Raw genomic sequence first — 230686 nt, forward strand, 5'->3', positions numbered from 1 at the left:
TTTTTCCATGGTAGTAAACAGGCAGCAAAATAAAATGGAAACAATTAACCTAAGTGCCATAACGAAATCCTGCTTTTATTGGATGAATATAGGAAATAATTATATGTCAGTAAACGGCAGCTCTCCACAACGGTTTGATGTAATCAGTAATATATATAAAGGAAAATACAACACTCCGGTCATCAAGCCTCATAAGGGTTTGAACGTAGTTAATTTATCTTTTATTTTGGGTGTACCACCTATAAAGATGGATATTGATTTTAGTGAAATGCCTCCTGTGATGAAGATATTAGATACGAATATTAGCGTACCAGGATTAAACGAATCCGATAATATGCTGCCGAGATATGTTTTGAATATACCTTATATCTTTTACTGGGATGGTGAAGAGGCTGATATTGAAGAAAGCAGTGACACGAAAATATCTGAGATTAAGGCAGTATCTTTTCCTGAAAACTATGTGTTCCCAATACAATATGAGACAGCGTTAGACAAGGAGTCCGGGAATTATATCATCAGTGTTCCTAAAACATCAAAGAACAATAAACTTTTGCTCAGTGTTCTTCCCTCTGCCGGCGGAGCGAAGGTAAATGTCCTTGGAAACGAAAATAGCGAAGGTGGTTATTTTGATGACGGAAAAGGGGAATGCGGCAATTATATAGGAGTTAATTTAGATGATTCGGGTATAGAGATAGATGAGAGTGGAAACAAGATTATAGATGTTGAAATTACTGCGCCGGATGGAGTGAGCAAAGATATATACAAAATAAAGGTGGTCCGTAAATCAAGTGGGTGTTCCTTAGAAGCTTTAACCATAAAAGGAGGTACGGTAAAAGATTTAGAGCAAAGTTTGAACAGCGGGGAGAATAGTTTTATTCTGGAACTGGATTCTGATGATGGAGAGATAACGTTTGATGATATTCAGATTTCTGCTGATGCAACTTATACAATAGACGGAACAGAAGTCGAAGATAATACTTACACGGTCAATGCAGGCGATGTCACCAGAATTGAGGTGACGGCTGAAGATGGATTGAATTCTAAGGTATATATTTTCCTTCATCAGAAACAAGATGGTACACTTCCATATTACTCTATTTCTCAGGAGACAAAAGATCTGGCGAATGATATTCTTTCCGGATGGTACGCACGTCCAGAAGAAGAGAAAAAGAATCTGGGAGGTTCATGGCCAATATTTATGGCATGTGCTACATCAACAGATGAGAATAATAATTTGGACGGGGCGGCTGTGAATGATGTAAATGAAAATACATATAGTCAGCCCACCGACTATGCAAGGACAATCATTCAATTAATTATGACAGGAGAAAACCCATATAATTATACAGACGATAAAGGAAATAACCTGGTTGAACATTTGGAAAAAAATTGGACGGGACCATATGCTAATACGATATGGGCGTTGATGGCTTTAAAAGCAGCAGGTGCCAATATACCTGATGGGTTGATAGATGATGTGACGGGGTTAGCTGCTTCTGATACGTTTGATCTGGACATGCGTGCGTGGGCACTGGGGGCTATTGCTGACCAGGTTTCCAAAACTAAATTAGCATCCCTTGTGGAAGGATTTCGGTCGACGTTAATCACTGAGGGAGACGAAGCAGGAATGTTTTATAATTTCTGGTACAAGTATGCAAATACGATATCTCACGGCTGTGTACTTGAAGGAATGGCAGCAGCAGGAATCGATATTGAAAAAGTCTTTGCAGTAAGCGATACAATTACACCATTAAAGGCGCTTCAGAGATATCAGTTGGAGGATGGGTCGTTTTGGTATGATATCAGCCAAACACAATCTATGTGGTCAAAAGATGCGATTATAGGTTTGGGAGATACTGTACATGGAGATAACGTATGGAGTCGTTATGCCCTGACTCTTGACAAATATGATAATCTGATTGATACGGCCATGGAGTGTTATGGCGAAGACGGTTCCTCTATTACTGATGAAACCAAGAGAAAAGCTCTGGAGGATGCTCTGAATACAGCAAATTCGGCACGTGCAGATGCGGAAAGCATTCAGGGGCTTGGGGACGAATATTATGCGTTATACGCAGCCGTTGCAGATGTGGATTATACATTGGTAGGACAACCTCAGGTAAGAGTCTGCAGTTATGAAGAGTCCGTGCAGATTGACGCTGTAATTGAGTCTATCAGTAAATTGGAAGATTTAGCTTCTGTAACAAAAGAATCAGTTCAGACTGCCGGAAGTGCCTATGAAGCCCTTGGCGGTGATGATACAGAATTAAAGGAAAAGCTTCAGGGATATGTTACAAATAAGAGCGTTTTGAAAAAAGCAGAAGCCTATCTGAATTTCTCCGAATTAGTGGATGTCGTGGGAGAAGTAACCTTAGAAAGCGGACAGGCTATTCAGGATGCGGAAGCTGTATATGAAAACTTAGATGTGTCCTATAAAGACGATCAGTCATTTGCGGACAAGTACCAGGTATTGCTGGACAGCAGAAAAGTATATGATGTACTGTCAGCTATTGCGGCTCTGCCGTCTGAGATCACTTTGGATGATGCAGATACAGTGGAAAGCATCCGCACATCATATGACGCTCTTACAGATGATTTGAAATCAAAAGTTAGTAATGCATCCGCTCTTATACAGGCTGAAAAGACAATAAAAGATCTAAAAGCAGTTAAGAGTGTGGAAGCGCTGATCGCAGAACTGCCTTCTCCGGATGAGGTGACGGCAGAGGATGAGGCTGCTATTCTGGAGGCATACAGTAACTATAATCTGCTGACATCTGAACAGAAAGCAATGGTAAATGCTGAATTGTCGGAGAAACTGGAAACGGTTTATTCTGCACTTGATCAGGCGAAAAAGGATGCGGCAGCTGTAAAAGATGTGATTGATAATATTGCAAAACTGGAAAATCTTGATGATGTCACACTGGAGGATCAGGAGTTTATCAGAAATGTGCGCAGTCTCTATGATAATTTGTCCTCAGATGCTCTTCGTTCGCAGGTGAGTAATTATGATCTGCTGGTTGCGGCGGAGAAGAAACTTGAGACACTTGCCAAAGAAAATTTGTTGAATAAAGTTGAGAACCTCCCGTCACCGGATGAATTGGAAGGAACAAAGCCGGATGGATCTGATATCCAGATGACAGAAGAAATCCTGCGGGCAATTGCTGATGCAGTCAGCACATATCAACAGATGGATGATGCACAGCAGAAGATATTTGCGAATGAGAATCCCGATGCATATGAAAAGTTAATGACATTAAATACGATTGCGGAGCAGTACGAAGGATACGTGAATGAAGTCCTTGCACCTATTGTTGCAAGAATCGCAGCGTTTGAACTTCCTGTAACAAAATTCAATCTGGGAGAGGCTGGCGATCTGCTTACAAAATATGAGGCCAATGAGGATGCACGTACATATCTTGACAGCATTGTCTGGGAAGACGGAACAAAGCTCGTTGACAAGATGGCTGCTCTAAAAGAGCAGATAGGACAGGTGAATGAGGATCTTACGCAGGCAGCAGCAGTAGATGCTATGATTGAGAAACTGCCGTCTGAGGTGACTGCAGATAATCTGTCGGATGTGAAAGCGGCACTGGAAGCGATCAAAACTGCTTATGAGGCATTAAATGAGCAGGCGCAGGAGTATGTGAATGATACAGGCACGTGGAACACTGTGGAGTCATTGGTAAAGAACTTCGAGAAATCACAGGAGAATGCAGAAAAAGTACTTGAAATGATGAAGGATGCTGTGGATGAAGATGCTTATGAGCTGACATCTGAAGAAATTATTACAGTGTTGAAAAGTGCGCAGGAGGCATACGATGCCCTGACACCGGCTGAACAGGCATTGATACCGGCTGATGCTGTTGAGAACATGGAAACTTTGAAGGAGAAAATATCCAAGACTAAGACCAAGGATTCTTCAGAGAACAATCTGGTTACATACAAGGGAAACATTCCATGGGATGTAGTCATCGAGATAGAATCAGTGGCACAGTCAGATAATTCCTATACAACACTCAGTGGAAAGCTGGATACAGATAAGAAAGCTTCTGTTATGAAAGTATTTGAAATCAAAGCGTACAGAGTACTTGCCGATGGAACGAAAACAGATTTCATGGTAAGCGGAGGATTAACCTTTGTTGTACATACAGGAAACGATCTTACGGGTAAAACCATAGTTCTCGTTCATCTTCTGGACGATGGAACCGTCGAGTATCTGGACTGTAAAGCAGATGGCAGTGATCTTACATTTACTGTGAAAAGTCTGTCCGCGTTTGCAGTCGGAGAGGTCAAGACAACATCCGGAACAGATGATGAAGAGAAGGGTAACAACAATAATAACAATAATAACAATAATAACAACACAAACGGAAGCGGAAATAATTCTGGTTCCGGAAATAAATCAACATCCGGCTCTTCCAACAATAAATCTTCTGGAAGCGGTAATAAGTCCACTACTACAGGAGGAAGTACAGGTGTACCTAAAACAGGAGATACACTGGCATCTCAAATGGACATTATGAATCTTCTTGTACTTGCCGGAAGCTTTATCCTGTTTGCATGCCTGAAAAAAAAGAGAGAGAATAACAGATAAGAAAAGAGGAAGCATATGAACAGAGGGAAAATGACATTAAAAAGAATATGGGCTTTCCTGATGGCATGCTTTCTTGGGCTGGGACTGGCGCTGGGAAATCCGGCGCCGGTTATGGCCAAGGATGCGTCCAGCTCCGTGATTTTATCCGTAGAGCGTTTTGCTCTGGGGAAGGGATGGGTGACAGTGCCTGATGTGGTGCCGCTGCAGAACGGAGATACGGTGGCTACGCTTCTGGAACGGTATATGGAAGAACAGGGATACCCTTGTATTGTTAAGCGGGATAGTTCCTATGGGTGGTACCTGGAGGGAATTACTGATGCGGATGGGGATGGACTTCCTCTCAGCATACCTCAAATCATCAAAAACAAAGCAAAAAAAGATGGATATAAGCTGGATGACAGCCTGATAAATGAGTACAAACCAAACCTCACAGAGTATTCATATTCAAAAGAAAGCGCAGGAACCACAACGTCCGGATGGATGTATTCGGTCAATGAAGAGTTTCCGGGATATAGTATGAACGGTTATAAACTGCAGGGCGGAGATGTTGTCCGGGTGCAGTTTAGTTTATATGGGACGGGGCTTGATGTGGAAGGGACTAATGCCTATGATTCCATTTACAAAAAGGCTGATAAATCACAATTACTGACTAAGATTGCTTATATTAATCAGGATACAGAGTCCTGGCTTCCGGAAGAATCAGACAGAGCGGCATATGATACAGCGCTGACAGTAATGCAGAAGCTGAATGCCTCACAGAGTGAAGTGGATAAAGCACTGGAAAATCTGCCTCAGACACAAACAGTTTGGCCGGAGACCGTGGTTTTGTCAAGCAGTACCCTTAGTTTGTATGATAATGACAGTGCAGTGCACCTCAGTGCGGATATATATCCTCAGGAGACTTTATTTAAAAAAATTGCATGGAGTTCTTCTGACGAGTCCATAGTCAGTGTTGACAATAATGGAAATATTATACCTCATGCACCTGGAGAGGCGGATATTACAGCAACCGCTCAGAACGGCGTGAGTGCTTCATGCAGGGTTACGGTTACATACAGGCCATATACAGCCATTGGATTGGATAAGACGGCATTATTCTTTCAGGCAGAACAGACATACCAGTTCCAGGTGACCGGCACACCATCTAATGCGACAGAAGAACTCCAATTGGAGTGGAGCAGCAGCGACGAAAATGTGGCTGTAGTTTCCCAGGAAGGGCTTGTGACTGCAGTCTCAGCGGGAAATGCAGTTATTACGGTTGTAAAAGCAGGAAGTCAGATATCTGCGTCTTGTCAGGTCACAGTGGGTAATGCTATGGAGATGGCAGAAGCAGCAGCGGGGCTGATCAGAGCACTTCCGAAAGCCGGAGAACTGACGATTCAGGATTCCGCTCAGGTGGCAGAAGCATCGGGAGCATATCAGTCGTTGTCTGAGGAGGCTAAAACGTATCTTGAAGACCGGGCAGAGCTGGAACAGAAGCTGGACAGGTGTGTATCCATGATGGAGGCTCTGCAGAAGAAGTATGCAAATGTAGCAGCAGCAGAAGAGCTGATAGGGCAGATTCCTTCTTTATCGGCACTGACCATTGACAGCAGCAAGACAGTGGAGGAAGCCCGGACCGCATATGAAGGTTTGAGGGCAGAAGAAAAGGTTTTGATCGATACTTCACTTAAGAACAAGCTGGACAGCGCAGTAAAACGTATGGAAGAATTAAAAGAGCACGTGAATACAGTAAACAGTATCCTGGCATCTCTTCCTGAAACGTTAACCCTGGAGGAAGCTGAGCTGATTGGTCAGGCCGCAGAAGAGTATAATAATTTGGATGACGCGCAGAGGGCACAGCTTTTTACCGGTGCCGAGGAACGGCTGTCACAGGCACTTTCTGCATTGCCCCAGTTGATCACTGAGGCAGCGGAGGTCATGGACACTACTGCTAAAGTAAATCTTGAGGCGGCAGAGACAGCAAATTTTCTCAAAGCAGCAGAAGCTTTTGATCAGTGGAAGGATTTGCTGGCCGTAAGTGAGAGTACAGCCAAAAAGATTCAGGATGTTAAGAATTGGATTGGAAGCAATATCCATAGCCAGAACGGTGTGACTGCAGATAGTTACTGGTATATTAAAACAAATGCAGAAAAAACCGGGGATACCCGGGAGGCTGAAAAAGCAATCCGTAAAAAATATAAGAACGCAGAGGATTGTAAGTCAGCATGGAATTTGTCTTATACTGACATCAGAGATGGTAATAGTTATGAGCAGGAAAAAAATGTAACCATGACTTTTTCAGTGAGCAAACTGTCTTCTATGGAGAATCCTGTCCTTTTTTCCTATAAAGATGGCAAACTGAAAAAAATGAAGGCGGAGATAAATTCTAAAGCAGATACGATTTCCACCAAGGCAAAGACAGACGGAATGTATTTGATAGTGAATGTCCCTGTTCCTCTTACCGGGCTGAGTATGGAGAGTCAGATCCAGATTACAAAAGGCAATAGTAAAACGCTGACTCCAGAAAAAGTACCGGCAGATGCAACCAGTAAGGTGAATTATGTGTGGAAAAGTTCAGATTCTTCCGTTGTATCTGTGGACAGCAGTGGTGTAATTACAGCTAAAAAAGAAGGTACAGCCACTGTGACAGCTTCGGTTGAGGGCAAATCATCTATTAAAGCATCTGTAAAAGTAAAAGTCATAACAAAAGCGGACTCTCTGTCCCGTTCCGTGTCAGATGTACTGGCAGAGACAAAGGCATATGTTCTTGCCACAGATAAAAACCCCACTGTTGGAAGCGAATGGTATGTGATCGCTCTTGCACGGGGAGGGATGGATTTAAATGACAGTTATTTTTCTACATATTACAATCATCTGGCAAATTATTTAGCAGAGAAGAAGGGAGTGCTGACTGACACTAAAAAGTATTCTGAGTACAGTAAAACTATATTAACAGTAACTGCAATAGGCAAAGATGCGCGGAATGTGGCAGGTTATAATCTTCTTGAATATCTGTCGGATTTTAACAATGTCAAGGCACAAGGCCGCAACGGCCCTATTTGGGCTTTGATCGCCCTTAACTGTCATCCGGATTATACAATCCCTGAAAAGTCAGGAGTATCCAATCAGACAACAGAACAAAAACTGATAGATTATATTGTGGATGCACAGGTAAAGGACGGCGGCTGGACACTGACCGGATCAACAGCAGATTCGGATATGACAGGAATGGCACTTCAGGCTTTGGCACCCTATTATAAGAAAGACGGATATGATAAGGTGACAAAGGCAGTTGATAAAGCTCTGGATAATCTCAGTTCCATGCAGTTGTCAAGTGGTGGATTTGGTACCATGAATGTGGAAACCTCAGAGTCGGGAGCACAGATTCTTACAGCGCTGAGCGCATTAGGGATAGATCCTCAGACAGATGCAAGGTTCATTAAAAATGGTAAATGGATTGTGGGAAATATGATATCTTATCATATTAAAGACAGCGGGTTTATGCACGTAAAGGCCGGAGCGGAAAACAACGGTGGTGCCGAGCCGGGAACGGTGGACGGTCTTGCAACAGGGCAGGGGTTCTATTCTCTGGTAGCATATCAGCGTTTTCTGGATAAGAAGACAAGCCTTTACGATATGTCGGATTTGATTGTGCAGCCGGGAGGCTCCGGTGATGGAAGCGGAACCGGTCTGCCGGAGGAAGAAACTTCAGAATCAGTGCAATCGAAGCAGACGGGAACTTCTCAATCGTCATCTTCAGGCAGCAGTAAGACAGCATCAGGAAGCAGCAATAAGAAGACAGCGGCCGGCACTACAGCTAAGAAAAAGACTGAAGAAAACGATTCCAAGAAAAAAGAGAAGGATACACTCTGGAGTTTCAATGGGGACACATACGAGCCGGAAGTCAGAGAAAAAGCCGGAATGGATGCGTCTGAAGATACAGAAGAAACAGCAGCGGACAGCAGCGGAGGTGAGAGCAAACAGGGACTGGCCAGGATTTTCAATAAAAATACACTGCCGTATATTCTCTGTATAGCCTGCGGAGCAGCAGTCATTGGTGTCTGTGTTTATTTTAAAAAGAAAAATTAGCATTGAAAAGAGGGAAAGTGCATTAGGGCACTCTCCCTTTTGGTGCTGTGTTGGAGGCGAAACAAATGAAAAGGAAGAGAAAAGTATTCCTGGTCCTTTTAATTGCTTTTGTAATTTTAATAACCGGAGGATGCAGCCAGAAGGTAAAAAGTGATCAAATCACACAGCTTGACAGAGTAGAAACCACAGAGAAAAAGGGTACATCAGTCAAAAAACTTGAAAAGATAAATCAAATACCAGATGACGGTATTATCACAGCCGCTCAAATGGATACGATATCCGGTGAAGATGGTCAATTCCAATTTTCCGGAAAGGATCAGGATAAAGGGATTACTTATGTATGGACCTATGAAGGAAAACGAATCAAAAACCCTGTTGATCAGAATCTAAAAGTTGAATTTTCTGATGCCAAGATAGAAGAGGTAAAAAAAGCCGGGGGAAATGCTCCGTATGGCCTGGCCATTACACTGCAGAAAATGAATTTGGCGGCGCCGGCAGCTCTGGGCCTTACTTTAAATGAAAAGTGGGATGCAGATAATGCCGTTTTATGCAAATATGTGGATGGAGAAGCAAGGAAGGTTTGTGATGTGGTTGTAGGCTCTGTCTCCGGAATCGGGGATAAGGCGCTGACTAATCTTGCTTTTAATGTTTTAGAAGTAGGTGATACTTATTATATACTTGCCGGCAAAAGTAAAGAAGATAATGAGGAAAACAAAGGCGCAGAGGAGAAAACAAAAAATAACGGAAACAATGATCAGCAAAGTCATGAGGTAGACAATTCACCGACAGGTAATAATCAAAATGACTCAGAACAGGCTGCAGAGACTCAGAGCGGGCAATCGTCCGGCGAAAATCAAAATGATCAGGGCTCGTCCCATACCTGCACCATATCGATTGAATGTTCCACAATTCTTAATAATTGGGATGATTTAAATGAAGCAAAAGCGGATTTTGTACCCTCAGATGGGTGGATTCTATATACCTCTGAGGTAGAGTACTCTCCGGGTGAAACTGTGTATGATGTCTTGTACCGGGTGTGTAAAGATACTTCCATCCAAATGAGTGCAAAGTATACACCTGCCTATGGTTCTTACTATGTGGAAGGCATCAACCAGCTCTATGAGTTTGACTGCGGCGAATTGTCCGGCTGGATGTACAGCGTGAATGGCTGGTTCCCAAATTACGGCTGTTCTCAGTATGAAGTCAGCGATGGTGACATAATCGAATGGCGCTACACCTGTGACCTGGGCCGTGATGTGGGAGATCAGTATTATGAATAAACGGTCGGATGCATTTTCAGCCTGCCATCCTGCTGTAAATTTCTTTTACTTCATGCTTGTACTGCTGGTCACCATGTTTCTCAGCCATCCGGTCCTTCTGGGCATTTCCTTTTTGGGCGCATTTTTCTATGCGGTGCGCCTGAAGGGGTGGAAGGCTGTGGCAAAATTCAATTTGATCTTCACGCTTCCTGCTATGGTGATCGTGGCATTTATCAACCCGGCGTTTAACCACTATGGCGTCACTACGCTTTTTTATCTGAAGACAGGGCCGGTGACGTTGGAGGCTATTGTGTATGGAATCGTTCTGGCCTCCATGCTGTTTATTGCTATATTGTGGTTTTCCTGTTATAACGAGGTTATGACCACAGATAAGTTCGTCTACCTGTTTGGCAGGGTGATTCCGGCGCTTTCCCTGGTGCTTTCCATGGTATTCCGCTTTGTGCCGAAATTCAATGCACAGGTAAAGGTTATACGAAACGGGCAGAAATGCGTGGGACGTGATATGAGCAATGGAAAACTGATAAAGAAAATCCGTTATGGACTCACGATCCTTTCCATCCTGATCACCTGGGCCTTGGAGAACGCCATAGACACCTCAGATTCCATGAGGGCCAGAGGATACGGCCTGAAGGGCCGTTCCTCGTTCTCCATCTATCACTTTGACAGAAGGGATGTGACGGTCACAGGTATTCTGGCCGGGCTTCTGGGAGTATGCCTCTTGGGATTTCACTATGGGTTTTCCTTTGCGCAGTATGATCCGGTGATTAAGATCGGCGGTATCCCGCTGACGCCTTGGAGCGTAATCACCTATCTGGCCTGGACGTTTATATGCTTTTTCCCCTTTCTGCTGGGATTATGGGAGGATGAGAGCTTTAAGAAACTGGAGAAGAAAATGCGTATGGACAGGGATATCCCCTGGTACTTAAAGGAAGATGAACCGGGCAGTGAGCAGAAGATTTTGAAGACAGACATGACATTTACAGAATATATGAATGGCGGGAAAGAAACAGAGGGAGGAACGGAATGTGAATTGTATTGAAATAGAAAAGTTCAGTTTTCTGTATCCCCAGCAGACGGTACCTGCGCTGGCCGGGGTGGATATGACAGTGGAGGAGGGCAGCTTTGTTGTGCTGTGCGGAAAAAGCGGATGCGGAAAAAGTACACTTTTGAGACAGATGAAGACAGTCCTTGCCTCCCATGGACAGAAAAGCGGATGTATACGGTATTTTGGAACAGAGCTTGAAGAGGTGGATGAGAGAACCCAGAGTGCGGAGATTGGTTATGTGCTTCAGAATCCTGACAACCAGATCGTGACGGACAAAGTCTGGCATGAGCTGGCTTTCGGACTGGAGAGTCTTGGCTATGACAGTGCCACTATACGGCTCAGAGTGGCTGAGATGGCTTCTTATTTCGGTATACAGGCATGGTTCCTGCGTAATGTAAACGAGCTGTCAGGAGGCCAGAAGCAGCTTCTGAATCTGGCTTCTGTTATGGCTATGCATCCGAGGCTGCTGATCCTGGATGAGCCTACATCCCAGCTTGACCCCATAGCAGCCTCGGATTTTCTGGAGACAGTGAGGAAGATCAACAGGGATGTGGGAACCACGGTTATTCTTACAGAACACCGCCTGGAGGATGTGATCCCCTGGGCAGACCAGGTATATGTCATGGATGGCGGCAGAATGATTGCTGACGGCACGCCCTCAGAGATAGGGCGGAAACTCAAGGAGCTGGGGCATGATATGTTTCTTTCCATGCCCACGCCTATGCAGGTATATGCCGGGGTGGAGAGCAGCCGGGAGTGTCCCCTGACCGTAAGGCAGGGAAGGAGATGGCTGGAAAAGGAGCTTGAAGACCTTCAGCTAAAGGCCGCAGAGTGTGAAGAAAACATAGGCGGAAACGGCAGGGAAACAGAATCCGTTCATCATGAGACAGAATCCGTCAGGAAGAGAACCCATGTATTTTCAGAGAAGGAAGTACCGGAAATACGTCTCAGAGATATCTGGTTCCGCTATGAGCGTGAGCTGCCCGATGTGGTGAAGGGACTTTCCCTGGATGTAAGGAAACGGGAAATCTTCGCGCTGGTGGGCGGCAACGGCACCGGCAAAAGTACCACCATGAATCTGATCGCCCGTATCCGCCACCCGTACAGAGGGAAAATATGGCTGGAGGGGAAGAGCATAGATAAATACACGGATAATGAGCTGTATCACGGCTTCCTCGGCGTAATGCCCCAGAATCCCCAGAGTCTTTTTGTGAAGAAGACAGTGCGGGACGATCTGTATGAAATGATTGACGGAAAAAAAGAAAAAAGGAGCGACGCTTTTTCCATAGAAATGAGCAAGAGAGATGCTGTTGCGGGAATTGTGTCCCTGACAAAGCTGGCGGACCTTTTAGACCGTCATCCCTATGATCTGAGCGGCGGAGAACAGCAGCGGCTGGCACTTGCAAAGGTGCTGCTGCTGCGCCCCAGGATCCTGCTCATGGATGAGCCTACGAAGGGGATAGACAACCACTATAAAAAAGAACTGGGAGAAATCCTGCGAAAGCTGACAGAACATGGTGTTACCATTCTTCTCATTTCTCATGATGTGGAATTCTGTGCGCAGTACGCGGACCGGGTGGGTCTGTTCTTTGAGGGAAATGTGGTGACAAATAAACCGGCAAAAGAATTTTTTGCGGGAAACAGTTTCTATACAACCGCTGCAAACCGTATGTCACGACAGTTCTTTCCTGACGCGGTGACCGTGGAGGATGTGGTTGCAGGAGTGGATGCATACGTCAGGAGGTGAACAGTATGCTGCGGGATGATAAATTAGATGATTTTCTGGATGTGTTTTGGGATGAGAAGAGTGCAGACTCCGTGGACACGGATTTTTGGGAGGAGCCTCAGGGAAAGGAGAAACTTAATTATCTGGAATACAGTGACTTGATGGCTGTCCCGAAGAATAAGGGGAAACTGCCGCCCAGGACTCTGGCGGCTATATTTCTGATCGTGGTCATGATACCTGTGACCATATGGGTGGGGATACATTTTTTCAATGACAGGAAATATCTCCTGATCAGTCTGTTCATTGTGTTCTATTCTATGATACCGTTTTTTCTGACCTTTGAAAGCCGAAGGCCCCAGGCCAGGGAAGTGTTGATCATCGCAGTGCTCACGGCCATAGCGGTGGCCGGCAGGGCGGCATTTTTCATGGTACCCAGTTTTAAGCCGGTCATGGCGTTTGTGATCATATCGGCAGTGTGTTTTGGGGCCGAGTCCGGATTTTTGGTAGGGGCACTTTCCATGCTGGTGTCAAATATGCTGTTTGGGCAGGGGCCATGGACGCCCTGGCAGATGTTCTCCATGGGTATCATCGGGTTTCTGGCCGGAATACTGTTCCAGAAAGGATGGCTGAAGGCCAGGAAGGTTTCTCTCTGTATCTTTGGTTTCTGGGCAGCCCTGTTTATTTACGGAGGAATCATGAACCCGGTGTCGCTGCTTATGTCCTCCTATGCCATAACGAAGAGGAACCTTCTGGCTATCTATATATCAGGGCTGCCGGTGGACATGGTGCACGGGGCGGCAACGGTTATCTTTCTTCTGCTCGCCAGTAAACCCATGATCGAGAAGCTGGAGAGAATCAAAATAAAATACGGTTTGATTGAGGAGTAGAGTATGACAGAAGAGAAAAGGACGGAAGAGAAAGAAGCGGAAGACGTAAAGTCTGCGGATAAAAAGAAAAAAAACAGGATTCTGAATATTGTGATACTGTGTGCGGTATGCATCATCGCCTATGGAGTCTTCAATATGATATCCCTGCAGAAGCAGTATAAACGGGCCGGGGAGGAATATGCCCGGGTGCAGAAGACTGCCGGTATGGATCAGGCAGAGGATGTTTCGGCTGATCCGAAGAAGGATGACGGGGATGCGGATGTTCCGGAGGTTCCGGATGTGCAGGTGGATCTGAAGTCTCTTCAGAAGGAGAATCCGGACACGGTGGCCTGGCTCTATTACCCGGCTCTTGGCATTAACTATCCGGTCATGCAGGATGAGGATAATACATATTATATCAAGCATACATTTTCCGGGGATAAGAACGCGGTGGGAAGTATTTTTCTGGATGCGTACGGAAATAAGGATTTTTCAGATGCAAATACCTTCATCTTCGGCCACAACATGAGGGATGGCTCCATGTTCGGCAGTATGAAGAATATACGGGATGAGGGGACCGTCAAAGAGAATCCGTATTTCTGGATCTATACAGCGGATGGCTGGAGCAGATACCGGATATTCTCCTATCATGATGCCAACGCCACAAAAAAAGATATGGCATTCCAGATCAAGTTTGAAAACGAGCAGGCGCATCAGCAGTTCCTGCAGACCATACTGGACGCTTCAGAAGAGAAGCTGGGCGTGGAAGTGACGATCAGGGATAAAGTGGTGACCCTGGCCACCTGTACCAGTGACGCATCCGTAAGGCTTGTCATTCACGGGGTACAGAAGGATTAAAAAGTATAAGGACGGCGAAAAGGAAAAGATATATGATGCAGGATAAAAGGTTTCTGCCCGGCAAAGGGGATAAACTCTATAGAGATGAAAAATATATTGCCGCGGTTTTCGGAGGAAAAAGGAAGGTTCTGAGCACTTCGCCCCAGAACGGGGGATTGAGGACAGACTTAAAAGCTGTATATAATTATGACGGCGGACAGGAGGGGGAAAAGGAGATACGGCTTGAGGGAGGGACCTATGAAAGTCATATGCGTTATGTCTCTGACAGCATCATAGGTTTGTCAGCGGACTCGTCATCAGGTATTATGACAGCCGCCTCTATGAAAAATGCCTCTTATGTCAGGACACAGTACAGGGATATTGCCGTCAGCGTGATCGCAACAGGCGGTATTGAAGTCAACGCCGGGCGTGCAGGGGACCGGGCATCCTGGTACGAGAAGGACGGGGTCTGGGTGGATCTGGACGGGGAATGCAGGCATACACTGGGAACGATCAATCTTATGATTTTCCTGAATGCGGACCTGACAGACGGGGCCATTGCCAAGGCCCTGATAACCTGTACAGAGGCAAAAACAGCCGCGATCCAGGAGCTGTGCATAGCCAGCAGATATTCCCACGGGCTTGCCACGGGTTCCGGTACAGACGGCACGATCATTGTGGCTGACATGGAGTCTGATTTTAAGATCACGGAGACGGGCGCACACAGCAAAATAGGAGAAATGATAGGATGTGCGGTGAAAGAGGCTGTGATGGAATCCCTGTTTCTGCAGACTGGCGCAGGCGCCAGGATGCAGCACAATGTCTTCCGAAGGCTGGAGAGATTCTGCATAACGGCAGATGCGGCAGCCTCCCGTGCTGTGGAGACAGGCGTCATAGAGCCGTCAGAACAGGCGGATTTTAAGCGGCAGGCAGAAGAGTGGGCAGGCTGCGGAGATGCAGTTTCATGGGCCGCTCTTGAAGCGCATCTGCTGGATGAGAGGGAGTGGGGGATGCTGAAGGAAAGGGAAGTGCTGGATGCGGAGAGGAAGCTTCTGTGTGCATTCGGGATGGACAGTCCCCGTATGGGAGAGGATGCTGTTCTCATGGATCATATTATTTTTGCGATTAAAGAAAGAATATGAGCCGGAGGAATTGACAGATACCGGCCATTGTGCTAAAGTAATCATGTGTATAAATTCCATATCAGCTTGCCAAGTGCATCAGGATTTAGTTTTGCCCTCTTTTAGAAAATCCTGGTGAAAAGGGAATCAGGTGTAAGTCCTGGACGATCCGGTCACTGTGAGCGGGGAGCGAAGCGCATAAGTCCATTGTATAAGAGATTATATGAGAAGGAGCGCCGAACGAAGATCCGTGAGTCAGGAAACCTGCTTGGATGAGTAAAAGGTTGAGACTTCCGAAGAAAGTTTTCCATCCATTATGTTATTTGATATGGAATGCCTGCTTAGAACGTGAACGAAACAGGAACCTGTGTGAGGAATTTATGCATCCATGAAAAGCAGGAGGAGCCCAAGAGACGATTTTGTTTCTATATGTTTTATCCTCCGCACCCCAAATGTATAGATTGGTCTGACATCATCCGCTCATGGGCCTCCTGCAGGTAAAGGAAATAGTGTTAGAAGCTGCTGCGGGATAACTGCCTGTCAGCAGCTTTATTTATGACAGGGACAGCCGGCAGAGTGTCCGTGCGAGACAGACCGGAGGGATTCAGAAGGGAGAATCAGTAATATGCGTGAAGAAGATTTGATTGCAGTCGCTGAGGATGCGGGGTTTGCGAAAGCCGCCGTAATGAACACGGAAGATTTAGAATTTGAACATGAGTTCCGCAAGTTCTGCGAACAGAACGACTGTGGAAATTATGGCAATAACTATGGATGTCCACCCTACTGCGGAACCCCCGAAGAGATGGAGAACAGAGTTATGCAGTACCGCCGGGCGGTAGTTTTCCAGTCCAGAACACCTGTTAACAACATCTTTGATGATGCGGAGACAAAACAGATCAAGAAGATACACACCCGGATGACACTGCGCACAGTAGAAGAACTCAAGAGAAGAGGACTGGATAAGGACGGCATGTTCGTCATGTGCGGACCCTGCAACCTGTGCGACGCATGTAATATGCCGGAAGGAAAACCATGCGTGCAGGAGCAGAATCGTTTTTCCTGTCTGTCTGCGTATTGTATAGATGCGGCGAAGATGGCGAAACACTGCAATATGAATATGCAGTGGAATGGGGATGTGGTTTCGTTTTTTAGTATGTATCTTTTTGATAAAAAATAAAGAATAACGGATTGCAGAGAAGGTCAGATACGGAGCAGTCCGGACTGATAAATATATGAATATTAGATGGTACTTCGTAAATGGAGTACCATTTTTTTAATGTGTTTTGTATCATATCTGCTGATTGAGACAGAGCATTCCCAAAAGTTAGTAAATATTCACAAAATTTAATGACAAATTTCGCATATTATAGACAATTGCCAAAAGCGATTGTATAGATTATAATACAATTATTAAACGTGCACGGACACGGTGTAGGAGAAACCATGAAAGTTACAATCCGAGAAGTCGCAGAAGCAGCGAATGTATCAAGAGGGACAGTGGACCGGGCCTTAAATCACAGACCGGGTGTAAATCCGCAGGTAGCGGAAAGAATCATAAAAATAGCAGACGAGCTGGGGTATAAGCCCGATATGGCAGCCAGAACACTGGCAAATAAAAGATATACTAAGACAATAGGCGTAATTCTTTGTTCGGAGGGCAATCCATTTTTTAATGATGTTATCAATGGTGTCAACAACGCACTGGAGGAAATGGGGCATTTTGGAATACAGAATATTGTCAGAAAGATTAAAGGGTTTGACGCGGACCTTTTACTAAAAGAAATAGATGGACTTCTGGCAGAAAAAATATCCGGTCTTGTAATAACTCCGGTTAATTCCCCAAATGTGGCACAGAAGATCCAGGAATTGGAAGACGCAAATATACCGGTAGTAACTATAAATACAGACATATCCAGTGTAAAACATCTTGCGTATGTGGGGTGCGATTATATAACCAGCGGATGTGTGGCAGGTGAACTGCTGGGTATGATGAGCAATGGATTCGAGGAACATGTCGCCCTGATCATCGGTTCCAGTATGGTCATGGCACAGGAGCAGCGTCTCAGGGGAATAAAGAAAACCCTGAAAAGAGATTACAGTAATATAACAGTGGAAGCAGTTATTGAGAATGACGACGATGACCAGAAATCATATGAACAGGTGAAAGCGCTGCTGAAAGAGAAGCCTGAACTGACTACGATCTGTTTTGCATCAGCAGGTGTGGAGGGTGGTATAAAGGCCGTCCGTGAGTCGGAATGCGGAAGAAAGCTCCGTATAATAACGTATGACCTTACGGATATTGTGCGGGAAAATTTGAAATCCGGTGTTGTCTCAGCCACCATTTGTCAGGAGCCCTTCAGGCAGGGATTTCTGGGAGTTGAAATTTTAGGGCGTTATCTTTTATATGGCACAAAACCAAAGGAATCTACAGTAAAGACGCATATATTTATAGCAACAAAATATAACTTATGAAAGTTTCTCTTTATCCGATCAAGGGTAAAGAGAAAAAATTTAACCTTTATCGTGCACGGACACGAAAGAAAAGATTAGTTTTAAGCGTATGCTTTTACTAATAAATTTCAAAGGGTTTTATGAAACTCGAGATAGTAAAATTCTTTGATGAACTACATTGGAGGAGGAAGAAAAATGGCAACCAGCAGAGAAAGGCTGAATCAGACACTGAATCATATTGAGCCGGAAGAAGTGGTCGTAGATATGGGGGCGACACCAATTACCGGAATCAATGCAAATGCTCTTGACCGGTTAAGGAGGGCACTGGGCCTGGAGGAAAAAAGAGTAAAGATCAACGAACCTCTTCAGTTATTGGGGGAAGTGGAAGAGGATGTTCGTCAGAAACTGCATCTTGACTGTGTGGAAGTATCCACAGGCATGAACATGTTCGGATTTTCCAATTCGGGCCGTAAGCCCTGGGTATTGCAGTCCGGTCTTGCAGTTGATGTTCCCTTGAATTTTAATACCACAGTAGATGAGACAGGTCGTACATATCTGTATCCCCAGGGGGATTTAAGCGTACCGCCATCCGGTATGATGCCAAAAGGGGGATTTTTCTTTGACAACATTACCAGAGGAAATATCGAGTTTGATGAAGACACAGACAGTGCGCGGGTGGATTTTAAGGATGACTTTGCTGTCATTACAGATGAACAGCTGGATGAACTGAAACGGCAGTGTGACTACTACTATAACAATACAGATTACGGAATTGTTTACAGCGGTGCCATAGCCTCAATAGGTGATTTTGCAACGGTTCCCGGACCGAATGTGAAATATCCGAAAGGAATCAGGAACCTGTCAGATTTTATGATGGCACATCATGTATGTCCGGACTATATCCATGAGATTTTTGAGATGCAGGTGGAGACGGGACTAAAAAATGCAGAATTGATCCGCCAGGCCTGCGGCGACAAAATCCAGGTGATTTACATATCAGGGACAGACTTTGGAACTCAGAACGGGCCGTTTATGTCATTGGATTCGTTTAGAGAGTTTTACAAACCGTATTATAAAAGAATCAATGACTGGGTGCACAAAAATACAAATTGGAAAACATTTTATCATACATGCGGCGCAGTCATGACATTTTTACAGGACTTTTACGAAGCAGGAATGGATATTCTGAATCCTGTTCAGCTCTCAGCCAAGGGAATGAATGGTAAGATCCTGAAGGAAGAGTGGGGCGATAAGTTTGTTTTCTGGGGTGGAGGTATTGATACACAGCATACTCTGCCTTTCGGTACACCGGATGAAGTATATCAGGAGGTAAGAGAACGCCTGGAACTATTTTCAAAGGGCGGCGGATTTATATTTAATACAACGCACAATATACAAAGTCCTACAAGTGCAGAGAATATGCTGGCAATGTTTCAGGCAGTTGAAGATTTCAAGAATACGAAATAGGTCTCGTTTTGGAGAGGAAAGTGGGGAAAAACTATGAAAAAAATGGCGATGTTTTTGGGAACGGCAATGCTGATGACTACAATTTTAACCGGATGCGGCGGCACAAGCGAAGAGACAGATAATGGGGGGAAGGAAAATCAGGCGGATACAGGTACAGGGGGAGATACAGAGACAGTAACAGATACGAATTCAGATGATATTGTAATATGGGCATTTGCAGAACCACATGCGGAATATTTCAGATGGGTGACAGAGGAATATAAGAAGGAACATCCGGATGTTAATTTTACCATTGAGATCATGACAACAGATGCGCTTTCTGAACGTTTGGCAGTGATCAATGCATCCGGGGGAGAAGGAGCCCCCGATTTGGTAGATCAGGAACAGGGGTTTTTCTCACGCTTTATGTCCGAGGAGCAGATGTGCTATTATCCTCTTGACGAATTTATGGAGCGGGACGATGTAACGGATAAGATGGTCAAGAACCGCTTGGACCTGTATGCTTATGATGGACATTATTACGGCCTGGAGCATGCTCTGTGTCCGGTGACTATGGCATACAGAAAAGATTTATTTGAGGAATATAATATTGAAATTCCAACCACATGGGAGGAATATAAAGCTGCAGCAGAGGAATTTGCAAAACATGATATTTATATTTCGGCAACAAAGGATATGTCAATGGGCGGCGAACTTGACGAGATTGTTTTACTTCTGCGCGCTGCCGGTCTGGACTATGTGGACGAAAACGGCAAACTGAATATCACAGATGAATTTAAAAACATTGTCATGGATTATGTCCAAATGCAGCAAAACGGAATGATGTATGCCTGGGAGACACAGGACGAGGCATGGCCGGTGGTAGCGGAAGATAAAGTGGCAACCTATTTTACCGCTGACTGGGCGGCAGGGTGGCTCAGGGATAATGTTCCGGAACAGAGTGGAAAATGGCAGATGGCACCATTGCCGAAGCTTACAGATACAGCTTCTGTGGTATCCGTCAGGGGAGGTACAGGCCTTTGTATGACAAAGTATACGGACAAAGATAAAGAGGAGCTTTGGGACTTCATGAAGTTTGCACAGCTGGATAAAGATAACTGTGTAAAGAAATACGAAATGATCGCATTATATCCACCGGTTTACGATGCCATGCCTGAATGTAACAGTCCGGTAGAGTATTATGACAATCAAAATCTTGGAGAACTCTATGAAAGCCTTGCAGACGAGATACCTGTACAGTATCAGGCAGACTGGAGAAATGCCTTTACAGAATCCTTTAATTCCAATGCCTACGATCTGGTAGAGGGAAATATAAGTATTGATGAGCTGACAGATATATTGACAGAGGCGGTGAATGAATATAACGAATCAAAATAACATACAGGAGGATATGTAAATATGAAGAGAAATAAACGAAAAATTATGCCGTATCTTTTCATATCACCGTTTTTTATCCTGTATGCGATCTTTGGATTATATCCTGCAGTTTCAGGTCTGATATTGTCTTTGCAGACAAAAGCCGGACAGTTTACATTTTCCAATTATCAGACAGTGTTTATGGACTCCAGGTTCTGGAAGTCTGTAACGAATGCTGCCATTTATATGCTGGGGAGTATATTTATTATACTTCCCGTTGCATTAATTGCCGCGCTGATGCTGAACAGTAAATTTATGGGTAAGAAAAGCGGCTTTGTTTCAACCGCATTTTTCATTCCAAATGTAACATCTGTTATTGTAGTAGGCATTGTATTTAAATTAATCCTTAGAACTAATAACGGGTTGATCAATACAGCTTTACAGGATATGGGTATCATAGAAAGGGCGGTTAAATTTTTAAGTGATCCGGTGTGGGCGATTCCTTCCGTGCTTTTGATCGGATGTTGGAGATATTTTGGTATTAACAGTCTGTATTTTCTGAGCGGTTTACAGGGGATACCCACGGAACTTGGGGAGGCGGCCAGAATCGATGGTGCGGGCAAGTGGAAAGAGTTCTGGTATATTACACTACCTTTGCTGAAGCCTATTATGACATATATCGTATTTATTGCGATTACGGGTTCTTTTGCCATGTTTGGCGAAGTCATCACCCTGGTTCAAAACGGTTCATCTGTGGGTTCAAGGGATTCCATGCTGTATCCCGTTATATACCTGTACAATATGATGTTTAAAAATAATCAGGTAAACCGCGCGGCTACGATGGGATATATGATAGCAGTTATCCTTCTGGTAATCACAACTATACAGAGATATCTGTTTCGTGAGAAAGACTGAGGTATGCGGATGAAGAAAAAAAGAGTGATTGCAAGTATCCTTTTCCATATAGTATTGTTGGTGGCTGTGCTGTTCATCCTGTACCCCTTCGTATTTATGATATCAGGAGCACTTAAGACGGATCTGGAGATGAACAGGCATATATTACGGCTGATTCCGAGGGAGATAACCCTTGATAATTTTAAAACCCTATTTGAGACTATCCCGTTCTGGAAGCAGTTTATGAACAGCTTTTGTGTGGCTGCGGCTGCTGCGGTTCTTGCTATGCTGGTTGACGGGCTGGTGGCATATGGATTCACAAGATTTGAATTTAGAGGAAAAGGTATTCTTATGAGCCTGATACTGGCAACGATGCTGATACCCCCGCAGGTGCTGATGGTTCCCCAGTTTCAGATGTATAAAACCATGGGGCTGTTCGGATCGTATGTACCCCTGATCATACCGGCACTGATAAACGCATTTGGAATATTTCTGCTGTGTCAGATCATGGGACAGATTCCAAAAGATTTATATGAGAGCGCAATGATTGATGGGTATGGTGAGTTTAAGATATTCATGAAGATAGCAATACCCCTAAGTAAGGCAGGAATTGGCATACAGGGTGTTCTTACATTTATGAATACATGGAATGATTTTATGACGCCTTTGATCTATCTGAATGCGGAGGAAAAGTATACACTGCCTATTGGCCTCATGCGTCTTCAGAGTTTTTATAAGATATCTTACGGGGCACCTCTTGCAGGGGCGTTACTGTCATGTATTCCGGTTATCATTATACTGGCTGTAGTGGGGCAAAAATATTTTGTGAAGGGACTGATGGCAGGGGCCGTCAAGGGTTAAGTAAGCAGAAGGGATAAGTGTGTAGGTAGATATGAAAAGCTATATAGTGACAGAAAAGGGAATGGACCTGCTGACAGGTCTGGCAGCAAAGGAATTAAGGCGTTATCTTTATGTGTTGGGTTTGGAGCTGCCGCTGATAGTGAATAAAATGCCGGATAGCGGGAATGCGATAATTGCCGCATGTAAAGGAAGCAGCTTATTAGAATCATATGGACATGTTCTGGACTATACAGATCTTGGTGAAGAAGGATATATCTTGTATGGTTCAGGTACCGGAAAGGATCCGGTCATACTTACCGGAAATACGGAGATTTCTGTACTTTACGCAGCGTATCATTTTTTGGAGCTGCTGGGAATCAGATTTTATCTTCATGGGGATACCATACCGGAAGAGGATTGTGCTGTTGACATATGGAATAGGAAGATAAATATCAGAGAAATACCAATTTTTAAGGAGAGAGGAATCCATCCGTTTCATGACTTTCCGGAGGGACCGGATTGGTGGAATAAGGATGATTATTATGCGATTCTGACACAACTGCCGAAGATGCGGGCTAATTTTTTTGCACTCCATACCTATCCTGAAAACAGGGAAGAACCAAAGGCAATGACCGCAGAACCACTGGTCTGGATCGGAAAGAAAGAAGACTGTAATAAAGATGGCACGGTAAAGTACAGTTATCCGGTCCAGCATTTTAAGACCAATGGAAACAGCTGGGGATATCATCCTATGAAGACAAAGGATTACCCTTGCGGGGTGGGAAATATATTTGAGAAAGACTGTTATGGCCCAGATTATATGCAGGGGTATGAAGACGAAATATACAGTCATGAAATACACGAAGCAGATGTTCCGGCCGAGAAGTATAATCGGATGTTTAACGCTTATGGTAAAGTTTTGGCAGAGACCTTTTCTTATGCTAAAAAGATGGCCGTTAAGACATGTATAGGAACAGAAGCTCCCCTGACAATACCGGAAGCAGTAAGAAAACGTCTGGGTATTACAGAAGAGCCGGATAAAGAAATGATTCAAAGCCTTTATGAAGGTATTTTTGAAAGAATCAAAAGGACCCATTCCCTTGATTATTATTGGATGTGGACACCGGAAGACTGGACATGGCTTGGAAATACAAAGGAAGATACAGAAAAAACCATAAGGGACTTTTCCTGTGCCTTGGAGGCAAAAGAGAAGGTGGATGCCCCCTTTGAGCTGGCTGTCTGTGGCTGGACATTGGGTCCACAGGAGGACCGCGCGGCATTTGACAAGTATCTGCCGGAGAATATGCCATTTTCATGTATTAACAGAAATGTAGGCTTTGATCCGATTGAGCCTAAATTTCAGGATTTGAAAAAAGACAGGCCATCCTGGGCAATACCCTGGCTGGAGGATGACCCTGCCATGATTTCTCCCCAGTTATGGGTGGGCAGGATGCGCAGGGATGCCTTCGACGCCAAACGATACGGTTGTGACGGACTTCTTGGGATTCACTGGAGAACAAGTAGTATTGCGCCAAATATTAAAGCACTGATGGAAGCCGCCTGGGAGCAGCCCTGGAATGAGTCAGTGTCTGAAAAAATATGTCTGGAAGGATATGTGGGAGCGGATTCTTATACAGAGGAATACCCTGAGTGCAAGGGCGTTTTGAACACAGCCAGAAAGGGGTGTTCAGGGTATGTTTTAAAACTTCCGCCGGGAAATTATACAGTATGTATGGTATTCCAGAAGTGTGATGCAAAACTGGATATTAAGATCAAAAACCTGATTTTACGTGATAGAATGATCAGTGAGGAAAATAATGAAATTTGTGTCCCTGATATAGAGGTGGAACAGGATACGGTCCTTTCCATTGATTTTATGGTAAAAGAAGGATGCCCGGCAATTTCCGCTGTCACAATTGAGGGAGCGACCAAAAATAACCAGCTTGCGGGCAATGATTTCTCCAGGAAAATAAACTGCGGAGGCACAAGTTGGCAGGACTATGAAGCCGATTTGGAACTGTATAAAAAAAATGGACGCTGTGCTCCGACCGGTGACTTTTACCGAAATTTTTCTGTAGCTGAATTTGGTAAAGGAGCAGGGGAAAAAGCAGCAGATATTTTTGCAGAACAGGATGGAAATATGCCCAGGCCAAGCAGATGGGAAGATGGACCGGGGAATATATACTGCAATGAGATTCCCTGGGACGATATGAAGAAGCAGTATGACTTTGTGGATAAATTCGAGAAGCTGGGAACTTTGATACACAGTGCAGGTGAAAAATCCCGTTATGATTATTGGAACCATACATTTCAGGCAATGAAGCGGACTGCTGAGATCGGATGTCTGTGGGGAAGCTTTGAAATACACTGTAAAGCAGACAGCCATGAAAGTGCATTGGCAGATTATAAAGAACTGCTCAGAGCGGTGGAAGAGCTGGAATATCATCTGCTGATGGCTGTAGAATCCAATGGAGACATGGGGGTTATAACAAATATACAGCAGAGAGCGGTTACGCCTATACTGAGACAATGTAAAGATAAACTGACAAAGTGGTATTCTGATCTGCCGGAGTTGAAGGGGAATGTGGTAGACAAGGCATTAAGACTTGTTGTTCCTACGGCCAGAACTTCCCTGCAGAGAGGAGAGGATTTAAGGCTGAAGGTAATTGTCATAGGCGGCAGTGAAATATCGCCGGTTTTGGATATAAGATATATAGGATGTTCGGAATACAGGAGGTATAAGTTTGCAAAGTGTGAAAGGTGGGTGTACTCCCTGACAGTCCCGGCGGCAGAACTGGCGGAAGATTTTGAGTATCATATTTCACTGGAGGAAAATGGCAGGCGGCTGGTATACCCCTGCAGTTCTAAACATCAGGACCAGACAGTAGTTATAGCAGATTGATCTGCCCATTTCTGGAATTACTATATATAGAAATACAGACAGGATATTTTCTGCAGAGATCAGCGGAAATATCCTGTCTATGTTTTTACGGACCAGCGGAGAAACAATCGCCCCCGCATTACTCCTATTTCGGACAAATATACCGCGGCAGCCCCATACTATGCCTCCCATACTCAATTGCCTCTTTCGGACAGCGGCAGATACATGCCATACAATGCGTACAATCTTCCCCCCACACCGGTTTCCCGTCATCCATATGGATATTGCCCAGCGGACACACATCTGCACATTTTCCGCAGGAGATACAGGAGTCTGCTGCGGAAAACTTCTTTGCATGAACAAACACAGGATAAAAGATATCGTTGACAATGCTGCTGTTTATTTTATCTTTTACGGTAAGATGACTCTGCGGGAACTTTTTTCCGCCCTTTATCAGGCGTGCGGCATTGTCTATATGGGTTTCTGCAAGGCGGATGGTTTCCAGCGCCTCTTCTCTGCCGGGAGTGGAGAACATGGCTATATAATTCTCGGGCATGAGGAGGGGAAAGCATCCTGAAAAATCCATGTTTTTAGAACTGCATAGTTTTTTTAGATACTTTTCCGCATTTCCGATACTGCCTCCGCAGGTCATGAGAAAATAAATCTCTCTGCTGCCGGACAGCGCAGTCTTTTCCAGCCATGCATGCAGAATGCGGGGGATTCTCCATGCATAGGTGGGTGAGACGATAACCCACGGCCTGTCAGAGCGCATGGCTGAAAAGTCATGGTTTCTGATCCTTTCAAACAGATTCGTAACTTCATCTCCGATTTCTTTACCAATCCGCTTTGCAGCATATTCACTGTTGCCTGTTCCTGAAAAATATAAGATCATGGGACTGTCCTCCAAAATATAAAAAATTGTTATGACCGTGAGCTGATGTGCCGGATACTTCCATAGATAAGGTTAACTAAATCAGCGATTTCCTTCCACTGCGTTTCCTCTGCACTTAAATAATAATAGTTTTTTGTTCCTTCTTTCCGCATTGCGACGATACCGGATTCTTTGAGGATCTGAAGGTGATGGGATACAGAAGGTCTTGTCAGATGCGTCTTTTGCGCAATCTCTCCTACCCGAATACCTGACAGGTCGCTTTCCAGCAGAACAAGCAGGATGAGCTGCCTTGTATCATCTCCAATGGCAGAAAAGGCATTTCTGTTCTTTTGGAATCCGTCTACTATTTTTTTCAGTCTTTCTTCACATTCCATTATCGCACTCCATTTTCTATAGATATCTTACATCTAAAGGTTCACGCTGCGCCGGGCGGAGATATTTTACATCCGGATATCCTAATACCAAAGTCATGGCAGCATGCTTTCCACGGGGTATTTTCAAAGCTTTTTTGATTTTGAAAGAATGGTTGGCTGCGGTTGTAAAAAAGCCGCTGTACAAGACTCCAAGTCCGTTTGCTTCTGCAGCGAATTCCATATTCTGGGCGGCCAGGATACCGTTTGTTTTATTTTTCGCCAGAATGACAATAACGACGGGGGCACGGAAAAAGAAAAAGTGTTTATCAATCTTATTACGCCTTGCCATGGGGCTGAATAGGTCAGCAGCAGGTTTTATTTTTTGAAAGAGGCTGACTGCCATCTGTTCTATGTTGTCTTTTTCTTTATCAAGGACAACAAAGGATACGTCCTGCATATTCTTTGCTGTATGGGTGAGTCTTCCGGCTTCCAGAATCTGGTCCATGATCTCTTTTGGTATCTTTTTATCCCGGAATTGCCGGATACTTCTTCGGAAACGGATCGTATCCAGAACTGCCGGCGGGTCTAAACGCACTTCCGGGTTCCTGTAAGTGTCCTCATGTTCATAACCGCTTATGGAAGCGGCCTCTTTGGGACAGACAGCGGTGCACTGTCCGCACATAAGGCAGTCATCCAGTATGATTTTGGCCTTCTTATTCTTCAGCTCTATGTTATGTGCCGGGCATGTCTTCACACATATCCCACAGCCAACGCATTTGTCTGTATCTATTCTTACCTGATGTTTTTTCACGGCTGAAATCCTTTCGTTTAAGTATGTTAACCATTATACAGAACAAAAATGCCGGATACAACATTGGTAAAGAAATCGGTTACCATAAAAATGATCCCCGGCCGCTGTTCATTTCGTGCCCGGCAGCACGCTTTGTAATGCACAGCAACGGGGTATTTCTGCGCATATTTACAGAAATACCCCGTTGTTTATAAAACAATGCAAAGATTCAATTTATATTTTCCCGTCAGTCCACTTTCCAAAGACCCAAAGCAGGCGTCTTCACAAAATAAATCTCTTCCCCGTTCTCCAGTGTGTTCCACCCGTCGTGCAAAGTCTCCGGATCGTACAGGGATGCGGCTTTTTCATAATCCATCCACTGATAGCCCACACTCTCAATCTCTTCTTTTGAAAGATTTTCCGGTCTGGTACAGTATGTGATCCGGAATCTTCCGTCAGAGGAGCCCTGGATCAGATGAGCGGCAGCCATGATCCTGTTCTCAAAAGCACCTTCATTGAACAGTTTCAGCACATAGTCCCGGCCCTTGTAGCCGTATGTCCTGGTCATATGATCCATCTCTTCGTTTTCGCCGAAGGCCTTGACGCCGGGAGCCAGAATGATAAGGTCCCCTCCGTCGGCGACTGCCATTCTTGTGCGGTAGATGCCTTTGTTTCCCACCCATGTGGTTTTCAGCTCATAGGGGTCCAGATAGGTGACAAGTTTTTTTGCCCTGCGCTCCACATGACAGATGTTCAGCTTTTCCGAGAGCTGGACCGCAAGCTCAAATGGTTTTCTGGAAGGCCCTGTGTAAAGTCCGTTCAGGCAGATTTCCTCATCCTTTAAGGTGGTGACAGTCTGGATATACACCAGGGGGAGTTTTCCGTCCAGGAAATGCTGCTGGGCATAGTCGAAGACTTTCCTTGCGGGGGAGTCCGCAACACCCAGGGCCTTCTCCATACCGCAAATGGCGCTGAGCATGTGGGATTTGTTGATCATCTGGCGTCCGCCCACACCTACGAAGATGTTCTTGCTGTAATTGGCCATGCCCACAACCTCGTGGGGAACCACCTGTCCGATGGAGAGAATCAGGTCATATCCTCCGTGGATGAGCTTTTCATTGACCTCCACCTCAATGTCCGTGGAATACAGCCCTCCGGAAATTTCCTCGATGACTTCCTTAGGCACTTTTCCGATGGAAACGGTGTCTGTCTGCCAGTGGTGTACTAAAAATGCTTCCTCAGGCACGACATGGCCGAACATCTTTTCCTTCTCCTCTGCGTCCATTGCCATGTGGGTGCCCAGGGCGGGCATCACATGTACGGTGGCGGTGGGGGACAGCTTCTTATAGAGAATCTGTGTCAGTTCCCCGGCATAGGAGTAGCAGCGGGTGAAATCCGGCGGTATGATAAGCACCTTTTTTAAGTCCGGGTACTGGGCCAGCAGTTCATCCATGCATTTCTCCACTTCAGCGGGAGTGATACCGGAAGTTTCATTTGTCAGGTATATCTCGTTCATAGATTCCTCCTGTTTCTGTCAATGGATTGATTTAGTCTTCAAACTTCAGGACAAGCTTCAGTACATCCTGGGGATGTTCCGTGATCATGGTCAGAGCTTCCATTATATCTTTGTAATTGTAGGATTTTGTCATGAGCTGTTCCGGATGGAGGGTGCCGTCCTCAAAGCCGGCGATCACTTCGTCGAAACAGTTGTTGTTCAGACGTGAGCCTGCAATGGTCAGTTCCTTTTTGGTGATGTCAGCCATGGTGATCTGAGAGGGAACATTCTTCAGTCCGAGAACTACAATACGTCCGGCCGGGCAGGCAAGCTGTACACTCTGCTCAAAGGAGGAGGGGATGCATACAGTGTCTACGATCACCGGGATTCCTTCTCCGTCTGTGAATTTCAGGAGACGTTCCTCCAGGTTCTCCTCAGATACCAGAACCACTTCGTCTGCACCCATGGAAAGGGCCTTGTCAAGGCGTTCTTTTACCAGGTCTGTCATGATGACTTCAGCGCCGTTTCTTTTAGCAACCTGCATAGCAGCAATACCGATAGGGCCGGAACCCATGATCAGCACCTTGTCGCCCTTTGTGATCTGGCCTCTTCTGTTGATCTCCACGCCGATGGTGAAAGGCTCGACCAGTCCCAGGAAGGATTCATCAAAATCCTTGTGGAATTTGTGGATGTTGGCTTCCGGAGCGCATACGAACTCAGCAAAGCCGCCGTCCCTGTGAACGCCCATGACTTCCAGGGTAGAGCATACATTGTGGCGTCCAATCCTGCAGGCATAGCAGTGGCCGCAGCTTATAACCGGGTCAACGGCAACCTTGTCGCCTGCCTTTACGGATGTTACATTTTTACCTGTCTCTGTTACGATTCCACCGAACTCATGGCCGATCAGACGCGGATAAGTTGCCAGTGAATTGGTTCCGTTATATATACCGATGTCAGACCCGCAGATACCACCGGAGGTGATGCGCACGATTACATCATCATCATTTTTGATCTCCGGCTTGGGGACGTCGACGATTTCAACTTTGAATGGTTCGATTACTTTAATGGCTTTCATGTGATTAGAACACTCCTTTTTATTTGAAAAATAAACGTTGATATAGAACACGTTCTGTATATTGCAGCGCAACTGATATATTAATTCGCGGCTTTTATTCTCAAGAATATGAAGAAAACAAGCCGAAATGGAATGGATGGATGAAATGAATTGATATATCAGTTATCCTGAAACTACTATAACAAATGCAGAAGCAAAGTACAATATGAAAAAGTGCCAACATATAAATGAGATTTATGTATAGAATTCACAAAACGTATGACGTCTCTTGTCTTATGATGCTGCTTGAGTTGACGCGGTGTCCAGGGTATGTTACGCTTCAGTAAAAGAGAGAATATACAGGACAGAGGACAGATTATGACCATTAAAATATCAGAGAAGAGAGAAAAGGAAAATAACCGGGAATATGCCTACAGGCTGCTGAGAAGCAACATCATGACGCTGCAGCTCATGCCGGGGGCCACATTAAATGAAGGGGAGCTGACTGAGCTGCTGGGAATCAGCAGGACGCCCATACATGAGGCGATCATTATGCTGAAGGAGGAATCCCTTGTGGATGTTTTTCCGCAGAGCGGTTCCAGGGTTTCCATGATTCATATAGATATATTGAAGGAAGGGTATTTTGTCAGATCCGTGATCGAACCGGAGATCATTCGCCAGATTGCAGGCAATATAAAGGAAGAGGGAATGAAAATCCTGAAGGACAACCTGGACAGGCAGAAGGCAGCGCTGGAAGATGAGGAGAAGATAGACCCCTTCTTCAAGCTTGACGATGAATTTCATCATCTGATCTATACCATGGCGGGAAAGCAGAAGACCTGGTATGCCATGAAAAAGGTCAGTTCTCATTACGACAGGGTCAGGTATCTGGATGCGATCATGAACAAGACTGACCTTACAGCCATTCATCAGGAGCACAGGGATATCTATCATATGCTGCTTCTGGGACTCTCTGTGGACTTTGATCTGAAGATTTTTTATGACCGGCATTTGGGTACCTACCGGAGACATTTCCAGGAAATACTTGAAAAATACCCAGAGTATTTCTGCTAGCAGCGCGTTAAAGTGAAATGCGATATAAAAAGTGCACAAAAAGTTTATGGAAAATTTATAATAAACTTACATAATTTATATTTACCCTTGACGTGTGACGTCTGATTTGTTATAGTCGAACTATGGAATGGATGAGAGGTCATACGTGTTATTACTTGCTGAAGAAGTGACAGGGATAACAGGAAAAGGGAAAAGGAGGAAAACGTATATGTTTTCAGGAGAAATGGTAACAGGGCCATTGCTGATAGGTATTTTTATTCTTGCAATTGTCGTATTATTGTTGTTGATCATTAAATTTAAGCTGAACGCTTTTGTTGCGCTGTTGATCACCGCATTTGGCACAGGTGTGCTGGTGAATATGCCGCTGGCTGATGTGGCGCAGACCGTTACAGACGGATTCGGCGGTACTCTGGGCGGTATCGGTATGGTAACAGGTCTTGGTGTAATGCTGGGTAAGTTCATGTTCGAGTCCGGCGGTATTGAGTCAATTTCCAATAAGATATTAGGTGCATTCGGTGAGAAAAAATCACCTATCGCCGTAGCACTTTCAGGATTTATCACAGGTATTCCGGTATTCGGCGATGTTGTTTACATCATGTTTGCCCCAATGCTCCGTGTGCTTTCCAAAAAAACAAAGATCTCCATGGTAACATTTGCCTGTGCGATCTCTGTTGCAACAACATGTACTTTCGCATTAGTGCTTCCTACAGCGCCGCCGCTGGCTGTTGCTGAGGAGCTGAATATTGAAATCGGTATTTTCTTCTTCTATGCATTGATCTCCGCATTTGTGGGAATGATCGTGGGCGGTATCTTCTATGGTTCTATCCTGAACAAGCAGGACCACAAGAACAACCACTTCTATACATTTGAGGATCTGGATGAAGAAGAAGCAGAAATGTCCAAGAGCGGAAAAGGAAAAGAGCGCGCGAAAATGGGCGCAGGCAAGGCATTGTCCATCCTTCTTGTTCCCATCGTACTGATTCTGCTGGGAAGTTTTATCCCTCTTGCAGTGGGAAAAGATTCCGCGATCGTTCCGTTTGTGACATTTATCGGAAATAAAAACTTTGCCATGATGGCAGGTGTTATCTACGCTGCAGTCATCTCAAGAAAATACATCACTAAGACAGCCACAGACATTATGACAGAGGCTGCCGACCAGGTTGGTCTGATTCTGTTGATCACAGGTGCAGGCGGAGCTTTCGGTAAGGTTCTGCAGGCTACAGGTATCGCTGATTATGTTGCAGGTTCCCTGTCACAGTTCAGCATTCCGATTCTGGTACTGTGTTTCCTGATCGCACAGATCATCCGCTGCGCACAGGGCTCCACAACTGTAGCGCTTATGACAACAGCAGCGATCATGTCCAGCACAATTGCATCCGGCGGTGTATCCCCGATTCTGTGTGCAATTGCTATCTGTGCAGGCGGTATCGGCCTTTCACTGCCGAACGACTCCGGATTCTGGGCAATCAGCCGGTTCTTTAAGATTTCTGTTACGGATACTATCCGTGGATGGAGTATCGGCGGTTTTGTTGCCGGCGTGGCAATTCTCATATTTGTATCCATACTTTCTCTGTTCCAGGGCTTCCTGCCGGGACTTATGATGTAAGTGTGAGAGCATAAGGTTAAAGCTGCCGTCCGGGGGATGCGTTTCTCCGGACGGCATTTTTTATGCTGTGCCTGGTAGACTTTCTTTAAACGAACATGCTATAATATGTAAACAAATGCTGAAAAATGCAGAAAACCTTCGACAAAAAGTACCCCTGACAGGGTTCCGTCTGTGATACACGTACAGCAAAACAGTGGTTATGAGGGTGCAGGATCATTATAAACAGGTAAAGAGGTAATTATATATGTTAGAATCGTTGAATGAAAGTAAAAAATTACTGCCTGAGAGAGTGGCAGAGCAGATTATCAGCCTGATAGCGGACAGGGCGCTGAAGGCGGGGGATAAGCTGCCGAATGAATTTGATATGGCACAGCAGTTATCCGTGGGAAGAGGTACCATAAGGGAGGCAGTGAAGATCCTTGTCTCCAGAAACATCCTGGAGATCCGCCGGGGCTGCGGGACTTTTGTCTGTGAAAATCCCGGAGTGGTGGATGACCCGCTGGGATTTGCCTTTGTGGATGATAAGAAAAGGCTTGGCCTTGATCTTTGTGAAGTCCGCATGATCATTGAGCCGGAAATCGCAGCGCTTGCCGCAGAGCGGGCCATGCCGGAGGAAATAGAAGAGCTGCAGCGGATCGAGGATGAGGTGAAAGAACTCTGCGACAAAGAGGAGCCTCATATGCACAAGGACATTGAGTTCCACGAAATGCTGGCAAAGATGAGCAAGAATATGATCATGCCGAATATCATTCCGGTCATCCAGTCAGGTATTTCCCTTTTTATAAATATCACGGACTATTCCCTGACAAAGGAAACCGTGCGCACTCACCAGATGATCGTGGATGCCATCAGAGAACGCAATCCCAAGGCTGCTAAGGATGCCATGATAGAGCATCTGGCAAGCAATCAGGATAAGATAGAGAGACTTTCCGGGCTGTAACAGGCCCGGATTTTTTATTGCACACGGCGCAGAAGGAAAAAGTCCCGGGTGCCGTGCATGAAAGCGGCCTCTTGTTTTGTGAAATATGCATAAATTTCGGAGGGTAAAAATAAGCAAAAGGGATAAAATAAGTGAGCCTCTTGACCCCGGGGAAAAGAAGTGTTACTATACAAACAGATACGACGTATGATGTCTTCAAAAAAACCAATCCATTCCAAATCAAGCAGCGATTCATCAGATTCACTTAGTCAAAGGAGAACGATTATGAAGTTAAGAAGCCAGGAATTAAGAAAAATTGCACCGGAATTAGACCCGCTCCGTCTGGGAACAGGATGGAAGCTGGAGGATTTGTCAAAACCCCAGATTATGATTGAGAGTACCTTTGGTGACAGCCATCCGGGCAGCGGACACCTGCTGGAGCTTGTGGAGGAGGCCAGGGCAGGAATCGCTGAGGCGGGCGGACACGGCGCCAGATATTTTACCACGGACATCTGTGACGGCGAGGCCCAGGGCCACGATGGAATCAACTATTCCCTGGCATCCAGAGATATGATCGCCAATATGATCGAGATCCATGCCAACGCCACACCTTTTGACGGCGGCGTGTTCGTTGCAAGCTGTGACAAGGGAATGCCGGCGCACCTGATGGGCGTGGGAAGAGTGAACATTCCTTCCATTATTGTGACAGGCGGTGTTATGGACGCAGGTCCTGACCTTTTGACACTGGAACAGATTGGTAAGTATAATGCCATGTGCGAGCGCGGGGAGATCACGCAGGAGAAGCTGACCTTCTACAAGCAGAACGCATGTCCCTCCTGCGGTGCCTGCTCTTTCATGGGAACCGCATCCACCATGCAGATCATGGCAGAGGCACTTGGCCTGATGCTGCCGGGAAGTGCGCTTATGCCCGCTACCAGCAAGGACCTGCGTGTAGTGGCAAGGGAAGCGGGAAAACAGTCAGTATGGCTGGCAGAGCATGATCTGACACCGGACAAGATTGTGACCATGAAGTCCTTTGAGAACGCCATCATGGTGCACGCTGCAATCTCCGGCTCCACAAACTCCCTGCTCCACCTCCCGGCTATTGCAAGGGAATTCGGCATTGAGATCGACGGCGATACCTTTGACAGACTCCACAGAGGTGCACATTATCTGCTGAACATCCGTCCCGCAGGAGAGTGGCCGGCACAGTTCTTCTACTATGCGGGCGGCGTTCCGACCATTATGGAAGAAATCAAGGATATGCTGCATCTGGATGTGATGACAGTCACCGGTAAGACATTGGGCGAGAACCTGGAGGAACTGAAAAAGAACGGCTTCTATGATAAATGCGACAGCTACCTGGAAAAAGTGGGTCTGAAAAGGGAAGATGTGATTCGTCCTTTTGACAAACCTTTTGGAACAGACGGCAGTATTGCCATTCTCTACGGCAACCTGGCTCCGGAAGGGGCTGTGGTAAAGCATACCGTAGTTCCGAAAGAAATGTTCGAGGCTACCCTGAAAGCACGTCCTTTTGACTGTGAGGAGGATGCCATCCACGCGGTGCTGACTCATGAGATCAAACCCGGTGACGCGGTGATCATCCGTTACGAGGGACCGAAAGGAAGCGGTATGCCGGAGATGTTCTATACCACAGAGGCCATTGCGTCTGACGCGGAGCTGGGCGCTTCCATTGCCCTTCTCACAGACGGAAGATTTTCAGGAGCATCCAAGGGTCCTGCAATCGGACATATCTCTCCGGAAGCGGCAGAGGGCGGTCCCATCGCTCTGGTTGAGGAGGGCGATCTGATCGAGGTGAATATTCCGGGCCGCGTGCTCCGCATAGTGGGAATCGCAGGTGAGAAGAAGACACAGGAAGAGATTGAGGCTGTTTTAAAGGAACGCAGAAGCAAATGGCAGCCAAAACCTGTAAAATATGAAAAGGGTGTCTTGAAAATCTTCTCAGAAAGGGCCGTCTCTCCTATGAAGGGCGGATACATGGAGTAAAGCAGATGCACGCACAGGATTTATTTGATATCAGCGGAAAAAAAGCCATTGTGACCGGCGGGACAAGAGGACTGGGTTACGGAATGGCGGAAGGCTATATGGAAGCAGGCTGTGAGGTAGCGATCGTGGGTACCTCTGACAGTGTGTTCCGGGTGGCGGAGGAATTTAAGAGCCGTGGATTTAAATGCCACGGAGTCAAGGGAAATCTGGGGGACAGGGAGGATATATACCGTGTTTTCCGGGAGTGCCTGGACAGTCTGGGCGGTGATGTGGATATTCTTCTCACTGCCCACGGAATCCAGAGACGCCACAGTGCGGAAGAGTTTCCGTTGGAGGAGTGGGATGAGGTCATCCGCGTGAACCTGACCAGCATTTTTATCCTCTGCCAGGAGGCAGCCAGGGTGATGCTGAAAAAGGGTTACGGCAAGATCATCAACATTGCCTCTATGAATTCCTTTTTCGGCGGCCAGACCATACCTGCATACGCGGCATCCAAGGGTGGTGTGGCACAGCTTACCAAGGAACTCACCAATGACTGGCTGGCAAGAGGAATCAATGTGAATGCCATTGCGCCGGGGTATATGGCGACGGAGATGAACAAGGCGCTTATGGATCCGGAAAATCCAAGATTTGCGTCTATTTCGGAGAGAATCCCGGCACACCGCTGGGGAACCGGGGATGACATGAAGGGCGCGGCTATTTTCTTGGCCTCCCATGCAAGTGATTACGTGAGCGGTGCGGTGATCCCGGTCGACGGCGGGTATCTGGTGAAATAAATCCATTACCCATTGACAAACCATAGAAAAAGCGTTATCGTATATAAGACAAGTGAATAGGTTATAATTTCTCTTATTCAGAGTGATGGAGATACATAGGATCTGTGAAGTCACGGCAACCCCTTGCAAAAGGAAGGTGCCAACCTGAGCGAAATAGTCGAACAATAAGAGGATTCATTTATGTAAGATATGGGTCCGCTTAAGCGGACCCTTTTTATTGCATACGGCGAGCAAGAGGAACATAACCGCAGGCGGCCGCGCTTCGGCGCAGGAATCAGCCGCAGGATAAATCAATCTTAAAAAAGGAGAACAACATGGAAAAAAGATTATTTACATCCGAATCAGTAACTGAAGGCCATCCGGATAAAATGTGCGATGCCATTTCTGACGCCATTCTGGATGCATTGATGGAAAAAGACCCCATGAGCCGTGTGGCCTGCGAGACCTGTACCACAACGGGTGTGGTTATGGTAATGGGCGAGATCACAACGAATGCCTATGTAGATATTCCGAAGATCGTAAGGGAGACCGTACGTGAGATTGGCTATACGAGAGCCAAATACGGCTTTGACGCGGATACCTGCGGTGTGATCACCACGATTGATGAGCAGTCAAAGGATATCGCCATGGGTGTGGACAAGGCTCTGGAGGCAAAGGAAAACAGCATGTCTGAGGAAGAGATCGACGCCATCGGCGCCGGTGATCAGGGTATGATGTACGGCTATGCCACAGATGAGACAGAGGAGTTCATGCCTTATCCCATCTCCCTGGCACATAAATTGTCACGCCAGCTGACAAAGGTTAGAAAGGATGGCACACTGACTTATTTGAGACCGGACGGCAAGACACAGGTGACGGTTGAGTACGATGAGAATGACCGCCCGATCCGCCTGGATGCAGTGGTACTCTCCACACAGCATGACCCGGATGTCACACAGGAGCAGATTCACGAGGATATTAAGAAATACGTGTTTGACCCCATCCTTCCGGCAGACATGGTGGACGCAGAGACAAAATTTTTCATCAATCCTACAGGACGTTTTGTTATCGGCGGACCTCACGGGGACAGCGGCCTGACAGGACGTAAGATCATTGTGGATACTTACGGCGGATACGCCCGTCACGGCGGCGGCGCTTTTTCCGGTAAAGACTGTACAAAGGTGGACCGCTCCGCAGCATATGCAGCCCGTTATGTGGCAAAGAATATGGTGGCAGCAGGTCTTGCAAGAAAATGTGAGATTCAGCTTTCCTATGCCATCGGCGTTGCGCATCCCACATCCATCCAGGTGGAAACATTCGGCACAGGTAAACTTTCAGACCAGAAGCTGACGGAGATCGTACGTGAAAACTTTGACTTAAGGCCCGCCGGAATCATTAAAATGCTGGATCTGAGACGTCCGATCTACAAACAGACCGCAGCTTACGGACATTTCGGAAGAAATGATCTGGATCTGCCCTGGGAGAGACTGGACAAGGCTGAAGACTTAAAGAAATATTTATAAGAAATTAAAAGGTTCCGCATTCTCTGCTTGAAGGAATGCGGAACCTTTTCTGCTATTGCTGCTGTTCACGGAAATTGAACAGGTCTCTGGGCTGTATGTCCAGTGCATCTGCAATATCAAACAGACTTTCCAGGGAAAGGGATGTTTTGATCCTGGGCGCTTCGATATTACTGATGTGTGTACGGCTCAGACCAACGGCATTTGCAAGCTGTAATTGTGTGAGCCCTTTCAGTTTTCGGTAATACGATATAGTCAGTCCCAGTTCCCGAAACTGGCGTTCTCTTTTCTCGTCCATTTCTGCCGTGTCTCCTTTTTTCTTTTAGTATATCCAAAAGGAAACTTGATAAAAACTAACTGGGAATTGACATTTATATCGTAAAAATTGTCATGTGCATCTATTTTACCAATTTTAGCAGATATCTGGTGTGCAGACAACGGCATCTGCCCGGGTACACATCTGTTCCAGTGTAAAGACTTTCACAGTGTCCCCGAAGATGGTTTCCATGCCGGAGACAAAGTCGGATTTGGCAAACAGGCAGTACCAGATTGTACTGTGCGGGAACAGGCCGGCATGTTTTTGAAGACCCTGCAGGCCCTCCAGATCGATCCACTGGTCTGTCCAGAAACAGTCTCCCAGAAGCATGTTGCTGTCATCCGCGGCAGCGATGGGGACGTACTCGGTGCGTTTTCTGGTGGGATGCTGTCCCCACCAGCTTCCCGCGTGGTCATAGGGGAAAGGAGCCTCTCCCAGAGAGGCGAGAAGATCCAGATACTGCCTGCAGATATCCTCAAAGGTCTCTTTGGAGTAGCTGTCCAGGGCAGGGAGTATTTCCTTTTCAAATACATCTCTTCCGCACCCGAGTTCAATGGCGCTGCGGTGAGGCGCGGCAAAGGTATACCAGAAGCGGAATACGCCGTCAGCAATCCGGTAGAGCGTCCTGCGGCTTCCCGCGTCTTCCGTGACGGGAATGATCTTATCCACCAGACCAAGCAGGTCCAGGGTATTCATAAGGCTCCCCGCGGCGCTTGGGGTCAGTTCTGTCCGCTCGCAGATCTCGTGGAGCTTGCGCCTTTTTGCGCCGAGACACAGAAGGGCAGAGTGGGCCAGTTCCGGCTCGGACAGATGTACTTTTAAAAACTTGGTGGGACGTCGGTAAAAGGCACCTTCCTCCGTGAAAAATAACTGATACAGATTCTCCTGAAACGGCCTGCCATTGACAAAGTAGGCCAGATAGCCGGGCACGCCTCCCGTAATGCCGAATATACAGATTTGCTGTTCTATGGGCAGATGGCGGAATAGCTGCCGCGTCTCGAAGAAAGTAAAGGGCTTTAAGAGCAGTGGATTGGCAGCCTGGGTACTTTCTTTTTCGTACAGGGAAGCTGGTTTACATAAAATCACAAAAAGTTTGGAAGTTTTCCACTCTTTTGTCATATAAGACTGGATCAATGTGGATAGTCTGCGGTTTTTATTGATGAGATGTGGAAAATCGTCAATAATAAAGAGCAGAGGTTCCTCTTTGGCGGATCTTCCTATGGTGCGGAACAGTTCCGCGAATCTTTTGGCAGCTTTCAGTTTTTCCAGAGCACCAAGCACACGGATAGCCTCTTCCTTCAGGGCCAGGAAGTTTTCACGGTCCGTAGTCTCCAGGGGTTTGAAATACAGGGTGCGTTTTCCAGCTGAAAATTGTCTGAGAAGAGTGGTCTTTCCCATACCGGCGTCACAGTAGAGGGAGGCGGACTGAAAGCAGTTCTGCCCGTACAGTTCATTTAATTTTGCGAGATGGTTATCTTTATCTAAAAACATAGTTTCTCCTCGGTGGGTCCTGCGGTCTGGCCGCTTTTCCTGTTGATTATATTTTAGAAGGTGTTTCAGGTAAAGTCAAAGGATTTTGCAGGGTTTTTTATAGAAAGTTTAGATTTGATTCACTTTTGTTTAGAAGAAAATGCAGCAAATTATGCTATAATATTTACCAGAAGACATTATGCCCGTTTTAGAGCGTGTTTGAAAATTGCTTTCGGCAAGCTGTGCGCCACAGTTTGTCGGAATGAATTTTCAAACAGGCTCTAGGGCAGAGGACAGAAAGGTGCCGGAACATGAAATTAAAGACAAGGATTATCGTTTCTTTTTTCATCATCATACTGGAGCCTCTGCTGTTTACCGGTGTGGCGTTCTGGGGTTTCAGCCAGTATCAGCTCAAGGCCATAGAAAAGCAGTATGGAATTGAGAATGCCACATATGAAAGCCTGACCAACACGGCAGAGGTGATCAACAGCATGACGAGCGGCGCTATCGGCCGGTTGTCGGAGGCAGCCAAGGAATCTCCCAAAGATTTGGAAAATATCGAATATCTGGATTCCATTAACAAGGAATTGGAGCAGGTACACTCCTATCTTATTGTGCGGGAAGATGATAAAATAAGATATATAGGATGTGATCCCTACCCGTCGGAGCTTATCAGCAGGCTGCCGGATTACAAGGATGACAGCGGTGACAGCAGCGATGGTTTTTATCTGGGAGGCAAGATAAAGGCGCTGGTTAAGCAAATTGACTTTGAGACCAGCGAGCACGGAAAAGGCAGTCTTTTTGTGGTTTCCAGTGTGTTTAAAACGCTGCCGCAGATAGAGGAGCTGATTCGGAATATGCTGGCAGCCGTGGTGATCATCCTCACGGTTACGGCTTTGGGGCTTACCTGGTGGATTTACAGGGGCGTTATCTCACCCCTTGATAAGCTGCGGACAGCGACCCAGAAGATCAAGGAAGGGAACCTGGACTTTTCTATTGCCAGCGAGGGTGTGAATGAGATATCCGATCTGTGCCAGGATTTTGAGGCCATGAGGCAGAGACTGAAGGAGAACGCTGAGGAGAAGCTGGAGTTTGACAAGGATAATAAGGAACTGATCAGTAATATTTCCCATGATTTGAAGACACCGATCACTGCCATCAAGGGATATGTGGAAGGAATCATGGATGGCGTGGCAAATACACCGGAAAAGATGGACAGATATATCCATACAATCTATAATAAAGCTAATGACATGGACAGACTGATCAATGAGCTGACGTTCTACTCCAAAATGGATACCAACAGGATACCCTACACCTTCAATAAGATTTCTGTGACGGAATTTTTTGATGATTGTGCAGAGGAGCTGGATTCTGAGTTGGAATCCAAGTCCGTACAGTTCCAGTATTCCAATTATGTGGGACCTGAGGTGCTTGTCATTGCCGATGCGGAGCAGATTAAAAGGGTTATAAACAATATTGTGAGCAACTCCCTCAAATACATGGGCAGCAGCAGAGAGCGGAGGATCAACCTGCGGGTGAAGGACGTAGGGGATTTTGTCCAGGTGGAAATTGAGGACAACGGAAAAGGAATCGCAGCGAAAGACCTGCCCAATATTTTTGACAGGTTTTACCGTACGGATGCTTCCAGAAATTCTTCCAAGGGAGGAAGCGGCATTGGCCTCTCAATAGTCAAGAAGATCATGGAGGATCACGGAGGCAAGGTCTGGGCAACGAGCAAGGAGAATATCGGAACGGTTATGTACTTCGTTCTTAGAAAATACCAGGAGGTACCGATGAATGAGTAAGATATTAATTATTGAAGACGAGGAGGCAATTGCCGACCTTGAGAAGGATTACCTGGAGCTGAGCGGCTTTGAGGTGGAGATTGAGCACCGCGGTGACGTGGGGCTTAAGAAGGCGCTGGAGGGAAATTATGATCTGTTCATTCTGGACCTGATGCTTCCGGAAGTGGACGGATTTGAGATTTGCCGTGAGATCAGGAATGTAAAGAACAATCCGGTGATCATGGTCTCTGCCAAAAAGGACGATATTGATAAGATCCGCGGTCTGGGTCTGGGAGCGGATGACTATATGACAAAACCGTTCAGTCCCAGTGAGCTGGTTGCCAGAGTGAAAGCACATCTGGCCAGATATGAGAGACTGATCGGTACAGGCGTGCAGGAGAATGACATTATTGAGATCCGCGGCCTGAAGATTGACAAGACGGCAAGGCGTGTGTGGATCAACGGTGAGGAGAAGAATTTTACAACCAAGGAGTTTGATCTGCTTACCTTCCTGGCACAGAATCCCAACCGGGTATTTACAAAGGATGAGCTGTTCAAGGAAATCTGGGCTATGGAGTCCATCGGTGATATTGCCACAGTGACAGTGCATATTAAGAAGATTCGTGAAAAGATTGAATTTAATACGGCGAAACCGCAGTATATTGAGACCATATGGGGTGTTGGATACCGGTTTAAGGTGTGAGAGGATTTGAGGATAGCAGTTGTGAGTTTTATGCACTGCTATCCTTTTTTACTGCCTGTTGAAAGGAACCTTTCTCTGTGATATACTGAATACACTTATGATTTATCAGTTCATAAGTTCTGCTTTTCGGCCGAGAGGCTGTCAAATGGGGAGTTCCCCCGAATTTACCAAATCAAAATAAAATAAGGGCCGTTTTTCAGGGGAAGGTCTTGAATAATCCATAGGTTTTTTCTATACTATAAAATATAGAAGCAAGTCTTCCTTTGGCCATATGGCCTGTAAAAGGAGGGCATTTATGACAGCAAAAGAGAACCAGAAGTACAAGAACAGTGTATTTGTGGATTTGTTTTTCGAGGATGAATCTGCGGAGAAAAATGAGATTTCACTTTACAATGCACTGCATGAGGACCCCCTTCCGGAGGGGACGAAAGTCCGGAAGATCAGAGTGGATGATGTGCTTTATATGAATTTCTGCAATGACGTATCCTTTGGTATTGAGGATAAGGTAATGGTGTTTGGCGAACACCAGTCAACGATCAATGAGAACATGCCGCTGCGGGAACTGTTGTATATAGGCAGGGCCTTAGAACAGATCGTTCCGGTGCGTGACCGGTACAGAAAAAAGACGGTAAAGATTCCGACCCCTGAGTTTTATACCTTTTATAATGGGAAGGACCCCTGGGCAAAGGAGAAGATGCTGTACCTCTCAGATGCATATGCGCAGAAGGAGGATACCCATTCCCCCATGCTGGAACTCTGTGTGAAGGTCATCAATATCAATCCGGAGCAGGGCCATGAGATCCTTGACAGGTGCAGCATACTGAGGGAGTACAGCGAATTTGTAGAGATTCTAAGAAAACACCAGCAGACAGGCAGCTCTGATGCATACAAAAATGCCGTAGAGGAATGTATGAAGGCAGGAATACTGACCGAATATCTGAAAAAGAAGGGCAGTGAGGTGGTAAATATGCTGATAGCAGAGTACGATTATGATTTGGATGTGGAAGTACAGCGTGAAGAAGCCTATGCGGCTGGGAGACAGGAAGGGCAGCAGGAAGGACAGCAGGAGAAGCTGAAGGAATTAGTAAAGAGAAAGCTGGAAAAAGGAAAATCCATAGATGTAATTGCGGAAGAACTGGAGGAAACCACGGAAGAAATCGCCAGGATCATCAAGAGTATACAGGAGGCATGAGATATGGCCCCCGAGACATTTCTATAAAAGAAACCATTTCTTCCCCTGCGTGATCACTGCAGGGGAAACACCTTTCATGTGATCAGTTCTGATATTATAAATCAATAAATTTCCTAAAAATCATAAAAATCCCCTATATTTCTAATCCTCATAATGATTTATTTTCCGTTTTAACGGCCCCTCTTTTTTTATATACGAATTTTCTCCGGAAAATCATAATTCTCTCCATTGAGACACCCCCCTTCGGACAATATAATAGAACCATCAACAAGAGATACGAATCCGGAGCGTATAAAATAAGAGAGGAGGAATGAAAGTGGGAAAATTTAGGGCTGGAAAGATAAAACCAAAGTACAGGCTTTTTTTCATGGCCCTGCCCTTCATAATCTTTGTATTTGCATTTGCTTATGTACCTATATTTGGCTGGATGTATGGCTTCTTTGATTATAAGCCGGGACTGGCGCTTAGTGATATGGAGTTTGTGGGACTTAAGAACTTTATGAAAATCTTTACTGATTGGAGAGATCTGTCGAGAGTCCTGCGCAATACGCTGGTTATGAGCGGTCTGGGACTGCTTGCGGCACCGATACCCATGTTTTTTGCAATATTTTTAAATGAGATACGGAGGCCGTTTTTTAAAAAATTTGTACAGACGACAACCACACTGCCTTACTTCATCAGCTGGATCATAGTATTTGCGCTGAGCTTTGCCGTGTTCTCCAATGAGGGTCTGATTGCCAATATCCTGAAGATGATGGGGTCAACAAAGGCTTTCACTAATATTCTGGGAGAAAACGACGCGGTATGGTGTATGCAGTGGGTACTGGGAATCTGGAAATCCGTTGGATGGAATGGAATCATCTACATAGCAGCCATCGCCGGTATCGACGCGGAACTCTATGAGGCTGCCAGAGTGGACGGTGCAAGCAGGTTCCAGCTTATCAGGAATATTACGATTCCAAGTCTGTATCCTACATTTTTTGTACTGCTGCTGCTGAGTATCAGTAATCTGCTGAATAACGGATTTGACCAGTATTTTGTATTCTTCAACCCACTGGTTGCGGACAGGATCGAGGTTCTCGATTATTATGTGTATAAAGTAGGTATCCTGATCAATGATTATTCTTATTCAACCGTACTGGGTATGCTGAAGACACTGTTCAGTGTGGCTATGTTGTTTGGGGCAAATCAGCTTTCAAAAAAAGTCAGGGGCGAGTCGATCGTATAGGAGGAAGAAATGAAACAGAAATTTACAGTATTTGACGCAATCAACTACCTGTTGTTTATCCTGATCACGATTGTCTGTATCTACCCGTTCTACTATGTGGTCATATATTCCATAAGCAATCCGGAACTGGCATCAAAGGTAGTTCTGCTGCCGAAGGGATTTTCCCTCCAGACGTATAAGACGCTTTTTTCTCTGAATAATATTGTGGGAGCTTTTGGAATCTCTGTGGCGAGAACGTTTTTAGGGACTGCGCTTACCGTGGTGTGTACATCATTTCTGGCGTACCTGGTGACAAAGCAGGAGATGTTTGCAAGAAAATTTGTTTACCGCTTTTTTGTTATCACAATGTATATCAATGCCGGACTGATTCCCTGGTATCTGACCATGAGAGCATACGGGCTGAAGGATAACTTCCTGCTTTACATTCTGCCCACAGCAGTTTCTGCATATTATATGATTCTGATAAAAACGTATATGGAGTCTCTGCCGATTTCCATGGAGGAATCAGCAAGGATTGACGGGGCCGGTTATTTCAGGATATTCCGCTCCATTATCTTTCCGCTGTGCAAGCCAATCGTGGCAACCATTGCCATCTATGCTGCGGTAGCGCAGTGGAATAACTGGACAGACAATTACTTTCTGGTAAATGATGAAAATTTACAGACAATGCAGATGATACTTTACAACTATATCAACCAGGCCCAGAATGTGGCAAATGTATCTTCACAGACTATGGCCGACACTGCAAACGCTGTAAAGATAACGCCGATGGCGATTAAAATGTGTATTACGGTGATCGCAACCGTACCAATTATGTGTGTATATCCATTTCTGCAGAAACACTTTGTAAAGGGAATCATGATGGGGGCAGTGAAGGGATGAGTACAGCAGGAAAAATACAGGTTTAAGGAGAATGAGTATGAAAAAAAGAATGAAGAGACTTACCGCATTATTTTTGAGCACAGCCATGGCAGTGTCCATGCTTGCAGGATGCGGCAGCAAAGACGAAGCGAAGAAAGACGCAGGGGAAAAAACAGAGAAACAGGAGGAGGGAAAGGACAGCAGCAGCGGCGGTGAGGTGGAGATCACCTTCTGGGATAAAGATGCTCTGGAGACAGGACCTCAGAATACCACCATCGCAGACGCTATAGCTGAGAAGACAGGGGTGCGCCTGAATGTCATCAACGGTGACGCCCAGAAGTTCAAAGTGCTTCTGGCCGGCGGTGACCTTCCGGGCATAGTGAACAGCAATTACGGGGATCTGGGTGTGGATGCCCAGGCACTCTTACAGAGCGGACAGCTCCTTGCTCTGGATGATCTGATCGAGGAACATGCACCGAACATCAAAGAGAAATTCGCGGATGCCATTGAATACTCCAAAGAATTTCTGAGCAATGACGGGAAACTGTATTATCTTCCTGTCCAGATCAACAAGGCCACGGACACAAAAGTGGTGGACCGCTCAGGTGCCAATCTTGCCCTCTATACAAGATATGATCTGTACAAAGAGATCGGTTCCCCGGAGATTAAGAGCACAGATGACTATCTGGAAGCTTTAAAGGCTATGCAGGATGCAGAACCGGAGACAGAAAACGGCAATAAGACCTATGCCATCTCAGGATGGAGTGACTGGGGCCTCTGGATGTGGACCATTCCTTATCAGGCTATGTCAGGCGTTACAAACTGGTCCTACGGCATGTGCTATGACATGGTAAATAAAGAGCCGCTGGCAACCTACTATTCCGAGCCGTTCTGGAACTGCATGGAATTCTACAACAAAGCATACAACATGGGAATCCTGGACCCGGAAATCTTCACACAGAAATACGATAACTATATGGACAAGCTGAAAAACGGACAGACCTTTGTGACCTATGCAAACTGGCTGTACAATACGGCAAATGACGCTTACGCGGCAGCCGGAACCCCGGAAAAGGGCTTTGAGATCGTGCCCACCGGCCTGGATTATATGTACGGTGCCTATGAGGGCGACAAACCTTTCGGATGGGCACAGGATTATCCGCTGGCACTGACAAAGAACTGTGAAGACCCGGTAAAAGCCATTGAGATGATTGATTATCTGTTCAGCGAAGAAGGCGCAAGGCTTTTAAACAGCGGTGTTGAGGGGGTTCACTGGGAAGTAGTGGATGGTGTTCCGCAGATGACAAAAGAGTACCGCGACGGCGTGGCTGCAAATGCCACTTATGCACAGAGTGAAGGCTTTGCCTATACAAAACTTTCTGGCCTCAGCTCCAGCCAGATCTTATCTGACGGATATCCGGCCAGTCTGTTAAAAGCTGCCGAGGAAGTTAAAAAATCCACCACCAAGATTGACGAGATCTTCATTGCAGACAGCGGTGTTGCTGATGCCAAGTATCCGGGACAGGTGATCGAATCCAAGATTGCATCCGGTGAATATAAGCTGAGTACAGAAGTGGACCTGACACCAAACCTGATCAAGGAACCTTCTGATGAGACAAAGAATCTGTCCGCCCAGGTGGATGAGTATGTGAAGGTTGGAGTGGCTGATGTGATCATGTCAGACCCCAAAGACTTTGACGCCAAGAAAGATGCGTTTATCCAGTCTGTGGAGGATAAAGGATATGCGGATGTGGTGAAAGAGATGGAAGGTATCTGGTCCGAAGCACAGAAGACAGCAAAAGAATTTGCAGATAAATAAAGGACGCTTCCGAAGATAAACACGTACTCGTACGGAGAAGGCGCTGCCCGGGAGTGTGCTTTGACACACTCCGGTACGGGCGGCGCCTTTTTATACCCTTTCGGTAACATTTACAAGAGTCAGTGTGATAGAAGTCCCGCGTCCCGGAGCAGATGCAACGGTAAGCCCGCAGGCATTGCCGTACTGGAGTTTGATGCGGCGGTTGGTGTTCAGGATACCGATACCGATACCCTGGGGCAGGGAGGCCCGGTCCAGGGGTTTGGTGCAGTCCTCATTGGAGGCCAGAAGTTCCTGAAGAACCTGTAGTCTGTCCGGATCGATGCCGAGGCCGTTGTCGGTGAGGACAAGGAAGATTGTGTTGTCCTCCCTGTGCCCGGTAAGGGTGATGGTGTTCTTTACCTCCGGGGATGGATTCTGATGGGATATGGCGTTCTCCAGCAGTGGCTGCAGGATGAATTTCGGCATCAGGCAGGGCAGGATGGAGGGATCGATTTCCGACGTAAAATCAATAGGTGTTCCTGTCCGGTAATTCATGATGCGCAGGTAGTTTTTCAGATAGTTCAGTTCATCGCTGAGGGGCCAGGTGGTCTTGGTGTTTCGGAACAGAGGCTGCAGCAGATTGCCCAGAGCGGTCACACAGTCAGCCACATTTGTGGCCTTGCTGACGATAGCCATCCATTTGATCGTGTTCAGGGTATTGTAGAGAAAATGAGGGCTGAGCTGGTTCTGCAGGTTCTGTACTGCCAGTTCGTGGCGTTCCTCCTGTATGATCTCATTTTCATCTATCAGATGCTGGATGTTCCGGGACATCTGGTTGAACTGGTCTGTCAGGAATTTAAAGTCCGAGGATTTGGCAGCCTCCATTCTGACCCCGATCTGCCCGCTTCCCATGGTCTTCATGGCAGCAATCAGGCTGTTGAGCGGTTTGGTGATGGCGTATATCCAGAACATGCTGATGATCAGAGCCAGGACCAGGAACACGGCCAGCAGAGTGATGATCATGACCTTTAACTGATGGATATTCTCGAACAGGATCTCAAAGGGCATCTCATAGACAATGGAAAGCCCGTAATGCTCATAGGGATAATAGATGATCTGATTGTTCTTGTTCAGAAGATCATTGTCCCCCAGAGACAGGGTAAGATGCACGGTATTGTCCGTATCCAGCGGACTGGTCACGGCTTTTGTGCCGATCAGTTCCTTGTTCTCAGCGGAGATGACAAGGTCGTGGGCATCCAGCAGCAGGCTTTCTCCTGATACGTTTTTCTTGTCATCGTGATACAGGGAACGGAGGTAGGACTCGCGGATATTGATGACTACATAGCCGGAGGTCTGTCCCGCAGTCTGAAGCCTTCTGCCCAGAGTGATGTAGCGGGTGTCCATCTTAGAGGAATACGTTCCTCCGAAGAAATCGCTGTATCGCAGGCCGCCGCATACAATCGGTCCGCCTTTCTCCTCCAGGTCCTTTTTCAGTTGGGTCTCATAGAAAGAGCCGGTCAGGCTGCTGTCAAAATTAAAGTAATTTTTATTATCGCTGGAACCGATGATTAGGCCGTTGTCACCGTAATAGACAATAGAGTGTATGTAATCGTAGCTTGTCATCATCTCGGAAAAGTAGTCGTACACATCGTTGATGAACTGGACATCGTCCGGGGAGCTGATCTGGTCCAGCTTCATTTCCTCTGAGAAGTAGGAGGATACCAGGATATTCCTGCTCACAGTATTGACCGTATTCAGCACAGTGGTCAGATTGACCTCAAGCTGGGACAGAGAACTGAGCGTGGCTTTTTCTGACTGCTGCAGAAGCGTGGTGGATGTATAGCGGTAAAAAAACAGGGCAAACAGCAGAAGGATAAAAACACTGGTGAGCATAAAGGACAGGATCAGTTTTGATTTCAGCTTCAGGCTGATGGCTTTGTCTTTCAGCAGTCGGAACATGGACAGGTACTCCTTTACTCATTGGATGTGGTGAAAACACAGGACTTTTTGTATTCATTGGGTGTCTTGCCGGTGAACTTCTTGAAGGTCTTTCCATAATATCCCTCATCGGAAAAGCCGCATGCGTAGGCGATCTCATAGGATTTCATGGAAGTATTCTGCAGAAGCTTCATGGATTTTTCTATGCGGTAACGGTTCAGATACTCTAAAAAGGAAGTCCCCAGTTCTTTTTTGAAGATGCTGCTGAAGTAATTGGGGCTCAGTCCCACAAGGCCGGAGACTTCGTTCAGGGTAATCTGGCGGTGGTAATTATTCTGCAGGAACTGCAGTGCCTGGAGAATCTCCCGGCTGCAGGACATACGTTCCCGGGACAGCTTTTCCAGCTTCTGCGCGTGTGCCACAAACTGTTCCAGCATCTCGTAATAATTCTTGCAGGCAGAGAGCGCCTGCAGAAAATCGCGCACCCACAGATAGGAGTCGCCGTCACCGGGACCCTGGTTGTGCAGGTAGACGATATAGCTGTCGTAGAAGATGTTCAGCACGGCTTTGGATGAGAATTCTTTCTTTAACTGCTCCTCCAGGGGCTGTAAAAGGAAACCGGAGGTGAACCCCGGGTCCATAAAGGCGTTCAGTGTATGTCTGGTCCGTGTCAGCAGTGTCTGGCACAGGGAAGTCTTCCAGGAACTGTCATAGTGGTTCACTGAGCCGGGAAAGAGAAAGAACTCCTGTTCATCCAGCAGAAGGCACTGCTGATACAGTACCCGCAGCCGGGAAAGGTCCTGTGTCATCTCGCTGATACAAAAATGCGGCGTCACATTAAAATAGTTTTTCAAAACCGTCATGATCTCACTCAGCACCCCTGAGATCAGATGGAAGGAACGCGTCTCTTTCTCGTTGTGGAAGAGAAGCAGATAGCGGGAGCCTGAGACATGGACCACAAGTCCGGAACCGCTTTTTGCCAGGATCTCGTTGATGATATTCAAAAGAGAGAACTGTATAAGCTGTCCGTGGCTGTCCTGGTATAAGTCCTGGAGCTGTTCGTACTGGTCAACCACCATCAGTGCGGTTACCAGATCATGGGGATGGATGGTGACAGAATATTCCCTCAGGGTGGACAGGCACTCGGACAGGGAAGGGACATTGTATGTAAGATGGCTCAGCAGACTGTGTTCCAGGACATCATAGAGATTGACGGGAGCCACGGAACTGCCTTTGGTTTTTGTGACTTTATCAAGAGTCTGACAGGCGTTTTCCAGAACCTCCTCCATCTCCTCTGTGGTCATGGTGAGTTTCAGGATATAGCCGCTGACACCAAGCCGGATCGCCTCCCTTGCCAGGGAAAAGTCGTCCAGACAGGACAGAATGATGATCTCCGTGGGGCTCCCGGTGTCACGGATTTTGCGGATAAGTTCAATGCCGTCCATAAAGGGCATTTTAATGTCAGTGAGCACCAGATCGGGCTGATGCTTCCGGTAAAGCTCCCAGGCAGTCTGCCCGTCGGCTGCCTCATCCACTACATACATATTGAATTTTTCCCAGTCGATGGATGCGCGTATGCCGGTCCGCACCAGCATCTCATCCTCAGCGATCAGTACCTTATACATGTGTAAATTCCCCCGTATTTCTTTTCTCAGAAATGATATGGCAGCCATGCGGGGATAGACCTGCATGGCTGCGTGATATCTTTAGTATATCAAGAATCGGGAAAATAACAAGCGTTAAAACAAAGGAAATAAATAGGAAGACAGGAGTAAATACAATGAAAAACGGAAAAGTCAGTTTAGGTTTGATAGGCGCAGGCAGGGCAGGAATGATCCATGCCAGAAATTTCAGGGCCGCTGTGCCGAATGCAGCGCTGACCGCAGTGGCGGACCCCTGCAGGGAAAATGTGCAGGCAGCGCTTCAGGAACTGGAGATAGAGAAAGGATATGAGGACTACAGGGAACTGCTGAAGGACGAGGAGATTGACGCGGTGATCATCGTCACGCCCACCAAGTACCACTGTGAGATCGCCGTGGAGGCAGCCAGGGCGGGAAAACATATCCTCTGTGAGAAGCCCATGGCGATCACGGTGGAGGAGTGTGAGATCATGGAGGAGGCCGCTGCCAGATACCATGTGAAGCTCCAGGTGGCCTTTATGAGGCGGTTCGACAGTGCCTTTATGGAGGCCAGAAGCGTTGTGGACGCAGGGGATATCGGCGATGTTGTCATGGTCCGGTCCAATACCAGAGGTCCCAGCATACCGAAGCCCTGGATGTATGACATCAGCAAGAGTAACGGCCCTCTGGCGGAGGTGAACAGCCATGATATTGACACCCTGCGCTGGTTTACGGGAAGTGAGTTCAAGACGGTCTATGCCATGGGCGGCAATTACCGCTGCCCGGACGCGAGAGAGGAATTCCCGGATTTCTATGACAATGTCATCCTGTCCGCAGGGTTTGAAAACGGTATGCAGGGTATGATAGACGGAGCACAGGGCGTTCTGTACGGCTATGATGCCAGGGTGGAGATCCTGGGGACCAGGGGATGCATTTTCCTGGGAAAGACACAGGAAAGGCCCATTACGGTGTGCCGCAGTGATATGCACAGATACGAATCTTTTACCAACAGCTGGAAGTTTCTGTTCAAGGATGCCTATCTGGAGGAGGATATGGATTTTGTGGACTGTATCCTCACAGACAGGGAGCCTAAGGTGACAGGGCATGACGGCAAGATGGCAGTGAAGGTAGTGAACGCGGGAAATCTTTCGATCACCTCCGGCAAGATCATCACATTATAACAGGGAGGATGCAGGTATGAACAAGATAGGAATTTATTTTGCCTTCTGGGAGAAGGAATGGGAGGCAGATTACTGCAGATATATTGAGAAGGCCAAAAAGCTGGGCTTTGATGTGCTGGAGCTGGCAGCGGGATGCCTGCCGGACATGACAGCAGCGCAGAGAAGGGAGATTGCATCCAGGGCAGAGGATGCGGGGATCGACCTCACCTACTGTATCGGCCTTCCCCCTCAGTATGACCTGGCCTGTGAGGACGCATCTGTCAGAGCATCGGGAATCCGGTATGTGGGAGAACTGTTAAAATGTATCCGCCAGATGGGCGGTGATACGCTGGGCGGTATCATTTACTCCTGCTGGCCGGGCGGTACGGTCACATATGACTATAAGCAGAAGGCCAGAGAGAGAAGCCTGGACTCCCTGCGGGAACTGTCCCATATGGCAGAGGAATATGATATCAATTACTGCCTGGAAATCGTGAACCGTTATGAGCAGTATCTGCTCAATACAGCCGCCGAGGGCGTGGACTTTGTCCGTGAGCTGGACAGTCCAAAGATAAAGCTGCTCCTTGACTGCTTCCATATGAACATTGAGGAGGATTCCTTCTCCGAGGCGATAAAGACGGCAGGAGAGCTTCTGGGACATTTCCATATAGGGGAATGCAATCGCAAGGTTCCCGGCAGGGGACATATGGACTGGGACGATTTGATCCGGGGGTTAAGAGACATAGATTACCGGGGGAAAATCGTCATGGAACCCTTTGTGCGCCCGGGCGGACAGGTGGGAAAGGATATCAAAATATACCGTGACCAGAGCGGAAATGCTTCCGAGGTACAGATGGATGAGATGGCAGAAGAGGCATTGACATTTATCAGAGAAAAATTAAGATCAGGAGGAGATCAGGATGGAAAAAATTAAAGTAGGTCTTTTGACCATGTCAGACGGCAGGGAATATCTGCATGAGGAATACGCGCAGTTAAATATGGATTACCAGAGAGAGATCAAGGAGGCTCTGGAATCCACAGGCCTTTTCGAGGTGACAGCAGGGGATGTGCCTGTGCACAGCAATGAGGAGGCAAAAAGAGAGGCCAAGAAGCTGCAGAGGGCAGGTGTGGAGGCGACGATCTTCAATTATACGATCTGGTGTTATCCGCAGTTTACCGCAGTGGCTCTGAATTTTGCCCCGGGCCCTTATCTGCTGTTCTGCAACCTCCATCCCTCTGAGTGCGGTATGGTGGGAATGATGGCGGCAGCGGGAACCCTGGAACAGTTAAATGTAAAATTCCAGAAGCTGTGGGGTTCTATTAATGAGCCGGAGGTTCTGGGAAAAATGGTGGATTTCCTGAAGGCAGCGGCTGCTGTCAAGAGACTGAAGGGAATGACGTTCGGCAACTTCGGCGGACGTCCCCTGGGCATGTACACAGCCGTGGCGAATCTGGAGCAGTGGCAGAAAGAATTCGGGATCGATGTGGAGAATGTGGAGCAGGATGACATCATCCGGGCAGGAGAGACCGTGGCGGAGGAAAAGGTGGAGCATGCCTTTGCGTGGCTGGAAGCCAATGTGGGAAGCATTGCGTATGACGGCATCGGCCTGACGCCTGAGAAGCTGAAGCTGCAGATCCGCTCCTACTACGGACTGCGGAAGATCATTGCGGACAGAGGCCTGGATTTTGTGGGCATCAAAGCGCACGGGGACCTGACAGACCGCTATATCACCATGGATATCGCGGAGGCATTCTTAAATGACCCGTATGATTTTGACGGGCCCAAGGAACCCATCGTGGCTGCCACGGAGTCGGATATGGACGGCGCTCTGACTATGCAGTTATTCAAGCTGCTCACAGGGAAACCGGTTCTTTTCGCGGATGTGCGCCACTATGACAAGGAGAATGACGTGTGGTTCTTCTCCAACTCAGGCACCCATGCCACATACTTTGCAGGTGCATCCATGGACCCGGCGGAGAACTTAAAGCACGTGACCTTCTGCCCGGAGACGCATTATTATCCCGCAGGCGGCGCCAGCGTACATCATTTTGCCCGTGCAGGCAGGGTGACTCTTGCAAGGCTTGCCAGGAAGAACGGAAAATACGTGATGACTATTGTACCTGCCGAGATCGTGGAATTTGACAAGGAAAAGATGACTGCCATGGGAAACACCACCACCCCGGCCTGGCCGGTAGCCTTCACAAGGCTTCAGGTGACCGCGGATGAATTCCTGGAGAAGTTCCCCTGTAACCATATCCACGGTGTGTACGGGGACTGTACGGAGGCTCTGAAGCTGACAGCCAGGCTGCTTAACATGGATGTACAGATATTACAATAGGAGGTGGCGCCGTGTATTTAGAGCACAGACCTGAGAAGATGCGGGAGGAGGATTTCAGGAATCCTCCGGCCCGGTTCAGGGGGACGCCGTTCTGGGCGTGGAATTGTACCCTGAAAAAGGAAAATCTGAGGAAACAGATTGGATATTTTAAAGAAATGGGAATGGGCGGTTTTCATATGCACTGCCGTACAGGTATGAATACGGAATATCTGGGTGACGAGTTCATGGACATGGTGTCAGACTGCAATGAGACGGCAAAGCAGAAGGACATGCTCTGCTGGCTCTATGATGAGGACAGGTACGCATCGGGATTCGGCGGCGGCTATGTGACAAAGGATATCCAGTACAGAGAGCGGTATCTTCTGTTTACGCCATGCAGGCAGGACGGATACGAGAAGGACAGGGAGACATTCCAGAGAAAGTGCCGTCAGGGGGAGGAACCTAAAGGATACTTTGTCATGGCATACAGGGTGCGGCTCACCATGGGATATCTGGAGGGATATGTGGCAGAGCAGGAGGAGAGTATCCGGTGCGGGGACGGGGAAACTATATGGTACGCCTACCTGACAGTTGATGAGAAATCTTCCTGGTGGAACAACCAGACCTATGTCAATACCCTGGATAAGCCTGCTCTTGACCGTTTTATCCACATCACCCATGAGCGGTATTATGAGAAAGTGGGGGCTGACTTTGGAAAGAGCATCCCTGCCATATTTACAGACGAGCCGCAGTTTGCGGAGATGGAAAACCTGAATTTTGCGGAGGAGAAAAAGCCTGTCCGCCTGCCCTTCACCGATGATTTTGATGAGAGCTTTCAGACTGCATACAGGGCTTCGCTCCTTGAACATCTGCCCGAGGTTATATGGGAAAAGGGAAAAGAGACGGCGGCCACCTTCCGATATCAGTATATCAACCATCTGACAGACCGTTTTGTGGAAGCGTACGCGGCAAATGTGGGAAGTTGGTGCGAAAATCACAACCTGGCGCTGACAGGACACATGAAGGGGGAGGAGACACTCCGCTCCCAGACCGTGTTCACAGGGGAGACTATGAGGTCCCTGCGGCATTTTCATCTGCCGGGCCACGATGTGCTGTCAGACCAGCGGGATTATCCCACCGCAAAAATGGCCCAGAGTGTTTCACGGCAGTTCGGGCGTTTCGGTGCTCTGAGTGAGACATACGGGGTGACAAACTGGGATTTTGATTTCCGGGGACACAAAATGTCGGGAGACTGGCAGGCAGCCCTGGGCATTGCCGTGAGAGTGCACCATGTGAGCTGGCTCTCCATGGAGGGGGAGGCCAAGAGGGATTATCCGGCATCCATAAACTATCAGTCACCCTGGTATAAGGAATACCCCCTGATCGAAAATTATTTCGGACGGGTCAATGCGGCTCTGACAAGCGGGAGGCCGCAGGTAAAAGTCGGTGTCATACATCCCGTGGAATCCTTCTGGATGACTTTCGGACCTTATGACCAGACCTACGAGAAGCAGGAAGCCTTGGAAAACCAGTACAGAGATCTGTGCGGATGGCTCACCTTCGGTCAGATGGATTTTGATTATATCAGTGAAGCGCTTCTGGCGGAAGAGACGAACGGCGCATTTGACAGCCAGGGCTTCTGTATGGGGGAAATGCGTTATCAGGTGATCCTGGTTCCGGGCTGTATCACGCTGCGGGAGAGCACGGTGGACCGCCTTCTGGCTTTTGCCGGCAGCGGAGGCAAAGTGGTGATCCTGGGGGAAGCGCCCGTCTGCATGGACGGCGTATTCTCCGAAAAGGTAAGGGAGTTTGCCGGAAAGTGTGAGGTGCTGACCTTTGAAAAAGGGGCGGTTCTCAAATGTCTGGAGCCATGGCGCGATGTGGATGTGCTTCTGGACAGCGGCGGACGAGCGGACAACCTGGTATATCAGATGAGGCAGGATGAGGACGGCAGATGGCTGTTCCTGGCACATGGATATGAGAAAGTGCGGGATACCTTCTGGAGCATGGTGGACTGTGAGGATTACCCTTATGTGGAGAACATACACCTGCGGATACAGGGGGAATATGACCTGACGGTTTATGATGCCATGACAGGAGAGACAGAAAAACTGCAGTGTACACACAGAAACGGACAGACCAGAGCGGAATGGAGACTGGGCGTGCATGACAGCCTGCTGATCCGGCTGGCTCCGGCTGCAGAGCGGCAGCAGGGCAGCGGAAACGCGGCGGAGATAAGGGAACCGTCCAGCAGGATCCGGCTGACTCAGCCTTTCGAGGTGATGAGAGAGGAGCCGAATGTGCTGCTTCTTGACAAAGCAGAATACAGGATCGACCGGGAACCATGGCAGCCGGAGGAGGATATTCTGAAACTTGACAATATCTGCCGCAGACGTTTTGGCTATCCGCCCAAAGAGGAGGCAGGAGCGCAGCCCTGGACCGTGAAGGATGAAAAGGGATTTCCCAATGTACTCTCTCTCCGGTTTGCCGTAGATTCCCTTACCGATACATGGGCAAGCCTTGCCCTTGAGAGCCGGGACAAAACAGAGATCTATGTGAACGGCAGCCTGGTGGAAGAAGAATCTTCCGGATGGTTTACCGATGAATCCATAGAGGTGGTGAAGATACCGCCGCTTCGCCGGGGAAGCAACACCATAGAGCTGAGGATGCCCTACGGGGAAAAGGCCAATGTGGAAAGCTGCTATCTGCTGGGGGATTTCGGGGTGGAAGTATTCGGAAAAGAAAAACGGATCATCCCGGCGCCCGAAAAGGTGGTATTCGGTGATCTGACCCGCCAAGGCATGCCCTTTTACGGAGGGAACCTTACATACCGATGCAAGTTTACAGCTCCCGGAGGCCATATGCGCCTGAGAGCCCAGTATTTCAGCGGACCGCTTCTGGGTGCTGCAGTCGATGGGAAACGTACGGGAAGTATTGCCTTTGCCCCCTATGAGGTGGATTTGGGTGATCTGGAGGCAGGGGAGCATCTGCTGGAGATCACAGCATTCGGAAACCGTTACCACACCTTTGGGCAGCTCCACAACTGCGACAGGAATTATTCCTGGTTCGCCTCCTGTTCCTGGAGGACGAAAAATGACCGCTGGAGCGATGAGTATATGCTGAAGGAGCTGGGAATCCTTGTGACCCCTGAACTAATATATTGAAGGAACCAAAATGCGGGAAAGGATGACATATGAAGTTACAGTATGCGGTTGGTATAGACATCGGAACACAGGGAACAAAGGCTGCCCTTTTTTCCCTGGACGGAAAGAAAATGTCGGAGGCCTTTGAGAAGTCAAATCTTATATACGGCGGACCCGGGGAGGTCTGCCAGAACGCTGAGGATATCTATGGTTCCGTTCTGCGGACCGTAAACGCGCTGATGAAAAAGAGCGGTGTCCCGCCAAAACAGGTGGCTGCCATGGGAATCGACGCGCAGATGGCGGGCATCATGGCAGTGGATGCTGACTTTGAAGCGGTTGGCCCTTATGATTCCTGGCTGGATACCCGGTGTGAACCGTATATCCATACAATGATAAACCGGGCCGGGGATGAGGTCATCCGCCGGACCGGGGGACCGGTCACTTACACACACGGTCCGAAGATATTATGGAGAAAGGCAGAAAGGCCGGCAGAGTATGAGAAGGCTGCCAAGTTCGTCCTGCCCGGGGTCTTTGTGGCCGGAAAGCTGTGCGGGCTGAAGGCGGAGCAGGCGTGGATCGATTATACCCATCTGCACTTCTCCGGATTTGCGGACAACAGGAGGAAAGTCTGGGATGAGGGTCTGCTCTCGGAGTTCGGCATAGAGAAGGATAAGATGCCCCGGATCGTAAGCCCCTGGACCGAGGTGGGCAGGCTGACCGAGCAGGCGGCAAAGGCCTGCGGTCTCACAAGCGGGACAAGGGTGGTGGCCGGATGCGGGGATTCTGCGGCTTCCGCTCTGGGTGCGGGGATCGTGGAAAAGGATATGATTTATGATGTGGCCGGGACTGCTTCCATTTTTTCCTGCAGCACGGACCGCTTTACGCCGGATCTGGAGACGAAGACCATACTGTTTTCCAGGTCAGTGATAGACGGGCTTTACACGCCCCTGGCATATATCGGAGGCGGAGGACTCTGCCTGCGGTGGTTTCTGGAACAGAACGGCAGGGATTATGAATATTGGAACAAACAGGCCGAAAGGCTGGAGGCAGGCAGCGGCGGATTGTATTTCGTACCGCATTTTTCAGGCCGTACCTGTCCAAATGATCCCGGGGTGAGAGGCGCATACTGGGGGCTTTCTTTTCATCACACCGGAGCTCATATGTACCGGAGTATTATGGAGAGTATCGCATATGAATACGCGTACTATTATTCCATTTTGAAGAGGCAGAATCCACAGATTTCACCCAAGTATATTTACGGAGCCGGGGGAGGCGCCAGAAGTGCAGTCTTCAGCCAGATAAAGGCAGACGCACTGGGGATACCTTACCGGCCCCTGCAGGAAGCGGATACGGCAGTGTACGCCAGTGCCATGCTGGCGGCTTACGGTACAGGACTGCTTGGGGATTTAAAAGCCGTCATGAAGGCGCCTCTGAGAGAAGAGGTATATCTTCCGGATAAAGAGAGATATGAGATATATCACAAAAACAAAGAAATTTATGTAAACCTACTGGAGGCCCTTGGGGCTTTCGGAGAAAAGGAAAGAGGAGAATGACATGAAAAATAATCTTACACCACAGAAACTTGCAAAAATGATTGACCAGACACTGTTAAAAGCATATGTGAGCGACGAGGATTTCCAGGCGTTTTGTAAGGAGAGCGCAGCGTATGATTTTAAGATGGTGGCGATCAATTCAGCGCCGGTAAAAAAATGCAGGGAGTTCCTTAAAGACAGCGATGTGCATGTGGGCGCAGCCATAAGTTTTCCTCTGGGCCAGACAACCATCGAAACGAAAGTATTTGAGACGGAGACAGCAATCCGGGAAGGCGCGGATGAGATCGACTATGTTGTCAATCTTGTGGAGCTGAAGAACAGGAATCTGGACTATATCCGCAGGGAGATGGAGAGCATTGTGGAAATCTGCCGGAAAGCGGGCGTGTTATCCAAAGTGATTTTTGAAAATTGTTATCTGACCCAGGAGGAGAAGGAGATCCTCTGTAAGATCGCCCTGGAGGTAAAACCCGACTTTATCAAGACATCCACCGGATTCGGTACAGGGGGAGCCACAGCGGAGGATGTGCGTCTGATGAAATCCCTGGTCGGTGATGAGATAAAAGTAAAGGCAGCCGGAGGAATCCGGGATCTGGATACTGCCCTTACCATGATCGAGGCCGGAGCGGAACGAATCGGGACCAGTGCCGGTGTGAAGATCGTGGAGGAGCTGAGAGAACGGCTTGCGGCAGAAAACTGAGAGGAGGAGAAGCGATGACTCAAAGGCTGGGAATCAGAAAATCCCTGGACGAGCTGGAGAAAGAAGCCTGGGCGCCGAAGCCGTCCATGCTGGAGACACCGGCTGTTATGACAGGGCTGGATGCGGACAGAAAAGTCGTGATAAAGGATACGGAGAACCGTGTATCCCTAAACGGCATCTGGCAGATGGTCTGGGACGGGGACGAGAGGGAGAGGCTGGATCTATCGGTGCCCTGGAAGGACAGTATTCCGGCCAATGTACCGTGCAGTGTACATACGGCCCTCTATGAAGCCGGGATCATTCCGGACCCTACGGTGGGGCTGAATGATAAAACTGCCAGGGAGTACAGTTATAAGACCTGGTGGCTGAAAAAGGAATTTTCCCGGGAAGATGGCTGCAGAGCGAATCAGTTGTACTTTGAAGGAATCTGCCATTATGCAAAAATCTGGCTGAACGGTCATTACCTGGGAGAGCACAAGGGAATGTTCGGACGTCCTGTATTTGACGCCGCTCCTTATCTGCAGAGGGAGAACACCCTGATCGTGAAGATAGAAAACTCGCCGGCCAGGCCCCAGCCCATGTCCGAATATATGGATAACGACGAGGGGTGGCATGACGGTGTTGTCATCAACTGTGTGTATGGGTGGCATTATGCCTGCATTCCCAGCAGGGGTATATGGGCACCCGTCGGGCTGGAGGAAAAGAAACCTTCCTGCTGCAGTGAGAAGCCCCTGGTATCCTGTGGGGATACAGATGAGGGGATTGTGGATATCTGCATGAAATTTCACGGAACAGGTGGAAAAGTGACCATCACCGGCGAGATAGAAGGAAAGAACCACAAGGGAAAAGGCGGCAGTTTTGTCTTTGGGACGGAGATCCACACGGATGGACAGGTCGTCCATCTGCAGACCAGAATCGAGGATCCAAGGCTCTGGTGGCCGGTCAATATGGGAGAACAGAATCTGTACACACTTCGTCTGTCGGTGGTGACAGAACAGGGGGAGACACAGTATTTTGATACCACTTTCGGTATGCGCACCATTGAGATGGGCCCGCTTCCGGGAGGACCATATGAGGACAAGCATAACTGGACATTTATAGTAAATAGACGCCCTGTTTTCATCAAGGGTACGAACTGGTGCACGCTGGATGTGCTTCTGCGGTTTGACAGGAATCTGTACCACAGGTTTTTAAGCCTTGCCAGGGACCAGAATATCCAGCTGCTCCGTGCTTGGGGCGGCGGAATGCCGGAGTCGGATCTGTTTTATGACTTGTGTGACGAATTGGGGATCATGGTCATGCAGGAGTGGCCTACCTGCTGGGACAGCCAGAAGGACCAGCCCTTTGACGAACTGGAGGAGACGGTGCTGGTACATATGCCGCGGCTGAGAAACCATCCGTCCCTGATCATGTGGTGCGGCGGAAATGAGTCGGCCAGGGCTGACGGCAGGGCCATGGATATGATGGCACGCTGTGCCTATGAGCTTGACGGCAGCAGGGGATTCCACAGGACTTCACCGTGGGGAGGCGCCCTGCACAATTATTCCACGTACTGGGATATGCAGGATATTGATGTGAGCCTTAACCTGAGGTCTCATTTTATGGGGGAATTCGGCATGGCTTCCGCGCCGAATCACAGAAGTGTGATGCGGTATCTGCCAAAAGAGGAGGCAGAACAGTGGCCGCCCAGCCGCTTTGGCTCCTTCGGGCACCACACCCCCAGATTCAACCAGCTTGAACCTGATGATATGGCACATCTGAGTAAACGGGTGCCGGAATTCTGTGCAGGGGATACCATGGAGAGCTTTATCTGGGGAACACAGATGGCCCAGGCAACGGCGGTCCGCCATACATTGGAAGCCTACCGGTGCAGGTGGCCTGAATCCACGGGAATCTGTTACTACAAGCTGACAGATGTGTACCCGGCATGCTCCTGGTCCACAATTGATTACTACGGCGTGCCGAAGCTTTCCTATTATGCAATCAAGGACAGTTATGAGCCGCTCCACGCCTGCATTTTATTTTCATCCATGCGGATGGAGGAAGATGTGAAGCTTCCTGTATACCTGCTGGATGACGCAGACCGTCTGGATGGGAGTGCATGGAGTGTACAGGTGAGGGCTTACGATGAAAACCTGCATGTGATCAGCGAGGCGTTGTACAGCGGAAGAGACAGCGCAAATGTAACCTATCTCGGGCACTTGCCTGTGGACAGAGCAGATGTGGGCAGCGGACCGGTCCTGCTGACTACAGAGGTGTATGTGGAAGGAGAAAAAGCGGACGATACCTTTTACTGGTTCAATTATCAGCAGAAACAGGGCTGTCTGCTGGCACTGCCCGGAACAACGCTCACCTGTAACGTAAAAGAGGGCCATGCCGTCATTTCCAATACCGGGGATGTTCCGGCAGTCGGAGTCACCGTGGAATGCCCTGACAGAGATACGGAATTTGTAACCGAAAGCAGTTTGTTCTGGCTGAATCCGGGGGAGGTAAAACGCATTGCCGTTTCCCATACGGACAGCCTGGTGGTCCGGGCCTGGAATGCACCGGAAGCCACGGAGAGATGAGAGGGATAGAGAATGAAAGCAATACAATTTTATGGAAAAAATGATTATGCGCTGACCGATGTGGCCAAACCGGAGATCGGGGACGGTGAGCTTCTTCTGAAAGTAAAAGCGGCAGCCATCTGCGGCAGTGACCTGCGGATGATCCAGAACGGATACCAGGGAGTGACAAAGGAGACACCACGTATCTACGGACATGAGATATCCGGGATCATTGAGCAGGCCGGGAAAGCTGTGATCGGCTATGAGCCGGGAATGACTGTGGCGATCGCTCCGAATATGGGATGCGGCACCTGTGACGCCTGTGTATCAGGCAACACCCATCTGTGCCGGGAATACCGTGCCTTTGGGATCAACATGGACGGGGGATTTGCGGAATATGTGGTGATCCCCGAGGCGGCGGTCCGCCAGGGCAATGTAGTGAAGATAGAGATCGACGGGGACATGACTTTTGAGAAGGCGGCGGTCCTGGAACCGTTATCCTGTGTATACAATGGCTTTGAGCAGGTAGGGATCAAGCCCTGTGACACAGTGCTGATCATCGGCGCCGGCCCTATCGGCATCATGCACGGTATGCTGGCAAAGATGGCCGGTGCGGCAAAGGTCATGATCACGGATCTGAATGAAAACAGGGTGGCTATATGCAGGGAGTTTGACCCGTTCTTCACCACATACGCAGGCGGAGATCTGAAGGAATTCGTCATGGAGCAGACACAGGGCCAGGGTGTTTCTGTCTGCATCACTGCGTGCCCGTCTCCCCAGGCGCAGGCACAGGCTTTGGAACTGCTGGCGGTGAACGGCAGGGTGAACTTTTTCGGCGGACTTCCCGCTGACAGGTGTGAGGTGACGATCAATACCAATCAGGTACATTATAAACAGCTTGTCCTCACAGGGAGCTGCCGTGCCAGTCTGACCCAGTACAGAAAATGCATGAAGCTGGTGCAGGCAGGTGTCCTGAATATAGATAAAATTGTTTCTGCCACATATGCTCTTGAGGAGTACGAGGAGGCTTTTGCCGCGGCAAGGGAAGGCAGGAACCTGAAAAACATATTTGTATTGTAACTATTTGGCGCGGGAAAACGCGGACCTGAATCGGGAGGACAGAGATGGGATACATAGAAGACAGGAAGAGAGAGCTGGAAAAATATCTGCCGCCCCTGACCCGGAAACTGGATTTTGATCTGTTCTGGGAGCAGTCTCTGGAAGAGAGCCGGAGGCTGCCGCTTGGACTGGAAGTGAAAAGGCTGGAGGATTATCCGGCGGAAAAGGTCCATGTGTATGACATCAGTTATCAGGGGATGGAGAATACCAGGATTCACGGCTGGTATCTGGCTCCGCGGACGGCGGGCGGGGGAAGACTTCCCTGTGTGATCCAGTATCATGGATTTTCCGGCAGCAGAGGGATGCCCTCAGACCATCTTTTCTGGACAGCGCTGGGGATGGCGGTTCTGGCTGTGGACTGCCGAGGACAGGGCGGGATCACAGCAGACCATGCCTGTTATCAGGAAGCTTATTTTGACGGGCCTGCATGCAGAGGGATCTTAGATCCCCATGAGTATTATTACCGGCATGTTTATCTGGACAGCGTCCGTGCCGTGGACGCGGCCTGCGCCATGGAGGAGACGGACAGGGACAGGATTGTGCTCCACGGAATCAGCCAGGGCGGAGCCCTTGTCATGGCAGCCGCGGCATTGGACAGCCGGCCTGCCGCAGCACTGGCGGATGTACCGGGCAACAGTGATCTGGCAGTGAGGGTGGAGGGGGAGTACGGCAGCTTTGGTGCCGCTGCCGCGTACCTCCGCAGATTTCCTAAGCATACGGATACGGCTTTCGGCACATTGAGCTACTTTGACACAATGAATCTGGCGTCCCGCATTACCTGTCCTGTCCTGTGTTCTGTATCCTTAAAGGATAAGACCTGCCCCGCAGAATGCTTTTTTGCTACTTATAACAGGATTGAATCGGATAAACAGATAGAGATCTATCCGTTCTGCGGACATGAGAATGCTTACAGCATACAGATGGAGAAAAAGCTGGTGTTTCTGCGGCACTGTAATATCATAGGTAACTGTTAAGCACCCCTCAGTTCCGGGAGGTGTTTCGCCGAGCGAAACCCGAGTCAGCCGGCGCCGGACTGCTGCAGGGATACACGGTTAAGAAACATGGCATCCGGAAGGATGGAGACTAGACTGGAGGATAAACGAAATATGAGGAGACAGGAGATTACACAGGGGTGGACTCTCCAGGTTCAGGGAGAAAAGGAGAGGATTCCCGCCCAGGTGCCGGGGTCTGTTTACTATGACCTGCTTCGCACGGGCAGGATGGAAGATCCCTTCTGGAGGGACAACGAGGATGAAGCCCTGAAATGGATGGAGAAGGATTTTGTCTATGAAACCCGGTTCATACCGGAGAGCGGACTTTTTGATACAGATGAGATCAGACTTTGTTTTGACGGTCTGGACACCATTGCAGACATTTATCTGAATGGATGCCTGCTGGGCCGGGCTGACAATATGCACCGCGCATGGGCATACTCCGTGACCGGGATGCTGCTGCGGGGAGAAAACAGTCTGAGGATTTATTTTCACAGTCCTGTTAAATATATCCGGGAGCGCTATGCGGAGTGTGTGACTATGGGATCTGAACACTGTATGGACGGGTTTCCCCAGATCAGGAAAGCACACTGCATGTTTGGCTGGGACTGGGGCCCAAGGCTTCCGGATGCGGGAATATGGAAGAATGTTTTTCTGCAGGGAGTAGAGAAAGGAAGGCTGGAATCCGTATATGTGGCGCAGGAGCATGAGGAGCAGAAGGTCACACTTTATATCCGCACAGAGATCGCTTCCGCAGGAGAAACACAGGAGGACAGGGCAAAAGCACAGGGGCTTTCCTACAGGGTCACAGTCACAGACCCACAGGGAAATGTGAGGACAGAGGAGGATTCACCGGAGTGTCTGGTCATCACACAGCCGCTTCTGTGGTGGCCGAACGGATACGGGGAACAGAATCTGTATGGAATCTGTGTGCAGCTTATGGACGGCAGCCGTGAAGTTGACCGATGGGAGAAGCGGATAGGCCTTAGGACCATGACCGTGCACAGGGAGAAGGATGTATACGGCGAGAGCTTTGCCCATGAGGTAAACGGCGTGCAGATTTTTGCCATGGGCGCGGATTATATACCGGAAGACAACATTTTCGGCAGGATCACCGGGGAGAGGACCAGGAAACTGCTGGAACAGTGCCGGGCGGCTAATTTTAACTGTATCCGGGTATGGGGAGGCGGATTCTATCCCCATGACGATTTTTATGATGCCTGCGATGAGCTGGGACTGGTGGTCTGGCAGGATCTGATGTTTGCCTGCGCTGTCTATGAACTGACAGAGGATTTTGATAAAAATATCAGGGCGGAGATCAGGGACAATGTGCGCCGCCTCCGCCATCATGCCAGTCTTGGACTCTGGTGCGGGAATAATGAGATGGAAATGTTCGTGGATGAGGGCCAGTGGGTGAATACGCTGAAGCAGAAGGCGGATTATGTCAAGATGTACGAGTATATCATCCCGCAGGTGCTGAAGGAGGAAGACCCGCAGACCTTTTACTGGCCGGCAAGTCCGTCTTCGGGCGGAAGCTTCGACGCGCCCAATGACCCCGACCGGGGAGATGTGCATTACTGGGAGGTATGGCACGGAGATAAGCCATTTTCCGAATACCGTAAGTATTATTTCCGGTATGCCAGTGAGTTTGGATTCCAGTCTTTTCCGTGTCTGAAGACAGTGGAGGCGTTTACGCTGCCGGAGGACAGGAATATTTTTTCCTATGTGATGGATAAGCATCAGAGGAATGACGCGGCAAATGGGAAGATCATGAAGTATCTGTACCAGACCTTCCTGTATCCCACGGATTTTGATACGCTGCTGTATGCGTCCCAGCTCCTGCAGGGAGAAGCTATAAAATACGGAGTGGAGCATTTCCGAAGAAACAGGGGCAGGTGTATGGGAGCAGTGTACTGGCAGCTCAATGACTGCTGGCCGGTGGCTTCCTGGTCCTCCATTGACTATTACGGAAGGTGGAAGGCACTGCATTATTATGCCAAAAGGTTTTTTGCTCCAATCCTGCTGTCCTGCAGGGAGGAGGGGATGATGACGCAGAACACCAATGTGAATGCGCAGCCCTTTCAGATGGAGAAGAGTGTGACGTTCAATGTGTCTAATGAGACGCCGGAGGATAAAGTGGTCCGGGTCGTATGGGCTGTACGGGACCGGTTCGGCGGTATTCTGCAGAAGGAGGAGACAGAGCTTTCCGTGCCGGCACTCTCCAGTGTGTGGATGGAAAAAAGGGAGCTTCCGGACATGAAAATCCGGGAAGAGTACATCAGCTATGATCTTTTTGAGGATGACCGGTGGGTATCCGGTTCCACAGTGATACTCACACTGCCGAGATTTTTCCGATATGAAGATCCGCAGCTTACGGTGGAGTCCGGAGACGGTGAGGTCATCGTCAGGGCAAAGGCGTATGCGAAGAGTGTTGAGATTCGGAACAGGAATGAGGATCTGGTGTTGGAGGACAACTATTTTGATATGAATGCAGGGGAGAGAAGAGTGAAAGTGGTTTGCGGTGAGATGGAGGATCTGACGGTACGGAGTGTGTTTGATATTCGGTAGTGAAGGCAGCCGGCGCGATATAGAGCAGAATGTTCCATATCTGTGCATTGCGAAGCGTGTTGCTGGGCGCGCAGTGAAGGGTAACTGCTTTGGTATATTCAGAATAGAAAATGCAAATGGGTACTTGAGAAATTCAAGTACCCAGTGTATAATTGATTTAAAAGTAATCAATAGATAATCGTTATCCATTGATTGCGCTTCGGAAAACCATAGTAATTTATAGTTGCCAGCTATCCTCTACGGCCTATAGAGGATAGCTATTTTCTTTTCTGATGATTGTCTAATATATCATTTAATCTTAAAATCAATGATACCCTTACCTTTTATCGCTAAAAATCTAATAATATGGAGGCGAAACATGAAAAAACTGAAAGTACACCATGAGAAACAGTATCTTATGTGGGAGGACGGGACTCCTTTTTTCTACTTGGGAGATACAGCCTGGGAATTGTTTCACAGACTGAACAGAGAGGAAGCGGATGAGTATCTGAGCCTACGGGCAGCACAGGGATTTCATGTGATCCAGGCGGCAGCGCTGGCGGAGCTGGATGGAATCTATACAGGAAATGCGTATGGGGATAAGCCGCTGCCGCTTTGCAGCGGGAAGGTCTGCCTGCCGGGGACGCAGGGAGAGGTATTTCCGGAAATGGAGGACTGCGAAGCGTATTGGAGGCATGTGGACTGGATCGTACATAGAGCAGCAGAACTGGGGATGTTTATCGGGATGCTGCCCTGCTGGGGAGATAAGTGGAATAAGAAGTGGGGATGCGGGCCGGAAATCTTTAAAGATCCCGGAAGTGCTTATGACTATGGTGCCTGGATTGGGGAACGGTATAGCAGAGAATGGAATATCATATGGATCCTGGGCGGAGACAGACCGGTGGAAAACGAGGAGCAGGAGAGCGTGATTGACGCAATGGCAGCCGGAATCAGGAGCAGGGATACAGAACATCTGATGACCTTCCATCCCTGCGGAGCGTCCTGTTCCACCCATTTCTTGCGGGATAAGTCATATATTGATTTTAACTGCTGCCAGTCCGGGCATGGACTGGAGGGTTATGAGAGCTGGAAATTCATAAGGAAGATGCAGGAGGAGGAAGAGAAACCCTGTCTTGATCTGGAACCGAGATACGAGAGTCATCCGGCCTGTTTTCAGCCCGAGTATGGTGTGTTCTGGGGAGAGCGGGAAGTGAGGCAGAATGGGTATTGGAATCTGCTTCAGGGAGCCTGCGGCTGTGTTTACGGGAACCATGCAGTGTGGTGTTTTTGCAGGGAGAAGGACCAAGGTCATCTGAAGACCTGGCGTGAAGGGCTTTTGGAGAAAGGTGCGGGACAGATGCGGTATATGGAAAAACTTCGGCTTGACAGACCGTTTTTTGAACTGCGCCCGGCACCTGAACTTGTGGAGCAGGAGGAGTGGTGCGGACAGTATATCTCTGCCGCCAGAGGAGATACATATGCTTTTTTGTATACCCCCTATGGGCAGGAGATAAAAGCCCATCTGGAAAAAATGGGAGAGGGACCGGTGCTGTGCAGCTGGTTTGACCCTGAGGATGGAACAGTTAAGAAAAAGGAAATATGGCCGCCCTGTCCGGTGGTCTTAAGACCGCCGGATGGAGGGCGGGACTGGATTGCCGTGCTGGATCAGATGCGGGCAAAGATCTGATAGCCGTATTCATTCCAGGTCACATGGTCAGGAGATAACGGGCTACCGCAGGGCTGAGGTTCTATGGTGATAGTGATGTCCGATTTTCCGGCAAGATATCTGCGGGGAATGATGAACTCGTCTTCCAGCCATCTCTTATATGGATTATGATCCGGAAAATACCAGGGGTATTCTTCCACCGCTTCCTTATCTACAGAAACGAAAGCTTTTTGGCGTCCGTACTTTTGGTCGCTGACCCGGCGGAGGATAACTGCCTGGGCGTCCGGTGGAACAGGGACAGTGAAGGAGCGTTTTTTTCTGCTGTAATGCCCGTAAAAAGTAACAGGAATATGGTCATCGTCCCCCTCAAAAAAGGAAGTCAGCGAAACGGGCACAGGGCTGTCCTCGCAGATATAATGAAAAGCTTCCAAAGTGCCGGGGTCCTGAAATTGGATCTCCCCTATTTTCTTAAGCTTTATCTCGTCTCTGCCGTAATAAAATACCATGCCGGAGTGTTCCATATACAGGTCATTGCACCCGCCGGATTCGATTCCGAAACGAAAACAGGAAGAAAAAGGATACCAGTCCCCCGGAAGGGAGCGATGCATGGACCAGTCTTTGTGTTCATGCCCGTCATAGCCGCTGGCAGGATTACACTCTTTGGGAGTCTCGAATCCCCAGCCGTAGCAGGAATAGCTTTCAGAACCGTCACTCTCAATCTGCGGTGTGCGTAGTCCGTCAAAATGGATGCGGACATCACCTTCACAGTCAGCCCTGGATTCGGGGGTCTCGCCATATGCGGTGATGATGGAGGAGATGATATGACCGTTTCCGGATACCTGTGCGATCAGGCTGTCAGCACCTTCCGTATGTTTTCGGCTGTAATAGGGAGCCCCTCTGAAATATAGGAATCCGTTTTCCTGATAGTATGGATTCCATTCACGGGTCCAGAGAATCTCGGCAAAGGGGATTTGTACCGCCAGGTCCCCGGTATTTTTCAAGGCCAGATCAGCACTATGGGAAAAAGGCATGGGGTAAAAATTATAATAATACCCGTCTGTATTCATGCCTGACAGCAGATACTGTACACTGTGATACCCCAGTTCATTGGAGAAAAGGCAGCCGAATGAAGCATCGAAGTCAGGGGAGGAATGTCCGTCCCAGCGTGCGCTGAGAGACAGAGTGTGTAGCTGGGAGGCGGTATACTCCCCTGTGAGAATGCGGATACCGGCTATACAGCCGCTTTCCTCACAGGTAAAAAGCGGGAACTCTTCCCCAGGCTTCAGAACCAGGTTTGTCAGTTGGCGGCGCAGGGGGGACTGCAGGCTGTGTATACAGCTTCCGGTCTGTTTCCAGAGAGCGGTCAGCCTCTGCTGTGCCGGGTCTTCTGCAGGGCTGAAAGTTTCCACGCCGTCTCCGTTTTCATAAGAGTGATAGACAACATGGCCCCAGCCGCCCTGGTTTTTACTGCGGTCACAGCCTTCCAGCCGGATACTGCTGGTGATTTTACAGCTTTTTTTATAGGGCATGGGCACAAAGCTGCGCACCACGCGGATAGGACCTCTGCCGTTGTCATAGGGCCCGATATAGCGGGAGGCAAGAGGTTCTGTAAACGGGTATTTTTCACCGAATTCCGAGTGCCGGATGGTAAAGCGGGGGGTCTCTTCCCCGTCAAAGTAAAAACGGAAAACCGGCTCCTCACAGGACGGATAGCGGTGCTGGACAAAATTATAGATACATCCGGGGCCAAGGTGTTCAAAAAGAACCCATTCACCGTCTGCATCCCGGTAGAGCGCCCAGTCCCAGTCAGCATTTCCGCCTTTTTTATCAATACTTCCCTCATAGTGGGCTCTGCAGCCTGTCTTGGGGACCGGGAGGGACTTTAAGTCTGCCATGGTTTCGTAAATATTCATATGGATATCTCCTGTCTTTTAGTGTTTTAGGATATTATAAAAAAAGGGGGGATTATCTCAATGGATAATATTAAGATTTTTCGGAAAAAAGAAAGAAATGCACTGTGAAACAAACGGAGCGGCAAGGGTGGATGGAAGAGGTTAATATCAGGAATATTTATGTCAATATAAGCTCTTGTTCCCCAGAGAATGGGGAGATAAGATAGAAAAAAGATTACGAGGAATCCCGCCCATAGAGGCGCGAGAAAAAACAGGAGGATTTTTAATTATGAAGAAATGGGCGCGTGCGCTGTATCAGCCATGCCTGCCTTTAGGCAGGAACGGACAGAGAGTGACAGGATGTGAAGAACACATTCTTTTATCCAGAAAAGCAGCAGCCGAGGGAATGGTGCTGTTAAAAAATGAAAAGAGTATCCTGCCCTTTGAGAAGGGGACCAGACTGGCATTATTCGGAAAAGGCAGTGTGGATTATGTAAAAGGAGGCGGAGGCAGCGGTGATGTGACTACCGCTTATGTGCGCAGTCTCCAGGATGGTCTTGAGATAAAGGAAGAAGAGGGAAAGGTACAGGTACTGGCGTCTCTCGGCAAATTCTACAGGGAAAATGTAAGTGCACAGTATGCCGGCGGGATTCAGCCGGGTATGACTGCAGAGCCGGAGATTCCCTGTGATCTGCTTGAGAAAGCCAAAGCATGGGCGGATGCGGCTGTAATATCCATCTGCCGGTTTTCCGGCGAAGGCTGGGACCGGAAAGGGATTCCGGGAGATGGAGATTTTTATCTTACCCGGGAAGAGCAGAACATGGTGGATACAGTGACTGCCAATTTTGAAAAGGTTGTTGTTGTGCTGAACGTGGGCGGTATGGTGGATACCTCCTGGTTTTGTGATTCTGAAAAGATACAGGGAGTTCTCCTTGCATGGCAGGGAGGCATGGAGGGCGGACTGGCAGCGGCGGATCTGCTGTGCGGGGACGTAAACCCATCCGGAAAGCTGACAGATACCTTTGCCCGTACATTTGATGACTACCCATCTTCTGCAGGTTTCAACGAATCCGAGGATTATGTGGATTACACAGAGGACATCTATGTGGGATACCGGTATTTTGAAACGATTCCGGGCGCTGCCGAGAAGGTAAATTATCCCTTTGGATTCGGACTCTCCTACACGGAGTTTGCCATTGAGCCGCTTCGGGCAGGGGAAGAAGATGGGACCATTTGTGTGGATGTGAGAGTCACCAATATGGGAAGCAGAGCCGGAAAAGAAGTCGTACAGCTTTATTACCGGGCACCTCAGGGTGTTCTGGGAAAACCGCTTGAAGTGCTGGGGGCATTTGCCAAGACAGAGCTTTTGGGAGCCGGGCAGTCCCAGGTGCTCAGACTGAAAATGCCGGTCAAGGCCATGGCTTCGTATGATGATCTGGGAAAGATCCAGGCATCTGCTTATGTGCTGGAGGCCGGAAATTACAGCTTCAGAATCGGAAACTCTGTGAGAAATACAGTAAAACTGGACTATGAATACCAGGCAGCGCAGACGGTTGTGACAGAGCAGCTCGAAAGAAAATGCGCGCCGGCTGCCCTTAAATCACGCCTGTTGGCAGACGGGTCCTACGAGGAACTACCGCAGGGCGGAGACGTATATGAGAAGAACCGTCTGATTCCTCAGGATATTGATACGCTGGAAGGGGTGGAACCCGATGTACAGGGAATCACGTATCAGGAGAAAAAAGAATGGCGAAATGCGGACAGGATTACCCTTGAAGATGTAGCGGAAGGGAAGGCCGATTTACGCCGGCTTCTGGCACAGCTCAGCGACAGGGAATTAGCCGGGCTGCTGGGCGGTCAGGTAAATACAGGTACTGCCAATACATATGGAATGGGCAATCTTCCGGCATATGGAATTCCCAATATTATGACTGCGGACGGCCCGGCAGGACTGAGAATCAGGGAGGAGTGCGGTGTCTATACGACGGCATGGCCCTGCGCCACACTGCTGGCCTGTACCTGGAATCCGGAGATAGTATTTGAGGCAGGGGCAGCAGGAGCGGCTGAAGTGAAGGAAAATAATATCGGTGTCTGGCTTACCCCGGCTATGAATATACACAGAAGTCCCCTGTGCGGAAGAAACTTTGAATATTATTCCGAGGACCCGCTGGTATCAGGAAAAATGGGAGCAGCTATGATCAGGGGCATCCAGTCTCAGCATATCGGGGCGTCCATGAAACATTTCTGCTGCAACAATAAGGAGACTAACAGGAAGGACAGCGATTCCAGGGTGTCGGAGAGGGCGCTCAGGGAAATCTATCTGAAAGGATTCGAGATCGCGGTAAAGGAAGCCCAGCCCTGGACAGTGATGACATCCTATAATCTGATGAATGGATATCCCACTTCCTGTAACCCGGAACTGCTTAACGGAATCCTCAGAGAAGAGTGGGGCTTCGAGGGAATGGTGACTACGGACTGGTGGAATCACGCGGAGCATTATCTGGAAGTAAAGGCCGGGGGAGATATCAAGATGGGATGTGGTTATCCTGACAGGATTCTGGAGGCTAAGGAGAAGGGATTCGTGAGCAGGGAAGAGATGGAGAAGTGCGCGGAGAGGATATTGGGGATGATATTGAAAGTGGATTAAATATTCTGGACGGGACTGTGTACTTGCTGATTTGGAATTTTGATGCCATCGGCCTGAATATACCCTGCGGGACAGGAACGTGTAAATGGTAATCACAGGCGGCTTTTAGCAGCGGTTTTGTTTTTAATATCGTTGACATGGATGCGGTTTTGTGATAAGATTCGGAATCAAGAGAAAGGCGTTGAGAAGAGATAGTAAGCGTGTCTGGACGTTGCAGAGAGAAGCCGGGTGGTGCGAGGCTTTATGGAGGGGCGCTGAACCGGTCTTTGAGCTGCAGGCTGAAAGGTGACGAGTAGGTTATGACGGGTATCCTCCGTTATGGGGATGGAGTATCGGATGGCTGATGATCTTTGGATGGATGGCGTCCTGTACTTGGAGAGAGCAGAATGGAAATTCTGAATTCAGGTGGTAACACGGATATTTGAGTATTCGCCCTGAACTGGCTTAGCTGGTTCAGGGTTTTTGTTTTTTCTGCCGCTCGCTGTCCCATCGGTTCCGGGCAACGTGGTGTGTTGCGTTTGTATGCAGCCGAATTCTACACCGAGGGTATTTCGTCCGCCTGAGACGAACAATGGGTTGTACGGCTCAGACGGACGAAATACCCTCGGTGTAGCTTCGGAATGCATACGGCACTGCAACACACCACGTTGCCCGGAACCGATGGGACAGCGGCGGCAGAAAAAAGCACTTCGTGCAGGGTGAGGGCGGGAGGTTGTTTTATGTGAGCAAGCGATAATTCCATTGTTAGATGCAATTCAGGATGGATTTTGCCTTTAGATGTGAGGGGTGCTGAATAGTTGGTAGATTTAGATATATGAAATAAAAAAATGTGAATGGAGGAAGAGTGTTATGAAGATGGAGAAAGTTGTGGGGGAAAGGTTTCGGGAGAGGCCGGCGGATTGTGTGATCGACAGCCATGCTTTGATGGTGAGAGGCGGGTATATGAAGTATGTGGGGAATGGGATTTATTCGCAGTTTGGGCCGTTGAGGAGGATTTGCAGGAAGATTGAGGGGATTATTCGGGAGGAAATGGATGGGATTGATGGGCAGGAGGTGCAGTTTCCTGTTGTTATGCCGGCCTCGCTTTGGGAGGAGTCGGGGAGATATGAGAGTGTGGGGAGTGAGCTGCTGCGGTTTTCGGATAGAAATGGGAGTAAGATGGTACTGGGGATGACACATGAGGAGGCTTCGGTGCAGTTGGTGCGGGAGTATGGAAAGAGTTATGCTAAGTATCCTTTTATGATTTATCAGATCCAGACAAAGTTCAGGGATGAGGCAAGGCCGAGGGCAGGGCTGATCCGGGTGAGAGAGTTTACAATGAAGGATGCTTACTCATTCCATACTTCTCAGGAGGACCTGGAGGAATATTATCAGAAGTGTTATCATGCTTATGAGAGGATTTTTGCAAGGGCCGGGATTCCGGAGACGATTGCCGTGGCTTCGGATTCGGGGATGATGGGCGGCAGTCTGTCTCATGAATTTATGCTGCTGACTCCTGTGGGGGAGGACTCTGTTGCGGTCTGCCCGGAATGCGGGTTCAGGGTTAATGTGGAGATGGCTGAGAGTATTGTTGAGAATCCGCAGGATGATGTGCAGGAGGAACTGAAACTGGTGTACACACCGGATATTCATACGATTGAGGATGTGTGCGGATTTTTGGGGATGCCTGAGGAGAAATCCTGTAAGGCTGTGGTGTATCAGAAGAATTCGGATGACAAGTTTGTGGTGCTGTTTATCCGCGGGGATCTGGATGTGAATGAGACAAAGGTTACCAATTTCCTGAAAAGTGAGATTCGTCCGGCGGAAATAACGAAGGAATCCGGACTGCATCCCGGATTTATCGGGCCTTATGATCTGCAGGGGGATTTTACGGTGCTCTATGACAGGTCTTTGCAGGGGGGAATGAATCTCTCCTGCGGCGGTAATGTGGAGGAACATCATTATACAGGACTTTGTATGGAAAGGGACTGCCCGCAGGCGGAGTATCATGATTTTGCCAAGATTTCAGAGGGCGGCGTGTGTCCCGGATGCGGTAAGCATACGATTCAGGTATGCAGAGGTATTGAGGTGGGAAATATTTTTCAGCTCGGTACAAAGTATACGGAGAGTATGGGGATGCAGTATCTGGATAAAGATGGGAAGGAAAAGTATCCTTTGATGGGGTGTTATGGGATAGGGATCGGAAGGCTGGCAGCCTCCGTGTGTGAAGCACATCATGATGAGTACGGGCCAATCTGGCCTATGGCCATTGCTCCCTGGCAGGTGCATCTGTGCTGTGTAAGGCCGGATAATGAGGAAGTGAAAGCATTTGCGGATAAGCTGTATGAAGACCTTCAGAGGCAGGGCGTGGAGGTGCTCTATGATGACAGGAAAGTGAGCGCCGGGGTTATGTTCTCAGATGCGGATCTTATGGGTGTGCCTGTGCGTGTGATCGTCAGCCCGAGAAATATGAAAGAAGGGTGCTGCGAGATCGTGACAAGGGATAAAAATGTTCAGAAGAAAGCGGCGCTTCAGGATGTTAAAAAGGAGATTGCAGTGCTGATTGAGGAATTGTCTGGGAGAGGATGAGAAAATGGAACAGCAGAAGTGGCTGGATGAGGCTTTATATGAATATGGAAGAAAGGATTACTATCCATTTCACATGCCGGGGCATAAACGGGAATTTTGTCCGGGGACGCTGAAAAACCCTTATTTGGTTGACATAACTGAGATAGACGGGTTTGACAATCTGCATCACGCCGAAGGGATTCTGCTGGAGGCTCAGCAGCGGGCTGCCTCTCTTTACGGGGCGCGTGAGACATGGTATCTGGTAAATGGCAGCACGTCGGGAATTTTGGCCGCTGTGTCCGCATGTACGTCCAGAGGCGGTGAGATACTGATGGCAAGAAACTGTCACAAGGCAGTTTATCACGCGGCTTATCTGAGAGGACTGACAACACATTATCTCTTTCCGGAGGCCGAAAAAAGTGTGGGATTGAACGGTGGAATTTCGCCTGAGGCTGTCAGGGAGATGCTGGAGAGGTATCCCGGCACAGAGGCAGTGCTTATCACGTCTCCTACTTATGACGGAGTGGTGTCTGATGTGAAGAGGATTGCGAAGATTGCTCATGCATTTCATGTGCCTTTGATCGTGGACGAGGCACATGGGGCGCATTTTCCGTTTTCGGAATATTTTCCGGAATCCGCGCTTGCATGTGGGGCGGATGTGGTGATTCATAGTTTACATAAAACTCTGCCATCGCTGACGCAGACCGCGCTTCTGCACAGGAACAGTGAGAGAGTGAGTGAGGAAAAGCTCAGGCGTTTTCTGGGGATTTATCAGAGCAGCAGTCCGTCTTATCTGTTTATGGCCGGGATGGATGCGTGCGTAAGGCTGATCCGGGAAAAGGGGAAGGAGCTGTTTGCGGGCTATACAGAGAGGCTTAAAACCTGCAGGGGGAGACTGGCGGCCCTTAAGAATCTGCATCTGGTGAGTAAGGATGATATTTTGGGACGGGGTTTAGTGTATGACCTGGATGAATCAAAGATTCTGATCTCTACGGCAGATGCGGAAATAGATGGGGCAAAGCTCCATGAAATTTTGCTGGAACGGTATCATCTGCAGATGGAGATGGCGGCAAGCCAGTATGTGATCGCGCTCACTGGCGTAATGGATACAGAGGACGGGTTTGACAGGCTGGAGCAGGCGCTTCTGGATATTGATCGTGAAACGGAGAGAACAGAAGCAGTGAAGGATGGGATTTGTACCTATATCGTCGGTGAAGTCTGCAAATCTATAGCGGAGGCTGTGGAAGGGGACCAGGAGGAAATTAACCTGTCGGACAGTGAGGGAAGGATTTCTTCGGAATATGCGTATCTGTATCCGCCCGGAATCCCGTTTCTGGTTCCGGGAGAGAGAATCAGCAAAGATGTATTGCGGCAGATTTGTATTTGGAAGGAACAGGGTATGGACATTCAGGGCTTAAATGACTATACTCTAAAGAAGATTCACGTGTTAAAAGATGTTTGAAAGTAACGATTCGGCAGGTCTGCGCATTTACTGCGCTGCCCTTAAGAAAACACTTTGCAGCGAAGCAAAAATTCTATTGCCAAAGGTGAATTTGCATGGATTTTTGCCTGTAACGGTGAAGATATTGAACAGTTACGTTTGAAAATCCATTTCTGCAGTCCGTGTACCAGCCGGGGAAGGTGTCCCATAGTTGGAGGAATGATAAGATGAAGACATACTCTTTGAAATTGCCGGGCGGGGATGGAAATAAGAGACAGAGGAACAAAAGAATGGGCAGAATTTTTTATATTATGGGTAAAAGCTCTTCCGGTAAAGATACCATTTACAGCAGACTTCTCCGTGACAAGGAGTTTGGTTTAAAGAATGTTTTGTTATATACAACACGTCCGGTCCGACAGGGGGAGGCTGATGGGAGAGAGTACCACTTTGTGGATGAGGAGCGTTTCAGACAGTTTATGGATGAGGGAAAGGTGATCGAGTACAGAACTTATGAGACTGTGCACGGCCCCTGGACTTATTTTACGGCGGATGACGGGCAGGTGGATTTGAAGGCGCGCAGTTATCTGGCAATCGGGACGCTGGAGTCCTATGAGAATATGAAGAGATATTTTGGGGAGGAAAATGTCTGCCCCATTTATGTGGAAGTGGAGGATGGGGAGCGCCTAAAACGGGCCCTCGCCAGGGAAGAATTGCAGGAGAAGCCCCGTTATGCGGAAATGTGCCGGCGTTTTTTGGCTGATACAGAAGATTTCTCGGAGGAGAACCTGGAAAGAGCGGGAATCAAAAGGCGTTTTCAGAACGTGGAGCTGGAAAGCTGTATGGAAGAAATTCGGGAGTATATCCGCAGCCGGAGCGTCTGATATCCATTCCGGGCACGGACAGCGGCTGTTTGTACATTATCTGGAAGGTCCCGGAGTTTTTGATGCTTTGCGGGGCAAGGAAGCCTGGGACCTGTATCAGGTTATCTGTAAAGCAGGGAGAAACCGCGGTGGTGTCTCCAAAATTACCGGCGAAAACCCAAGACAACATTCAAATTATCTGCAAAGTAGGCAGAAACAGTAGCCGGGCGGCTCAGAATTACCGACGAAAGCCTAAGATGACATTCAAATTATTTGTAAAGCCAGCAGAAACCACGGCCAGGCCGCCCAAAATTACCAACGAAAACCCAAGACAGCATTCAAATTATCTGTAAAGCAAGCAGAAACAGTGGCTGGGCGGCTCAGAATTACCGACGAAAGCCTAAGATGGCATTCAAATTATTTGTAAAGTAAGTAGAAACCATGGTTGGGCCGCCAAAAATTACCAACGAAAACCCAAGACAACATTCAAATTATCTGTAAAGCAAGCAGAAACCACAGCCGGGCCACCCAAAATTACCAACGAAAACCCAAGACAACATTCAAATTATCTGTAAAGCAAGCAGAAACAGTAGCCGGGCGGCTCAGAATTACCGACGAAAGCCTAAGATGACATTCAAATTATCTGTAAAGTAAGCAGAAACAGTGGCCGGGCCGCTCCGAATTACCGACGAAAGTCCAAACAGTTCACACAACCACAGTATTCGGGAGGGGACACCAACCGGGGATGAAATAATAGAAAAGTAAGAACACCAGACGTTGCAGGACCCGGAAAACCTGTGCTATAATGATAGAAACGAGCCGGTGCAGGCCAGCTCTGAATATAAATGCCCTTATTGCAGGGCGGAAGGATAGAGGTGATTGCAATGCAGGAAGTTGAAAAGGTATTAGGACATGAGGAGGTTATCCGCCATTTACAAAATGCGGTTGCCATGGATCAGGTTTCTCATTCCTACATTTTTGCAGGAGAGAAAGGGAGCGGAAAAAAACTTCTGGCGAAGCTGTTTGCCATGACATTGCAATGCGAGAAGCACGGAAAAGAGCCGTGTCTGCAGTGCGGCTCATGTAAAAAGGCCATGAACAGGAATCATCCGGACATTATCTATGTCAGCCATCTGAAACCAAATTCCATTGGTATTGAGGATATCAGGGAACAGCTCATTGCGGATGTGGAAATCAAACCCTATACAGGGCCTTATAAAATATATATTGTGGACGAAGCAGAGAAGATGACAGTCCAGGCACAGAACGCTCTTTTGAAAACCATTGAGGAGCCGCCGGCCTATGCGGTGATTCTGCTTTTGGCGAACAACAATACCAGTCTTCTTCCAACCATCACGTCCAGGTGTGTGACCCTGAATTTCAAACCGGTCAGGGATGATCTGATCAAGAGTTATCTCATGGAGGAGCTGCACGTACCGGACTACCAGGCAGAGGTCAGCGTGGCGTTTGCCCAGGGAAATGTAGGGAAGGCTAAGCAGATCGCAACGGCCGAGGATTTTGCCGACATGATGGATGCTGCCCTGAAGATTCTGAAGAAGGGGGACGGCATGGAGGTCTACGAGATGGTGGATGCCATCAAGACACTCTCAGAGGAGAAGCATACGGTATATGAATATCTGGACCTGTTTTTAGTGTGGTTCAGGGATGTGCTGATGTTCAAAGCTACAAAAGAAGTGGACGGACTGGTGTTCCGTCAGGAATATAATGCAATCAAGGATCGTGCAGACAAGAGCTCTTACGAGGGACTGGAGAAAATCATCCAGGCGATCGAAACAGCTAAGACACGTCTGCAGGCAAACGTTAATTTTGACTTAACCATGGAACTTCTGTTCCTTACAATCAGGGAGAACTAAAATGACAAGAGTGATTGGAGTCAGATTCCGGAATGTGGGAAAAATCTATTATTTTTCTCCAAAGAATCTGGAGATAAAATCCGGCGACCATGTAATTGTGGAGACCGCAAGAGGTGTAGAATACGGAAACGTGGTTCTGCCCCCCAGGGATGTAGAGGATGAGAAGGTGGTTCAGCCTTTGAAAGAGGTCATCAGAATCGCCAATGCACAGGATGACAAGAAAGAGGAGAGCAACAGAAAGCGGGAAAAAGAAGCATACCAGATCTGTTTGAAGAAGATCAAAGAGCACGGGCTTGAGATGAAGCTGATCGATGTGGAATATACATTTGACAATAATAAAGTACTCTTTTACTTTACCGCGGACGGACGGATTGATTTCCGTGAGCTGGTGAAGGATCTGGCAGCTATCTTTAAGACACGCATTGAACTGCGCCAGATTGGTGTCAGGGATGAGACAAAGATTCTGGGAGGCATCGGAATCTGCGGGCGTGCCCTGTGCTGTCATACTTATCTGTCTGAATTTGCACCTGTTTCCATCAAAATGGCCAAGGAGCAGAATCTCTCTCTGAATCCCACCAAGATTTCAGGAGTCTGCGGAAGGCTTATGTGCTGTCTGAAAAATGAGGAAGAGACATACGAGGAGCTGAACCGGAAACTGCCGGTTGTAGGAGACAGAGTGAACACACCGGAGGGTCTCAGAGGCGAAGTACAGAGTGTAAATGTGCTGCGCCAGCTTGTCAAAGTCATTGTAGATGTGGATGACGAGAAGGAAATTAGGGAATACGCTGTGGAGGATCTAAAATTCAAACCGCGGCAGAAAAAAGAAAAGATAAAACTGTCTGATGAAGAATTAAAAGCATTAAAGGAACTGGAGAAATGAAATCTCTGATTATGGAAAATGAACGTCTGGATGACCTTCAGAACGGCTACATGCTGATTCAGAATCCAAAACAGTTTTGTTTCGGAATAGACGCAGTGCTTCTCGCCTGGTTTGCCAGGGTAAAACCGGGTGAGAATGCATTGGATATGGGGACGGGGACTGGCATCGTCCCTATTTTGCTGAAAGCCAGGTACCCGCAGGGGCATTTTACGGGACTGGAGATCCAGGAGGAGAGCGCGGCGCTGGCCAGACGGAGCGTGGCTTACAACGGACTGGATGCAGATATTTCCATTGAAACGGGTGACATCAGGGAGGCGGCGAAGACTTTCGGAGCATCCTCTTTTGACGTGGTCACTACCAACCCGCCTTATATGATCGGAAGTCATGGTCTCGTAGGGGAAAACATGGCAAAGACCATTGCCCGCCACGAAACCCTCTGTACACTGGAGGATGTGATCTCCCAGGCAGCCTCTGTTCTGGTGCCGAAAGGGAGATTCTACATGGTACACAGGCCATTTCGTCTGGCAGAAATTATGTCAACCATGGTAAAATACAGGATTGAACCCAAAAGGATGCGCCTTGTCTATCCCTATGTGGACAAGGAACCCAATCTTGTGCTCATAGAGGGTATGAGAGGCGGAAATTCCAGGATTACTGTGGAAAAGCCGCTGATCGTCTATGACAGACCGGGAGTCTATACGGATGAGATACTGGAGATCTATGGACGGAAGCGGCAGGAAACGGCTGCGGGAGAAGAGGAAACATGAGCGGAAAATTGTATTTGTGCGCCACACCTATCGGCAATCTCGAGGATATGACCTACCGGGTGGTGCGTATTTTAAAAGAGGCGGATCTGATCGCGGCAGAGGATACCAGAAACAGTATCAAGCTGCTGAACCATTTTGACATTAAGACGCCCATGACCAGTTATCATGAATATAATAAGATAGATAAGGGAAGATATCTGGTGGAACAGATGCAGGCAGGGAAAAATATTGCACTGGTCACAGATGCGGGAACACCCGGGATCTCAGACCCCGGCGAGGAGCTGGTAGCCATGTGCTGGGATGCGGGGATTACGGTGACCGCCCTTCCGGGAGCGGCTGCGTGCATCACAGCACTGACCCTGTCGGGACTTCCCACAAGGCGGTTTGCCTTTGAAGCTTTTCTTCCCTCAGACAAAAAGGAGAAGAGAAAGGTTCTGGAGGAGCTGAAAAATGAGACCAGGACCATTGTATTATACGAGGCGCCTCACCGGCTTGTAAGGACACTCCAGGAGCTGTTGGAAGCTCTTGGCGAGCGCAGAATCTCCGTGTGCAGGGAGCTGACGAAAAAGCATGAGACCATATTCAGGACTACATTATCGGAGGCGGTCACCTATTATGAGACCAATGCCCCCAAAGGAGAATGTGTGCTGGTTTTGGAAGGAAGAAGCCGGAGTGAGATGGAAGCTGAGGAACAGCAGCGCTGGAGTGAGATGCCGTTAAAGGAACATATGGAGTATTATGTAAACCAGGGAGCCGACAGGAAAGAGGCGATGAAGAGAGTCGCAAAGGACAGAGGAGTCAGCAAACGTGACATTTACCAGGCTCTTTTGGAAGAGGAGTAGAGGTACCGGGCAGTGCAATACTGTCCGAAAGAGAAGGGGATCATAAATGGCGTACCATTACAGAAAAAAAGAACAGGAACGAAGAAAGAGGGAAAGGGAGCGGAAAGTAAGGCGGATCAAGCTTATTTTCGGAATGGATCTGGCTCTGGTCCTGGTGCTTCTTGTCATTCTGGCTGTGAGCAGAGGCATGTCTGCCGGTTCCGGAGAAAAGGAGACAAACGCAAAGGCCGAGACAGCCAGGTCAGAGGCTGGTCAGGATAAGGAGACAGTCCAGGACAAAACGGCAGCCCAGGACAAAGCGGAGAAAAAAGACAGTACCGGGGATGCGGATAAGAAGTCGGGTGCAGGCGGGGAAGAGAAAAAGGCAGAGGAACCCGTAACGATCACAGTCAGCGCAGCGGGAGACTGCACACTGGGAACCGATGAGTTCTTTGACTGGAGTGACAGCCTTCCGGCTAAATATGAGGGAGTGGGAGATCCGGCTTATTTCTTTCAGAATGTTCAGCCGATTTTTTCGCAGGATGATCTGACCATTGTGAATTTTGAGGGAACTCTCACAACCAGTGAGGAACGCGAGGACAAACAGTTTGCATTTAAAGCGGATCCCGCCTATGCAGAGATACTCACTGCGGGAAGTGTGGAAGCGGCAAATATGGCAAACAACCACAGTAAGGATTATGGTGAGCAGAGTTATACAGATACCATCAAGGCCCTGGAGGATGAGGGAATCACCACATTTGGATATGACAGGACTGCTGTGATGGAGATAAAGGGCGTAAAGGTGGGGCTGCTGGGCACCTATGTCCTGAGGGAAGGCCTTGGAATCAAGGATTCCATGATCGCCAACCTGGAATCCCTGAAAGAACAGGGAGCGCAGATCATTATCGCCAGCTTTCACTGGGGTTCAGAGAAGGCATATGAACCGGACTCCACACAGATTGAGCTGGCACACGCAGCCATAGACAACGGGGCGGATCTGGTCCTGGGACATCATCCCCATGTGCTGGAGGGGATAGAAGAATATCAGGGGAAGAATATTGTGTACAGTCTGGGCAATTTCTGCTTTGGCGGTAATGCCTATCCGTCTGACATGAACACCATGATCTTCCAGCAGACATTTACCATAAAGGATGGAGCGCTGCAGCAGGACAATGTGAAGAATATCATTCCGTGCAGGATTTCCTCTGAGGATGGATATAATAACTATCAGCCGACGCCTGCCAAGGGAGAGCAGGGGGATGATATATTGAAGAAGATTAAAGAGTATAGTTCCTGGGTGCAGGGATAAAGGGAAACGGCAGCAGATTTTGCAGGAAAAATCTGCTGCCGTTTTAATAAATTTAACAGGGTTCAAAATAACCGGAACTGGCTTTTAGCCTGCCGTAATTCTGCCGCATATATTTTTTGCCGAATCCAATACAACGTCCATCCTGGTCTATGAAATACCTGTATATTACAAGCAGTGGATCGGATAGTTCACACTGCAGTGTATGTGCTGTTTTCTCATCTCCGGATTCCACACCTATCTCCATTTGGGTGCAGAAGGCGAAGGGAGCTGTCTTTGCGGCAACGATTTCGGGAAAAACGGAATAATTAATTTCATTTTCTATAATAGGACATCCCTTATCATAAGGGATATATTTAATGTCAAAGGCAGCAGGGATTCCATTCCTGGAAATGACTCGGCTGATTTCAATTACTTTATCAGACGAATTCAGTTCTAAAGCATTTCTGATTTCTTCTGAGGGTTCTATCACTGTGATATTTCTGTATTTCGTTTGGTTTCCGGAATCATCTTCGGAAAAAGACATAGAGAATACATTGTGCTGAGGAGACGATATATAAGAACCCTTTCCGGCTCTGGAATAAATGAAACCTTCTTTTTCCAGTATATTTAAACTTTTTCGCACCGTCTCGCGGCTGGTATGATATTGGGTAGATAATACATTTTCAGAAGGAAGTAAATCCCCGGGATTAAATTCACCACCCATAATTTTCCTGCGCAAGGATTCTGCTATCGTAATGTATAGAGGCTCTCCAAAGGTATTATTATTTTTATCCATAGCTTTTTGCTTTCATAGAAGACTTGCAGATTACAGCAGTTTCGATGGGGTCCTGTGAATAGGCATCTTTTGAATTTCAAGTGTTTATATTATCTTCCAATTAAATTTTCTCCCTCCATATGATGTACACGGGCAGTGCAGCCACATTCTGCCATCGGGTATATCATACTGGTATATCATACCGGTATATACAACTCAATATAAACAAAGGGGGTTAATAAGTATATAGATCCTCAATTGCAATTTCTGAGTCTGCAGGAACCTGCAGAAACTGTTCGGCAGGCCAGGGGCCTGATAAGAGTTGTGACAGATAACGGGTCGAGGCCGGTATGATTTTTGGCGATAAGTCAAGAGTCCGGGCAATTTTTTCTGTTTCTTCCATGAGTGAATCCAAAGGACATATTTTTGTATCGAGAAGGCCCAGAGTGCTGTAGTGGCCAAACATGGCATGAAAAATTTCACGGCCTGTTTCAATCCCATATTTTTTAACTGTATATTGATATTCCACCCAGATATTCCGCTCACCTTTCATCCATCCTTTTGAAAGAAAATAAGTTGGATTTGTGTGATTCAGCGCAGCTTTTACAGACACGGATCCCAGAAGCAGTGATATACAGTCATCTACTCTTGGCAGTATCAGTGTATAATTTCCGGTCTTTAAATGAAGAACAGAGTTACCGCAAAATCCAAATGCCATGATCACCAGTTCCTGCCCGGTGATTTTGTCTAACTCTTCCTGTAAGCGTTCGTGCAGGTGGGCTGGATTATTGTGCAGGCCGGATTCCAGCCACACAACAGGTGGATGCATTGACAGGGATTCCATAACATAGAGCAGTTCTTCTTCCAAAGTTTTGCAGGCAATAATTGTGGATTTCATTAAAATGCCACCTTTCTTTTCGGCAGTGCAGAAGTGATAAGCTGCTCAAATTATATCCTGTTTTTTTTGTTAAGTCAAATATAGATTTAAAATATTGTATAAAAACAAAAAATGACAGAAAATAATCAGTTTATATAAAAAGTGTAAAAATATTGATGAGAGATAGTTACGGGGTAGGGGAGCAGTATTATGAAAGGTTCCGAGCTGCCAGTATGGCACATAATACGATGATTCCAAAGCAGTTTGAGGGATTTGCCGTATACGCCTGTCTGATGTTAATTTAATATAAGTCAGTGCGCCTGTTTACAAGCGATGGTATCCGGGAATGGGCATCCCTGGTCAGGCCGGGAGTAACAGGAACAAGGAGGAGCTCATTTTGCGGCCCTCCCTCTGCCAGTGTATTGCCGAAAGGGTCACAGGCAAAACTTTGTCCAATGAAAGTATCCTTTGCGTATTGGCTGCATCCTATAACGGTTATACCGTTTTCTATGGCTCTTGCTGATATGAGAGTTTTCCACTGCAGTGCTTTCAGAGGGCCATCCACCCAGGCAGAAGGATAGATAAGGAGTTCAGCACCCTGTAATGCCGCATGCAGGGCTACTTCCGGAAAACGAAGATCATAGCAGGTGCCGAGTCCAAGCCTGCCGAAAGGCGTTGCTATTGGTAAAAAAAGTGAATTGCCTGCAAGTGTGTGGCCGGATTCCTGCCAGTCAAATGCATCGAACAAATGTGTTTTTTGATAAGTACCGCGTATTATGCCGCCACTGTCCAGAATGACCAATGTATTGTAGCATTTTTTTTCATGCACATCAGAGGATTTTTCATTCATTCCGAAAAGAAGCCAAATGTTATATTTTACTGCAAGCTCTTTCATACAGAGAACAAACGGACCGTCAACCGGCTGGGCATGCGCTGTATAAGATGCGGTATCTCCTGTGCAGGGATACATAAAGTATTCAGGGAAAACAATGAGAGATGCCCCCTCTTTCTGCGCTTCAGCTATAAATTTTTCGGCAGTTACCAGGTTTTGGGATATGTCCGGCAGAGAGGTACATTGAGCCAGTGCAATCGTATATGACATAAGAATCCCCCTTTCAACGGGTATTGGCAGTCTGCTGGAAAACGCTGTTTTACGTGCGCTTTTTGCCATTGTAGCAGATACACAGGGAAAGTCAAGCGCCTGTGTCCGGCTTTTCAGAATAAATGAAACCTACAAAGCATATAGTAGAGAAAAAGCCTGTGAGGCGTGTAAATGCTGAATATTCTCTGGGGAGCCATGATGCTCATAGGAATTACATACGGTGCCATGACGGGACGCATGGGAGAGATCACGGATGCGGCTCTATCATCTGCCAAGGAGGCGGTGGTGCTCTGCATTACCATGGCGGGAATCGTTGCCATGTGGATGGGGGTCATGGAGATTGCCAGATCCTCCGGCATGATAGAGAAGATGACAGAGAAAATGCAGCCGCTGCTGCGTTTTTTATTCCCGAATCTGCCCAGGGATCATCCTGCCATGGAGTATATATCCGCCAATATCATCGCCAATTTTCTGGGGCTTGGATGGGGGGCAACCCCGTTTGGCCTGAAGGCTATGGAAAAGCTGGCAGAATTGGAAGAGGAACGGAGGCAGGAGAACGGACAGGAGGCAGACATAAATTCCCGGGGAAAACTGCGGATACTGCCCAGGGGGACAGCCAGCAATGAGATGTGTACTTTTTTAATTTTGAATATTTCTTCCCTGCAGCTGATTCCGGTAAATATCATAGCATACCGGAGCCAGTACGGAAGTACAAACCCTGCAGGAATCGTAGGGCCGGGGATTGTGGCTACGCTGCTCAGCACGGTGGTGGCTGTGGTGTTTTGCAAGATGAAGGACAGGAAGCGGAGAGCGTGAGCTCTCCGTTTTGTATTGTATAGAGATTCCCACTTACATAGAAATAAGTATCACCTTAACTAAAAATAATATGGAAAAATCAGGGTATAGTGGCATTTTGCGCATGGATATTCCTTATGCAGAGATGCGGAGTGTTGATTTTGCCCAAAAATTACTTTATAATGAGAATGCTGTTTTTAAAAATGACAATGACTGCCGTGTGCGGCATACAAAAAACGGTTAATGAAATACAATTAAACAGAAATGCAGGGGACAAGAGATGAAGATTAAAATGCAATTTGTATATAAACTTTTTTTAATCCTGATATTGGTACTGTTGTTGACCATGGGGACAGTCTCCTTTCTATGGTATGCTCCAAGTAAGGAGATGACAGTTTCTGCTGTACTGAATACGACGAAAACTGTGCTGCAGGAGAAAGTGCTGAATCTGCAGATGATTCTGGGAGATGCAGATTATGTAAGTCATGTGATTTCCAGAAATAACAGGCTCGTTGACCGTTATATTGGCAGCAAGTGGGATGAATCTTATCTGCAGAAACAGGCAGAGACCAGACTGAATGAATATATTGACAATATTTATGTGAGTAAGCAGTATGTGCAGTCCATCTATCTGAGTAACGGAATAGGTGACAGGATCGGGCGGGGAAGCAGCATTGATGATGGCAGATTTATTGAACTTCTTCAGACAAAATATACAAAGCTGCAGGATGAAAATGCCGTGGTGCTGCCTTACGGGAAGCACGAGGACAGCCGTGAGCTTATGATCGTGCGGGAAGTCCACTATTATGAGAATGATATTGGATATTCTGTGGTGAGCATTCCTTATCATATTGTACAGGAGAATTTTGATGGTGTATTTCCTGAGCATACCATGCTGGCAGTTTACAATACCTATGGGGATGTTTTGTACCGGAACAGGAAACATGAGCAGGATTTAGGCGATGCGACTCCTGTCTGTGAACAGGAACCGGGGAGCAGCATTGTGAATATAAGCGGTGAAAAGTGGTTGGTTGTCCGTAACAACATTGATGAACTTGGCATTTTGGCAGAAGCGAGGATTCCACTCAATGATATTCTTATAAACGTGACACAGACATTTCATAATATTTTCTTTACCCTTCTGGCAGCGGTCTGCATTCTGGGGGCAATCATGTATATCCTGGCCCGGTGGCTCGGTAAGAATATTACAACTCTTTCAGAGGCCATGGGACGCTTCAGCAGTGGTGATATGGACACTGTAGTGACGATACACAGTAATGATGAATTCAGTGTACTGGGTAATTCTTTTAATGAGATGACGCAGAATATCAGACAACTGCTTGAGACTGTGCGTCAGAAGGAAAAAGAAAAGGTGGAACTTCAAATAAAGTCTCTGCAGGGACAGATCAATCTACACTTTTTATTCAATACACTAAATACAATAAAGAACCTTTGTTATATACAACGAGTTACAAATGTGGAAAAACTGGTCAACGCTTTGATGGAGCTTCTGCATATCAGTATGGATAACAGCAGTGAGTGGGTCACACTGGAGACAGAGATAAATTATATCAGCCAGTATCTTGAAATTTACCAGTACAAATCCCTGGATGATATTATGTGTTATATTGACATGGAGGACGAAGTAAAGCAATGCCTGGTGTTGAAGTTTATGGTGCAGCCCATTGTTGAGAATTCCATAATTCATGGATTGGAGGGACAAAAAGGAAAAGGTATCATCCATATCAGCGCACAGAAAAAGGAGACAGATCTGGAAATCGTGGTAAAGGATAATGGAAACGGTTTTGATGTGTCAAAGCGGAATACCCTGAATTCTATTGGACTGAATAATATCGAGGAGCGTATCCATATCCATTTTGGAAAGGGATATGGTCTGAAAGTAGAAAGTGTGGAAGGTGTCTCCACAACGGTGAGCATCCATATTCCTTATCTGTGTACAGAGAAGAGCAATACGTCAACAGAGGAGGAGCAGGAGGAGAAGGCATGATAAAAGTAGTGCTTGTAGATAATGATGTATTAGACTTGATGCAGCTTAAACAGCTCTTGAAAGTGCCGTTAGACTGTGTAGTAAAAGATTTTATTTATCCCAGGGAAGCATTGGAGTATATGGAACGTGAAGGTGCGGACATTCTTATAACAGATATGAAGATGCCCCACATGGATGGTATTTCCCTGATCAAAAATGCTAAAAAACTACTGCCGCTGCTGCATACTATCGTAATCAGCAGCTACAAAGATTTTGAATATGTGAAAGAGAGTTTTAAAGAGGGGAGCCTGGATTATATTCTGAAGCATACCCTGAGTGAGCAGGTGTTAAAAGAAGCATTTGATCAGGCAGTCTCTAAAATGGAAGAGCACAGGCTGAAGGAGAAAGATCCGGAAGTGTTGAACAGAAGCAGGCAGCTTCTGAAGGTGAAGATGATTCAGCAGGTCATCTTGGGTGAGATCACACCTGAGACGTTTGAGAGGCAGATGAAGAAGTACGGAATTGAGATACCGTCTTCTCTGTTTGTTCTAATGGTCTGTGAAATTGATGATTATCAAAACATTACAGTTTCTTTTAACCGGGCAGACACCAGAATTTTCTGGGATTCTGTTATGGAGACCGTAGAGAAATCTCTGGAGGGATTCCGGAATGCAGAGGCGATAGCAGGAAGAGACGGGGAACTGCTGCTGCTTCTTCCTATGGGGGAGATCAGAAGCGAAGCAAGGATGCAGTCAGAGACGGAGGCAGTCATAGAGCGAGTTAAAAGAATGCTGTTTAGAATGTTCAATATGAATTTGAGCATCGGGGTCAGCAATCCAGTTCCTGTCAGGATGCTGCCTCTTCAGTATGAAAGCTGCAGAAAATATTTAAATCGTAAGTTTTTGGAAGGAAAAGGCGGGGTATACCGCACTGAAAGCACAGCGAAAATATCTACGGGAGTGAAGATGGTGAGTGGCAGTGAACGGCCGTACAGGGAACTTTTGCAGAAGATCAAAGAAGGGAATACTGACAGGGAGATACTTGACAGGCTGTTTACATACTATAAGAGCAACTATTATCCGCGGGAGATGGTTGAGCTTCAAATGGTGGAGGTGCTTCAGTGTCTGTGGGCTGTTGCAGGGGAAAAAAATCTGGAATTAGAGGAGGACTATCAGCTTCCGGTCTTTTATGACCGTTTCTGCAGACTTGAGACAATAGAAGACATGCAGCAGCAGATAAATATATTTTTTACCTGCTTTGAAAAGGCGAAGCAGGAACAGGAGGAAAAGGAACATACGGGTTTCAACAGGTATACAATTGCCTGTCTGGATTATATCCGGAAGAATTATGCAAATCCATTGTCTCTCCAGGAAGTGGCAGATTACATGGGGGTAAATCATACATATTTGAGCAAACTGTTTAAAGAGGACACAGGAGAAAATTTCGTGGGATATCTGACAGACTACAGAGTCGGAAAGGCAAAGGAGCTTATAGAGAGGAGACAGTATAAGATTAAAGATATCTATGCACTGGTAGGATTCAGCAGCTACAATTACTTTTTTAAAGTATTTAAAAAGGCAGTGGGCTGCAGCCCGCTGGAGTATGAAAACAAAAAAAGTATAGTAAATCCAAAAAAAGTATAGCCTTAAAAGAGGCTATCTTTTTTTATAATAAAATCATAAAAAAGAAGACTTTTTGAAAAAATATTGTAGCAAAAAGTTATATTTATTGAGGAGGTAGAAAAAAATGAGGAACAAAATGACGAAACTTACCGTATTTTCAATGGCAGCTGTTGTAGGGGCTTCGGTACTTACAGGCTGCGGGGGAGGCAGCACAAAAGGGGATGATGGAAAGGAAACCAAACAGAATGACGGGGATAAGGTAGTTTTGAGATTTGTGACAGCATCTGCATATGATTCACAGGAGAAGGTAGTACAGGCATTTAACGAGTCACAGGATAAAATTGAGGTAAAACTGGAAAACTACGGTTCTGCATTTGACCAGAAACTGGCGGCCGCGATAGGCGCAGGAAACACACCGGATATCATAAAACTCTGGAATTTCCCTGCTTATTATGAAAGTATTATCCCACTGAATGATAAAATAGAGACGCTGGAGGATAAAGACGATATTTATGATATGTTGTTCCAGTATTCCACGATGGAAGACAATATTTACGGTGTTCCGGTAGGCTTCTCTACGAGAGCTATACACTATGATAAAAAACTTCTGGATGAGAATAATATCACAATCTCACCGGACTGGACGTGGGATGACCTGAAGGCCTGCAGCAAACAGCTCACAGATGATCAGAAAACAGGAATGTTTTTATATTTCAATCCGGATCCTTATTCCTTTGAGCATTTCCTGTGGAGCAATGGAGGAGAGTGGATTGATGACAATGGCAAACCGGTTATCAACAGTAAAGAGAACGTGGAGATGATTCAATACCTGCACGATATGATCTATGTGGACAAAGTTGCAGCAGCAGATGATTTTAATCAGGATTTCGCACAGGCGTTTCTTTCGGGAAAATATGTTTTTGCAGAGAATGGAAAATGGCAGGTGGAAGATATCAACAAAGGAGGTATGGAACTTGGGATTGCACCTATGCCGGGATTTAATGGCAAACCGGGAAAATCCGTTGTCCATTCGGATTTCCTGACAATCGCAAAAGATTCAGCCTATCAGGATGAGGCATGGGAATTTATTGAATTTTACAGTTCTTATGATTCTGTGAAGACATTAAGTGATTCCGAAATGCCGATTAGAAAATCTGTTGCTAAAGACATGGGACTTTTAGATGATCCCCAGATGAAACCTTTTTATGACATGCTGGAGACTGTGGATGCAGACAGACCTTCCCTTGTAAAAACACCACACTGGCCTGAGATCAGCGCGGAGATTCAGGACGGAATGGAAGCGATTTTCATCCAGGAAGATGCGGATATTCAGCAGATTCTTGATGAGGTGCAGAAAAAATCAGAAGTGGTCACCCAGTAAGCCCGACAGCAGGGAAGGAAGAGGAGAAAGTATGTATCTGAAAGGAAAACAAAAATGGGTTCCCTATCTGTTTATCCTGCCGTGGCTCATAGGACTTCTGGTGTTTGTAGCGTTTCCAATGATCTTTTCGCTGGGTATGAGCCTGTTTGACTGGGATATTGTGGGAGACAGGATATTCATAGGATTGAAAAATTATATCGATATGTTTCACGATGAATTGTTTTATCATTCTTTAAAAGTTACATTTCAGTATGCGGTTATTTTAGTGCCGTTAAATGTGGGACTTGCCCTGGCACTTGCCCTGCTTTTGAACAAGCCGCTGAAGTGCCTTGGGGCTTTTAAAACTATCTTTTATCTCCCCAGCGTTCTTTCAGGGGTAGCGCTGGCCCTGATATGGGGATGGATTTTAAATGACCGGGGTATCCTGAATTATCTGCTGAGTCTGTTTCATATAAAGGCTGTGCCCTGGCTGAAAGATCCGGATGTTGCGGTGTGGTCTATGGTACTTACAACGGCATGGGCGTTAGGCTCTATGATGATGGTGTTTTTGTCTGGATTAAAGGAGATTCCCGAGCAGGTGATCGAAGCTGCCAGAATAGACGGGGCAAGTGGTTTTAAGAGTTTTTATCGGATTACATTACCGCTGCTTGGGCCTACGATTGTATATAATATTATTATGGCTATCATCGCATCCATGCAGCAGTTAACGGTGATCATCAATTTGACAAACGGCGGGCCAATGAAATCCACCTATATGTATTCCATGTATTTATATGAGAATGCATTTACAAAGTTTCGTCTTGGCTATGCATCGGCAAATGCATGGGTAATGTTTATTATCGTAATGGCACTAACAGGTGCAGTAATGTTTATTTCAGAAAAATGGACCTATTACGAGGTATAGAAGGGGTGATTATATGAAAAAGAAAATATCAAATGGAATTTTATATTTTATTCTGATTTGTTTGTCTCTGATATTCTTATTTCCATTTTTCTGGGCACTGGTGACGGCTCTGAAGTCGCCGGCCGAAATTTTTGCATACCCTCCCAGCTTTTTCCCGAAAGAACTGCATTTTGCCAACTTTGCGGAGGCGTGGACTGCGCAGCCTTTTACCAAATATCTGATCAATTCTTTGATTGTTACATTCTTTGCGGTTGTGGGCATGACATTTTCCAGTGCCCTCACCGCATACGGATTTGCACGCTTTGAATTCCCGGGTAAGAATTTGTTATTTATGATCTTGCTTTCCACAATGATGATTCCCTGGGAAGTGCTGGTTATTCCGCTGTATATGCAGTATAACTTTTTCGGATGGCTGGATACACTGAAACCATTGATCATTCCGTCTTTTTTTGGAGGGGCCTTTTATATCTTTCTCATGAAACAGTTCCTTCGCACGATTCCTAAAGACTTTGAGGAATCCGCTATTATTGACGGGGCAAATTATTGGCAGATATTCTGTAAGATATTTCTTCCTTTATTAAAACCCCAGATGGTTCTTTCAGCAGTAATGTATATGATTATTGTATGGAATGATTATCTTGGACCATTGGTATACATATCAAATTCGGAAAAATTTACGCTGCCTATCGGGCTGTCTCTGTACAAGGGAGCTCATACGACTAACTTCTCAGCAATCATGGCTATTACTGTGATTATGACGGTTCCCACAGTCGTGGCATTTTTTATAGGACAGAAGCATATCCTGGGAAGCAATATCTCTTCCGGGATCAAGGGATGATCAACTATGTTCCGAATATTGAAAAATCTGAAGGGTAATCCCAGAATATGCATTCTGATTGAGCCTCTTTGGAGCATTCCTTACAATCTTTATCTTCCCTATGCAACTGTTTTTATGTATGCATTAGGTATCCGTGATGCGCAGATTGGATTTTTGCTTTCCATAGGAATGGTATTCCAGGTGGCAGCATCTTTTGCAGGCGGTGTGATTACGGATAAATTGGGGAGACGGCTCACGACAGTAATTTTTGACATTACTTCCTGGTCTATACCCTGTCTGATATGGGCGTTTACAGAAAGTTTTGCAGGATTTGCCGTGGCAGCTGTTTTAAACAGCCTCTGGCAGATTACAAATAATTCCTGGACATGTCTTTTGGTAGAGGATTGTGAAAAAGAAAAAATAGTGGATGTGTATGCATGGATTCATTTTACAGGGCTATTGGCTGTTTTCTTTGCACCATTATCTGCTCTTTTAGTAAATTCACTGGGAGTGGTGGCTGCGGTCCGCAGACTATATCTGATGTCTTTTGTCCTTATGACCTTAAAGTTTCTGATTCTATTTTGTTTTGGAAAAGAAACACAGCAGGGGAAAATAAGAAAGCAGGAGACCGCGCAGATATCTTACAGGAAATTGTTCAGTCAGTATGGTGCAGTGATCTGCAAAATGATACATTCCCGACAGGTTATGACAGCACTTGCCTTTATGGCGCTGATGAATATTTCAGTCTTGATCACAGGTAATTTTTTTAGTCTGTATATTACCAGAACACTTGAAATCAGGGAAAGCTGGATTGCGGTGTTTCCTACAATTCGTGCAGTTATTATGCTGGTATTTATGTTGTGCATGCAGAGATGGGTCAACAGACTGCCTTTTCGACGGGTCATGATGACAGGATTTTTGTTCTATCTTGCGAGCCAGCTTGTGCTGATCTTCGCCAGAGCGGAGAGTATTGGTACGGTTTTAGTCTATACATGCCTGGAGGCGATTGGATATGCACTGGTCATGCCCAGAAAGGACAGCTTGATGTCCCTGTGCATTGACATCAGAGAACGGGCGAAAATGACGGCACTTCTGTATGTGGGCATGATTGGGATCAGTGTGCCGTTCGGATGGATAACCGGATGGCTGTCTTCAATTAGCGGGGAACTGCCGTTTGTCCTAAACATGGTACTTTTTCTGACAGGCATGATCATTGTGCGTATCAATAAGACACTGAAAGATTATGATAGAAAATATTACAGGTTTTAGTACATGGAGGTAAGTTATTTTATGGTTGCGGTACGGAAGAAAGGTAGGATTATTTTAGAATGAATTGGTCAGAATGTGTGATGATTTCCACAATATTGCCGGGAGAGGAAAGTGTGGTAGTAGTGGGAAGCATGAGATTTACTGTGCTTTCCGAACGGACGCTGCGGATGGAGTACAGTCCTTCAGGGAGATTTACAGATGCTCCGAGTCAGGTTTTCTTCCGGAGGGAAGGGAAGAAGACAGAATACAGACGTGAAATCCGCGAAGGGAAATTAAGACTGGAGACAGACTGTCTGGTGCTGAAATGTGCGGCAGAAAACAGAGAAGATTTTGAAAATACTTTGTCTGTGAAGATGAAGGAGACTGGACAGGTGTGGAACATAGGAGAAGCACCGAATGGGAATCTGGGTGGAACATTGCAGACTCTTGACAATATTGACGGAGCGGTGCCTCTTCCAAATGGTCTGCTGAATCGGGCAGGTTATACGATTTTCGATGACAGTAATACAGTGCTCCTGGATGAAAAGGGATGGCCCTATGAACGAGAACAGGGCAGCAGAGATTTATATTTTTTCTATTACGGTACGGATTATAAATGCTTTCTAAGGGAGTACTTTATGCTTTCGGGAAAAGTACCTGATATCCCACGGTGGACTCTTGGAAATTGGTGGAGCCGTTTTTATCCTTATACGCAGGATTCTCTGCTGGAATTGATGGATGCGTTCCGGGAAAGAGAGATTCCACTGTCAGTGTGCGTCATCGATATGGATTGGCACATCCGGGAGAATCCTTATCATGAAGGCTGGACCGGTTATACATGGAACAGAAATCTTATTCCCGAGCCGGAAAGACTGATTGCCGGACTGCACGAAAGGGGACTGAAGACGGCATTAAATCTGCATCCGGCGGATGGCATTGCACCTTTTGAGGACGGATACCGGGAGATGTGCCGGGATATTGGACAGGATGCAGATCAGGACCGGGTGATTCCTTTTCGTCTGGACGACAGAAAGTTTGCAGAAAGTTATTTTAAACACCTGCATGAGCCGAAAGAGAAAATAGGAGTTGATTTTTGGTGGATGGACTGGCAGCAGGATAATACTTTTAGTATCCCCGGACTGGATACGCTCTGGTGGATCAATCATTTACATTACTGCGATCAGTTAAAGCATGAGGGAAAGATACCGGTAATTCTGTCAAGATGGAGCGGGCCTGGTTCCCATCGTTACCCAATACAGTTTTCGGGGGACACTATCGTAACGTGGAAAAGTCTTGCGTTCCAGCCTTATTTTACAGCTACGGCCGCTAATGTGGGATGTTTCTGGTGGAGTCATGATATTGGTGGACACATGGGAGGTGTGGAGGACGGAGAACTGTTTTTGAGATGGATACAATATGGGGTGTTCAGCCCTGTACTCCGTCTGCATAGCAGTGATAATGAGTTCCAGGACAGAAGACCGTGGAATTATGGGAATGATATCTTTTCTCTCTGCCGGGAAGCTATGCGGCTGAGGCATGCACTGATTCCCTATTTGTACAGCGAGATGTATGCGTGCACAGAGGGGTGCCCCATTGCTGCACCTATGTACTTTTATCACAGAGAGGAGGAAGCGTATCAGGTTCCTCAGCAGTATTATTTTGGCAGATATCTGATTGCGGCACCCTATACAAGTCCGGCAGACAGGGAGAATATGCACAGTCATCAGGCAGTATGGCTTCCGGAAGGATTGTACTATGATTTCTTTACATACAAGACCTATGTGGGAAGTAAAGTTCACGGTATTTATGGAGACAAATCCCATATACCGGTGTTTGCCCGTGCTGGCTCTGTCATTCCCATGGCAGAGTATGTTTCCTTTGGTGATACTGAAGAACCAGCCCAACTGCTGCTGAAGATATTCTGCGGATGCAGCGGAAGTTATCTGCTTAAGGAAGGAGATATGCAGGACAGGGAAACAATGTTTGAGCTTTTTCATGAAAATGACATCATACAGTTTTCTATTCACAGGAGACAGGAAGAGAAGTACAGGAAAAGAGAGTATCACCTGCTTTTTATAGGGGTAGGAAAACCGGAGCTTGTCACTGCAGAGAATGGAACATTTGCGTTCCGACAGGAATATCAGAAAGAAAAGGCAGTACTGCATTTGTATGTGACGATGGAAAAAGGACAGGAGAGGTTACAGCTCTGTTTAAAGGCTGGCACACCTGAGGCAGACCCCGTAAGTCGGAAGATTATGGAAGTAAAGGAATTTTTGAAATCCTGCAGGATTAGCAATGCACTCAAAAAACATATTTATAACTGTTTATCTGAATGGAAGCCGTTGTGCAGGGAATCAGAGAAATTGTCCTTGGAATTGTCCGGTTTTATACGGGATATACGACAGTTGGTTCCGGATACAGTCCTCTGTGGCTTGCTTGAGATTCTGACTGGCTGCGGCTGCATAGAACTTTGTAATACAGCGCAGAGCAATGTCCTTTTATGGAATGCCGAAGATATGGAAGGATTCACTTACAGCATTCAACAGGAACTATACTGGGAAATCATTACTGAAAAAGGGAGTGTAGGAAATTTTCGCAGTATACCACTGAATAGGGAAAAGGATACGGAAAAGAAAAAGCTGGAAATTAACTGGTTTGACTTGTTCTGCAGTGTATTTGGATGTTGACGGGATACATATTATAAAGGTCTGTCCGAAACGGTGTGGTTCATGGACGTACTGTGCCAAAGTTAAACATAAAAAATGCAGGAATCAAGGGGGCTGTCCAAAACAAGCCCCCCTTGATTCCTGCATTACCTATCAGCCTTTTCCAGATAGGTACTAATTAAATGCACCAATTTTTCAATCTCAATAGGTTTGGTAGTATGTGCGTTCATACCGGCATTGAGCGAACGTTCCACATCATCCTGGAAGGCATTGGCGCTCATGGCGATTATGGGGATTTCAGCTGCCCCCGGCTTTTGGCACTTTCGGATTTCCCGGGCAGATGTCAGGCCGTCCATAACCGGCATCTTTATATCCATAAGAATCAGATCATAATATCCCGCCGGTTTTTGTAAATAGCTTTCCAGGGCTTCTTTTCCGTTTTTGCAGCGTTCCACCTGAAAATTGTAGCTGCCAAGCAGTGTCTGGGCAATCTCTGCATTGAGGTCATTATCTTCTGCAAGAAGAATGCGTTTTTCTTTTAAAGAGCTGTCTATCCTGTCCGCTTTCGGTGTGACCCGATCAGCGGCTGTCTGACATTTGGACAATTTCATCGGTATTGTAAAGTAGAACTCTGAACCGAATTCGAGCCGGCTCTCCACCTGAAGGGTTCCGCCCAGAAGTTCTACCAGGTTCTTGCAGATTGCCAGTCCCAGTCCTGTACCCGGGGTTTTGCTCATGTTATTCCCATCACCCTGTTCAAAAGCGTCGAAAATGACCTCCTGGTTCTCCGGGCTGATACCGCAGCCGGAGTCTTTGACTCGGAATGTGAATTCGGCCTGTTCCTCATTGACAGATACTTCCTCAGCCACCAGTACCACCATACCCATTGATTGTGTGAATTTTATGGCATTGCTCAGCAGGTTCCCCAGAATCTCGCGCAGAAAGACAGGATCGGAGATCACATGCTGGTGCCGGATACTGATGGCCCGTGTCAGGCCGACTCCGCCTTTGGTGGCAGCAAAATTATATTCAGCGATGATTTCCTCCAACAACTGACGCAGATCGTAATCCACTTCCCTGCATTCCATCTTGCCGCTCTCAATTTTTGACATATCCAGTACATCATTTACCAGCATCTGAAGGTGCTGCATGGAAAGTTTCATTTTATCCAGACAGTCCTCGATTTTATCCCTGTCATCCATATTTAATCTTGCGATATCGATCATACCCATAATGCCGTTCATAGGTGTACGGATCTCGTGGCTCATTTTGGAAAGGAATCCTGTTTTGGCAGCATTGGACTGGATTGCAACTGCCAGCTGCATTTGCGCTTCTTTCAGACGTTCGCGCTCCGTCACGTCCAGGAAAGTAAACTGAATGATACTGGAGACTTTGTCTTCTATGATCCAGTTGGCGGTACCTTCAATAGTGGTAAGGCCGCCGTCCTGTTTCGTCAGGTTAAAACGTACCTCACGCTGTTCACCCGGTTTACCAAGAGAATGCATAAAGGTACCGATTCCCGCCAGGCATTTCTGATGTTTGTCCTCCGGTGTCTCATTAAAAAGATGTCTTTCAATGTCTCCCTCATTTTTTTCATCCAAAATATCAAGTGCGATTTTGTTTATGCTCAAGATTTTATTGCTTCGGATATCCACTTGGACGATTCCGCATACAGCTGTATTATAGAGTACCTTGTAAAGTCTGTCATACCGGTCGCGCTCTGCCTCCACCTGCTCCAGGGCACGTTTTCTTGCGGTGGTGTCCATAAATGTACTCTGAATCAGTTTTTTGCCGTCCGGGGTGCAGATCACCTTTGCCACTCCTGTGACCCAGCGGATACCGTCATCCTTTGTGCAGACACGGTGTTCAAAACTGGCACATTCACCTTCTTCCTTCAGAGAAAGCAGTGTGCGCCGTATGTATTCCGTATCCTCAGAAACGGTCACCTGAGGAAGTGTCTGCGCTGTCTGCCTGCGAAATTCCTCCATGGACTTATAACCCAGCATTTGGAGGGCTTCACTGTTCGCGTTATAACAACGCAGGTTGTTGTCCTCTATTTCATATTGAACGATCCCGCAGACTACGTTTTGATACAGCTTATTATAATAATCGCGTTCTTTTTTGAGCTGCTCCTCATAGTCTTTGATCAGTGAGATATCAGTGACGATACACTGCAGTTCGATATGCCGTTCCTGCCGGAATGCTACGGCCTGCAGGGAACACCAGCGGCCTGTTCCATTCTTCTGCCACAGGCGGCATTCTACCTTGAGAAGTCTGCCGACGGAGGCGGCATCCCGGATTTCTTCCTTTAGTTCAACCCAGTCGGAAGTATGCAGGAGGCGGTCGAAACGGTTATGCAGGTCCAGGCACATTTCCTCCGAGGTATACCCGATCAGGTCAAAGAAGCTGTCATTTGCATACTCGATCACCAGGATATCATTGAATCTTAGGCGGAGCACACCGCCCGGGACACTGTCCGTCAGATGTTTTAGATCAAATTTGGCGGCTTCCAGACGTTTGGTGATATCGAACATGGATATGAGGACACCCTTTGGGGTGTGGGTATGGTCAAAATAAGGGCGGATCCGTACAAGCCAGATGACATTATTTTGATCGGTGATCTCCTTTTCCACAATTTTTCCATGTCTTGATACATCAGTTACATCCTGTGTAAAGTCAGGGTAAGAATCAAGGAAGTTGATCTGTGTGACCGGACGTTCCAGGTCTGTGACCCGCAGATTTGTATGCTGGAGCATAAGGGGCGTTATTTTTCGGATGTGCATATTTTCATCCACATACAGGGCACCCACATCTGCGTTCAGTAAAAGGTTATCAAAGTCCGCATTGGCAGTGGTCAGTTCCACAATCTTGTTCTGGTACTCAGCATTGATGGTGTAAAGCTCCTCGTTGACGGACTGCATTTCCTCATTGGTGCTTTGAAGTTCCTCATTGGATGCCAGAAGTTCTTCATTGGTGGCCTGCAGCTCTTCGTTGCGGGATTCCGATTCCTCTACGGCCAGTTTCAAATTCCAGTTGCTTTCATTCAGCGCATTTTCCAGGATCTGAATACGGCTGTCCTTTAATTCTCTTAAATCCATGGGGGAATCAGCAGCTTCTGACTCTGCCTTTTCTTCGGATTTGATTTGTATCAGGTAGTATTCCCCTTCGGTAAGGTTGAAAAAGCGAACTTTCACACACAAAACTTCCTCGGGGTAGTCTGCCAGGCCGGTAGCCCGTTTTTCAACGATACCGTCGGATATCTTTCTGGAATCCAGAAGCAGACGATTGAGAAAGGCAGCCAGGCTGGGAGAAAAAAAGGAGCTGAGGCCTCCGTCAAATTGTCCGTCCTGCATCCTCATATACTGCCCGCCGCCCTGAATGACCTGCAGTACCTTAAACTCATGATTGAGCAGAACGGATGGCCCGGCCATGGCGAACAGCAGCTTTTCAGAGATATTGGTAGAGTGCAGTTGTTTCTGCAGGGGATTAGCCTTCTGGATACGTTCTGTCTGGTGGGGAGAAAAATTCCCAAACATGTTCAAAGCCGGATACATGGAAATATCTTTTTTGGAATACTGTTTATTTTTAGAATATATCTTCCACTTTTTATCCAGCAGATTATAAGCATCTCCCATATCCCCAACGGATTCGCTGCTGCCTAAAAACAGATAGCCGTCATCAACTAAGAGCTGATAGAAGGAGGCCAGTGCCTTCTGCTGCATTTCCGGTTTCACATAGATGAACATATTACGGCAGACGATCAGATCCAATTTTGAGAAAGGGGCATCCCTGAAAATATTATGTTTGGCAAAGACGATCATTTTCCTGATCTTTTCGCCTGCCAGGTATCCGCCGCTTGTGTGTTCAAAGTAGCGGTCTAATATTGCCTGATTCAGATTTTCCAGAAGACTTTCCGAGTAAATGCCCTTCTGGGCGGTAGTGATGGCATTTTGATCCACATCTGTGGCAAATATTTTCACATCCGCAGTAAAATGCAGGTATTCCATACATTCGCAGAGCAGTATTGCCAGGGAATATACTTCTTCACCGGTAGAACATGCGATACTCCACAGGCGGATGGACTTCTTTTTCTTAAGGAGGGGAATGACCACATTCTCACCCAGATGGCGGAATGCTTCCTCATCCCGGAAGAAGGAAGTTACGCCAATAAGCAGATCCCGGTGAAGCTGGGCACGTTCTTCCTCTGTTGAGAGGAGATAGTCCAGATATTCCTCCACTCCATGGAAATTATTGAGTGCGATGCGGCGTTCAATCCTTCGGTAAATGGTATTTGTTTTATAGATCGTAAAATCAATATCCGAATACTGGCTGATAGCATTGAGAATGCAGGAATAATCCTCTGCCAGCTCCATGTGATCCGGTTCTTCCTGGTGCATGGACTGTATATGAGGATTTTTCAGGTATTCTCTCAGGGATGAGCCTATCTGCGTCACGTTTAGAATCAGGTCCACCATACCTGTTGAAATGGCACTCTGGGGCATGGATGCATACTGGGCCTCTGTGGGTTTCTGAACTATGACAAGTCCCCCGTTTTCCTTGATAGAGCCGATTCCAATCGCTCCGTCAGAACCGCTTCCTGACAGGATAATGGCCGCGGCATGCACATCGCTTACCGAGGCCAGGGACTGGAACAGCAGATTAATGGGCAGATAGAGCTGGTTTCGGTCATGAGCAGATTCCAGGTGAAACTTTCCTTCTTTCATGGTCAATGTTTTTCCCGGGTGATTTAAGTAGATGTGATTGGGCTGGGGAACTGCGCCTTCCTCGGCCAACTGCACCGGCAGACTGGAGGATTTCTGCAAAATTTTATCCATCAGGCTGACTGCGTCCGGCGAAAGATGCTGTACAATAATAAAAGATGCGCCGGTGTCCGGCGGCATATGCTGAAATAGTTCCTGTAATGCCTCCACACCCCCTGCGGAAGCCCCTACACCAACATAACATCGAACATTTTCCTGATTCAGTGTAAGATGCTCTGCCTGACCGGCATCCTTCTCTTCCATAATAGTCTCCTTTCATGCAGACAATAACTATGGCTATAGTATATATTTTTTTATATTTGATTTATAACTTTTCTTTTTATGCAAAAAACACCTGATGAAGATATTTCCTCATCAAGTATTATTTAAGTATATCATATGGAATGACACATTGCACTTGTATTTGCCAAAGTTTGTCATTCTTAAGTAAATATTAAACTATCTGGATACAATTTCAGCTATTTATAAAATTACCTGGTATATCTGGCGCAGCTATTCCTCTCAGCTATATAATGGGGCAGTTCCACTTTCAGATTCAGTTTATGTCCGCCCTGAATCCGGTCCAGTAAAACCTTCATGGCAATATTACCCAGCTCTCCGACGGGAACATGTACTGTAGTGAGCATGGGTATAGTGCGCTGGGCATGGGGAATATCGCCGATTCCTATGACTGAGATATCTTTTGGGATTCTCCTTCTGCATTCCCGGTAATACTGCATTGCACCTATAGCTGTCAGATCATCAGCGCATACAACTGCGGTGATGTCAGCCTCCCGTTCCAGAAGCAGCCTTGCTCCGTGATAGCCCCCCTCCATTGTCTCCTTGACATTGACCGTATTGGTTATGTGAAAGGGCAGTCCAAGTTCTCTCAGTGCCTGTTTGTATCCCTGAAAACAGGAAGTGTCTTTTTGTGCCCCGAGATATCCGATTTTATTATGCTTCAGACGGTGAAGATATTGTACAGCAGTAACAGACGCATGATAACCATTACATATAACCTGGTCGCATTTTAAATCCAGAGGATTGATGCCGATGTATACAAGGTTTCGGTAGGTGGTTTCAAGAAGTTCAAACTGCCGCTGCGTCAGGCATCGTTTTCCGAATAACACAGCACCGTCAGCATTGTTTTTTTGCGTTGTTGGGGGATTTGGGGGAAAGGAAAATTCTTCCAGAAAAAAAGAGCGGCGTACAGTACATTTTTGTCGAATGGCGATCTGTTCAATTGCCCGCTCTAATTCCTGGTAAAGTGGGCTGATATCTGTTCTGGAATGTTCACCGTAAATACAGTCAATCGTGTAAGACGGTTCGGATTCCTCCGGGACGGGGCTGCCGTTCTTTAATGTCCGGGCAGCCGCGTTTGGGATGTATCCGTTTTTTCGGACGATAGACCAGATTTTGTCCTGGGTATGTTTGCTGGCAGCATTGCTTCCTTTATTGTTTATGACTCTTGAGACTGTGGAGATGGAAACCCCGGCTTCCTTTGCAATATCCTTCAGTGTCATTTGATTTCCTCCTGTGTTGTTATATTATAAGCCGATACAGAAAATCCATACTGTCGTAGATATCCCCAAAAGAGCAGGGCAGATAGGCAGGGATTCGGTACATGTCTATCTGTTTGCAGAACGGTATTTGGAACAACTGTCACGTTTAGCTATGAAAAACGGTAGTTCTACTTTCATTGGAAGAGTATGTCTGCCGTTTATGCGGTCGATTAATATGCGTGCAGTCTGTCTGCCTAATTCTTCGATGGGGATATGTACAGTGGTAAGCATGGGTGTTACGTATTGAGCCAGATCGATATCATCCACGCTTATGACAGAAATATCTTTGCTGACCTGTTTTTTATTCTCATGAAAGGCTTTGATGGCGCCAATGGCAGTCAGATCATTTGCACAGAAAACAGCTGTAAAATCAGAGCTGCTGTTTATTAACTTCTGAGCGCCTTTGTATCCACCGTCTGTGGATTGTATCACGTTGGCAGTATTATGGATCGTAAAATTTAAATTATGCATGGATAAAGCATCCTTATAGGCCAGAAAACGGCATTCATTCGCCTGTTCTCCAATATAGGCGATTTTTTTGTGCCCCAGTTCTATTAAATGTTCCACTGCACTGATGCCTGCTTTGTATCCGTCGCATATAACCTGGTCACATTTTAGCGGTATGGCATTGAGTCCCACATAAATAATGTTTTTATATACTTCTTTCAGGATCTTTAATTGTTCTTTTGTGAACATGTATCTTCCCAGTATAACAAGACCGCATATATTCCGTCCATCTGCCTGTATCATAGAATCCAGAGACTTCAGGTCCATAGGTCGGTATGTATGTTTGACAATATAATTATAATCAAAAGCCTCTTGTTCCAGTGCACGCTCCAGTTCGGAGAAAAAAGGATCTGTATTTAGATTGGGGGTACGGGCCTGAAGGCAGTCTATATAGAACAGCGGATTTTCTTTGGAATCCGTAATAGATGTCCTGCGTTTCAGATTCTGTGCCAGGATGTTAGGGGTATAGCCATTTTTCCGTACAATGGACCAGATTTTATCACGTGTTTCTTTACTGGCGGCTCCTTGTTCCTTTCCGTTGATAACTCGGGAGACAGTTGAGATGGAGACACCTGCTTCTTTTGCGATATCTTTTAAAATCATAGAATTCCCTCCTTGTCCTGGTCATACTGAAGATTTATTTTAGAGAACTGCGGCATGTATTTCGCAGGATCTAATTTTCGGATACGTTAGTATTCATATTTTCATTATATTAAAAAAATAAAATAATAAAATGCAAAAAAATACAAACGTTTGCGTAAGATAACGACAGTCAAAGAAGAATAAAAAAGATAAGGGAAAATATAAGGTTTATGAATAAATTGACAGTGAAAATAGCGAAAAAAGGAAAAACGTTTGTGTAAATAGGCGTTGAATCCGAAGAAAATACAAGATAAATTGTAGATAGTAACAAATGGAGCGTGAATTAAATCATATTGGGAGGAAAAACATGAAGAAAAAATTAGCAGTATTGTTAGTGACAGGAATTTTGGGTGTAACGTTGGCTGCATGCGGCAGCGGCAAAGAGCAGAAAAAGAATTTGGAGACTGCGGGAAATGAGAGCAAAAGCGAAGATAAGATACCGCTTAAGATCAGTCATCACCCGTATCTGCATGCGCTGCCCAGTATCTATGCGGAGGATAATGGACTCTATGATGAGTTTGATTATACCATTGATATGTATGCAGGAGGCCCTGTACAGAACGAGGCGATTGCATCCGGTGCATGGGAAGTCGGGACAACAGGTATCGGCGGGGCAGTGCTTGGATGTCCTGCCTATAATATGAAGGTTCTTGGCTACTCCTGTGATGACACTCAGGCACTGGATATCTGGGTGAGAAAAGATAGTGAACTGGCTGGCAAAGATGCAGATGAGATGGGAGTGAGGGGAACTGCAGAGGACTGGAAAGGTAAGAAAATTCTCTGCCAGACCGGAACCACGTGCCATATGACCCTGATAGCAACGCTTGAACATTTGGGGCTTACCATGAATGATGTAGAGATAATTGATACAGCAGTAGCACAATCATATGCTGCATTTAAGGCCGGAGAAGCAGATGTCGTATGCTTGTGGTCGCCGTTTGGATACCAGGCAGAAGATGTTGAAGGATGGATAAAAGTGGCGGATGCAGGCCATCTGGGATTAAAGATGCCTACTCTGATTGTTGCTACGGAGGATGCAGTTAAAAACAGACCTGAGGTGGTGCAGGAATGGCTTAAATGTTATTTGCAGTCAGTGGAAGAATTGAGAAAAGATCCGGAAGGCAGTGCCCAACTTTTGTATGATTTTGAGGAAGAAGAGGGGATCTCCATGACGGAGTCGGCAGCTAAAAGAGATATCGAGACCCGTACTTTCCCATCTTTGGAGGAAAATAAAAAGGCTTTTGCGCAAGATAGTGATGGAAATATCGCAGCTCAGGAGGATTTACTGAAGTTTGCTGACTTTATGATATCACAAGGTAAATTAACAGAGAAAGACAAACAGGCCATGATTGATAATAAGGCAGTTGACGGAACTTTTATGGCAAACGTTACACTGGATTAAACTGCTTATGAGGTAAGGATTATGAAAGAATCTGAAAAAATAGTGAGTTCTGTTCAGATTGAAGAGAAAAAGAGGGCAAAAGAGAAAATACAGCTGTTTCTGATTTCAGCAGCCAGTGTCATTGTGTTTTTGGGAATTTGGGAGGCAGCAGTGCGGCTGTCCTGGGTAAATTCTCAGTTTGTATGTTCTCCATCGGAGGCTTTCATGGCATTTGTGGACAAACTCACGCAGCCCAATCCTGATGGAGCGGTCCTGGGTGTACATATCTGGGAGAGTTTAAAGCTGGCGCTGATAGGTTATGTGGCAGCAGCTGTTATAGGAGTGCCTTTAGGGCTGCTCCTTGGGTATTATCATACATTTGACAAGCTGGTAAACCCCATTTTTGAAATTATACGTCCCATTCCCCCTATTGCCTGGATTCCATTATCTGTTATCTGGCTGGGAATAGGAACAACGGCAAAATGTTTTATCATATTTCTGGCTGCTTTTGTTCCCTGTGTGATCAATTCTTATACAGGTGTAAAGCTTACAAATTCTGTGCTTATCGACGTGGCGAAAACATGCGGGGCAAGCAGATGGAAAATATTTATCACAGTCTGCACGCCTTCAGCCATGCCTCTTGCATTCACTGGTATCAGGGTGGCTCTTGGGAATGCGTGGTCCACTTTGGTTGCAGCAGAAATGCTTTCCGCGACAGCCGGCTTAGGCTATATGATCCAGCAGGGCAGAGCTCTTGGAAGATCCGACATAATCATTGTCGGTATGCTTACAATTGGTGTTATAGGAGCAGTTCTCACAGCTGTCCTGAATAAATTGGAAAACAGGGTAATCAGATGGAGGGCCAAATAATGGAGAGACGTAAGTTAAAAGATATTTGCCTGACATGCATATCCCTTATTGCATTGGTGGTTCTCTGGGTAATCGTTTCCAACAGTAAGCCTGATTTCTTTCCAACGCCCCAAGCAACCTGGGAAAGATTTTTAAAGATGGCAGAAACGCCAATCAGCAAAACAACAATCATAGGACACATATTAATCAGTTTGAAGAGGGTTTTGACTGCTCTTGTTCTGGCGGTTGCCTCAGGAATAGGCATAGGCCTGATCATGGGATGGAGCAAAAAGATGAACGCTGTTTTAGGCCCTATATTGACGGCGCTGCGTCCCATTCCTCCAATTGCCTGGATACCATTGGTGATTTTATGGTTTGGAGTCGGTGAATTTTCGAAGGTTCTGCTGGTATTTATAGGCGCGTTTTTTCCGGTAGTATTGAATACAGCGACCGGTGTAAGCATGGTGGACCCTATGTATTTAAATGTAGGCCGTGTTTATAATGCCAATACCTTTCAAATGCTGTGCCATGTGGTTATGCCGGCAGCGCTTCCGGCTATCATGGCAGGAGTAAAGATCGCGCTGAGCAGCGGTTGGATGGTGGTTGTGGCAGCAGAAATGATAGCCAGTAAATCAGGTCTCGGATTCCTGATCACAAGGGGGAATGAGAGCTATGATGTTGCTCTTGTCCTGTGCGGAATGATACTGATTGGTCTGGTGGGAGCGATTTTAAGTGCGGTTTTTACATTGATGGAAAGGTGGTTATGTCCGTGGATGGAAAAGAAAAACGGGTAAAACTGACATTAAAAAATATATCAAAGTCTTTTTATGCCAGAAAGGAAATCTTCGAGGCAGTGAATAATATTTCCATTGATGTCTATGAAAATGAATTTCTTGTCATACTGGGTCCCGGTCAATGTGGGAAAAGCGTTCTGCTGAACATAATAAGCGGCCTGGAGAAGCCTACAGCTGGGGAAGTGAAGTTCCCCAGCAATGATGAAAAAAAGGTTGGTTTTGTTTTCCAGAAGACAGCAGTATTTCCCTGGAAGACAGTCATGCAGAATGTGGAATTTTCCCAGGAGCTGAAAGGTGTAAATAAAGCGAGACGAAGAGAGCAGGCACAGTATTTGATCGAGCTGGTTGGGTTAAAGGGATTTGAAAATTCCTATCCGCGTCAGTTGTCAGGAGGGATGAAACAGAGGGTGGGAATTGCCAGGGCTTACTGCAGCGATCCCGATATTTTATTGATGGATGAGCCATTTGGGGCGTTGGATGCGCAGACACGGTATCAGATGGAGGAGGAAGTGCTCAGAATCTGGGAAAAGGAGAAGCGCACGGTGATTTTTGTCACAAATAATATTGAGGAGGCTGTATATCTGGGAGACAGAATCATCCTGCTCAGTGAGTGCCCTGCCTCAGTGAAAGAAATTTATACCCTGGAGGCTCTTCAGCGGCCAAGAGACTATGTAGATACAGAGTTTCTCAGAATGAGGGAAACAATAGAGAAAAATATGGATTTGGCATTATAAAAGAAGGCAGGATGCACATATGGGAGAAGAGGTAAAGGTAAGGGTAGAAAACCTGACAAAGTGTTTTGGGGATTTAAGAGTTCTTGATAAGGTTTCCTTCCAGATAAAAAAAGGAGAGTTTGTATGTATCGTGGGTCCTACAGGCTGCGGAAAGACAACATTCTTAAGACTTTTAACGAAGCTTACAGAGCCCACGTCCGGAGAAATTTACATAGACGGTGAGCCGGCTGATCCTCAGAAACATAATATATCCTTTGTGTTTCAGGAACCTTCAGCTTTTCCGTGGCTGACCGCAGAGGAAAATATTGAATATGGGCTGAAGGTCAAAAAGAGGCCGGCCCGTGAAATAAAAGCGCAGTCTGACAAAATCATTGGCTTACTTGGATTGGAAAAGTTTCGCAAAGCATATCCTCACGAGATGTCAGTGAGTATGGAGCAGAGGGTTGTGATTGGCAGGGCATTTGCTATGAACCCTGATTTGCTGCTGATGGATGAGCCGTATGGGCAGATGGATATTAAAATGAGATATTTCCTGGAAGATGAGGTGATCAAACTCTGGAAGGCAACAGGCAGTACTGTCCTGTTTATCACCCACAACTTGGAAGAGGCAGTATATCTGGCGGAAAAAATACTGATCCTGTCGAATAAACCCGCAAGGGTAAAAGATGAAGTGGTAGTAGAGCTTCCGAGACCAAGGGATATTGCAGATGAGAAATTTGTTGAGATCAGGAAAAAGATAACAGAAGAGATTAAGTGGTGGTAAGACGTGTTTAGCGGGTGCAGAGAGAGGCGAAGGAATATACATGAAAAATCTGAGAGATAAAAAAGTGCTGGTGACCGGAGGCGCACAGGGAATTGGATATGCGGTTGCTGAGTGTTTTGCAAAAGAAGGTGCGGATGTTTTTATTGGTGATATCAAAATCCAAAATGCAGAGGAAGCAGCAAAAGCGCTGCATGAGAAGTACGGTATTAACACCGGAGCTTATATGCTGGATGTGAGTGACAGAAAAAGTATTGCTTCCTGTTTTGAAAGATTCGGAAAGGAACAGAAGGTTCTGGATATTTTGGTTAATAACGCAGGGGTGCAGATTCGTATGCCTTCCCTCGAATTTGAGGAAGAGAAGTGGGACCTGCTTATGAACATCAACTTAAAAGGAGCTTTTTTCTGTGCCCAGGAAGCGGCGAATATCATGAAGGACAAAGGCGGTGCCATTGTAAATATATCATCAGGAACTTCTACTGAGACCCTGCCCGGAAGAGCACCGTACTGTATCAGCAAGGCGGGCATTAACGGTTTGACTGCTGTTCTGGCTTCTGAGTGGGCCAAATATCATATTCGGGTGAATGCGGTTGCCCCCGGGTGGATTTTAACTCAGCTGTTATTAGACGGGATGAATATGGGAATCGTCAGTGAGAAACAGATACTGGCAGCGGTTCCCATGAAGAGGCTGGCAGATGTCAGTGAGATTGCAGAACCTGTGGTGTTCCTCGCTTCAGATGAAGCCAGTTATGTGACGGGTCAGACCTTGTTTGTAGACGGAGGGCAGTCTGCTCTTGGCCTGCCGGATATTGAATTATGAGGAGGTGTGAGAATGAGGCAGCAGAATAGTGTAGAAGAAATCATCAGACATGCACAGCAGATACGGAGGAATACGATTATCAGTCTGCACAGTGCAGGTTCCGGGCATCCTGGCGGGGCTTTGTCTATGGTTGAGATCATAGCAGTGCTGTATTTTTATGAGATGAATATCAGTCCGGACAAGCCGGAAGAAATGAATCGTGATCGTTTTGTTTTGTCAAAGGGACACGCGGCACCGGCTTACTATGCCGCATTGGCAGAACGGGGATATTTTGAAAAGAGTGCTTTGACCACACTTAGAAAAATGGGCAGTATGCTGCAGGGACATCCGGATATGAAAAAGGTACCGGGAGTTGATATGTCCACAGGTTCCCTGGGCCAGGGTATATCTGCAGCATGCGGTATGGCTCATTATGCAAAAAAGACAGGAAAAGATTACAGGGTTTACTGCATAATAGGGGACGGAGAAATGCAGGAAGGACAGGTATGGGAGGCGTTTATGAGTGCCGGTCATTTTAAACTGGATAATCTGGTAGTGTTTTTGGATAACAATAATCTGCAGATTGACGGGAGGGTAGATGAGGTTATGTCCATATATCCTGTAAAAGAAAAGCTGCAGGCATTCGGATGGCATGTAGAGGAGACAGACGGTCACAATGTCAAAGGGTTGATAGAAACTCTGGACCGTGTCAGACAGGTGAGAGACCAGCCTGCTTTTATAATAGGAAAAACAACAAAAGGTAAGGGGGTATCTTTTATGGAGAATCAGGCAGGGTGGCATGGAGCAGCTATTAATGACGAACAGTTTGAACAGGCAATGAAAGAATTGGGGGAGGCGTGCGTATGAGTTCAACAAGAGAAGCATATGGTGCTGCGCTGACTGAATTAGCGGAAAAATATGAATTCTTTGTTTTTGATGCAGATTTATCCAAGGCAACCCAGACAATACATTTTGCGAAAAAATATCCTGACCGGTTTACAGATATGGGTATTGCTGAATGTAATATGATGGGATATGCAGCGGGGTACGCGGCCAGCGGAGCTGTGGTATTTGCAAGCACTTTTGCTGCCTTTGCAGCGGGCAGGGCATATGATCAGATCAGAAACAGTATAGCCTATCCAAATCTGAATGTTAAGATTGCAGCTACACATGGAGGAGTGTTGATCGGTGCGGATGGGGGTTCCCATCAGTGTGTAGAAGACCTGGCTCTTATGAGAGCAGTACCTAATATGACTATACTCTATCCGGCAGATACCATAGAGACAAAAAAATGTGTGGAGGAGGCAATCAACCATAAGGGACCTGTTTATCTCCGATTTGGCAGGCTGGATTCTCCGGAAATATACACTGAAAAAAAAGATTGCAGGGCAAGCATCGGGAAAGGAACGCTGCTGCGTGAGGGACAGGATTTAACTATCGTAGCTGCAGGAGATTTGGTAAGCAGAGCACTGGAAGCTGCAAAGGAAATGGAGAAAAACGGTATCTGTGCGGATGTCATTGATATGGCATCTGTCAAACCAGTTGATGCGGAGCTGCTTTTGGATTCCGTTAGGAAAACGGGATGCGCAGTGACTGCAGAGGATCACAATATACTGGGAGGATTAGGCGGAGCAGTCAGTGAAGTGCTTTCCAAAAACTATCCCGTACCTGTAGAGATGGTCGGAATACAGGATATGTTCGGATGTTCAGGTACACCCAAAGAGCTGGCAGAACATTATGGACTTACTATTGAAAATATTGTTGCGGCTGCACACCGTGTGATCAGGAGAAAAGAAGGGAAATCATGAGAAAAATAGTATTTGAAAGTCCTATGAAAGCCGTGGTCCGACAGGCTGATAAGCCTGTATGCGGCAGGGGTCAGGTTTTACTGAAAATGAGACGGATTGGTGTATGCGGAACGGATATTCAGGTATTTGCCGGAAAAAATCGGTATATGGAATTTCCTGTTGTGCCGTTTCATGAGGGAATTGCCATAGTGGAAGAGACAGGGGAAGACGTGAACGACCTAGAACCGGGCAGTCTGGTCACAATCCGCCCCATTCTGAGCTGCAACATGTGTTATTCCTGCAGAAAAGGAAAGAAAAATGCCTGCATGAATTTTAATTCGTTAGGTGTTCAGTCTGATGGTCTTGGTGCAGATTATTTTGTGATAAGCAGGGAGTATGTTTACCCTCTGGAACAGGATGCGGATCTGGATAAAGTTATTTTTATCGAACCTTTTGCTGTGGGAGTACACGCGGCTTATCAGGGCGATGTGGAAGGAAAGGAAGTTTTAGTCGTAGGGGGCGGTACAATTGGAAATTTTACGGCCCAGGCATGTATGCTGGCCGGGGCAAAAAAGACTGCAATCTGCGATATCAGCCGTGAAAAGATCAGAATGGCAGAGAAGTCAGGGATTGATTTTGCCATTGATACATCGAATCTTACTTTGGTACAGGCAGCCCGGCAATGTTTTGAGGAATTTCCGGATGTCATCATTGACTGTGCAGCAGTACCGGCAGTTTTTACACAGATTCTGGAGCTGGCGGGAAAGACAACCACTGTAGTTATCGTAGGGAATTACAGTGTTCCGGTGCAGGCAGACATTGCAAAAATACAGAGAAACGAACTTACAGTGAAAGGGTGTATCACGTATCGGGAGGAGGACTTTATAAGAGCCAGGGACTTGATAGAGGAAGGCAGGGTTTATTTGGACGGGTTTATATCAAAAAGGTATCGGTTTTCCCAGGTTCAGGAAATGATGGAACAGGCATTGAAAAATAAAGGTATCAATATGAAGACGATCATGGATTTTGAGGGGGAATGATAATGTACCATATAGCGCCTACAATGCTGTGCGCGGACTTGTTCAAAATGAGGGAAAGTATGGAGCTACTGGATAAGCTGGGAATTGACTGGTTTCATATAGACGTTATGGATGGGAATTTTGTACCTAATTTTGCATTTGGCACAGATTTTCTAAGGCAGATGACAACAGTGGGTAAAAGCCCGTTTTATTTACATCTGATGGCTGCCAGGCCTGAGGAATATGTGGATTTATTTGCAGAACTTGGAGTGGAGTATTATTGCTTTCATTATGAATGTACCAAAAATCCCTTCCGGCTGTGCCAGCAGATAAAAAAGCAGGGGATGAAGGCAGCGGCAGCGCTAAATCCGGCAACACCAGTCCAATTTCTAAGGGATTTGATTCCTTATCTGGATGCGGTCACACTTATGTCAGTGGAGCCGGGGTTTTCCGGGCAGCGTTTTATGGAATTTACATATCAGAGAATTAAAGAGTTAAGAGCTTTGGCAGACGGATTTAAGTTACTGATCGAGGTGGATGGCGGTATAGACATTGAAATAGCAAAGAAGTGTATAGATGCCGGATGTGATGTTGTAGTAGGAGGATATTTTACACTGTTTCAGAAGGGAAAGTCAATAGAGAAAAATTACGAGACGTTTCGGCAGGCAGTTAGGAATCGATAATCAGGGAGATAAGGGTATGGAGTTAGAACAGTTGAAACAAATGGTGGTGGAGGCAAATAAAGAATTGCCCCGCCGGGAATTAGTCAAGTATTCCTGGGGAAATGTAAGTGCGGTAGACAGGGAAAGAGGGATTATTGTTATAAAGCCTGTGGGGGTACCTTATGAGGAGCTGACCACTGAGAATGTCAGTGTTGTCACTCTGGATGGAAAATTGCTGGGGAAATCGTGGGAACCATCAGTAGATCTGGATATTCACAGAGCAATATATGAGAATTTTGAGGGTGTCAGTGCTATTGTCCATACACACTCCACATATGCGACAGTTTTGGCTCAGCTTCGGCGTTCATTGGTCTGTTTTGGGACCACGCATGCAGATTATTTTGCCGGTGATATTCCCTGTGTCAGGGAATTAAGTGATGATGAGGTTGTCAATAAGTATGAGTGGAATACTGGAATGACAATCGTTGAGTTTTTCAAGGAGAATAAAATTTCCCCTGAGGACATTCCGGCTGCGTTGACACCGGGACATGGACCGTTTACGTGGGGCAGTGATGTGTGGGATGCTGTACACAAATCGGTTGTATTGGAGGAGATAAGCAAAATGGCAGTCCACATGCTGTGTATAGATAAAAATGCACAGCCTCTGAAGCGTATTGTCGCTGACAGGCATTATGACAGAAAACATGGCGCTAACGCATCTTTTACAAGAGATGATTATGGACATGGAATGGTACAGAGATAAAATGATTGGGGGACTTCACAGAATGAAGTATATTTTTGCAAATTTGAAACGGTTTGATATACCAAAAGAAATGGATGGAATTAATACATTGGCACCAGTCAGCTTGTGGGGAAGTTATCTGACAGGCCAGATACGGGAAACGATGAACCAATATTCCGCTCAGGCAGAATTTGCTGTTTTCTATCCCGAGGCTTATCTGCTTCAGGCAGCAGACGCAAAGGCAGCAGAGGATGGTTGGAAAGTCGGGGTACAGGGGATTTATAGGGAAGATACGGAGAAAGGCGGAAACTTTGGGGCATTTACTACGAACAGGACAGCCAAGAGTGTAAAATCTATGGGATGTGAATATGTTCTGATAGGTCACTGTGAGGAACGAATGGATAAAGCCGGAGTTCTGGCCCATGCGGGTATTACTGATTCAGAGGCTGTGAACAGAATCTTAAATGAAGAGGTTGTCTGTGCAGTTAAAGCAGGTCTTTCTGTCCTGTATTGTGTCGGGGAAACAGAAGCAGAACAGAACAGATGGCAGGATGTTATAGGGGAACAGCTGGATGTGGGGCTTAATGATGTGGACTTATCAGGTATTTCCGTTGCATATGAACCACTTTGGGCAATTGGACCGGGAAAACCAGTGCCGGATTCAGATTATATAACTAAAATCGCCTCATTTATTAAATCTCGGACAGATGGCTGTCCTGTGATATACGGAGGTGGTCTGAAAGAGGAAAATGCCCGTATGCTGGCAGAAATACCATGTGTGGATGGAGGCCTTATCGGACTTACAAAATTCAGCGGGGATATCGGATTTTATCCGGACGGATTTGCATCTATCGTTGAAAAATATCTGGGGGAGGGTAAATAAGATGAAATTGGATTTTGAATATGGTACGGGCACCATGGCGGCAGAACTGCCGGATGAACGGACAGATGTTTTTATTCCGGGTATAACAGTATCTGATCCCCCATGTATCCCAAGAAATCAGCTGATAAACAAAACAAGAGAATCCATATTACATCCTGTGGGAATGCCGCCTCTGTCAGAATTGGCCGGTAAGGGCAGCAAAGTCACAATAACAATTCCGGATATCGTAAAAGGGGGATGTCAGCCAACCTCACACCGAAAACTGGCGGTTAAACTGATTCTTGAAGAGTTATATAAGGCTGGGGTGGAGAAAAAGGATATCCTTTTGATATTTTCCAATGGACTGCATCCGCGGACCAGCAAAAGGGAAATGCAGCAGATCCTTGGTGATGAATTATTTCATGAGTTTTTTCATTCTCATCAGATTATCAGTCATGACAGCGAAGATTATGAACATTTGGTGGATCTTGGCTGCACAGAGAGGGGAGACCGAGTCCTGATGAATAAGTATGTCTATGATTCTGATATAGCTGTTTTGATCGGACATACTCAGGGAAATCCTTATGGCGGTTACTCCGGTGGATATAAACACTGCGCAACGGGTATTACACACTGGAGGAGTATTGCGACACATCATATACCGGATGTGATGCACGGAAACGATTTTACTCCGGTCAATAACCATTCACTGATGAGAAAAAAATTTGATGAAATAGGCATGTACATGGAAAAATGTATGGGTAAGAAGTTTTTCTGTTGTGATGCTGTTCTGGATTCTATTTCCCGTCAGATAGAGATCAACAGTGGTTACGCAAAAGAAATGCAGCTTATTTCATGGCAGACAGCTGACAAGAGGACATATGTACCCTGGGCAGAAAAGAAATATGATGTAATGGTATTCGGCATGCCTCAGGATTTCCATTACGGGGATGGTATGGGGACGAATCCAATCCAGATGATGCAGGCTTTATCCGCTCAGGTCATCCGTCATAAGAGGGTGATGAGTGACAATTGTGTGATTATATGCTCTTCTATATGTAACGGTTATTTCCACGATGAGCGCTGGCCATACCTTCGGGAACTTTATGAAATGTTCCAGCATGATCATATGAATATACTGCCGGATATGGATAAGTACGGAGAGTATTTTGCTACAAATGAAGAATACATCAGAAAATACCGTTATGCCGGTGCGTTCCATCCTTATCATGGTTTTTCCATGATGAGCTGCGGCCATATCGCGGAGATGAATACCTCCGCCATATACATAGTCGGCGCACAGGAACCCGGAATAGCCAGAGGTATGGGATTAAAGACCAGGGCCACGTTCGAGGAGGCACTGGAGGATGCTATGAAGAAATATGTGGGAGGAAAGCCGAATATCCTGGCGCTGCCGCTGGCTTTTAAGAGGGCATCCGTACATCTGTGTATGAAAGAGGCATAAAAGGAAATGCAGGAAATATATCTGTGAATAGCTGTAGGCGGAGAACGAGAATGTCTCCGCCTTTTTGACAATATTCTTTCCATATTCCGTACAAAATGCTGGTATAAAGAAGTTTGACACTTGATAAGCTTATGTGTTAAGATTGATTTAACTAAAGCGGCCTAAAAGCTGAATATTGGGCGTAAAATAAAAAGACAGAATCTGTCATTAGGGGAATCAGGTGTAAATCCTGAGCGATGTGGTCACTGTATGTGGGATGCAAATCTCATGAGCCAGAATACCTGGTGCCGGATGGAATGAAGCTTCCGAACAAAGCCATGCATTCCGGATTCTCTATAGATTCATATATTGATTCGGAAACAGACCGGCGGACGGAAGCGGGTCTGTTTTTTACGTGCGAAGGAAGGAGAACAACATGAAAAAGAACAACAGCAAAAAAGTAATCATAGGAGCCATAGCGCTGGTCGTCGTATGCGCAGTCCTGCTCCTGGTTTACAAAAATTTCATGCCGAAAGGAGCGGAGGGTGACAAAACCGTCACAGTAAAAGTAGTACACGGAGACGGCAGTGAGAAGGAGTTCAGTTATGCGACTGACGAGGCATATCTTGGAGCGGTGATCCAGGCTGAGAATCTGGTGGAAGGTGAGGAAGGCCAGTACGGGCTTTTCATGACATCTGTGGACGGTGAGAAAGCAGACGATTCCAAACAGCAGTGGTGGTGCCTGACAAAGGGCGGAGAACAGGTGAATACATCAGCGGACCAGACGCCTATAGAGGACGGGGATACTTTTGAACTGACCCTGACTGAGGGGTATTGATTGAAAGGATGCGAAATACCAATGAAAACAAGGTCTCTTGTTATTATGGCAATGCTGACAGCCATTTTGTTTCTGGGACAGGTGTGTATGGCTTTTCTTCCCAATATTGAAGTGGTGACATTGCTGGTGATTCTGTATACACAGGTGTACAAAAAGAAGGTTTTCTTTATTATCTACGCGTTTGCCCTGCTGGAAGGCGTCTTCTACGGGTTCGGGATCTGGTGGTTCAACTATCTGTATGTGTGGAGCATTCTCGCATTGATCGTACTTGTAGTTAAGAGTGAATCGCCGTTGGTCTGGAGTATAATCGCCGGCGCCTATGGGCTGGCCTTTGGATTTCTGTGTGCGCTGCCGTATTTTGTATCAGGCGGTGTGGGCGGCGGTCTGGCCTATTGGATCTCAGGGCTGCATTTCGATGTGCTGCACTGCATCGGCAATGTGGTTGTCTGTCTGGTCTTATATAAGCCGATGTATTATATTTTGAAAAAGCTTGAAAATGTACAGCAGGTGCATGTGCCTTCAAGCCCGCAAATAAGATAAAAGTAATGAAACAGCAGAAGAATATGAAAGCCCTCCTCTGCGGATACTAAAGAAGTCAGGTATCTGCAAAGGAGGGAATTTTATGCTGATAATTAATGGGAAAATATTTACCATGACCGGAAAACCGGTAGACTGCGGATATATAAGAACAGAGGGCAAGGTGATCACAGAGGTGGGAACCATGTCCTCACTGGATAAAAGGCAGAAGGGGGAAGAGGTTCTGGATGTGGATGGTGCCTGGGTGCTGCCGGGGCTGATCGAGGCACATGCCCATATCGGAATCTCTGAGGAAAAATGGGGTGCCATCGGGGATGACTGCAATGAACTGACAAACCCGGTGACGCCGGCACTGCGGGCGATTGATGCCGTTAATGCCATGGACCCGGCATTTCATGATGCGATCAAGGCAGGGATCACCTCTGTGATGACCGGGCCCGGAAGCTCCAATGTAGTGGGCGGCCAGTTTGTGTTTATGAAGACCCAGGGCAGATGTGTGGACAATATGGCGATACTGAACCCGGCAGCCATGAAAGCAGCACTGGGGGAAAATCCAAAAACTACTTACGGGGAGCAGGGAAATTGCCCGGCTACCAGAATGGGGGAGGCAGCCCTTCTGCGCAGAACACTTTTGGAGGCAGTGCAATACCAGAAGGACAAGGAACGGGGCCGGCTTGACAGGGAGGACTTTGAGAAGGAACCGTGGATGCCTGTGCTCCAGCGTGTGATCCCTATGAAGGTCCATGCGCACAGGGCGGACGACATACTGACCGCCATCCGCATTGCAAAGGAATTTAATATAGATATAACCATAGACCACGGCACAGAGGCACATCTGATCGTGGATGAGGTAAAGGCATCCGGGTTCCCGGTGATCGTGGGCACGGATTTAACCTCGCGCTCCAAACTGGAAGTGCAGAATATGAATTTCAAGACCAATAAGATCCTGGCAGAGGCAGGGGTGCTCATTGCAGTGACCACAGACCACCCTGTGGCGCTGATCCAATATCTGCCCCTGTGTGCCGGGCTGGCGGTGAAGGAGGGGCTTCCCATGGAGGAAGGGCTGAAGGCCATTACCATCAATCCCGCCAAAATATGCCGCGTAGAGCAGCGTGTGGGAAGTCTGGAGGCCGGAAAAGACGCAGATATTGCCATATTTACGGGAAATCCCATGGAGGTTTTTACGAAGACCCTTTATACCATAATTGACGGTGAGATCATCTATAACGGCATGAAAGATGAGGAAAATTCTGAATTTGTACCGGGAGGCAGCCGAAAGGACGCACAAAAAACGGCGGCAGGAGAGAATGAGTAGAATTCTTTGAAATGCTGTGGTAAGATAAAGGTAACTATTCAGCAGGCAGTGCGGACTGCAGGTCCTTCCTGCAGAGCCGCAGGTACAAAGGAGGATGTAAGTGTGGCAAAATACAAATGTAGTGTATGCGGGTATATTTTTGAAGAGACAGAAAGTAAAAAGTTTGAGGACCTAAAACAGTGTCCTGTATGTAAACAGCCGGCTTCCGTATTTGTGCGTATAGAGGAGGAAGAGAAGGAGGCACCGGCGCCGGAAGAGCCGGGAACGGAAAATGCGCTTGATTATCCGCCGGAGTATGTGCGCCGTGATCCCTCCTGCCGCTATATGGCAGAGATCCATCAGATGGCGGTCACAGGAAAGCCGATCATAGAGGCCATGGGCACACAGATGAAAATGCCCAATTGGGATGACATCCTGATACTGGGTGCCCAGCTCAATCCGCCGCCTCTTATGGAGCACGACCCGGTCAGCACCACTACGGTGATAGGGAAACATGCTGAGAAACCAATGGTCCTGGACATGCCGGTCTACATATCACATATGTCATTCGGCGCTATGTCAAAGGAGATGAAGACAGCTCTTGCAAAGGGCAGTGCTATGGCAAAAACCGCCATGTGCAGCGGGGAGGGAGGAATCCTTCCGGAGGAAAAAGCGGCTGCGTACAAGTACATATTTGAATACGTCCCCAACCGTTACAGTGTTACACCTGAAAATCTTTCCACAGCGGATGCCATCGAAATTAAAATCGGGCAGGGTACAAAGCCGGGAATGGGCGGCCATTTGCCTGGAGAAAAGGTGACACCTGAGATTGCAGCCATCAGAAACAAACCCCTCGGACAGGATGTGATCAGTCCGTCCAAATTCCCCGATGTCAATACAAAAGAGGATTTAAAGGAACTGGTGGACCAGCTCAGAATGGCCTCCGGCGGGCGTCCCATAGGGATCAAGATCGCGGCAGGCAGGATCGAAAAGGATCTGGAATACTGTGTGTTTGCAGCGCCTGATTTTATTACCATTGACGGCAGGGGCGGTGCCACGGGAGCAAGCCCAAAACTGGTGCGGGATTCCACCAGCGTGCCGACTATTTATGCGCTTCACAGAGCCAGAAAATATCTGGACAGCATAGGTGCGGAGATTGACCTTGTCATTACAGGCGGTCTGCGGGTGTCCTCGGATTTCGCAAAAGCTATTGCCATGGGTGCGGATGCCGTTGCTGTTGCATCTGCGGCTCTGATAGCGGCAGCCTGTCAGCAGTACCGTATCTGCGGCTCGGGCCAGTGTCCGGTAGGCGCGGCTACCCAGGACCCGGAACTCAGAAAGCGCCTGAAGGTGGACGCGGCAGCCAAAAGAACGGCGAACTTTTTAAACTGCAGCAGGGAAGAACTGAAAACATTTGCCCGTATCACAGGGCATAAAGATGTCCATGAGATGAATGTGGATGACCTGTGCACGATTAACCGTGAGATATCAGAATTTACAGACATAGCACATGCATAAGCATAAAGATACCGCGGGGTATGCTCCATAACGGAGACTGCCCCGCGGTTTTTTAAACCTCTTCGCCCAGAAGTGAGCGGTAAAATTTCTTCTGTTTTACAAAATAATAAATGATAAACAGCACAGCCGTCAATGCCCAGGAGATCGGATAACTCATAAGTATACTCTGGATGCCCGGAATATGCGGCACAACCGCAAAAATCCAGAAGATTCTCAGCAGACACACACCGCCGCAGGTCATGATCATCGGAATCAGTACATCCCCGATACCGCGGAGGGCACTGGACAGGATCTCTATGAAGATGAACAGCACATAACTCGGGGCAATCACCTGGATGATCTTCATACCAACTTTGATAACCTCCGGGTCCTGGGTAAACATGCGGAAGATATAGCTGCCAAACAGCAGAAACAGGGCGCTTACCAGTATGGAAGCGATAAAGTCCATGAACAGGCAGACAAACACACTTCTCTTCATACGGGAATATTTCCCGGCTCCGTAGTTCTGCCCCACGAAGGTGGTGATGGCGATGGAAAAGGCGCCGGATATCATCCAGTAGATCGCGTCCATTTTGCCAAATGCCGTGTAGGCTGCCATGGTGTCGGTTCCCAGGTTGTTCAGAGAGGTCTGTATGATAATATTTGAAATATTATACATGACAGACTGGATTCCGGCAGGAAGCCCGATGGTGACAATGGATTTGAGCAGGAATCTGTGGAAACGGATATTCTTTGCCTCCAGCAGATACATTTCCCCCGGCTGCATCAGGGCGCGCACCACAAGGATGGCACTTACGGCCTGGGCGATCAGCGTGGCGATGGCCGCTCCCTCAACCCCCAGATCCAATCCCACTACCAGCAGGATGTCCAGAAATATATTGATAAAGCAGCACACGATCAGATAGTACAGGGGGCGTTTGGAATCGCCCACTGCCCTCAGGATCGCAGACCCCACATTGTAAATAAATACAAAGACAATGCCGCCGAAATAAATGCGCAGATAAGACGCGGAACCTGCCATTACATTTTCCGGTGTGTGCATCAGCCGCAGCATGAAGGGGGTAAGGATCAGTCCCAGCACAGTGATGATGATACTTCCCACAATGGACAGGGCGGCCGCTGTGTGGAGCGTGGCGTTTAAGTCCTTTTTATTTCTGGCACCGTAATATCTGGCAATGATGACCGTGGCACCGGAGGAAAGACCTACGAAAAAGCCCACGACCAGGTTGATAAGCTGCCCGGAAGAACCGCCCACGCAGGCCAGAGCCTCTTTGCCCACGAACCGGCCTACCACAATGGCATCCGCTGTGTTATAAAGCTGCTGGAACAATGTGCCCAGCATAATGGGAAAGAAAAACAAGAGAATCTGTTTCCAGATGACTCCCTCGGTGATCTGATTTTGACCCGTTTGTTTTGTATCCATGATGTTTTCCCCCTGTTTATAACGTGAAAATTCATGCAGAAAGCATGTTTACTTATATCGAAAAAAAGCACATAAGGTATCATACCTTATGCCCTATATACATATATAACACAGTTTTTCGGGAAAGTCGATAAGAGAAAATGAATTTACTGTGAACAGTAATCATTTTGTGGTATGATAGAGGCAGAAAAATTATGTTTGGGGTAAGACTGGAGGAACTTATGAAGGTAAAGATACGTGTAGCGGACCCGGCAGGGAATATCACAATTTTTGTCATGACACCACTGGAAAGGAGTCAGTACGCGGAGGCAGCCAATCAGCTTCTGGAGCAGAAGAAATATAAGGCGGAGCAGGTTGGATTTGTGGAGGAAAAGGAGGACGGAACCCTGCATATGCAGATGATGGGCGGCGAGTTCTGTGGTAATGCCACAAGAAGTTTCGGATATCTGAAGAGTCTCATGGACGAGAAACATCCGGCGCTTGTGCAGGTGGATGTGAGCGGTTCGGAATCCCCCCTGGATGTTGAGGTGGACCTTGAATCCGGAACCAGCCGCACAACCATGCCGCTGCCGCGAAAGATCGTAAATCTTTCCGTGCCCGGCCAGGGAACCTGTCCCATGGTCTGCTTTGACGGCATCAGCCATATGATCGTGAAGGGACCGAGAAGGAGTGATGCCTTCGTACAGGAAGTGCTGAAGGCAGCCAGGGCATGTGAGACATGCGATGCATACGGCATCATGTTCCTGGAACCCAGCGGTGACGGCATGGAGAAATGCTACCGGATGACGCCTGTGGTATATGTGGTGGAGACAGATTCCCTTGTGTGGGAATCCAGCTGCGGCAGCGGAAGTATGGCCTGCGCGGTGTACCTGGCGGACAGAAAAGCAGACGGCACTTATGTGTATGTACTGAGACAGCCGGATGGTCAGATCGAAGCAACGGTGATCCGCCGGGAAGGAAAAACGGTACAGTGCAAAATGGGCGGAAAAGTCACGATTTCCGGCGAACTGGAAGCAGAAATCCTGTGAGACAGGTACCGTGTAAAATAAGAGAGAAAGGTTGACATAAGTATGCAGAGGAGCAGTTTACATAATCCATATCCAGTAATAGAAAAGGATGGCGTCCTGTCATTTGGAGGAAACCAGGCGTGGTCAGATTCTGCTGTTATGAGAAAATGCGGATGCGGTGTCATAGGCGGGACGGATTTATTGCTGTATTTAAGTTTACATAAAGATATCTGCCGGACGGAGTTATTTCAGGAAGCCTATTTGGAAAACGGTATTCTTGAACTGCCGGAATATATGAGTTATGTTAACTGCTTTAGGAAGAAATACCTGCCGGTCATTCCTCATTTCGGCATGGCCGGGTGGATGCTGGTGCTGGGGCTTAACAGGTATTTCAGGCATGAGCGGATCAGGCTCAGGGCAGTCTTCGGCGTGCTGCCCAGAAATCTGTGGGTGAGGATCAGCGCTATGCTGGCCCATGATATTCCTGTCATTTTGCTGGTGGGACCTAATTTTCCCTTTGTGTGGGGAAAGCACAGGCTGAATATGTACCACCGTTCCCAGGAGGGAGAGTATTCTCCCTCCTGCCAGATAAAGGCGCATTTCGTCACCGTGACGGGGATGGATGATACCTGGATGCGGGTTTCCTCCTGGGGGAAGGAGTATTATATCAACAGGCAGGAGTATTTTAATTATGTGAAGAAACACAGTAGTTTTCTGATCAGTAATATTTGTTATATTAAGAGCAGGAAGTAGTGAGAACTGCCGCCTGTCGAAATGAATTTAGAAACATACTTTCGTCTAAATTAGGGAATTATCCCGGGCCGCAGACAGCGGCTTGGTGATAATTCCCTTTTATATTGTATGTTTCTTTTGCAAAATGGTCAAAATATCAAACATTTTTGGTAAGAAAGGCACCTGTTCCGTCAGATTGACATGGGTTACAATGATTTTATCAAAAAGATTACGGAGGAAACAGAAATGAGGAAGAAAACAGTAGCTGTATTACTTACAGCGGCAATGATGACCGGTATGCTGGCAGGCTGCGGGAACAGCGGCGGAGACAGTGGGAAGGAGGCTTCCGGCTCTGCCGGTAAAAAGGGCGACAGCGATACGCTTACTGTCATGTGTGTTGGGACAGAGGCAGATACCTATATTGATGCCTACAACTCCATAGCTGAAAAGTTCTCTGAGGACAATGAGTATGGCGTAAATGTAAAAATTGATTTCTATGAGAATGAGCAGTATAAGACAAAGCTGACTACGCTGATGGCCTCTAATGCAGTACCGGATGTATTCTTTACATGGGAATTGTCGTATCTGCAGCCGTTTGTGGAGGGTGGTAAGGTAACGGATATTACTTCTTATCTGGAAAAGGATGCGGAGTGGAAGGACAGTTTCGCTGACGGTACCCTTGAACTGTTGTCATATGACGGAAAAAATTATGGAATACCTACACAGAAGTCATTATGTGTCATGTTTTATAACAAAAAGATTTTTGAAGAGAACGGGGTTTCGGTACCGTCTACCTATGATGAGTTTCTGAAAGTGTGTGATACTCTGAAGAATAACGGGGTAACTCCTATGGCTATGTGCGGAACAGACGCCTGGATTCCCGCTCAGTTTGTACAGCAGATAGCCGGAGGAATGGCGGGTGACAGTCTTTTTCAGGATATTTGCGACGGAAAGGAAAAGTGGAATAATGAGACACATGTAAAAGCGGCTGAGGAAGTGAAAAAGATGGCCGATGCAGGATATTTCCAGGATGGATATATAGGCATGGGGCCGGAGGAATCTACGGATCTGTTTACCAACGGGAAATCCGCCATGTATTTTATGGGTGCATGGGATGCGGATAAGATTCAGAAAAGCGGTATGGGTGAGGATGCGGGGGCCTTTGTGCTGCCGGCCTATGATGCGCAGTATAATAATATTTCGGTTGGGTCTGTGGATACCAGCTTTGCTGTATCAGAGACTTGTAAGAATAAGGACGCGGCAGTTGCATTTTTGAAATTCTGGACTTCTCAGGAGATGGAGGAGATGCTGCTGTATGAAAACGGAAGGATTCCGGCAGATAATTTCGATCTGGATACCGGTAAGCTGACACCGCTTATGGCGGAAGTGCTGACAATCTCCAATGAACAGGTGGGATTGACTCCCTGGTGGGACAGACAGTTTGGGGCTGGTGAAGGTGTGGAGTTTAATAATACCTGTGTATCGGTTCTTGGAGGAGAGGATGCTGAGGGGGCGTTTGATGGGCTGCAGCAGTTTGCGGAGGATAACGCTGATAGGTAGTTAGTATAATTTAAATTTATGGTTAAAGGGACGGGGAGGAAGGCGGGGCAGAACCCTCCCCCTCCGGCCCGGTTCTGCCCCGCCTTCCTCCCCTGACTTTGGCTGCGATAGGAGTAAAGATACAGAGTTGGATGAGATAAGAAGATTGAAAATCAGAGGAATATAGAGGAGGAAAATCGGATGGAGGATAAAGTGATAAGGGGGATGAGATGTGGTTGTGTTTGGGATTGGTGAGGTGATGTGGGATGAATAAGGTTCTGGGTAATAAGAAGAGTATTGCGGTTTTTGTGCTGCCGGCTTTTTTGATTTATGCGGTTTTTGTGCTGGTGCCGATTGGATATAATGTGTATGTGAGTTTTTTGCAGACGGATTTGATGAGTCCCAGTAAATTTGTGGGAATTAAGAATTATGTTAACCTGTTTCGGGATTCGACTTTTACGGGGGCTTTGAAGAATAATATATTGATGGTGATTGGGTCGTTGATCGCGCATTTGCCGTTGGCGCTGCTTTTTGGGAATATTTTGTTTCAGAAGATTAAGGGGAGTCATTTTTTCCAGACAGTGTTTTTTTTGCCGAGTGTTATCTGCGGGGTGGCTGTGGGGCTGACCTGGACGTTTGTGTATAACTCGGAGTTCGGGCTTTTGAATAAGTTTCTGGAGATTATCGGCCTGGAGAGTCTGCAGCATGTATGGCTGTCGGATAAGAATCTGGCGTTGTTTTGTATTATTGTGGTTGTTATGTGGCAGTTTGTGGGTTATCACATGATCATTCAGCTTGCTGCCATGAAGAATATTCCGTCCTCTTATTATGAGGCAGCGGAAATTGACGGGACCAGTAAATGGGTGCAGTTTAAGAGTATTACATTTCCGCTTATTAAGCCGATCTTGAAGGTAGATGCTGTACTTATCATTACGGGTTCCCTGAAATATTATGATTTGATCGCCGTTATGACAGGGGGCGGGCCGAATCATGCTACGGAACTTATGTCAACCTATATGTTTTATCAGGGGTTCAGGACGCTGAAGTACGGATATTCAGCCGGAATCGGTGTGATACTGCTGATTTTGTGTATGTGTTCTGTGCTGCTGTCAAACCTGGTGTTCCGTTCGGAACCTGTTGAATTTTAAGAGGAGGACAGTGAGATGAGATTATCAGCAAAGGATAAGGTTTTTCTTGTACTGAAATATATTGTGCTGGGGATTTTTACGATACTATGTCTGTATCCTCTTTTGTGGCTGTTTTTGAGTTCCTTTAAAACAAATACGGAGTTGTATGCAAATCCCTGGGGGCTGCCGGAACATTTCAGCCTGGATAATTATGTTCAGGCCATAACAGAAGGCCATATTTTGCAATATTTCGGCAACTCTGTTATTATTGCAGTATCGGCCGTATTAGTGGCAGTTGTACTGAGCAGTATGGTATCTTACGCAATAACCAGGATGCAGTGGAAGTTGTCCAGACTGACACTGAATGTGTTTCTTCTGGGGATGATGATTCCGGTGTATGCTATGGTGGTTCCTCTGTTTTCCATGTTTAACAGGATGGGACTTCTGAATACACATCTGGCAGTTATCATACCGCATATTGCAATCGCTTTTCCGATGGCGATTTTTATTATGACAGGATTTATGGGATCTCTTCCAAAAGAAATGGAGGAGGCAGCAGTCATGGACGGGTGTAATATTTACCAGATATTTTTTAAGATCATTATGCCTATTTCAAAGTCATCTGTTGTGACAGTGGCAGTCGTTACTTTTATCAATATATGGAACGACCTGCTGCTTCCCCAGATATTCCTGACGGATGCCTCCAAGATGACGCTTCCCGTGGGTCTGACGGAGTTTCAGGGGCAGTATGCGACCAATTATGTGGCGGAGATCGCGGCGGTGATCATTACGATCATACCAAGTATTATTGTGTACATATGGCTGCATAAGCATATTATGGAAGGCATGGTGGCAGGAGCGGTAAAGGGCTGAGCGCGTCCGGAAAAAAGGACAGTCCGGCTGCCTGAACGGCTGCGATACAAGAGGTGGGGACATGAATTTACTGGTTGCAGATGATGAGATGGCTATTCGGAGGGGGATGCTCTCCCTTCCGTGGTCAAGTATAGGGATTGAGAATGTGTATGAAGCGGAAAACGGGCTGCAGGCCAGGGAAATGCTGCAGCAGAAGAAGGTGGATATCATGATAAGTGATATCAAGATGCCGGGGCTTACAGGGCTTGAACTGGCTGAGTATGTGAAAGAGTATGATCTGGACACCGCGGTGATTCTTCTGACAGGATTTTCTGACTTTTCCTATGCCCAGAAGGCGATCAGAAATGAGGTCTTTGACTATATGCTGAAGCCTTTGAGACCCAGGGATATTCTTGAAACCGTATCGGGTGTTATGAGACGGCTGGAACAGCGGCGTTATCAGGAAAATGTAGTGCGCAGGTATGAGACAGATGCGGACAGTGTTGACCTGGGGGACCAGATACGGCACCATTTCAGAGGTGTCAACCGGCAGTGTATGGAGATTCTGCAGGATATGGCCCAGAGGTTTACACAGGACATCACACTGAATTCCTTTGCGGATACCTATCATTTTTCGCCCGCATATCTTTCCAGAATGATCAAGAAGGAGACGGGATATTCTTTCAGTGAGATTTTAAACAGTATGCGCCTTGCAGAAGCTGCCTGGCTGCTCAGGGAAGAAAATGTGAAGATAGGGCTGCTGTGTGAAAAGTCCGGATTCCGGGATGCCAGGTATTTCAGCCAGGTGTTCAAGAAGGCCTTTGGCTGCAGTCCCGGTGAATTCAGAAAAAATGCCGGACAGCAGAAAAACTACAGTATTAAGAGTATATTGGAGCTGATACAGGATAAAAAATAACAGAACTGTCCGGGGGCATGTGATGAGGGGAAAAAGGAAGTGCAGACTGAAGATCACAGGAATCAGAAAAAAGATGCTTTTGGTGTTCGCAGTTCTGATCACTGTCACAGGAGCCGGGATCTCTGTTTTTTCTGCCGCGGTTTTCAGGCAGGGATACGGAAAGATTTCCAAGGTTTATTTACAAGATGTCACACAGCAGACAACCAATAATCTGGAAAATATGATTCAAACCATAGAGGATATCAATATCCAGATCCTGTCCAGCGCCGTGATCCAGGAGCAGCTTGAAATTGTGAACGGACAGGAGATGGAGCTGTACAGTATCAGGAACATCAGTAAGATCGTGGAGCGGGAACTGGAGACAAATGCACTGTTCAGTTCCGACGTGGTTTCCCTGAGTGTGATCTCAAAAAGCGGACTGGAATTTTCTGTGAAAAAGATTACAGGCCGCGGAACGGATTTTGCATTTCCGGAAAAAGATATCTATGCTGCTAACGGGACAACCCTGTGGGGCCTTGTTGGTCCGGATGATGATATCTGCATCGCCAAGGCAATACTGGATCTGACTACCATGAAGCCCATCGGATATATTAATATTGTCTACGAGAAAGAATACTTTGGTGATATTGTTAAGGATAATTCCACTGAGTATTCCGGAGCGTCTTATGTGGTGGACCAGGACGGTATTATTACGGTCACCAATCACGAAATGTATCTGGGCGATAAATTTCCGGTGGAGATAGAGACCCTGAGGGAGTCTGAGACATCCCGGTATGACATTTTAAACGGAACAAATTCATTTTACTACGTAGGAAATCAGATGCCCAACGGCTGGACTCTGGTGGAGGCTGTTTCTGTGAAGGAGTTTTATAAAAATACATACCGAGTGATCGGGCTGACCGGGATTTTTCTGCTGGGTATCCTGATTCTGAGCTTTCTATCTATCAGTATGGCGACAAAACATATTGCCAGGCCTACGCAGGATCTGCTGGAGAGCATGAAACTGTTCGGCAGAGGAAATCTCTCACATCGTGTGGAGGTCAAGACCACGGATGAGATCGGACAGATAGGCAGCGAGTATAACCGTATGGCAGAGAATATTGAAACGCTGATTGAAAAGGTCTATAAGATGGAAATCACACAAAAGCAGGCGGAGATTGATTTCCTGTGTATGCAGATCAATCCGCATTTCCTCTATAATACGCTGGATACGATCAGTTGGATGGCGATCATGCAGGGGAACCTGGATATCTCAGAGATGACCATATCCCTGGCTGACCTGCTCAGGGCCATGATCAAAAAGGACAGATTCGTCACAGTGGAAGAAGAGATGAAGACAGTGAAGGATTATCTGCTGATCCAGGGACAGCGGTTTGGTGATAAGATTTCTGTTATATATGATATAGATGAACAGGCATATCCTTGTCAGATACCTAATTTTATTCTACAGCCCCTGATTGAAAACGCGATCATCCACGGATTGGAGCCGAAGCTTGATAAGGGGACGCTGCGAGTGCAGATAAGACTGGAAGAAGACAGAGTCGTATTTTGTATTGCAGATGACGGCGTGGGCATGAGCCGGGAGGAAATCCGGGAGCTGTATGAGAAGTGTGAAATGAATGATACAAATCAGAATATCGGACTTAAAAATGTTTACCGAAGGCTTATCCTGTGTTATGGTGAAACCAGCAGGCTTAATATAGAAAGTGAAAAGCACAGAGGAACGAAAATTAATTTTATCCTGCCCATGACAGTCAGGGAGCAGGAGGAGGAGGAAACTAAATGAGGAAAACACAGAATTACAATTGGCCCACCCTATCCCTGGGCACCTGTTATTATCCGGAGCACTGGGACAAAAAGCTGTGGAGGGAAGACCTTCGGCGTATGAAGGAAAACGGTATCTTTACCGTCCGGATCGCGGAGTTTGCATGGAACAAGCTGGAGCCGAGGGAAGGGGAATATACCTTTGACTTTTTCGATTCTTTTCTCGATGTGGCGGAGGCGGAGGGTATGAAGGTCATATTCGGCACTCCCACAGCCACACCGCCGGTCTGGCTGACGGAAAAGTATCCGGAAGTGCTGAACTGCCGTCTGGATGGGACCCCATTTAGGCATGGTATGCGGAGACATTATAACTATAACTCACCTGTTTACCGGAAATTCTGTTCCATTATTGTGGAGAAGGCGGCACAGCACTACGGACAGCGCCCTTGTATTGTGGGATGGCAGATAGACAATGAGATCAACTGTGAGGTGGATGTCTTCTATTCAGAGAGTGACACAGCAGCCTTCAGGGAGTTTCTGAAGGAAAAATATCAGACACTGGATGCTCTCAATGAAGCCTGGGGGACCGTATTCTGGAATCAGACGTATACAAAATGGGAAGAGATCTATGTGCCCAGACCCACAGTGCACGATTCCACCAATCCCCATCAGGTACTGGACTACACCAGATTTGTATCCGCCAGTGCCATACAGTTCTGTAAAATGCAGAGTGATATTATCAGAAAATATAAAAAACCTCAGGATTTCATCACCACAAACGGCATGTTCGGAAATCTGGACAACCACAGGATGATGGACGAATGCCTGGATGTGTACACCTATGATTCCTATCCTAATTTCGCGTACTGTCTGTGTGAGGACCCCATCCATTCAGACGACTTGAATGACAGGAAATGGAGCCGGAATCTCACAGAGGTCCGATCCATCTGTCCGCATTTCGGTATTATGGAGCAGCAGTCAGGGGCAAACGGATGGAATACCCGTATGGAGGCGCCTGCCCCGAAACCGGGTCAGATGATGCTCTGGGCCATGCAGAGTATTGCCCACGGCGCTGATTATGTGAGTTTCTTCCGCTGGAGGACAGCTGTTATGGGAACCGAGATCTACTGGCATGGGATTCTGGACTATGACAACAGGGACAACCGCAAACTGTCCGAAGTATACAGGATCTGGAAACGCACGGAGGCCATCAGTGAGATGGCAGGAGCTGACTACCAGGCCGCCTTTGGACTTGTGCGGGACTATGACAACATCTGGGATTCCCAGTTGGATGTGTGGCATATGAGACTGGCTAAGAAGAGTGAAAAGGAAATCTTCACAGCCGCCCAGTTAAACCATACTCCCATGGATATGGTCTATCTTCTGGAGGATACAGACGCTGAGGAACTGTTAAAGTATTCGGTGCTGTTCTATCCTCATCCCCTAATCCTCACAGAGAAAAGGGCAGAAGTGCTGAGAACCTATGTGGAAGCAGGCGGCTGCCTGATCCTGGGATGCAGGACCGGACAGAAGGATGAGACAGGCAAATGTGTGATGCAGCCAATGCCGGGACTTCTCTCTTCTCTGACACAGACGGATGTAAAGGAATATACCTTTGTGGGCCCGGCAGATGAAGCAGTGTCTATGGAGTGGGAAGGCAGACAGGTGGAAACTGGCCTGTTTAACGATATTCTGGCAGCTGCGGGACCTGACGCCGATATTTTGGCAAAATACAGTTCCAACTATTATGAGGGACGCCCGGCTCTGGCGGAGACGTTATGTGGTAAAGGAAAAGTCCTGCACTTTGGAGGGACATTTACCAGGGATAATGTGAAAGCGTTTCTGGCCTATACAGGCGTGCTGCAGCCTTATCAGTATCTGGCTGAGGTATCAGAGGCCTGTGAGATCGCCATGCGGGTGAAGGACGGGAAGCGGTATCTGTTTATTCTGAATTATGACAAAGAGCCGCAGAAGGTGGTTCTGAAGGAAGCAGTCATGGATATGGACACAAAGGATGAGGTACAGGGAAGTGTTCTGCTGAAGGGATATGAGACCAAGGTTTACCGGATTTTTTAAGATACAGAATATAGAGCGAGTAACAGAAATACAAGAAAACGCAGAAAGCCGCGGGAACAGATACGGCGGCTTCTGCGTTTTTTTCAGGAGGAACAGTAAAATGGAAATATTTGATATCATAGATGAATCAGGCAGACCCACAGGTAAGACCGTAGACAGGGAGACTGCCCACGCGGAGGGGATTCTGCACCGCACGGCCCATGTGTGGCTTCTTCGCAGGCGCGGTGACAGGACAGAGGTACTTCTCCAGAAACGGAGCAGGAACAAGGATTCCCATCCGGGATGCTACGATATCTCAAGTGCCGGACATATTCCTGCAGGTGTGGACTTTGTTCCCTCTGCGCTCAGGGAACTGAAGGAGGAACTGGGTGTGGATGCGTCTGCGGAGGAGTTGGTCTGCTGCGGCAGGAGAAGGATATTCCACAGGGATGTGTTTTACGGCAGGGATTTTGTGGATAACCAGGTCAGCAATATCTATTGTATGTGGAAAGATATAGAGCCGGAACAGATGACGCTTCAGAAAGAAGAGGTGGAGGAAGTCATATGGATGGATCTGGAGCTCTGCAGGGAGCTGGTCAGGACAAACGGTATTCCTCACTGCATTTACATGGAAGAACTGGATATGCTGCCGGGATGACAGCAATATCCGGTTCTTCTCATTTCTTAATGACAGTTCCGGAGAATCATCACAGCTTCCGCCGGTACTTTTTCGTGTCTGTGCTCAGGGGATCCTGTTGAATCTTACGCTTTAAAAAGCTATAATAGTGATACATGTTGGTGAAAAACAGTAAACTCGGGGGACAGTATTGTGATCGGCGTGCCCATTGTGCGGAGCGGCGAGGAGAGATGCCCTGACAGAGACCATACGCAGGGAATTTAAGAAAAAAGACGGCGGCAGCTACCGGGTCTTCATGTTCCTGGACATAGATCATTTTAAAGGAATCAACGATACCCACGGACATGACGCAGGCGATAAGGATTACAAGGGAGTGATGAAACGGGCGGACCAGGCTCTGTATAAAGCAAAGAGACAGGGCAGGAATCAGTATGTTTTAGATGATTCCTAATGGTCTGCGCCCCTCACAGCAGTAATGACACAGTATAAAGGAGACAGAAATGAAAAAGAAGATTGGTTACATTTACCTGTTTATCACGTTTTTTATATGGGGGAGCATTTATGTGGTGAGTAAGTTCGCCCTTGATGTCATGGCACCGTTTATGCTGCTTCTCATCCGATATGTGGTTTCCGTGGCGGCACTTACCGTACTTTTGAAGCTGCGGGGAACCAGGATAAAGGTGAAAAAAGAGGACCGGAAATATATTCTGATCGTGGGCGCCCTGGGATACTTTGTCTCCATAGGCTGCCAGGTCATGGGAACAAATCTTCTGGACGCCTCCCTGGCATCTCTGATCAATGCCATGAATCCCATCTCCATTTCCATTCTGGCTATGATATTTCTGGGAGAGAAGATACATAAAAAGGATGTGGCAAGCATTATTATTTCTCTCGTTGGAGTTTACATAATATTGGGAGCGGGAAGCGGAAATATCAGCGCGGCAGGGGTGCTGGCCTCTGTGTGCTCCGTGCTTTTATGGTCCGGGGCATCGGTAGCTATCCGAAGGATCTCAGGGGGATATGATCCGGTACAGATCGCGCTGTACGGAATGGGAGTTGCCCTTCTTTTAAACATTCCGGCGGCTGTTTTGGAGGCGGGGAGCATACCCAGTACCTTTACTGCAAAAGCGGTTCTGTCCTGCATCTATCTGGGCATCGTCGGGACAGCAGTGGCCCATACGCTGTGGAATATGAGCCTGAAGCTTCTGGACGCAAGCGTATGCTCCATGTTCTATCCGCTGCAGCCACTGACCTCTGCAGTGCTGGGAATTTTCTTTCTCCATGAGGTGATCACCTGGAATTTTGTGGTGGGGGGCCTGCTGATCTGCGCAGGGGTGCTGATCACGGTTCTCTTTACGGGAAACAGAAAGACAGAGAAAGCGTGAGACCGGTAAAATGGTTTCACGCTTTTCTTTTGCCCGCTTTACAAGAAATCATTGTTATGATACCGTGGGTAATAGTGAAAAATACAGAGGTGATCAGAATGAGGAAAAAGCAGGGATGGTTTATCCTTTTGACAGTTGTTCTGTCTCTTGCAGGATGCGGAGGCAGGGTAGAGAAGGGCGAAGGGCTGGTGCCGTCAAAGGAACAGGAGACGGAGAAGAAGACAGAGCTTGCCGTATTTTATTCCGGGGAGGATGCCAGGAGGATATCCGTAATGGAGGAGCTGTGTGAAAAGTTTATGGAGGAAAATCAGGACATCCGGGTGCTCAGCGAGCATTCCGGAAGCGGAATCTATTCAGAGACGCTGAAGGCAAAGGAGGCTGCCGGGGAGTTCCCGGATATCTTTGAGATCCAGGACCCTTATACTTTTGCTGAGGCAGGGAAACTCGGTGCTATCTCCCAGGAGGTGGGAAAGCTGGTGGAACAGCCCTTTGCGATTGACGGAAATATATATGCGGTGCCCTTTTACAAGACCTCCTTCGGGATTATCTATAATCAGGTGATCTTCAAGGAACTGGGGCTTGAAGTACCCAGGACATACGGGGAGTTTCTGGAGGTCTGCAGAGTCCTGAAGCAGAACGGAACCGCGCCCCTGGCAGCCGGGGGAAATCCGACGGAGACGGGAAAATACTGGCTGAATTATTTCTTCCAGGTGGACCTTGCAAAGGCGGACCCGGACTGGCAGAGAAAGAGAAATGAGGGCCTGGTATCCTTTCAGGATGAAAATGTCAGGAACATGCTGGCAGACTATCAGGATATGATGAACGGGGAATATATGCTGGAGGACTCCGTAAATATGAATGAGAACCAGGTGATCCAGGCCCTGATCAACCAGGATGCCGCCATGGTCCTCACAGAACCCTCCATGGTCTCTAAAATATGGGAGGCCTATCCTCTGGCTGTGGAATCCGGCAAGGACACACTGGGCGAAGAGTTGGAGGAGGACCCCTGTAAATTCCGCCTGGGGTGGTTTTTCCTGGGGGATGAAGCAGGTGACCCTGTGGTAGTCAGCGAAAAAGGCGCCCAATGGGCAGTCTCGGATACCTGTGGGGAGAATGCCGAAAAAAACCGGGCCGCCATGAGGTTTTTAGAGTTCTGCTACAGGAAAGAGAACTACAGAAAAGTGCTGCAGACCGTTTACGCCATCCCTGCCACCAGGGAAAAGATCCTGTATCCCGCTCCAAAGGTACAGCAGAGTTTTCTTGTGGATTACCGCTATGCGGATAAAAGCGATGTATATCTGGGAAATGAGGACACACCGGAGCATTTCAAACGCAGCATGTACGATGTTTTCTTTTCCGTGGCGACGAAAACCATGAGCGTGGATACTGCGGCGGAGAAGCTGGATGAGTATTGGGACAACGTGGCGGGAGGTTTAGGGAGGAAGTCATGATAAAAAGAAAGAGACAGCATTACCAGAGCCTTTTTGTAAAATCGGTGGCAGCATTGATTTTGATCGGTATCGTGCCGCTGCTGATCATGGGTATCTCCATTTACAGTGCATACATGGATTCTCTCAGGCAGACACTTCTCTCCAATATGTACCGCAGTGCTCTCTATGTGGGGAAGAATGCCGCAGATCTGTTTCAGGAGATGGAGGAGACCACCAAATATCTCTATAACTATAATATCACGGAGTATGACTATCTCTACGAGCTGATGGAGGATGACACCATCACCCAGGCCCGCAGGGAGGCACTGATGAGTGACGTGCTCAGGGATATTTTATATATGAATCAGCATATTGACCATGTGTTTTTCATCACTCCGGGTGGGGAACAGTATTCTGTCATGCGTCCGCCTGAGGTTATGGTGAAAGAGGAGGAAATGGGGCGTTTTCATGAGGAGAACTTCCTGGAAGGCCACAAACAGATGCGCCTTCTGCCCACCCATGATACCAGCTATTACTCAGATGTCAGCGATTTTACAGTGACAAGAAATATTATGAACACAAGGACCATACAGTCCGCGGACGAACAGGAGCTGGGAACTCTGTATATTGATGTGAGCGCGGATTATTTTGACGGCATCATCAATGAGACGGACCTGGAGGACGGCTGCAGGATGTATGTGATAGACAGAAAGGAAAAAGTATTTGTCTACAGCCAGGAAAAGGAGAATATCGGGACAGGCATCGGAAAGCTGGAGGATTATCTGCCTGAGATGGAGGAGGACAAGCAGTACATAAAAGCGGACGGAAACTATTTTATTTACAGGCTGATACCCGGTACGGACTGGTTGGTGACAGAAGAGATTCCGGCATTTAATCTGGAGAACAGTTATCAGGAGATACAGACGAACATTTTGATTATTATAGGGTTCAGCGTTATCCTTCTCATGATCATCTATTTCTTTTACTCCAAGATGATGAATAAGCCCATCCGCACACTGAAGGATGCCATGGAACAGATCCAGGACGGGAATCTGGATACGAGGGTGACGATCAAGTCCAACGACGAAGTGGGATTTCTTGCAAAGGGTCTGAATCAAATGACGGAAAACCTGCAGAATCATATCCAGCAGGTCTATATAGCAGAGATACGGCAGCGGGATGCAGAGATTGAGGCCCTGAAAACGCAGATACAGCCTCATTATCTCTACAATACCCTGGATGTCATCCGCATGACAGCCATCACCAATGATGACAATGTGACAGCGGAGATGATAGACAGTCTGTCCGGACAGCTCAAATACCTCATAGGCAATGCCAGAGACATGGTCACCCTTCAGGCGGAGATCGACAGTATACGCAATTATTTTAAGATCATCCGCATCCGGTATGAAAACCGTTTTGAGCTGGAGATCAACATTGAGGAAAATCTTCTGGGCCTGGAAGTCCCCCAGCTCATCATCCAGCCTGTAGTGGAGAACGCGGTAAAATACGGACTCAAGCCCAAAAGCGGCACAGGTGTCATAGCCGTAAATGCCAGGGAGGAGGATGGCTGCCTGGAGATCACAGTTATGGACAACGGCGTGGGTATGGAGCCGGAGCGCCTGAAGACCGTGCAGGAACGTCTGGAAAGTCCGGAGACAGTCAAGCATCCGAAGAGCAAACGCGCCAGCCTCGGTCTTAAGAATGTGTATGACCGCATCAAACTCATGTTCGGCGACACATACGGACTGGAGATCAGCAGTTTTGAGAATATAGGAACTATGGTAAAATACCGGCTTCCCATCATAGACGGGACAGAACCGGCAAAGGAAAATCCAGGAGGAGAAAATGTTTAAGATCATAATTGCAGACGATGAGCCGGTGATCATCAGAGGACTGAAAAAAATGATGAACTGGGAGCGCCTGAACGCGGAGGTGATCGGGGAGGCTGCCAACGGCGAGGAACTTCTGAAAAAGACAGAGGAGCTGAAACCGGATATTATTATTTCCGATGTTGCCATGCCCAGGAAGACCGGTCTTGATGTAATTCGGCAGATCAGGGAGAACGGCTGGAAGATAAAGGTCATATTTTTAAGCGGCTATCAGGAATTTGACTATGTGAAAAAGGCGATCAGCTATGAGGCGGTGGACTACCTTCTGAAGCCGGTGGGGCAGGAGGAGCTGGAACAGTCCATTCTGCGGGCTGAAAAAATGCTGCGCACGGACAGTCCCATGGAATACTGGGAGGAAGAGAAGGATGATATGCAGACGGTGTTCAAGAAGATCAACTCTGAGTATGAGTGCAGGGATCTGTACGGCCATTTTCAGGAGATGGGGATAGAGACAGAGGGAAAGCAGTTCATCGGCGTGTGCTTTGCCATTTCCCCTGAACTGAACCGGAAGGTGACGGACCAGAATATGAGAGAGCTGCTGCGCTTCTCCATTTTCAAGAGGATACAGGAGCATCTGAGGGAGAATAGGAGCGGGTTTGTCATCAAGCGGGAACCAAACAGCAGTAATGTGATTCTCCTCATGGAAAAAGACCGGGACGATGCCTGGGTGAGAGAAGAGATCAGACGCATCAGGGAACACATTTACGGGGAATATAAAATATGGCTCATAACCGGCGTGGGGAAAAGGGTAGAGCAGGCATCTGACCTGAAATACGCGTATAAGACGGCAAAGTTTTCCTGTGAGCTTTACTATTTCTGCGAGGAGGATGTGGTCTGGTATCAGGAGATATCCAGAGAGTTTTGTTCTTCCTTTGAGGATTACAATACTTGCTATAAGGAACTGCTTGACCAGATCTTAAACCGGAGGGAAGAGTGGACGGCAGCACTTACCAGGATTCTGGATATCATTGAGAATCTTCATTACGGAAACAGATATGCCGCTGAGAACCGGTGTATCGCCATGGCTATGGACCTGTTTCGTGATCTGCAGGAGTACCGGGTGCTCACAGAGGATTTCAGGGAGGAGTACGACAGGTTTACCGCCAAAATACGGGCCCAGAGTACTTTCCGGGAGCTGAAGAAGCTGGTGTGCACTTATCTGGGAAAACTCATAGGGGAGAATGCATTTAACGGCACTGACAGTGAGCGGGAGACCATCACACTGGTGAAAAACTATATCCAGGAGCATTACGCGGAGGATATCGGCCTTGGGAGCATGGCGAAGATGGTATATATGAACCCGTATTATTTCAGCACGTTTTTTAAGAAGGAGACGGGACAGAACTTCAAGAATTATCTGGTAGAGGTGCGCATGAGGGAGGCTATGAAGCTGCTCATGGCTTCGGATATGAAGACCTATGAGCTGGCAGAGGCTGTAGGTTATCACGATGTACGCACATTTACGGACAAATTCAGGGAAGTTTTCGGGGACAGTCCATCCGCTTATAAAAAGCGCAGAAAAATATAAAAGAGCTGTTTCGCCGGGGCTGTATATTTAACGCGGGGAATGTGTATAAGAGCAGTGGCAGCAGATGAAAAAGGGTGGTGTTTTTAATATTATTCCGTGGGGTTTTTTAGGAGAGTGCCCGATTTCATTGTCCGTGTTTTGAAAGTATGATACTCTTTCGTCAGTACAAATGGTACGGAAAAAAATCAGATGAAGGAAAGAGGGAAATATCATGAAGAAAAAGGTAGTAGCAGCGTTAATGTGTCTCACAATGGCCATGTCACTGGCAGCATGCGGCGGCGGTTCCGGCAGCTCAGAGGGAGAATCAGCCTCCAAAGGAGACAGCAAGAACGAGGAGAGAGTTGTGGAACTTTGGACCTGCTGGACAGACGGCGCGGATACACAGATCGCGGGTACGGAGCAGATCAAGAAGTTTGAGGAAGAGACCGGAGTTAAAGTAAATCAGACAAACTTCACATATGACATGCTTCATGAAAAAATTCTGACAGCGGCAGCAGGCGGCAACGTACCGGACCTGATCTGGGGACTTCCGGAGTATGTCGGTGAGTTTTACAACATGGGAATCGTTGAGGACCTGACAGACCGTTTTAATGAGTGGGAAGATAAAGACGCCCTGTCCGAGGCCGTGGTGAAAGCCATGACCATTGACGACAAAATTGTGGGCATTCCCTATGAGATGACTGTGCGTGCTTACCTGACACATGAAAAGGATATCACAGCAGCAGGCATTGAAGTTCCGAAAACATGGGAAGATCTGCTGGCACAGACAGATTATAAAGAGAAAAACGGAAAATACCTGACAGAGCTGGCCTGCACAGGCGTCCGCTCCGCACAGGAGCTGCTGGTATACCTGGCACAGTATGATCTGGAGATTGCTTCTGCACAGGATGACGGCAAATATAAGAACACCTGGAAAGACAACAAGGATGAGCTTGAAAAGGCAACAAAAGTATTCCAGTTCTATAAAGACCTTGTAGATCAGGGAATCATTGACCCGAACTGCAAGAACTGGGGCTGGGAAGAGACAGACGAGAACTTTGCAACAGGAATCACCTCCACATATGTATCAGGAAACTGGCTGGCAGAACGTGAATCCTCCAACCCGGATACCATGGATGATGTGGCAGTATCCGCGATCCCTTATCCGTCAGACGGACACGAGGCTACTTACATGGAATGTAAACCGCTGTTCATCATGGCTGACAGCAAGAATAAGGATGACGCGTTTGAACTGGCAACTGCATTCTGCAGTAAAGAATGGCAGGAAGCAGGATTTGCAGACCGTTCCCCGCGCTCTGATGTGTCCACAGACAGCAAATGGAGCAAGGATTTCCAGGCATTATCCGATACAGGAATCACCTTCCCTCCGGTAACCCTGGGAGGAATCACACAGGCTATGCAGGACGCCATGGCGAAAGTGCTTCAGGAAGGCGAAACTCCGGAAGCAACAGCAGAATGGTTATGTGACGCAGTCAATGCTTCCTTATCTGATTCCGGTGAATTAAGCGAATAAAAACAGAATGCCGGAATGTTTAGGCAGCAAGCGTAAGCGTTTCGGCGCAGGAGTCCGGCTTGCCGGGCTCCTGTTTCGTTACAGACAGAGTCACAGGAAGAGTCCTGGACCCGGTTAATTCGTATAGGAGGGATTAGAGTTGAATAAATTTAAGAAGCTTACCAGAGACCAGCGAAAATGGCGGACAGCGGTCATCATGCTGCTTCCCGCGCTTGTTTTCCTGGCTCTTTTGATCGCGTATCCCCTGGGGAAAGTAATCCATGACGCGTTTTACCATGTACATCTGATCAACAAGTCCATGACCGGTTTTGCCGGGATGGCCAACTTCCAGAAGGTTCTGGCAGATGAGCATTTTGGACAGGCAGTGAAGAACACTGCGTACTGGACCATTTTCTCTGTACTGGGTGAATACCTGGTGGGCATGGTGACAGCAGTGCTGCTGAACCAGAAGTTTAAGGGCAGGGCCATATTCAGGACCTGTATCTTTATACCGTGGCTTGTACCCATTATCGTTGCAGGCATGACCTGGGACTGGATGCTGAACCCGGAGTTCGGTATCATCAACTATGCGCTGACTAACATGCATATAATCAGCCAGCCCATCAATTTTCTCGGTGATTCCAAATACGCCATGGCAACCGTTATTTTTGTAAATATATGGAGAAGTTTTCCGTACTACACCATCTCCTTTTTGTCAGCCATGCAGTCCATCCCGGGAGATTTGTCCGAGGCGGCTGCTATTGACGGAGCCGGCGTGTTCAAACGTTTCTTCAAGGTTACGCTCCCGCAGCTGCGCAGCGTTTCCCTTGTGATCGTGTTCATACATATTATCTGGACTGCCATCAACTTTGACTTTATCTGGGTTATGACAGAGGGTGGTCCAAACTATGCGACGGAGACCCTGCCGCTTATGATCTACCGCTACTCTATGAAGAAGTTTGACGTTGGTGCTGCTTCGGCGCTTTCTACCATGATGTTTACGGTTATGGTGGTGCTGTTCATTTTCTATTACAGGAAGCGTTCCAGTCTCAGCGATGATATGGCGTAAGAAAGGAGGAGATAAGAGATGTTAAATAAAAGAAACCGTGTTATCAGCAAGATTGTCACCTATGTATCCCTGGTGTTTTTTTCAGCCATCTGTATTTTCCCCTTTTTGTGGATGCTTCTGTCAGCGCTGAAGCCTAAGACAGAGATACGTACGGCAACGCCGTCACTTTTGATCCATGCCCCGACTCTGGAAAATTTTAAAAGGGTACTGGTGGATGTGGGATTTTTGCAGTATATTAAAAATAGCTTTTTTGTTTCTATTGTGGCATGTGTTCTCTCTATGATCATAGCTGTCATGGCAGGATACGCCCTGAGCCGGTATTATAAGATGAAACTGGTGAAGACCTCCAATCTGGCAATGATGCTCTCACAGATGATTCCCGGTGTGCTGCTTTTAGTGCCCCTGTATCTGATCATGCAGAAAATGCAGATTCTGGAGTCCTATACTTCTCTGATTCTGGCTTATACCACTTTTGTAATACCCTTGTGCACCTTTATGATGAGCAGCTTTTTCGATACTGTGCCTTTAGCGCTTGAGGAGGCTGCGGAGATTGACGGGTGCAATAAGGCGCAGACTATTTTTAAGATCATATTGCCCTTATCTCTGCCAAGCCTGGTGTCCACAGGACTTTACGCTTTTATCAATGCATGGAATGAGTTCATGTTCGGATACATATTTATCTCCACCGACAAATACCGGACACTGACACCTGCCATCATGCTGTTTAAAGGGGTAAACACGGTTGACTGGGGCGGCCTCATGGCCGGTTCCGTGGTTGCCGTGATTCCTGTTACCTTTATTTTCCTGTTCCTGCAGAGGTATTTCCTGGCAGGATTAATGAGCGGTTCAGTGAAGGGCTGACGGGAGGAAAAAAATGAAGAGAATCGAATTATATGAGAACAAGATCCATATGCTGTGGGAGGTGACAGATGCCGGAGAGATCAAACTGCTGCACTTTTCCGCACTGCCCTTTGATGAGAAGACGCTGACCTCAGAGACGGGGACCCAGTCCTTTTATCCGGTGGAGATCCTGGTTACGGGCCAGGACCGTGTGGGAGAACGGCATGGTCATAAGTATATCCAGACTTCCCCGGGATACAGGATGAAATACAGAGAATTCAGAGATTTCCGTAACGAACTGGGAAGGAAACTGGAGGTAGTGACAGAAGATGACATTACCGGCCTTGATGTTACCAGCCATTATCAGTTCTATGACGGGATTTCCGTGGTACGTGTCTGGACTGAGGTGAAGAACCGGGGAACAGAGCCGCAGGGACTGGAGTATGTATCCTCCTTTGCGCTGAATGGTATCGAGAAAGAGGGAATGCGTGAGTTTGATGAGAAGCTGGAGCTTAGGATCCCTCACAACGCATGGCAGAAGGAGCTGGACTGGGCGTCCTACAACCTGCATGAACTGGGACTTTCCTCTACGCAGCCGCATCCTATGCACCGTTCTTCCAAGACTGTCGGCATAGGAAATACAGGGAACTGGTCGGCTAAGGAGTATATTCCCATGGGATATCTGGAGAATCAGGAGACAGAAAGTTCTCTGTTCTGGCAGATTGAGCATAATGGCTCCTGGTATTGGGAAATCAGTGACCAGGACGGGCACGTGTATTTGAAGCTGAGCGGCCCTACAGAGCATCACAACCATTGGTGGAAGAACCTTCAGCCGGGAGAGACCTTTGTGACGGTTCCGGCGGCTGTGGGAGCAGCTGCAGGCGGATTTGATGAGGCCATGGGAGAACTGACCAGGTACCGCCGGGCGATCCGCAGGGTGAATGATGACAATGAGAATCTAAAGGTTATTTTTAATGATTATATGAACTGCCTGTTCGGAGATCCCACAACAGAGAAGGAGATCCCGCTGATTGACAAGGCAGCAGAGGCAGGATGTGAGTATTTCTGCATTGATGCAGGCTGGTACTCTGCAGGCTACTGGTGGGACGGCGTGGGTGAATGGCTGCCGTCCGGGGAGCGTTTCCCGGGCGGGATCAAAGAAGTGACAGATTACATACGGTCGAAAGGGATGATTCCCGGTGTATGGCTGGAGCTGGAAGTCATGGGAATCAAATGCCCGAAGGCAGATAAGGTACCGGATGACTGGTATTTCATGCGCCATGGAAAACGCGTCTATGACAGAAGCCGTTACCAGCTTGATTTCCGTAATCCCCAGGTGCGTGCCCATGCCACAGAGGTGATAGACCGGGTGGTAAATGAGTACGGTGTCGGATATATCAAGATGGATTACAATATAGAGCCGGGAATCGGCACGGAACTGGATGCCGACAGCTATGGAGACGGACTTCTGGGCCATAACCGGGCATATTTGGAATGGCTGGACGGCATTTTTGAGAAGTACCCGGATCTGATCATAGAAAACTGTTCCTCCGGCGGCCTCCGCATGGATTACGCCATGCTGTCCCGTTACAGCATCCAGTCCACCAGTGACCAGGAGGACTATGTAAGGTACGCTACGATCACAGCCAACGCGCCCTCCGCAGTGACGCCGGAGCAGGCTGCTGTCTGGTCTTATCCTCTGACGAACGGGGACTGTGAGGAGGTTATCTTTAACATGGTGAACGCACTGCTTCTGCGTATCCACCAGAGCGGACATTTAGTGAATCTCAGCCCGGAGCGGTTCGGATATGTGAAGGAGGCGATTTCTTATTATAAGACGATCCGCCATCTGACCAAAAAGGCACTGCCTTACTGGCCGCTGGGTCTGTCCTCCTACAATGACCCATGGGTGAGCCTGGGACTGGAAGCGGAAGGGAAGGATTTCCTGGCTGTGTGGAGAAGAGACAGCCAGTCTCCGGTACAGGAAATCCCTGTGAAGCATCTGAAAGGAAAAGAAGTGGAGGCGGTATGCGCCTATCCACAAAGCGCAGAGTGCGGATTTCACTGGAATAAAGAGGCAGGCACGCTGACTGTAGAGCTGCCTGAGAGAGTGAGCGCAAGAATATTTGAATTGCGGTATTGAAAGTATGAGAGAGAAATAGAGGTTTAGAGTGTGCAGGAGAATGGCACGCGGCTGGGATGGTCTTATTTGTTTGGGACAACCTGGCTGCGTGTTTTCTTATGGAATATTGTTTGGAGGGGTGCTGATTCTGCCAATCCATACAGGCGCTGCAGGTATTATACCCTGTATTTTATGGGTAAAACAAGCAGAAAACATGGCCGCCTCCTTACTAATTACATACGAAAGCCCAAGATAACTTTTGAATTATGGGTAAAACAAGCAGAAAACATGGCCGGACCCTTACTGATTACATACGAAAGCTAAGGGTATCTTTTAAATTATCTGTAAATCAGGAGAAATCTGTAGTTATTCTTCTTGGCTATTTGTAAAATATAGAAATTCTGTGGCTGTCATCTGCATCTGTATCGTTAAATGATAGATTGGGTTAACTGATATTGGGAGTGAACAGCAAAAATGTATTTTTTGAAAATTTTGTATCGGAGTTTTGATTGACATAGCTGTGAAAACGTGATAGAGTGTTTTTATCTTCAAAAAGATGTATTTTATGAATGCATTTTCATATTATCCCGGTTCAGGGATTGAATACCCCATTTTATGAAATGAAATTTATTAATTTGATTTTTGCAGGGAAACTGTGCCGTTTTATTCATCAAAGAAAAGGCAGCAGGTGTTTGTTTTTGTGCCTGGAGAGAACAGGCAGGCATTTCAGAACAACAGTCTGCCCCATATCGCTTCGGAAGTTTTGAGTTTTCATGCCTTCGGCCTGAAAATACCTCGCGGGACAGTGGCATGTGAACAGTAACCATAATATTCGTCTGACAGAAAATGTGTTTGAAAGAGGTTGAGGTATCCGCCTGTAAAGGTTATACTATGCGTATAGATAACCGATATCTTTTCATCTTTCAGTTACGGAGAGGAGTAGGGATGGAAAGATATACAAACATCAGATTCATCATGAAGCCAAAGGTAGATTTCTGTTTTAAGGAACTGATGGAGGATGCAGAGGTACGAAAGGGATTCATAGCAGCTGTTCTGCACATACCGCCGGAGGAGGTGGAGGAGACCACGCTGCTGCCGACACATCTGAGAACCAGATATGAGGAAGATAAGCTGGGAATTTTGGATGTACGTGTACGGTTAAAGGATGGGACGCAGATTGACATAGAAATTCAGGTCAGCCCGTTTTTGTTGTGGCCGGAGCGCTCCATGTTCTATCTCTCAAAAATGTTCACAGACCAGCTGGAAAAGGGCGAGAGTTATGAAAGGCTGGAGAAATGCGTACACATCGGGATTCTGGATTTTATTTTGTTTGGCCGGGACGAGGCATTTTATTCCTGCTTTCATATGAGGGAAGACACAAACCACCGACTTTATACAGACAAGCTGGAGGTGCATATCCTGGAGCTGCCGAAACTCAAAAACCATGAGTATCCTGAAACAGAGCTTCTGAACTGGGCAAAATTCATGAATGCCGAGAGGCAGGAGGATTTTGAAGAGATGGCGGAAAAAGACAAGTATATCGAAAAGGCATACGAAACTTTGAAAAATATCAGCGCAGATGAAGAGAAAAGACTGGAATATGAAGCTCGCGAGAAGGCACTGCGGGATCACAATTATCTCATGCAGAGCAATTGGGAGGCCGGATTGGAGGCAGGCAGAAAGGCTGGTTTAGAGGCGGGCAGAAAGGCCGGGCTGGAATATGGTGAAAATCGAGTAAACAGGCTGATTCAACTGTTGATAGCCAATTCCCGTGGGGAGGAAATTGAGAGAGCAGTCAGCGATAAAGCGTATCAGGATGAATTGTTTCTGGAATTTAAGTTATAGACCTGATTGACCGGACGCTTCGATATTAATTTTTGAATTCAGACGGTTCATAACTCTTCAGTCCGGTCCGCACATAAACAGCACTGTCTGTGCGCAAGTGCAGTTACGGGCAATTCTATTATTTTCCACCTGTATTCTACCCTCAGTGGATAGGATTCTCTGCTGAAGTACGGTATAATTTTGACAGGAGGTGGAATATGAACCAGCAGAAAATAGGAGAATACATTGCCAAAAAAAGAAAAGAACATAATATGACCCAAATACAGTTGGCAGAAAAGCTTGGGGTTTCAAATAAGACCGTATCAAAATGGGAAAACGGAAAGTGCATGCCTGATTACTCTGTCATAAAACAACTATGCCAGACACTTGACACGTCTGTAGGCGAGTTGCTGAATGGGGATGATGCGGTCAATAAAGCTGTAATGGAGGATCAGACCTTCTCCATTTTAGAAAGAATTTCTGTACTTGAGAAAGAACGGATTTATTTTATAGGTATCGGCCTTGTTTTCATGGGAATACTGCTGTTAGTTCTCTCAAAATTTATGGGAGGTACGAATGTACAGGATTTTATCTCGGGATTATTATTCGGTATCTCGCTGGGCGAGATTCTGGTCGGCATTTTTGTGATAATAAGAAACCTTGTTCAAAGGAACGCCGGATGAGAAGAAGGGACTGGAATAAGAAGAATGTCCCGGAACTGTGCAATGCGAAACATACTGCTGTGCACGCAGTGAAGAGTCATGACATAGACAACAAAATCTAAAAAAAATACACATTGCTATTTTCCCCATTTTGTTATATTCTTATAATTACCGCGAAAGACGAACTGAGACAACCAGGGCAGTGCACTCCCGGAGTCACAGGCGGCAATTGAAATACCAGGCAGAGCCTCGTAAGACCCTGCAGGGGAGGAGAATAAGACAGAGGATAAAGGAGGAACCGGCATGTGTGAGAGAACCGTTCGCTTCAATGAAATCAATGAAATTAAGGAGTTTGTGAGCGCGGCATGCCGATGTAATTTTGACATCGACGTTGTCAGCGGCAGGATTGTGATTGACGCTAAATCCATTCTGGGTATGCTGAGCCTGAACTGGGAAGAGGAACTCCGTGTGGTTTATGAAGAACAGGACCCGCATTTTGAGAATGTTTTACAGAAATATATGACCAGTTGAACAGAGTTGGATAAAATGGAACAAACCCCGCCTGCGGATACCGCTGCATGTTGATATGCTGCTGTATCTGTACAGGCGGGACTTTTTTATTTTGCCAGTTTCCGGTATTCTCTGGGCGAGAATCCCAGCTTCTGGTTAAAGAGATTGATCAGGCTGTTGCTGCTCTGGTACCCCACTTCATAAGCAATCTCCTCCACGGTCATGGAGGTACGGGCCAGAAGGATTTTAGCCTGGTCAAGACGTGTATTGATCACATAGTCTATAGGGGACAGGCCTGTCTCCTCCTTAAAGCGGTGTGAAAAATAATAAGTGCTGAGATTCGCAATGTCTGCCAGTTCCTCCAGCGTGATCTTATCCCCTACATGACTTCTGATATAACGAATCGTCTTTTCTATAGAAGTGTCCTCTTTCTGGTTATGCAGTTCCCTTTCACTGAGAAGCTGCAGCAGCTTATAAATCCTCATGGAGCTGTCAAACATATTTTCAACTCCGTCCTGCTCGTAAAACTTTACCATATTATAAATCAGGTTCCCCACCAGGGCATTATTCTGGTTCCGTATCAGCGGTCCGAATAATTTAAGGATATGTCCGCAGATCTCGTGGGAGTTGGAACCGTCAAAATGGATGTACACAAATTCAAGCCCTTCCATTGCCTGATAATAATGGGGCCTGGCACAGTCCAGAAGCACCACATCTCCTTTCTTCGCGTCAAATGTTTCCCCTTCATATTCCACATGCAGAGTCCCTTCTCTTATATAAGCCACAAGCAGCGGCGGAAAGTACTCCCTTCTCATAAAATACCTTCCTGTACAGAAATAATGCCCGCACCAGGTAGGGTAAAAGTACAACTGCCTGGCTGTATCGGAAGGAGTAAAAGAGAAGCAGACGGAGCGGGCCAGCACACCCGTATCTACACTTTTCATATCTATCCCCTTTCCTGTATTTTTACCCCATTATAATCTTTTTGCGTGATAAAAGCAATATCCATGAACTTTTTGGCAAAAATCCATATTTAAAAGCACGCCGTATATGCGTATAATACAACTATCGAAACAAACAAACCAATACGAAACACAAAACACCGCAGCAGCTCAGATACCTGGACGACAACGGTATTCAGCCATAAAAATCGCCTTATGGCAGGCTGATTTCCGCAGTCCATACGTCTTTTGACGGACAGCGCAGAAATTGCGCAGACCTTGCCTGACCTGCTGCAGACATCACCAATATACAGAGAAAATGGCCGTTTTCATGGTGGGTCAACTGCGTGCAGTTGGAAAACAACAAAAAGAATAAACAATTAATAAAAAAGCAAATTAATGTGAATTTATCAGGAGGATATTATAATGTTAAACGGAGAAAAAAGAATCGAGAGACCGCTGCGCTGGGGAATGATCGGCGGAGGAAGAACAGGCAATGTAGGTTACAAACACAGACTGGGAGCACTGAGAGACAATACGGCATACGAGCTGGTGGCAGGAGCCTTTGACCTTGACTTTGAGCGCTGCAAAGATTTCGGAATGAATCTGGGCGTGGCTGAGGACCGTTTATATCCGGATTACAAGACCATGTTTGAGGAGGAGGCAAAACGTCCTGACGGCGTGGAGGTAGTTTCTATTGCAACACCAAACTTTACACATTATGAAATCACCAAAGCAGCTCTGGAAGCAGGACTTCATGTGATCTGTGAAAAACCGCTGTTCTTCAAAGTGGAGCAGGGAGAAGAAATCAAAGCCCTGGCTGAGAAGATGAACAAGATTGTGGGCGTTACATACGGATTTTCAGGAAGCCAGCTTCTCCTTCAGATGCGCCAGATGGTACAGAACGGAGATCTGGGAGATATCCACATGGTAGAACTTCAGTATACACACGGCTTTGCCTGCGATGAGATTGGCGACAAAGTTTCAGAAGGTCAGAAATGGCGTGTTGACCCGGAAAAATCAGGCCCATCCTTTGTACTTGGCGACCTGTCAACACATACCTTCTACATGTCAGAGCTGATCTGTCCGGAATTAAAGCTGAAACAGGTTCTCTGTGACCGCCAGAGCTTTGTAAAATCACGGGAACCCCTTGAGGACAACGCTTATGTTCTGATGCGCTATGAAAACGGTGCCGTGGGACGTATGTGGGCTTCTGCTGTCAATGCCGGCTGCATGGACGGACACAGGATCCGCATCGTAGGCTCCAAAGCCTCCGTTGAATTCTCCGACAACCAGCCAAATGAACTGCTCTACCAGGTGCAGGGCGAGCCGATCCGCAAGATGATTCGCTCCATGCCGTACCTGTACGACGAATGCAATGCGGACGAACGCCTGGGTGCCCTGCATGCAGAGGGACTTCCGGAGAGCTGGGCAAATATTTATCTGAAATTTGCCATTGCCATTGACGCGAAAAACAGAGGCGATGAAGAAACTTTGAAAAATCTTGTGTACCCGGGAATCGACGCTGGTATCGAAGGCATCCGCTGGGTGACAAAATGTGTGGAATCCGCTGATAAAGGCGGCGTTTGGGTAGATTTTAAATAATCGGAAAAGAGGAGGAAATAAGAATGCAGTTAGCCATATGTACAGATGTTTTTGCGGATTTATCTTATACAGAGATGCTTGATAAAGTAAAAGCTCTCGGAATTGACGCAGTGGAAATGACAGCGGGAGGCTGGGGCGCCCGTAAGCACTGCGACACAGCCAAACTGCTGGCGGACCCCGCGAAGCTTGAAGCGTTCAAAGGTGAACTGGAGAAGAGGGGCATGCGCATTGCTGCCCTGAACACCTCCTGCAATCCCCTCTGGCCTTCCGAGACAGGAGAGGAGTACAAAAGGTCCATGTATGCCTGCGTGGATCTGGCAGAAAAGCTGGGGGTCAGGAAGATCGTAGCCATGGCCGGACTGCCGGCAGGCAGCGAGACAGACACCACACCGAACTGGATCACATCCACCGTTTCATGGCCGGATTTCATGGCGCCGGCCTATGAATACCAGTGGAAAGTCACCATTGCCTTCTGGAAGGAATTTGCGGAGTATGCTAAGAGTCACAATATTGAGCAGATCGCCATAGAAGAGTTCCCGGGAACCATGGTGTGGTCAGCAGAGACCATGCTGAAGCTGAGAGAGGCAACAGATCCCATCATCGGTATTAACCTGGACCCCTCCCATATGATGGTCCTGGGTGCGGATCCCATTGCCGCGGCGCGTGCGCTGAAAGGCTGTATCTTCCATGTACACGGCAAAGATGCCCGCATTGAGCGCGGACTGGCAGATACAAACGGCATTCTGGAACCGAAACCCGTGACAGAGTCTGCGGACCGTGTCTGGAATTACGTTGCAGTGGGCTGCGGAAAAGACCTGCAGTGGTGGAAAGAATTCTTCTCCGTACTCAGCATGATGGGTTATCATGGAGATGTATCTCTGGAAATGGAAGACCTGACCATGTCTGTGGAAGCTGGAGTAAACACCTCCATAGATGCCCTTCGCCAGACAATCAGCCGGTAAAGTAGGAGGAACAACCATGAAAATTGCATTTGACGTTGATGTCCTGGCAAAGCAGATGGACATCAACCGGATGGTGCATCAGGTGGCGGACTGGGGATATCAGTATATCGAACAGTCCCCCCACCCCCGCATCAATCCCTTCTATAAACATCCTCTCTTTTCAAAAGAATGTGAGGCTGAATACCGCAGAGCCCTGAGAGAGACGGGTGTGGAGATATCTTCCTTCATTGTGGTGTACCGCTGGTCAGGCCCCACAGAGGAGGAGCGTCAGTTTGCAGTGCGCAACTGGAAACGTATGATTCAAATTGCCGGGGATATGGGTGTGAAAGTCATCAATACAGAGTTGTCCGGTGATCCGAACCGGCAGGAAATCTGCAATGGCATGTGGTTCAAATCCATGGAGGAGCTGCTTCCCATAATAGAAAAGGAAGACATCCGGGTGGAAATCCAGTCCCATCCCTATGATTTCTGTGAGCTGAACAATGAGACCTGTGATATGGTGAAATCCTTCCGCTCCAGACATTTGGGATATGTGTATTCTTCCCCTCATGGTTTCTTCTATGATGAGGGAAAGGGAGATGTGCGTTCCATGCTGCACTACGCAGGAGATGAGCTGACCCATGTACTCTTTGCGGATACCTTTAACCAGACCCTGGACTGCCGCTATATTGCCAATCCCCCGTGGCTGAACGGACGTGGGAAAGCGGATGTGACCATTCACCAGCACCTGGCTATGGGTGAGGGAGATGTGGACTTTAATGGCATCTTTGAAACCCTGCGGGAGATGGATTTTGCCAATAAGCAGTTTGGTCAGAGTGCGCCGAAGGCAGGCGGTGACAACATTGCCTGTGTATCCATGTTCGGATTCCCGGAAAAAATGGACCGCCAGGCGCCTGAGGCAAGGGAGAGAATCGAGAGAGAACTTCTCTGAGAAGAGAAAGGAATGGAGAAGCGGTATGAAAAATGAAAACACTACAGGAATACAGCAGTCAGGCGGGAAACTGGGCTGGGGAACACGTGTAGCCTACGGATGCGGCGATACGGCCTGCAATGTGGTTTTCGGTATGATCAGTACGCTGCTCACACTGTTTTATACGGATTATGTCGGAATCAGCGCTGCCACGGTAGGTCTGGTCATGCTTCTGTCACGTATGTTTGACGGCGTATCAGATGCGGTAATGGGCATTATTGTGGAGAAGACAAATTCCAGATGGGGAAAATCCAGGCCCTGGCTTTTGTGGATGTGCGTTCCCTACGCAGTCTCCGCGGTGCTTCTGTTCACGGTACCCCACACAAAAGCACTGCTGCAGTTTTTATATATGTTCGTCACTTATAATTTCTGTACCACGGTATGCTATACAGCCATCAACCTTCCGTACAGCAGCCTCTCTGCCATGATGACAAGAATCTCATCGGAGAGAGACATGCTGAGCATTGTCAGGATGGGCCTGTCGCCCTTCGGCCGTATTTTGGCAGTGACCTGCACCATGCCGGTAGTAAAATTATTCGGGGATGACCAGGCAGCGTGGGCCAAGACCATGGCCTTATGGGCAGCCATTGCCCTGGTGCTTCTGCTCATATGCTTTAAGAACTGTGAAGAGACGGTTGAGATCGAGGCTAAGAAAAGACAGGCAAAGGTGCCGGCAAAACAGGCATTTAAGGCGCTGGTATGCAACCAGTATTTCTGGGCGGTTGTGGTTTTGTGGACCATGCAGAACGCCATTTACTGCATCACCGGGACCATACTGCCCTATTACTGCAAGTATGTTTTTGAAAATGACACCTGGATGTACAGCACTCTTTACCTGACAGAGACACTTTTGATCGTGGCAGTGACCTTCTGCTGTCCTGTCCTGCTTAAGAAATTCGGGAAAAGAAATATGTCCCTGGCCGGTATCTGGCTGGCCCTGATCGGACAGCTGATCTTCTTCATTAATCCGACAAGCTTTTCCTGGATGGTTATGAGCTGTGTCATCCGGGCACTGGGGCTTGCACCGCTCAATGCTGTGGTATTCGGATTCCTGGGGGATGTGGTGGAGTTCGGACAGTGGAAGACGCATCTGCGGCAGGAAAGCCTGATCTTTGCGGGGAGTTCTGTGGGCATGAAGGTGGGAGCCGGCCTGTCCTCAGCGATCATCACCGGACTTTTATCAGCGGCCGGATATATCAGCTCCTCTGCAGGCGCTGCTGTACAGCCTCAGTCCGCGGTGGATATGATCATCAACATTTATAAATTCGGCCCTCTGGTGGTGTGGGTTACGGTACTGATCACACTGACACTCTATAAGCTGGATAAAAAATATCCTGCCATCATGCAGGAACTTATTGAACGAGAGTCCCGGGGTGAGTTATAATAATACTGTAAACATATGGGAACCATAGATAATGGAATAACTGGAAAACCATAGCATCCGGCAGGATTATATGTCTGATATGCCTATGGGATCATCAGTCAGGAGGGATTCATATGCAGGAAAAGACCATCATCACCATCAGCCGCCAGTTCGGCAGCGGCGGCAAGGAGATTGCGGAAATACTGGCAGAGAAAATGGGTGTGCGCTGTTACGACCGCCAGATCCTCTATCTGGCAGCGGAGAAAATGGGGGACACAGAAGTGGACATTGAGTCCATTCTGGAATCTGCCTACCGGACACCCGACAGCAGCATAGGAAGTATGGGGACCTATGGTTTTGAGGCAGTTCCCTACTATAATAAAATGTTCCGGGAGCAGGCTAAAGCGATTCTGAAGATCGCGGAGAAAGGCAGCGCCGTATTTTTGGGAAGATGCGCGGACGCGGTGCTGAGGGGGCATCCGGACTGCTTTTCCTTCTTCATCTACGCCGATGAGGAATTCCGCAGGGAAAGGGCCGGGACCCACTACGGCAGCCAGTCATTAAAAGAGCTGGAAAAGGAAAATAAAACAAGAGAGCGCTATTATAATTACTACACAGGGCAGAAATGGGGAGACCCGCAGAATTATGACCTGATGATCAATACCAGCAGATTTTCTCCGGATGCAGCCGCGGAGCTAATCTTGGATTATATTGAGAAGAGACAGGAAGCCTGAGAAAATCAGGGGGATTTAAACCGGAGGACCGTGCGATGAGAAATTGCCCGGTCCTCCGGCTTTTTTCTTGTACTTCCGGGTAAGCGTGCTATAATGATGAAATACGGTAAACGATTCAGTAGGTCTTCGCATTTACTGCGCGGAACGGTTACAGTATACAAAAAACCAAAGGGGGCGCATTTCCATGGATATCAAATTGATCATGGCTATTATTACTATCACGCTTGCACTTGTTTTCTATACGATAGGTGTTTTTTCTGAGAGAAAGGCACATATCCTGAAGAAACAGCATGTTTTCATCTTCTGGCTCGGCCTTGTCTTTGACACCACAGGTACTACCATCATGAGTTTTATCACAAAAGAAGGAGCCGGAGGACAGACCGGCATGGGGCTTCATGGCATTACAGGTGCTCTGGCAATCGTTCTTATGCTGTTTCACGCGCTGTGGGCAACCCTGGTGCTGGTGAAAAAGGATGAGAAGAAACAGGAAAGCTTTCACAAGTTCAGCATTTTTGTCTGGCTGGTTTGGCTGGTGCCCTATATTCTGGGGATGATCATAGGTATGGGCCATTGATTGTTATTATCAGCATCTGATGTCTGTTTGTTAAGCTCATAGAATATTTCATTTATGGGCGTAACAAACGGACAGACATTCTGTACACTTCTTATTTAGCAAACAGTCCTTCCAGATCAGGGAAACGGTTATACATTTCCTGCATTTTCTCTACGTTCACAATATATTTTGTCATCAGGCGTTCCAGATATGGATTGCATCCTTTGACTTCAATCTCTGTTTTCCATGTACTATGGGGCTTAAGCGCATCCTTCATCTGCCTTACAAATTTCTGAACCATTTCGCGCTCTTTGGGGCCGGTATTCTCTGTGGTCACATAGAACACCATCTGTTCAATCTCTGAAACCATTCTCCATAGAGTATTCAACAGACTTCTGTAGCATTCCATCTCTGCTGACGGATTCTTTGTCAGATATTCCATTGCCTGCCCATATGTCAGATTGAACTGTGCCAGGGCATCACTCATGATTTCATAGTCAATGGGGCGGAGACTTCCTATGTTCAGGAAATCCAAATAGCTGTACTCCATATGTATCACTTCCCGCAGATTAAACCGGAATTGCCCATACAGGCTGGTGGGAAAACAAAATCGATTCGCAAGCAGGACAAACACAACCGCAGTTATGACATAAATGAGCCGTAATTCAACCGCAGTTGTACTGTTTAAAGAAAGAGTGGTAAGCGTCAGCGCAAAGCCGGTTGAAAAGAAAACCTGCAATATGCTTCCCGGCACAAAACTGTACATAAAGGAGACCATAACTGCGGCCAGGATGAAATGTGCCGTCATCCCATTTAGATTCATCAGCACAAAAAAGACAAATGTACTGCCAAGAAAAGTACCGATCACCCTGTTTTTCAGACGCCGGGTACTCTCCTCATACATTGGCTGAACAAGGAGAAACGCATTCAGAGGGAGCCAATAGGAATGGCTGATGTCTAACAGCCTGCAGATAAGAAAACTCAGGGAAAGTACAAGGGACAGCCTGAGTGCAAACCGCATCTCAAACTGTTCCGGTCTGAGCCGTGCCTTTTTTTCTTTCCAGAAGCGTTTCCAATTAGCAGTATAATGGACGGTTTTCTGCTCCTTTGATGTGATTAGAGTCAATGCCATGACGAGCAGATGCAAAAAATTCCCCATATACGTCTGCAGCCGTTCACTGACATCATCTGTCTCATTTGAGAGTTCTCCGGCCCTTTGGATGAGAGCTTCGTTATCTTTGCTGTTCAGGCTTATTTTTATTTCTTCCATATAATCGGCCATTTTGCCAAAGAGACGGACATCCGCATTGCTGAATTTTTCTTCAAGCTGGAGATAATCCAGGATAAAATAAGCGGTTCTCTGAAATAAAAGCGCAAATATATATGGAATGCTTCCGTTTGTATCAGGGTGCTGGCTGGCTGCCGCGCCTGCATGGAAGCTGTTCTGTACAGATGCCATTTGTAAAGAGATATCCTTTATCCGTTCTCCACTGGCAAGACTTCGGAATCGTTTTGCCGCAATCCCAAACCCCTCCCGCACAGCCAGGTATTCCCTGTGTTTTCCTTTCAGGACCGTGACAATTCCAAGCGCTGCTGCCAGAAATATAAGAAGAATGGCATATACCAGAATCTGCTTTCCAAAGCCTGCAAAGCTGACCGGTCTGAGCTGGAGGAATACAAATCCCATGGCGTTTACAAAATAACCTTTTTGATTAAAACGGGTCGTTCTGAGCACCACCAGAATAAAAGGGACCATAGCATTCAGTATGATACATAAGGGCAGGTTCCGTGTGGCCAGAAATGCCAGGACGCACATTAAAAGCTGTTCTGCTATAATGATCAGGATTCCTTTTAATGTAAATCGTTTCTGATAATTCACTTTGAAAATCGTTGTACAAACAGAAACCAATAACAGGTAGGATGTTCCGAACAAAAAAATAACACAATAGAACAACACCAGAAAGAACAAGATCACCGGAAGTGCATTCCACAGATCACTGCCGAATCTTTTTAAATACTTTTTTGATTTTACAAACATTTCATCATTTCACTATCCAATCTTTTTTCATAAACCGGTCTTTTCTTTGTTTTCTGTACCGGTAAAAGTATAACATATTTCTTATTGAATTAGATATATATTCCGTTTTTTTTATTTTTTGCTGCCGGCCGGTACGGAAGCTGCTTTCATATCGCGCCGCGTCCCATGAGGAAACACCTCCCGGAACAGTAACCTGCAGATACCATAGATTCAGAAAGACAAAATTTCCGGCTTTACAAAAAACAGGAAATGTGCTAGCATGAAATTTATAGTGGAAACACGAGGACGGAGAGAGTACGTGCAGATTTTTCTTTTACAGAGAAGTTCCGTATGCTGAGAGGAACGAAGAAAACTGTGCCGAAGATGGCTCCTGAGAGGCGCACCGAACGGAACCTGACATATTGTGCAGGGGAAGCCAGGCTGCGACAGGTTCCGCCTGTTACAGCGGAAAGGTATGCAGGTACCTGATAAGGTCTGTGCTGTGAGGCACAGATGAAAAGAAGTGGTAACACGGGTTAACGCTCGTCTTCTCAGAATGAGGGGATGGGTGTTTTTTTATTCTTCCACAGAAAAGTAAAGGAGATAAAAAATGGACAGGAAAAAATATTATATTACTACAGCGATTGCCTACACCTCAGGCAAACCGCACATTGGCAACACCTATGAGGCTGTTCTGGCTGACAGCATTGCCAGATTCAAAAGACAGCAGGGCTATGACGTGTTCTTCCAGACAGGAACAGATGAGCACGGACAGAAAATCGAGATGAAGGCAGAGGAGGCAGGCGTGACCTGCAAGGAATTTGTAGACCAGGTATCCGGAGAGATCAAGAATATCTGGGATATGATGAACACCTCTTATGATAAATTTATCCGCACCACTGACGACTATCACGAGAAACAGGTACAGAAGATCTTCAAAAAACTGTATGACCAAGGCGATATCTATAAGGGACATTACGAGGGAATGTACTGCACCCCCTGTGAGTCTTTCTTCACAGAGTCCCAGCTTGTGGACGGCAAATGTCCGGACTGCGGACGCCCGGTGACACCGGCGAAAGAGGAGGCATATTTCTTTAAAATGAGCAAATATGCCCAGCGTCTGATCGACCACATCAATGAACACCCGGAATTTATCCAGCCGGTTTCCAGAAAAAATGAGATGATGAACAACTTCCTGCTTCCGGGTCTTCAGGATCTGTGCGTGTCCAGAACCTCTTTCAAATGGGGAATCCCGGTAGATTTTGACCCGAAACACGTGGTGTATGTGTGGCTGGATGCCCTCACAAACTATATCACCGGAATCGGATATGACTGTGACGGGGAGAGCACAGAGCAGTTTAAGAAAGACTGGCCTGCTGACCTGCATCTGATCGGCAAGGACATTATCCGTTTCCATACCATTTACTGGCCCATCTTCCTGATGGCTCTCGATCTGCCCCTTCCGAAACAGGTATTCGGACATCCCTGGCTCTTACAGGGCGACGGCAAGATGAGCAAATCCAAAGGAAACGTTATCTACGCAGACCAGCTTGTAGACTTCTTCGGTGTGGATGCTGTGCGCTACTTTGTGCTCCATGAAATGCCTTTTGAAAATGACGGAGTCATCACCTGGGAGCTGATGGTGGAGCGCCTGAATTCAGAGCTTGCAAACACCCTCGGAAACCTGGTAAACCGCACCATCTCCATGTCAAATAAATATTTCGGCGGAGAAGTATCCAGCACCGGAGTGACCGAACCGGTTGATGAGGATTTAAAGGCAGTTGTACTCGGAACAAAGAAAAAAGTGGCGGACAAGATGGAGGAACTTCGTGTGGCAGACGCTATCACAGAGATCTTCGCCCTGTTCAAACGCTGCAACAAATACATTGATGAAACCATGCCGTGGGCACTTGCCAAAGACGAGAGCAAAAAGGACCGTCTGGCAGAAGTGCTTTACAATCTGGTTGAAGGCATCTGCATCGGTGCTTCCCTGCTGGAATCCTTCATGCCTGAGACAACAGAGAAGATTCTGTCCCAGTTGAATGCATCTAAGAGAACTTATGAAGAGCTGGATACTTTCGGGTCCTATCCTTCAGGCAATAAAGTGACAGAGAAGCCGGAAATTCTCTTTGCCCGCCTTGATGTAAAAGAAGTCATGGAAAAAGTAGAGGCTATGCGCGCAGCCCAGGCAGCGGCAGACGCACCGAAAGAGGAGCAAAAAGAGGAAGAACCGGTTGTGGATATTGAAGCAAAACCGGAAGTGACGTTTGATGATTTTATGAAAATGCAGTTCCAGGTGGGCGAGATCATTGCCTGTGAGGAAGTAAAAAAATCCAAAAAACTGCTCTGTTCCCAGGTGAAGATCGGAAGCCAGGTAAAACAGATCGTCTCCGGAATCAAATCCAATTATAAGCCGGAGGACATGGTAGGAAAGAAAGTAATGGTACTGGTGAACTTAAAGCCTGCAAAACTGGCCGGAATCCTGTCAGAGGGTATGATCCTGTGCGCAGAGGGACTGGACGGCGAGCTGGCACTCATGACACCGGATAAGGATATGCCTGCCGGCGCTGAGATCTGCTAAGAGACAGAATAGAAATATATACCGCGGGGATGTGCTGTGAATGGCACATTTCTGCGGTGTTTTTTTTGTTACGGACACAGCCTGATTTTCAGTAGAATTTACAGAAAATCCAGACTTATTTTTGTGCAAAAGGTAAGAATTGGTGATAATACACAAAAAATAATTGACGTGGAACGATACACATGATAGGATTGTACATGAAAAGAGGAGATACAATATGGTGACAATATATGATGTGGCAAAAAGAGCAGGCGTATCAAAGACACTGGTATCCCGTGTCCTGAACAATCAGTCAGGTGTAAGCCCGGAGTCAAGGAGCCGCATTAAGGAAGCGATGAAGGAGCTTCACTACAAGCCCAACACGCTGGCTAGGTCTCTGGTCCTGCAGAGGACAAATGTGGTTGGTGTTATTTTGGATTCACTGACAGAGCAGTATTTTTTTGATGTGATCAGAGGTGTGGAGGATACCGTAAAGGAAAATCATTTCCGGGTTATTTTCTGCAGCGGAAGAAATGACAGAGGTGAAAAGGAGAACTACATAGATTTTTTCAGCAATGGTGCTACAGACGGAGCCATTATATACGGAAGTGATCTGGATGACGCAGATTTGATCCGCAAACGGGCGGAGATGGAATTCCCCTTCGTAGTTGTGGAGAATGAGGTGGAGGATGCCAGTGTAAATAATGTTCTGGTGGACAATACCTATGGTTCCAAGCTGGCCATCGACCACCTTGTGGAAAAAGGATGCAGGCGCATCATGCATGTCACAGGTGCAAAAGGGACAAAAGCAGCCCTGCGCAGGTGGCAGGGTTATCTGGCAGCCATGGAGCAGCAGGGTCTGTCACAGTACACGTCTGTTGTGGAGTGCGAGGAGTTTGGTGTCGATGAGGGGTATCACGCCGTCAGGACCTGGCTTAGCGGGCACAGCAGGGAGGAGCTGCCGGATGCCATATACTTCGGAGCAGACAACACAGCCTTTGGAGGCATGATAGCTCTTGAGGAGGCAGGTATCCGGATTCCTGAGGATATCAAGATTGTAGGGTTTGATGATGATAAGCCCTGGGGCGTGGAGAAAAAACTGAAAAAGCTGACAACCATCCGTCAGCCTTTGTACGAAGTGGGGGCAAAGGCAGTGCAGATACTTCTGCAGCAGATACAGAATCCGGAGACGCCAAGACAAAAAGTTGTAATAAAACCGGAACTGGTGATCCGTGAGACAACAGAATGAATGATTAGGACAACAAGGAAAAATCCTTGTTTGTTCTTTCAGATAAATGTGGAACGATACACAACGAAAAAGCACATATTAGGAATGTGTTTTTTCTATCGGCAAATGTGGAACGCTACACAAAAATAAAGGAGGTCATAGTAATGGAGGGAATGAAATTTACAATCGTGGGGGCGGGAAGTTCCTACACACCGGAGCTGCTGGACGAAATGGCGATGAGAAAGGAACAGCTCCCGGTAAAAGAGGTCATGCTCTATGATATTGACGAAAAACGTCTGAATATTATGGAGGGATTCTGCAAAAGATTTGCAGAGAAACTGGGACTGGACGTGGAGATCCGGGCAACCACAAGCCTTGATAAAGCGCTGTACGGCGCGGATTTTGTGGATACGCAGATAAGAGTCGGAGGAAACAGACAGAGAGTAAAAGACGAGAAAATCCCTCTGCAGTACGATCTGGTAGGCCAGGAAACTACAGGTGCAGGCGGAATGATGAAAGCATTCCGTACAATCCCGGTCATGCTGGACGTTGCCAGAAAGATGGAGGAGCTGTCCCCGGAGGGCTGGCTCATCAACTATACCAATCCCACCGGATTAGTAACAGAGGCTGTCACCCGTTATACTAAGGCCAATATTGCGGGATTCTGTTCCGGAGGTATTTTCCCTAAGATGTGGGCAAAGCGTGCTCTGGGAATCCCCTATGAGCAGGTACAGTACGATTACATGGGACTGAACCACATGAACTTCATCAGCAATATAACAATAAACGGACGTCCTGTTACAGAGGCGGAATTTGAAAAAATAGCAGCACAGAATGATGACGTGGACCTGGAACTGATCAAACTGCTGGGTGTCATTCCGAGCCCGTATCTCCAGTGGTACTATCATACCAACGAAAAAGTGGCAAAATTCAAAGCGGCACCAAAGACTCGCGGTGAGTATGTGCAGGATTTGGAAAAAGATGTATATGCAGCATACGCGGATGAGACAAACTGCGACAAGCCGGAAGCTCTGGCAAAACGCGGCGGCGGCGGTTATTCAGAGGTGGCTATGGGATTTGTGAATGCTGTCTACAATAACGTGGATACTAAGATGGTAGTGAATGTGCCCAACAACGGGGCAATTTCCTTCCTGCCGGACAGTGCAGTGGTGGAAGTCGGGTGTCTTGTGAACAAGACAGGTATGCAGGCGCTGCATGTGACGGAGGTGCCGTCCATGTGCTGGGGACTGGTCGCAGCAGTGAAAAACTACGAACAGCTTGCCGTGGAAGCAGCCGTGGAGGGTGATGTAAGAAAAATGAAGCTGGCACTGCTGGCACATCCCCTAGTACGTCAGTGGGAGTATGTGGAGAAGCTGGTACCTGAGCTTCTGGAAGCCAACAAAGAATACCTGCCCCAATTTCATTTATAAGCCAGGAGGCACAGTATGAGATATGTATTGGGTATCGATCAGGGCGGCAGTAAGACACATGCTGTCATAGCAGACCAGGAGGGCAGGCTTCTGGGAATGGGAAAAAGTTATGGTGCATGCCATTCCAGCACCAGCCTGGACTATGCAGTGCAGGCAGTTGTCCAGGCTGCTGACCAGGCCCTGTCAGAGTGCGGTCTGCAGAAAGAGGATGTGACGGCAGTTTTGGGCGGCCTTACTGGGATTGACTGGGATTATGAGGCTGAGCTTCTGGAAAATGAGATACGGAAATATTTTCCGAGGGCAGATGTAAAAATTGTGAATGACTGTATCATTGCCATGCGCGCAGCCACTAGAAAACAGCAGTGCGGAATACTCTGTGCGGGTTCAGGACTGAACTGTGCGGTGCAGAACGGCGAGGACTGTTTTGTTTATGGATTTTATATTCCGGATGAGTACCAGGGCGGTTGGAGTTTGGGGAAAAAAGCAGTGCAGGCTGTATTTGACGCTCATATGGGACTGCTGGAAAAGACGGAACTGACCCCCCGTCTTCTGGAACATTTTCAGGCACAGTCCGTGGATGAACTGCTTTATATGCAGGTAATGGGAAAAATCAAGAGCAGTGATTATCTGAATTTGCCCATCATCCTTGAGGAAGCCGCCTGCCGGGGAGACAGGACTGCAGGTAATATCTGGATTCAGTACGGAAAAAGGATAGTCGTTTATCTGGAAGCCCGCATGAGGAAAATGGGTATTTTGGAATGCGATACAGACATTGTGCTTTCCGGAAGTATCTTCAAATGTAAGTTTCAGGGATTTCAGGATGCAGTGGAAAGGGAAATATTGAAGAAAATGCCCGGAGCCAATGTCATTGCTGCCGAGTATGAACCGGTGATCGGAGCGGTGCTCATGGGGCTGAAGCGGATGAATAGGGTTCTGGCAGGTGGGATATACAGAAACATAGAGGAAGGCGCAGCCAGATTTCCGGTCAGGAGGCTGGAAAATATCTAATGGGAAAAGGAGAAAAGAAATGAAAGCAAAAAAAGTATTGGGGTTTGTATTAGCGGGAACAATGATCGCAGCATTAGCTGGGTGCGGCAGTACCGGAGGCACTGCGAAAGAAAAGACAGATACAGACAAGAAAGAGAGCAGCAAGGAATCAGGGGAAGATATCAACCTCACATTCTGGCATATCTGGCCGGACGCTGAGATGGGAGAGATTGTAGACAGCTATGTGGAGAAGTTTGAGGAAGAGCATCCAAATGTGCATATTGAAGCTGTTGCTACCCAGGAGGTGGAATATCAGAATAACAAACTGAAGGTTGCGGCAGCAACAGGTTCCCAGGGGGACGTATTTGTGTGTTGGGGCGGCGGATATGCAAAGAATTATGTGGAAGCCGGCAATGTGCTGCAGTTAGATGAGCTGATGGAGAAAAACAACACAAAGGACGATCTGCTGGAGGGTACCCTTACATACGGTACATACGATGATAAGGTGTACGGACTGCCGCTGAAACAGTGGGCCGGTGCACTGTTCTGCAACGAGGATCTCTTTGAAGAATATAACGTAAAGATACCGGAAACCTTTGACGAGCTGCTGGAGGCGGTGAAAGCGTTCCGCGCCGAGGAGGTGACCCCAATGGCACTGGGCGCAAAGGACGGATGGCATATCGGTATGATCCAGAATGCCCTTGCAGTGCGCACAGAGGGTGCGGATTACATGAACCGTGCGCTGCAGGGTGAGGAGACTTTAGATACAGAAGGTATTGTAAAGTCTGCGGAGCTGTTATGCGAACTAAATGAGGCAGGGGCTTTCCCTGAGGGAACCTTGGGCCTTGGGGCTGAGGAAGCACAGGAAGAATTTTATATGGGAATGGTACCCATGTACTACGGCGGAAGCTGGGTAGCATCAGGGTGCGACAGTGATGAAAACGATATCCAGGGGAAGATTAAAGCGGTACCGATGCCCACTGTAGACGGAGGCAAAGGCGGAGTCAACAGCTTCTCAGGCGGTGCTATTGATATGATCATGCTGAATGCCAATACAAAATATCCGGATATGGCTTATGAATTTGCTGTGGGCATTACGAAATATATGTCTGAGGAGGCATACAAGATTGGTGACAGCCTTCCAGCCTGGAAAGTGGATGTGGATGAGTCAGAGGTCAGCCCTACTTTAAAACAGATTGAAAATCTGATCAAGAATGCGGACGGATATGTGCTGGCCTGGGATACTTTCCTGGAAGGAACGGCTATAGAGAAACACTATGAACTGCTTCAGGGACTGATGGCAGGAACAACGACACCGGAGGAGTTCGCGGCAGGCATGCAGGAAGCACAGCTTCAGGTGAAAAGAGGAGATACCGAGTAAGTACGGAGAGGGAAAGTGAGGCAGTAGTATGGAACGAGCATTGAGGGATAAAAAAGCAATTTGTATTTTTGTACTGCCGGCACTCATATGGTTTTGTGCAATTGCATTGTTCCCGGTTTTCCAGTCAGCAGGCTACAGCCTGCTGGACTGGGACGGGGTGACAAAAGCAAAATTTATTGGTGCGGCAAATTATATCAAGATGTTCCAGGACCCATTATTTTTCAAATCCATCTGGAATTCTATTTTGCTGGCCGCAGCCTCTGTATTTATACAGCTCCCCGTTTCCATGATTTTGGCGCTGGTACTGGCAGGTGGTGTCCGCGGCGAGAATTTTTACAGGAACGCCTTTTTTGTTCCTGTCATAATCTCCGGCACGATCATTGCGCATTTGTGGCTGAAAATCTATCATCCGTCCTATGGCCTGTTAAATATGGGACTGGGAGCTGTGGGGCTGGACGCCCTCCAGAGGGAATGGCTGGGAGACCAGGGGACCGCGCTGCTTGCCTGCTTTGTACCTATGGTCTGGCAATATATAGGATATCACATGCTGCTGTTTTATTCCGCAGCGAAATCCATTTCACCGGAAATCATTGAGGCGGCCCAGGTGGACGGCGCGAGCCGGTTTCAGACAGCGGTCAGAGTCATTATCCCCATGATAGTGCCAATGATTAAAGCCTGCGTTATATTTGCCATCATCGGTTCGCTGAAATCCTTTGATTTAATATATATTCTGACAAACGGAGGGCCGGTCCACGCCTCAGAAGTACCGTCACTTCTCATGTATAAGAAGATATTTGTGACCAATGAATACGGGTATGCCAGTGCTATAGCTATTTTCATTATATTGGAGTGCCTTGTATTTACGTTTATCGTACAAAAAATATTTAATCATATCCAGAAAGATTAGGAGGGACCGGTATGAAAAGGAGAAGTTCAAAGCTAAAGAGAACCGGCACGGTGAAAACGATTGTCCTGTTATTTATTACCGTTGTCCAGCTGTTTCCACTCTACTGGATGTTTACTTTTTCCCTGAAGAGCAACCGCGAGATTTTCGGGGGAAATATAGTGGGGCTGCCGGAGAACTGGGAATGGGCCAACTACGCAAAGGTTTTTGAAAAAGCACATCTGGGCAGATATCTGTTCAACAGTACAGTTGTCACAGGACTTACCATAGCATTCACATTGATTTTATCAGCTATGGCAACCTATGCTATTGTGCGTTTAAAATGGAAGCTGAGTAAATTTGTGTATTTTATTTTCCTGACCGGTATGATGCTGTCCATACACGCAGTGCTGCTGCCGCTGTTCGTGAATATGAAGCCGGTGCTGGATACCTACTGGGCGCTGATCATTCCCTACGTGGCCTTTGCCATGCCTACAGCCATATTGCTAATGGTGGGGACCCTGGAGGCACTTCCAAAGGAATTGGAGGAGGCTGCCTTTATTGACGGAGCTAATATTTACAGGGTTTTCTGGCAGATCATCATGCCGCTGTTAAAGCCCATCCTGTCCACAGTTGCCATCCTTACCTTCCTTTCAGCATGGAATGAGATGATGTTGGCCATTGCATTTGTGAGCGGGGAAAAATACAAGACGATCACCGTAGGAGTCAACGACATGGTGGGAAAATATTCTACAAAATGGGGACTGATCGGCGCAGGTCTGACGATTGCCACCATACCCACGCTGTTTTTGTACGTTTTCCTGAGCAAGAACATTCAGAAGAGTCTGGCAATGGGGGCGGTCAAAGGATAGTAAGAGCAGAAAAGAGGAGAAAACATGAACAAAATGTGCAGATGCCCGTACGTACCCTGTAAATACAGGAATCACTGTACGGCTTGCATAATACATAATAAGGAGGAAAAAACATTGCCGAACTGTATGGAGGAAATTGCAGAAAGTTTGGGAGCATGTCTCCCAATCAGGATTCCAGCCACAGAAGTATGCCCGGATATGGAGGGTATGTCAAGGAGATGCGCGGAGCTGGTAAAAGAGTGCCTGGAGGAAAAGAAGGATGCACTGCTGTGCTTTCCTGCCGGCAGCACTGTGGTAAGGACCTGTGAGATACTGCGGGAGATGAAAGAAAAGGGTGAAATTGATTTTTCACAGGCCGAATTTGTTGCGTTGGATGAATGGCTGGATCTGGAGGATGAAAGGGAAAACTGTACAAATTTCCTGAAGAAGCATCTGTACGGCCCGCTGGGGATTCAGCCTGAGAAAATGCATTTGTTTGATATCCACGCAGCGAATTTTAAGGAGGAATGCAGCCGGATTGACCAGATCATATTCAGCCATGGCGGAATCGACCTTATGCTGCTGGGACTGGGCATGAACGGCCATCTGGGATTAAATGAGCCGGGAGGCAGTTTTGAGGATTATGCAAAAGTGGTAGAGCTTTCAGAGACAACCATGAATGTAGGGCAGAAATACTTTTCTTCCCCAATGAAGCTGACCAGAGGAATCACCCTTGGTGTACACCACATGTTTGAGGCAAAGAAAGTGATCCTTCAGGTCTCCGGAAAAGCGAAACAGGATATTGTGAAAAAAATGTATAATACACAGCCCACGGAGGAGCTGCCGGGGACTGTCATGAAACTTCTGCCGGGAGGGCTTGTTGTCCTGGATGAAGACGCCGCGGGAGGAATTGAGGACCTGCTGGCGGAATCAGGTTTTCCTGTACCCGGCAGGTGACACCCCTGTCTGTTTCTTAAAAATCCTGCTGAAATACAGCGGATTGTCATACCCAACCAATGCCCCAATCTCACTGACCGTATAATCTGTGGTCTCCAGAAGTTCCCTGGCTCTGCGGATGCGGACGGAGGTGAGATACTGCAGGGGCGGCACGTTGGTGTACTGTTTAAAACTTCTGATAAACCAGCAGGTGCTCATATGCTGCTGTCTGGCATAGTCTTCAATTTTTATATCCCGGTAATAATTTTCATTAAAATAGTGGATGGCCTTTTCCATCTCCTTCTGAATCCTGTGCCGCTCCCCGGGGCCTTCGATCCGGTGGCGGCGTACCAGGAGCAGAAGCTGTTCCAAAAGGAGGGGGAGCAGATCCTCATAGGCCGGACGGAACACCTGAAGTTCCCGTATCATCTGGAAAAACAGGTCCCTGTATTCGGAAAAAACACCGGCATACAGAATTTGATTTTGTGCAAATCCGGCGGCATCCAGTAAGGCTTCTGCCCGGTACCCTGTAAAGTGTACCCAGAAGGCCTCCGGTTTATCTTTTCCATAGTAGACATACTCCTGTCGGACGAAGGGGCGCAGAAGGACCATGTTTCCCTCGCCCACTTCAATCTTTTCCTGGCCGAAAGTGAACCAGGCCCGCCCGGAGGCAATGTAGATAAGCTGGTAATCAGCCCGCCCTTTGGGCCTGAGCGTTGACATGGAAGGACGGGAGATGACCCTGTATATCCCGCTGCTGTTTATGCGCAGGGGGATCTGTGGGTTTTCCAGATCCGTTTCCGCATGGTTTAAATATCCGGTATTCACGTACATAGGCAGATGCTCCTTTGTTCCTTAAACTGCTTTTATTGATTGTATCATTTTGTGCATGTTTTGTCTAATACAGGATATGGATTTTGCTGTGACGTATTTTATAATAGGCAGTATGAGGTGACTTTTTGGCAGGCCTGCGCATTTCCTGCGCGGGCGCGGAACAGTTACAGTAAAAAATATATTTTCAGGAGGGCTATGACCAATGATTGTACCCAGATATTATGAGAACCTTCACATGCTGCACGAGAACACCATGCCGAACAGGGCTTACTATATCCCTGCAGGCACACAGAGAGACGATCTGTGTGAGAACAGAGAGAATTCCGACAGATTCCAGCTGTTAAACGGCAGCTGGAAATTCAAATATTTTGACAGCATCTATGACTTGAAAGAGGAATTTTTCAGAGAGGGATACCAGACGGGAAGCTTTGATGAGATTCCTGTGCCGGGATGCTGGCAGAATTTCGGATATGACAGACACCAGTATACCAACACACGTTATCCGTTCCCCATGGACCCGCCGTATGTGCCTCAGGAAAATCCCTGCGGAGCCTATGTGCATACATTCACCTATGCAGAGGATGAAAATGCGCCCAAAGCTTACCTGAATTTTGAAGGCGTGGATTCCTGCTTTTATGTATGGATAAACGGCAGTTATGTGGGATACAGCCAGGTGTCACACTCCACAAGTGAATTTGACGTGAGCAGCTTTTTAAGAGAGGGTGAGAATACCCTGGCCGTTCTGGTTCTGAAATGGTGCGACGGCAGTTATCTGGAGGACCAGGATAAATTCCGCATGAGTGGTATTTTCAGGGATGTATATCTGCTGAAACGTCCCGCACAGGGAATCTTTGATTATTTCCTCACAACAGACATTGCGCCGGATGGAAAGAGTGCGTCAGTCGATGTGGCAGTGACTTATTTTAACGAGGCAGTTCCTGTAAAAATCTCTGTTTACAATGCAGAGGGCAGTCTGGAAGCAGAGAGCAGCCGGGTATCAGAGGACGGCAGGATCCGCATGACCCTGGAAAATCCGGTTCTCTGGAACGCGGAGGAGCCGTATCTGTACAAAGTAGTGCTGGAAGCTGCCGGAGAGGTTATCACAGACCGTATGGGTATCCGTGAAATCTGTACCAGAGACGGAGTGGTTTACATAAATGGAGTAAAGGTGAAATTCCATGGCACCAACCGCCACGACAGCGATCCTGTTACAGGGTTTGCCATCAGCCTGGAACAGATGAAAAAAGACCTGCAGTTAATGAAAGAGCACAACATCAACTGCATCCGTACCAGCCACTATCCAAATGCGCCGCAGTTCTATCAGCTCTGTGACGAATACGGATTCTTTGTTATTGACGAGGCGGACAATGAGAGCCACGGAACCGCTGATATCTATATGGAAGATGATTCCTGGGAGGAGAGGGCTTCCAGATGGAATCAGGCCATTGCGGATAACCCTGCATTTACGGAGGCGACTGTGGACAGGACACAGCGCTGTGTGCACAGAGATAAGAACCGTCCGTGTGTAGTGATCTGGTCCATGGGAAATGAATGTGCATACGGCTGTACTTTTGAGGCGGCACTGGCCTGGACAAAGGAATTTGACCATACCAGACTGACCCACTTTGAGAGTGCCCGCTACACATCCAAGGATAAAAAATACGATTATTCCAATATAGATCTTCACAGCCGTATGTATCCGGCTATTGAGGAGATCCACGACTATTTTGCAAAAAACCCGGATAAACCTTTCGTTATGTGCGAATACTGCCATGCAATGGGCAACGGCCCCGGAGATTTTGAGGATTATTTCCAGGTCTTCCAGCAGTACGACGGCGCCTGCGGCGGTTTTGTATGGGAGTGGTGTGATCATGCCATTTACATGGGCAAGACCATTGAAGGAAAGAAAAAATACGCGTACGGCGGCGACCACATGGAGTACCCGCAGGACGGCAACTTCTGTATGGATGGTCTGGTATATCCTGACCGCACACCGCATACAGGCCTGCGCGAATTCAAAAATGTACACCGTCCGGCCAGAGTAGTTTTTTTTGACCAGGAGAAGAAAGAGGCAGTTCTGCATAATTATATGGATTATGTAAACTTAAAGGACTACCTCTATATAACTTATACGGTAAACTGTGACGGAAGCATGATCGGGGAAGGATGCATCTGCCCGGATGACATGCCTGACATCAGCGCTCATGAAGAGGGTGTGATTGCCCTGGATTATGAGGTTCCGGAAGCAGGTAAATGTTACCTGAAGCTGGAATATCATCTGAAGAATGCCACAAGATTTCTGCCGAAAGGCTTTAAACTGGGCTTTGATGAGATTCAGCTCCAGACAAAGGATATGAGAAACCAGAAGGCAGTGAAGATTCTGGAAGTGACAGAGGAATCCGGAGAGGCGGGCAAAGAGGCAGGGCAGCCGCCTGTATTCAGCGTAGCCCAGGATGACAGGAATCTGTTCGTAAGCACAGACAAATTCTCCTATACTTATGACAAGCTGACTGGTCTCTTCTCTGAACTTAGTTATGTAAACTGCAAGGTTCTGGAGCGCCCGATGGAATACAACATCTGGAGAGCACCCACAGACAATGACAGAAATATTAAGAACATCTGGAGAAATGCGAAGTACGACAAGATCGTGACAAGGGCTTACCGCACGGATTATACGGTTCTGGAAGAGGAAGTACAGATCCACACAGTTCTTTCCGTATCAGCAGTTATCATCCAGAGAATCCTGGATATTGATGCCACATGGACGATCCGTGCCAACGGAAGGATTGACGTGAAGCTGGATGTGAAGAAAGACCCGGAATTCCCGGAACTTCCGAGATTCGGCCTGCGCCTGTTCCTGCCCCGCGATATGGCGGACATCACATACTATGGACTTGGCCCTGTGGAGAGTTATCAGGATAAACGCAGAGCCAGCTATCATGATGAGTTCCATGCCGCCGTAAAAGAGCTGCATGAGGATTATATCCGTCCGCAGGAGAACGGCAGCCACGATGACTGTGATTATGTGAAGGCTGAGGGCAGCAGGATCAGCCTGGCAGCAGTGGGTGCAGATACCTTTGCCTTCAATGCGTCTGTATACACACAGGAGGAGCTGACGGAAAAGGCACATAATTATGAGCTGAAAGCTTCCCCCTACACAGTGTTCTGCCTGGACTACCGCCAGAACGGAATCGGCTCCAACAGCTGCGGACCGAGACTTCTGGAAAAGTACCGTTTTGATGAAAATGAATTTACCTTTGCAATCAGCCTGCTTCCGGTGGTAAAATAAACAGAATAATTGAAAATATAAAATGGGGATGCGGCCGGCTCTCTCTGCGAGACAGCAGACAGGGCGGGCGGCAGCCCCATTTTCGTACGCGGGATTTTCTGATGCGGGCTGTTTGCGCACAGGAAACACAGGACAAAATGTTTATTCATGGAGGAGGATACTATGTGCAGCAGAATTGAAATGGAAGGCCCTGTTTATAATACACGGGATCTGGGAGGATATACAGTAAAGGACGGCAGGACGATCAGACACTACCGCCTGTTAAGAAGCGGTGCCCTTGGAAAATGTACAGAGTCTGATATCAGACAACTGACAGAGGAGTATGGATTGAAAACAGTGGTGGACTTAAGGACAAACGGTGAGAAGACAGAACTGCCGGACCCGGAGATAGAAGGAGTAGAATTTATACATAATCCTCTTTTAAGTGATGCTATGCTGGGAATCACCAGAGAGGGACAGGAGCAGGCGGACAGTCTTTCAGCCATGATTCTGGAACTGCTGAAGGAGGCGGAAAACCATCCAAAGGAAAACATGGAAAAAATTTATCTGGCTCTTGTCTCAGACGATTTTTCCGTCACCGGACTGAAGCATTTCTTTGATATCCTTTTAGCTCAAAAAGAAGGGGCTGTCCTCTGGCACTGCTCTGCGGGAAAGGACCGGGTAGGCACAGCTACAGCCCTTCTGCTGACTGCGCTTGGCGTGGAACGGGAAGTGATCATCCGGGACTATCTTCTGACAAATGGATATCTGGAACCGGAGACAGAAGCCATGGTCGCAAAAGTAGCTGCAAAAGTGCAGAATGAACGCATTCTCAATGGAATCCGCATTCTAAACGGCGCGGAGAGAAGTTATATAGAATCCATGTTCGCGGAGACAGAGAGACAGTGCGGAAGTACCGAAGCATATCTGAGGGAGAGACTGGGGTTTACTGACGAGAAAACAGATATGCTGAGGGAGATGTATCTGGAATAGAGGGCAGAAGGCAGATGTGTGGTACCTCTCACGTTTACGCCTGCCGGGAGAGGTATCACGGATACAGAATATTGTATGATTTCAGTTTACGGGGGCAGTCTCATTGGAAAAGGGGTATCTATTCAGCCAGCTAAATTAATAGGTACGGGTATTTGTCCGTTAGAGGTCGATTTGCGATAGGACGAATACCCGCTGTCACCACTCTTATGCATGGCGAGTGCAGTAAATACATAAAGTTAACTGCACAGTTATAAAAATTGAATTATGGATTCAGCAATGATATCAGGTGCTTCCCGGTGAACATAATGACCGCATGTTAAATCAATGAAATGGGCATTATCATTAGCGGAAAAATATTCTCTGTGTATTCTGCCCCATGCAGGTACTGCTTTTAAATTTGCCTTGTCATTAGACAGAAAGCACAGCAGGGGAACCTGAGGGCATTTCCCACTTTCAACTTTACCAGCATTTTCTTTTACATAATCTATTTCATCCATCATATTCTTACTCAGCAATTGTCTGGAAGTAATAACTTCCATTGCCTCCCGTTCCGTTTTATCCAATAGATTATTTTTCACGGCAGGATGGTTTTTAACCATAGCTGCTGCAAGCGGCCTGCGCAGAAGATGTCCAAACCGGGCCAGGAGAGGAAAGTATTTGGGTATCTCCATAATCCGATATACCTGAGGAACAGCCATATCCAGTCCAATGATGGCAGAGACTTCATCCGGATATTTTTGAGCCCAATATATAGCTTCCAGGCCGGAAAGGGAATGGGCTGCCGGAATAAATGGACCGGCTATATCTGCCTGCTTTAAAGCTTCCCTTGTTTCTGCAAGGATGGTGTCAATATCCCGCGGATGACTGGTCTGCCCGCTCCATCCATACCCCGGGCGTTCAACTACCACGATGTGGAACCGGTCCTTCAGCAAATGCCATAACGGTTTAAAATCATATGTAGGACATTCCGTGCCGGAACCGGACAAGAATACAATTGGGTGATGCATTGCCGTGGTTGAAGGGGATATAGAGAAGACGTGCATATATGTATCGTTAACTTTTACCATTTTGCCCGGAGCATTCATATTTTCCTCCTAATTGATTTAACAGTTTTCCCGTATCACTCTGCAGGGACTTCCCACAGCGACACTGTTGTCAGGAATGGATTTTGTCACAACACTTCCCGCGCCGATGACCACATTGCTGCCGATGGTCACACCGGGCAGGATTACGGCGCCGCCGCCGATCCACACATTATCACCGATAATGACAGGTGCGGTCCTGGTCTTGCAGAAAGAGAAACTGCCGTCCTCCTTTAAGGGGCCGAACCGGTCTGCCGCGTTGGTGGGATGAAAGGCTGTGTAAATCTGCACATTTGGGGCAATCAGCGCGTTATCGCCGATCTCAATTCTGTTGTCATCCAGAAAGGTGCAGTTCATATTCACTTCACAGTTATTTCCGAAATAAATATTGTTCCCGTAATCCACATAAAAAGGCGCGGTGATCCACAGATTGTCACCCCGGCTGCCCAGAAGACGGTTTAAGATGCGGTCCTTTTCCTCCAGATTCTCAGACAGAAGTCCATTGTACTCCCGAATTAGATTTTTAGCCAGGTGCCATTGGGCTAAAAGCTCCGGGTCCCCGCAGTCGTACAGCTCTCCGGCCAGCATTTTCTCTCGCTCTGTCATTTCTCATCCTCCATAACCATCCGCCGTGGTATTTCAGCAGGGCGGTGATATTTTCCAAGTTTGTTTAATTATAAGTGTTCCGGAAACTTTATTCAAGAAGAATGCGAAAGTTTCGGTACGCGGCGGCTGACAGGAATATTTTACAAATTTATCATTGACAGTTCAAAAGCAATCGGTTATAGTATCCATTAATAAGAGGGAGTAGCTGGCGCCGTCGGCGTTTGCGATATCGTCAATCTCGATGGGAGAATATCCCGTCCGTATCGTGATGAAACAGCGAGACTTTTATTGCATGCTTGTTGTGCAGTAAAAGCCTCGCTTTTTTGCGTTGCAGGCCATGAAAAACCAATGGTTATGGCAGGGCATACGAGCAAAATGGTATGAAAGAGGTTTTTACAAAGCACACTAGAGATAAGCAGTACGTATCCACACATGGAACCATGGCAGCACGGCATGGGTTCCGCAAAAAACGTTTGGAGGAGAGCGAATGAAAGAATTTTATCAAATGTCGAGGACAGAGGCGCAGAAAACCATCAATGGAAGCACGCAGCCTCTGACAAACGAACAGATTAAGGCCAATCAGGAAAAATACGGCCCCAATGCTCTGTTGGAAGAAAAGAAAAAATCCATCCCGCAGATTTTTCTGGAGCAGTACAAAGATTTTCTTGTGATCATCCTGATCGTGGCAGCCATTGTTTCCGGTGTTCTGGGCGAAATGGAGAGTGCCATTGTCATCCTGGTGGTCATCACCATGAATGCCATTCTCGGAACAGTCCAGACCGTGAAGGCAGAGCAGTCTCTTGACAGCCTCAAAGCCATGTCAGGGCCTGAGGCGAAGGTCCTGAGAAACGGCGATGTGGCGAAGATACCCTCTGACCAGGTGACTGTGGGCGACATTGTCATGCTGGAAGCGGGCGACTATGTCCCGGCTGACGGACGGATCCTTGAAAATGCCAGCCTTAAGGTAGATGAGAGTGCCCTGACAGGTGAGAGCCTGGGCGTGGATAAGACGGAAGACCCCATCGAAGGCGAGGTACCGCTGGGTGACAGAACCAACATGGTATTCTCAGGAAGCTTTGTCTCTTACGGCCGCGGCTCCTTCCTTGTAACCTCCATAGGCATGGAGACAGAAGTGGGAAAGATCGCTAAACTGCTGAAAACCACTTCCGAGAAAAAGACACCGCTGCAGATGAACCTGGACCAGTTCGGCCAGAAGCTGTCCATCATAATTCTGGTTTTCTGCGGTATCCTGTTTGGAGTCAGTGTTTTCAGGGGAGAATCCTGGGGAGAGGCATTCTTGTTTGCCGTAGCGCTGGCTGTTGCGGCCATACCGGAGGCACTCAGCTCCATTGTCACCATTGTGCTTTCCTTCGGAACGCAGAAAATGGCAAAAGAGCATGCCATTATACGTAAACTCCAGGCAGTGGAAGGCCTGGGAAGTGTATCTATTATCTGTTCAGACAAGACAGGTACCCTGACTCAGAACAAGATGACAGTAGAATACTACTATGTAGAAGGCCGTGAGATTCCCGCGGAAAATATTGACCTGGATGATCCGGCACAGAAGCAGCTTCTCCGCCACAGTATTCTCTGCAATGACTCCACCAACAAAAACGGCGAGGAGATCGGAGATCCCACCGAGACAGCCCTTATCAACCAGGGAGATAAGCTGGGACGCCCTGCGGAGGTGGTCCGCGACAAGTATCCCAGATGCAGCGAGGTGCCTTTTGACAGTGACCGTAAGATGATGTCCACCCTTCATAATTTAAGAGAGGGTGCCACCATGATCACAAAAGGCGCGGTGGATGTTCTGTTGAACCGTGTCTGTTCCATACAGAAAGATAGCGGGATAGTCCCCATCACAGAGGAAGACCGCAGAGCCATCGAAGAGCAGAACCAGAAGTTTTCCGGAAACGGACTCCGTGTTCTGGCATTTGCCTATAAACGGATGGAGGCCGGCACACAGCTCTGTGTGAACGATGAAGATGATCTGGTATTTCTGGGACTGATCGCCATGATGGACCCGCCGCGTGAAGAGTCCAAGGCCGCGGTTGAAGAGTGTATCAGTGCAGGCATTAAGCCTATCATGATAACCGGTGACCACAAGGTGACAGCAGCAGCCATTGCAAAACGTATCGGCATTCTGAAGGATGAATCCGAAGCCTGCGAGGGCGCTGTGATTGAAAATATGACGGACGAGGAGCTGCAGAATTTTGTGGAAGGTATATCCGTCTATGCACGTGTTTCACCGGAACATAAGATACGCATTGTCAGGGCATGGCAGGAGAAGGGAAATATTGTCTCCATGACAGGTGACGGCGTCAATGACGCACCCGCTCTGAAGCAGGCCAATATCGGTGTGGCCATGGGCATAACGGGAACCGAGGTGTCCAAGGATGCCGCTTCCATGGTCCTGACGGATGATAACTTTGCAACCATTGTCAAGGCAGTGGAAAACGGAAGGAACGTATACAAGAACATAAAGAGTGCCATCCAGTTCCTGCTCTCAGGCAACTTTGCGGGAATCCTGGCGGTACTGTACGCGTCCCTGGCAAACCTGCCCGTGCCGTTTGCGCCGGTACACCTGCTGTTTATCAACCTGCTGACAGACAGCCTTCCGGCTATTGCGCTGGGGCTGGAGCCTCACACCAAAGATGTCATGAAGGAAAAACCGCGTCCTATGAATGAATCCATACTGACGAAGGATTTTCTCTCCTATATCGGGACAGAAGGTCTTGTTATCGGTATCATGACCATGATAGGTTTTTACATCGGCTATCAGGAGAGCCCGCTCCTGGCCATGACAATGGCATTCGGAACCCTGTGTACCTCCAGGCTGGTGCATGGATTTAACTGTAAATCCGTAAGACCTGTTTTATTTACTAAGAAATTCTTTAATAATATTTACCTCATCGGTGCATTTGTGTTAGGATTAGTATTAATCACCTCTGTGCTGATGATTCCGGGGCTGCACAAAATTTTCAGCGTGCAGACATTGGATATGGCACAGCTTTTCACAGTGTACGGCCTGTCCATTGCAAACCTGCCGGTTATCCAGGCGCTGAAATGGGTACGTGCGAAACTGAAAAAGTAATCAAAGAGGGGAGAAGGAGAGGAGAAGTATGAACCTGAATAAAAAAGATATGAAGAATCTGATGCTTCTGATTCTGTTTGCAGTGGTTGTCTATGTGGGAATACAAAGGGCAGATGTACTGCTGGTCTTTGCACGTTTCATGGTAGGGATAGCCTATCCTTTCCTTCTGGGAGCCGCATTTGCCTTTGTACTGAATGTTCCCATGAGCTTTCTGGAAAAGAGACTTTTCGGAAGTGCCGAGAGTAAAGGAAAGATGAAAAAGCTGGGACGCCCGCTGAGTCTGATCCTCTCCCTCATTCTGGTGGTGGGCGTAGTGCTTGTAGTCATCCTTGTGGTTGTACCGGAAATGGGTCAGACCTTTATGAGTGTGAGTGCCAGCATAGAAGCCGCCATACCGAGGCTTCAGACCTGGGCTGTGGAAACCTTCCACAACAACAAACAGATTGCTGAGTGGATCCAGAACCTGGAATTTGACTGGAATTCCATAATCGGCACAGCAGTTGACTTCCTGAAAAACGGTGCCGGAAATGTGCTCAACTCCACAGTGGCAATGGCACGCACAGTGGTCAATGTACTTATGAATTTTTTCATCGCTCTTGTATTTGCCGTATATATCCTTCTGCAGAAGGAAAAGCTGACGGTGCAGGTTCAGAAAGTTTTCTACGCTTTTCTGTCTGCAAAGATGGTGAAAAAGGTTCTGGAGGTGTGTTCCCTCAGTTACAGGACATTTGCCAGCTTTGTCACCGGTCAGTGTCTGGAGGCAGTGATCCTGGGAACCATGTTTTTCGTATCCATGACCCTGTTTCGTTTCCCGTACGCTATGCTGATCGGTATACTGATTGCATTTACAGCGCTGATTCCCATATTCGGAGCGTTTATCGGCTGTGTTGTGGGTACCTTTCTGATATTGGTGGTGGATCCCATGAAGGGGCTGGCATTTATCGTGCTGTTTCTGGTGCTGCAGCAGATTGAGGGGAATCTGATCTATCCTCACGTAGTCGGGAACTCGGTGGGGCTGCCCTCTATCTGGGTGCTGGTGGCAGTGACTGTGGGCGGCAGTCTGATGGGTGTTGTGGGTATGCTGATCTTCATACCGCTTACATCTGTTGTGTACGCGCTGTTCCGCCAGACCGTTTACAAGAAATTGAAGGAGCGGAATATTCATGATATTTGAGACACATGCACATTACGATGACGAGGCGTTTGACGGGGACAGGGACAGCCTGTTAACCTCCATGGCGCAGCACGGAATCGGAACGATCATCAATGTGGGCGCCAGCCTGCGGGGTGTGGAGGATACGGTCAGGCTGACAGAAAAGTATCCTTTTGTCTACGGAGCAGTGGGCGTTCATCCCGACGAGGTGGGCAGCCTTGATGAGGAGAAAATAAAATGGCTCAGAAGCCTGTGTGATCTGGAGAAGATCGTGGCAGTGGGTGAGATTGGCCTTGACTATTATTGGGATAAGGAACATCATGAGGTCCAGAAAAAATGGTTTGTCCGCCAGATGGATCTGGCAAAAGAGACCGGGCTTCCCATTGTTGTACACAGCCGTGATGCGGCAAAGGACACACTGGATCTTATGAAAGCAGAGAGGGCAGATAACCTGAAGGGCGTGATCCACTGCTATTCCTATTCTGTGGAACAGGCAAAGGAATACATGAACATGGGGTATTATCTGGGCGTAGGCGGAGTCGTCACCTTCAAAAACGGAAAGCGGCTGAAAGATGTGGTGGAATACGCACCGCTGGATTATCTTCTGCTGGAGACAGATGCCCCGTATCTGGCACCTGAACCCTACAGAAGACACAGAAACTGTTCTGTGTATCTGACTTATGTGGCGGAGGAGATTGCCAGGATCAAGGGCGTTTCCTATGAAACTGTGGTGGATGTGACCAGGGAAAACGCCAAAAAGCTGTTTGGTATATGATAGGGAGGAAGCGTCAGCCGTGAAGTCGGGCAGAGCGGCCTTAAACAAGAGGGTATTGTAAAAACGTATTTTACAACACCCTCTTGATTTTTTGTATACCGATTGGTATAATAATAGGCAGAACAAAGGATGAAAATAAAAAACAAAAGATAGATACAATGCAGAACAGCCGGGAGGCAGTTATGGATAATAAAGAATTGATATTAAAGTCGGCGCTTGATCTGTTTTATGCCAAGGGGTATGATGCGGTGGGCGTCCAGGAGATCGTGGATAAGGCCGGAATCTCCAAGCCAACTTTATATTACTATTTTGGAAGCAAGCTGGGACTTTTGCAGAATCTGCTGGAGACAGGATATCAGGAGTTTGAAAGCAGGCTGATCGATATAGCCAGGCCGGGGGAAAGCCTTCCGGGTGTGCTTTATCAGGCAGCGCGGACATTTTTTGACTATGCTGCGTCCAATCAGAAATTCTATTTATTCATGCTGTCTCTGTTTTATTCCGGAAGAGAGAACGAGGCCTATAAGACGGTTTCGCCCCTTATAGAGCGGTATTATAAGATCATTGTGAAGATATTTGAGGATGCATCCCCCCAATTGGGGAACATGCGGGGGCGGCAGGAATTATTTGCCGTGGGGTTTACAGGTGTGCTCAACCATCATATTATGACAGTGAGCTACGGGCTATCCGAAGAGGAAAGATTTGAAATTTCTGATGAGACCACATATGAGATTGTGCATCAGTTTATGTATGGGATATATTCGTAGTCAAGGAATGGCGTTCCTGCATGGTTTGTCTGGGCCTGCCGCATCGGGCAGAGCCGGAAAAGGAGGAAACGAAACATGGCAAAATGGTATGAAGAGGCAGTATTTTACCATATGTACCCTATCGGGATGACGGGCGCCCCCAGGGTGAATAGAGAAGAAGGTGTTGTACACCGCTTCGCGGAACTGGAGAAATGGCTGCCGCACCTTGCGGACATTAAGGCAACAGCAATCTATATCGGACCTCTGTTTGAGTCCACCACCCATGGGTATGACACCAAGGATTATAAGACTGTGGACCAGCGGCTTGGTGACAATAAAGACTTTACCAGATTTGTGAAAAAGGCGCACGAGCTGGGAATCAGGGTCGTGGTGGACGGTGTGTTCAACCACACGGGAAGAGAATTCTTTGCCTTCAGGGACATCCAGCAGAACCGGGAGGGTTCCAGGTACTGCGGATGGTATAAGGGCATCAATTTCGGATGGAACAATCCCTACAATGACGGATTTTCCTATGAAGCCTGGAGAAACTGCTTTGAGCTTGTGAACTTAAACCTGCAGAACCCGGAAGTAAAAGGTTATCTTCTGGATGTGATAGATGAGTGGATCGATACCTTTGATATTGACGGCATCCGCCTGGACTGCGCGGATTGTCTTGACTTTGGCTTCATGGAGGAAATGCGCAGGCGCACAGGTGAGAAGAAAGAGGACTTCTGGCTTATGGGGGAGGTCATCCACGGAGACTACAGCCGATACATCCAGGACGGACAGAAAATGCTGCACAGTGTTACGAATTATGAACTTCACAAGGGCATATATTCCGGACACAATGACCACAATTACTTTGAAATCGCCCATACCATAAGACGGGAATTTGAGGAGAACGGCGGTATCTACAGGGGGATGAAGCTGTATTCCTTTGTTGACAATCACGATGTGGACCGCATTTACAGTAAGATCAATGTGAAGGAGCATATTTACCCCATCTATACACTGCTGTATACGCTTCCGGGGATACCATCCATCTATTACGGATCGGAATGGGGAATTGAGGGAAGCAAGAACAACGGCGGTGATGACGCTCTAAGGCCGGCCGTGGATATCAGGGAAGCCCTGGAAGAGCATAAGGATTCCGGGATCATGCTCTGGGTCAAGACACTGGGAGAAATGCACGAGAAGTATAAGACCTGCCTTGCAGAGGGAAGATACAGGGAATTGATGCTCACCAACAGACAGTTTGCGTTTGTCAGATTTACGGAGGAGGAAGGTCTTGTCACGGCTGTGAACAATGACGAGAATCCGGCACAGATGAGTATTCCGGTGCCGGTGGAGAATAAACGTTATGTAAACCTTTTGACACAAGAGGAAGTGGAGCCGGAGAACGGCAGGCTGAATTTTACCATAGAAGCAGCGGGAAGTGTTCTGCTGGAAATCCTGCAGCAGGGTTAAAGTGCTGTAAAATCAGAGGAAAACAAAGGGGAAGGACTTATGGCTAAAGGAAAAACAATGAGATTCTCGGAGATGGACCGCTATTTATTCGGGGAAGGAACACATTATGAAATCTATAAGCTGATGGGTGCACATCCCACAACACAGCGGGGCAAAGACGGCGTCTATTTCGCCGTCTGGGCACCTCATGCGGAATCCGTGTCCGTTGTGGGGGATTTCAACAAATGGGACCCCGATAAAAATGTGATGAAGTGTGACAATGACATGGGCATTTACCAGCTCTTTGTGCCCAAGGTGCGGGAAGGTGATCTGTACAAATTCTGCATCACCACATACAAGGGCAAGCTGCTCTTCAAGGCAGACCCCTATGCAAACTACGCGGAGCACCGCCCGGGTACAGCTTCCTGTGTATATGACATCACCAAATTCAAATGGGGAGATTCCGTCTGGATGAAAAAGCGTTTGGAATACAATGCGAAGAAGGATGCCATGTCCATTTATGAACTGCACCCAGGCTCCTGGAAGAAACACCCTTTAAAAGACGGGGATGAGGACGGATTTTACAATTACAGAGAGCTGGCCCATTCACTGGCTGACTATATCAAAGAGATGGGGTATACCCATGTGGAGCTGATGGGTATTGCGGAACATCCCTTTGACGGCTCCTGGGGATACCAGGTCACAGGTTATTATGCCCCTACATCCAGGTACGGTACGCCTGAGGATTTCCAGTATTTCGTAAATTACATGCACAAGAATAAGATCGGTGTCATTTTGGACTGGGTACCGGCCCATTTCCCGAAGGACGCCCACGGACTGGCTGATTTTGACGGAACCCCCACATATGAATATGCGGACCCAAGAAAGGGTGAGCATCCGGACTGGGGGACCAAGGTATTTGATTACGGCAAGAATGAGGTGAAAAATTTCCTCATCGCAAACGCATTGTTCTGGATACAGGAATATCACATTGACGGACTCCGTGTGGATGCTGTTGCCTCCATGCTGTATCTGGACTACGGAAGAGAGGCCGGACAGTGGATACCAAACAAATACGGGGAAAATAAGAACCTGGAGGCGATCGAGTTCTTCAAGCACCTGAACTCCGTAGTTCTGGGCAAGAACAAGGGGGCTGTCATGATCGCGGAGGAATCCACAGCATGGCCCATGGTAACCGGCAAGCCTGAGGAGGGCGGCCTGGGATTCAGCTTAAAATGGAATATGGGATGGATGCACGACTTCCTGGAGTATATGAAGCTTGACCCATATTTCCGTAAATATAATCACCATAAGATGACGTTCTCCATGAGTTACGCCTACAGCGAGAACTACGTCCTTGTATTATCTCATGATGAAGTCGTGCATCTGAAATGCTCCATGATCAACAAAATGCCCGGTCTCGGACAGGATAAATTCGAGAACCTGAAGGCAGGGTACAGCTACATGTTCGGGCATCCCGGCAAGAAGCTGCTGTTCATGGGACAGGAGTTCGGTCAGTTCCAGGAATGGAGCGAGGCCAGGGAGCTTGACTGGTTCCTGCTGGCAGAACCGTGCCATCAGCAGCTTCAGGCTTACGTGAAGGAACTGCTTGCCTTATATAAGAAGTATCCGGCCCTCTACGCAAATGACGACAGCCAGGAAGGGTTTGAGTGGATCAATGCGGATGACGCCGCGAGAAGTATTTTCAGTTTTGTGAGAAAGTCGCCTACCGGAAGGAATAATCTGCTGTTTGTTATCAACTATACACCGGTTGCCAGAGAGGATTACCGGGTCGGGGTACCTAAGAGAAAACAGTATAAGCTGATCCTGAACAGTAAGGACCCTAAATTCGGCGGAGATACGCCGGTGGAGCAGACCGTTTACAAGGCTGTGAAGAAGGAATGTGACGGAAGGGATTACTCCTTTGGTTATCCGCTGCCGGCTTATGGGGTGGCTGTGTTCTTATATTAAAAATGATAATAAGTTAAGGGAAGGTGCGTTTCCGCTCAGTGGGAACGCGCTTTCTTAATATCTCATGGAATAAATCAATATACTGGTAGAAAGAAGCCTTCAATTTAAGAAGGCAGAAACGGAGTTTTATTATGCAGATTATAGATATGCACTGCGACACCATCAGCAAAATCCGCCAAATGGAAAAAGAGGGCAGTCCTGCTTCCCTCCGCCATAATTCCTTCAGTGTAGATTTGGAAAAGATGAAAAAGGGCGGCTATGCCCTGCAGACCTTTGCCATCTACGTTAACTGGGAGGAGGAACCGGACGCAGAGGCGGCTGCCGGAGATATCCTGAAAATTTTTCAGAGGGAAATGCAGCGAAATGCTGACCTGATCTCCCAGGTCAGAACCTACAGTGAGCTGGAAGCAAACGAAAAGGCGGGTAAGATGTCAGCCCTTCTCTCCCTGGAGGAGGGCGCCATATTCCAGAACTCTCTGGATTCCCTCAGATGGTTTCACCGACAGGGCGTCAGAATGGCAACCCTTACCTGGAACTATGAGAACGATTTTGGCTTTCCCAACTGTATGGGGGACCCTCTTACGCAGAAGACCTGGAGCTGGGGTGATGACCGGGGACTGAAGAAAAAGGGCCTGGAGTTTCTGGAGGAGCTGGAACACCTGCATATCCTGGTGGATGTATCCCATCTGTCCGACGGCGGCTTTTGGGATGTGGCGGAACATTCCACCCGCCCTTTCCTGGCCAGTCATTCCAATGCAAGAGGCCTGGTAAAAGGTTCCGCCAGAAATCTCACAGACGATATGATACGCACCCTGGCTGACCGGGGCGGTGTGATGGGCCTGAACTACGCAGTCTCCTTCATGCGCCCCAACTGGAAACCCGGAGAAGCCGGCACCACAGTGGAAGAGATCATACAAATGGCGTCCTACATTCTGAACGTCGGCGGAAGTGACTGCCTGGGTCTGGGCAGCGATTACGACGGCATCCTGGAACTCCCCGAGATCTCTGACTGCAGCCAGGTACAGCTTCTGGCAGAGCAAATGGAAAAACACGGCTTTACATACAGCCAGACAGAAAAGATTCTGGGAGGAAATGTGAGAAGGTTCCTGAAAGAAAATTGTAACGATTCAGCCAGCTGAATCGTTACGGTATTCGCCCATTAAAAATCGCTTTGTGATGGGGCCAATACCTGCTCTTATCTATACGTCCCACACCGAATCCCGCATGATTCCTGACATAACACAAAAACCTGCCGCCCCTGCTCCCAGCACGTCATCCACATGATCCGGTGTAATACCGCCAATGGCATACACAGGAATCCCAACCGATTCACAGACGTTTTTCAGAAAAGGCAGCCCTCTGGCGGCAAGTCCCTTTTTGCAGTCCGTCAGGAAAATATGCCCTGCCGTTACATAACCGGCCCCCATCTTCTCAGCAAAAATGGCCTCCTCCACCGAATGAACAGAAACACCGATCAGATCAAAATCCATAAGTAGCCTGCTCCTCTCATCAGAACCTGATAGACGTTCACTTTCGCCGGACTTTACACAGATATTATCCCCGCAAAACCTTGAAAAAGGCAGGTGGATACGAGGACAGCCAAGCTCCCTTGCCGCCTCTGCCCGGGAATGCAGAATACAGTCAACATCATATCGCCTGCATATCTTAAGCACCTTCATAGCCAGTTCTCTATATTCCCCGGCTCCCAAATCTTTTTCTCTCAACACAATTCCTTTTGGCTTTTTAGCAGCCACCGTCTCGATCCGCTCCAGAAAATCCCCATCACAAAGCAGCCGATTGGTAATCACCAGCATCTTATCAAATCTTAACCCATTCCTCATTTTACCCATAATACTACCTCTGCCAATTTGTGTGGAATAAAGCCAGCTCCCATATGGCAGTTTTCCTCCGCTTTTATTTAGTTTCCGTGATGACAGCAAGCATACAAAGGGATATCCACCCTGCCCGCTATACTACACCTCGCTGTTATACGAATACATAATCATTCATGACCACCTGCATTCCCCCGTCTCTGACAGCCCTGCAGACCTCCTCAACACCTCTGTCATCTGAAATCTCAAACTGGTCATCCCCCTTATCCTCCAGCTCCTCCACATGACTGCCGACTCCGGTACTTACCCCTGCAGAAATCTTAGTCGCTGCGATCGTGACCACATGATCCCGGAACTCAGCCCGTTCCCTGGTAGAAATCGTGATTCCGGCAAACGGCATAAAGAGTCTGTAAGCCATGATCACCTGAAGAAGCTGCGGTTCATGCACATCCTTAGGATTGATCTTATCATTATTAATGATCGGCCTGAGACGCGGGCAGGAAAACGCAATCTCAGCCTGCGGATATTTCCGCTGCAGATACCAGGCGTGCATCCCTGTAGCAAATGCATCCTTTCTGAAATCATCCAGCCCCAGAAGCGCCCCAAAAGCAACTCCTCTCATTCCGCCTTTCAATGCCCGCTCCTGCGCGTGAAACCGATAAGGGAAGATTCTTTTATGCCCGGCCAGATGCAGCGTCTCATACTTATGGGAATTATAAGTCTCCTGAAATACCGTCACATAATCAGCTCCGCATTTATGGAGATAGGCATACTCCTCACTGTTCATAGGATAGACTTCCAGTCCCACCATTTTAAAGTATTTTCTGGCGATCCTGCACGCCTCACCCAGATATCTGACATCACTTTTTGCACGGCTCTCGCCGACCAGTATAAGAATTTCTTCCAGTCCTGTTTTGGCGATCGCAGCCATTTCCAACTCGATTTCCTCCGCGGTAAGCCTTGCCCTGCGGATATGGTTATGGCAGTTGAAACCACAGTAAATGCAGTGGTTTTCACAGTAATTGGAGATATAAAGCGGCGTAAAGAGATTTACACAGTTTCCGAAGTGTTTCCTGGTTTCAGCCCGCGCAGCCTGTGCCATCTCTTCCAGGAAAGGTTCCGCGGCGGGAGACAGAAGCGCTGCGAAATCCTCCGGTGTCCGTGTGTCATGGGACAGTGCAGCCAGTACGTGTGCTTCTGTATAACGGTGATAGTCATAGCTGTCCATGGCACTTATCACTTTATCCATAACATCAGAATCCAGAGCTTCCATACCCTCCATATATTCCATATGATTTGTTCTTGATGCAGTCATTTTTTCCACCTCCTTATTGTTCCAGAAATCCAGTGAGCGGAGAGGAGGCGCTGGCTCTTCCGTTTACAACGCGCCCAAGGCCGGACAGGTATGCGGTACGTCCTGCTTCAATGGCTTTTTTAAAGGCTTCCGCCATGGCGGGTATGTCGCCGGAAGTGGCAATGGCTGTATTTGCCATGACTGCGGCAGCGCCCATTTCCATGGCTTCACAAGCCTGGGAAGGGCGGCCGATTCCTGCGTCTACAATAATGGGAAGGTCAATTTCCTCGATAAGGATTTTGATGAACTCCCTTGTGCACAATCCTTTGTTGGTACCAATGGGGGCACCTAGTGGCATGATACAGGCAGCTCCGGCATGTTCCAGGTCTCTGGCGGCGTTTAGATCAGGGTACATGTAAGGCATGACAATAAAGCCCTCTTTTGCCAGCATCTCTGTGGCGCGGATGGTTTCCTGATTGTCCGGCAGCAGGTATTTGGAGTCTCGGATGACCTCAACTTTAACAAAATCCCCGCAGCCCAGTTCCCTGGCCAGGCGGGCGATCCTTACTGCTTCATCCGCAGTTCTGGCCCCGGAGGTGTTGGGAAGGAGTGTTATGCCGTCCGGTATATGTTCCAGTATACTGGCAGTGCCGCTGTTGGCTCTGCGTACAGCCAGAGTAATGATTTCAGCCCCGGCATTTTTAACGGCAGCGTGGATCAGTTCCGGATTGTATTTGCCGGAACCCAGAATAAAACGGGAGTGAAATTCGTGTCCTCCCAATATAAGTTTGTCATCTTTTATCATGTCTTTTTCCTCTTTTCTATACGTCTTTTTCTCCGAGAATGAGCCGCAGTATCATATTGGCCTGATGTGCTGCACAGAGAGTGACTCTGGGAGCTGTCAGGCTTATGCCGGAGGCAATGTCACTGGTGCCGTCCCCGCAGAGATACAGGTTTTTCATCCTCTTTTCTGTATGTATGGAGTTGCTGCTCCCATAGCCGGCCATGCCCGAACCGGATACAATGAAAGTATCCGGACGGTGTTCCAGCAGATAGTTGACCAGCATGGCCTTATTTTCTGCCCGGTCAAATGCTTCACAGATGATCTTGTCATCCCTAAACAGGCGGTCTATATTGTTCTCTGTTACCTTAACTGTGTCGGTGCGGACTGAGATGTAAGGGTTGATCTCTGAGATCTCTTCTTTCAGCGCTTCTGTTTTATACCTGCCTAAATGCTTCATCCTGTAAATCTGCCGGTTCAAATTGCTGGGCTCCACCCGGTCAAAATCGATCAGGTGAAGGCTTCCGATGCCGGTACGCGCCAGCATTACAGCCACATGGGAGCCCAGACCGCCGAGGCCGGCAATGGCGGCACCGGCATTCCGGAGTTTCCGGTGTATGGGGAGGGTATGGCGTTCTATAAGAACTTCCTCGATTTCGTCTTTGGACAGGAGCATATGTCTTTCTTTCAAATCATCCGCCTCCTACAAAGCTGACAATCTCATAGGTATCTCCATCCTGAACGATGATGTCAGCGTAACGGTTTTTGGAAAGAATATCACCGTTTCTCTCCACAGCGATGCGCTGCAGGGAATAACCCCGTTCCACTAGGAGGGTTTCCACTGTACAGGGGGCAGTAAGCTGAATGGCATTTCCGTTGATTGTTATCATTTGATATACCTCTTTATGTATGTGCTGTGTGACTGCTTAACAGGTCTTCGCATTTGCAGTGCTGCTTTTATCATTCGTCATAGATGCTGACGATCTCGCCTTCCAGGATACGGTTCATGTTCCTGACTGCGCAGAAATTACCGCACATGCTGCAGGTGTCCTCCTTTTCAGGCTTTGCCTCTGCCCGGTAGCGCCCGGCTTTTTCCGGGTCCAGACAGAGACGGAACATTTCTTCCCAGTCCAGTTTCTTGCGGGCTGTACTCATTTGATTGTCCCAGTCGGCAGCGCCTTTTACACCTTTAGCAATATCTGCGGCATGTGCTGCGATGCGGGAAGCGATAATGCCTTCCTTTACGTCCTCCAGATTGGGCAGACGCAGGTGTTCCGCCGGGGTCACATAGCACAGGAAGGAAGCGCCGTAGGTGGCTGCAATGGCACCGCCGATGGCAGCGGTAATGTGGTCGTATCCGGGGGCAATGTCTGTCACCAGGGGACCCAGCACATAGAAGGGGGCACCCTGACAGAGTGTCTGCTGAATCTTCATATTGGCCTCAATCTGGTCAAGGGGCATGTGTCCGGGGCCTTCCACCATAACCTGTACATCCTTTTCCCAGGCGCGTTTTGTCAGCTCACCCAGAGTGATCAGCTCCTCGATCTGGGAAATATCAGAGGCATCCTGAATGCATCCGGGGCGGCAGGCGTCTCCAAGGCTCATGGTAATGTCGTATTCCCGGCAGATATCCAGAATCTCATCATAATGTTCGTAGAAGGGGTTTTCCTGGCCTGTCATTTCCATCCAGGCAAAGATGATGGAGCCCCCGCGGGAAACGATATTGGTCAGACGTTTGTTTCGTTTGAATTTTCCGGCAGTCTCTTTGTTGATGCCGCAGTGGATGGTCATGAAGTCCACCCCGTCCTCAGCGTGCATGCGGACAATGTCAAGCCACTGGCGGGAAGTGATCTCTTTCAGGGGTTTGTGATAGTAGACTACAGCGTCATAGATGGGGACGGTTCCGATGATGGCAGGGCATTCTTTTGTCAGGCGTCTGCGGAAGGTGCGGGTATCCCCGTAGGAGCTCAGATCCATAATAGATTCAGCACCCATTTTTACCGCGTTGTTGACTTTTTCAATTTCCATGTCCATGTCTTTGCAGTCCCTGGAAATGCCCAGATTTACATTGATCTTCGTTCTGAGCATGGAACCAATGGCGTTTGGCTCCAGAGAGGTGTGTTTTTTGTTGCAGGGAATGATGACCTGGCCTTTGGCCATAAGAGCCATGAGTTCTCTGACATCCATCTGTTCTTTTTTGGCTGCCGATTCCATCTCTTTTGTGATAATGCCTTTTCTGGCAGCGTCCATCTGTGTTGTGTACTGCATGTAAATCTCCTTTCTGTGTGACACGGAAATGCCCGGAAGGAGATAGAAGAGGTGAAAAAAATGCACCCCTGATGGGGTGCACCAAATATTACATAAACTTCTGGTTCGCTTCCTACGCCGGCATTATCCGTATCAGGTTCTCAGGGTCGAAATCCGTTCGTATTTCCTCTCAGCCGACGCGTCAGCTCCCCTTGCGTATTCAATTGTTTTCAGGTATTTTTCCTGCCATAATCATATAGCGGCTGGAGAAAATTGTCAACACTGAATTTTATATTATATATTTTTGATCAGATATTCCTGTCTGCCATCCCGCAGAAATACAGGAAGGGTATCCATGGAAGCTTCCGCTTCGATCCACTGTCCGCCTTCCAGAATTTCACCCGTATGGGCATTGGTCCAAGTGCTGCCCTTAGGCAGATAGACCTTCCGCCTGAAGGCGTGGGGTTCCACAATAGGAGCCGCCAGAATGTCCGGGCCGTACATGTACTGGGTATCCAGTTCCCAGGTGTTTAAATCCTCCGGGAATTCATAGAACATGGTACGCATAACCGGAGCGCCTGTCTCGTGTGCCTCAGCCATAAGGCTTCTGGTATAATCCCGCATCATTTCACGGATCTCAATGAATTTCTTCATGATCTGGTAATTTTCTTCCCCATAACTCCAAATCTCATTGTCTGCGCCGGTTCCCTCAGTCTCCTCTCCGTCTGCTTTGTAGAGCGGTGTGCGCGGGAGGCGGTTGCCGTGAAGGCGCATAACAGGGCAGAAGGCGCCGAACTGGAACCAGCGGATCAGCAGTTCCTGGAAGTCCTTGTCATAAATGTTGCCGCCGTGGAAGCCGCCGATATCTGTGGTCCACCAGGGGATTCCGGAGAGCCCCATCTGCAGGCCGGCCACGATCTGGTTCCGGAAATCCTGATAGGTGGAGTGGATATCACCGGACCAGATCAGGGCACCGTACTGCTGGCTTCCTGCCCATGCACAGCGCACCAGGTTCAGAACGTCCTCCTGGCCGGCTGCTTTCTGGCCTTCATAGAAGCCGCGGGCGTATTCTCTGGGGTAAATGTTTCCCTGCTGCATGACGCTTCCGGCATAGTAACGGTAGTTTTCGTAATCATAGGTGGTATATTCCGGTTCCGCTTCATCCAGCCAGAAGAGTTTGATTCCGTTTTCCCTGTAATTCTTTCTGCATTTCTCCCAGACATATTCTCTGGCCTCAGGGTTGGTGGCATCATAGAATACATTGTTGCCCTGGAAATCCATCTGGACGTTCAGGCCGTGTTCTGTCTGGACGAGAAGACCCTTCTGGCGCATCTCCTTGAAGTTCTCACTGCGCCAGTCGATCTGGGGCCACACGGATACCATAAGTTCCATTCCGTAAGAGCGCAGTTCTTCCGCCATGGCCTTGGGATCCGGGAAGAAATGCTCATCAAAACGGTAGTCTCCGCACCGCGGCCAGTGATAATAGTCAACCACAAACACATCCACAGGAATGCCCCGGCGGTGATATTCTCTGGCAACAGACAATACCTGTTCCTGGTTATGGTAGCGCAGTTTGCACTGCCAGAAGCCCAGTCCGCATTCCGGCATCATGGGAGCGCGCCCTGTCACCTGGCTGTACTGAGATTCGATCTGAGCGGGAGTGTCGCCTGCTGTGATCCAGTAATCCATTTTTTTGGTGCTGTCAGCCCGCCACTCTGTCACATTTTTGCCAAAAGAGACACTGCCGATGGCGGGATTGTGCCAGAAGAAGCCGTAGCCTTTGCTGGATACATAGAAGGGGATGGATGCCTGGGAGTTTCTGTGGGCCAGTTCAATATTGCAGCCCTTCAGATCCAGGATGTCCTGCTGATACTGGCCCATGCCGTATATTTTTTCATCCTTGTTGGCCTCAAAGCTGACCTTCAGACGGTAATCGCCGCCGATATAAGGGGAAAATTTACGGGCCCTGCGGATCAGGGCGCCGCCGCCGTCCATCTCTTTGAGAAGTATTTCCTTTTTGTCGTTAAAGAAGGTGACAACCGCCGCGCTGTTCCAGCCTCTTGTGTCAATGAGAGCGGAGATTTTGCCGTTTGTGATCGTGGCAGTTTCCTCGTCTGCCTGAATCTGTGTGTGTGACGGTTCCTGTTCTTTCAGGGCACTGCTTGAAAGGTCCAGGGGACCGGAGGGTACGGAAACAACTCTCAGGCTGTTTGCGCCCCATGCCATAATGCGGAGGGTTTCGCCGGCATTGTGGTATTCAATATAATTTTCGCTTTGGGTAAAGAATGACATAATTTTCCTCCTGTAGATAAATAAGTTGTGTAGCGCTCTGGCCGGACAATCACGGCTGACGTTCATTTTCCAGTATTATAAGATTATCCCGGGGAAAAAACATCTATTATGATGTCAGGGTATATTAAAATCATGTCATATTTCTAAACTGGCTGGGTGTCATTCCCGTTGCCTTTCGGAAAGATACGGCAAAGTAGTTGCTGCTGTCAAATCCTACAGCAAGAGCAATATCTATGACGGGAAGACCGGTCTCCCTTAACAGCGACATGGAACGGTTAATGCGGTAGCGGTTCAGGTAAGAGACAGGGGTGGAGCGGAAAGATTTTTTGAAAAAACGGCAGAACTGTTCCCTGCTCAGGGAGACGGATTTGGCAAGGGAATCAAGGTTTAAGGGGTTCTGGTAATTTTCATCAATGTATCTTAGAATCTTCTTTTTCCGCTCCTCATTTATATAGTCGGATGTGGATTTTATATTGTGCTTTTCTTCTTTTATCAGAAGATGAAATAAAATCTGGTAAAGGTATCCCTTGATCAGCAGTTCCCGATAGGGATGGGAGGCGTGATAGGCTGCTGTGAGTTCCCCGAGGAGATGCTGAACAGCCTCACATTTCAAATCCGTGCCGTATATAACATAGGAGGACACAAAGCTGTTCTCAAAGAACGGATTTAACTGTCCGGCCTGGATGGCATCCTGATTTTTACTGGAAATAAAGTCAGGGTGGAACACAATGGAGGTAAAACGGCAGGTTTGATCCCTGTATTGATAGGCACCATGAAGCTGGTTTGGGGGGATCAGTACAATGGTGTCTTTTCCGGCAATGATGGAAATGCCGTCTACCACCAGCTCCATCATGCCTTCTGTCACAAAGAGGATTTCTGCCTCCTCATGCCAGTGGTTGTAAAGGATCAGCCCGTTTTCGCAGTATTCCATGTCCTGATATACCTGAAGGGGAAATTCATGGCTTCCGTGGGCTGCTTGTTCTTTTAAATTATCATTGACGGCTGGATCGATATTCATATAAGGAGTCTCCTATAATAAAAAAAGGCATTCAGGATTAAGAAGCTTCCAGAATGCCTTTACATTAAGTTTAAGTTCAGGTGTTATCTGTTGAATTTGGCTGCCAGATCCTCAAACTCTGAGGCGAAATCCCTGACTGCATCCTCACTGGTTGCCCAGGAAGTACAGAATCTGAGGCAGGTGTGTTCCGGATCGGGTTTGCACTGGAAGGTGGTCAGAAATCTTTCGTTTACCGCTTCCGCCAGAGCATCCGGGAAGATAGGGAATACCTGGTTGGTAGGTGCCGGCGCCAGAAGCGGGATGCCTGCTTTTTCAAACACATCCTTAAGAATCTGTGCCATGGCAACACCTTTGCGTCCAAGCTCCAGATACAGCCCTTCTTTAAAAAGTTCCTCGAACTGAACGCCCATCATCCAGCCCTTTGCAAGGATTGCTCCGTGCTGTTTCATATTGAAGCGGAAATGGTCTTTAAATTCTTCTTTTACAATAACAAGAGCCTCGCCGAACATGGCGCCCACTTTCGTTCCGCCGATGTAGAAGGCGTCACATAGATCCGGCAGGTCCGGGAAGGTCAGGTGTGTCTCCTCCACAGCCAGGGCCATAGCCAGGCGCGCGCCGTCCATGTACAGATACAGGTCGTGGCGTTTGCAGAAGGCATACAGAGTTTCCAGCTCTTCTTTGGTGTAAACAGTTCCCACCTCTGTGGGATTGGATATATAAACCAGGCGTGGTTCCACCCAGTGTTCATTTTCATGTAATTTTAAGACAGGACGAATCAGGTCCGGTGTCAGTTTTCCGTCATCAGCGGGAATGGAAAATACCTTATGCCCCGTGGATTCAATAGCCCCGGTCTCGTGAGTGTTGATGTGACCGGTATCGGCACTTAAAACAGCTTCATATGGACGCAGAATATGGGAGATAAAAGTCAGGTTGGTGAGAGTACCTCCGGCGATGAAATGAATGTCCACGCTGTAATCCTCAAGTGCTTCCTGAATCAATTCCCTTGCGTTGTCACTGTGCTCGTCCAGTCCGTATGAATTGTTCTGGTGATAATTGATGGTTTCCAGCGCCCTGAGTATGTTAGGGTGCGCTCCTTCACTGTAATCATTCTGAAAACTATACATGGCAAAAATCCCCTTTTCCTGTATTTCTATCCGCATCCGAAGTCCGTTTTTCAGGCTCCGAATGACATGCTGCTGTTTCAAGCTACATTCTATCACACTTTGCAGGAAAAACAAATCATTTCGTTGAAAATGTCCGTTTTTGTTGATATAATGGGCGCAACGAGCCAAGTGGGAGCTTGCTCACATTTGGCGACTGCAGAAGATTGGGAACGCAGTTCGCAATATAATGGGCGCAACGAGGCAAGTTTTGGATGAACTGTTGGATTGATATAACACATTATGATGTTCATGAGGAGAGGTGTATATGGAAGAGACCGTAAATAAATTATTTCAAGATATAAATCATCTCATACAGGAGTCAAAAACAAAAGTAGCGGCCGTTGCTAATGCGGAAATCACAATATTATTTTGGAATATTGGAAATCGAATTAATGAAGATGTATTGGGAAACGCCAGAGCTCAATACGGAAAGCAGATAGTCGTGACGTTGTCACGACAATTAACAGCATATTATGGTAACAGTTATGATGAGAAAAAATTACGAAGGATGATGCAGTTTGCAAAAAGTTTTCCTTCGTTGGAGAATGTCGTTACACTGTCACGACAATTATCCTGGTCACATTTCGTTGCATTGATTCCTGTAAAAGATGATGTTGCACGAGATTTTTATGCGGAATTATGCAGATATGAAAAATGGAATGTCAGAACATTGCGGAAAAAAATAAGTGGCATGTTGTATGAAAGAACCGCAATCAGTTCAAAGCCAGAAGAATTGATCAGACAGGAGATTGCGGAACTAAAGAATAAAGATAAAGTGTCTCCGGATATTGTTTTTCACAATCCATATTTTCTTGATTTTACCGGATTAAGAGGTAATTTTAAAGAAAAAAACCTTGAAGAAATGCTGTTGACCGAACTGGAGAAATTTATAATGGAGTTAGGAACAGGATTTACATTTGTTGAACGGCAGAAGCATATGGTAATAGACGGTGAGGATTTTTTTCTGGACATGTTGTTTTTCAACAGGGCATTACATAGATTGGTAGCGGTAGAACTAAAACTCGGAAAGTTTAAGGCGTCGTATAAAGGACAGATGGAATTGTATCTGCGCTGGTTGGAAAAGTATGAAATGCAGGACGGCGAGGAAACTCCTTTAGGGCTGATTTTATGTACAGAAGGAGGAAACGAGCAAATTGAACTTTTACAGTTAGATAAGGCGGGCATTCGTGTTTCACAGTATTTGACTGTTTTGCCGGAAAAGCATTTGTTAACAGAGCAGATTAACAGAGCATTAGAGGAAGCCAGAGAACGTCAGGCAATGGAATATGATGATGAGTATGATGATTAACAAGCACTAAGAAATAAAGTTAAGTGTGAAATATAAAAGTGAAATTGAACCGCAGTGTGCATCTGCTGGCGCAGCGATCCGGGTGAGAAGAGAGGTGAGGTTGTATCAAAATAGGTGAGGTTTCAAAATTACTGCATATATCCCAGGATACAATCCGCTACTACATGGAGCTGGGCCTTCTGGTTCCCGGGAGACATGGGAATCTGTATGATTTCAGTGAGGACAGTATTGAGGACATCCGCTGGATTCATAAGCTGAAGGAAATGGGATTCCTGTTGAAAGAGATCCAGAAAGTTTTGTCTCTGCGGCGCACTTCCAACTGGGTAGAACCCCAGGAAATAGCCGAGTACCTGATTCTTCTGGACAAAAAGAAAAAATCCCTGCGAAAGGATATTAAAAATATCGAAGATGAGATTGCGCGTATAGAAGAGGAAGAGAAATCCTTTGCCATCGAGACAGCAGGGGATAAAGTGCTAGTGGGCGCTCCCCTAAAAGCGTTGGAATACCTGCGCTGTCCTTTCTGCGGAGAAGCCTTTGCCGTTGAGCAGGTGCAGATGAACAGCAGATATATTTATAATGGAAAACTGGCCTGTTCCTGCGGATATGCCCTTGAGATCAGGGACGGGATCATTTTGTCACCCAGCGCGGCAGATGAAGCGGACGGGGGTGCGGATCTGGAGCGGGAAAAATATAAAGATCTTCCCGCATCTGTGGTGACGATGCTGCAGAGAAGCTATAACTTTCTCCTTCATCGTATTTCAGGGATGCAGCTCTATGACAGGGTGGTTATGGAGACGGATATCAATGAATTTTTTTATTTGTATACGCATTTTAGAAAAATAGAGAACCGTGTGCTGTTCATCATTACAGACCGTTATCCACAGGTGCTCAGAATGTACAAAGAGAGGATTGAGTACCTGAAGCTTGACCTTGACATTCTGTATATTGCCGATGGAAGCGGTAATTATCCTTTGAAAAAGGGAAGCGTGGATCTGCTGATCGACTATTTCAGCTCGAATTACAGAGAAACATGCCGCGGGGAATCTATGTCCGGCCGGATGCTGGAATATCTGAAGGAAAACGGCGAGATTATAGGCTGCTATTTCTCCGGAAAAAATGAAGGAAGAATATTTGATAAAAAACAGTTCCTTGAGGAAATGAAAGGGAATGGATATGCCCTTATAAAGGAGCGTACCATCGAATGTCCGGTGGAAGTGGGAAAAGGGAACCAGCTTTTGCTGTATGAGGTCAAAGCAGAGGAAAGTACAGCGGCACAAAAGACAGTCACATAAAAGACAGCCACGCAGAAGACAGCAGTACAGAGGACAGCCACACAGAAGACAGATGCACAAAAAACAGGCCGACGACCGGAAGGGGATTCTTTCGGTCATCGGCCTGTTTGTTTCATCCTGCAAAAAGTTTATGGGATTTTCTATTTAAAATATGGCCGTACTCAGAAAAATTACGGCGTAGACTGAAACTGGAAATCAAGCCTTTTCAGGATTTCAGCCGTATGGCTGCAGCATTGGCATGTCCCGGGAAACCTTCCCCTTCCGCCAGGTGGGAGGCAAGTGCTGCAACCTGATGAGCAGCCTCCTTTGTCAGCCGCTGGGTCGTGCAGACCCTGGAAAAGGTACCGATCCAGACACCGCCGCTGTACCGGGCAGCCTTTCCTGTGGGCAGGGTATGGTTAATGCCGTTTACATAGTCACTGTATACAACAGCAGAATATTTTCCCATAAACAGGGAACCGTAATTCTTAAATTTATCCGTATAGGCCTCTGCACCGGCAAACTGCAGCACCAGATGTTCCGGGGCAAAGGCATTGGCAAGACGGCATGCGTCATCCAGGGAGTCTGCCAGTATAACTTCACCGCAGGTGTTCCAGGAGGCGGATGCAATGTCCTCTGTCTCAAGCTCGGGAAGCTGCTTTTCCACCTGACGGATCACCTCAAGCCCAAGTGTCTTATCTGTGGTGATCAGCCGGGCAATCGCCTGGGAGTCATGTTCAGATTCTGAGAGAAGGTCCGCCGCGATGCAGGCAGGGTCTGCCTCCCGGTCAGCGATAACCAGAATTTCACTGGGGCCGGCCAGAAAGTCAATACCGATACGACCGTAACACTGGCGCTTGGCCTCTGTCACATACTGGTTGCCCGGGCCTACGATCATGTCCACAGGTTCTATCTGCTCTGTTCCGCAGGCAAAGGCGGCAACCGCATGGGCACCGCTCAGCGCGTATATTTCACGGATTCCGGCAATATCCATGGCTACCAGGGTGGAAGGGTGGACACTGTCTGTCCCGTTGACGGCAGGCGTGCACATGGCAATTCTTCTTACATCTGCTGTCCGGGCAGTAATGCCCATCATCAGGGCAGTGGAGTACAGCGGATACCCGCCGCCCGGAACATAACAGCAGCAGGAGTCCACCGGAATGATCTTCTGTCCGAGAAAAATGCCCGGAGATATTTCATAATCGGAAAAACCGTGCAGGGAAGCCTTCTGTTTCAGGGCGAAATCCTCCAGACGCTGTGCCGTGGTTTTCAGGTCCTCGATCAATGCAGGGGAAGTAAGATCATAGGCCCGTCGGATTTCCTCCGGGGAAATGCGCAGGCTTGTGCGTGTATTTCCGTCAAATTGTGTATTGTATTCAATCAAAGCTCTGTCTCCCCTTGCGGAGACATCCCTGATAATGGCATGGACTTCGGCTTCCAGATTCTGTTGCTTCTGACGGTCCACAGGCTTTGCTTTTTTCAAATATTCCAAAAAAATCCCTCCCTTGCAGCTGGTTGTTACATCCAGTATACAAGAGAGGGAAATGCTTTGGCAAGCAGATTATTTCTGCCGGTATCCGTATGCCTCCAGATATTTTAAGGGGATGGACATACGCACCGTTTTGTTCGGATTTACAGTCTGGCAGATGGACAGGTCTGCAGCTATGGACTGGAGCATGATCGCCTCATCAGAGGTCAGTTCTGTTTCGGTTACCATGTAATCATGCAGGTACTCCACAGCTTTTGCCCAGGCCTCATCCACTGTTTTGCAGGAGGCAACAGCCATAACCTCTTTGTCAGTGACAACAACAGGGTAAGGTTTCTGATGATTGGGGATCACGGTCAGTTTTAAGGTGACCTCACCTGCGGTTTCCACACCGCAGCCTCCGATTTCCCCGTCGCCCATGCAGGCATGAAGATCACCCAGGGATAAAAGCGCACCTTCTGCAGCAACAGGGAAATAAATACTGGAACCTGTTTTAATCTGGGTACAGTCCATATTTCCGCCGTGGGAATCAGGTGTATCTGTGGGGATAGCCTGTCCTGCCGGGGCTACGCCGATGACACCGACCATGGGTTTTAAGTCAAGGGAAAGCCTGGGGCTGAAGCCGATCTTTCCGTTTCTTACCGGCAGACGTTTGACGGCAGGGGTTTTCACCAAATGAGCAAGGCAGCCAAATTCAGAATCAATTTCCGTTACGCCTGTGGGGGCGAGGGAGATATCCAGGATCTCTGCTTTCAGGGTATCCCCCGGTTTGGCGCCTTCAACAAAAATGGGGCCTGTGGCGGGGTTTAACTCATCAAAGAGCAGAGAGTCAAAGGAGCTGTCATCTGGGATCAGCCTGTCTTTAAAACAGTCATAGGTATGTACTGTGACGGTTTCACCGTTTTTAACTGTGAGAACAGGAGCGTGCTCTCTGCTCATGGTATAGATCACTTGGTCCCGGTTAAGATTTTTCATAAAGTTCCTCCAGAAAACAAACATTTTTATTCTTTAACAAGGCGTTTTCCCTTCTTTTCCACATACTGGTCAGAAGAAGGGTCATCCTCCAGCTTCATGATGGTCAGCCCTGTAAAGCCAAAGATGGCTGAGACGATAGGGCAGAGGATATTAAAGAAGCAGTAAGGCAGATAGGTCAGTGTGGGCACACCCAGGAAGCCGGACATGGTGGCACCGCAGGTATTCCAGGGGATGAGCGGGGAAGTGACAGTGCCGGCATCCTCCAGTACACGGGAGAGGTTCCTCGGGGCAAGTCCGCGCTTTCGGTATTCATCCTTGAACATTCTGCCCGGAATGGCAATGGCAATGCAATGGTCTCCAAGGAGTACATTGCAGAACAGGGCAGAGATAATGGTGACAAGCACCAGTGAGCCTGTATTTTTGGCAAATTCCAGCAGTTTGTTGGCGATTACGCTCATCATGCCGGTACATTCCAGTATACCGCCGAAGGACAGGGCGCAGATGATAAGGGAAACCGTCCACATCATGCTCATCAGTCCGCCTCTTGTGAGAAGTTCATCTACCATGGCATGGCCTGTCTCAACTACAACACCGTTCTGTACTGCATTGAACACAATGGATAAATCCTGATGCTGGAAGACAATCCCGCAGATCATACCGAGCACTGTTCCGGCGAAGAGACCGGGGATAGCCGGGACTTTTAGGGCAATCAGGACAATTACAATGACAGGTACCAGGAGCAGCCAGGGGGTAATGTTATAGTTGGCAGCCAGAGCGTCCAGGATTCCGTTGATCTGTCCATGGTCTAACTCCTGTCCGGCAAAACGGAAACCGATGATGCCGAAGCCCACAATGGAAATACCATAGGCAATGACAGTGGTGTACATCATATGTTTGATATGGTCTGTGAGTTTTGCGCCCGCAATGGCAGCAGCCAAGTTCGTGGTATCGGACAGGGGAGACATTTTATCACCGAAATAGGCACCGGAGATAATGGCACCGCCTGCCAGACCGACAGGAATATCCAGTCCCTTTGCGATTCCCACAAGGGCAATGCCGATGGTGCCCACAGTAGCCCAGGAACCGCCTGCAGCAAGGGAGACAATACTGCACAGGATCATACAGGCCACCAGGAAGAAGGCAGGCGTGAGAATCTGCAGCCCGTAGTAAACGAGTGCAGGAACTACACCGCCCACGATCCAGGTTCCAATGGTAGCGCCGATGATGATCAGCAGCAGCACAGCCTGCATGATACTTTTCAGCGATTCAATGGCTCCATCCTCCAGATCCTGCCAGGTGTAACCCAGAAAGACAATGGCAATAAATGCCGTAATGCAGGTACCCAGTATAAGCGGAACCTGAACATCCACCTTCAGCACAGACACAGAAAAAATCAGGATGATGACAGTCAGCACTACCGGTGTCAGAGCCAGGAGCAGGGTAGGCTCTTTCTTCACTTTTTCTTTTGCATTCATAAATCTTTTCCTCCATTCTTACTGAAAAACGCTTCAGCTTTTGATGAATTAAGACTATCATAGCCTGTAAAACCAATGTCAACAAGGAAAAAGAAGGATTTCATGGAGTATACTCCATATTTTGTATCAGAGTGTGTCGTAACGGTTCAGCTTGTCTGTACTGTTACAGCGTGTCAGAAAATTGCTATTTTTCTGGACGAAAAAATCTTGCTAATTTCTATCAACATATGATAATATGATAAGAACGCAAAAGCGTTTTGGACAAATTCATGCACAGCAGGGGCGGAAGTGGTACTTTCGTCCCCTTTTACCGTGTTATGGGCGGGCAGGGAGATACCGGCCGTGGACGGATATGAAATTGGCTGGATCTACAGGCAGATAATAAGTTTCAGACATACTCAGATACAATATAAATAAAATTAATTTTGAAAGGATGAGACAGAGATGACAAAGATTGACATTTTTTCGGGTTTTTTGGGAGCAGGTAAGACAACTTTGATTAAAAAGCTTCTGAAAGAGGCATACAAAGGCGAGCAGGTAGTGCTCATTGAAAATGAGTTCGGAGAGATTGGTATCGACGGCGGTTTTCTGAAGGAGGCCGGAATTGAGATTCGTGAAATGAATTCCGGTTGTATCTGCTGTTCCCTGGTCGGAGATTTTGGGGAGGCTTTAAAAGAGGTGATTCAGAAGTATGAGCCGGACCGTATTATCATTGAGCCCTCAGGTGTAGGAAAACTTTCCGATGTGATCAAAGCAGTTAAAAAAGTGGAAGGAGAGGTTGACATAAAACTCAACAGCTTCACAACACTTGTGGATGTTATGAAATGCAAAATGTATATGAAGAACTTTGGTGAATTTTTCAGCAATCAGATAGAGTATGCAGGGACTATTATCCTGAGCAGAACGGACAAAGCGGCAGAGGAGAAGGTAATCGCAGCCCTTCAGATAATCCGCGGATTGAATAAGTCGGCTGCAGTTATCACAACACCGATTGAAAAATTATCCGGGGCAAAAATTCTGGATACCATGGAAAATAACCGTTCTCTGGAAAAAGAGCTTCTGGAAGAGGAAGTATGCCCGGTATGCGGCGGACACCATGAGCATCATCATGAAGAGGAATGCGGTCATGAGCATCACCATGGAGAGGAATGCGGTCATGAGCATCACCATGGAGAGGAATGCGGTCATGAGCATCACCATGGAGAGGAATGCGGTCATGAGCATCACCATGGAGAGGAATGTGATCATGACCATCACCATGGAGAGGAATGCAGTCATGACCATCACCACGGAGAGGAATGCGGCCATGAGCATCACCATGAAGAGGAATGTGATCACGACCACCACCACACCGAATCCTGCGGCTGCGGTCACACCCATGACCACCATGACCATGACCATCATCACCATCACGCAGACGAAGTTTTCACCAGCTGGGGACGCGAGACAGCCAAAACTTACACAGAAGAAGAAATCCATGCTATTCTGGAAGCACTGTCAGACGATGAGGAATACGGCATGATCCTTCGTGCAAAAGGAATGGTAGAAGGCAAAAACGGAAGCTGGATTTATTTTGACATGGTACCGGGCGAGGCAGATGTGCGCGAAGGTTCACCGGAATATACGGGCAGGATTTGTGTGATCGGCTCCAAGCTCAAAGAAAGCAGTCTGGAAAAACTTTTTAAACTGGCATAAGAACAAGCTCTAGGGAAAGGACGTGGAAAAATGGATGAAATTACAGTACCTATTTATCTCATGGCAGGATTTTTGGAGAGCGGCAAGACCTCTTTCCTGAATTTTACCATTGAGCAGGATTATTTTCAGATAGACGGCCCCACACTTTTGATCCTCTGTGAGGAAGGTGAGGAGGAGTTTGACAAACAGGCATTAAAAAAGAGCAGGACTTCTGTGGAAATCCTGGACAACCCCGAGGAACTGACGCCGGAGCGTCTTGTGGCATACGATGCATTTTACAATCCGGCCCGCATTATTATTGAATACAATGGCATGTGGCAGCTGAGTAAACTGGAAGAGATGGATATGCCGAAAGGCTGGGGAATCGTCCAGCACATTGTGACGGTGGATGCCAGCACCTTCCAGGTGTATATGAACAACATGAAATCCCTTTTTGTGGAAATGATAAGAAATGCGGACATGGTTCTTTTTAACCGCTGCGAGCAGGGTATGCCGCTGGCAACCTTCCGCAGAAGTGTGAAAGTAGTGAATCAGGCAGCAGAAATCATCTTCGAGGATGAGGAAGGCGAGATTGAAAATATTTTTGAAGATGAAATGCCTTTTGACGTAAACGCAGATATTATTGAGATCATGGACGAGGATTACGGCATCTGGTTCATTGACGCCATGGACCATCCGGAAACCTACAAAGGGAAAAAAGTTTCTTTCACAGGCATGGTTTTAAAATCCAGAGAATTTGCGAAAGATATGTTTGTGCCCGGCCGTATGGCTATGACCTGCTGTGCGGATGATACCACATTTATCGGCTATGTCTGCAAAAGCCCGGAAGCACGTTCTTTAAGAACAGGAAAATGGGTGAAGGTTGTGGCAGAAGTGGATTATGAGTATATGGACTTCTACAATAAAGAGGGTCCTGTGCTCACCGCAGTATCCGTGGAACAGACAGAGCCGCTGAAAGAAGAACTGGTATATTTCAACTAAAAAAGCGAGGAAATAACTAAGGAGAACCAACCACATGTATTTAATTGCAGGACTTGGAAACCCGGGAAAACAGTATGAGAGAACCCGCCACAATATGGGGTTTGATACCGTGGACGAGCTGGTTGACCGGCATCGGATTCCCGGATCAGGCATCCAGCACAAGGCAATGTACGGCAAAGGGATGATCGCCGGTGAAAAAGTGATACTGGCAAAGCCCCTTACCTATATGAACCTGAGCGGTGATTCTGTACGGGAGTTCATCAATTACTATAAAATAGACCCGGAGACAGAGCTGATCGTCATTTACGATGACATAGATTTGGAGCCGGGACAGATACGCATCCGGAAAAAAGGCAGCGCCGGAGGGCATAATGGAATGAAAAGCATTATCGCACAGCTCGGCACCCAGAATTTTTACCGTATCAAGGTGGGTGTGGGTGCAAAACCGGCAGGCTGGGATCTGGCTGATTATGTGCTGGGCCGCTTTTCCACCCAGGAGAGGGAGGAAGTGGATAAAGCCATCGGGGAGGCTGCGGATGCAGTGGAAGTGATACTCAGCGAAGGCATAGATGCTGCCATGAACAAATATAATGCAAAAAAGAAGTAATGATTCAGTCAAATGGATTACAGCGGGTATCCGCCTATGAAAACCGTTTTGCGGCGGGGCGGATATCTGCACATAAATGCCGGGTAACAGGAGAGGGATATGCAAGCAGTCATACAGCCACTTTTAAATTTAAATGAATATCAGGAAATCAGAAGCCGCCTTCCAAAGAACAGGGGTGTTCTGCAGCTGTCCGGCTGCATTGAATCCCAGAAAGCCCATGTGATGTACGGCCTGTTTGAGGGCATGAGGCAGGACGGGAAGCGGGACAATACCAATTGTCTCATCATTGCCGAAAATGACCTGAAGGCAAAAGAACTCTATGAGGATTACCGTTTTTACGACAGGGAGGTGCTTCTCTACCCTGCAAAGGATCTGATTTTCTTCCAGGCAGATATCCACGGAAATCTGCTGACGAAACAGAGGATGCAGGTGATCGCAGCCCTTCTGCAGAAGAAAGGTGTGACCGTCATCACCAGTATGGGCGGCTGCATGGACTATCTGCTGCCGCTGTCCGTCATTGAGCAGCACGTGCTGCATTTTAAAAATGACAGTGTGCTGGACCTTCAAAAGCTGAAAAAAGATCTGATCAACATGGGATTTGAGTACAGCGCCCAGGTGGAAGCGCCGGGACAGTTTGCCATCCGCGGCGGTATTGTGGACCTGTTTCTTCTCACGGAGGAAAACCCTATTCGAATAGAATTGTGGGGCGATGAGATTGATTCTATCCGAAGCTTTGAGACAGAGAGCCAGCGCTCCATAGAAAATCTGGAGGAGATCACCATCTATCCCGCGGCGGAAATGGTGCTGACCCAGGAGGTACTGGAAAAGGGCTTAAAGGCCATTGAGAAGGAAAAGAATACATCTGTGAAAAAGCTCCGGGAGGCATTTCTCACAGAGGAGGCAGGCAGACTTAAAAACACGGTGGAGGAAGCGGTAAATGCCATGAAGGAGTTCGAGGACTTTGCGGCAGCAGAACACTTTATCCGTTATTTTTATAAGGAGCCTGTGACATTTCTGGACTATTTTGATGAGGATAATACCCTTGTATTCCTGGATGAGACAAACCGTCTTCTGGAAAAAGGGGAGGCTGTGGAGACAGAATTTCGGGAGAGCATGAAGAACCGCCTGGAAAAAGGCTACCTCCTTGCCGGTCAGACAGACCTGCTGTGCGGATGGAAAAAGGTGGTCTACCGTCTGAACCGGAAAAACTGTGTATCCGTCTGTACCATGGAGCAGCAGAAAGCAGACTGGGAAATAAACGGACAGTACCGCACAGTCACAAAATCTGTGAATTCCTATAACAACAGCTTTGAGCTGCTGGTTAAAGATCTGAAATACTGGAAGAAGAACGGCTACCAGGTGCTTCTCCTCTCCGGTTCCAGGACAAGGGCCCAGAGGCTTGCCCAGGACCTTCAGGAACAGGAACTCAACAGTTTTTACACGGAGGACATGGACAGAACCATATCCCCGGGTGAGATCATGACCGCCTACGGCCACGCAAAGCGCGGATTTGAATACCCGCTGATCAAATTTGTCCTGATCACCGAAACCGATATTTTCGGGCAGGAGAAGAAAAAGCGCAGGAAGAAGACTGAGTACAGCAGAAAGAAGATCCAGAGCTTTTCCGAACTGAATGTGGGCGACTATGTAGTCCATGAAAATCATGGCCTTGGTATTTACCGCGGCATTGAGAAGGTCACGGTAGACAAAATCGTTAAGGATTATATTAAGATCGAATACTCCGGCAGGAGCAATCTTTACATTCTGGCAACCCAGCTTGATATGCTGCAGAAATACGCCGGAGCGGATGCGAAAGCGCCGAAACTCAACAAACTGGGCGGTCAGGAGTGGAAGAAGACAAAGACAAGGGTAAGAGGCGCTGTAAAGAACATTGCCAAGGATCTGGTGGCGCTCTACGCTGCCAGACAGTCCCAGAACGGCTATCAGTACGGGCCTGACACAGTGTGGCAGAAGGAATTTGAGGAGATGTTTCCCTTTGAGGAGACGGAAGACCAGCTAAATGCCATTGATGCTGCAAAACACGATATGGAGAGCAGGAAGATCATGGACCGCCTGGTCTGCGGCGACGTGGGATACGGCAAGACAGAGATCGCCATCCGGGCAGCTTTCAAAGCCGTGCAGGAGAGCAAACAGGTAGTGTATCTTGTCCCCACAACCATTCTGGCACAGCAGCACTACAACACTTTTATCCAGAGAATGAAGGATTTTCCGGTCCGTGTGGACCTGCTCTGCCGTTTTAAAACACCGGCGGAGCAGAAGAAGACCATAACAGATCTGCAGAAGGGATTGGTGGACATTGTTATCGGCACCCACCGTCTTCTCTCAAAAGACGTAAAATACAAAGACCTGGGCCTTCTCATCGTGGATGAGGAGCAGCGATTTGGCGTGACCCATAAGGAGAAGATTAAAAGTCTGAAGGAAAATGTGGATGTTCTCACGCTGACAGCCACTCCTATTCCGAGAACCCTGCACATGAGCCTGATCGGTATCCGTGACATGAGCGTATTGGAGGAGGCCCCCATGGACAGAACTCCCATACAGACCTATGTCATGGAGTACAATGAGGAGATGGTCCGGGAAGCTGTCAGCCGGGAGATCGCCCGGGGCGGCCAGGTCTATTACGTTTATAACCGGGTCAATGACATAGATGAGATCACCAACCGGGTAGCAAAGCTGGTCCCGGAGGCAAATGTGGCATTTGCCCATGGACAGATGCACGAGCATCAATTGGAGAAGATCATGTATGGTTTTATCAACGGTGAGATTGATGTGCTTGTCTCCACCACCATCATTGAGACGGGTCTGGACATCTCCAATGCCAATACCATGATCATCCACGATGCGGACCAGATGGGCCTGTCCCAGCTCTATCAGCTCAGGGGCCGCGTGGGCCGTTCCAACCGCACCGCCTACGCATTCCTCATGTATAAGAGGAACAAAATGCTCAAGGAAGTGGCGGAAAAACGCCTTCATGCCATCCGTGAGTTCACGGACCTGGGAAGCGGCTTCAAGATCGCCATGCGTGATTTGGAGATCCGCGGTGCCGGAAACTTACTGGGCGCGGAGCAGCACGGCCATATGGAGGCAGTGGGATATGACCTTTACTGCAAGATGCTGAGTGAGGCGGTAAAGGAGGCAAAAGGAATCAAACAGCAGGAGGACTTCGAGACAACCATCGACATGGATATGGATGCCTTCATCCCTCCCCGCTACATTCCAAACGAATACCAGAAGCTGGACATATACAAACGCATTGCCGGCATAGAGAACCAGGAGGAGTACGAGGATATGCTGGAGGAGCTCATGGACCGTTTCGGGGAGCCGCCGAAATCCGTACAGAACCTGCTGGCGATCGCCAATCTGAAGGCCCTTGCCCACAAAGTCTATGTGCGTGAGATCAAACAGAACGGCACAGAGGTGAAAATTTCCATGTTTGAGCGTGCAGAACTGGACGCTTCAGGATTCCCGGCTATTCTGGAAAAATATAAGAACAACATGACCATGCGTATGGAAGGCCAGCCATATTTCCTGGTATCTTTAAAGGGCCGCAGGCCAAAAGAGATTCTGGACGCTATGGAAATATTGTCCGGTATTCTCCACGAATTTGAGGGGATTTTACAGGAAAAAGAGGAAAATCCCTTGCCCTGAACGGAAAAAAAGCTTATACTATAAAGCGTCGGCGCACCCTATGGCCGATGCTTTATCTCATACCCCTTGGGGAAACAGGAAAACACAGGAGGACTTTATGAATAAATTTACAAAAACTCTCGCCTGCGCGGGACTTGTAGTGGTTCTGGGAACCACAAGCCTTGCTGGCTGCGGGAAATCACTGGACGGAACGAAAATAGCTGCTACCTGCGGTGATGATAAAATAACTCTGGGAACGGCCAATATGATGCTTCGCATGACACAGGCACAGATGGCCTCATACTATTCCATGTTCGGCGGCTCCACAGCCGGAATCTGGGATCAGGAAGGCGAGGACGGCAAAACTTACGGTGAAAACACCAAAGACGACATGATGGACCAGATACATAACATGGTACTCTTAAAACAGCATGCCAAGGACTATGACGTGACCATCACAGAGGACGAGCAGAAAAAAATCGAAGAGGCAGCCAAGAAATTCATGGATGACAACGATGCAGACACCATTGCCAAGCTGGCTGTCAGCCAGTCTGATATTGAAACCATCCTGGAGTTCTACACCTACCAGGAAAAAATGTACGACCCCATGACTGCTGATGTGGACACCAACGTGGAGGATTCCGAAGCTGCACAGAGCAAAATAACCGTCTGCCAGATATCCACAGCCGGAACCCAGGATGAGGAAGGCAAAACCGTGGAACTGACCGATGAAGAAAAACAGGCCAAAAAAGATCAGGCTCAGGCCGTCCTTGACAAAATCAATGCCCAGGAAGACCCGGCAGCCGCAGATATGGATGCCCTTGCCAAAGAGGTGGACGAGAACCTGACTGCATCCACCAAAACCTTCGGCAGCGACGACACTGCCCTGGACGATAAACTCAAGGAAGCCGTTAAGTCCCTGACCGACGGACAGGTAGCCCCTAAAGTCATTGAAGGCGAGGACGCCTACTATGTTGCCCGCATGGATGCCACCTTCGACGAGGACGCCACTCAGTCCAAAAAAGAAAGCATCGTCACCGAGCGCAAACAGGAAGCCTACAATGACCTCCTGAAAGAGTGGGGCAAAGACACCAAAATAGACGTAGACAAAAAAGTCTGGAAAAAAGTAACCTTAACTGATTCCGACTCCTATACCTTCAAACAGCCTGAGACCACCGACACAGGTGACACCGGAGCCGCTGACACCGGCGACACCAACACAGGCGATACCGGAGCTACTGACACCGGCGACACCAACACAGGCGATACCGGAACCGCTGACACCGGCGACACCAATACAGGCGATACCGGAGCCACTGACACTGACAACACCGACGCAGCAAACGCCGAGTAACACTATCTTTAAATACCGGGTAATCACTATCCACCGAATAACTAAAACTGCAGGGTCCAGCCAACCAACTGAACCCCTGCAGTTTTTTTACTCCAGCCGCATCCAAAGTCAGGTAAAAGAGGCGCGGGGCCGGGGGCGGGAAAGCATTCCAGGCAGGCGAGGCTGAGCCGCTCGGAGCCTCGAGCAGGCCTGGAATGCTTTCCCGCCCCCGGCCCCGCGCCTCTTTTACCGTCCCTTTTGCCCTCCCTTTTCCACAGCCATATCCATAAACCTCCTCCCCCCATCCGTCAAAAACTTATTCCTATGCCATACCACATAATGCACCCTCTCAAACCCCTCATCCTCAATCTCCCTCTTACAAACCCTTCCCTCCGATATTTCCCTCTCCACCAGCATCTCCGGCAGCACTGCCACACCAATCCCTTTCTGCACCCCTTTAATGATCGCCTGCGTACTGGCGCTCTCCCAGAGAGGCTCCGGCGTCATCCCTCTCACTGCAAACACATGGTCCACCAGTGTCCTGCCCACGCTCCCCTTCTCCCTTGCAAGAAGATCATACTCCTTTAAATCCCTTACAAACACCTTCTCTTTAACCGCCAGCTCATGCCCCACAGGCACAATGAGCACCAGCCTGTCCTCTGAGAAAGCCCGTGTCTCCAGCTCAGGCTCGGAAATCCCCCCTTCGATCAGGGCAAGATCCAGCTCATTATTCAGCAGCCCTCTCTGCAGGTTCCCCGCATTGGAGATCATCACCTTAACCTTCATGTCCGGCCGCTCCCTGCAAAATGCACTTACCAGATCAGGCAGAAAAAAATTCCCGAGGGAAATACTTGCCCCCACCCGTAGCACACCAAACGCGTCCCCGTTCAGCAGTCCCTTTTCCATCCTATCAAAGGACTCCACAATATGAAGTGCCTGTGCATAGAACTGCCGCCCGGCTTCCGTTACGAACAGCCTTCTGTTCATCCGGTCAAACAATCGTACCCCGTAATGCTGTTCGATCTCCTGGATCGTTCTAGTAACAGCAGGCTGTGTCATGTGAAGGGTTTTCGCTGCCTGTGTGATATTTTCCAGCCGGTAAACCTCCAGAAAAATCTTCATATGTCTTATCGTCATGTTTTTCCTCCGATTCATAACTAAAATGATATTATATCAATAAAATAATAGCATTTTACATATTGATACACAAGGGATATGATGAAGAAAAGGAGGCATTATAAGGAAATGGAAAAGACAGAGACAAAGAAAAAAAATCTGCTGCTGAAGTTGTTTTTCAGTACTCTGTATATCAGCAGTTTTACATTTGGCGGGGGATTTGTAATTGTCACATTTATGAAGAGAAAGTTTGTGGATGAACTCCACTGGATAGATGAGCAGGAAATGCTGGATCTGGCGGCGCTTGCCCAGTCCTCACCGGGGGCCATTGCCGTAAACGCCGCTATTTTAGTGGGCTGGCGTGTGTGCGGGTTTGCCGGGATGCTGACAGCGGTGCTGGGGACCATTCTTCCGCCCATGCTCATCCTGTCCGTTATATCATTTTTCTATGCAGCATTTGCCAGCAATGTGTATGTGGCATTGGTGTTAAAGGGGATGCAGGCAGGTGTTGCCGCAGTGATCCTCGATGTGGTATGCGGGCTGGGGAGCAATGTGTTCAAAGAAAAAAGCGGACTCAGCATTGGCATTATGGCAGCGGCCTTTGCAGCTACTTTCTTCTTTGACGTGAATGTCATTTATATCATTCTGACTGCCGGTATCATCGGGGCAGGGAAGGCATTATGGATATACAGAAAGGGGAAGACAGCATGATCTATATAAAGTTGTTTTTAAGCTTTCTTCAGGTGGGAATGTTCAGTGTGGGCGGCGGCTATGCGGCAATGCCCCTGATCCAGAATCAGGTGGTGGAGGCGCATAAATGGCTGACCATGGGTGAGTTTACAGATCTGATCACCATAGCGGAAATGACTCCCGGCCCTATAGCTGTCAATTCTGCCACATTTGTGGGAATCCGGATAGCCGGCTGGCAGGGGGCTGTCATCGCCACCTTTGGCTGCATTCTGCCATCCTGTCTGATCGTATCCCTGCTGGCCTACATTTATTACAAATACAAAGGCGTATCTGCCATGCAGTCTGTACTGGCCTGTCTGAGACCGGCTGTGGTGGCCCTCATTGCGGCGGCAGGTATCTCCATACTGCGCGTGGTGCTTTTCGCGGGCTCAGGGATCAGCCTGCAAGCAGTCAACTGGGTCGGGGCGGGATTGTTTCTGGCAGCTTTTGCGGTGCTGCGAAAACTGAAATGGAATCCCATTTTGGTCATGAGCCTGTGCGGCGTCCTGAATCTGTGTATTGGGATCATAAGCGGAATGTGATGGAAACACAGGCCGATTATATCGTTTCCTTTTTCCTGTACTGCATGGGTGTCATCCCATAGGTCCGGCAGAAGGCCCGGGTAAAATAGTTCTGGTCCCCATAGCCGCAGGAAAACGCGATTTCTCCGATGCTGAGGGACGTACCCCGGAGGAGTCTGCATCCGTTTTCCAGACGTACCTGGCAGATATAGTCATGGATGGAAATGTGATAGGTTTCCCTGAATTTCCTGGTCAGGGAGGCCCGGCTGCAGAAAAACTGGCGGCAAAGGTCATCAATGGTGAGTTTCTGGTCATAGTGCTTTTGGATGTAGCTGTGCACTTCACTGACAAGCTCATTTTTAGACAGATTCATACGGTTGCTGAGTGTAATGTACTGGGCACAGACTTCCATGATGGTTACCAGAGAGTCAATGGTCCCCTGTTCCCGGACAGGAATGCCGGCAATGGCCTCCTCAAGGGCATTGGCATCGGTTACAAGGGGAAGGGCCATCTCATAAGGCGTCCGGTCTGCATCCGGTCCGGCCTCCAGCGTCTGTCCCATCATCAGATAACCGGTGAGGGTGCCGAAGCTGTACAGAGGGGCAACAGCCTCATAAAGTCCGAAATGACATTTATAGATATGGAGCTTTTCCTGTTCGCGCACACGTCCAAAGGCCATGGTATCATGTTCCACGCAGAGGCGTTTTCCCTCCGGATGCTTCTGGATCAGACCGCAGAAGCATCCCAGTTCCCTGGGATAGGCGGCAATTTCCCGGAAATTCGTATCATAAATGCTGATGCGGAAACCGGATATGTGATATAGCTCTTTCAGTATACGTTCAATAGACAGGGACTGCTCCATATGTTTTCTCCTTTGCATAAAAAAACTGGTGTAAAATCGGATTGTCCGTATCTTACGCCAGTTTTTTCTATTAGTCAAGTTCTGTTTACATATTTAGCCACGATCTTCTTCATTTCCTCCATCTTCCGTTCCATATCCGCCACAAGCGTGATCTGTGTCCTGCAGCGGTCCAGGTTGTGATGCTCCCTGTGGATGCGGAAATAGGTATCTCCGTTCAGATAATCTGTCAGGAAACGCATTCCGCACTCCAGGGTCAGAAGTTTGGCGGAGAACGGGAGAAGGCGGATCTCTTCATCTGTCAGGGATGCACCTGCCTCGGAGAGAAAACCGGCTGTGTAAGCCTCGAAGAGACCGAGATCCATAGAGACAAGAGAAAGATTCTGTTCATCCTCGTCAGCGGTGCTTGCGCCGAAACGAATGCTGTCACCGAAATCATAGAGCACGGAACCGGGCATAACGGTATCCAGGTCGATGACGCAGATTCCCTCGTCGGTATCATTGTCCATCATAATGTTATTTAATTTGGTGTCATTGTGGGTAACGCGCAGGGGAAGGCGTCCTTCCTTAATGGCGTCTACCACAACAGCACCGTCCGCCTTCCGGTCCAGGAAAAACCGGATCTCTTTTTCTACGGAGGCAGCCCGGCCTGCTTTATCTTCTGCCACTGCTTTTTCAAAGAGCTCATATCGGTTCACGGTATTGTGGAAATCCGCAATGGTCTCATGCAGCGTATCAGCCGGATAGTCAGCCAGCAGCTTCTGGAAATGTCCGAATGCTTTTGCCGCGTTGGTGAAGAGTACCGGACGGTCCACGGACTGGTGGCAGGTAGCATTTTCAATGAAAAGATAGCTTCTCCAGAATCCGCCGTCACTGTCCTCGTAGAGGAGCTTCCCGTCACGCGTGGGGACAAGTGTCAGTGTCTCACGCTGAGGGTCACCGCCCTGCTCCTGTATTTTTTTCCGGAGGTGGGAGGTGACGCCCTGGATATTCTCCATCAGGCCCTGAGGGTCTGTAAAAATAGTGGTGTTGACTGCCTGCAGAATGTAACGCACGGGAGGTTTTGTCTCCCGTCGGAAATACACGGCATAAGTGGCGTTAATATGTCCGCATCCAAATGGCTCCGCGTAGATAAAGTCACCGTCAAAGAGGAAAGATTTTACAATTTCGTTTTTGATCTTATCCAGCATTTTCATTCTCCTTTTCCGTTCCAGAGGGTTTCCGGGTATACGCCCTCGCCGATCATCTGCTCAATGAAAGCTACAATTTTTTCTTTATCCTCATGGTAGGTGACGCCATACCATTTGGCTGGGGTGTCCATAACCTTTACATCACATTTTCCGGCATCCATCAGCTCCTGAACAACGGAGGGCAGGAAAAATTCTTTTTTCGCAAGGCCGTCTGTGCTGTCTTTAAAGAACTTCTGCATCTGCAGTTCGATCTCACCGAATATATCAGGGGTAAAGCCCCAGCAGTTCATGGACACAATGCTGTTCTCATCAATGTCCGTCCAGCCCTGGCCCTCCTCGTAAAATTGTGTCTGTCCCTGGTTCCGCTGTATTTTGGTCCGCTCGGTAACCGTGGTCAGATATCCGTTGTCAGCAGTACACACACCTCTTGCCACGTGGCCGTTTTCCGTCAGGGTATTCCTGAGAAGGTAGCCGGCCATGCAGTAATGATATTTGGAGGTATCTTCGGGCTGTTCCAGGAAGAAATCATGAAGCAGCCTGAATGCTTCCCTTCCATAGAAATCATCCGCGTTGATGACAGCGAAAGGACCGTCCACCAGATTCCTGCAGCTCCACACCGCATGGGCTGTGCCCCAGGGTTTGGTGCGGCCTTCGGGAACCTTCACGCCCTCGGGAACCTCTGTGATCTCCTGGAACGCATATTCCACCGGAATGACTTTTTCCAGGCGTTTTCCCACGGTCTCACGGAATACATCCAGGTTTTCTTTCTTAATGATAAATACCACCTTGTCAAATCCGGCCTTGACGGCATCGTAGACGGAGTAGTCCAGGATAAATTCCCCGTGTCTTCCCACCGGATCAATCTGTTTCAGCCCGCCATATCTGCTTCCCATACCAGCCGCCATAATCACCAATGTCATCATATCTACCTTCTCCTTTTCCTTTCGTGTGCTTTGCTTTGTTAATTCTTATTATATCGAAAACAGGTATGGATTCTATGGAATTTCGTATCAAAATTAGCATTATCGGATAAAAAGAAGAATAGTGCTAATATCCAATGAGAGATAAAGGATTGCAGAAAAAAGATATATGGTTCATAATAAAAGACGGAACTGTCAGTCCCGAATAGCGGCAAAGTCAGGTGAAAAGCATGCAGACATACCATGCTGTCTGCCGCAGAGATCCGGAAGGCTTACAGTGATATGCTAAAGAGGAGTTGTGAAATATGAGCAGTTTTGAGAAAGATCTATCTAAGGGAAATGTGGTAAAACAGCTGATCCTGTTTGCCGTCCCGTTTCTGGTGTCCAATATTATCCAGTCCTGTTATAATGTAGCGGATATGCTGATCGTGGGAAATTTCAGCGGTACGGTCAGTATGTCCGGCGTGAATATCGGAGGCCAGGTGACATTTATTCTGACGAATATTGTAGTAGGGCTCTGTACAGGAGGAACCGTACTCATAGCCCAGTATCTGGGGGCGCAGAAGAGGGAGGAGATGCGCAGGGCCGTGGCAACACTGATGACCACCCTGATCTGCGCCGCTGTCATCATTACTGTGGTGTCCCTTCTTCTGAAAACACAGATACTGGGGTGGATCCGCACACCGGAGGAATCCTTTGAGGAGGCCAGCCGCTATCTGACGGTGACTCTGACGGGTATTATCTTTATATTCGGCTATAATGTGCTGTCAGCAGTTATGAGAGGAATGGGGGACAGCAAAAGGCCCTTTTATTTTGTCCTGATCGCCTGTGTGACCAATATCGTCCTGGACCTGGTACTGGTGGCGGGCCTGGGATGGGGAGCCTTCGGTGCCGCGGTTGCCACCGTGATTTCCCAGGCGCTGAGTATGATCCTGTGCATTATCTATATGGTAAAGAACGGGTTTGTCTTTGATTTCCGCCCCTCCTCCTTCCGCATTTATAAACGGGAGCTGGAGATGATCTTTAAGATCGGCACGCCGGCAGCCATTCAGAATGGAGTGACCAGCTTTTCCTTTCTGATCATAACGGCACTGGTAAACTCCATTGGAGGTGTCAATGCATCCGCGGCCGTTGGTGTAGTGGGAAAATTCAACGGGTTTGCCATTATGCCTGCAGTGGCTATGGGAAGCTCCATTTCCACCATGTGTGCCCAGAATGTAGGGGCAGGGCAGTGGGACAGGGTGAAGAAGACCTGCAGAGTGGGAACCCTGGCCGCAGTGGTCTGCAGTTACCTTATTTTCATTCTGGTCAGAGTATTCCCGGAGGATATCCTGCGGCTGTTTGACAGCAGCAATGCGGAGATGATAAAGATCGGTGTGGAATATATCAGTACCTTCAGCTTTGATTACCTGCTCGTGCCGCTCTGCTTCTGTCTGAACGGTCTTTTTATCGCCACAGGACACACCACATTTACACTGATGAATTCCATGCTCTCCGCGCTGCTTCTGCGGATTCCGGCCAGCGTGTTCTTCGGCAGTATTATGGGAATGGGAATCATGGGTGTGGGAATCGGCGCTCCGGCAGCTTCAGCGGGCAGCCTGGTTCTGATCGTGTGGTTCCTGCTGTCCGGAAGATGGAAGAAAAATGTGGTGAAAGGCGGCTGATCCGGAACGGCTGCAATACCGGTACTTTTTTGAGCGGCTTTCGCGTAAACTAGAAGAAAGACGGGACAGCCGGTGAGTGTATGAGGATTTTGCTCTTTTTGTCGGAAGTTATCATTCCGCTTATTCTGTTTTACATAGTGGGATTTGGAATCCTGATGAAATGTGATGTGTACGAGGATTTTGTGAAAGGTGCAAAGGATGGTCTGAAGACAGTTGTGCAGATTCTCCCCACCCTCATAGGTTTGATGGTGGCCGTGGGGGTTCTGCGGGCATCTGGATTTCTGGATATGCTGGGCGGACAGCTTGGCAGGCTGACCGGAGCAGTGGGATTCCCGGCCCAGCTTGTTCCGCTGACTATAGTGAAAATGTTTTCTTCCAGCGCGGCCACAGGACTGGTACTGGATATTTTCAAAGAATTCGGGACGGATTCCAGGATTGGATTGATCGCCTCTGTGATGATGTCCTGTACGGAGACTATTTTCTATACCGTCTCCGTCTATTTTATAGCTGCAAAGGTAAAAAATACCCGCTATACCATACCCGGCGCTCTGCTTGCAACACTTGCAGGCATTGCGGCCAGTGTATGGCTGGCGGGGATGATGACTGTGTAGACAGCCATGGAAAAACACATGTTACGGGTCCGGCATGCCGGGCTCCTTTTTTACGCCAGATATTTCTCCAGGATACGATACAGCTCCCGCAGGTCGATGGGCTTAGACACATGGCCGTTCATTCCGGCTTCCAGCGCCTGCTCCTTGTCCTCCGCGAATGCGTTGGCTGTCATGGCGATGATAGGAAGCTCCTGCAGATCCGGTCTGCCTGTACTGCGTATCTTTTGTGACGCTTCGTATCCGTCCATGACAGGCATACGGATATCCATCAGCACAAGGCTGTAATATCCGGGTGCAGAGGAGGTTACCATGTCCAGTGCCTCCTGCCCGTTTACTGCTGTGTCTATCCGGGCATTTGTGACGGAGATCAGTTCTTTGGCTATCTCCAGGTTCAGTTCATTGTCTTCCACAAGAAGAAGGCGGCGGTCTGAATAATCTGCCTGTTTCTCTGATTCGGTGGCGGACATAAAGGGAAGTTCCTTGAAGGGATCAGGCCGGAGGGTATGGGGAACATCCTTTTTAAAGGGCAGTTCAATATAGAAGGTAGTTCCCTCACCTTCCCTGCTTTCAACACGGATATTTCCGTTCATCATTTCCGCGATATTCTTGGTGATGGCCATGCCAAGGCCGGTTCCCTCCATATGGGAAGCTCTGGGTGCGTCGGAGCGCTCGAAGGGCTGGAAAAGCCGCTGCAGAAACTCCGGAGACATGCCAATGCCCGTGTCTGAAAAGATAAAGCGGAACCGCACGGTATCATCCGAACCGGAGGGGATTTCCTGTACCTTCACGCGGATTCTGCCGCCCGGGTCCGTGAATTTTACAGAGTTTCCCACTATATTCAGGAACATCTGCTTGAACCGGAGCGGGTCGCCGATCAGGTCTTCGTGTTTGACTTCCTCCATATCCACAGTAAAGTCAAAATTCCCGCTGGCGATCTGGGGCTGGATGATTCCCGACAGAGTATCGAGCAGTTCCTTCAGGTTAAAACTTTCGCTGTTCAGTGTCAGCCTTCCGCTTTCAATTCTGGACATGTCAAGGACATCATTGATCAGGGAAAGCAGATGCGCAGAGGAGGAGGAAATCTTCTCAAGGCAGTCCCGTACTTTTTCCTTTTTATCAATATGGGCAAGGGCGATCCCCGTCATGCCGATGATAGCATTCATAGGCGTCCTGATATCGTGAGACATGTTGGACAGGAATACGGACTTCGCCTGATTGGCCCGTTTGGCTTCGTCCAGTGCTGCCTCCAGTTTCTTTTTGCTTATCTGCTCTTTGGCAAGTATCTCTTTGTTTTTTTCATCAATAATGCGCTGCCGTCCCGTAAAGTAAATCGTACAGAAACACAACAGCAGAACAACCGTCACCAGCACAGCGGCAATGATAAAATTCCGGAAAGAGCGGGTGGTGGTCTCCAGCACATTGGCCGGCACTGTGACCAGCAGGTACCAGGAGCTGTTGCCTACGGGCATATACACCAGATAATTGCGTTTGCCCATCCAGGAAAAGATCAGGGAACCGGATGCGCAGGCAGCCATGTCATTTCTAAGCTGAGTATCCGGCTTCGGTCCCTTCAGGTCGGACTGCGCCAGACTGTCCAGATAATTGTCTGTTATCATCATGGAGTATTCATAGTGCGGTTTCAGAAGGATATTTCCCTCTTTGTCTATGACCGTGGCATAGCTCTCTTCCGTATATACATTCAGAGCCAGAAGATATTCCAGCTCGTCAAAAGCAGGTGTCATGAAGATACCCGCTATTTCTGAGGCGCTTTCCATGCTTTCCTCAAGTTCCACATAATATAAAAGTTCATCCCCGATTCCAAAATTCACAATAGTCATGCTGTCATTATCAATGTATCCGGCTTTCTTTTCCTGAAAACTCAGGTCCTTCAGGCTTCCGGTGTCTCCGTCAACAGTCATGTACCCGCCCTCTTTATCCATGATCCCGGCAGTACGGTATTTCCAGATATTCTGTCTGCCCTTGAAATAGTCAAGAATATCTTCCCGGCTGACATATCCGTTGCGGTTCGCAGCCTCCAGGCAGCTTTCCAGGACAGAAAAATATTTGCTGTTCATCTGATCGAAGTGTGCGTCAAGCTGGGTGCCGAATGCGGACAGATTGCTCAGGTTGTCCCTCTCCACACCGAGGCGTATCTGCTGGAAAAAATAGAAAGCGATAATAAGTACCAGAACGGCAGCAGTCGTGGTGCTCAGGATGAAAGTTTTCCGCTTCTTAAACATATAACCCCCGATTATTTTTTTAGCGGTGATTCCGCGTATTTACCTGTATTCAGTATACCATATGGGGGTGGGCGGTTGCAATGATATAAGAGGAAGGGTGTTTTTTTAAATAAACATCCGGAATTTCTCAAAAAGCGTGTTGACAACTTTATAGTCAGATGTTACTATGGTAGCACGCTAAAGTGAACGAAGCACAATACATATACTTATAAGGCAGAGCATACATGACATTATACAGAATAAAGAGCAGCAAAAGTGCAGCATACAGTATGAAAAATAACGCAGAAAGGCAGGGTCAGCAGATGAGATATTATGATAAGGTAACACCGGACGGAACAAAAGATTTGCTGTTTGGAGAGTGTGACCAGCGTTCTCAGGTGACAAAAACCCTTAAGGACCTGTTTGGAGCCCAGGGTTATCGGCGGGTGATGACACCTGCATTGGAATTTTATGATGTGTTTGGAAAGGCGGCAAAATATCTGCCAAAGGAGACCATGTACAAACTTACAGACCATAAGGGAAGGCTTATGGTACTGCGTCCCGATTGTACAGTGCCCGCGGCCAGATTGGCGGCTACCCGGTTAAAGGGGATGCCGATGCCGCTCCGTTTATTTTATAACCAGAATATTTACCGTATGTTCCCGGAATTGAAGGGAAAGAGTACGGAGATCAACCAGGTGGGCATTGAACTGATCGGCGGAGTGCCTCTGCGAAGCGACCTGGAAGTGGTAGAGCTGGCATCCAGAAGCCTGGATATCATAAGCGGAGGCAAATACCGCCTGGAGCTGTGCCATATCGGATACTTTAAGGCCATCATGGACAGCCTGGATGTGGATGAGGATACCAAGGAGGACATACGTTTCCAGATCGAACAGAAGAATTATGCCTCCCTCACAGACATGCTGGGAAAATACCAGGACAGCCGCGCTGCACAGGCGCTGTTGAAACTGCCGAGACTGTTCGGCGGGTCTGAGGTGTTTGAAAAGGCATATGAACTGTTTGATGAGAACGGTGCCCGTGAGAGCCTGGATTACTTAAAGGGTATTTATGAATATCTGCAGACACTGGGACTGGGAGATAAAGTGATCATTGATCTGGGCCTTGTGAACCTGGCAGAGTATTATACAGATCTTATTTTCCGGGGATATTTCCGGGGAATCGGGGAGCAGGTGCTGTCCGGCGGGCGTTACGATACGCTCATTAAGGAGTTTGGGGAAGACCACTGTTCTGTGGGCTTCTGCATCAATGTGGACCTGGCAAGCCAGAAGGTTCAGCCTATGCCGGAAGCCATACCGGAGGTTTTGGTATTCGCACCGGATATGAAATTTTTATCAAAAGCAGTCCACCATCGCAGGACACTGGAGGACCAGGGCGTGCTGACGGAGAACTGTGTTTTTGATACCATGGAAGAAGCCTTTGATTATGCGAAAATGAGAGGGATACCGAAAGTACACCTGGTGGGAGAAGATATCACAGTTTGTTTAACCCGTACAACTTCCGGCAAATAACCGAGTCATCCGGTTATTTATCCTGAGTTATCCTGAGAAAACAGGTACGGCCCTAGATAAGATGTGACCGCACTGTGCAAAATTACCGTGCGTGGATTGAAACAAACACTGGGAGGCAGAAAAATGAAACCAATTAGAATCGCCCTGACAAAAGGGCGTCTGGAGAGTAAAACAATAGATATGCTGGAGCGCCTGGGATATGACTGTACCAACGCGCGGAAAAAGGGCAGAAAACTGATCATGCCCATAGGAAACGGCGAGATCGAGGTGGTGCTTGCAAAGGCTGCCGATGTGGTTACCTATGTGGAAAGCGGCGTCTGCGACATGGGTGTTGTGGGAAAAGACACCATTATGGAAAAGGGAGGCACCTTCTATGAAGTGGCTGACCTGGGATTCGGAAAATGCAGGTTTGCCCTGGCAGTTGTAAAAGGAAAGAACCTGTACGAGGGCTACCACAACCTGACCATTGCCAGCAAATACGTGAATGTGGCGAAGAACTTCTTCGAGCAGAAGAGTATGGATGTGGATATTGTAAAGATAGAGGGCAGTGTTGAGCTTGCTCCTGTTCTGGGGCTGGCAGATGCCATTGTAGATATCGTGGAGACGGGAACCACACTGAAAGAGAACGGCCTGGTGGTTGCTGAGGACGTATGCCCTGTAAGCGCCAGACTCATCGTAAATATTGCCAGCATGAAGCTGCGGAAAAAAGAGATCGAGTGTCTGATCGACAAGATGGAAAATGATGTGCAGAAGCGCAGGGAAAAGGAGGCGTAGACCATGGCATATACGATTCCGGAGAAGTTAAAACGGCTGGAGATATATGAACCGGTAACAGAGATATACGATATCCGCCTGGATGCCAATGAGAGCTTTCAAAATCTGCCGGATGATATCCGCAGGGATGTGCTGAAGGCTGTGGAGCAGGTGGAATTTAACCGCTATCCTGACCCCTTTGCCACAAAGCTCTGTGAGAAATTCGGACGTTTCTTTCACGTGAAGCCCGAACTTTTGACCGCGGGAAACGGTTCGGATGAACTGATCTCCCTTATTGTGCCTAATTTTCTGGAGAGCGGGGACACCATGCTGGTGGCCCTGCCTGATTTCTCCATGTACACCTTCTATGCGCAGATGAACAACATCCGTGTGGAAGCCCTGCAGAAGGCAGAGGATATGGTGACCAGTGCTGCGGATATTCTGGAACGGGCGAAAGCGAAGAATGCCAGGCTGCTTATATTTTCCAACCCCTGCAACCCCACGTCCCTGAAGCTGTCCAGGGATGACATCATAACCATCATCGAGGGTACGGACGCCCTGGTGATCGTGGATGAAGCGTATATGGATTTTGCGGAAGGCTCTGTTCTGGACGTAATAGAAAAATACGATAATCTCATTGTGCTGAAGACATGTTCCAAGGCCCTGGGTCTGGCCGCCATCCGTCTCGGATTCGCCGCCGCCGGCAAAGAGCTGACAGATATCCTGCACGCTCTGAAGTCACCGTATAATGTGAACTCTCTGACACAGGCTGTGGGCTGTGCCATTCTGGATCGTCCGGATTACATCAGGAGCTGTATCCGTTCGATCCAGAAGTCCAGGGATGAACTGTATCAGGAGCTTTTGGGGCTTAGGGAGAGAAAATCAGACATCCTGAATTTATATCCGACAACCACAAACTTCATTTTCATGAAGGTGAAAAACGCGGATAAAGTATTTGAAGAGATGAAAAAGAGGAGTATTTCCATCCGGTATATGAGCGGTTACCTGCGTGTGACTGCCGGAAGAAAAACAGAGAATGAAGCGGTTATCCGCGTGCTGGATGATCTGTTGAATTGAAAATAAACGGGTAACTGTTCAGCACTCTTACAGTTACAGGAAAGGAGGAAGCTGATTGAGAATCGGAGAGATTACAAGAAAGACAAAAGAGACAGACATCAGGCTTAGATGGAATCTGGACGGCACCGGCCGTTACATGGGAACCTGCAAAGTGGGTTTTTTTGACCATATGATGCAGGCTTTCTGTGTACATGGCGGATTTGATATGGATCTGGATATGAAGGGTGACCTGGAGGTTGACTGTCACCACAGCATTGAGGATCTGGGCATTGTTATGGGGCAGGCATTTGTCAAGGCTCTCGGAGATAAGGGTGGTATCCGCAGGTACGGCAGCTTCTTTATTCCCATGGATGAGGCACTGGGATTCTGTGCCCTGGATATAAGCGGCAGGCCATTTCTGGTGTTTGACGCGGAGTTTGCAAATCCTTCTGTGGGAACCCTGGACTGCTGTATGGTAAAGGAGTTCTTCCGCGCGTTTGCTTTTAACGCCGGAATCACCCTTCATCTGAAATGTCCCTACGGAGAAAATGACCACCATAAGATTGAGGCTCTTTTTAAGGCCGCAGCGCACGCACTCAGGGAAGCGCTGGAACCAAATGGAGGAAAAATACTTTCGTCAAAGGGGATGTTGGCATGATAGCGATCATTGATTACGGGGCAGGCAATCTTTTCAGTGTGAAAAATGCCCTTGATTTTCTGGAGGAGGAGAGCATCATCACTGCAGACTGCAGGGAGATACGCTGTGCGGATGCTGTGATACTGCCGGGAGTCGGGGCTTTTCCGGATGCCATGCATATGCTGAGAGAACAGGGGCTTGCAGAAGTCATAAAAGAGGAGGCACAGAAAAAGCCGCTTCTGGGCATTTGTCTTGGTATGCAGATGCTCTTTGAAAAGAGTTATGAGTTTCAGGAGACGGAAGGTCTTGGGCTGATACCGGGCTGTGTACAGCTTATTGACGGAGGGGGCTTAAAGATTCCCCATATGGGCTGGAATGACCTGACGGTCTTAAACCCCTGTGCCATGACGGAGAACATGCCAAAGGGCGCGTATGTATATTTTGTCCATTCCTTCCGCGCAGATACCGGTGATGAGAACATTTCCTGTTACACCATCTACAATGAGCGGATTCCCGCTCTGGTACACCGGGGGTATGTGTACGGCGCCCAGTTCCATCCGGAGAAAAGCGGTGCCGCAGGTCTGGAACTTTTGAAAAATTTCGCAAGGCTGGTGAGAAAATGATTATATTACCTGCAATTGATATAAAAGATAAAACATGTGTGCGGCTTGTAAAAGGTGACTATGCCACTGCGCATCAGGTGGCTGAAAGCCCTTATGAGACAGCTGACTCCTTCCGGGAAGCCGGTGCCGCCTGGATCCACATGGTGGATCTGGACGGAGCAAAGGACGGAAGGCCGGTCAATGAAGAGATCTTTGAGAAAGTGGCCGGGGAGTCAGGCCTGAAAGTGGAGGTGGGCGGAGGGATCCGCAGTATGGATACCATTGAACGGTTTCTGGAAAAGGGTATTTCCAGGGTCATTTTTGGTTCTGTGGCGGTCAAAGACCCCTCCCTTGTAAAAGAGGCGGTCTGTAAGTTCGGTGATAAGATCGCAGTCGGTATTGATGCCAGGAACGGTATGGTGGCCACAGAGGGGTGGCTTGAAAAGAGTGATGTTACATATCTGGATCTGGCACGGGCCATGGAAGACGCCGGGGTGAAAACCATTATCTATACAGACATTTCCAGAGACGGGACACTTTCGGGTGTCAATACAGAGCAGCTTGGAAAGCTGAATGAGGCGGTATCCTGCGATATCATTGCCAGCGGCGGTGTCCGTTCCATTCAGGATATCCTGGACTGTAAAAAACTTAACTTATACGGGTGTATCTGCGGAAAAGCCGTTTACACCGGAGCGCTTGATCTGGCCTTGGCTATAGAAAAGGCAGGTGAGCAGACATGTTAGCAAAGAGAATTATACCCTGCCTGGATGTAAGAGACGGCAAAGTGGTTAAGGGCGTGAATTTTGTGGGTATCAAAGAGGTGGGAGATCCGGTGGAATGCGCCATTGAGTACGACAGGCAGGGAGCAGATGAAATCTGTTTTCTGGATATCACAGCGACCCATGAGGGAAGAGGAACTATGGTTGATGTGGTATCCAGAACGGCAAAACATGTATTTGTACCCCTCACAGTAGGGGGCGGCATCCGCACAGTGGAGGATTTCAGGGAAATCCTCCGTGCCGGAGCTGACAAGGTTTCCGTCAATTCAGCAGCAGTCAGGAATCCGGAGCTTATCAGGGAGGCGGCTGCCATATTCGGAAGTCAGTGCGTGGTGGCTGCCATTGATGCAAAAAGGGATGAGAAGGGCAAATTTAAGGTCGTGGTGAACGGCGGAAGGATAGATACAGGTCTGGATGCCATAGAATGGGCACAGAAGTGCCAGCAGCTTGGAGCAGGCGAGATTCTCCTCACGTCCATGGACACAGACGGATGCCGTGACGGTTTTGATCTGGAACTGACTAACGCAGTCTGTGACGTGGTGTCCATACCGGTCATTGCCAGCGGCGGCTGCGGTAAGCTGGAGCATTTTTCAGAGGTTTTCAGGGAGAGCAAAGCAGATGCGGCACTGGCGGCTTCCCTGTTTCATTTCCGGGAGCTGACTGTGGAACAGGTAAAAGAGCATCTGAGAGAACAGCAGATTCCGGTCAGGAGGTAGACGATGGATGTAGAACGTTATTTTCAAAAAAGTGAACTGATACCGGCTGTTGTGCAGGAGGCAGGTACCGGGGAGGTGCTGATGCTGGCCTACATGAACCGGGAAAGCCTTGAAAAAACATTTGAGACCGGATATACCTGGTTCTACAGCCGTTCCAGACAGGAACTGTGGAACAAGGGAGCAACCTCCGGCCACATACAGAAGGTGATTGATATCAAAGCAGACTGTGATGATGACACCCTGCTCATAACAGTGATCCAGACAGGCGCGGCCTGCCATACCGGTGCACACAGCTGTTTCTTTAAAGATATATGGAAAGAAAAAGGAGGACGCCCCTTATGATGGACGTAATAAAAGGCCTGTACGAAGTGGCCCTGGAACGGAAAGGCACAAAACAGGAAGGTTCTTACACCTGCTATCTCTTTGAACAGGGATTGGATAAAATACTGAAAAAATGCGGTGAGGAGTGCAGTGAAGTCATCATTGCAGCCAAAAACGGAAAAAATGAGGACACGGCCAACGAAATCTGTGATCTTCTTTATCATCTGATAGTCATGATGGTGGAGAGCGGAATCTCCATGGATGAGGTGGAGGAGATCCTGGAGCAGAGAAGACAGAAAATCGGGAATTTGAAAAAGTTCCATGTCAGTGACCATGAATCATAAATAGAAAACAGGCGGAGAAAACAAGGGGCGGCTGTCCCGGACCGTGCGTTATGCATAAGTCCGGGGCAGCCGCTTTTTCATGTCTGAAAGATGCAGGATCAGGGTGATTCGGTACGGCTGCGGATATTCTGGCGGTACAGCGACGGTGAAAGGCCTACGGAGCGTTTGAAAGCCCTGGAAAAGTAGTATTCGTCTTTCATGCCTACATAGGAACAGATTTCCCGGACCGTGTAATCTGTGCGTTCCAACAGGAGTTTAGAGCGCTGAATGCGCAGATCCAGAAGATAATTCTGGGCTGTAGTTCCCGTAAATTTGTGAAATATCTTAGAAAAATAACTGCGCTCCAAACCGACATGCTCCACAATGTCCTGAACAGTGATTGGATAGATATAGTTGCATTTTATATAAGATTTGGCTTTTCCTATATGTTCAAAGAGAACGGTCTGGTTCTCCTTCTGATATTTTCCCGAGAGACTGTAGGACTGTGCAATGTTGGAAAAGATGGAGTACATGAGGGACTGTATTGTAAAATCATTACAGAATCCCACCGATTCCAGATGTTCTGCAAGTGTCCGGATGGTTTCATCTATGGAATACTGTGGATGCAGCTTATGAACAGGAGACTGCCTGGAAAAGCCCAGCTGCTCCGTGAGGGTATCTGCACTGTCACCGGTAAAAGCCAGCCAGGAAAAATGCAGAGGATCTTCCGGCGAGGTGTGATAGCTGGCAAGCTGTGAGGGATATATGATAAACAGATCTCCCTGCCGGATGGGATAGGCAGCGCCCTCACATATATATGTTCCCCGGCCCTGCGTGATATAGTGTATCAGATATTCGGAGCGGGTATGCGGAGGCATGCGGAAATCCGGTGCACACTCCTCATAGCCGCAGTATTTCAAATTCACATCTCTCTGGATCTTTGAAGCGTAATATTCCTCAATTTTCATAAAAAATCCCCCTTATTTAAACAGTATAATACTATTATGCACAAAAAACAACATGAATCCATCATAAGGACAAGAGAGTGTATTTTGTTTTAAGGCAAATCTTTTATAATGGAATCATAAGAAATGCTGATGGAAACATGCAAAACAGAGAGAAGGTATTACCTAAGGAGGTAAAAAGTATGTTAAGAAGAAAAATGTTAGCGGCAGCATTGGCAACAGGATTGGCAGGGACTTTGGTGCTTGGGGGCTGCCAGGGCAGCGGCAGCAAAGGAAAGACTGCTGATGGAAAAGACAGCGTGCGTTTTATGGTCGGGGGATCGGCAGCCGAGCTGGAACAGTATAAGAAGGCCGTGGATGCCTTCAATGAACAGAGTGAGGATGTTGAGGTAACATTTGTAGGCGTACCGGGGGACAACTACAATGAGAAGATCATGACACAGCTCAAGTCAAAGGAAGCTCCTGACTGTTTCTATTCAGAGGAAGCCTCTTATGGAGAACTGAATAAATCAGACATGCTTCTGGATATATCAAAATATCTGGATGAAAGTGATTCCAATCTGAAGAGAGAAGATGTGCCTGAAAATTTACTGGAAAACTATACGTTTGAGGATAAGGTGACAGGAGTTCCGGTGGACTGTAACCCTATGGTGATCTATTACAACGCAGACCTGTTTAAAGAGCTGAACATAAAATCACCGCAGGAATATGTGGATGAGGGCAAATGGAATTTTGAGGCGCTTCAGCAGGTATCAGAACAGCTCAGGGATGCTTCAAAGGTTGGGTTTGTATATGAGAACTGGTGGGGAACGCTTTACTCTTTCCTTTTTTCCGCAGAGGATCCTGTCTATTCAGATGATATGACAAAAGCAGAGTTCGGTTCTGAGCGGGCAAAAGCCGGCCTGACCTATCTGGACAGCAATATCAAGTCAAAAGCCTTTACCTTTGCAGGTTCTCTGACCAGTGGAGAGTCACCGGACACGCTGTTTGTATCAGGCCAGGCGGGGATGCTGTATGCGGGGCGCTGGTATGTGGCGGATTTTACGGATTTGAGTTTTGCATATGATGTAGCTCCGTTCCCGTACTATGAGGAACCCTCACAGGCAGTCTGCGCTATGCCGGCAACACCCATGGTCATAAATAAGAAGGCATCCAATCCTGATGCGGTGTGGGAGTTCGTATCCTTTTACTGCGGAGAACAGGGACAGAAGATCAGGATGGAAGGTCAGGGCAATGCGGTACCCACAGTTGACGGGCTGGATGAGATCGTGCTGACAGGAACGCCAGAACATGCACAGACTTTCCTGGATGCTGTGGATATTGCACTGGTGTATCCAAAGGCAGAGGCGCTTCATCCGGGTATGACAGATTCTATTACAGGTGAAGTGGAAAAACTGCTGGTGGGAGAGCAGGATGTGGAGCAGACCCTGACAAATATCGTACAGACAGTCGATGATGAACTTCAGAAATAAGCAGGTATGTGGGGAAGGGATGGACATATGAAAAAAAGTAAACTGGAAAAATCCAGAAACAGATGGGGGATCGTGTTTATCCTTCCACAGCTCATTAGTCTGGTCTGCCTGGGAATCATACCTATTGTGATCGCATTTGTGCTGAGCTTCTTCGATTGGAATGGATTCAGTGCTCCGGTATTTACAGGATTCCAGAATTTTAAGGCAGTGTTTACAGATCCGGATACAGGGATTGCCATTAAGAACACCCTGGTCTATTCCGTTATCTACGTGCCATGTTCCATTGTGCTGTCACTGGGGCTTGCCATGCTGCTAAATAAGGCATGGGGGAAGATGTTCTACCGCGCCGTTTTCTTTCTCCCTCAGATTGTTACCTCTGTGGGAATCGCAGTGGTATGGTCCTGGATCTACCAGCCGCAGTTCGGTATTCTGAACATGATATTGAGATTTTTCGGAATAGAGGGGAAGGAATGGCTGCGTGACCCATCCACTGCAATGGGGGCAGTCATTGTCATGAGTATCTGGTGGGGGCTGGGGTACAATATCGTGCTGTTTCTGGCTGGTCTTCAGAATGTCCCCAGGACGTATGTGGAGGCAGCAAAGATTGACGGCGCAAATGAGCGGCAGGTATTTTTCAATATTACAGTTCCGCTTATCTCACCTACCACACTGCTGGTGACTATCACTACAATGATAAATGCATTTCAGGTCTTTGACCAGATGTTCCTGCTGACATCCGGCGGGCCGGCAAAGAAGACGTATACCATGGCGATCCATATATATCAGACGGCATTCAAGAGCTATGAGCTGGGCAAGGCATCCACAGCGGCACTGATCCTGTTTTTCGTGGTTGTGGCTGTATCTGTGATACAGTTTAAGCTTTCTGACAAATGGGTTCATTACGGAGAGTAGGTGAGATTATGGCGAACAGAAAGAATAAACAAAAGAGATTTTATACCCTGCTGGTTCAGGTAATACTGGTATTCATGGCTGTACTTGCTTTATTTCCGTTTTTGTGGATGATCTCTACTTCCCTGAAGGGTTCAGAGGAGGCATTTGCCTATCCGCCGAAACTGATACCGGAAATCTTCCACTGGGATAATTATGAAAAAGCCATGACAGCGTTGCCTTTTGGAAAGGCATACCTGAACAGTCTGAAGCTGGCTGTCATCAATGTGACAGGTCAGGTGCTCACCTCCGCTATGGCGGGATATGCACTGGGAAAACTCAGGTTCCGGGGATCAGGGGTGGTGTTCGGCGGCTTTATAGCGGTCATGATGGTTCCATATACGGTAATATCCATCCCGCTGTTCCTGATCTTCAGCCAGTTAAATCTGATCGACACACATTTGTCCATTATTTTGATGACAGTTGCCTATATGCCCATGGGAGTATTTCTGTGCAGACAGTTTATTATGGCACTGCCCGATGAGCTGATGGAGGCAGGAATCATCGACGGTGCAAACTATGGTTCCATGTTTTTCAGAATCGTGCTTCCGCTTGTGAAACCGGCACTGGCATCTCTGGGAATCTTCTCATTTATGTGGAATTGGAATAGTTTCTATACACCGCTTATATTCTTAAATTCCCAGGAGAAATATACGGTGCCCCTGCTTCTGAATATGTTTAAGGGGAAATATACAGTGGACTGGTCGCTGATCATGGCTGCCTCCACAATTGCGGTGATTCCTGTGCTGGCAGTATACCTGTTTGCACAGAAATATATTATTGAAGGAATTACAATTACAGGAATGAAGAGTTAAAGACAGGAGGTAATTATGCCAAGAATAGCTTTTATGGGGGCAGGCAGCACAATATTTGCAAAGAGTGTGCTGGGCGACTGCATCCTGACACCGGAGATACAGGAGCTGGAGATCGCGCTGCACGATATTGACCCGGTGCGGCTGGAGGATTCCAGGAAAATGCTGGAGAACATAGCCTCAAACGCGGGGCGCAAAGTGAGGATTGAGGCCCACGCTGACAGGAAACAGGCTCTGAGAGGGGCGAAATATGTTGTCAATGCCATACAGGTAGGGGGATATGATCCCTGCACAATTACGGATTTTGAGATTCCGAAGAAATACGGACTGCGCCAGACCATTGCAGACACCCTGGGGATAGGCGGCATATTCCGGGCACTCAGAACCATACCCGTGCTGGAGGAATTTGCTGCCGACATGATGGAAGTATGTCCGGATGCCCTGTTCATCAACTATTCCAACCCTATGGCCATGCTGACCGGATATCTGCAGACATACACGAAAATCAACACCATCGGTTTGTGCCACAGCGTGCAGGTCTGCATTCCCCAGCTCTTTAAGGCTCTGGACATGGAGGAACTGGTTCCGGAGGCAAGATGGGAGATTGCGGGCATTAACCATCAGGCATGGCTTTTGAAGGTTCAGGACGGCAGAGGAAATGATCTGTATCCGGAGATTAAAAAGCGTGCAGCGGCCTTTTTAAACGGCGAGGCTTCATATGACGCGGGCTGGGATAAGGTCCGCTATGAGATGATGCTGAGGTTTGGATATTACATAACAGAATCCTCTGAGCATAATGCGGAATATACGCCATGGTTTATAAAAGACAGGTATCCGGAGCTGATCGAGCGATATAACATTCCTTTGGATGAATATCCGAAACGCTGTATCAAACAGATCGGAGACTGGAAGCAGATGCGGGGAGAGCTGGTACAGAATGCGGAGATCAAGCATGAGAAGAGCCGCGAATTTGCATCGTTTATCATAAATTCTATGGAGAATGATGTTCCCTACCGCGTACACGGCAATGTCCGGAATACGGGCCTGATTCCCAACCTTCCCCCCAATGCATGTGTGGAGGTTCCCTGCCTGGTAGACAGGGATGGAATCCATCCCTGTTATGTGGGAAATCTTCC

181 protein-coding genes, 3 riboswitches and 1 other annotated feature (2 of these 185 cut by a window edge) are annotated in these 230686 nt (G+C 47.7%); of the genes, 140 read left to right on the forward strand and 41 right to left on the reverse strand.

The window, feature by feature from the left end; all coding sequences use genetic code 11:
• The 15 genes from LC508_RS20620 to LC508_RS20690 form a co-directional block, all read left to right on the forward strand.
• Nucleotides 1-4594, forward strand: partial view of a hypothetical protein gene (locus LC508_RS20620; RefSeq protein WP_118593836.1) — the 3' portion only. It extends 659 nt beyond the left edge of the window; only the last 4594 of its 5253 coding nucleotides appear in the window; the start codon falls outside the window, past its left edge; the stop codon is at nt 4592-4594.
• Nucleotides 4595-4609: 15 nt separating this feature from the next.
• Entirely contained in the window at nt 4610-8665 is a 4056-nt protein-coding gene (locus LC508_RS20625; RefSeq protein ID WP_225305241.1) for an Ig-like domain-containing protein, read from the forward strand.
• A gap of 65 nt (nt 8666-8730) precedes the next feature.
• Complete coding sequence (locus tag LC508_RS20630; RefSeq protein ID WP_103731396.1) at nt 8731-9945, forward strand: DUF4430 domain-containing protein; 1215 nt, start codon at nt 8731-8733, stop codon at nt 9943-9945.
• A complete protein-coding gene (locus LC508_RS20635; protein WP_103731395.1) occupies nt 9938-10984 on the forward strand; it encodes an energy-coupling factor transporter transmembrane component T in 1047 nt (348 codons plus the stop codon). Before LC508_RS20630 ends, LC508_RS20635 begins: the two co-directional genes overlap by 8 nt.
• Nucleotides 10938-12737 (forward strand): ABC transporter ATP-binding protein, encoded by a 1800-nt coding sequence (locus LC508_RS20640; RefSeq protein ID WP_181014412.1) that lies wholly within the window; start codon nt 10938-10940, stop codon nt 12735-12737. Before LC508_RS20635 ends, LC508_RS20640 begins: the two co-directional genes overlap by 47 nt.
• Before the next feature lie 5 nt (nt 12738-12742).
• Nucleotides 12743-13603, forward strand: coding sequence for an ECF transporter S component (locus LC508_RS20645; protein ID WP_054352951.1), 861 nt, complete (start codon nt 12743-12745; stop codon nt 13601-13603).
• A 3-nt stretch (nt 13604-13606) separates the two neighbouring features.
• Nucleotides 13607-14440: a class B sortase gene (gene srtB / locus LC508_RS20650; protein WP_103731394.1), complete on the forward strand. Its 834-nt coding sequence runs from the start codon at nt 13607-13609 to the stop codon at nt 14438-14440.
• A gap of 32 nt (nt 14441-14472) precedes the next feature.
• The gene (locus tag LC508_RS20655) at nt 14473-15561 is read left to right on the forward strand and encodes an adenosylcobinamide amidohydrolase (RefSeq protein WP_103731393.1); all 1089 of its coding nucleotides are present in this window, start codon (nt 14473-14475) and stop codon (nt 15559-15561) included.
• A gap of 74 nt (nt 15562-15635) precedes the next feature.
• Nucleotides 15636-15826: riboswitch (cobalamin riboswitch) on the forward strand.
• A gap of 339 nt (nt 15827-16165) precedes the next feature.
• Entirely contained in the window at nt 16166-16717 is a 552-nt protein-coding gene (locus tag LC508_RS20660; protein ID WP_054352956.1) for a DUF2284 domain-containing protein, read from the forward strand.
• A gap of 266 nt (nt 16718-16983) precedes the next feature.
• Entirely contained in the window at nt 16984-18012 is a 1029-nt protein-coding gene (locus tag LC508_RS20665; RefSeq protein WP_054352957.1) for a LacI family DNA-binding transcriptional regulator, read from the forward strand.
• A 174-nt stretch (nt 18013-18186) separates the two neighbouring features.
• On the forward strand, nt 18187-19458 hold the full coding sequence (locus LC508_RS20670) for a uroporphyrinogen decarboxylase family protein (RefSeq protein WP_103731392.1): 1272 nt from the start codon (nt 18187-18189) through the stop codon (nt 19456-19458).
• A gap of 33 nt (nt 19459-19491) precedes the next feature.
• Nucleotides 19492-20835 (forward strand): ABC transporter substrate-binding protein, encoded by a 1344-nt coding sequence (locus LC508_RS20675; RefSeq protein WP_103731391.1) that lies wholly within the window; start codon nt 19492-19494, stop codon nt 20833-20835.
• Between the two features lie 21 nt (nt 20836-20856).
• Nucleotides 20857-21729, forward strand: coding sequence for a carbohydrate ABC transporter permease (locus LC508_RS20680; RefSeq protein ID WP_054352961.1), 873 nt, complete (start codon nt 20857-20859; stop codon nt 21727-21729).
• A gap of 9 nt (nt 21730-21738) precedes the next feature.
• The gene (locus LC508_RS20685) at nt 21739-22569 is read left to right on the forward strand and encodes a carbohydrate ABC transporter permease (RefSeq protein WP_158587241.1); all 831 of its coding nucleotides are present in this window, start codon (nt 21739-21741) and stop codon (nt 22567-22569) included.
• A gap of 31 nt (nt 22570-22600) precedes the next feature.
• Complete coding sequence (locus tag LC508_RS20690; RefSeq protein ID WP_103731389.1) at nt 22601-25450, forward strand: beta-N-acetylhexosaminidase family protein; 2850 nt, start codon at nt 22601-22603, stop codon at nt 25448-25450.
• Between the two features lie 124 nt (nt 25451-25574).
• On the opposite strand, the gene LC508_RS20695 is transcribed toward LC508_RS20690, so the two are convergent.
• From LC508_RS20695 to LC508_RS20715, 5 genes are all read right to left on the reverse strand, one after another.
• Nucleotides 25575-26321, reverse strand: coding sequence for an EFR1 family ferrodoxin (locus LC508_RS20695; protein WP_103731388.1), 747 nt, complete (start codon nt 26319-26321; stop codon nt 25575-25577).
• Between the two features lie 29 nt (nt 26322-26350).
• A complete protein-coding gene (locus tag LC508_RS20700; protein WP_103731387.1) occupies nt 26351-26695 on the reverse strand; it encodes an ArsR/SmtB family transcription factor in 345 nt (114 codons plus the stop codon).
• A gap of 16 nt (nt 26696-26711) precedes the next feature.
• A complete protein-coding gene (locus tag LC508_RS20705; RefSeq protein WP_103731386.1) occupies nt 26712-27485 on the reverse strand; it encodes a nitroreductase family protein in 774 nt (257 codons plus the stop codon).
• Nucleotides 27486-27711: 226 nt separating this feature from the next.
• Nucleotides 27712-28980: a lactate racemase domain-containing protein gene (locus tag LC508_RS20710; RefSeq protein ID WP_103731385.1), complete on the reverse strand. Its 1269-nt coding sequence runs from the start codon at nt 28978-28980 to the stop codon at nt 27712-27714.
• Nucleotides 28981-29011: 31 nt separating this feature from the next.
• The gene (locus LC508_RS20715) at nt 29012-30034 is read right to left on the reverse strand and encodes a zinc-binding alcohol dehydrogenase family protein (protein ID WP_033142621.1); all 1023 of its coding nucleotides are present in this window, start codon (nt 30032-30034) and stop codon (nt 29012-29014) included.
• Between the two features lie 357 nt (nt 30035-30391).
• On the opposite strand from LC508_RS20715, the gene LC508_RS20720 reads away from it, so the two are divergent.
• The 6 genes from LC508_RS20720 to metK all read left to right on the forward strand — a co-directional run bounded on the left by LC508_RS20720 (nt 30392) and on the right by metK (nt 37897).
• Nucleotides 30392-31087: a GntR family transcriptional regulator gene (locus LC508_RS20720; RefSeq protein WP_033142622.1), complete on the forward strand. Its 696-nt coding sequence runs from the start codon at nt 30392-30394 to the stop codon at nt 31085-31087.
• 208 nt (nt 31088-31295) lie between these two features.
• On the forward strand, nt 31296-32693 hold the full coding sequence (locus tag LC508_RS20725) for a GntP family permease (RefSeq protein ID WP_103730931.1): 1398 nt from the start codon (nt 31296-31298) through the stop codon (nt 32691-32693).
• A 244-nt stretch (nt 32694-32937) separates the two neighbouring features.
• Nucleotides 32938-33633: a FadR/GntR family transcriptional regulator gene (locus tag LC508_RS20730; RefSeq protein ID WP_033142623.1), complete on the forward strand. Its 696-nt coding sequence runs from the start codon at nt 32938-32940 to the stop codon at nt 33631-33633.
• 264 nt (nt 33634-33897) lie between these two features.
• On the forward strand, nt 33898-35619 hold the full coding sequence (ilvD, locus tag LC508_RS20735) for a dihydroxy-acid dehydratase (protein WP_054352972.1): 1722 nt from the start codon (nt 33898-33900) through the stop codon (nt 35617-35619).
• Nucleotides 35620-35624: 5 nt separating this feature from the next.
• Nucleotides 35625-36395 carry an SDR family NAD(P)-dependent oxidoreductase gene (locus tag LC508_RS20740; RefSeq protein WP_033142625.1) on the forward strand — a complete coding sequence of 257 codons (771 nt, stop codon included), beginning with the start codon at nt 35625-35627 and terminating at the stop codon, nt 36393-36395.
• Between the two features lie 70 nt (nt 36396-36465).
• Nucleotides 36466-36566, forward strand: a riboswitch (SAM riboswitch).
• A gap of 143 nt (nt 36567-36709) precedes the next feature.
• Entirely contained in the window at nt 36710-37897 is a 1188-nt protein-coding gene (gene metK / locus LC508_RS20745; RefSeq protein WP_033142626.1) for a methionine adenosyltransferase, read from the forward strand.
• Nucleotides 37898-37949: 52 nt separating this feature from the next.
• Here metK and LC508_RS20750 read toward each other — a convergent pair whose 3' ends face one another.
• The 3 genes from LC508_RS20750 to LC508_RS28780 all read right to left on the reverse strand — a co-directional run bounded on the left by LC508_RS20750 (nt 37950) and on the right by LC508_RS28780 (nt 39944).
• Nucleotides 37950-38192 (reverse strand): helix-turn-helix transcriptional regulator, encoded by a 243-nt coding sequence (locus LC508_RS20750; RefSeq protein ID WP_033142627.1) that lies wholly within the window; start codon nt 38190-38192, stop codon nt 37950-37952.
• Nucleotides 38193-38306: 114 nt separating this feature from the next.
• A complete protein-coding gene (locus LC508_RS20755; RefSeq protein WP_103730932.1) occupies nt 38307-39701 on the reverse strand; it encodes an ATP-binding protein in 1395 nt (464 codons plus the stop codon).
• Nucleotides 39702-39830: 129 nt separating this feature from the next.
• Entirely contained in the window at nt 39831-39944 is a 114-nt protein-coding gene (locus LC508_RS28780) for a DUF6783 domain-containing protein (protein ID WP_353963995.1), read from the reverse strand.
• Between the two features lie 47 nt (nt 39945-39991).
• Between LC508_RS28780 and LC508_RS20760 the strand changes: the two genes are divergently transcribed.
• The 6 genes from LC508_RS20760 (at nt 39992) to LC508_RS20785 (ending at nt 47270) form a co-directional block, all read left to right on the forward strand.
• Nucleotides 39992-41488, forward strand: coding sequence for a sensor histidine kinase (locus tag LC508_RS20760; protein WP_033142628.1), 1497 nt, complete (start codon nt 39992-39994; stop codon nt 41486-41488).
• On the forward strand, nt 41481-42170 hold the full coding sequence (locus LC508_RS20765) for a response regulator transcription factor (RefSeq protein WP_033142629.1): 690 nt from the start codon (nt 41481-41483) through the stop codon (nt 42168-42170). Before LC508_RS20760 ends, LC508_RS20765 begins: the two co-directional genes overlap by 8 nt.
• Nucleotides 42171-42465: 295 nt before the next feature.
• Entirely contained in the window at nt 42466-43362 is an 897-nt protein-coding gene (locus LC508_RS20770; RefSeq protein WP_103730933.1) for a hypothetical protein, read from the forward strand.
• Between the two features lie 310 nt (nt 43363-43672).
• Nucleotides 43673-44590 (forward strand): ABC transporter permease subunit, encoded by a 918-nt coding sequence (locus tag LC508_RS20775; protein ID WP_033141246.1) that lies wholly within the window; start codon nt 43673-43675, stop codon nt 44588-44590.
• A gap of 9 nt (nt 44591-44599) precedes the next feature.
• Nucleotides 44600-45472 (forward strand): carbohydrate ABC transporter permease, encoded by an 873-nt coding sequence (locus tag LC508_RS20780; protein ID WP_033141245.1) that lies wholly within the window; start codon nt 44600-44602, stop codon nt 45470-45472.
• Nucleotides 45473-45509: 37 nt separating this feature from the next.
• A complete protein-coding gene (locus tag LC508_RS20785) occupies nt 45510-47270 on the forward strand; it encodes a type 2 periplasmic-binding domain-containing protein (protein ID WP_033141244.1) in 1761 nt (586 codons plus the stop codon).
• A gap of 90 nt (nt 47271-47360) precedes the next feature.
• Here LC508_RS20785 and LC508_RS20790 read toward each other — a convergent pair whose 3' ends face one another.
• Nucleotides 47361-49208: a cache domain-containing sensor histidine kinase gene (locus tag LC508_RS20790; RefSeq protein WP_103730934.1), complete on the reverse strand. Its 1848-nt coding sequence runs from the start codon at nt 49206-49208 to the stop codon at nt 47361-47363.
• A 14-nt stretch (nt 49209-49222) separates the two neighbouring features.
• On the reverse strand, nt 49223-50812 hold the full coding sequence (locus LC508_RS20795) for a response regulator transcription factor (RefSeq protein ID WP_158587242.1): 1590 nt from the start codon (nt 50810-50812) through the stop codon (nt 49223-49225).
• Between the two features lie 155 nt (nt 50813-50967).
• Between LC508_RS20795 and LC508_RS20800 the strand changes: the two genes are divergently transcribed.
• The 11 genes from LC508_RS20800 to LC508_RS20850 all read left to right on the forward strand — a co-directional run bounded on the left by LC508_RS20800 (nt 50968) and on the right by LC508_RS20850 (nt 68568).
• The gene (locus LC508_RS20800) at nt 50968-51987 is read left to right on the forward strand and encodes a Gfo/Idh/MocA family oxidoreductase (protein WP_103730936.1); all 1020 of its coding nucleotides are present in this window, start codon (nt 50968-50970) and stop codon (nt 51985-51987) included.
• Nucleotides 51988-52003: 16 nt separating this feature from the next.
• Nucleotides 52004-52900 (forward strand): D-psicose 3-epimerase, encoded by an 897-nt coding sequence (locus LC508_RS20805; RefSeq protein ID WP_103730937.1) that lies wholly within the window; start codon nt 52004-52006, stop codon nt 52898-52900.
• Complete coding sequence (locus LC508_RS20810; RefSeq protein WP_033141239.1) at nt 52887-54305, forward strand: L-fucose/L-arabinose isomerase family protein; 1419 nt, start codon at nt 52887-52889, stop codon at nt 54303-54305. Before LC508_RS20805 ends, LC508_RS20810 begins: the two co-directional genes overlap by 14 nt.
• A gap of 11 nt (nt 54306-54316) precedes the next feature.
• Nucleotides 54317-57448: a glycosyl hydrolase family 2 protein gene (locus LC508_RS20815; protein ID WP_103730938.1), complete on the forward strand. Its 3132-nt coding sequence runs from the start codon at nt 54317-54319 to the stop codon at nt 57446-57448.
• Nucleotides 57449-57477: 29 nt separating this feature from the next.
• The gene (locus LC508_RS20820; protein ID WP_103730939.1) at nt 57478-58980 is read left to right on the forward strand and encodes a xylulokinase; all 1503 of its coding nucleotides are present in this window, start codon (nt 57478-57480) and stop codon (nt 58978-58980) included.
• 1 nt (nt 58981) lies between these two features.
• Entirely contained in the window at nt 58982-59677 is a 696-nt protein-coding gene (gene deoC / locus LC508_RS20825; protein WP_033141236.1) for a deoxyribose-phosphate aldolase, read from the forward strand.
• A gap of 14 nt (nt 59678-59691) precedes the next feature.
• Nucleotides 59692-62244 carry a glycoside hydrolase family 2 protein gene (locus tag LC508_RS20830; protein ID WP_103730940.1) on the forward strand — a complete coding sequence of 851 codons (2553 nt, stop codon included), beginning with the start codon at nt 59692-59694 and terminating at the stop codon, nt 62242-62244.
• 12 nt (nt 62245-62256) lie between these two features.
• Nucleotides 62257-63303: an alcohol dehydrogenase catalytic domain-containing protein gene (locus LC508_RS20835; RefSeq protein WP_103730941.1), complete on the forward strand. Its 1047-nt coding sequence runs from the start codon at nt 62257-62259 to the stop codon at nt 63301-63303.
• A gap of 44 nt (nt 63304-63347) precedes the next feature.
• Nucleotides 63348-64316, forward strand: coding sequence for an acetylxylan esterase (locus LC508_RS20840; protein WP_103730942.1), 969 nt, complete (start codon nt 63348-63350; stop codon nt 64314-64316).
• Nucleotides 64317-64448: 132 nt separating this feature from the next.
• The gene (locus tag LC508_RS20845; protein WP_103730943.1) at nt 64449-66902 is read left to right on the forward strand and encodes a beta-mannosidase; all 2454 of its coding nucleotides are present in this window, start codon (nt 64449-64451) and stop codon (nt 66900-66902) included.
• 358 nt (nt 66903-67260) lie between these two features.
• Nucleotides 67261-68568 (forward strand): apiosidase-like domain-containing protein, encoded by a 1308-nt coding sequence (locus LC508_RS20850; RefSeq protein WP_158587243.1) that lies wholly within the window; start codon nt 67261-67263, stop codon nt 68566-68568.
• Here LC508_RS20850 and LC508_RS20855 read toward each other — a convergent pair.
• On the reverse strand, nt 68547-70460 hold the full coding sequence (locus tag LC508_RS20855) for a DUF2961 domain-containing protein (RefSeq protein ID WP_103730945.1): 1914 nt from the start codon (nt 70458-70460) through the stop codon (nt 68547-68549). The two genes, LC508_RS20850 and LC508_RS20855, sit on opposite strands and share 22 nt — an antisense overlap.
• 268 nt (nt 70461-70728) lie before the next feature.
• On the opposite strand from LC508_RS20855, the gene LC508_RS20860 reads away from it, so the two are divergent.
• From LC508_RS20860 to LC508_RS20900, 9 genes are all read left to right on the forward strand, one after another.
• A complete protein-coding gene (locus LC508_RS20860; protein ID WP_103730946.1) occupies nt 70729-73086 on the forward strand; it encodes a glycoside hydrolase family 3 protein in 2358 nt (785 codons plus the stop codon).
• 172 nt (nt 73087-73258) lie between these two features.
• Nucleotides 73259-73526: a binding site (T-box leader), on the forward strand.
• A gap of 409 nt (nt 73527-73935) precedes the next feature.
• Entirely contained in the window at nt 73936-75654 is a 1719-nt protein-coding gene (locus LC508_RS20865; protein ID WP_054352997.1) for a proline--tRNA ligase, read from the forward strand.
• 4 nt (nt 75655-75658) lie between these two features.
• Nucleotides 75659-77095, forward strand: a complete 1437-nt coding sequence (locus LC508_RS20870) for an aminotransferase class I/II-fold pyridoxal phosphate-dependent enzyme (RefSeq protein WP_103732988.1) — start codon at nt 75659-75661, stop codon at nt 77093-77095.
• Nucleotides 77096-77364: 269 nt separating this feature from the next.
• Nucleotides 77365-77955 (forward strand): nucleoside/nucleotide kinase family protein, encoded by a 591-nt coding sequence (locus LC508_RS20875; protein WP_103732987.1) that lies wholly within the window; start codon nt 77365-77367, stop codon nt 77953-77955.
• A gap of 863 nt (nt 77956-78818) precedes the next feature.
• Nucleotides 78819-79808: a DNA polymerase III subunit delta' gene (gene holB / locus LC508_RS20880; protein WP_018595388.1), complete on the forward strand. Its 990-nt coding sequence runs from the start codon at nt 78819-78821 to the stop codon at nt 79806-79808.
• A gap of 1 nt (nt 79809) precedes the next feature.
• Complete coding sequence (locus tag LC508_RS20885; RefSeq protein WP_033144218.1) at nt 79810-80688, forward strand: PSP1 domain-containing protein; 879 nt, start codon at nt 79810-79812, stop codon at nt 80686-80688.
• Complete coding sequence (locus LC508_RS20890) at nt 80685-81455, forward strand: tRNA1(Val) (adenine(37)-N6)-methyltransferase (RefSeq protein WP_054350344.1); 771 nt, start codon at nt 80685-80687, stop codon at nt 81453-81455. The genes LC508_RS20885 and LC508_RS20890 overlap by 4 nt, the downstream gene beginning before the upstream one ends.
• Entirely contained in the window at nt 81452-82297 is an 846-nt protein-coding gene (gene rsmI / locus LC508_RS20895) for a 16S rRNA (cytidine(1402)-2'-O)-methyltransferase (protein ID WP_033144220.1), read from the forward strand. Before LC508_RS20890 ends, rsmI begins: the two co-directional genes overlap by 4 nt.
• 46 nt (nt 82298-82343) lie before the next feature.
• Nucleotides 82344-83585, forward strand: coding sequence for a CapA family protein (locus tag LC508_RS20900; protein WP_054350345.1), 1242 nt, complete (start codon nt 82344-82346; stop codon nt 83583-83585).
• Nucleotides 83586-83637: 52 nt separating this feature from the next.
• On the opposite strand, the gene LC508_RS20905 is transcribed toward LC508_RS20900, so the two are convergent.
• From LC508_RS20905 to LC508_RS20915, 3 genes are all read right to left on the reverse strand, one after another.
• Nucleotides 83638-84360 carry a GntR family transcriptional regulator gene (locus LC508_RS20905; protein ID WP_103732770.1) on the reverse strand — a complete coding sequence of 241 codons (723 nt, stop codon included), beginning with the start codon at nt 84358-84360 and terminating at the stop codon, nt 83638-83640.
• A gap of 214 nt (nt 84361-84574) precedes the next feature.
• Nucleotides 84575-85237 carry a DUF1638 domain-containing protein gene (locus tag LC508_RS20910; RefSeq protein ID WP_033141591.1) on the reverse strand — a complete coding sequence of 221 codons (663 nt, stop codon included), beginning with the start codon at nt 85235-85237 and terminating at the stop codon, nt 84575-84577.
• A 280-nt stretch (nt 85238-85517) separates the two neighbouring features.
• Nucleotides 85518-86318 carry a carbon-nitrogen hydrolase family protein gene (locus LC508_RS20915; protein ID WP_054350349.1) on the reverse strand — a complete coding sequence of 267 codons (801 nt, stop codon included), beginning with the start codon at nt 86316-86318 and terminating at the stop codon, nt 85518-85520.
• A gap of 171 nt (nt 86319-86489) precedes the next feature.
• Here LC508_RS20915 and LC508_RS20920 point away from each other — a divergent pair, with 171 nt between their 5' ends.
• The 8 genes from LC508_RS20920 to LC508_RS20955 all read left to right on the forward strand — a co-directional run bounded on the left by LC508_RS20920 (nt 86490) and on the right by LC508_RS20955 (nt 97759).
• Nucleotides 86490-87134, forward strand: a complete 645-nt coding sequence (locus tag LC508_RS20920; protein ID WP_033141589.1) for a nucleoside recognition protein — start codon at nt 86490-86492, stop codon at nt 87132-87134.
• A 259-nt stretch (nt 87135-87393) separates the two neighbouring features.
• Nucleotides 87394-89121 (forward strand): sensor histidine kinase, encoded by a 1728-nt coding sequence (locus LC508_RS20925; RefSeq protein ID WP_103731517.1) that lies wholly within the window; start codon nt 87394-87396, stop codon nt 89119-89121.
• Nucleotides 89118-90743 (forward strand): helix-turn-helix domain-containing protein, encoded by a 1626-nt coding sequence (locus LC508_RS20930; RefSeq protein ID WP_103731518.1) that lies wholly within the window; start codon nt 89118-89120, stop codon nt 90741-90743. Before LC508_RS20925 ends, LC508_RS20930 begins: the two co-directional genes overlap by 4 nt.
• Nucleotides 90744-90846: 103 nt before the next feature.
• Complete coding sequence (locus LC508_RS20935) at nt 90847-92103, forward strand: ABC transporter substrate-binding protein (RefSeq protein ID WP_033141586.1); 1257 nt, start codon at nt 90847-90849, stop codon at nt 92101-92103.
• A 31-nt stretch (nt 92104-92134) separates the two neighbouring features.
• The gene (locus LC508_RS20940; RefSeq protein ID WP_033141585.1) at nt 92135-93007 is read left to right on the forward strand and encodes a carbohydrate ABC transporter permease; all 873 of its coding nucleotides are present in this window, start codon (nt 92135-92137) and stop codon (nt 93005-93007) included.
• A gap of 13 nt (nt 93008-93020) precedes the next feature.
• Nucleotides 93021-93845, forward strand: coding sequence for a carbohydrate ABC transporter permease (locus tag LC508_RS20945; protein ID WP_103731519.1), 825 nt, complete (start codon nt 93021-93023; stop codon nt 93843-93845).
• 6 nt (nt 93846-93851) lie between these two features.
• Nucleotides 93852-95093: an MFS transporter gene (locus LC508_RS20950; protein ID WP_054350355.1), complete on the forward strand. Its 1242-nt coding sequence runs from the start codon at nt 93852-93854 to the stop codon at nt 95091-95093.
• Between the two features lie 59 nt (nt 95094-95152).
• Complete coding sequence (locus LC508_RS20955) at nt 95153-97759, forward strand: glycoside hydrolase family 31 protein (protein ID WP_103731520.1); 2607 nt, start codon at nt 95153-95155, stop codon at nt 97757-97759.
• 125 nt (nt 97760-97884) lie between these two features.
• Here the strand turns inward: LC508_RS20955 and LC508_RS20960 are convergent, their stop codons facing one another.
• The 3 genes from LC508_RS20960 to LC508_RS20970 form a co-directional block, all read right to left on the reverse strand.
• The gene (locus tag LC508_RS20960) at nt 97885-102762 is read right to left on the reverse strand and encodes a CheR family methyltransferase (protein WP_103731521.1); all 4878 of its coding nucleotides are present in this window, start codon (nt 102760-102762) and stop codon (nt 97885-97887) included.
• Between the two features lie 227 nt (nt 102763-102989).
• Nucleotides 102990-104021: a LacI family DNA-binding transcriptional regulator gene (locus LC508_RS20965; RefSeq protein WP_054350359.1), complete on the reverse strand. Its 1032-nt coding sequence runs from the start codon at nt 104019-104021 to the stop codon at nt 102990-102992.
• Nucleotides 104022-104126: 105 nt separating this feature from the next.
• On the reverse strand, nt 104127-105170 hold the full coding sequence (locus tag LC508_RS20970; protein ID WP_033141581.1) for a LacI family DNA-binding transcriptional regulator: 1044 nt from the start codon (nt 105168-105170) through the stop codon (nt 104127-104129).
• A 346-nt stretch (nt 105171-105516) separates the two neighbouring features.
• On the opposite strand from LC508_RS20970, the gene LC508_RS20975 reads away from it, so the two are divergent.
• From LC508_RS20975 to LC508_RS21055, 17 genes are all read left to right on the forward strand, one after another.
• A complete protein-coding gene (locus LC508_RS20975) occupies nt 105517-106611 on the forward strand; it encodes an ABC transporter substrate-binding protein (protein ID WP_033141580.1) in 1095 nt (364 codons plus the stop codon).
• Between the two features lie 18 nt (nt 106612-106629).
• Nucleotides 106630-107460, forward strand: coding sequence for an ABC transporter permease (locus LC508_RS20980; protein WP_181014455.1), 831 nt, complete (start codon nt 106630-106632; stop codon nt 107458-107460).
• A complete protein-coding gene (locus LC508_RS20985; protein WP_052099492.1) occupies nt 107460-108233 on the forward strand; it encodes an ABC transporter permease in 774 nt (257 codons plus the stop codon). Before LC508_RS20980 ends, LC508_RS20985 begins: the two co-directional genes overlap by 1 nt.
• The gene (locus tag LC508_RS20990; RefSeq protein ID WP_033141577.1) at nt 108203-108967 is read left to right on the forward strand and encodes an ABC transporter ATP-binding protein; all 765 of its coding nucleotides are present in this window, start codon (nt 108203-108205) and stop codon (nt 108965-108967) included. The genes LC508_RS20985 and LC508_RS20990 overlap by 31 nt, the downstream gene beginning before the upstream one ends.
• Nucleotides 108968-108986: 19 nt before the next feature.
• Complete coding sequence (locus LC508_RS20995; protein WP_033141576.1) at nt 108987-109730, forward strand: ABC transporter ATP-binding protein; 744 nt, start codon at nt 108987-108989, stop codon at nt 109728-109730.
• A 40-nt stretch (nt 109731-109770) separates the two neighbouring features.
• Complete coding sequence (locus tag LC508_RS21000) at nt 109771-110547, forward strand: SDR family NAD(P)-dependent oxidoreductase (RefSeq protein WP_052099490.1); 777 nt, start codon at nt 109771-109773, stop codon at nt 110545-110547.
• A gap of 12 nt (nt 110548-110559) precedes the next feature.
• Nucleotides 110560-111393: a transketolase gene (locus tag LC508_RS21005; RefSeq protein WP_033141574.1), complete on the forward strand. Its 834-nt coding sequence runs from the start codon at nt 110560-110562 to the stop codon at nt 111391-111393.
• Nucleotides 111390-112334 carry a transketolase family protein gene (locus tag LC508_RS21010; protein WP_033141573.1) on the forward strand — a complete coding sequence of 315 codons (945 nt, stop codon included), beginning with the start codon at nt 111390-111392 and terminating at the stop codon, nt 112332-112334. Before LC508_RS21005 ends, LC508_RS21010 begins: the two co-directional genes overlap by 4 nt.
• A complete protein-coding gene (locus LC508_RS21015; protein WP_033141572.1) occupies nt 112331-113353 on the forward strand; it encodes a zinc-dependent alcohol dehydrogenase in 1023 nt (340 codons plus the stop codon). The genes LC508_RS21010 and LC508_RS21015 overlap by 4 nt, the downstream gene beginning before the upstream one ends.
• Nucleotides 113354-113355: 2 nt before the next feature.
• Entirely contained in the window at nt 113356-114015 is a 660-nt protein-coding gene (locus LC508_RS21020) for a ribulose-phosphate 3-epimerase (protein ID WP_033141571.1), read from the forward strand.
• A 16-nt stretch (nt 114016-114031) separates the two neighbouring features.
• A complete protein-coding gene (gene araD, locus LC508_RS21025) occupies nt 114032-114757 on the forward strand; it encodes an L-ribulose-5-phosphate 4-epimerase AraD (RefSeq protein ID WP_033141570.1) in 726 nt (241 codons plus the stop codon).
• Nucleotides 114758-114779: 22 nt separating this feature from the next.
• Nucleotides 114780-115619: a triose-phosphate isomerase family protein gene (locus tag LC508_RS21030; RefSeq protein WP_033141596.1), complete on the forward strand. Its 840-nt coding sequence runs from the start codon at nt 114780-114782 to the stop codon at nt 115617-115619.
• Nucleotide 115620: 1 nt separating this feature from the next.
• The gene (locus LC508_RS21035) at nt 115621-117063 is read left to right on the forward strand and encodes a lactate racemase domain-containing protein (RefSeq protein WP_033141569.1); all 1443 of its coding nucleotides are present in this window, start codon (nt 115621-115623) and stop codon (nt 117061-117063) included.
• Between the two features lie 415 nt (nt 117064-117478).
• Nucleotides 117479-117880 (forward strand): DUF4430 domain-containing protein, encoded by a 402-nt coding sequence (locus LC508_RS21040; protein WP_054350367.1) that lies wholly within the window; start codon nt 117479-117481, stop codon nt 117878-117880.
• Between the two features lie 21 nt (nt 117881-117901).
• Nucleotides 117902-118420 carry a hypothetical protein gene (locus LC508_RS21045; RefSeq protein WP_033141566.1) on the forward strand — a complete coding sequence of 173 codons (519 nt, stop codon included), beginning with the start codon at nt 117902-117904 and terminating at the stop codon, nt 118418-118420.
• An 82-nt stretch (nt 118421-118502) separates the two neighbouring features.
• Entirely contained in the window at nt 118503-119732 is a 1230-nt protein-coding gene (locus LC508_RS21050) for an amidohydrolase (protein ID WP_103732734.1), read from the forward strand.
• Between the two features lie 102 nt (nt 119733-119834).
• A complete protein-coding gene (locus LC508_RS21055; protein WP_103732736.1) occupies nt 119835-121229 on the forward strand; it encodes a glutamate synthase-related protein in 1395 nt (464 codons plus the stop codon).
• Between the two features lie 52 nt (nt 121230-121281).
• Here the strand turns inward: LC508_RS21055 and LC508_RS21060 are convergent, their stop codons facing one another.
• A complete protein-coding gene (locus tag LC508_RS21060) occupies nt 121282-122652 on the reverse strand; it encodes an MATE family efflux transporter (protein WP_103732733.1) in 1371 nt (456 codons plus the stop codon).
• Between the two features lie 221 nt (nt 122653-122873).
• On the opposite strand from LC508_RS21060, the gene LC508_RS21065 reads away from it, so the two are divergent.
• From LC508_RS21065 to LC508_RS21165, 21 genes are all read left to right on the forward strand, one after another.
• The gene (locus tag LC508_RS21065; protein ID WP_103732735.1) at nt 122874-123680 is read left to right on the forward strand and encodes a hypothetical protein; all 807 of its coding nucleotides are present in this window, start codon (nt 122874-122876) and stop codon (nt 123678-123680) included.
• A 42-nt stretch (nt 123681-123722) separates the two neighbouring features.
• Nucleotides 123723-124412 carry a hypothetical protein gene (locus LC508_RS21070; RefSeq protein WP_054350368.1) on the forward strand — a complete coding sequence of 230 codons (690 nt, stop codon included), beginning with the start codon at nt 123723-123725 and terminating at the stop codon, nt 124410-124412.
• 225 nt (nt 124413-124637) lie between these two features.
• Complete coding sequence (locus LC508_RS21075) at nt 124638-125951, forward strand: ABC transporter substrate-binding protein (protein ID WP_158587244.1); 1314 nt, start codon at nt 124638-124640, stop codon at nt 125949-125951.
• Nucleotides 125952-126196: 245 nt separating this feature from the next.
• A complete protein-coding gene (locus LC508_RS21080; RefSeq protein WP_103731333.1) occupies nt 126197-127078 on the forward strand; it encodes a carbohydrate ABC transporter permease in 882 nt (293 codons plus the stop codon).
• Between the two features lie 15 nt (nt 127079-127093).
• A complete protein-coding gene (locus tag LC508_RS21085) occupies nt 127094-127930 on the forward strand; it encodes a carbohydrate ABC transporter permease (RefSeq protein WP_103731334.1) in 837 nt (278 codons plus the stop codon).
• 61 nt (nt 127931-127991) lie between these two features.
• Entirely contained in the window at nt 127992-128825 is an 834-nt protein-coding gene (locus LC508_RS21090; protein ID WP_054350371.1) for a response regulator transcription factor, read from the forward strand.
• 22 nt (nt 128826-128847) lie between these two features.
• On the forward strand, nt 128848-130611 hold the full coding sequence (locus LC508_RS21095) for a cache domain-containing sensor histidine kinase (protein WP_103731335.1): 1764 nt from the start codon (nt 128848-128850) through the stop codon (nt 130609-130611).
• Complete coding sequence (locus LC508_RS21100) at nt 130608-132665, forward strand: beta-galactosidase (protein WP_103731336.1); 2058 nt, start codon at nt 130608-130610, stop codon at nt 132663-132665. Before LC508_RS21095 ends, LC508_RS21100 begins: the two co-directional genes overlap by 4 nt.
• 100 nt (nt 132666-132765) lie before the next feature.
• Nucleotides 132766-133302, forward strand: a complete 537-nt coding sequence (locus LC508_RS21105) for an NUDIX hydrolase (RefSeq protein WP_033141560.1) — start codon at nt 132766-132768, stop codon at nt 133300-133302.
• A 187-nt stretch (nt 133303-133489) separates the two neighbouring features.
• A complete protein-coding gene (locus LC508_RS21110; protein ID WP_033141559.1) occupies nt 133490-133732 on the forward strand; it encodes a diguanylate cyclase domain-containing protein in 243 nt (80 codons plus the stop codon).
• Between the two features lie 49 nt (nt 133733-133781).
• A complete protein-coding gene (locus tag LC508_RS21115) occupies nt 133782-134666 on the forward strand; it encodes a DMT family transporter (protein WP_103731337.1) in 885 nt (294 codons plus the stop codon).
• Between the two features lie 98 nt (nt 134667-134764).
• Entirely contained in the window at nt 134765-136117 is a 1353-nt protein-coding gene (locus tag LC508_RS21120) for an ABC transporter substrate-binding protein (RefSeq protein ID WP_158587245.1), read from the forward strand.
• Entirely contained in the window at nt 136114-137952 is a 1839-nt protein-coding gene (locus LC508_RS21125; RefSeq protein ID WP_054350377.1) for a cache domain-containing sensor histidine kinase, read from the forward strand. Before LC508_RS21120 ends, LC508_RS21125 begins: the two co-directional genes overlap by 4 nt.
• A complete protein-coding gene (locus LC508_RS21130; RefSeq protein ID WP_033141555.1) occupies nt 137945-139516 on the forward strand; it encodes a response regulator in 1572 nt (523 codons plus the stop codon). The genes LC508_RS21125 and LC508_RS21130 overlap by 8 nt, the downstream gene beginning before the upstream one ends.
• Before the next feature lie 211 nt (nt 139517-139727).
• Entirely contained in the window at nt 139728-141029 is a 1302-nt protein-coding gene (locus LC508_RS21135) for an ABC transporter substrate-binding protein (RefSeq protein WP_033141554.1), read from the forward strand.
• A 139-nt stretch (nt 141030-141168) separates the two neighbouring features.
• Nucleotides 141169-142077: a carbohydrate ABC transporter permease gene (locus LC508_RS21140; RefSeq protein WP_033141553.1), complete on the forward strand. Its 909-nt coding sequence runs from the start codon at nt 141169-141171 to the stop codon at nt 142075-142077.
• A gap of 18 nt (nt 142078-142095) precedes the next feature.
• Nucleotides 142096-142938 (forward strand): carbohydrate ABC transporter permease, encoded by an 843-nt coding sequence (locus LC508_RS21145; protein ID WP_033141552.1) that lies wholly within the window; start codon nt 142096-142098, stop codon nt 142936-142938.
• 13 nt (nt 142939-142951) lie between these two features.
• A complete protein-coding gene (locus tag LC508_RS21150; protein WP_118593839.1) occupies nt 142952-145060 on the forward strand; it encodes a glycoside hydrolase family 36 protein in 2109 nt (702 codons plus the stop codon).
• A 924-nt stretch (nt 145061-145984) separates the two neighbouring features.
• Nucleotides 145985-146884, forward strand: a complete 900-nt coding sequence (locus LC508_RS21155; protein WP_054350383.1) for an Rpn family recombination-promoting nuclease/putative transposase — start codon at nt 145985-145987, stop codon at nt 146882-146884.
• A 197-nt stretch (nt 146885-147081) separates the two neighbouring features.
• Nucleotides 147082-147546: a helix-turn-helix domain-containing protein gene (locus LC508_RS21160; RefSeq protein ID WP_033142935.1), complete on the forward strand. Its 465-nt coding sequence runs from the start codon at nt 147082-147084 to the stop codon at nt 147544-147546.
• 282 nt (nt 147547-147828) lie between these two features.
• On the forward strand, nt 147829-148056 hold the full coding sequence (locus LC508_RS21165) for an HPr family phosphocarrier protein (RefSeq protein ID WP_033142934.1): 228 nt from the start codon (nt 147829-147831) through the stop codon (nt 148054-148056).
• An 86-nt stretch (nt 148057-148142) separates the two neighbouring features.
• Here LC508_RS21165 and LC508_RS21170 read toward each other — a convergent pair whose 3' ends face one another.
• Nucleotides 148143-148979 carry an AraC family transcriptional regulator gene (locus LC508_RS21170; protein WP_033142933.1) on the reverse strand — a complete coding sequence of 279 codons (837 nt, stop codon included), beginning with the start codon at nt 148977-148979 and terminating at the stop codon, nt 148143-148145.
• 423 nt (nt 148980-149402) lie between these two features.
• Here LC508_RS21170 and LC508_RS21175 point away from each other — a divergent pair, with 423 nt between their 5' ends.
• The 6 genes from LC508_RS21175 (at nt 149403) to LC508_RS21200 (ending at nt 155184) form a co-directional block, all read left to right on the forward strand.
• Entirely contained in the window at nt 149403-150581 is a 1179-nt protein-coding gene (locus tag LC508_RS21175; protein ID WP_033142932.1) for a Gfo/Idh/MocA family protein, read from the forward strand.
• Between the two features lie 23 nt (nt 150582-150604).
• The gene (locus LC508_RS21180) at nt 150605-151543 is read left to right on the forward strand and encodes a sugar phosphate isomerase/epimerase family protein (protein WP_033142931.1); all 939 of its coding nucleotides are present in this window, start codon (nt 150605-150607) and stop codon (nt 151541-151543) included.
• 16 nt (nt 151544-151559) lie between these two features.
• Nucleotides 151560-152474, forward strand: a complete 915-nt coding sequence (locus LC508_RS21185; RefSeq protein WP_033142930.1) for a sugar phosphate isomerase/epimerase family protein — start codon at nt 151560-151562, stop codon at nt 152472-152474.
• 25 nt (nt 152475-152499) lie between these two features.
• Complete coding sequence (locus tag LC508_RS21190; protein WP_103732931.1) at nt 152500-153897, forward strand: MFS transporter; 1398 nt, start codon at nt 152500-152502, stop codon at nt 153895-153897.
• Between the two features lie 113 nt (nt 153898-154010).
• Nucleotides 154011-154610, forward strand: a complete 600-nt coding sequence (locus tag LC508_RS21195; protein WP_118593840.1) for a cytidylate kinase-like family protein — start codon at nt 154011-154013, stop codon at nt 154608-154610.
• A 184-nt stretch (nt 154611-154794) separates the two neighbouring features.
• Nucleotides 154795-155184, forward strand: coding sequence for an HsmA family protein (locus LC508_RS21200; RefSeq protein ID WP_103732930.1), 390 nt, complete (start codon nt 154795-154797; stop codon nt 155182-155184).
• A gap of 91 nt (nt 155185-155275) precedes the next feature.
• Here the strand turns inward: LC508_RS21200 and LC508_RS21205 are convergent, their stop codons facing one another.
• Complete coding sequence (locus LC508_RS21205; protein WP_118593841.1) at nt 155276-157201, reverse strand: FUSC family protein; 1926 nt, start codon at nt 157199-157201, stop codon at nt 155276-155278.
• Between the two features lie 589 nt (nt 157202-157790).
• Here LC508_RS21205 and metG point away from each other — a divergent pair.
• The 8 genes from metG to LC508_RS21245 all read left to right on the forward strand — a co-directional run bounded on the left by metG (nt 157791) and on the right by LC508_RS21245 (nt 167457).
• Entirely contained in the window at nt 157791-159761 is a 1971-nt protein-coding gene (metG, locus tag LC508_RS21210) for a methionine--tRNA ligase (RefSeq protein ID WP_103732756.1), read from the forward strand.
• Between the two features lie 217 nt (nt 159762-159978).
• Nucleotides 159979-160989: a LacI family DNA-binding transcriptional regulator gene (locus LC508_RS21215; RefSeq protein ID WP_033142924.1), complete on the forward strand. Its 1011-nt coding sequence runs from the start codon at nt 159979-159981 to the stop codon at nt 160987-160989.
• A gap of 143 nt (nt 160990-161132) precedes the next feature.
• Nucleotides 161133-162398: a 6-phospho-beta-glucosidase gene (locus LC508_RS21220; protein ID WP_033142923.1), complete on the forward strand. Its 1266-nt coding sequence runs from the start codon at nt 161133-161135 to the stop codon at nt 162396-162398.
• 15 nt (nt 162399-162413) lie between these two features.
• Nucleotides 162414-163406 (forward strand): N-acetylglucosamine kinase, encoded by a 993-nt coding sequence (locus tag LC508_RS21225; protein ID WP_033142922.1) that lies wholly within the window; start codon nt 162414-162416, stop codon nt 163404-163406.
• A 19-nt stretch (nt 163407-163425) separates the two neighbouring features.
• Nucleotides 163426-164766 (forward strand): extracellular solute-binding protein, encoded by a 1341-nt coding sequence (locus LC508_RS21230; protein WP_118593842.1) that lies wholly within the window; start codon nt 163426-163428, stop codon nt 164764-164766.
• Nucleotides 164767-164794: 28 nt separating this feature from the next.
• Entirely contained in the window at nt 164795-165673 is an 879-nt protein-coding gene (locus LC508_RS21235; RefSeq protein ID WP_033142920.1) for a carbohydrate ABC transporter permease, read from the forward strand.
• An 11-nt stretch (nt 165674-165684) separates the two neighbouring features.
• Nucleotides 165685-166521, forward strand: a complete 837-nt coding sequence (locus LC508_RS21240) for a carbohydrate ABC transporter permease (protein WP_033142919.1) — start codon at nt 165685-165687, stop codon at nt 166519-166521.
• A 114-nt stretch (nt 166522-166635) separates the two neighbouring features.
• Nucleotides 166636-167457, forward strand: coding sequence for a glucosamine-6-phosphate deaminase (locus LC508_RS21245; RefSeq protein WP_054350395.1), 822 nt, complete (start codon nt 166636-166638; stop codon nt 167455-167457).
• Here LC508_RS21245 and LC508_RS21250 read toward each other — a convergent pair.
• Nucleotides 167431-168270, reverse strand: coding sequence for an AraC family transcriptional regulator (locus LC508_RS21250; protein ID WP_033142918.1), 840 nt, complete (start codon nt 168268-168270; stop codon nt 167431-167433). The genes LC508_RS21245 and LC508_RS21250 overlap by 27 nt on opposite strands.
• A 202-nt stretch (nt 168271-168472) precedes the next feature.
• On the opposite strand from LC508_RS21250, the gene LC508_RS21255 reads away from it, so the two are divergent.
• Entirely contained in the window at nt 168473-171559 is a 3087-nt protein-coding gene (locus tag LC508_RS21255) for a glycoside hydrolase family 2 TIM barrel-domain containing protein (RefSeq protein ID WP_103731089.1), read from the forward strand.
• 162 nt (nt 171560-171721) lie between these two features.
• The gene (locus LC508_RS21260) at nt 171722-172531 is read left to right on the forward strand and encodes a tyrosine-protein phosphatase (protein ID WP_158587246.1); all 810 of its coding nucleotides are present in this window, start codon (nt 171722-171724) and stop codon (nt 172529-172531) included.
• A gap of 248 nt (nt 172532-172779) precedes the next feature.
• Here LC508_RS21260 and LC508_RS21265 read toward each other — a convergent pair whose 3' ends face one another.
• Complete coding sequence (locus LC508_RS21265; protein ID WP_103731087.1) at nt 172780-173616, reverse strand: alpha/beta fold hydrolase; 837 nt, start codon at nt 173614-173616, stop codon at nt 172780-172782.
• An 18-nt stretch (nt 173617-173634) separates the two neighbouring features.
• Nucleotides 173635-174219, reverse strand: coding sequence for a sugar O-acetyltransferase (locus LC508_RS21270; protein WP_054350398.1), 585 nt, complete (start codon nt 174217-174219; stop codon nt 173635-173637).
• 487 nt (nt 174220-174706) lie between these two features.
• Between LC508_RS21270 and LC508_RS21275 the strand changes: the two genes are divergently transcribed.
• The 7 genes from LC508_RS21275 to LC508_RS21305 all read left to right on the forward strand — a co-directional run bounded on the left by LC508_RS21275 (nt 174707) and on the right by LC508_RS21305 (nt 184540).
• Nucleotides 174707-177313, forward strand: coding sequence for a cation-translocating P-type ATPase (locus LC508_RS21275; protein ID WP_103731086.1), 2607 nt, complete (start codon nt 174707-174709; stop codon nt 177311-177313).
• A gap of 28 nt (nt 177314-177341) precedes the next feature.
• Nucleotides 177342-178487 (forward strand): AI-2E family transporter, encoded by a 1146-nt coding sequence (locus tag LC508_RS21280; RefSeq protein WP_033142913.1) that lies wholly within the window; start codon nt 177342-177344, stop codon nt 178485-178487.
• On the forward strand, nt 178477-179241 hold the full coding sequence (locus LC508_RS21285; RefSeq protein ID WP_054350399.1) for a TatD family hydrolase: 765 nt from the start codon (nt 178477-178479) through the stop codon (nt 179239-179241). The genes LC508_RS21280 and LC508_RS21285 overlap by 11 nt, the downstream gene beginning before the upstream one ends.
• A 182-nt stretch (nt 179242-179423) precedes the next feature.
• On the forward strand, nt 179424-180005 hold the full coding sequence (locus LC508_RS21290) for a TetR/AcrR family transcriptional regulator (protein WP_033142938.1): 582 nt from the start codon (nt 179424-179426) through the stop codon (nt 180003-180005).
• Nucleotides 180006-180080: 75 nt separating this feature from the next.
• Nucleotides 180081-181451 carry an alpha-amylase family glycosyl hydrolase gene (locus tag LC508_RS21295; protein WP_103731085.1) on the forward strand — a complete coding sequence of 457 codons (1371 nt, stop codon included), beginning with the start codon at nt 180081-180083 and terminating at the stop codon, nt 181449-181451.
• A gap of 39 nt (nt 181452-181490) precedes the next feature.
• On the forward strand, nt 181491-183401 hold the full coding sequence (gene glgB, locus LC508_RS21300) for a 1,4-alpha-glucan branching protein GlgB (protein WP_033142910.1): 1911 nt from the start codon (nt 181491-181493) through the stop codon (nt 183399-183401).
• Nucleotides 183402-183532: 131 nt separating this feature from the next.
• Nucleotides 183533-184540, forward strand: coding sequence for a dipeptidase (locus tag LC508_RS21305; RefSeq protein ID WP_103731084.1), 1008 nt, complete (start codon nt 183533-183535; stop codon nt 184538-184540).
• 60 nt (nt 184541-184600) lie between these two features.
• Here LC508_RS21305 and LC508_RS21310 read toward each other — a convergent pair whose 3' ends face one another.
• The 9 genes from LC508_RS21310 to LC508_RS21350 all read right to left on the reverse strand — a co-directional run bounded on the left by LC508_RS21310 (nt 184601) and on the right by LC508_RS21350 (nt 193989).
• Nucleotides 184601-185251, reverse strand: coding sequence for a thiamine phosphate synthase (locus tag LC508_RS21310; RefSeq protein ID WP_225305242.1), 651 nt, complete (start codon nt 185249-185251; stop codon nt 184601-184603).
• A 136-nt stretch (nt 185252-185387) separates the two neighbouring features.
• Nucleotides 185388-186548 carry a 2-iminoacetate synthase ThiH gene (thiH, locus tag LC508_RS21315; RefSeq protein WP_033142907.1) on the reverse strand — a complete coding sequence of 387 codons (1161 nt, stop codon included), beginning with the start codon at nt 186546-186548 and terminating at the stop codon, nt 185388-185390.
• A 13-nt stretch (nt 186549-186561) separates the two neighbouring features.
• Nucleotides 186562-187332 (reverse strand): thiazole synthase, encoded by a 771-nt coding sequence (locus LC508_RS21320; protein WP_103731083.1) that lies wholly within the window; start codon nt 187330-187332, stop codon nt 186562-186564.
• Nucleotides 187333-187348: 16 nt separating this feature from the next.
• Complete coding sequence (gene thiF, locus LC508_RS21325) at nt 187349-187999, reverse strand: sulfur carrier protein ThiS adenylyltransferase ThiF (protein WP_103731082.1); 651 nt, start codon at nt 187997-187999, stop codon at nt 187349-187351.
• Nucleotide 188000: 1 nt separating this feature from the next.
• Entirely contained in the window at nt 188001-188198 is a 198-nt protein-coding gene (gene thiS / locus LC508_RS21330) for a sulfur carrier protein ThiS (protein ID WP_103731081.1), read from the reverse strand.
• Nucleotides 188199-188268: 70 nt separating this feature from the next.
• Nucleotides 188269-189576 carry a phosphomethylpyrimidine synthase ThiC gene (thiC, locus tag LC508_RS21335; protein WP_103731080.1) on the reverse strand — a complete coding sequence of 436 codons (1308 nt, stop codon included), beginning with the start codon at nt 189574-189576 and terminating at the stop codon, nt 188269-188271.
• A 93-nt stretch (nt 189577-189669) separates the two neighbouring features.
• Nucleotides 189670-189778, reverse strand: a riboswitch (TPP riboswitch).
• A gap of 71 nt (nt 189779-189849) precedes the next feature.
• Nucleotides 189850-191847 (reverse strand): glycoside hydrolase family 31 protein, encoded by a 1998-nt coding sequence (locus LC508_RS21340; RefSeq protein ID WP_103731079.1) that lies wholly within the window; start codon nt 191845-191847, stop codon nt 189850-189852.
• 130 nt (nt 191848-191977) lie between these two features.
• Nucleotides 191978-192865 (reverse strand): AraC family transcriptional regulator, encoded by an 888-nt coding sequence (locus LC508_RS21345; protein ID WP_052099643.1) that lies wholly within the window; start codon nt 192863-192865, stop codon nt 191978-191980.
• 83 nt (nt 192866-192948) lie between these two features.
• On the reverse strand, nt 192949-193989 hold the full coding sequence (locus tag LC508_RS21350; RefSeq protein ID WP_033142901.1) for a threonine aldolase family protein: 1041 nt from the start codon (nt 193987-193989) through the stop codon (nt 192949-192951).
• A gap of 304 nt (nt 193990-194293) precedes the next feature.
• Here LC508_RS21350 and LC508_RS21355 point away from each other — a divergent pair, with 304 nt between their 5' ends.
• Together LC508_RS21355 and LC508_RS21360 are read left to right on the forward strand one after the other, a co-directional pair.
• Nucleotides 194294-195337, forward strand: coding sequence for a PDDEXK nuclease domain-containing protein (locus LC508_RS21355; RefSeq protein WP_033142900.1), 1044 nt, complete (start codon nt 194294-194296; stop codon nt 195335-195337).
• A 110-nt stretch (nt 195338-195447) separates the two neighbouring features.
• Complete coding sequence (locus LC508_RS21360; protein ID WP_225305405.1) at nt 195448-196629, forward strand: MerR family transcriptional regulator; 1182 nt, start codon at nt 195448-195450, stop codon at nt 196627-196629.
• Nucleotides 196630-196834: 205 nt separating this feature from the next.
• On the opposite strand, the gene hisD is transcribed toward LC508_RS21360, so the two are convergent.
• The 3 genes from hisD to nhaC all read right to left on the reverse strand — a co-directional run bounded on the left by hisD (nt 196835) and on the right by nhaC (nt 200544).
• Entirely contained in the window at nt 196835-198100 is a 1266-nt protein-coding gene (gene hisD / locus LC508_RS21365; protein ID WP_033142898.1) for a histidinol dehydrogenase, read from the reverse strand.
• Nucleotides 198101-198169: 69 nt separating this feature from the next.
• A complete protein-coding gene (locus LC508_RS21370; protein WP_033142897.1) occupies nt 198170-199069 on the reverse strand; it encodes an acetamidase/formamidase family protein in 900 nt (299 codons plus the stop codon).
• Between the two features lie 26 nt (nt 199070-199095).
• A complete protein-coding gene (gene nhaC / locus LC508_RS21375; protein WP_033142896.1) occupies nt 199096-200544 on the reverse strand; it encodes a Na+/H+ antiporter NhaC in 1449 nt (482 codons plus the stop codon).
• Nucleotides 200545-200988: 444 nt separating this feature from the next.
• Here nhaC and LC508_RS21380 point away from each other — a divergent pair, with 444 nt between their 5' ends.
• The 5 genes from LC508_RS21380 (at nt 200989) to LC508_RS21400 (ending at nt 208829) form a co-directional block, all read left to right on the forward strand.
• Entirely contained in the window at nt 200989-202239 is a 1251-nt protein-coding gene (locus LC508_RS21380; RefSeq protein WP_225305243.1) for a GTP-binding protein, read from the forward strand.
• 30 nt (nt 202240-202269) lie between these two features.
• The gene (locus LC508_RS21385; protein ID WP_033144204.1) at nt 202270-203220 is read left to right on the forward strand and encodes a TIGR03943 family putative permease subunit; all 951 of its coding nucleotides are present in this window, start codon (nt 202270-202272) and stop codon (nt 203218-203220) included.
• A 34-nt stretch (nt 203221-203254) separates the two neighbouring features.
• Nucleotides 203255-203827 (forward strand): aminoacyl-tRNA hydrolase, encoded by a 573-nt coding sequence (pth, locus tag LC508_RS21390; RefSeq protein WP_033144205.1) that lies wholly within the window; start codon nt 203255-203257, stop codon nt 203825-203827.
• Nucleotides 203828-203926: 99 nt separating this feature from the next.
• Nucleotides 203927-207496, forward strand: coding sequence for a transcription-repair coupling factor (gene mfd / locus LC508_RS21395; RefSeq protein WP_103732644.1), 3570 nt, complete (start codon nt 203927-203929; stop codon nt 207494-207496).
• Nucleotides 207497-207593: 97 nt separating this feature from the next.
• The gene (locus LC508_RS21400; RefSeq protein ID WP_225305244.1) at nt 207594-208829 is read left to right on the forward strand and encodes a peptidyl-prolyl cis-trans isomerase; all 1236 of its coding nucleotides are present in this window, start codon (nt 207594-207596) and stop codon (nt 208827-208829) included.
• A 225-nt stretch (nt 208830-209054) separates the two neighbouring features.
• Here the strand turns inward: LC508_RS21400 and LC508_RS21405 are convergent, their stop codons facing one another.
• A complete protein-coding gene (locus LC508_RS21405; protein WP_103733284.1) occupies nt 209055-209945 on the reverse strand; it encodes a LysR family transcriptional regulator in 891 nt (296 codons plus the stop codon).
• Between the two features lie 108 nt (nt 209946-210053).
• On the opposite strand from LC508_RS21405, the gene LC508_RS21410 reads away from it, so the two are divergent.
• Nucleotides 210054-210635, forward strand: a complete 582-nt coding sequence (locus LC508_RS21410) for a chromate transporter (protein ID WP_118593844.1) — start codon at nt 210054-210056, stop codon at nt 210633-210635.
• Nucleotides 210632-211195: a chromate transporter gene (locus LC508_RS21415; RefSeq protein ID WP_033142140.1), complete on the forward strand. Its 564-nt coding sequence runs from the start codon at nt 210632-210634 to the stop codon at nt 211193-211195. Before LC508_RS21410 ends, LC508_RS21415 begins: the two co-directional genes overlap by 4 nt.
• 16 nt (nt 211196-211211) lie before the next feature.
• Here the strand turns inward: LC508_RS21415 and LC508_RS21420 are convergent, their stop codons facing one another.
• From LC508_RS21420 to LC508_RS21430, 3 genes are all read right to left on the reverse strand, one after another.
• Nucleotides 211212-212036, reverse strand: coding sequence for a PocR ligand-binding domain-containing protein (locus LC508_RS21420; RefSeq protein ID WP_052099555.1), 825 nt, complete (start codon nt 212034-212036; stop codon nt 211212-211214).
• 74 nt (nt 212037-212110) lie between these two features.
• A complete protein-coding gene (locus LC508_RS21425) occupies nt 212111-213223 on the reverse strand; it encodes a phosphotransferase enzyme family protein (protein WP_181014400.1) in 1113 nt (370 codons plus the stop codon).
• Between the two features lie 2 nt (nt 213224-213225).
• Nucleotides 213226-214146, reverse strand: a complete 921-nt coding sequence (locus LC508_RS21430; RefSeq protein ID WP_103731218.1) for a nucleotidyltransferase family protein — start codon at nt 214144-214146, stop codon at nt 213226-213228.
• A gap of 302 nt (nt 214147-214448) precedes the next feature.
• On the opposite strand from LC508_RS21430, the gene LC508_RS21435 reads away from it, so the two are divergent.
• Together LC508_RS21435 and LC508_RS21440 are read left to right on the forward strand one after the other, a co-directional pair.
• Nucleotides 214449-215807: an MATE family efflux transporter gene (locus tag LC508_RS21435; RefSeq protein WP_033142107.1), complete on the forward strand. Its 1359-nt coding sequence runs from the start codon at nt 214449-214451 to the stop codon at nt 215805-215807.
• Between the two features lie 80 nt (nt 215808-215887).
• Nucleotides 215888-216418 carry a spore maturation protein gene (locus LC508_RS21440; RefSeq protein ID WP_033142108.1) on the forward strand — a complete coding sequence of 177 codons (531 nt, stop codon included), beginning with the start codon at nt 215888-215890 and terminating at the stop codon, nt 216416-216418.
• Between the two features lie 50 nt (nt 216419-216468).
• Here LC508_RS21440 and LC508_RS21445 read toward each other — a convergent pair whose 3' ends face one another.
• The gene (locus LC508_RS21445; RefSeq protein ID WP_052099556.1) at nt 216469-218658 is read right to left on the reverse strand and encodes an ATP-binding protein; all 2190 of its coding nucleotides are present in this window, start codon (nt 218656-218658) and stop codon (nt 216469-216471) included.
• Between the two features lie 302 nt (nt 218659-218960).
• On the opposite strand from LC508_RS21445, the gene hisZ reads away from it, so the two are divergent.
• The 9 genes from hisZ (at nt 218961) to hisE (ending at nt 225374) form a co-directional block, all read left to right on the forward strand.
• A complete protein-coding gene (gene hisZ / locus LC508_RS21450) occupies nt 218961-220166 on the forward strand; it encodes an ATP phosphoribosyltransferase regulatory subunit (protein ID WP_225305245.1) in 1206 nt (401 codons plus the stop codon).
• A gap of 123 nt (nt 220167-220289) precedes the next feature.
• Entirely contained in the window at nt 220290-220940 is a 651-nt protein-coding gene (gene hisG / locus LC508_RS21455) for an ATP phosphoribosyltransferase (protein WP_033142109.1), read from the forward strand.
• A gap of 3 nt (nt 220941-220943) precedes the next feature.
• Nucleotides 220944-221996 carry a histidinol-phosphate transaminase gene (gene hisC / locus LC508_RS21460; protein WP_103731216.1) on the forward strand — a complete coding sequence of 351 codons (1053 nt, stop codon included), beginning with the start codon at nt 220944-220946 and terminating at the stop codon, nt 221994-221996.
• A gap of 55 nt (nt 221997-222051) precedes the next feature.
• Nucleotides 222052-222633: an imidazoleglycerol-phosphate dehydratase HisB gene (hisB, locus tag LC508_RS21465; protein WP_054350415.1), complete on the forward strand. Its 582-nt coding sequence runs from the start codon at nt 222052-222054 to the stop codon at nt 222631-222633.
• Complete coding sequence (gene hisH, locus LC508_RS21470; protein ID WP_033142112.1) at nt 222630-223235, forward strand: imidazole glycerol phosphate synthase subunit HisH; 606 nt, start codon at nt 222630-222632, stop codon at nt 223233-223235. The genes hisB and hisH overlap by 4 nt, the downstream gene beginning before the upstream one ends.
• Nucleotides 223232-223957, forward strand: a complete 726-nt coding sequence (gene hisA / locus LC508_RS21475) for a 1-(5-phosphoribosyl)-5-[(5-phosphoribosylamino)methylideneamino]imidazole-4-carboxamide isomerase (RefSeq protein ID WP_103731215.1) — start codon at nt 223232-223234, stop codon at nt 223955-223957. The genes hisH and hisA overlap by 4 nt, the downstream gene beginning before the upstream one ends.
• Nucleotides 223951-224709: an imidazole glycerol phosphate synthase subunit HisF gene (hisF, locus tag LC508_RS21480; protein WP_033142114.1), complete on the forward strand. Its 759-nt coding sequence runs from the start codon at nt 223951-223953 to the stop codon at nt 224707-224709. Before hisA ends, hisF begins: the two co-directional genes overlap by 7 nt.
• A gap of 3 nt (nt 224710-224712) precedes the next feature.
• Nucleotides 224713-225051, forward strand: coding sequence for a phosphoribosyl-AMP cyclohydrolase (gene hisI, locus LC508_RS21485; RefSeq protein WP_033142115.1), 339 nt, complete (start codon nt 224713-224715; stop codon nt 225049-225051).
• Complete coding sequence (gene hisE / locus LC508_RS21490) at nt 225048-225374, forward strand: phosphoribosyl-ATP diphosphatase (RefSeq protein WP_181014399.1); 327 nt, start codon at nt 225048-225050, stop codon at nt 225372-225374. Before hisI ends, hisE begins: the two co-directional genes overlap by 4 nt.
• Before the next feature lie 98 nt (nt 225375-225472).
• On the opposite strand, the gene LC508_RS21495 is transcribed toward hisE, so the two are convergent.
• Nucleotides 225473-226321, reverse strand: a complete 849-nt coding sequence (locus LC508_RS21495) for an AraC family transcriptional regulator (RefSeq protein WP_033142116.1) — start codon at nt 226319-226321, stop codon at nt 225473-225475.
• A 179-nt stretch (nt 226322-226500) separates the two neighbouring features.
• On the opposite strand from LC508_RS21495, the gene LC508_RS21500 reads away from it, so the two are divergent.
• The 4 genes in view from LC508_RS21500 to melA are tightly spaced (at most 27 nt apart) and all read left to right on the forward strand, a layout consistent with a single transcriptional unit that may run on beyond the window.
• The gene (locus LC508_RS21500) at nt 226501-227790 is read left to right on the forward strand and encodes an ABC transporter substrate-binding protein (protein WP_158587247.1); all 1290 of its coding nucleotides are present in this window, start codon (nt 226501-226503) and stop codon (nt 227788-227790) included.
• Between the two features lie 27 nt (nt 227791-227817).
• Nucleotides 227818-228702 (forward strand): carbohydrate ABC transporter permease, encoded by an 885-nt coding sequence (locus tag LC508_RS21505; protein WP_052099558.1) that lies wholly within the window; start codon nt 227818-227820, stop codon nt 228700-228702.
• Between the two features lie 8 nt (nt 228703-228710).
• Nucleotides 228711-229553 carry a carbohydrate ABC transporter permease gene (locus LC508_RS21510; protein WP_033142118.1) on the forward strand — a complete coding sequence of 281 codons (843 nt, stop codon included), beginning with the start codon at nt 228711-228713 and terminating at the stop codon, nt 229551-229553.
• A gap of 15 nt (nt 229554-229568) precedes the next feature.
• A protein-coding gene (melA, locus tag LC508_RS21515; RefSeq protein WP_103731213.1) for an alpha-glucosidase/alpha-galactosidase crosses the window boundary here: on the forward strand, nt 229569-230686 show its 5' portion. 205 nt of this gene lie beyond the right edge of the window; only the first 1118 of its 1323 coding nucleotides appear in the window; its start codon is at nt 229569-229571; the stop codon falls past the right edge of the window.

Origin of the sequence: Blautia parvula (genome assembly GCF_020215665.1) — a bacterium.
GTDB classification, from domain to species: domain Bacteria; phylum Bacillota; class Clostridia; order Lachnospirales; family Lachnospiraceae; genus Blautia; species Blautia celeris.

What these genes read in the sequence shown, in the direction of transcription:
- LC508_RS20625 (WP_225305241.1), top strand. Translation starts at nt 4,610, where the DNA reads ATGAACAGAGGGAAAATGACATTAAAAAGAATATGGGCTTTCCTGATG.
- LC508_RS20630 (WP_103731396.1), top strand. Translation starts at nt 8,731, where the DNA reads ATGAAAAGGAAGAGAAAAGTATTCCTGGTCCTTTTAATTGCTTTTGTA.
- LC508_RS20635 (WP_103731395.1), top strand. Translation starts at nt 9,938, where the DNA reads ATGAATAAACGGTCGGATGCATTTTCAGCCTGCCATCCTGCTGTAAAT.
- LC508_RS20640 (WP_181014412.1), top strand. Translation starts at nt 10,938, where the DNA reads ATGGCGGGAAAGAAACAGAGGGAGGAACGGAATGTGAATTGTATTGAA.
- LC508_RS20645 (WP_054352951.1), top strand. Translation starts at nt 12,743, where the DNA reads ATGCTGCGGGATGATAAATTAGATGATTTTCTGGATGTGTTTTGGGAT.
- srtB (WP_103731394.1), top strand. Translation starts at nt 13,607, where the DNA reads ATGACAGAAGAGAAAAGGACGGAAGAGAAAGAAGCGGAAGACGTAAAG.
- LC508_RS20655 (WP_103731393.1), top strand. Translation starts at nt 14,473, where the DNA reads ATGATGCAGGATAAAAGGTTTCTGCCCGGCAAAGGGGATAAACTCTAT.
- LC508_RS20660 (WP_054352956.1), top strand. Translation starts at nt 16,166, where the DNA reads ATGCGTGAAGAAGATTTGATTGCAGTCGCTGAGGATGCGGGGTTTGCG.
- LC508_RS20665 (WP_054352957.1), top strand. Translation starts at nt 16,984, where the DNA reads ATGAAAGTTACAATCCGAGAAGTCGCAGAAGCAGCGAATGTATCAAGA.
- LC508_RS20670 (WP_103731392.1), top strand. Translation starts at nt 18,187, where the DNA reads ATGGCAACCAGCAGAGAAAGGCTGAATCAGACACTGAATCATATTGAG.
- LC508_RS20675 (WP_103731391.1), top strand. Translation starts at nt 19,492, where the DNA reads ATGAAAAAAATGGCGATGTTTTTGGGAACGGCAATGCTGATGACTACA.
- LC508_RS20680 (WP_054352961.1), top strand. Translation starts at nt 20,857, where the DNA reads ATGAAGAGAAATAAACGAAAAATTATGCCGTATCTTTTCATATCACCG.
- LC508_RS20685 (WP_158587241.1), top strand. Translation starts at nt 21,739, where the DNA reads ATGAAGAAAAAAAGAGTGATTGCAAGTATCCTTTTCCATATAGTATTG.
- LC508_RS20690 (WP_103731389.1), top strand. Translation starts at nt 22,601, where the DNA reads ATGAAAAGCTATATAGTGACAGAAAAGGGAATGGACCTGCTGACAGGT.
- LC508_RS20695 (WP_103731388.1), bottom strand. Translation starts at nt 26,321, where the DNA reads ATGATCTTATATTTTTCAGGAACAGGCAACAGTGAATATGCTGCAAAG.
- LC508_RS20700 (WP_103731387.1), bottom strand. Translation starts at nt 26,695, where the DNA reads ATGGAATGTGAAGAAAGACTGAAAAAAATAGTAGACGGATTCCAAAAG.
- LC508_RS20710 (WP_103731385.1), bottom strand. Translation starts at nt 28,980, where the DNA reads ATGAACGAGATATACCTGACAAATGAAACTTCCGGTATCACTCCCGCT.
- LC508_RS20715 (WP_033142621.1), bottom strand. Translation starts at nt 30,034, where the DNA reads ATGAAAGCCATTAAAGTAATCGAACCATTCAAAGTTGAAATCGTCGAC.
- LC508_RS20720 (WP_033142622.1), top strand. Translation starts at nt 30,392, where the DNA reads ATGACCATTAAAATATCAGAGAAGAGAGAAAAGGAAAATAACCGGGAA.
- LC508_RS20725 (WP_103730931.1), top strand. Translation starts at nt 31,296, where the DNA reads ATGTTTTCAGGAGAAATGGTAACAGGGCCATTGCTGATAGGTATTTTT.
- LC508_RS20730 (WP_033142623.1), top strand. Translation starts at nt 32,938, where the DNA reads ATGTTAGAATCGTTGAATGAAAGTAAAAAATTACTGCCTGAGAGAGTG.
- ilvD (WP_054352972.1), top strand. Translation starts at nt 33,898, where the DNA reads ATGAAGTTAAGAAGCCAGGAATTAAGAAAAATTGCACCGGAATTAGAC.
- LC508_RS20740 (WP_033142625.1), top strand. Translation starts at nt 35,625, where the DNA reads ATGCACGCACAGGATTTATTTGATATCAGCGGAAAAAAAGCCATTGTG.
- metK (WP_033142626.1), top strand. Translation starts at nt 36,710, where the DNA reads ATGGAAAAAAGATTATTTACATCCGAATCAGTAACTGAAGGCCATCCG.
- LC508_RS20750 (WP_033142627.1), bottom strand. Translation starts at nt 38,192, where the DNA reads ATGGACGAGAAAAGAGAACGCCAGTTTCGGGAACTGGGACTGACTATA.
- LC508_RS20755 (WP_103730932.1), bottom strand. Translation starts at nt 39,701, where the DNA reads ATGTTTTTAGATAAAGATAACCATCTCGCAAAATTAAATGAACTGTAC.
- LC508_RS20760 (WP_033142628.1), top strand. Translation starts at nt 39,992, where the DNA reads ATGAAATTAAAGACAAGGATTATCGTTTCTTTTTTCATCATCATACTG.
- LC508_RS20765 (WP_033142629.1), top strand. Translation starts at nt 41,481, where the DNA reads ATGAGTAAGATATTAATTATTGAAGACGAGGAGGCAATTGCCGACCTT.
- LC508_RS20770 (WP_103730933.1), top strand. Translation starts at nt 42,466, where the DNA reads ATGACAGCAAAAGAGAACCAGAAGTACAAGAACAGTGTATTTGTGGAT.
- LC508_RS20775 (WP_033141246.1), top strand. Translation starts at nt 43,673, where the DNA reads ATGAAAGTGGGAAAATTTAGGGCTGGAAAGATAAAACCAAAGTACAGG.
- LC508_RS20780 (WP_033141245.1), top strand. Translation starts at nt 44,600, where the DNA reads ATGAAACAGAAATTTACAGTATTTGACGCAATCAACTACCTGTTGTTT.
- LC508_RS20785 (WP_033141244.1), top strand. Translation starts at nt 45,510, where the DNA reads ATGAAAAAAAGAATGAAGAGACTTACCGCATTATTTTTGAGCACAGCC.
- LC508_RS20790 (WP_103730934.1), bottom strand. Translation starts at nt 49,208, where the DNA reads ATGTTCCGACTGCTGAAAGACAAAGCCATCAGCCTGAAGCTGAAATCA.
- LC508_RS20795 (WP_158587242.1), bottom strand. Translation starts at nt 50,812, where the DNA reads ATGTATAAGGTACTGATCGCTGAGGATGAGATGCTGGTGCGGACCGGC.
- LC508_RS20800 (WP_103730936.1), top strand. Translation starts at nt 50,968, where the DNA reads ATGAAAAACGGAAAAGTCAGTTTAGGTTTGATAGGCGCAGGCAGGGCA.
- LC508_RS20805 (WP_103730937.1), top strand. Translation starts at nt 52,004, where the DNA reads ATGAACAAGATAGGAATTTATTTTGCCTTCTGGGAGAAGGAATGGGAG.
- LC508_RS20810 (WP_033141239.1), top strand. Translation starts at nt 52,887, where the DNA reads ATGGAAAAAATTAAAGTAGGTCTTTTGACCATGTCAGACGGCAGGGAA.
- LC508_RS20820 (WP_103730939.1), top strand. Translation starts at nt 57,478, where the DNA reads ATGAAGTTACAGTATGCGGTTGGTATAGACATCGGAACACAGGGAACA.
- deoC (WP_033141236.1), top strand. Translation starts at nt 58,982, where the DNA reads ATGAAAAATAATCTTACACCACAGAAACTTGCAAAAATGATTGACCAG.
- LC508_RS20830 (WP_103730940.1), top strand. Translation starts at nt 59,692, where the DNA reads ATGACTCAAAGGCTGGGAATCAGAAAATCCCTGGACGAGCTGGAGAAA.
- LC508_RS20835 (WP_103730941.1), top strand. Translation starts at nt 62,257, where the DNA reads ATGAAAGCAATACAATTTTATGGAAAAAATGATTATGCGCTGACCGAT.
- LC508_RS20840 (WP_103730942.1), top strand. Translation starts at nt 63,348, where the DNA reads ATGGGATACATAGAAGACAGGAAGAGAGAGCTGGAAAAATATCTGCCG.
- LC508_RS20845 (WP_103730943.1), top strand. Translation starts at nt 64,449, where the DNA reads ATGAGGAGACAGGAGATTACACAGGGGTGGACTCTCCAGGTTCAGGGA.
- LC508_RS20850 (WP_158587243.1), top strand. Translation starts at nt 67,261, where the DNA reads ATGAAAAAACTGAAAGTACACCATGAGAAACAGTATCTTATGTGGGAG.
- LC508_RS20855 (WP_103730945.1), bottom strand. Translation starts at nt 70,460, where the DNA reads ATGAATATTTACGAAACCATGGCAGACTTAAAGTCCCTCCCGGTCCCC.
- LC508_RS20860 (WP_103730946.1), top strand. Translation starts at nt 70,729, where the DNA reads ATGAAGAAATGGGCGCGTGCGCTGTATCAGCCATGCCTGCCTTTAGGC.
- LC508_RS20865 (WP_054352997.1), top strand. Translation starts at nt 73,936, where the DNA reads ATGAAGATGGAGAAAGTTGTGGGGGAAAGGTTTCGGGAGAGGCCGGCG.
- LC508_RS20870 (WP_103732988.1), top strand. Translation starts at nt 75,659, where the DNA reads ATGGAACAGCAGAAGTGGCTGGATGAGGCTTTATATGAATATGGAAGA.
- LC508_RS20875 (WP_103732987.1), top strand. Translation starts at nt 77,365, where the DNA reads ATGGGCAGAATTTTTTATATTATGGGTAAAAGCTCTTCCGGTAAAGAT.
- holB (WP_018595388.1), top strand. Translation starts at nt 78,819, where the DNA reads ATGCAGGAAGTTGAAAAGGTATTAGGACATGAGGAGGTTATCCGCCAT.
- LC508_RS20885 (WP_033144218.1), top strand. Translation starts at nt 79,810, where the DNA reads ATGACAAGAGTGATTGGAGTCAGATTCCGGAATGTGGGAAAAATCTAT.
- LC508_RS20890 (WP_054350344.1), top strand. Translation starts at nt 80,685, where the DNA reads ATGAAATCTCTGATTATGGAAAATGAACGTCTGGATGACCTTCAGAAC.
- rsmI (WP_033144220.1), top strand. Translation starts at nt 81,452, where the DNA reads ATGAGCGGAAAATTGTATTTGTGCGCCACACCTATCGGCAATCTCGAG.
- LC508_RS20900 (WP_054350345.1), top strand. Translation starts at nt 82,344, where the DNA reads ATGGCGTACCATTACAGAAAAAAAGAACAGGAACGAAGAAAGAGGGAA.
- LC508_RS20905 (WP_103732770.1), bottom strand. Translation starts at nt 84,360, where the DNA reads ATGGATAAAAATAATAATACCTTTGGAGAGCCTCTATACATTACGATA.
- LC508_RS20910 (WP_033141591.1), bottom strand. Translation starts at nt 85,237, where the DNA reads ATGAAATCCACAATTATTGCCTGCAAAACTTTGGAAGAAGAACTGCTC.
- LC508_RS20915 (WP_054350349.1), bottom strand. Translation starts at nt 86,318, where the DNA reads ATGTCATATACGATTGCACTGGCTCAATGTACCTCTCTGCCGGACATA.
- LC508_RS20920 (WP_033141589.1), top strand. Translation starts at nt 86,490, where the DNA reads ATGCTGAATATTCTCTGGGGAGCCATGATGCTCATAGGAATTACATAC.
- LC508_RS20925 (WP_103731517.1), top strand. Translation starts at nt 87,394, where the DNA reads ATGAAGATTAAAATGCAATTTGTATATAAACTTTTTTTAATCCTGATA.
- LC508_RS20930 (WP_103731518.1), top strand. Translation starts at nt 89,118, where the DNA reads ATGATAAAAGTAGTGCTTGTAGATAATGATGTATTAGACTTGATGCAG.
- LC508_RS20935 (WP_033141586.1), top strand. Translation starts at nt 90,847, where the DNA reads ATGAGGAACAAAATGACGAAACTTACCGTATTTTCAATGGCAGCTGTT.
- LC508_RS20940 (WP_033141585.1), top strand. Translation starts at nt 92,135, where the DNA reads ATGTATCTGAAAGGAAAACAAAAATGGGTTCCCTATCTGTTTATCCTG.
- LC508_RS20945 (WP_103731519.1), top strand. Translation starts at nt 93,021, where the DNA reads ATGAAAAAGAAAATATCAAATGGAATTTTATATTTTATTCTGATTTGT.
- LC508_RS20950 (WP_054350355.1), top strand. Translation starts at nt 93,852, where the DNA reads ATGTTCCGAATATTGAAAAATCTGAAGGGTAATCCCAGAATATGCATT.
- LC508_RS20955 (WP_103731520.1), top strand. Translation starts at nt 95,153, where the DNA reads ATGAATTGGTCAGAATGTGTGATGATTTCCACAATATTGCCGGGAGAG.
- LC508_RS20960 (WP_103731521.1), bottom strand. Translation starts at nt 102,762, where the DNA reads ATGGAAGAGAAGGATGCCGGTCAGGCAGAGCATCTTACACTGAATCAG.
- LC508_RS20965 (WP_054350359.1), bottom strand. Translation starts at nt 104,021, where the DNA reads ATGACACTGAAGGATATTGCAAAGGAAGCCGGGGTTTCCATCTCCACA.
- LC508_RS20970 (WP_033141581.1), bottom strand. Translation starts at nt 105,170, where the DNA reads ATGATTTTAAAAGATATCGCAAAAGAAGCAGGTGTCTCCATCTCAACT.
- LC508_RS20975 (WP_033141580.1), top strand. Translation starts at nt 105,517, where the DNA reads ATGAAGAAAAAATTAGCAGTATTGTTAGTGACAGGAATTTTGGGTGTA.
- LC508_RS20985 (WP_052099492.1), top strand. Translation starts at nt 107,460, where the DNA reads ATGGAGAGACGTAAGTTAAAAGATATTTGCCTGACATGCATATCCCTT.
- LC508_RS20990 (WP_033141577.1), top strand. Translation starts at nt 108,203, where the DNA reads ATGTCCGTGGATGGAAAAGAAAAACGGGTAAAACTGACATTAAAAAAT.
- LC508_RS20995 (WP_033141576.1), top strand. Translation starts at nt 108,987, where the DNA reads ATGGGAGAAGAGGTAAAGGTAAGGGTAGAAAACCTGACAAAGTGTTTT.
- LC508_RS21000 (WP_052099490.1), top strand. Translation starts at nt 109,771, where the DNA reads ATGAAAAATCTGAGAGATAAAAAAGTGCTGGTGACCGGAGGCGCACAG.
- LC508_RS21005 (WP_033141574.1), top strand. Translation starts at nt 110,560, where the DNA reads ATGAGGCAGCAGAATAGTGTAGAAGAAATCATCAGACATGCACAGCAG.
- LC508_RS21010 (WP_033141573.1), top strand. Translation starts at nt 111,390, where the DNA reads ATGAGTTCAACAAGAGAAGCATATGGTGCTGCGCTGACTGAATTAGCG.
- LC508_RS21015 (WP_033141572.1), top strand. Translation starts at nt 112,331, where the DNA reads ATGAGAAAAATAGTATTTGAAAGTCCTATGAAAGCCGTGGTCCGACAG.
- LC508_RS21020 (WP_033141571.1), top strand. Translation starts at nt 113,356, where the DNA reads ATGTACCATATAGCGCCTACAATGCTGTGCGCGGACTTGTTCAAAATG.
- araD (WP_033141570.1), top strand. Translation starts at nt 114,032, where the DNA reads ATGGAGTTAGAACAGTTGAAACAAATGGTGGTGGAGGCAAATAAAGAA.
- LC508_RS21030 (WP_033141596.1), top strand. Translation starts at nt 114,780, where the DNA reads ATGAAGTATATTTTTGCAAATTTGAAACGGTTTGATATACCAAAAGAA.
- LC508_RS21035 (WP_033141569.1), top strand. Translation starts at nt 115,621, where the DNA reads ATGAAATTGGATTTTGAATATGGTACGGGCACCATGGCGGCAGAACTG.
- LC508_RS21040 (WP_054350367.1), top strand. Translation starts at nt 117,479, where the DNA reads ATGAAAAAGAACAACAGCAAAAAAGTAATCATAGGAGCCATAGCGCTG.
- LC508_RS21045 (WP_033141566.1), top strand. Translation starts at nt 117,902, where the DNA reads ATGAAAACAAGGTCTCTTGTTATTATGGCAATGCTGACAGCCATTTTG.
- LC508_RS21050 (WP_103732734.1), top strand. Translation starts at nt 118,503, where the DNA reads ATGCTGATAATTAATGGGAAAATATTTACCATGACCGGAAAACCGGTA.
- LC508_RS21060 (WP_103732733.1), bottom strand. Translation starts at nt 122,652, where the DNA reads ATGGATACAAAACAAACGGGTCAAAATCAGATCACCGAGGGAGTCATC.
- LC508_RS21065 (WP_103732735.1), top strand. Translation starts at nt 122,874, where the DNA reads ATGAAGGTAAAGATACGTGTAGCGGACCCGGCAGGGAATATCACAATT.
- LC508_RS21070 (WP_054350368.1), top strand. Translation starts at nt 123,723, where the DNA reads ATGCAGAGGAGCAGTTTACATAATCCATATCCAGTAATAGAAAAGGAT.
- LC508_RS21075 (WP_158587244.1), top strand. Translation starts at nt 124,638, where the DNA reads ATGAGGAAGAAAACAGTAGCTGTATTACTTACAGCGGCAATGATGACC.
- LC508_RS21080 (WP_103731333.1), top strand. Translation starts at nt 126,197, where the DNA reads ATGAATAAGGTTCTGGGTAATAAGAAGAGTATTGCGGTTTTTGTGCTG.
- LC508_RS21085 (WP_103731334.1), top strand. Translation starts at nt 127,094, where the DNA reads ATGAGATTATCAGCAAAGGATAAGGTTTTTCTTGTACTGAAATATATT.
- LC508_RS21090 (WP_054350371.1), top strand. Translation starts at nt 127,992, where the DNA reads ATGAATTTACTGGTTGCAGATGATGAGATGGCTATTCGGAGGGGGATG.
- LC508_RS21095 (WP_103731335.1), top strand. Translation starts at nt 128,848, where the DNA reads ATGAGGGGAAAAAGGAAGTGCAGACTGAAGATCACAGGAATCAGAAAA.
- LC508_RS21100 (WP_103731336.1), top strand. Translation starts at nt 130,608, where the DNA reads ATGAGGAAAACACAGAATTACAATTGGCCCACCCTATCCCTGGGCACC.
- LC508_RS21105 (WP_033141560.1), top strand. Translation starts at nt 132,766, where the DNA reads ATGGAAATATTTGATATCATAGATGAATCAGGCAGACCCACAGGTAAG.
- LC508_RS21115 (WP_103731337.1), top strand. Translation starts at nt 133,782, where the DNA reads ATGAAAAAGAAGATTGGTTACATTTACCTGTTTATCACGTTTTTTATA.
- LC508_RS21120 (WP_158587245.1), top strand. Translation starts at nt 134,765, where the DNA reads ATGAGGAAAAAGCAGGGATGGTTTATCCTTTTGACAGTTGTTCTGTCT.
- LC508_RS21125 (WP_054350377.1), top strand. Translation starts at nt 136,114, where the DNA reads ATGATAAAAAGAAAGAGACAGCATTACCAGAGCCTTTTTGTAAAATCG.
- LC508_RS21130 (WP_033141555.1), top strand. Translation starts at nt 137,945, where the DNA reads ATGTTTAAGATCATAATTGCAGACGATGAGCCGGTGATCATCAGAGGA.
- LC508_RS21135 (WP_033141554.1), top strand. Translation starts at nt 139,728, where the DNA reads ATGAAGAAAAAGGTAGTAGCAGCGTTAATGTGTCTCACAATGGCCATG.
- LC508_RS21145 (WP_033141552.1), top strand. Translation starts at nt 142,096, where the DNA reads ATGTTAAATAAAAGAAACCGTGTTATCAGCAAGATTGTCACCTATGTA.
- LC508_RS21150 (WP_118593839.1), top strand. Translation starts at nt 142,952, where the DNA reads ATGAAGAGAATCGAATTATATGAGAACAAGATCCATATGCTGTGGGAG.
- LC508_RS21155 (WP_054350383.1), top strand. Translation starts at nt 145,985, where the DNA reads ATGGAAAGATATACAAACATCAGATTCATCATGAAGCCAAAGGTAGAT.
- LC508_RS21160 (WP_033142935.1), top strand. Translation starts at nt 147,082, where the DNA reads ATGAACCAGCAGAAAATAGGAGAATACATTGCCAAAAAAAGAAAAGAA.
- LC508_RS21165 (WP_033142934.1), top strand. Translation starts at nt 147,829, where the DNA reads ATGTGTGAGAGAACCGTTCGCTTCAATGAAATCAATGAAATTAAGGAG.
- LC508_RS21170 (WP_033142933.1), bottom strand. Translation starts at nt 148,979, where the DNA reads ATGAAAAGTGTAGATACGGGTGTGCTGGCCCGCTCCGTCTGCTTCTCT.
- LC508_RS21175 (WP_033142932.1), top strand. Translation starts at nt 149,403, where the DNA reads ATGTTAAACGGAGAAAAAAGAATCGAGAGACCGCTGCGCTGGGGAATG.
- LC508_RS21180 (WP_033142931.1), top strand. Translation starts at nt 150,605, where the DNA reads ATGCAGTTAGCCATATGTACAGATGTTTTTGCGGATTTATCTTATACA.
- LC508_RS21185 (WP_033142930.1), top strand. Translation starts at nt 151,560, where the DNA reads ATGAAAATTGCATTTGACGTTGATGTCCTGGCAAAGCAGATGGACATC.
- LC508_RS21190 (WP_103732931.1), top strand. Translation starts at nt 152,500, where the DNA reads ATGAAAAATGAAAACACTACAGGAATACAGCAGTCAGGCGGGAAACTG.
- LC508_RS21195 (WP_118593840.1), top strand. Translation starts at nt 154,011, where the DNA reads ATGCAGGAAAAGACCATCATCACCATCAGCCGCCAGTTCGGCAGCGGC.
- LC508_RS21200 (WP_103732930.1), top strand. Translation starts at nt 154,795, where the DNA reads ATGGATATCAAATTGATCATGGCTATTATTACTATCACGCTTGCACTT.
- LC508_RS21205 (WP_118593841.1), bottom strand. Translation starts at nt 157,201, where the DNA reads ATGTTTGTAAAATCAAAAAAGTATTTAAAAAGATTCGGCAGTGATCTG.
- metG (WP_103732756.1), top strand. Translation starts at nt 157,791, where the DNA reads ATGGACAGGAAAAAATATTATATTACTACAGCGATTGCCTACACCTCA.
- LC508_RS21215 (WP_033142924.1), top strand. Translation starts at nt 159,979, where the DNA reads ATGGTGACAATATATGATGTGGCAAAAAGAGCAGGCGTATCAAAGACA.
- LC508_RS21220 (WP_033142923.1), top strand. Translation starts at nt 161,133, where the DNA reads ATGGAGGGAATGAAATTTACAATCGTGGGGGCGGGAAGTTCCTACACA.
- LC508_RS21225 (WP_033142922.1), top strand. Translation starts at nt 162,414, where the DNA reads ATGAGATATGTATTGGGTATCGATCAGGGCGGCAGTAAGACACATGCT.
- LC508_RS21230 (WP_118593842.1), top strand. Translation starts at nt 163,426, where the DNA reads ATGAAAGCAAAAAAAGTATTGGGGTTTGTATTAGCGGGAACAATGATC.
- LC508_RS21235 (WP_033142920.1), top strand. Translation starts at nt 164,795, where the DNA reads ATGGAACGAGCATTGAGGGATAAAAAAGCAATTTGTATTTTTGTACTG.
- LC508_RS21240 (WP_033142919.1), top strand. Translation starts at nt 165,685, where the DNA reads ATGAAAAGGAGAAGTTCAAAGCTAAAGAGAACCGGCACGGTGAAAACG.
- LC508_RS21250 (WP_033142918.1), bottom strand. Translation starts at nt 168,270, where the DNA reads ATGTACGTGAATACCGGATATTTAAACCATGCGGAAACGGATCTGGAA.
- LC508_RS21255 (WP_103731089.1), top strand. Translation starts at nt 168,473, where the DNA reads ATGATTGTACCCAGATATTATGAGAACCTTCACATGCTGCACGAGAAC.
- LC508_RS21260 (WP_158587246.1), top strand. Translation starts at nt 171,722, where the DNA reads ATGTGCAGCAGAATTGAAATGGAAGGCCCTGTTTATAATACACGGGAT.
- LC508_RS21265 (WP_103731087.1), bottom strand. Translation starts at nt 173,616, where the DNA reads ATGAATGCTCCGGGCAAAATGGTAAAAGTTAACGATACATATATGCAC.
- LC508_RS21270 (WP_054350398.1), bottom strand. Translation starts at nt 174,219, where the DNA reads ATGACAGAGCGAGAGAAAATGCTGGCCGGAGAGCTGTACGACTGCGGG.
- LC508_RS21275 (WP_103731086.1), top strand. Translation starts at nt 174,707, where the DNA reads ATGAAAGAATTTTATCAAATGTCGAGGACAGAGGCGCAGAAAACCATC.
- LC508_RS21280 (WP_033142913.1), top strand. Translation starts at nt 177,342, where the DNA reads ATGAACCTGAATAAAAAAGATATGAAGAATCTGATGCTTCTGATTCTG.
- LC508_RS21285 (WP_054350399.1), top strand. Translation starts at nt 178,477, where the DNA reads ATGATATTTGAGACACATGCACATTACGATGACGAGGCGTTTGACGGG.
- LC508_RS21290 (WP_033142938.1), top strand. Translation starts at nt 179,424, where the DNA reads ATGGATAATAAAGAATTGATATTAAAGTCGGCGCTTGATCTGTTTTAT.
- LC508_RS21295 (WP_103731085.1), top strand. Translation starts at nt 180,081, where the DNA reads ATGGCAAAATGGTATGAAGAGGCAGTATTTTACCATATGTACCCTATC.
- glgB (WP_033142910.1), top strand. Translation starts at nt 181,491, where the DNA reads ATGGCTAAAGGAAAAACAATGAGATTCTCGGAGATGGACCGCTATTTA.
- LC508_RS21305 (WP_103731084.1), top strand. Translation starts at nt 183,533, where the DNA reads ATGCAGATTATAGATATGCACTGCGACACCATCAGCAAAATCCGCCAA.
- LC508_RS21310 (WP_225305242.1), bottom strand. Translation starts at nt 185,251, where the DNA reads ATGGGTAAAATGAGGAATGGGTTAAGATTTGATAAGATGCTGGTGATT.
- thiH (WP_033142907.1), bottom strand. Translation starts at nt 186,548, where the DNA reads ATGACTGCATCAAGAACAAATCATATGGAATATATGGAGGGTATGGAA.
- LC508_RS21320 (WP_103731083.1), bottom strand. Translation starts at nt 187,332, where the DNA reads ATGATAAAAGATGACAAACTTATATTGGGAGGACACGAATTTCACTCC.
- thiS (WP_103731081.1), bottom strand. Translation starts at nt 188,198, where the DNA reads ATGATAACAATCAACGGAAATGCCATTCAGCTTACTGCCCCCTGTACA.
- thiC (WP_103731080.1), bottom strand. Translation starts at nt 189,576, where the DNA reads ATGCAGTACACAACACAGATGGACGCTGCCAGAAAAGGCATTATCACA.
- LC508_RS21340 (WP_103731079.1), bottom strand. Translation starts at nt 191,847, where the DNA reads ATGTCATTCTTTACCCAAAGCGAAAATTATATTGAATACCACAATGCC.
- LC508_RS21345 (WP_052099643.1), bottom strand. Translation starts at nt 192,865, where the DNA reads ATGAATATCGATCCAGCCGTCAATGATAATTTAAAAGAACAAGCAGCC.
- LC508_RS21350 (WP_033142901.1), bottom strand. Translation starts at nt 193,989, where the DNA reads ATGTATAGTTTTCAGAATGATTACAGTGAAGGAGCGCACCCTAACATA.
- LC508_RS21355 (WP_033142900.1), top strand. Translation starts at nt 194,294, where the DNA reads ATGGAAGAGACCGTAAATAAATTATTTCAAGATATAAATCATCTCATA.
- LC508_RS21370 (WP_033142897.1), bottom strand. Translation starts at nt 199,069, where the DNA reads ATGAAAAATCTTAACCGGGACCAAGTGATCTATACCATGAGCAGAGAG.
- nhaC (WP_033142896.1), bottom strand. Translation starts at nt 200,544, where the DNA reads ATGAATGCAAAAGAAAAAGTGAAGAAAGAGCCTACCCTGCTCCTGGCT.
- LC508_RS21380 (WP_225305243.1), top strand. Translation starts at nt 200,989, where the DNA reads ATGACAAAGATTGACATTTTTTCGGGTTTTTTGGGAGCAGGTAAGACA.
- LC508_RS21385 (WP_033144204.1), top strand. Translation starts at nt 202,270, where the DNA reads ATGGATGAAATTACAGTACCTATTTATCTCATGGCAGGATTTTTGGAG.
- pth (WP_033144205.1), top strand. Translation starts at nt 203,255, where the DNA reads ATGTATTTAATTGCAGGACTTGGAAACCCGGGAAAACAGTATGAGAGA.
- mfd (WP_103732644.1), top strand. Translation starts at nt 203,927, where the DNA reads ATGCAAGCAGTCATACAGCCACTTTTAAATTTAAATGAATATCAGGAA.
- LC508_RS21400 (WP_225305244.1), top strand. Translation starts at nt 207,594, where the DNA reads ATGAATAAATTTACAAAAACTCTCGCCTGCGCGGGACTTGTAGTGGTT.
- LC508_RS21405 (WP_103733284.1), bottom strand. Translation starts at nt 209,945, where the DNA reads ATGACGATAAGACATATGAAGATTTTTCTGGAGGTTTACCGGCTGGAA.
- LC508_RS21410 (WP_118593844.1), top strand. Translation starts at nt 210,054, where the DNA reads ATGGAAAAGACAGAGACAAAGAAAAAAAATCTGCTGCTGAAGTTGTTT.
- LC508_RS21415 (WP_033142140.1), top strand. Translation starts at nt 210,632, where the DNA reads ATGATCTATATAAAGTTGTTTTTAAGCTTTCTTCAGGTGGGAATGTTC.
- LC508_RS21420 (WP_052099555.1), bottom strand. Translation starts at nt 212,036, where the DNA reads ATGGAGCAGTCCCTGTCTATTGAACGTATACTGAAAGAGCTATATCAC.
- LC508_RS21425 (WP_181014400.1), bottom strand. Translation starts at nt 213,223, where the DNA reads ATGCTGGATAAGATCAAAAACGAAATTGTAAAATCTTTCCTCTTTGAC.
- LC508_RS21430 (WP_103731218.1), bottom strand. Translation starts at nt 214,146, where the DNA reads ATGATGACATTGGTGATTATGGCGGCTGGTATGGGAAGCAGATATGGC.
- LC508_RS21435 (WP_033142107.1), top strand. Translation starts at nt 214,449, where the DNA reads ATGAGCAGTTTTGAGAAAGATCTATCTAAGGGAAATGTGGTAAAACAG.
- LC508_RS21440 (WP_033142108.1), top strand. Translation starts at nt 215,888, where the DNA reads ATGAGGATTTTGCTCTTTTTGTCGGAAGTTATCATTCCGCTTATTCTG.
- LC508_RS21445 (WP_052099556.1), bottom strand. Translation starts at nt 218,658, where the DNA reads ATGTTTAAGAAGCGGAAAACTTTCATCCTGAGCACCACGACTGCTGCC.
- hisZ (WP_225305245.1), top strand. Translation starts at nt 218,961, where the DNA reads ATGAGATATTATGATAAGGTAACACCGGACGGAACAAAAGATTTGCTG.
- hisG (WP_033142109.1), top strand. Translation starts at nt 220,290, where the DNA reads ATGAAACCAATTAGAATCGCCCTGACAAAAGGGCGTCTGGAGAGTAAA.
- hisC (WP_103731216.1), top strand. Translation starts at nt 220,944, where the DNA reads ATGGCATATACGATTCCGGAGAAGTTAAAACGGCTGGAGATATATGAA.
- hisH (WP_033142112.1), top strand. Translation starts at nt 222,630, where the DNA reads ATGATAGCGATCATTGATTACGGGGCAGGCAATCTTTTCAGTGTGAAA.
- hisA (WP_103731215.1), top strand. Translation starts at nt 223,232, where the DNA reads ATGATTATATTACCTGCAATTGATATAAAAGATAAAACATGTGTGCGG.
- hisF (WP_033142114.1), top strand. Translation starts at nt 223,951, where the DNA reads ATGTTAGCAAAGAGAATTATACCCTGCCTGGATGTAAGAGACGGCAAA.
- hisI (WP_033142115.1), top strand. Translation starts at nt 224,713, where the DNA reads ATGGATGTAGAACGTTATTTTCAAAAAAGTGAACTGATACCGGCTGTT.
- hisE (WP_181014399.1), top strand. Translation starts at nt 225,048, where the DNA reads ATGATGGACGTAATAAAAGGCCTGTACGAAGTGGCCCTGGAACGGAAA.
- LC508_RS21495 (WP_033142116.1), bottom strand. Translation starts at nt 226,321, where the DNA reads ATGAAAATTGAGGAATATTACGCTTCAAAGATCCAGAGAGATGTGAAT.
- LC508_RS21500 (WP_158587247.1), top strand. Translation starts at nt 226,501, where the DNA reads ATGTTAAGAAGAAAAATGTTAGCGGCAGCATTGGCAACAGGATTGGCA.
- LC508_RS21505 (WP_052099558.1), top strand. Translation starts at nt 227,818, where the DNA reads ATGAAAAAAAGTAAACTGGAAAAATCCAGAAACAGATGGGGGATCGTG.
- LC508_RS21510 (WP_033142118.1), top strand. Translation starts at nt 228,711, where the DNA reads ATGGCGAACAGAAAGAATAAACAAAAGAGATTTTATACCCTGCTGGTT.